Annotated in this window: 200 protein-coding genes, 6 tRNA genes and 2 pseudogenes (2 of these 208 cut by a window edge); 104 read left to right on the top strand and 104 right to left on the bottom strand. The window is 35.0% G+C overall.

Annotated elements, in window-relative coordinates; all coding sequences use genetic code 11:
- A protein-coding gene (aas, locus tag RHO14_03050) for a bifunctional acyl-ACP--phospholipid O-acyltransferase/long-chain-fatty-acid--ACP ligase (protein ID WVD71782.1) crosses the window boundary here: on the bottom strand, positions 1 to 572 show its start. 1,573 nt of this gene lie to the left of the window's left edge; 572 of the gene's 2,145 nt are visible here — the first part of the coding sequence; the start codon lies at positions 570 to 572; its stop codon lies off the left edge, out of view.
- 297 nt (positions 573 to 869) lie between these two features.
- The gene (gene rpsO / locus RHO14_03045; protein WVD71781.1) at positions 870 to 1,139 is read right to left on the bottom strand and encodes a 30S ribosomal protein S15; all 270 of its coding nucleotides are present in this window, start codon (positions 1,137 to 1,139) and stop codon (positions 870 to 872) included.
- A 270-nt stretch (positions 1,140 to 1,409) separates the two neighbouring features.
- Between rpsO and purM the strand changes: the two genes are divergently transcribed.
- The 3 genes from purM (at position 1,410) to raiA (ending at position 3,745) form a co-directional block, all read left to right on the top strand.
- Complete coding sequence (gene purM, locus RHO14_03040) at positions 1,410 to 2,447, top strand: phosphoribosylformylglycinamidine cyclo-ligase (protein ID WVD71780.1); 1,038 nt, start codon at positions 1,410 to 1,412, stop codon at positions 2,445 to 2,447.
- Between the two features lie 50 nt (positions 2,448 to 2,497).
- Positions 2,498 to 3,142, top strand: coding sequence for a phosphoribosylglycinamide formyltransferase (gene purN, locus RHO14_03035; GenBank protein WVD71779.1), 645 nt, complete (start codon positions 2,498 to 2,500; stop codon positions 3,140 to 3,142).
- A gap of 276 nt (positions 3,143 to 3,418) precedes the next feature.
- On the top strand, positions 3,419 to 3,745 hold the full coding sequence (gene raiA, locus RHO14_03030; protein ID WVD71778.1) for a ribosome-associated translation inhibitor RaiA: 327 nt from the start codon (positions 3,419 to 3,421) through the stop codon (positions 3,743 to 3,745).
- Positions 3,746 to 3,799: 54 nt separating this feature from the next.
- Here raiA and ndk read toward each other — a convergent pair whose 3' ends face one another.
- Positions 3,800 to 4,228, bottom strand: coding sequence for a nucleoside-diphosphate kinase (ndk, locus tag RHO14_03025; GenBank protein ID WVD71777.1), 429 nt, complete (start codon positions 4,226 to 4,228; stop codon positions 3,800 to 3,802).
- Between the two features lie 222 nt (positions 4,229 to 4,450).
- Here ndk and RHO14_03020 point away from each other — a divergent pair, with 222 nt between their 5' ends.
- Complete coding sequence (locus tag RHO14_03020) at positions 4,451 to 5,860, top strand: sodium:proton antiporter (protein ID WVD71776.1); 1,410 nt, start codon at positions 4,451 to 4,453, stop codon at positions 5,858 to 5,860.
- Here the strand turns inward: RHO14_03020 and RHO14_03015 are convergent.
- Positions 5,850 to 6,170: a YqcC family protein gene (locus RHO14_03015; GenBank protein ID WVD71775.1), complete on the bottom strand. Its 321-nt coding sequence runs from the start codon at positions 6,168 to 6,170 to the stop codon at positions 5,850 to 5,852. The two genes, RHO14_03020 and RHO14_03015, sit on opposite strands and share 11 nt — an antisense overlap.
- An 88-nt stretch (positions 6,171 to 6,258) precedes the next feature.
- Positions 6,259 to 6,798: a 1,6-anhydro-N-acetylmuramyl-L-alanine amidase AmpD gene (ampD, locus tag RHO14_03010; protein ID WVD71774.1), complete on the bottom strand. Its 540-nt coding sequence runs from the start codon at positions 6,796 to 6,798 to the stop codon at positions 6,259 to 6,261.
- 180 nt (positions 6,799 to 6,978) lie between these two features.
- Between ampD and ppdD the strand changes: the two genes are divergently transcribed.
- The 10 genes from ppdD to can all read left to right on the top strand — a co-directional run bounded on the left by ppdD (position 6,979) and on the right by can (position 15,969).
- Positions 6,979 to 7,431 (top strand): prepilin peptidase-dependent pilin, encoded by a 453-nt coding sequence (gene ppdD / locus RHO14_03005; GenBank protein ID WVD71773.1) that lies wholly within the window; start codon positions 6,979 to 6,981, stop codon positions 7,429 to 7,431.
- Between the two features lie 5 nt (positions 7,432 to 7,436).
- Complete coding sequence (locus RHO14_03000) at positions 7,437 to 8,597, top strand: ATPase, T2SS/T4P/T4SS family (protein WVD71772.1); 1,161 nt, start codon at positions 7,437 to 7,439, stop codon at positions 8,595 to 8,597.
- Positions 8,590 to 9,783, top strand: a complete 1,194-nt coding sequence (gene hofC, locus RHO14_02995; protein WVD71771.1) for a protein transport protein HofC — start codon at positions 8,590 to 8,592, stop codon at positions 9,781 to 9,783. The genes RHO14_03000 and hofC overlap by 8 nt, the downstream gene beginning before the upstream one ends.
- A gap of 11 nt (positions 9,784 to 9,794) precedes the next feature.
- Positions 9,795 to 10,559 carry a prepilin peptidase gene (locus RHO14_02990; protein WVD71770.1) on the top strand — a complete coding sequence of 255 codons (765 nt, stop codon included), beginning with the start codon at positions 9,795 to 9,797 and terminating at the stop codon, positions 10,557 to 10,559.
- Between the two features lie 91 nt (positions 10,560 to 10,650).
- The gene (gene coaE / locus RHO14_02985) at positions 10,651 to 11,256 is read left to right on the top strand and encodes a dephospho-CoA kinase (protein WVD71769.1); all 606 of its coding nucleotides are present in this window, start codon (positions 10,651 to 10,653) and stop codon (positions 11,254 to 11,256) included.
- Positions 11,257 to 11,269: 13 nt separating this feature from the next.
- Positions 11,270 to 12,019 carry a cell division protein ZapD gene (gene zapD / locus RHO14_02980; protein ID WVD71768.1) on the top strand — a complete coding sequence of 250 codons (750 nt, stop codon included), beginning with the start codon at positions 11,270 to 11,272 and terminating at the stop codon, positions 12,017 to 12,019.
- Positions 12,020 to 12,060: 41 nt separating this feature from the next.
- The gene (gene yacG, locus RHO14_02975; protein ID WVD71767.1) at positions 12,061 to 12,279 is read left to right on the top strand and encodes a DNA gyrase inhibitor YacG; all 219 of its coding nucleotides are present in this window, start codon (positions 12,061 to 12,063) and stop codon (positions 12,277 to 12,279) included.
- A gap of 2 nt (positions 12,280 to 12,281) precedes the next feature.
- Positions 12,282 to 13,301: a tRNA (adenosine(37)-N6)-threonylcarbamoyltransferase complex transferase subunit TsaD gene (gene tsaD / locus RHO14_02970; GenBank protein ID WVD71766.1), complete on the top strand. Its 1,020-nt coding sequence runs from the start codon at positions 12,282 to 12,284 to the stop codon at positions 13,299 to 13,301.
- Between the two features lie 52 nt (positions 13,302 to 13,353).
- Complete coding sequence (gene ycaO / locus RHO14_02965; GenBank protein WVD71765.1) at positions 13,354 to 15,105, top strand: 30S ribosomal protein S12 methylthiotransferase accessory factor YcaO; 1,752 nt, start codon at positions 13,354 to 13,356, stop codon at positions 15,103 to 15,105.
- 192 nt (positions 15,106 to 15,297) lie between these two features.
- Positions 15,298 to 15,969, top strand: coding sequence for a carbonate dehydratase (can, locus tag RHO14_02960; protein ID WVD71764.1), 672 nt, complete (start codon positions 15,298 to 15,300; stop codon positions 15,967 to 15,969).
- Between the two features lie 7 nt (positions 15,970 to 15,976).
- On the opposite strand, the gene nrdG is transcribed toward can, so the two are convergent.
- From nrdG to hemB, 4 genes are all read right to left on the bottom strand, one after another.
- Positions 15,977 to 16,447 (bottom strand): anaerobic ribonucleoside-triphosphate reductase-activating protein, encoded by a 471-nt coding sequence (nrdG, locus tag RHO14_02955; protein ID WVD71763.1) that lies wholly within the window; start codon positions 16,445 to 16,447, stop codon positions 15,977 to 15,979.
- A 98-nt stretch (positions 16,448 to 16,545) separates the two neighbouring features.
- Complete coding sequence (gene nrdD / locus RHO14_02950) at positions 16,546 to 18,681, bottom strand: anaerobic ribonucleoside-triphosphate reductase (GenBank protein ID WVD71762.1); 2,136 nt, start codon at positions 18,679 to 18,681, stop codon at positions 16,546 to 16,548.
- A gap of 187 nt (positions 18,682 to 18,868) precedes the next feature.
- A complete protein-coding gene (locus tag RHO14_02945) occupies positions 18,869 to 19,885 on the bottom strand; it encodes a DUF481 domain-containing protein (GenBank protein WVD71761.1) in 1,017 nt (338 codons plus the stop codon).
- Positions 19,886 to 20,050: 165 nt separating this feature from the next.
- On the bottom strand, positions 20,051 to 21,061 hold the full coding sequence (gene hemB / locus RHO14_02940) for a porphobilinogen synthase (GenBank protein WVD71760.1): 1,011 nt from the start codon (positions 21,059 to 21,061) through the stop codon (positions 20,051 to 20,053).
- Positions 21,062 to 21,408: 347 nt separating this feature from the next.
- Here hemB and rpsU point away from each other — a divergent pair, with 347 nt between their 5' ends.
- From rpsU to uspA, 6 genes are all read left to right on the top strand, one after another.
- Entirely contained in the window at positions 21,409 to 21,624 is a 216-nt protein-coding gene (rpsU, locus tag RHO14_02935) for a 30S ribosomal protein S21 (GenBank protein ID WVD71759.1), read from the top strand.
- Between the two features lie 91 nt (positions 21,625 to 21,715).
- Positions 21,716 to 23,506: a DNA primase gene (gene dnaG, locus RHO14_02930; protein WVD71758.1), complete on the top strand. Its 1,791-nt coding sequence runs from the start codon at positions 21,716 to 21,718 to the stop codon at positions 23,504 to 23,506.
- 320 nt (positions 23,507 to 23,826) lie between these two features.
- Positions 23,827 to 25,668 carry an RNA polymerase sigma factor RpoD gene (gene rpoD, locus RHO14_02925; GenBank protein ID WVD71757.1) on the top strand — a complete coding sequence of 614 codons (1,842 nt, stop codon included), beginning with the start codon at positions 23,827 to 23,829 and terminating at the stop codon, positions 25,666 to 25,668.
- Positions 25,669 to 25,739: 71 nt separating this feature from the next.
- The gene (locus RHO14_02920) at positions 25,740 to 26,720 is read left to right on the top strand and encodes a bile acid:sodium symporter family protein (protein ID WVD71756.1); all 981 of its coding nucleotides are present in this window, start codon (positions 25,740 to 25,742) and stop codon (positions 26,718 to 26,720) included.
- A gap of 183 nt (positions 26,721 to 26,903) precedes the next feature.
- The gene (gene pitA / locus RHO14_02915; GenBank protein ID WVD71755.1) at positions 26,904 to 28,406 is read left to right on the top strand and encodes an inorganic phosphate transporter PitA; all 1,503 of its coding nucleotides are present in this window, start codon (positions 26,904 to 26,906) and stop codon (positions 28,404 to 28,406) included.
- A gap of 61 nt (positions 28,407 to 28,467) precedes the next feature.
- Positions 28,468 to 28,926, top strand: a complete 459-nt coding sequence (uspA, locus tag RHO14_02910) for a universal stress protein UspA (protein ID WVD71754.1) — start codon at positions 28,468 to 28,470, stop codon at positions 28,924 to 28,926.
- Positions 28,927 to 29,025: 99 nt separating this feature from the next.
- On the opposite strand, the gene ptrA is transcribed toward uspA, so the two are convergent.
- From ptrA to dusA, 6 genes are all read right to left on the bottom strand, one after another.
- Complete coding sequence (gene ptrA / locus RHO14_02905) at positions 29,026 to 31,902, bottom strand: pitrilysin (protein WVD71753.1); 2,877 nt, start codon at positions 31,900 to 31,902, stop codon at positions 29,026 to 29,028.
- A 48-nt stretch (positions 31,903 to 31,950) separates the two neighbouring features.
- Positions 31,951 to 32,895: a phosphatidate cytidylyltransferase gene (locus RHO14_02900; GenBank protein ID WVD71752.1), complete on the bottom strand. Its 945-nt coding sequence runs from the start codon at positions 32,893 to 32,895 to the stop codon at positions 31,951 to 31,953.
- Complete coding sequence (locus tag RHO14_02895) at positions 32,892 to 33,512, bottom strand: lysophospholipid acyltransferase family protein (GenBank protein ID WVD71751.1); 621 nt, start codon at positions 33,510 to 33,512, stop codon at positions 32,892 to 32,894. The genes RHO14_02900 and RHO14_02895 overlap by 4 nt, the downstream gene beginning before the upstream one ends.
- Positions 33,513 to 33,657: 145 nt before the next feature.
- Entirely contained in the window at positions 33,658 to 35,250 is a 1,593-nt protein-coding gene (prfC, locus tag RHO14_02890) for a peptide chain release factor 3 (GenBank protein WVD71750.1), read from the bottom strand.
- A 134-nt stretch (positions 35,251 to 35,384) separates the two neighbouring features.
- On the bottom strand, positions 35,385 to 36,140 hold the full coding sequence (locus tag RHO14_02885; GenBank protein WVD71749.1) for a TatD family hydrolase: 756 nt from the start codon (positions 36,138 to 36,140) through the stop codon (positions 35,385 to 35,387).
- On the bottom strand, positions 36,133 to 37,122 hold the full coding sequence (gene dusA / locus RHO14_02880) for a tRNA dihydrouridine(20/20a) synthase DusA (GenBank protein ID WVD71748.1): 990 nt from the start codon (positions 37,120 to 37,122) through the stop codon (positions 36,133 to 36,135). Before dusA ends, RHO14_02885 begins: the two co-directional genes overlap by 8 nt.
- 372 nt (positions 37,123 to 37,494) lie before the next feature.
- Here dusA and RHO14_02875 point away from each other — a divergent pair, with 372 nt between their 5' ends.
- Positions 37,495 to 37,896, top strand: coding sequence for a GFA family protein (locus RHO14_02875; GenBank protein ID WVD71747.1), 402 nt, complete (start codon positions 37,495 to 37,497; stop codon positions 37,894 to 37,896).
- A 102-nt stretch (positions 37,897 to 37,998) separates the two neighbouring features.
- On the opposite strand, the gene RHO14_02870 is transcribed toward RHO14_02875, so the two are convergent.
- From RHO14_02870 to RHO14_02855, 4 genes are all read right to left on the bottom strand, one after another.
- Positions 37,999 to 42,513 (bottom strand): autotransporter outer membrane beta-barrel domain-containing protein, encoded by a 4,515-nt coding sequence (locus RHO14_02870; GenBank protein WVD71746.1) that lies wholly within the window; start codon positions 42,511 to 42,513, stop codon positions 37,999 to 38,001.
- 16 nt (positions 42,514 to 42,529) lie between these two features.
- Positions 42,530 to 47,494, bottom strand: a complete 4,965-nt coding sequence (locus tag RHO14_02865; protein WVD71745.1) for an ESPR-type extended signal peptide-containing protein — start codon at positions 47,492 to 47,494, stop codon at positions 42,530 to 42,532.
- Positions 47,495 to 48,310: 816 nt separating this feature from the next.
- On the bottom strand, positions 48,311 to 48,685 hold the full coding sequence (gene bamE, locus RHO14_02860) for an outer membrane protein assembly factor BamE (protein WVD71744.1): 375 nt from the start codon (positions 48,683 to 48,685) through the stop codon (positions 48,311 to 48,313).
- Positions 48,686 to 48,813: 128 nt separating this feature from the next.
- On the bottom strand, positions 48,814 to 49,917 hold the full coding sequence (locus RHO14_02855) for an extracellular solute-binding protein (GenBank protein WVD71743.1): 1,104 nt from the start codon (positions 49,915 to 49,917) through the stop codon (positions 48,814 to 48,816).
- A gap of 344 nt (positions 49,918 to 50,261) precedes the next feature.
- On the opposite strand from RHO14_02855, the gene lpxL (RHO14_02850) reads away from it, so the two are divergent.
- The 10 genes from lpxL (RHO14_02850) (at position 50,262) to RHO14_02805 (ending at position 62,594) form a co-directional block, all read left to right on the top strand.
- Positions 50,262 to 51,212 (top strand): LpxL/LpxP family Kdo(2)-lipid IV(A) lauroyl/palmitoleoyl acyltransferase, encoded by a 951-nt coding sequence (gene lpxL / locus RHO14_02850; GenBank protein ID WVD71742.1) that lies wholly within the window; start codon positions 50,262 to 50,264, stop codon positions 51,210 to 51,212.
- Between the two features lie 248 nt (positions 51,213 to 51,460).
- Positions 51,461 to 52,411, top strand: coding sequence for an LpxL/LpxP family Kdo(2)-lipid IV(A) lauroyl/palmitoleoyl acyltransferase (gene lpxL, locus RHO14_02845; GenBank protein WVD71741.1), 951 nt, complete (start codon positions 51,461 to 51,463; stop codon positions 52,409 to 52,411).
- A 237-nt stretch (positions 52,412 to 52,648) separates the two neighbouring features.
- Positions 52,649 to 55,726 (top strand): formate dehydrogenase-N subunit alpha, encoded by a 3,078-nt coding sequence (gene fdnG, locus RHO14_02840; protein ID WVD71740.1) that lies wholly within the window; start codon positions 52,649 to 52,651, stop codon positions 55,724 to 55,726.
- A 19-nt stretch (positions 55,727 to 55,745) separates the two neighbouring features.
- On the top strand, positions 55,746 to 56,711 hold the full coding sequence (gene fdxH, locus RHO14_02835) for a formate dehydrogenase subunit beta (protein WVD71739.1): 966 nt from the start codon (positions 55,746 to 55,748) through the stop codon (positions 56,709 to 56,711).
- On the top strand, positions 56,704 to 57,402 hold the full coding sequence (locus tag RHO14_02830; protein ID WVD71738.1) for a formate dehydrogenase subunit gamma: 699 nt from the start codon (positions 56,704 to 56,706) through the stop codon (positions 57,400 to 57,402). Before fdxH ends, RHO14_02830 begins: the two co-directional genes overlap by 8 nt.
- A 104-nt stretch (positions 57,403 to 57,506) precedes the next feature.
- Positions 57,507 to 58,433, top strand: coding sequence for a formate dehydrogenase accessory protein FdhE (gene fdhE, locus RHO14_02825; GenBank protein WVD71737.1), 927 nt, complete (start codon positions 57,507 to 57,509; stop codon positions 58,431 to 58,433).
- 251 nt (positions 58,434 to 58,684) lie between these two features.
- Positions 58,685 to 59,659, top strand: coding sequence for an ABC transporter substrate-binding protein (locus RHO14_02820; GenBank protein ID WVD71736.1), 975 nt, complete (start codon positions 58,685 to 58,687; stop codon positions 59,657 to 59,659).
- A 150-nt stretch (positions 59,660 to 59,809) separates the two neighbouring features.
- Positions 59,810 to 60,796, top strand: coding sequence for an ABC transporter substrate-binding protein (locus tag RHO14_02815; GenBank protein WVD71735.1), 987 nt, complete (start codon positions 59,810 to 59,812; stop codon positions 60,794 to 60,796).
- A gap of 56 nt (positions 60,797 to 60,852) precedes the next feature.
- On the top strand, positions 60,853 to 61,803 hold the full coding sequence (locus RHO14_02810) for an ABC transporter permease (protein WVD71734.1): 951 nt from the start codon (positions 60,853 to 60,855) through the stop codon (positions 61,801 to 61,803).
- A complete protein-coding gene (locus tag RHO14_02805) occupies positions 61,800 to 62,594 on the top strand; it encodes an ABC transporter ATP-binding protein (protein ID WVD71733.1) in 795 nt (264 codons plus the stop codon). Before RHO14_02810 ends, RHO14_02805 begins: the two co-directional genes overlap by 4 nt.
- Before the next feature lie 68 nt (positions 62,595 to 62,662).
- Here the strand turns inward: RHO14_02805 and gltP are convergent, their stop codons facing one another.
- From gltP to dcd, 4 genes are all read right to left on the bottom strand, one after another.
- On the bottom strand, positions 62,663 to 64,000 hold the full coding sequence (gene gltP, locus RHO14_02800; GenBank protein ID WVD71732.1) for a glutamate/aspartate:proton symporter GltP: 1,338 nt from the start codon (positions 63,998 to 64,000) through the stop codon (positions 62,663 to 62,665).
- A gap of 88 nt (positions 64,001 to 64,088) precedes the next feature.
- Positions 64,089 to 66,785, bottom strand: a complete 2,697-nt coding sequence (gene gyrA / locus RHO14_02795; protein WVD71731.1) for a DNA topoisomerase (ATP-hydrolyzing) subunit A — start codon at positions 66,783 to 66,785, stop codon at positions 64,089 to 64,091.
- Between the two features lie 244 nt (positions 66,786 to 67,029).
- Positions 67,030 to 68,943, bottom strand: coding sequence for an outer membrane assembly protein AsmA (asmA, locus tag RHO14_02790; GenBank protein WVD71730.1), 1,914 nt, complete (start codon positions 68,941 to 68,943; stop codon positions 67,030 to 67,032).
- A gap of 17 nt (positions 68,944 to 68,960) precedes the next feature.
- Positions 68,961 to 69,542: a dCTP deaminase gene (dcd, locus tag RHO14_02785; GenBank protein ID WVD71729.1), complete on the bottom strand. Its 582-nt coding sequence runs from the start codon at positions 69,540 to 69,542 to the stop codon at positions 68,961 to 68,963.
- Positions 69,543 to 69,773: 231 nt separating this feature from the next.
- Between dcd and sugE the strand changes: the two genes are divergently transcribed.
- The 3 genes from sugE to RHO14_02770 all read left to right on the top strand — a co-directional run bounded on the left by sugE (position 69,774) and on the right by RHO14_02770 (position 71,928).
- On the top strand, positions 69,774 to 70,088 hold the full coding sequence (gene sugE, locus RHO14_02780) for a quaternary ammonium compound efflux SMR transporter SugE (GenBank protein ID WVD71728.1): 315 nt from the start codon (positions 69,774 to 69,776) through the stop codon (positions 70,086 to 70,088).
- Between the two features lie 186 nt (positions 70,089 to 70,274).
- Complete coding sequence (locus tag RHO14_02775; GenBank protein WVD72490.1) at positions 70,275 to 70,628, top strand: DMT family protein; 354 nt, start codon at positions 70,275 to 70,277, stop codon at positions 70,626 to 70,628.
- Between the two features lie 229 nt (positions 70,629 to 70,857).
- Complete coding sequence (locus RHO14_02770) at positions 70,858 to 71,928, top strand: 3-deoxy-7-phosphoheptulonate synthase (protein WVD71727.1); 1,071 nt, start codon at positions 70,858 to 70,860, stop codon at positions 71,926 to 71,928.
- Between the two features lie 45 nt (positions 71,929 to 71,973).
- Here RHO14_02770 and rarD read toward each other — a convergent pair whose 3' ends face one another.
- Positions 71,974 to 72,870 (bottom strand): EamA family transporter RarD, encoded by an 897-nt coding sequence (rarD, locus tag RHO14_02765; GenBank protein ID WVD71726.1) that lies wholly within the window; start codon positions 72,868 to 72,870, stop codon positions 71,974 to 71,976.
- Positions 72,871 to 72,951: 81 nt separating this feature from the next.
- Positions 72,952 to 74,244, bottom strand: coding sequence for a serine--tRNA ligase (gene serS / locus RHO14_02760; protein ID WVD71725.1), 1,293 nt, complete (start codon positions 74,242 to 74,244; stop codon positions 72,952 to 72,954).
- A gap of 323 nt (positions 74,245 to 74,567) precedes the next feature.
- Between serS and focA the strand changes: the two genes are divergently transcribed.
- From focA to pflA, 3 genes are all read left to right on the top strand, one after another.
- Positions 74,568 to 75,419: a formate transporter FocA gene (gene focA, locus RHO14_02755; protein ID WVD71724.1), complete on the top strand. Its 852-nt coding sequence runs from the start codon at positions 74,568 to 74,570 to the stop codon at positions 75,417 to 75,419.
- A 65-nt stretch (positions 75,420 to 75,484) separates the two neighbouring features.
- The gene (pflB, locus tag RHO14_02750; GenBank protein ID WVD71723.1) at positions 75,485 to 77,767 is read left to right on the top strand and encodes a formate C-acetyltransferase; all 2,283 of its coding nucleotides are present in this window, start codon (positions 75,485 to 75,487) and stop codon (positions 77,765 to 77,767) included.
- Positions 77,768 to 77,877: 110 nt separating this feature from the next.
- Complete coding sequence (gene pflA, locus RHO14_02745; protein ID WVD71722.1) at positions 77,878 to 78,654, top strand: pyruvate formate lyase 1-activating protein; 777 nt, start codon at positions 77,878 to 77,880, stop codon at positions 78,652 to 78,654.
- A gap of 59 nt (positions 78,655 to 78,713) precedes the next feature.
- On the opposite strand, the gene purL is transcribed toward pflA, so the two are convergent.
- A complete protein-coding gene (gene purL, locus RHO14_02740; GenBank protein WVD71721.1) occupies positions 78,714 to 82,610 on the bottom strand; it encodes a phosphoribosylformylglycinamidine synthase in 3,897 nt (1,298 codons plus the stop codon).
- Positions 82,611 to 82,824: 214 nt separating this feature from the next.
- On the opposite strand from purL, the gene RHO14_02735 reads away from it, so the two are divergent.
- Positions 82,825 to 84,150 (top strand): MFS transporter, encoded by a 1,326-nt coding sequence (locus RHO14_02735; protein WVD71720.1) that lies wholly within the window; start codon positions 82,825 to 82,827, stop codon positions 84,148 to 84,150.
- 49 nt (positions 84,151 to 84,199) lie between these two features.
- Here RHO14_02735 and mutM read toward each other — a convergent pair whose 3' ends face one another.
- Positions 84,200 to 85,009 (bottom strand): bifunctional DNA-formamidopyrimidine glycosylase/DNA-(apurinic or apyrimidinic site) lyase, encoded by an 810-nt coding sequence (mutM, locus tag RHO14_02730; protein ID WVD71719.1) that lies wholly within the window; start codon positions 85,007 to 85,009, stop codon positions 84,200 to 84,202.
- 250 nt (positions 85,010 to 85,259) lie between these two features.
- On the opposite strand from mutM, the gene pheA reads away from it, so the two are divergent.
- The 32 genes from pheA to RHO14_02570 all read left to right on the top strand — a co-directional run bounded on the left by pheA (position 85,260) and on the right by RHO14_02570 (position 120,543).
- A complete protein-coding gene (gene pheA / locus RHO14_02725; protein ID WVD71718.1) occupies positions 85,260 to 86,402 on the top strand; it encodes a bifunctional chorismate mutase/prephenate dehydratase in 1,143 nt (380 codons plus the stop codon).
- Between the two features lie 17 nt (positions 86,403 to 86,419).
- A complete protein-coding gene (gene mutY, locus RHO14_02720) occupies positions 86,420 to 87,463 on the top strand; it encodes an A/G-specific adenine glycosylase (protein WVD71717.1) in 1,044 nt (347 codons plus the stop codon).
- Between the two features lie 63 nt (positions 87,464 to 87,526).
- Positions 87,527 to 87,796: an oxidative damage protection protein gene (locus RHO14_02715; protein ID WVD71716.1), complete on the top strand. Its 270-nt coding sequence runs from the start codon at positions 87,527 to 87,529 to the stop codon at positions 87,794 to 87,796.
- A gap of 24 nt (positions 87,797 to 87,820) precedes the next feature.
- A complete protein-coding gene (gene mltC, locus RHO14_02710; GenBank protein WVD71715.1) occupies positions 87,821 to 88,900 on the top strand; it encodes a membrane-bound lytic murein transglycosylase MltC in 1,080 nt (359 codons plus the stop codon).
- A 356-nt stretch (positions 88,901 to 89,256) separates the two neighbouring features.
- Positions 89,257 to 90,390, top strand: a complete 1,134-nt coding sequence (gene trmA / locus RHO14_02705) for a tRNA (uridine(54)-C5)-methyltransferase TrmA (protein ID WVD71714.1) — start codon at positions 89,257 to 89,259, stop codon at positions 90,388 to 90,390.
- Between the two features lie 236 nt (positions 90,391 to 90,626).
- Positions 90,627 to 91,316 carry a heavy metal response regulator transcription factor gene (locus RHO14_02700; GenBank protein ID WVD71713.1) on the top strand — a complete coding sequence of 230 codons (690 nt, stop codon included), beginning with the start codon at positions 90,627 to 90,629 and terminating at the stop codon, positions 91,314 to 91,316.
- Positions 91,291 to 92,739 (top strand): heavy metal sensor histidine kinase, encoded by a 1,449-nt coding sequence (locus RHO14_02695; protein ID WVD71712.1) that lies wholly within the window; start codon positions 91,291 to 91,293, stop codon positions 92,737 to 92,739. Before RHO14_02700 ends, RHO14_02695 begins: the two co-directional genes overlap by 26 nt.
- A 148-nt stretch (positions 92,740 to 92,887) precedes the next feature.
- On the top strand, positions 92,888 to 95,509 hold the full coding sequence (locus tag RHO14_02690) for a transglycosylase domain-containing protein (protein ID WVD71711.1): 2,622 nt from the start codon (positions 92,888 to 92,890) through the stop codon (positions 95,507 to 95,509).
- Between the two features lie 42 nt (positions 95,510 to 95,551).
- A complete protein-coding gene (rsmD, locus tag RHO14_02685; protein WVD71710.1) occupies positions 95,552 to 96,115 on the top strand; it encodes a 16S rRNA (guanine(966)-N(2))-methyltransferase RsmD in 564 nt (187 codons plus the stop codon).
- Complete coding sequence (locus RHO14_02680; GenBank protein WVD71709.1) at positions 96,115 to 96,378, top strand: DUF1145 domain-containing protein; 264 nt, start codon at positions 96,115 to 96,117, stop codon at positions 96,376 to 96,378. The genes rsmD and RHO14_02680 overlap by 1 nt, the downstream gene beginning before the upstream one ends.
- Positions 96,379 to 96,447: 69 nt before the next feature.
- Positions 96,448 to 96,523: transfer RNA gene (locus RHO14_02675), tRNA-Gly, on the top strand.
- Positions 96,524 to 97,015: 492 nt separating this feature from the next.
- Complete coding sequence (locus RHO14_02670) at positions 97,016 to 97,222, top strand: Flp family type IVb pilin (protein ID WVD71708.1); 207 nt, start codon at positions 97,016 to 97,018, stop codon at positions 97,220 to 97,222.
- Positions 97,223 to 97,326: 104 nt separating this feature from the next.
- Complete coding sequence (locus RHO14_02665) at positions 97,327 to 98,631, top strand: CpaF family protein (protein WVD71707.1); 1,305 nt, start codon at positions 97,327 to 97,329, stop codon at positions 98,629 to 98,631.
- Positions 98,628 to 99,557 carry a type II secretion system F family protein gene (locus RHO14_02660; GenBank protein WVD71706.1) on the top strand — a complete coding sequence of 310 codons (930 nt, stop codon included), beginning with the start codon at positions 98,628 to 98,630 and terminating at the stop codon, positions 99,555 to 99,557. Before RHO14_02665 ends, RHO14_02660 begins: the two co-directional genes overlap by 4 nt.
- 15 nt (positions 99,558 to 99,572) lie before the next feature.
- Complete coding sequence (locus RHO14_02655) at positions 99,573 to 100,418, top strand: type II secretion system F family protein (protein WVD71705.1); 846 nt, start codon at positions 99,573 to 99,575, stop codon at positions 100,416 to 100,418.
- A 71-nt stretch (positions 100,419 to 100,489) separates the two neighbouring features.
- A complete protein-coding gene (locus RHO14_02650) occupies positions 100,490 to 101,731 on the top strand; it encodes a hypothetical protein (GenBank protein ID WVD71704.1) in 1,242 nt (413 codons plus the stop codon).
- 59 nt (positions 101,732 to 101,790) lie between these two features.
- Positions 101,791 to 102,621 (top strand): hypothetical protein, encoded by an 831-nt coding sequence (locus RHO14_02645; protein WVD71703.1) that lies wholly within the window; start codon positions 101,791 to 101,793, stop codon positions 102,619 to 102,621.
- Position 102,622: 1 nt separating this feature from the next.
- Entirely contained in the window at positions 102,623 to 104,059 is a 1,437-nt protein-coding gene (locus RHO14_02640; protein WVD71702.1) for a pilus assembly protein N-terminal domain-containing protein, read from the top strand.
- A 17-nt stretch (positions 104,060 to 104,076) separates the two neighbouring features.
- Entirely contained in the window at positions 104,077 to 105,246 is a 1,170-nt protein-coding gene (locus tag RHO14_02635) for a hypothetical protein (GenBank protein WVD71701.1), read from the top strand.
- Positions 105,247 to 105,257: 11 nt separating this feature from the next.
- Positions 105,258 to 105,740 (top strand): pilus assembly protein, encoded by a 483-nt coding sequence (locus RHO14_02630; GenBank protein WVD71700.1) that lies wholly within the window; start codon positions 105,258 to 105,260, stop codon positions 105,738 to 105,740.
- A gap of 17 nt (positions 105,741 to 105,757) precedes the next feature.
- Entirely contained in the window at positions 105,758 to 106,531 is a 774-nt protein-coding gene (gene tadF / locus RHO14_02625) for a tight adherence pilus pseudopilin TadF (GenBank protein WVD71699.1), read from the top strand.
- A 25-nt stretch (positions 106,532 to 106,556) separates the two neighbouring features.
- Positions 106,557 to 108,491 carry a hypothetical protein gene (locus RHO14_02620; protein WVD71698.1) on the top strand — a complete coding sequence of 645 codons (1,935 nt, stop codon included), beginning with the start codon at positions 106,557 to 106,559 and terminating at the stop codon, positions 108,489 to 108,491.
- A 19-nt stretch (positions 108,492 to 108,510) separates the two neighbouring features.
- Entirely contained in the window at positions 108,511 to 109,770 is a 1,260-nt protein-coding gene (locus RHO14_02615) for a hypothetical protein (protein WVD71697.1), read from the top strand.
- A 535-nt stretch (positions 109,771 to 110,305) separates the two neighbouring features.
- Positions 110,306 to 111,781: a hypothetical protein gene (locus RHO14_02610; protein WVD71696.1), complete on the top strand. Its 1,476-nt coding sequence runs from the start codon at positions 110,306 to 110,308 to the stop codon at positions 111,779 to 111,781.
- Between the two features lie 384 nt (positions 111,782 to 112,165).
- Complete coding sequence (locus tag RHO14_02605) at positions 112,166 to 113,158, top strand: glycosyltransferase family 2 protein (GenBank protein ID WVD71695.1); 993 nt, start codon at positions 112,166 to 112,168, stop codon at positions 113,156 to 113,158.
- Between the two features lie 99 nt (positions 113,159 to 113,257).
- A tRNA-Leu gene (locus RHO14_02600) sits at positions 113,258 to 113,344 on the top strand.
- A 19-nt stretch (positions 113,345 to 113,363) separates the two neighbouring features.
- Positions 113,364 to 113,439, top strand: a tRNA-Gly gene (locus RHO14_02595).
- Positions 113,440 to 114,018: 579 nt separating this feature from the next.
- Complete coding sequence (locus RHO14_02590) at positions 114,019 to 115,233, top strand: oligosaccharide MFS transporter (GenBank protein WVD71694.1); 1,215 nt, start codon at positions 114,019 to 114,021, stop codon at positions 115,231 to 115,233.
- Between the two features lie 58 nt (positions 115,234 to 115,291).
- Positions 115,292 to 116,728, top strand: coding sequence for a glycoside hydrolase family 32 protein (locus tag RHO14_02585; GenBank protein ID WVD71693.1), 1,437 nt, complete (start codon positions 115,292 to 115,294; stop codon positions 116,726 to 116,728).
- 115 nt (positions 116,729 to 116,843) lie between these two features.
- A complete protein-coding gene (locus RHO14_02580; GenBank protein WVD71692.1) occupies positions 116,844 to 118,007 on the top strand; it encodes an OmpG porin family protein in 1,164 nt (387 codons plus the stop codon).
- A gap of 14 nt (positions 118,008 to 118,021) precedes the next feature.
- Positions 118,022 to 119,512 (top strand): glycoside hydrolase family 32 protein, encoded by a 1,491-nt coding sequence (locus RHO14_02575; protein ID WVD71691.1) that lies wholly within the window; start codon positions 118,022 to 118,024, stop codon positions 119,510 to 119,512.
- Positions 119,513 to 119,520: 8 nt separating this feature from the next.
- Positions 119,521 to 120,543 (top strand): OmpG porin family protein, encoded by a 1,023-nt coding sequence (locus RHO14_02570; protein WVD71690.1) that lies wholly within the window; start codon positions 119,521 to 119,523, stop codon positions 120,541 to 120,543.
- 308 nt (positions 120,544 to 120,851) lie between these two features.
- On the opposite strand, the gene RHO14_02565 is transcribed toward RHO14_02570, so the two are convergent.
- The 5 genes from RHO14_02565 to RHO14_02545 all read right to left on the bottom strand — a co-directional run bounded on the left by RHO14_02565 (position 120,852) and on the right by RHO14_02545 (position 125,858).
- Complete coding sequence (locus RHO14_02565) at positions 120,852 to 121,787, bottom strand: TPM domain-containing protein (GenBank protein ID WVD71689.1); 936 nt, start codon at positions 121,785 to 121,787, stop codon at positions 120,852 to 120,854.
- 9 nt (positions 121,788 to 121,796) lie between these two features.
- Positions 121,797 to 122,393 (bottom strand): LemA family protein, encoded by a 597-nt coding sequence (locus tag RHO14_02560; protein ID WVD71688.1) that lies wholly within the window; start codon positions 122,391 to 122,393, stop codon positions 121,797 to 121,799.
- A 199-nt stretch (positions 122,394 to 122,592) separates the two neighbouring features.
- The gene (locus RHO14_02555; protein WVD71687.1) at positions 122,593 to 124,140 is read right to left on the bottom strand and encodes an amino acid carrier protein; all 1,548 of its coding nucleotides are present in this window, start codon (positions 124,138 to 124,140) and stop codon (positions 122,593 to 122,595) included.
- A 71-nt stretch (positions 124,141 to 124,211) separates the two neighbouring features.
- Positions 124,212 to 125,567 (bottom strand): PFL family protein, encoded by a 1,356-nt coding sequence (locus RHO14_02550; protein ID WVD71686.1) that lies wholly within the window; start codon positions 125,565 to 125,567, stop codon positions 124,212 to 124,214.
- A 21-nt stretch (positions 125,568 to 125,588) separates the two neighbouring features.
- The gene (locus RHO14_02545; protein WVD71685.1) at positions 125,589 to 125,858 is read right to left on the bottom strand and encodes an ACT domain-containing protein; all 270 of its coding nucleotides are present in this window, start codon (positions 125,856 to 125,858) and stop codon (positions 125,589 to 125,591) included.
- Between the two features lie 145 nt (positions 125,859 to 126,003).
- Here RHO14_02545 and RHO14_02540 point away from each other — a divergent pair, with 145 nt between their 5' ends.
- On the top strand, positions 126,004 to 127,215 hold the full coding sequence (locus tag RHO14_02540) for a pyridoxal phosphate-dependent aminotransferase (GenBank protein WVD72489.1): 1,212 nt from the start codon (positions 126,004 to 126,006) through the stop codon (positions 127,213 to 127,215).
- A gap of 77 nt (positions 127,216 to 127,292) precedes the next feature.
- Here the strand turns inward: RHO14_02540 and RHO14_02535 are convergent, their stop codons facing one another.
- Genes RHO14_02535 through RHO14_02520 form a run of 4 tightly spaced genes read right to left on the bottom strand, consistent with a single transcriptional unit; the run spans position 127,293 to position 131,429 of the window.
- Positions 127,293 to 127,751 carry a hypothetical protein gene (locus tag RHO14_02535; GenBank protein ID WVD71684.1) on the bottom strand — a complete coding sequence of 153 codons (459 nt, stop codon included), beginning with the start codon at positions 127,749 to 127,751 and terminating at the stop codon, positions 127,293 to 127,295.
- Positions 127,729 to 129,054 carry a phosphatase PAP2/dual specificity phosphatase family protein gene (locus tag RHO14_02530; GenBank protein ID WVD71683.1) on the bottom strand — a complete coding sequence of 442 codons (1,326 nt, stop codon included), beginning with the start codon at positions 129,052 to 129,054 and terminating at the stop codon, positions 127,729 to 127,731. Before RHO14_02530 ends, RHO14_02535 begins: the two co-directional genes overlap by 23 nt.
- Positions 129,054 to 130,802 (bottom strand): bifunctional alpha/beta hydrolase/class I SAM-dependent methyltransferase, encoded by a 1,749-nt coding sequence (locus tag RHO14_02525; protein WVD71682.1) that lies wholly within the window; start codon positions 130,800 to 130,802, stop codon positions 129,054 to 129,056. The genes RHO14_02530 and RHO14_02525 overlap by 1 nt, the downstream gene beginning before the upstream one ends.
- Before the next feature lie 12 nt (positions 130,803 to 130,814).
- Positions 130,815 to 131,429, bottom strand: coding sequence for a CDP-alcohol phosphatidyltransferase family protein (locus RHO14_02520; protein ID WVD71681.1), 615 nt, complete (start codon positions 131,427 to 131,429; stop codon positions 130,815 to 130,817).
- Between the two features lie 363 nt (positions 131,430 to 131,792).
- On the opposite strand from RHO14_02520, the gene nrdA reads away from it, so the two are divergent.
- The 4 genes from nrdA (at position 131,793) to RHO14_02500 (ending at position 139,176) form a co-directional block, all read left to right on the top strand.
- Positions 131,793 to 134,078: a class 1a ribonucleoside-diphosphate reductase subunit alpha gene (nrdA, locus tag RHO14_02515; GenBank protein WVD71680.1), complete on the top strand. Its 2,286-nt coding sequence runs from the start codon at positions 131,793 to 131,795 to the stop codon at positions 134,076 to 134,078.
- Between the two features lie 124 nt (positions 134,079 to 134,202).
- Positions 134,203 to 135,333, top strand: coding sequence for a class Ia ribonucleoside-diphosphate reductase subunit beta (gene nrdB, locus RHO14_02510; GenBank protein WVD71679.1), 1,131 nt, complete (start codon positions 134,203 to 134,205; stop codon positions 135,331 to 135,333).
- Between the two features lie 153 nt (positions 135,334 to 135,486).
- Positions 135,487 to 138,153 (top strand): bifunctional uridylyltransferase/uridylyl-removing protein GlnD, encoded by a 2,667-nt coding sequence (gene glnD, locus RHO14_02505; protein ID WVD71678.1) that lies wholly within the window; start codon positions 135,487 to 135,489, stop codon positions 138,151 to 138,153.
- A gap of 99 nt (positions 138,154 to 138,252) precedes the next feature.
- Entirely contained in the window at positions 138,253 to 139,176 is a 924-nt protein-coding gene (locus RHO14_02500) for an AEC family transporter (GenBank protein WVD71677.1), read from the top strand.
- Between the two features lie 59 nt (positions 139,177 to 139,235).
- Here the strand turns inward: RHO14_02500 and RHO14_02495 are convergent, their stop codons facing one another.
- Complete coding sequence (locus RHO14_02495; GenBank protein WVD71676.1) at positions 139,236 to 140,078, bottom strand: aldo/keto reductase; 843 nt, start codon at positions 140,076 to 140,078, stop codon at positions 139,236 to 139,238.
- 316 nt (positions 140,079 to 140,394) lie between these two features.
- Between RHO14_02495 and RHO14_02490 the strand changes: the two genes are divergently transcribed.
- Together RHO14_02490 and gstA are read left to right on the top strand one after the other, a co-directional pair.
- Positions 140,395 to 140,850, top strand: coding sequence for a GNAT family N-acetyltransferase (locus RHO14_02490; protein WVD71675.1), 456 nt, complete (start codon positions 140,395 to 140,397; stop codon positions 140,848 to 140,850).
- A gap of 268 nt (positions 140,851 to 141,118) precedes the next feature.
- On the top strand, positions 141,119 to 141,712 hold the full coding sequence (gstA, locus tag RHO14_02485; protein ID WVD71674.1) for a glutathione transferase GstA: 594 nt from the start codon (positions 141,119 to 141,121) through the stop codon (positions 141,710 to 141,712).
- Positions 141,713 to 141,753: 41 nt separating this feature from the next.
- Here the strand turns inward: gstA and RHO14_02480 are convergent, their stop codons facing one another.
- From RHO14_02480 to RHO14_02440, 9 genes are all read right to left on the bottom strand, one after another.
- Complete coding sequence (locus RHO14_02480; GenBank protein WVD71673.1) at positions 141,754 to 142,677, bottom strand: EamA family transporter; 924 nt, start codon at positions 142,675 to 142,677, stop codon at positions 141,754 to 141,756.
- The gene (gene truB / locus RHO14_02475; protein WVD71672.1) at positions 142,626 to 143,534 is read right to left on the bottom strand and encodes a tRNA pseudouridine(55) synthase TruB; all 909 of its coding nucleotides are present in this window, start codon (positions 143,532 to 143,534) and stop codon (positions 142,626 to 142,628) included. Before truB ends, RHO14_02480 begins: the two co-directional genes overlap by 52 nt.
- An 83-nt stretch (positions 143,535 to 143,617) precedes the next feature.
- Complete coding sequence (locus RHO14_02470) at positions 143,618 to 145,894, bottom strand: autotransporter outer membrane beta-barrel domain-containing protein (GenBank protein WVD71671.1); 2,277 nt, start codon at positions 145,892 to 145,894, stop codon at positions 143,618 to 143,620.
- 204 nt (positions 145,895 to 146,098) lie between these two features.
- Positions 146,099 to 146,479: a 30S ribosome-binding factor RbfA gene (gene rbfA, locus RHO14_02465; protein WVD71670.1), complete on the bottom strand. Its 381-nt coding sequence runs from the start codon at positions 146,477 to 146,479 to the stop codon at positions 146,099 to 146,101.
- 88 nt (positions 146,480 to 146,567) lie between these two features.
- Entirely contained in the window at positions 146,568 to 149,231 is a 2,664-nt protein-coding gene (gene infB / locus RHO14_02460) for a translation initiation factor IF-2 (GenBank protein WVD71669.1), read from the bottom strand.
- A 29-nt stretch (positions 149,232 to 149,260) separates the two neighbouring features.
- Positions 149,261 to 150,739, bottom strand: a complete 1,479-nt coding sequence (gene nusA / locus RHO14_02455) for a transcription termination factor NusA (protein WVD71668.1) — start codon at positions 150,737 to 150,739, stop codon at positions 149,261 to 149,263.
- Positions 150,740 to 150,765: 26 nt separating this feature from the next.
- Positions 150,766 to 151,221, bottom strand: a complete 456-nt coding sequence (rimP, locus tag RHO14_02450; GenBank protein WVD71667.1) for a ribosome maturation factor RimP — start codon at positions 151,219 to 151,221, stop codon at positions 150,766 to 150,768.
- A 188-nt stretch (positions 151,222 to 151,409) separates the two neighbouring features.
- A tRNA-Met gene (locus RHO14_02445) sits at positions 151,410 to 151,486 on the bottom strand.
- Between the two features lie 144 nt (positions 151,487 to 151,630).
- Positions 151,631 to 152,320, bottom strand: coding sequence for a response regulator (locus tag RHO14_02440; GenBank protein ID WVD71666.1), 690 nt, complete (start codon positions 152,318 to 152,320; stop codon positions 151,631 to 151,633).
- 483 nt (positions 152,321 to 152,803) lie between these two features.
- On the opposite strand from RHO14_02440, the gene RHO14_02435 reads away from it, so the two are divergent.
- The 6 genes from RHO14_02435 to citF all read left to right on the top strand — a co-directional run bounded on the left by RHO14_02435 (position 152,804) and on the right by citF (position 158,526).
- Positions 152,804 to 153,796 carry an AEC family transporter gene (locus RHO14_02435; GenBank protein WVD71665.1) on the top strand — a complete coding sequence of 331 codons (993 nt, stop codon included), beginning with the start codon at positions 152,804 to 152,806 and terminating at the stop codon, positions 153,794 to 153,796.
- A 58-nt stretch (positions 153,797 to 153,854) separates the two neighbouring features.
- Positions 153,855 to 154,706: a fumarylacetoacetate hydrolase family protein gene (locus RHO14_02430; GenBank protein ID WVD71664.1), complete on the top strand. Its 852-nt coding sequence runs from the start codon at positions 153,855 to 153,857 to the stop codon at positions 154,704 to 154,706.
- Positions 154,707 to 154,774: 68 nt separating this feature from the next.
- A complete protein-coding gene (citC, locus tag RHO14_02425; GenBank protein ID WVD71663.1) occupies positions 154,775 to 155,821 on the top strand; it encodes a [citrate (pro-3S)-lyase] ligase in 1,047 nt (348 codons plus the stop codon).
- Positions 155,808 to 156,098 (top strand): citrate lyase acyl carrier protein, encoded by a 291-nt coding sequence (citD, locus tag RHO14_02420; GenBank protein ID WVD71662.1) that lies wholly within the window; start codon positions 155,808 to 155,810, stop codon positions 156,096 to 156,098. The genes citC and citD overlap by 14 nt, the downstream gene beginning before the upstream one ends.
- The gene (locus RHO14_02415) at positions 156,095 to 156,976 is read left to right on the top strand and encodes an aldolase/citrate lyase family protein (protein ID WVD71661.1); all 882 of its coding nucleotides are present in this window, start codon (positions 156,095 to 156,097) and stop codon (positions 156,974 to 156,976) included. The genes citD and RHO14_02415 overlap by 4 nt, the downstream gene beginning before the upstream one ends.
- Positions 156,977 to 157,005: 29 nt before the next feature.
- Positions 157,006 to 158,526 (top strand): citrate lyase subunit alpha, encoded by a 1,521-nt coding sequence (gene citF / locus RHO14_02410; GenBank protein WVD71660.1) that lies wholly within the window; start codon positions 157,006 to 157,008, stop codon positions 158,524 to 158,526.
- A 137-nt stretch (positions 158,527 to 158,663) separates the two neighbouring features.
- Here the strand turns inward: citF and RHO14_02405 are convergent, their stop codons facing one another.
- The 6 genes from RHO14_02405 to RHO14_02380 form a co-directional block, all read right to left on the bottom strand.
- Complete coding sequence (locus RHO14_02405) at positions 158,664 to 158,972, bottom strand: chorismate mutase (GenBank protein WVD71659.1); 309 nt, start codon at positions 158,970 to 158,972, stop codon at positions 158,664 to 158,666.
- Between the two features lie 30 nt (positions 158,973 to 159,002).
- On the bottom strand, positions 159,003 to 159,236 hold the full coding sequence (locus RHO14_02400) for a hypothetical protein (GenBank protein WVD71658.1): 234 nt from the start codon (positions 159,234 to 159,236) through the stop codon (positions 159,003 to 159,005).
- Between the two features lie 151 nt (positions 159,237 to 159,387).
- Positions 159,388 to 160,541, bottom strand: a protein-coding gene (locus RHO14_02395) for an IS3 family transposase (protein ID WVD71657.1) whose coding sequence is annotated in 2 segments (ribosomal slippage) — positions 159,388 to 160,295 and positions 160,295 to 160,541 — 1,155 coding nt in all. Because the reading frame shifts where the segments join, the coding sequence is not laid out codon by codon here.
- 242 nt (positions 160,542 to 160,783) lie between these two features.
- The gene (locus RHO14_02390) at positions 160,784 to 161,254 is read right to left on the bottom strand and encodes a hypothetical protein (protein WVD71656.1); all 471 of its coding nucleotides are present in this window, start codon (positions 161,252 to 161,254) and stop codon (positions 160,784 to 160,786) included.
- 18 nt (positions 161,255 to 161,272) lie between these two features.
- Positions 161,273 to 161,809, bottom strand: a complete 537-nt coding sequence (locus RHO14_02385) for a hypothetical protein (protein ID WVD71655.1) — start codon at positions 161,807 to 161,809, stop codon at positions 161,273 to 161,275.
- On the bottom strand, positions 161,802 to 162,104 hold the full coding sequence (locus RHO14_02380) for a hypothetical protein (protein ID WVD71654.1): 303 nt from the start codon (positions 162,102 to 162,104) through the stop codon (positions 161,802 to 161,804). The genes RHO14_02385 and RHO14_02380 overlap by 8 nt, the downstream gene beginning before the upstream one ends.
- A gap of 216 nt (positions 162,105 to 162,320) precedes the next feature.
- Here RHO14_02380 and RHO14_02375 point away from each other — a divergent pair.
- Positions 162,321 to 162,581 (top strand): annotated as a pseudogene (locus RHO14_02375) (transposase).
- A 32-nt stretch (positions 162,582 to 162,613) separates the two neighbouring features.
- A complete protein-coding gene (locus tag RHO14_02370; protein ID WVD71653.1) occupies positions 162,614 to 163,360 on the top strand; it encodes an IS3 family transposase in 747 nt (248 codons plus the stop codon).
- Here RHO14_02370 and RHO14_02365 read toward each other — a convergent pair.
- From RHO14_02365 to RHO14_02340, 6 genes are all read right to left on the bottom strand, one after another.
- Positions 163,299 to 163,709 carry an integrase arm-type DNA-binding domain-containing protein gene (locus RHO14_02365; protein WVD71652.1) on the bottom strand — a complete coding sequence of 137 codons (411 nt, stop codon included), beginning with the start codon at positions 163,707 to 163,709 and terminating at the stop codon, positions 163,299 to 163,301. The genes RHO14_02370 and RHO14_02365 overlap by 62 nt on opposite strands.
- 821 nt (positions 163,710 to 164,530) lie before the next feature.
- The gene (locus RHO14_02360) at positions 164,531 to 166,909 is read right to left on the bottom strand and encodes a primase-like DNA-binding domain-containing protein (GenBank protein WVD71651.1); all 2,379 of its coding nucleotides are present in this window, start codon (positions 166,907 to 166,909) and stop codon (positions 164,531 to 164,533) included.
- Positions 166,899 to 167,264, bottom strand: coding sequence for a hypothetical protein (locus RHO14_02355; GenBank protein WVD71650.1), 366 nt, complete (start codon positions 167,262 to 167,264; stop codon positions 166,899 to 166,901). Before RHO14_02355 ends, RHO14_02360 begins: the two co-directional genes overlap by 11 nt.
- 26 nt (positions 167,265 to 167,290) lie before the next feature.
- Positions 167,291 to 167,473: a hypothetical protein gene (locus RHO14_02350; GenBank protein WVD71649.1), complete on the bottom strand. Its 183-nt coding sequence runs from the start codon at positions 167,471 to 167,473 to the stop codon at positions 167,291 to 167,293.
- A complete protein-coding gene (locus RHO14_02345) occupies positions 167,466 to 167,699 on the bottom strand; it encodes a hypothetical protein (protein ID WVD71648.1) in 234 nt (77 codons plus the stop codon). Before RHO14_02345 ends, RHO14_02350 begins: the two co-directional genes overlap by 8 nt.
- Positions 167,689 to 167,883 carry a hypothetical protein gene (locus tag RHO14_02340; protein WVD71647.1) on the bottom strand — a complete coding sequence of 65 codons (195 nt, stop codon included), beginning with the start codon at positions 167,881 to 167,883 and terminating at the stop codon, positions 167,689 to 167,691. Before RHO14_02340 ends, RHO14_02345 begins: the two co-directional genes overlap by 11 nt.
- Positions 167,884 to 168,019: 136 nt before the next feature.
- Here RHO14_02340 and RHO14_02335 point away from each other — a divergent pair, with 136 nt between their 5' ends.
- On the top strand, positions 168,020 to 168,196 hold the full coding sequence (locus tag RHO14_02335) for a YlcI/YnfO family protein (GenBank protein ID WVD71646.1): 177 nt from the start codon (positions 168,020 to 168,022) through the stop codon (positions 168,194 to 168,196).
- A 544-nt stretch (positions 168,197 to 168,740) separates the two neighbouring features.
- Here the strand turns inward: RHO14_02335 and RHO14_02330 are convergent.
- The 10 genes and pseudogenes from RHO14_02330 to secG all read right to left on the bottom strand — a co-directional run bounded on the left by RHO14_02330 (position 168,741) and on the right by secG (position 177,248).
- Positions 168,741 to 169,502, bottom strand: coding sequence for an antA/AntB antirepressor family protein (locus RHO14_02330; GenBank protein ID WVD71645.1), 762 nt, complete (start codon positions 169,500 to 169,502; stop codon positions 168,741 to 168,743).
- A 99-nt stretch (positions 169,503 to 169,601) separates the two neighbouring features.
- The gene (locus tag RHO14_02325; GenBank protein ID WVD71644.1) at positions 169,602 to 170,012 is read right to left on the bottom strand and encodes a hypothetical protein; all 411 of its coding nucleotides are present in this window, start codon (positions 170,010 to 170,012) and stop codon (positions 169,602 to 169,604) included.
- Positions 170,012 to 170,221: a hypothetical protein gene (locus RHO14_02320; GenBank protein ID WVD71643.1), complete on the bottom strand. Its 210-nt coding sequence runs from the start codon at positions 170,219 to 170,221 to the stop codon at positions 170,012 to 170,014. The genes RHO14_02325 and RHO14_02320 overlap by 1 nt, the downstream gene beginning before the upstream one ends.
- An 869-nt stretch (positions 170,222 to 171,090) precedes the next feature.
- Entirely contained in the window at positions 171,091 to 171,438 is a 348-nt protein-coding gene (locus tag RHO14_02315; protein WVD71642.1) for a hypothetical protein, read from the bottom strand.
- 3 nt (positions 171,439 to 171,441) lie between these two features.
- Entirely contained in the window at positions 171,442 to 173,178 is a 1,737-nt protein-coding gene (locus RHO14_02310; GenBank protein ID WVD71641.1) for a DNA/RNA non-specific endonuclease, read from the bottom strand.
- 128 nt (positions 173,179 to 173,306) lie between these two features.
- A complete protein-coding gene (locus RHO14_02305; protein WVD71640.1) occupies positions 173,307 to 173,870 on the bottom strand; it encodes a hypothetical protein in 564 nt (187 codons plus the stop codon).
- Positions 173,871 to 173,994: 124 nt separating this feature from the next.
- A complete protein-coding gene (locus tag RHO14_02300; GenBank protein ID WVD71639.1) occupies positions 173,995 to 174,363 on the bottom strand; it encodes a terminase small subunit in 369 nt (122 codons plus the stop codon).
- Positions 174,364 to 175,323: 960 nt separating this feature from the next.
- Positions 175,324 to 176,574, bottom strand: coding sequence for an integrase domain-containing protein (locus tag RHO14_02295; GenBank protein ID WVD71638.1), 1,251 nt, complete (start codon positions 176,572 to 176,574; stop codon positions 175,324 to 175,326).
- A 184-nt stretch (positions 176,575 to 176,758) separates the two neighbouring features.
- Positions 176,759 to 176,843 (bottom strand) — tRNA-Leu (locus tag RHO14_02290).
- Positions 176,844 to 177,011: 168 nt separating this feature from the next.
- Positions 177,012 to 177,248: pseudogene (secG, locus tag RHO14_02285) on the bottom strand (preprotein translocase subunit SecG).
- Between the two features lie 215 nt (positions 177,249 to 177,463).
- On the opposite strand from secG, the gene thiI reads away from it, so the two are divergent.
- On the top strand, positions 177,464 to 178,930 hold the full coding sequence (gene thiI, locus RHO14_02280; protein WVD71637.1) for a tRNA uracil 4-sulfurtransferase ThiI: 1,467 nt from the start codon (positions 177,464 to 177,466) through the stop codon (positions 178,928 to 178,930).
- A 12-nt stretch (positions 178,931 to 178,942) separates the two neighbouring features.
- Complete coding sequence (locus tag RHO14_02275; GenBank protein ID WVD71636.1) at positions 178,943 to 179,809, top strand: DMT family transporter; 867 nt, start codon at positions 178,943 to 178,945, stop codon at positions 179,807 to 179,809.
- Between the two features lie 63 nt (positions 179,810 to 179,872).
- On the opposite strand, the gene RHO14_02270 is transcribed toward RHO14_02275, so the two are convergent.
- Both RHO14_02270 and murA read right to left on the bottom strand, forming a co-directional pair.
- On the bottom strand, positions 179,873 to 180,448 hold the full coding sequence (locus tag RHO14_02270; GenBank protein ID WVD71635.1) for a DJ-1/PfpI family protein: 576 nt from the start codon (positions 180,446 to 180,448) through the stop codon (positions 179,873 to 179,875).
- 106 nt (positions 180,449 to 180,554) lie between these two features.
- Positions 180,555 to 181,814 carry a UDP-N-acetylglucosamine 1-carboxyvinyltransferase gene (gene murA / locus RHO14_02265; protein ID WVD71634.1) on the bottom strand — a complete coding sequence of 420 codons (1,260 nt, stop codon included), beginning with the start codon at positions 181,812 to 181,814 and terminating at the stop codon, positions 180,555 to 180,557.
- Between the two features lie 250 nt (positions 181,815 to 182,064).
- Between murA and RHO14_02260 the strand changes: the two genes are divergently transcribed.
- Together RHO14_02260 and RHO14_02255 are read left to right on the top strand one after the other, a co-directional pair.
- A complete protein-coding gene (locus RHO14_02260) occupies positions 182,065 to 182,262 on the top strand; it encodes a YbdD/YjiX family protein (GenBank protein WVD71633.1) in 198 nt (65 codons plus the stop codon).
- Positions 182,263 to 182,291: 29 nt separating this feature from the next.
- The gene (locus tag RHO14_02255) at positions 182,292 to 183,326 is read left to right on the top strand and encodes a GTP-binding protein (protein WVD71632.1); all 1,035 of its coding nucleotides are present in this window, start codon (positions 182,292 to 182,294) and stop codon (positions 183,324 to 183,326) included.
- 98 nt (positions 183,327 to 183,424) lie between these two features.
- Here the strand turns inward: RHO14_02255 and ibaG are convergent, their stop codons facing one another.
- From ibaG to pepN, 8 genes are all read right to left on the bottom strand, one after another.
- Positions 183,425 to 183,682 carry a BolA family iron metabolism protein IbaG gene (ibaG, locus tag RHO14_02250; GenBank protein WVD71631.1) on the bottom strand — a complete coding sequence of 86 codons (258 nt, stop codon included), beginning with the start codon at positions 183,680 to 183,682 and terminating at the stop codon, positions 183,425 to 183,427.
- Between the two features lie 20 nt (positions 183,683 to 183,702).
- Positions 183,703 to 183,978 (bottom strand): hypothetical protein, encoded by a 276-nt coding sequence (locus RHO14_02245; protein ID WVD71630.1) that lies wholly within the window; start codon positions 183,976 to 183,978, stop codon positions 183,703 to 183,705.
- Between the two features lie 23 nt (positions 183,979 to 184,001).
- The gene (gene mlaC / locus RHO14_02240) at positions 184,002 to 184,649 is read right to left on the bottom strand and encodes a phospholipid-binding protein MlaC (GenBank protein WVD71629.1); all 648 of its coding nucleotides are present in this window, start codon (positions 184,647 to 184,649) and stop codon (positions 184,002 to 184,004) included.
- Between the two features lie 19 nt (positions 184,650 to 184,668).
- Positions 184,669 to 185,217: an outer membrane lipid asymmetry maintenance protein MlaD gene (mlaD, locus tag RHO14_02235; GenBank protein ID WVD71628.1), complete on the bottom strand. Its 549-nt coding sequence runs from the start codon at positions 185,215 to 185,217 to the stop codon at positions 184,669 to 184,671.
- 12 nt (positions 185,218 to 185,229) lie between these two features.
- Entirely contained in the window at positions 185,230 to 186,009 is a 780-nt protein-coding gene (gene mlaE, locus RHO14_02230) for a lipid asymmetry maintenance ABC transporter permease subunit MlaE (GenBank protein ID WVD71627.1), read from the bottom strand.
- Entirely contained in the window at positions 186,009 to 186,839 is an 831-nt protein-coding gene (gene mlaF, locus RHO14_02225) for a phospholipid ABC transporter ATP-binding protein MlaF (GenBank protein ID WVD71626.1), read from the bottom strand. The genes mlaE and mlaF overlap by 1 nt, the downstream gene beginning before the upstream one ends.
- Before the next feature lie 87 nt (positions 186,840 to 186,926).
- Positions 186,927 to 187,259: a rhodanese-like domain-containing protein gene (locus RHO14_02220; GenBank protein WVD71625.1), complete on the bottom strand. Its 333-nt coding sequence runs from the start codon at positions 187,257 to 187,259 to the stop codon at positions 186,927 to 186,929.
- 117 nt (positions 187,260 to 187,376) lie between these two features.
- Positions 187,377 to 189,998, bottom strand: coding sequence for an aminopeptidase N (gene pepN / locus RHO14_02215; GenBank protein ID WVD71624.1), 2,622 nt, complete (start codon positions 189,996 to 189,998; stop codon positions 187,377 to 187,379).
- Between the two features lie 157 nt (positions 189,999 to 190,155).
- Here pepN and pncB point away from each other — a divergent pair, with 157 nt between their 5' ends.
- From pncB to mdtH, 5 genes are all read left to right on the top strand, one after another.
- Positions 190,156 to 191,355 carry a nicotinate phosphoribosyltransferase gene (pncB, locus tag RHO14_02210; protein WVD71623.1) on the top strand — a complete coding sequence of 400 codons (1,200 nt, stop codon included), beginning with the start codon at positions 190,156 to 190,158 and terminating at the stop codon, positions 191,353 to 191,355.
- Positions 191,356 to 191,379: 24 nt separating this feature from the next.
- The gene (asnS, locus tag RHO14_02205; GenBank protein WVD71622.1) at positions 191,380 to 192,783 is read left to right on the top strand and encodes an asparagine--tRNA ligase; all 1,404 of its coding nucleotides are present in this window, start codon (positions 191,380 to 191,382) and stop codon (positions 192,781 to 192,783) included.
- A gap of 261 nt (positions 192,784 to 193,044) precedes the next feature.
- Complete coding sequence (locus RHO14_02200; GenBank protein WVD71621.1) at positions 193,045 to 194,130, top strand: porin; 1,086 nt, start codon at positions 193,045 to 193,047, stop codon at positions 194,128 to 194,130.
- A gap of 160 nt (positions 194,131 to 194,290) precedes the next feature.
- Positions 194,291 to 194,749: a methylglyoxal synthase gene (locus RHO14_02195; protein ID WVD71620.1), complete on the top strand. Its 459-nt coding sequence runs from the start codon at positions 194,291 to 194,293 to the stop codon at positions 194,747 to 194,749.
- A complete protein-coding gene (gene mdtH / locus RHO14_02190; GenBank protein WVD71619.1) occupies positions 194,750 to 195,961 on the top strand; it encodes a multidrug efflux MFS transporter MdtH in 1,212 nt (403 codons plus the stop codon).
- Here mdtH and RHO14_02185 read toward each other — a convergent pair whose 3' ends face one another.
- Together RHO14_02185 and lpcA are read right to left on the bottom strand one after the other, a co-directional pair.
- A complete protein-coding gene (locus RHO14_02185) occupies positions 195,962 to 196,729 on the bottom strand; it encodes a class II glutamine amidotransferase (protein WVD71618.1) in 768 nt (255 codons plus the stop codon).
- 32 nt (positions 196,730 to 196,761) lie between these two features.
- Entirely contained in the window at positions 196,762 to 197,346 is a 585-nt protein-coding gene (gene lpcA, locus RHO14_02180) for a D-sedoheptulose 7-phosphate isomerase (protein ID WVD71617.1), read from the bottom strand.
- A 217-nt stretch (positions 197,347 to 197,563) separates the two neighbouring features.
- Between lpcA and chaA the strand changes: the two genes are divergently transcribed.
- Positions 197,564 to 198,655, top strand: a complete 1,092-nt coding sequence (gene chaA, locus RHO14_02175) for a sodium-potassium/proton antiporter ChaA (GenBank protein WVD71616.1) — start codon at positions 197,564 to 197,566, stop codon at positions 198,653 to 198,655.
- A gap of 184 nt (positions 198,656 to 198,839) precedes the next feature.
- Here chaA and RHO14_02170 read toward each other — a convergent pair.
- The 5 genes from RHO14_02170 to RHO14_02150 form a co-directional block, all read right to left on the bottom strand.
- Positions 198,840 to 198,927: transfer RNA gene (locus RHO14_02170), tRNA-Ser, on the bottom strand.
- Positions 198,928 to 199,012: 85 nt separating this feature from the next.
- Positions 199,013 to 199,102: a YnhF family membrane protein gene (locus tag RHO14_02165; protein WVD71615.1), complete on the bottom strand. Its 90-nt coding sequence runs from the start codon at positions 199,100 to 199,102 to the stop codon at positions 199,013 to 199,015.
- A 21-nt stretch (positions 199,103 to 199,123) separates the two neighbouring features.
- Positions 199,124 to 201,214 (bottom strand): carboxy terminal-processing peptidase, encoded by a 2,091-nt coding sequence (gene prc, locus RHO14_02160; GenBank protein ID WVD71614.1) that lies wholly within the window; start codon positions 201,212 to 201,214, stop codon positions 199,124 to 199,126.
- 24 nt (positions 201,215 to 201,238) lie between these two features.
- Positions 201,239 to 201,877, bottom strand: coding sequence for an RNA chaperone ProQ (gene proQ / locus RHO14_02155; GenBank protein WVD71613.1), 639 nt, complete (start codon positions 201,875 to 201,877; stop codon positions 201,239 to 201,241).
- Positions 201,878 to 201,979: 102 nt separating this feature from the next.
- Positions 201,980 to 202,354 (bottom strand): DNA-binding protein, encoded by a 375-nt coding sequence (locus RHO14_02150; protein WVD71612.1) that lies wholly within the window; start codon positions 202,352 to 202,354, stop codon positions 201,980 to 201,982.
- Positions 202,355 to 202,510: 156 nt separating this feature from the next.
- On the opposite strand from RHO14_02150, the gene RHO14_02145 reads away from it, so the two are divergent.
- On the top strand, positions 202,511 to 202,777 hold the full coding sequence (locus tag RHO14_02145; protein ID WVD71611.1) for a helix-turn-helix transcriptional regulator: 267 nt from the start codon (positions 202,511 to 202,513) through the stop codon (positions 202,775 to 202,777).
- Between the two features lie 138 nt (positions 202,778 to 202,915).
- Complete coding sequence (locus tag RHO14_02140) at positions 202,916 to 203,479, top strand: HdeD family acid-resistance protein (GenBank protein ID WVD71610.1); 564 nt, start codon at positions 202,916 to 202,918, stop codon at positions 203,477 to 203,479.
- Positions 203,480 to 203,532: 53 nt separating this feature from the next.
- Here the strand turns inward: RHO14_02140 and rsgA are convergent, their stop codons facing one another.
- Together rsgA and RHO14_02130 are read right to left on the bottom strand one after the other, a co-directional pair.
- Positions 203,533 to 204,564, bottom strand: coding sequence for a small ribosomal subunit biogenesis GTPase RsgA (rsgA, locus tag RHO14_02135; protein ID WVD71609.1), 1,032 nt, complete (start codon positions 204,562 to 204,564; stop codon positions 203,533 to 203,535).
- A 126-nt stretch (positions 204,565 to 204,690) separates the two neighbouring features.
- Complete coding sequence (locus RHO14_02130; GenBank protein WVD71608.1) at positions 204,691 to 205,185, bottom strand: lipocalin-like domain-containing protein; 495 nt, start codon at positions 205,183 to 205,185, stop codon at positions 204,691 to 204,693.
- 303 nt (positions 205,186 to 205,488) lie between these two features.
- On the opposite strand from RHO14_02130, the gene RHO14_02125 reads away from it, so the two are divergent.
- The 5 genes from RHO14_02125 (at position 205,489) to rpmE (ending at position 209,573) form a co-directional block, all read left to right on the top strand.
- The gene (locus tag RHO14_02125; protein ID WVD71607.1) at positions 205,489 to 205,959 is read left to right on the top strand and encodes a DciA family protein; all 471 of its coding nucleotides are present in this window, start codon (positions 205,489 to 205,491) and stop codon (positions 205,957 to 205,959) included.
- A gap of 53 nt (positions 205,960 to 206,012) precedes the next feature.
- Complete coding sequence (locus RHO14_02120; protein WVD71606.1) at positions 206,013 to 206,432, top strand: DUF1043 family protein; 420 nt, start codon at positions 206,013 to 206,015, stop codon at positions 206,430 to 206,432.
- 121 nt (positions 206,433 to 206,553) lie between these two features.
- Positions 206,554 to 207,936, top strand: coding sequence for a Do family serine endopeptidase (locus tag RHO14_02115; protein ID WVD71605.1), 1,383 nt, complete (start codon positions 206,554 to 206,556; stop codon positions 207,934 to 207,936).
- 220 nt (positions 207,937 to 208,156) lie between these two features.
- On the top strand, positions 208,157 to 209,212 hold the full coding sequence (gene degS / locus RHO14_02110) for an outer membrane-stress sensor serine endopeptidase DegS (GenBank protein ID WVD71604.1): 1,056 nt from the start codon (positions 208,157 to 208,159) through the stop codon (positions 209,210 to 209,212).
- A gap of 145 nt (positions 209,213 to 209,357) precedes the next feature.
- The gene (gene rpmE, locus RHO14_02105) at positions 209,358 to 209,573 is read left to right on the top strand and encodes a 50S ribosomal protein L31 (protein ID WVD71603.1); all 216 of its coding nucleotides are present in this window, start codon (positions 209,358 to 209,360) and stop codon (positions 209,571 to 209,573) included.
- A 61-nt stretch (positions 209,574 to 209,634) separates the two neighbouring features.
- Here the strand turns inward: rpmE and metJ are convergent, their stop codons facing one another.
- Positions 209,635 to 209,952, bottom strand: a complete 318-nt coding sequence (gene metJ, locus RHO14_02100; protein ID WVD71602.1) for a met regulon transcriptional regulator MetJ — start codon at positions 209,950 to 209,952, stop codon at positions 209,635 to 209,637.
- A 170-nt stretch (positions 209,953 to 210,122) separates the two neighbouring features.
- Here metJ and metB point away from each other — a divergent pair, with 170 nt between their 5' ends.
- A complete protein-coding gene (gene metB / locus RHO14_02095; protein WVD71601.1) occupies positions 210,123 to 211,307 on the top strand; it encodes a cystathionine gamma-synthase in 1,185 nt (394 codons plus the stop codon).
- 149 nt (positions 211,308 to 211,456) lie between these two features.
- On the opposite strand, the gene RHO14_02090 is transcribed toward metB, so the two are convergent.
- The 16 genes from RHO14_02090 to lon form a co-directional block, all read right to left on the bottom strand.
- Positions 211,457 to 212,053, bottom strand: a complete 597-nt coding sequence (locus tag RHO14_02090; GenBank protein WVD71600.1) for a hypothetical protein — start codon at positions 212,051 to 212,053, stop codon at positions 211,457 to 211,459.
- Between the two features lie 26 nt (positions 212,054 to 212,079).
- Entirely contained in the window at positions 212,080 to 212,826 is a 747-nt protein-coding gene (gene rlmB, locus RHO14_02085; protein WVD71599.1) for a 23S rRNA (guanosine(2251)-2'-O)-methyltransferase RlmB, read from the bottom strand.
- Entirely contained in the window at positions 212,823 to 215,189 is a 2,367-nt protein-coding gene (rnr, locus tag RHO14_02080; GenBank protein ID WVD71598.1) for a ribonuclease R, read from the bottom strand. The genes rlmB and rnr overlap by 4 nt, the downstream gene beginning before the upstream one ends.
- Before the next feature lie 152 nt (positions 215,190 to 215,341).
- Positions 215,342 to 216,451, bottom strand: coding sequence for a hypothetical protein (locus RHO14_02075; GenBank protein WVD71597.1), 1,110 nt, complete (start codon positions 216,449 to 216,451; stop codon positions 215,342 to 215,344).
- A gap of 124 nt (positions 216,452 to 216,575) precedes the next feature.
- Entirely contained in the window at positions 216,576 to 219,380 is a 2,805-nt protein-coding gene (locus RHO14_02070; GenBank protein WVD71596.1) for an inverse autotransporter beta domain-containing protein, read from the bottom strand.
- A gap of 504 nt (positions 219,381 to 219,884) precedes the next feature.
- Positions 219,885 to 220,475 carry a UbiX family flavin prenyltransferase gene (locus RHO14_02065; protein WVD71595.1) on the bottom strand — a complete coding sequence of 197 codons (591 nt, stop codon included), beginning with the start codon at positions 220,473 to 220,475 and terminating at the stop codon, positions 219,885 to 219,887.
- Between the two features lie 9 nt (positions 220,476 to 220,484).
- Positions 220,485 to 222,005 carry an amidophosphoribosyltransferase gene (gene purF / locus RHO14_02060; GenBank protein ID WVD71594.1) on the bottom strand — a complete coding sequence of 507 codons (1,521 nt, stop codon included), beginning with the start codon at positions 222,003 to 222,005 and terminating at the stop codon, positions 220,485 to 220,487.
- Positions 222,006 to 222,039: 34 nt separating this feature from the next.
- The gene (locus RHO14_02055) at positions 222,040 to 222,525 is read right to left on the bottom strand and encodes a CvpA family protein (GenBank protein WVD71593.1); all 486 of its coding nucleotides are present in this window, start codon (positions 222,523 to 222,525) and stop codon (positions 222,040 to 222,042) included.
- 67 nt (positions 222,526 to 222,592) lie between these two features.
- On the bottom strand, positions 222,593 to 223,099 hold the full coding sequence (locus tag RHO14_02050; GenBank protein WVD71592.1) for an SPOR domain-containing protein: 507 nt from the start codon (positions 223,097 to 223,099) through the stop codon (positions 222,593 to 222,595).
- A complete protein-coding gene (gene folC, locus RHO14_02045) occupies positions 223,092 to 224,387 on the bottom strand; it encodes a bifunctional tetrahydrofolate synthase/dihydrofolate synthase (protein WVD71591.1) in 1,296 nt (431 codons plus the stop codon). The genes RHO14_02050 and folC overlap by 8 nt, the downstream gene beginning before the upstream one ends.
- 19 nt (positions 224,388 to 224,406) lie before the next feature.
- Positions 224,407 to 225,303 (bottom strand): acetyl-CoA carboxylase, carboxyltransferase subunit beta, encoded by an 897-nt coding sequence (gene accD, locus RHO14_02040; GenBank protein WVD71590.1) that lies wholly within the window; start codon positions 225,301 to 225,303, stop codon positions 224,407 to 224,409.
- 201 nt (positions 225,304 to 225,504) lie between these two features.
- Positions 225,505 to 226,287: a tRNA pseudouridine(38-40) synthase TruA gene (truA, locus tag RHO14_02035; protein WVD71589.1), complete on the bottom strand. Its 783-nt coding sequence runs from the start codon at positions 226,285 to 226,287 to the stop codon at positions 225,505 to 225,507.
- 14 nt (positions 226,288 to 226,301) lie between these two features.
- A complete protein-coding gene (locus RHO14_02030) occupies positions 226,302 to 227,300 on the bottom strand; it encodes an aspartate-semialdehyde dehydrogenase (protein ID WVD71588.1) in 999 nt (332 codons plus the stop codon).
- 140 nt (positions 227,301 to 227,440) lie between these two features.
- Complete coding sequence (locus RHO14_02025; GenBank protein ID WVD71587.1) at positions 227,441 to 227,761, bottom strand: helix-hairpin-helix domain-containing protein; 321 nt, start codon at positions 227,759 to 227,761, stop codon at positions 227,441 to 227,443.
- A 146-nt stretch (positions 227,762 to 227,907) separates the two neighbouring features.
- Positions 227,908 to 229,740, bottom strand: coding sequence for a SurA N-terminal domain-containing protein (locus RHO14_02020; GenBank protein WVD71586.1), 1,833 nt, complete (start codon positions 229,738 to 229,740; stop codon positions 227,908 to 227,910).
- Between the two features lie 173 nt (positions 229,741 to 229,913).
- A protein-coding gene (gene lon / locus RHO14_02015; protein ID WVD72488.1) for an endopeptidase La crosses the window boundary here: on the bottom strand, positions 229,914 to 230,686 show its 3' end. Its footprint extends 1,621 nt past the window's final position; the window shows 773 of its 2,394 coding nt (coding positions 1,622-2,394); the start codon falls outside the window, past its right edge — the gene reads right to left on this strand; the stop codon is at positions 229,914 to 229,916.

Genomic DNA, 230,686 nt, shown 5'->3' with positions numbered 1-230,686 from the left:
TGATGTAGTTTTTCACCAGCGATATAACGGCGCTCACTTGCTTTTGACGCGATAGGCATCGCAATATTTTTAGGTTCCAGCACATGAATAGTAATATGTGGAAATAAGCGGCGTCTAAATACACCTTTTAGGCGGCTTGTCATGGTAAACTCAGCCCCTTCAATCCAAACCGGTACTATCGTCGCATTTGATTTAGCGGCAACAAATGCAGCTCCATCATAAATTTTCATTAAAGAACCGGTGATCGTTATACGACCTTCAGGAAAAATAACGATTGGCCGCCCTTTTTCAATTTGCCTAACCAAACGTTTAATTGCCATCGGATTAGTTGGATCCATTGGTACAAAATCGACATAATGTTTAGCAAGTTTAACTAACCAATGGTCAATATAACCAGAATAGATCGCAAATACTGGCCGAACAGGTAGAAATACACCTAATAAGATCCCATCAAGAAATGAAACATGATTAGAGGTAATGATTAACCTATCGTGGTTAAAATTATTGACATTACCGGTGATGCGAACATGGAATAAAACTTTTAGAATAATTTTTATAATCTTAAAGACCATGAGAATTTCTCAGAAACGTGCAACATTACACATCGCAAATAATAAAGATAAATAATAACCAAGCAAGAGTTTACTGATATTATTTGTGATAAAAATAATCTTGGTATGATAAAAAAATGAGATGATAAAAAATAATAGATTGATTTATTATCAGATTTTTATTTTTAGAGCTTTTGTGATCTCTATATTGTGATTGATTATAATAAATACAATTTTCGGACTATTTAAAAATTGGCTAAAAAATTGACATAAAAAAAGGGATAATCATTATCCCTTTTTTTATAATTTTGACTAGAATTAGCGACGTAAGCCTAATTTTTTAATTAATTGATTGTAACGCTCAACGTCAGTACGTTTTAAATAATCAAGTAATTTACGACGGCTAGAAACCATACGTAATAAACCACGACGGCTGTGGTGATCTTTTTTATGTTCAGCAAAATGACCTTGTAGATCATTGATATTAGCAGTTAAAAGTGCAACTTGAACTTCTGTACAACCAGTATCATTTGTACCGCGTCCAAATTCTGCTACTAATTTTGCTTTAACTTCTGTACTTAGAGACATAACAACTCCTAAAAAATTTTAGATTAAAAAAAGAAACGCCAATCTCTAACTCAGCAGTTCCCGTAATTGCGGCAGATTATATATGAATTTCATTAAATTGCAATAAAAGTTATATAGATAAAACAATGAAAACCATCAGCAATAAACATCTATTACTAGTACATATAATAAAATATCAATTATCATTCAAACACCTATCGCCATTAGCCCGCAAGGCTGTTAAAATAACACCACATTTCGCTTATGTAATCAATCATGAGGGTTTTTACTGTGTCAGACAAAACATCTTTAAGCTACAAAGATGCTGGTGTTGATATTGATGCCGGCAATGAATTAGTCAATAGAATTAAGCATGTAGTAAAAGAGACTCGCCGTAAGGAAGTCATTGGTGGATTAGGTGGTTTTGGTGCGCTATGTGCAATTCCACAAAAATATAAAGAACCTATCTTAGTTTCAGGTACTGATGGTGTTGGCACAAAACTTCGCTTAGCCATGGACCTAAATCGTCATGATTCAATTGGTATCGATTTAGTTGCAATGTGTGTCAATGATTTGATTGTTCAAGGTGCCGAGCCTCTTTTTTTTCTAGATTATTATGCAACAGGTAAACTTGATGTTGATGTCGCTGCCGCAGTTGTGACTGGCATTGCTGAAGGATGTAAACAATCTGGCTGCGCCCTTGTTGGCGGCGAGACAGCTGAAATGCCCGGTATGTATCATGGTAATGATTATGATATCGCCGGTTTTTGTGTCGGCGTTGTTGAAAAATCAAAGATCATTGATGGCAGTAAAGTACAAGATGGCGATGTGATTATTGCTTTGGCATCAAGTGGGCCACACTCTAATGGTTACTCTCTAGTCCGTAAAATTATTGAAGTTAGTGGTAGTAAACCGGCTAACGAACAGTTGCATGGTAAGTCACTTGCCGATCACTTACTCGCACCGACTAAAATTTATGTTAAATCAATATTAAATTTAATCGAACATGTTGACGTGCACGCCATCGCACATATCACTGGTGGTGGTTTCTGGGAAAATATTCCTCGCGTATTACCTGATAACATGCAGGCAATCATTGATGAAAAAAGTTGGCAATGGCCTGCGGTATTTGATTGGTTACAACAAGCAGGTAATGTTGATGAATATGAGATGTATCGGACATTTAACTGTGGCGTTGGATTAATTGTGGTGTTGTCAAAAAATGAAGCGAGCAAGGCAATTAAATTATTAAATGAGCTCGGTGAGAGCCCATGGCTACTTGGTGAAATAAAGTATTCTGATTCAAAAGAGCAAGTAATCATAAAATAACAGATTATAAGGGCGTACATATCGCCCTTTTTGTTAAGGTATAATTAAAGATGATGAAAAAAATAGTGGTACTCGTATCAGGTAGCGGCTCAAATCTACAAGCAATTATTGATGCATGTGAGCGACAACAAATTGACGGAAACGTTGTTGCAGTAATGAGTAATAAAGCAGATGTTTTTGCACTTGAGCGTGCGAGGTTAGCGAATATACCAAGCCATGTAATTAGTCATTTAGATTATTCATCTCGAGAACGATTTGATAAAGCCGTTGCGAAGCAAATTGATGACTACCAACCCGACTTAATCATTCTTGCCGGCTATATGCGTATTTTGACGGCTGACTTTGTAAATCATTACGCTGGTAAAATGTTAAATATTCATCCATCGTTATTACCTAAATATCCAGGGCTTCATACCCATCATAGAGCAATCGAAGCTGGAGATAAGGAGCATGGCACAACAGTCCATTTTGTTACGCCTGAACTTGACGGTGGCCCAATTATTTTACAAGCCAAGGTTCCCATTTTTATTGATGATGAAGAACAAGATGTGATTGAGCGCGTCCTTGCACAAGAGCATCAAATTTATCCGATGGTCGTAAAATGGTTTTGTTGTGATCGTTTGAAAATGCTAAATGGTAAAGCATATCTGGATAATCAAGAGATTCCAGTTTATGGTTATGGTAATGAAGATTAATTCGTTATAATGTTGTTGTAAGGTAGTATTATAGTGTAATTTCAGTGCTAATTTTCAGCAATATAACCTTATTTTTATACGACTAAAATGTACTATTCCCTTTAAATAGCTCGCTCATTATTCTTTAATTTATCATCGCCCTTATGCCAATATTTATTTAAATATAAACTACTTACAAATCAGGTATTGACCTTTTGGTAATAATTTGACAATGTAGTAAGCAAGAGTTTTAATCTATTAATTGTTTTTTGTTAGCAAATATAAAGGAGATCAATTATGACTTTAAGTATTACTAGTAAACAAATGGATATCACTCCGGCTATTAGAAGCTACATTGAAGAAAAATTTGCTAAACTCGAAAAATGGCATGCTCAATTAATTAACCCGCATTTTATTTTATCAAAAGAACCCGATGGCTTTATTATTGACGCAACCATCGCAACGAAAGGCTCACCGCTTGTTGCCTCTGCAAAGCACGATGACATGTATAGTGCAGTTAATGAGTTAATTAATAAGCTCGAAAAACAGTTAAATAAATTACAACATAAGCCTGAAGCAAGGCGTGCATCAGAAAGTATTAAAGATCATATTCCCGTAGAATAATTAATTGTATGTAATAGGCACCAAACAAACGGTGCCTTGGTTTTTTATAATGCTTTAGTAGTTACTAAAAATTTCATTATTAGCAAAGAAATAAGCAATTTCACGCTCTGCAGATTCAACCGAGTCAGATCCATGAACAGCATTCTCGGTAACATTATCGGCAAAATCGTAGCGCAGCGTTCCCGCTAATGCTTTAGATAGATCGGTTGCACCCATGATTTCTCTATAGCGACTAATTGCATTTTCAGCTTCTAAAACTTGTACAACAACGGGCCCTGAAGTCATAAACGTAATTAACCGATCAAAAAATGCCTTTCCTTCATGCTCGGCATAAAAGCCTTCTGCTTGCTCTCGCGTCAAATGGATCATTTTTATCGCAATAATATTAAATCTAGCTTGTTCTAATCTAGATTCAATAAAACCTATTATATTTTTTTTCACTGCATTAGGCTTAATGATTGACAATGTTTGCTCAATATTCATGCTCTTTTCCTCAATTACTATACTTAAAACGCTATTTTAACCATTTGTATTCTTTCGTCCAATAATAAATACGCGATCCTTTTATTATTGATATTGAACATTAATTTTTTATTTAGATCTTTGATTTATTATATCGTGAGGCGGCTTAGCTAAAAGTGGATGATTTTAATAAAAACATTGTTAGAATATATATCATAACTTTACCATCGATTAAAAAATATCATGTACTCAAAAATAATTGCCGTACTATTCTTAATATACTGTTTTCCTAATGATGCTTACGCAGCAAGTTTTGATGCTACAACCCTATCTTTAAGTTGGGCAATTCCTTTTATTGGTATTTTATTATCAATTGCACTTTGCCCACTTGTATTGCCAACGATTTGGCATCATCACTACGGTAAAATTACCGCGGCTTGGACGTTACTTTTTATTATTCCCTTTACTTTTGTATTTGGGATTAGTGATATTACTTACATCGTTGCGCACGCTACTTTTGAGGAATATGTTCCCTTTATTTTACTTTTGCTCGCTCTATTTACCGTTTCAGGCGGGATTTTTGTTCAAGGAAATTTCAACGGTACACCGAAATTTAATACCTTATTACTCATAATTGGCACACTTTTAGCCTCAGTAATGGGAACGACGGGTGCTGCAATGCTAATGATTAGGCCAATAATTAGAGCAAATTCAAATCGACACAATAAAGTACATATAATTGTCTTTTTTATCTTTTTAGTTGCCAATATTGGCGGAGGTTTAACACCACTTGGCGATCCGCCATTATTTATCGGTTTTTTAAAAGGGGTTAATTTCTTTTGGACATTAACGCATATGTTTTTACCCGTATTGTTAACCACTTTTTTACTGCTAATTATTTTTTATTGTATTGATAACTATTATTATAAACGACAAGAAAAAATAGTGGCTCATCATTCAATATCAGATCGCACTATTAAAATTTATGGTAAACAAAATATTGTATTATTAATTGCAATTATTGCAGCAGTGTTACTTTCTGGAATTTGGCAATCAGGTATTAGCCTGACTATGTTAGGTGTCAACCTAACATTACAAAACATAATTCGAGATTTATTATTAATTATAATAAGCGTTGTTTCAATAATTATTACCCCTAAACAAGTTCGCTCTGCTAATCAATTTAATTGGCAACCAATTTTAGAGGTAGCGAAGCTCTTTCTCGGTATTTTTATTACTATTGTCCCGGTTCTTGCAATTTTACGTGTCGGTAATGAGGGGCATTTATCTTCAATTGTTTCACTCGTCACTGATAATAGTGGCGAGCCGATTAATATCATGTACTTTTGGTTAAGTGGTATATTATCGGGCTTTTTAGATAATGCACCGACTTATTTAGTTTTCTTCAATTTAGCATCTGGCGATGCAAATATACTAATGGGACATCTTAATGCAACCTTGCTTGCCATCTCAATGGGATCGGTATTTATGGGGGCATTAACCTATATAGGTAATGCGCCTAACTTTATGGTGAGAAGTATTGCCATACAAAATAGCATCAATATGCCAAGCTTTTTTGGCTATATGAAATGGTCTATTATTATTCTAATACCGGTATTTATCATTAATAGTGTGGTATTTTTTATGCTTTAACCCGTTTATCTAAATTTTCAATTAAAGAGAGGAGCTTAGCTGCTTCCTCTTGCTGCTTTAATGTCTCCTCGAAATAAGGGTATAAAACAAAATTACGTGGAACAATCGCATTAGCATCAATCAATGCGCGTATTCTAGGAATAAATATCCATTGTAACCATTCGTTAGGTAACATCATATCGAGTGCAAAAGGCTGCTCACTCAAAAATGCCTCGGCTTTAGGCGGCAAACTTTGCCAAAGCAATTTTGACTTCATTTCTTGTTCTATATCTTTAAGTAATTGTAAAATATCAGAATTAAACTGTTTCATAATAATTTAAGTATAAAATAATACGTTATTGTACCAATAAAAATAGCGACAATGATACGTTTAATAAACACCAATCAAATAATATGACTTATTTTAGTGATGACAAGTAAACGGACCAATCAAAATAAGGCCCGGGATCTGTTTTGCGCACTGGCGCAATATCGCTATGACCAACAATAGATTCAATAGGATAGTAATTTTTTAAACAACGGGTAATTTCGGCAAGTTTAGTATATTGAATTAATGGGAATGGCTCAAAATCGCTTCCCTCAAGCTCAATGCCAATAGAGTAGTCATTACAGTTATCTCGACCTTGAAAAGAGGATTTTCCTGCATGCCATGCCCGCTTATCAAAAGAAACGTATTGTATAACTTCACCATTACGGCAAATAAAAAGATGGGATGAAACTTCAAACTGATAAATTGTTTTAAAATATTCATGCTCATTAGGATCCAATTTACCCGTAAATAGCTGGCTAACATAAGGGCCACCATATTGATTGGGTGGCAGACTAATATTATGAATAACGAGCATGTTAATCATTTCACCAATAGGACGCTCATTAAAATAAGGTGATGCAATAACTTGAGTATCGGTTAAAAAGCCGCGTTGAATCTTCAAATCCATATTAACCTTTTATCACCTATTTTTGAGTAATTAATCGCAAAATTATACCATTGATAGTAAATATGCAAAGCTATTTGCTACATATCATGAATTATCACATTGTAATAATATAAGTAATATCAGCCATTTGTTATTTTTATAACTTACTTACTTACTATTTATGTAATAAAGGTATTTATTATGGCAAAACCCAGTTTTTTACACTTATCACAATCCGGCTTTACTTTATTTGAGCTAATGATAGCAATTGCCGTTATAGCGATCCTAACTGCTATCGGTGTTCCCTCTTATCAAGGCTATGTGCAAAAAGCAGCAATGACCGATATGTTACAAACCATGACACCTTATAAAACCGCAATCGAAATTTGTTCATTAGAACAAGGTGATCTGAAAAATTGTAATAGTGGCCAAAGTGGTATTCCGGTAACTAAAGCAACGAATTATATTGCATCAATAAATGTTGCCGCAGGCATTATTACCTTAGTCGGGCAAAGCGCTTTGAGTGGGTTAACAACAACTTTGACGCCGATAATCAATCCGACTCATGGCCAACTTGATTGGTCTAAAAAATGTGTTACAACGCCAGTTAATAATAATATTACTGATGCGTGCAATGATATCTTTAGGTTTTAGTTATCATGACAAAATATAGCGATCTCGAAATTGTAGAGCTAGTTAATCAACTTTTAAACGATGCGCTTGTTAAGCGCGCATCAGATATTCACTTTGAGCCTTATCAAGACCTATACCGAATTAGGATGCGAATTGATGGCGTTTTACAACCAATTGCGATCTTATCAACTTTATTAGTAAAACCGTTAACTGTTCGCTTAAAAATAATGGCAAATCTAAATATTGCAGAGCAACGTTTGCCTCAAGATGGACAACTGATGATAGATAAGCACACGATGCGCATATCAACGATCCCAATTATTGATGGCGAAAAAATTGTTTTACGAATAATGGAGGATCAGCAAGATACATTCTCGCTTGAACAACTGGGTTTATCAGAAAATGATCAATTTCATTATCGGCAAGCTTTAAATAATCCTCAAGGACTTATTTTAGTTACCGGCCCAACTGGTAGTGGTAAAACGATTACGCTTTATAGTGGGCTTAAAGAGCTAAATGAAAGTTCACGCAATATTTGTAGTGTTGAAGATCCAGTTGAAATGCCGATTATAGGCATAAACCAAACACAAGTTAATCCAAAGGCTGGTCTTGATTTTGCTATAACCTTGCGCTCATTTTTAAGACAAGATCCAGATATCATTATGATTGGCGAAATTCGCGATCATGAAACAGCTCAAATTTCAGTACAAGCAGCGCAAACAGGCCATTTAGTCTTATCAACATTACATACTAACTCTAGTGCGGAAGCATTAATTCGCCTCAATCAGATGGGTATAAAGAATTATTTAATTGCTTCTAGTTTAAAGCTTATCATCGCACAGCGACTAGCCAGAAAGCTCTGTCATCATTGTAAAGTAATTGCCGATGAAAAATTTGTAATTGAAGAGTACGGTAAACGCCTACTTTACCCACATTATTTAGCTAAGGGCTGTCAGCACTGTATTGGTGGATATTATGGGCGAATAGGCATTTATGAGTTACTCATAATTACCCCACAAATTCAAGCCTTACTGGCGGAAAATGACCAATTTTCATTAAATAATATTGTGCAAATTATGAAAAAATATGAGATTAATACTCTTGATTTATCTGGCATTGCGTTAGTTAAACAAGGCATAACCTCGTTAGCTGAAATACAGCGCGTGTTAGGTTTAATAAATGAGTAAGTTATGGCCCTTAAAAAGGTTATATCAATGGCAAGACCTTAATGGCCAAAAATATGTGTTAGTTGCAACATCACTTCGGGAAGCTAGACTAGCACTATTACAACAAGATGTACTTTTCTTTAAGCTAACCTTTAAAAGCTATCTTTCTCATCATAGCTTTAAAATACAAGAATTAATTATTATTACCAAACAATTAGCAACAATGTTAAAAGCCGGATTACCAATAATTAATAGCTTAGATTTATTAGCTAATCAAAATGCGCTAATACAATGGCAATGGTTATTAAGTAGTATTAAACAGCAAATAACAGTTGGGGAATCGATATCACAAGCGCTTAGCCAGCATAGTAAAATATTTCCCGCTATTTATATACAAATTATTGCCACTGGCGAATTAACTGGCCAACTTGAGCATAGTTTTGAAACCGTCGCACAACAATTAGAAAATACTCAAAAGCTAAAAAAAAGAGTTAAAAAAGCGATGCGTTACCCGCTTTTTTTATTCACAGCTTCAATTGTCGTTACCCTAATCATGCTGCTGGTTGTATTACCCAAGTTTGCTGAAGTGTATCGAAGTTTTGATGCTCAATTACCCTTTTTTACACAGCTGATAATAACGCTTTCAAACTATTTGCAGCGCTATTTTTTTGAACTATTGGTCATTATTACGGCTTTTTATTTATTCTATCGTTACTATTTAAAACAATATCATGATCATTTAATTATTAAATATGTATTAAAGTTACCTATCGTTGGCAAAATAATCACAACATCTTGCTTAGCACTGATATTCCAAACGTTATTCATTACTCAAAAATCAGGGATCCCACTACTCACAGGCCTTAAATCAGCAAAAAAAGTAACTGGAAATTTATTATTTCAACTCAGTTTAATCAATATTGTCAAAACCATAGAGCAAGGCCAATCATTTAGTCAAGCGATTGAACATCATATGCTTTACCCTAGCCTTTGTACCCAACTGATTCGTATTGGTGAAGAGTCTGGTACGTTAGATTTAATGTTAGAAAGGCTTGCTGATTATTATCAGCAGCAAAATATAGAACTAACCGATAATTTATCGCAAAAAATTGAGCCATTAATGATGTCAATTATGGCTTTAATTATCGGTAGCTTAGTGATAGCGATGTATTTACCTGTTTTTCAATTAGGTAGTGTAATTCATTAATGGTAATTATTGTGCTAATTTGTACTGGGCTACTAGGACTATGCTTTGGTAGCTTTATTCATGTTGCAATTTACCGATTTTCACCCGACAAAGCTGCACTAAGCTACTTGCATGATATCGTTTTTAGTCGTTCAAAGTGTGTGTATTGTTATCATAAACTAAGTTACTTATCACTGATCCCCATTATTTCATGGTTGATCCAAAGAGGCCATTGCCGATATTGCCATCAATCGATTGCAATTAATTATCTACTCGTTGAATTAATTATCTCGATATATTGCTGTGTGATGATATCGACCTATGATTGTACGCTTTGGACAATTATATTAATTTTTTTAGGGCTTTATTTTATTATATTGGCAGCGATTGATTTTAGGTACCTATTATTACCTAATTATTTTACCTATCCAATAATGTTAACTGGATTAGCTTTAAGCTATGTAGAAATAAACCCAATACGATTAATCGATGGAGGATTGGGTATTATTTGCGGCTACATTCTATTGTGGGTTCCCGCGCATTTATATTATTACTTTAAAAAGCATAGCGGCCTTGGCGGAGGAGACATTAAACTACTCGCGGCTTTAGGTACATGGATACATTATAGCCAGTTACCAATGTTATTAGTTTTTGCATCAAGCATTGGTATACTCTATGTTATTTTTGGGGCTTACTTTAAAAAAATACCTTTGAAAATAGTCGTTATTCCATTTGGTCCATGCTTATTAATTTCAGCCTATATAATATTGTTACAATTAGCTAATTATCATTATTAATGCCTACTAGGCAATATGAATACAAGGAAACTTGCAGTAAGTTACAAGTATGATAAGCTGAGTAAATACATATTTTATTCATCTTAATTTTATGCCTTATATTGTTGCCTTAAGTGGTGGAATTGCGAGTGGAAAATCAACCGTTGCCAATTTGTTTGCAAAGTTAGGCGCACAAGTAGTTGATGCCGATATTATTGCAAAAAAAGTCGTAGAAAAAGGCTCGCTAGCACTTAAACACATTGTCGAATATTTTGGTCAAGATATTTTACTTGCTGACGGTAATTTAAATCGAGCTAAACTGCGTGAGGTCATTTTTAATCAGCAGCAACATAGAATATGGTTAAATCAATATTTACACCCGATTATTCAACGTGAAACAACGTTACAAATTAGCAAACTTGATAGCCCCTATGTCCTTTGGGTTGTGCCCTTATTAATTGAAAATAATTTGCAAAAACAAGCTGATCGCGTATTAATTATTGATACACCCGTTGATATTCAAATAGAAAGGCTGAAAAATCGCGATAATATTAGTGAAGATTTAGCAAAAAACATGTTATTATCACAAGCAACTAATGCTGATCGAATCAGCTATGCCGATGATGTGATCGTAAATAATGGCGATACATCAGAACTTTCTTCGCAAGTTAAGCTGCTGCATAATATGTACCTTAAACTATCTCAAAATTACAGTTAAAAGTTGAGCTAATATGGATAACGCTAAAGTAATTTTTGAACACCCATTAAATGAAAAAATGCGAACTTGGTTACGTATTGAGTTTTTAATCAAACAAATTGAATGTAATAAAAAATTCGACTGTAATAATGCGTTATTATTTTTTCACTCACTTTGTGAATTACTTGAAATTGTAGAGCGTAATGATATTCGAAGTGATTTAATTAAAGATATTGATGAACAAAAACAAAAGCTATCAACTTGGTTGAATATATCGGGAGTTGATACTGAGCTACTCTCAGCGTTATTAGATAAACTAAATGTGATCCTTAGCCAATTAAATTCTATTCCTAAACTAGGTCAAAACCTCAAAACTGACCGTTTTATTGCCTCTATACGTAAACGATTAACCATTCCTGGCGGATGTTGTAGCTTTGATTTACCTTTATTTCATTTATGGTTGCAGCAATCGCAAGATTATAGAGACCAACAAATTGCAAAATGGTTAGAGAGTTTCTCAACATTATATCTTGCAATTTCTTTTTATTTACAATTAATTAGGCAATCTGGTCGTTTTAAATTATTAAGTTGTTCAAATAATTTTTATCAAAATCCAAGTGAAATAAGTCGCCTATTAAGAATTAGGATCCCAATTGATAAAGGTTTATATCCACAAGTCTCGGGAAATGCGAATCGCTATGCGATTCGATTTGTAAAACTCGACTCAGACTCTGATAGTAAAATAGAAACACAATGTGTTGAATTTGAATTAGCGAACTGCTAATGTGCTACGTTGAATTAAGCTAAATAATGTACCAATGATATATGAAAACAGATAAATTAACCGTTAGTTGCCCTACTTGCCAAAAACTGATTGTGTGGGATGAAAAAAATCCTTATCGCCCTTTTTGTAGTAAACGCTGCCAATTAATTGATCTTGGTGAATGGGCGAATGAAACACATCGAATTCCTACCGATGAAATAAATGAACAAGATTTATGGAGCGAAGATGTGATCGCACCATTTAACAGTAAAGATAATTAAGTATGAAAATTCTTGGTATTGAAACTTCCTGTGATGAAACAGGCATTGCAATCTATGATGAGCAAAAAGGGCTGCTTGCTAACCAACTTTATTCACAAATCAGCTTACATGCTGATTATGGTGGGGTGGTACCAGAACTTGCTTCTCGCGATCATATTCGTAAAACTGTTCCCCTCATTCAAGCGGCATTAAAAGAAGCCAACTTGACGAGTAAAGATATTGATGCAGTTGCTTATACGGCAGGCCCTGGATTAGTTGGAGCGTTACTAGTTGGTGCATCAATTGGTCGCGCTCTTGCTTATGCTTGGGATGTACCATCTATTGAAGTACATCATATGGAAGGCCATCTACTCGCGCCAATGTTAGAAGATAATCCCCCTGAGTTCCCTTTTATTGCTTTACTCGTATCTGGCGGACATACACAATTAATAAAAGTAACCGAAATTGGTCAATATCAATTATTGGGTGAATCAATTGATGATGCTGCAGGAGAAGCTTTTGATAAAACAGCAAAATTACTGGGCATTGATTACCCAGGAGGATCAAAGCTTTCTAAGCTTGCTCAGCTCGGCAATGGCTCGCGTTTTCATTTTCCAAGGCCAATGACTGATAGGCCCGGCCTTGATTTTAGCTTTTCTGGCTTAAAAACTGCCGCTGCAAATACTATCCATCAAAACCAACCTTTTGATGAGCAAACCAAAGCAGATATTGCTAGCGCTTTTGAAGATGCACTTGTTGATACGTTAGTTATAAAATCGAAGCGAGCACTTGAACAAACGGGTTATAACCGATTGGTTATTGCTGGCGGCGTTAGTGCTAACTTGACGTTAAGAAATCGACTTGCAGAGTTAATGCAAAAAAGGCGTGGTCAAATTTATTATCCAAGGCTTGCTTTTTGTACTGATAATGGGGCAATGATTGCTTACGCAGGAATGGTTCGCTTTAAAAAGCAACAATTTGCTGATCTTGCTATTAACGTAAAACCTCGCTGGCCTTTAAGTGAACTATCTATCGATAGATAATCATTCTTTAAGCTGATAATACTTTATAATCAAAAATATAATGAGATATAACATGAAAACCTATATTACTGGCAAAGATGCAGCGCTTGAAGATTCGATCAATCATTTTCATTCACTTTTAAAGCATTATGAATTAGAAGCCAAAGAAGCATCTTGGCTTAATCCTGTACCAAATGTCTGGTCAGTACATATCCAAAACAAAGCTTGCCCAGCTTGTTTTACGAATGGTAAAGGCGCAAGTGAAAAAGCATCGTTCGCATCAGCACTTGGCGAATACTTTGAACGTTTATCAACTAATTACTTTTTTTCTGATTTTTATCTTGGTAAACAAATTGCTAATAATACTGATTTTGTTCATTATCCAAACGAAAAATGGTTCCCAATTCCCGCCAATAATTCGTTACCCAAAGGAATATTGACTAAAAAATTACTCGCGTTTTATGATCCAAACGATGAACTTTCTGGAAGTGACTTAGTTGACTTGCAATCAAGTAATCAAGATCGCGGTATCTGTGCGCTACCATTTGTACAACAATCTGATCAAAAAACAGTTTATGTACCTGTTAACCTCATTGCAAATCTTTATGCTTCAAATGGTATGTCTGCTGGTAATAGTCAAAATGAAGCAAGAGTACAAGGTTTATCAGAAGTATTTGAACGTTATGTAAAAAACCGTATTATTACCGAAGCAATCAGTTTACCAGCAATACCTGACTCGGTATTACAGCGTTATCCAAATACCATTGAATCGATTCAAACATTAGAACAACAAGGTTTTCCTATTTTCTGTTTTGACGCATCATTAGGCGGGAAGTACCCCGTTATCTGTGTGATATTATTTAATCCAACTAATGGTACGTGCTATGCTTCATTTGGCGCGCATCCTAATTTCGGTGTTGCGCTTGAGCGCACGGTAACGGAATTATTACAAGGTCGTAGCTTAAAAGATCTTGATGTATTTTCACCACCATCATTTGATAATGATGATGTAGCTGATTTGAGCAACCTTGAAACCCATTTTATCGATTCAAGCGGCTTAATTTCCTGGGATCTATTTAATCAAACTGCTGACTATCCGTTTGTTGATTGGTCTTTTACTGGCGAATCAACAGAACAAGAATTTAATAATCTAATGGAAATCATTCATCAGCAAGATATCGAAGTGTTAATTATGGATTATCAGCACTTAGATGTTTATGCATGCCGAATTTTAGCCGTTGGTATGTCTGAAATTTATCCACCAGAAGATCTCCTTATTGCTAATAACAATATGGCAATCCACTGGCGTGATAAAATTTTATCTTTACCAGAAAGTAAATTAAGTGCTAAAAACTATCTTGAAATTATCGAACAGCTCGATGATGATGGTTTAGATGATTTTGCAAGAGTACGTGAATTATTAGGCCTTGCAACGGGCAAAGATAATGCATGGTATACATTACGTATTGGCGAGCTTAAAGCGATGCTAGCATTAGCCGGTAAAGATTTAGAACAAGCTAAATTATGGCTAGATTGGACAATTGAAATGAATAGTTCGATTTTCACACCACAACGTAATCACGCTTATCGCTGTTTACTTACTTTAGTTGATTTTATGCTTATGCGTGATGCAAAACAATTTACGAATTATCAGCCTGCCTTTAATAAAATGTATGGTGAAGATCATGTCAACGAGATGTGGCAATACGCAACAGGTAAAAAGCATTTTTTAGGATTGTTTAACGTCGATGAAAACTTGACTCAATTTACTTCACATCAGCAACTACTAGCGGTTTATCATAAACTACATCAAGCAATGAAATAATATCCATTTTATATGTCAGGCTTTGCCTGACATATAAAACTTGCACACAGATTTTTCTCTATATTAAGTGCTTACAACAATATTTTAACGAAATATCCATAAATTATCTCTTATCGATTAGCAAGAAATCAACATTGATATTTTTGCTTACAGCCAGTAAACTAATTCCTCAATCAACGAAAGAGTACTTTCATGAAAACAATTTCTGACCTTATCGTACGTAACCATGCGTGGTCTCAAAAAGTTGCCCTCGAAGATCCTGATTTTTTCAAACATCTTTCTATTACGCAACGACCTAAATTTTTATGGATTGGTTGTTCAGATAGCCGCGTTCCGGCTGAAAAACTGACTGAGTTAGAGCCTGGTGAGCTATTTGTTCATCGTAATGTTGCGAATTTAGTTATTCATACCGATTTAAACTGTTTATCCGTCGTTCAATATGCTATTGATGTATTAGGCGTAGAAGATATTATTATTTGTGGTCATCTTGACTGTGGGGGGATCAGAGCTGCTGTTGAAAATCCAGATTTAGGATTAATCAATAATTGGCTGCTGCATATTCGTGATATTTGGTTTCGCTATAGTTCATTACTTGGCGAGTTTCCTGCAGAAAAAAGAATGGATATTCTATGTGAACTTAACGTCATTGAACAAGTTTATAATCTCGGCCACTCAACCATCATTCAATCGGCTTGGCAACGCGGGCAAAAAGTGAATATTCATGGCTGGGTCTATGGGATCAGCAATGGCCGTATCACTGATTTAAAAATTAGCTCATCAAGTCGTGAAAATTTAGAAATTCACTATCGAGAAGCCATTTCAAATTTACTTAATCAGCATGACCTATATGACCAAAATAAATGATAACTCGCTATTTTTTGTGTAATTCATGCACAATTTGGTTACTACTGCCACGCCAAAGTAGTTTGGGATCAGCAAGTTCTTGTACAAACTTACCATCGATAAGCACATCGATATAAGGCAAAATAACTTGTTGCTCTATAGTTAGTTCATTAAGTAAGTAGCCAGTCCAAAGCCAAATATCTTTATTATCACATTGCGCCTTCACTCTTTGTACCAACCTAAGTATAGTTGGTACATTTTGTGGGTGCAAAGGATCACCGCCGGATAATGAGAGCCCCTGCCTTTTAATTTCGGTATCTTGCAAATCACGAATAATATGGTCTTCAAGCTCTTGGGTATATGTAAAACCTGAATCAAGTGACCAAGTGCTTTTATTGTAACAACCCCGACATTGGTGTATGCAGCCTGCAACAAATAAAGAACACCTTGTGCCAGGACCATTAACAACATCAACTGGATAATAGCGATGATAATTCATAATAATTCTGCAATATATTGTTTTTCGTTAGACAGATAATGAACGAATGAGCTAAGTAGCACCTTTATGTTATGGTAAAAGTGCTATATAAGGTTAAATTAGCCGATTTGCCCATTATTTAGGTGCTTAACTCGGCGTTTAACCTCTTCTTGCTTACCTGCATTAAATGGCCTTGCATCAGGGCTGCCAAGGTAACCACAAACGCGCCGTGTCACTGATACCTTGGCGGAGTCATGATTACCACAGCTTGGGCAGACAAAACCTTTACTAGTACATGAAAACTCGCCAGCAAAGCCGCACTCGTAGCACTCGTCGATCGGGGTATTAGTACCATAATAAGGCACTCGGCTATAGCTATAATCCCATACATCTTCTAACGCTTTTACATTATTGAGCATATTGGGATATTCGCCATAACAGATAAAACCACCACTGGCTAATTCAGGATAAGGTTTTTCAAATTCAATTTTTTCATATGGATTAACTTTCTTTTCAACATCTAAATGGAAACTATTAGTATAATAGCCTTTATCTGTAACGCCTGCGATAACACCAAATTCAGCCGTATCTAAACGACAAAATCTGTCACATAGATTTTCACTTGGCGTACTGTATAAACTAAAACCATATCCTGTTTCTTTTTTCCATTGTTCTACAGCTTGACGTAACCGCGCTACGATTTGCACGCCCTTTTGGCGTAATGTTTCGTTATCAAATGGGTGCTCTTTATTACTAAATAATGCATTTAACGTTTCGTGAATGCCAATATAGCCCAATGATATCGAAGCACGACCATTTTTGAAAATTTCTGCAACAGAGTCATCTTCTTTTAATCTAACGCCACAAGCCCCTTCCATATAAAGAATAGGCGCAACTCTTGCTTTAACATCTTCAAGCCTTGCAATACGAGTCATTAGTGCTTTTTTGCATAATACTAAGCGGCTATCTAATAGTTGCCAAAATTTAGCTTCATCGCCTTTTGCTTCAATCGCAATACGAGGAAGATTAAGACTAATTACGCCAAGGTTATTGCGTCCATCATGAATTTGTTTGCCATCTTCTTCATACACACCTAAAAAGCTACGACAACCCATTGGTGTTTTGAATGATCCTGTAACCTCCACCACTTTTTCGTAATTTAAGATATCAGGATACATACGTTTTGATGCACACTCTAAAGCCAATTGCTTAATATCATAGTTAGCATCAGCTGATTTATGGTTGATGCCATCTTTAATTGCAAACACAAGTTTAGGAAATACAGCTGTTTTGTGGTTTTTGCCTAAACCACGAATTCTTACTTTTAAAATAGACTCTTGGATTAACCTTGATTCCCAGCTTGTACCTAAACCGAAGCCAAAGGTAACAAATGGTGTTTGTCCATTAGCGGTATGGAGTGTATTTACTTCATATTCTAAAGATTGAAATGCATCATAACACTCTTTAGCCGTGCGATTTTCCGCATACGCCTTTGCGTCAGGGATCTTCCAATCTTCAGCAACTTTTTTATGTTTTTCAAAACTAATCGTAACAAACTTAGCTAATATTTCATCGATACGATTTATCGTTGTACCACCATAAATATGGCTAGCAACTTGAGCAATAATCTGCGCCGTTACGGCTGTTGCCGTTGCAATAGATTTAGGTGGTTCAATTTCGGCATTACCCATTTTAAAACCTTTTGTTAACATGCCATCTAGATCGATTAACATACAGTTAAACATAGGGAAAAATGGTGAGTAATCAAGATCATGGTAATGTAATTCACCGCTATCATGAGCCCTTGATACATCTTTAGGTAAAAGGTATTGTTTAGCATAATGACGAGCAACAATACCCGCTAACAAGTCACGCTGAGTTGGAATGACTTTACTATCTTTATTGGCATTTTCATTTAAAATCGCAACGTTACTCTGCTCAATTAAGCCTTTAATGTCTTGATTTAAACGGCTGCGCTCTTCACGCACACGATCTCTATCATGGCGATACTCGATATAGGTTCTTGCTAATTTTTTATATGGGCCAGCCATTAGTTGATTTTCAACAGAATTTTGAATTTCATGAATATCGACACTTTCTCGATCTGCCATCTGATTTGCAACCAATTTAGCAACTCCAGCGCAATAATCGGAGTCATTTACATTAGCCGCAATCGCTGCTTTTAAAATAGCATCTCGAATACGATTTTCATTAAAAGCGGTTTGGCATCCATCACGTTTTACAACTACTGGCATGTTATATTCCTTTAAGCGGTTAAACCCATATATAGATATTTTTTGAGAATTATACACTATATATTGTGTTTTTCTACTTTATTAGCCTGTACTTGAAATTAATAGGAGAAAGCTTTTTTGATGAGTTTAGAAAATTAAGGTAGAGATAAAATTAGCGACTACTATGCTAATCTTATCTCAAAATAGTTTACCAATTAACCCCGACACCAATATTATAGTTAGTATTACTTGAATCACCATCGTGAGTAGTACTTTTTGACCTAGTTAAACTGGTGTTAACTGATAACCAATCTGTTAACCAATATGCAAGGCCTGCTGTAGCAGATAAATCGAGATCAACGTCATTATTAAAGCTTCGGCCTATTTCACCAACGGTAAAAAATTTAAGTGATTTTCCTGCAAAAAATTGATAATAATTCCATTTAACCGATCCTAAAGGATGAGTTGAATCATTACCATCGCGATAATCAATTCGTTGGTAACTAACTAACCCAGTTAGTGACAAAGCAGATAATTCATCTTCCCATACTTGCCAACCTGGGCCCATACCAAAACTTGTTTTTGTTTTGATATCTTCTATCCAATCATGCTTATATTGAACATTGCCCTGCCAAAAAAATGAGGGGGTAAAAAATCGATCAACTTCGTATTGTGCGGTGTAATAATAATTACTCGTTTGCTCATCATCTTTTGATCTAAACAAAGCAGCTCTTAAACCATGGCGCCATAAGTCATGTTTTGCTGTTATATTGCCATTTAAGTTATATTGTTCTGATTTAGAAGAACCTTTATTATAATAAGCGCCAGCATTTAAATCGCCATTAATGATGAGATCATTTGGAGTTAGTGAAGATGAGGTGTTTTTAATTATTGTTAGATCATTATTAATCGGTATTATTTTACTATCATTGCCTTTGACTAATTTAATCTCGCTCTCACCAGCGGACACAATTGTATCGGCGTACTGTGAAGCTGAAAATAAACCATTTTTGATTTTAACTGGTTCATTAATAGAAAATGTGGCTACTTTGTCACTATTTATGGTGATAATTCCAGCATATTCAGTCTCTATTAATACTTTATTGCTATCAACTAGTTTAATTTTACCCGAGAGGTTATCACCATTTTTTAGTTTAATGGTATCTCCCCATGCAAAACAAGAAGTAAAAATAATCAATATAGCCGTTACTAGTAACTTATACATATACCTAACCCCTAATGTTAATAAAAATGATCTCTTAGTAAACAATAAATTTAAGGTTATCGGTTATAATTTTTTTCTCTATCGATTTGAATAAAATATAATAATTTAATTAATATAAAATGAATAGATGCATTTCATTAAGCAACAAAATGCATCCAAAATTGCTTACTTGCCAGCTTGTAACTGCTCTGCAATCTGTTTAGCAAAATAGGTTAATATTCCATCTGCTCCTGCACGTTTAAAACATAATAATGATTCCATAATGGCAGCTTCAGTTAACCAACCATTATTAATCGCAGCCATTAACATAGCATACTCACCAGATACTTGATATGCAAAGGTTGGCACTGCAAAAGTATCTTTAACCTGACGCAAAATATCAAGATAAGGCATACCAGGCTTAACCATTACCATATCAGCACCTTCTTGTAGATCTTGATATACTTCTTGTAATGCTTCACGGCTATTTGCTGGGTTAAGCTGATAAGTTTTTTTATTTCCGCCTTTAATATTAGTAGCAGATCCTACTGCATCACGGAATGGGCCGTAAAAAGTTGATGCATATTTAGCTGAATAAGCCATAATTTGGGTATTAACAAATCCACTATCTTCTAACTCAGCTCGGATCCCGCCAATTCGTCCATCCATCATATCGCTAGGCGCTATGATATCAACCCCTGCCTGAGCATGTACCATCGCTTGACGAATCAATGTCTCAACAGTGATATCATTTTGTACATAACCGCTATCATCAATAATGCCGTCTTGACCATGTATTGTATAAGGATCTAATGCGATATCAGTTAAGATCCCTAACTCAGGGAACGCTTTTTTAAGCGCTCTCACCGCCCTTGGAACTAATCCATCTTCATTATATGACTCTTCTGCTAATAATGATTTTTTGCTGTGGTCTATAGCGGGAAAAAGCGATAAAACAGGAATGCCAAGTTTAGCGACTTGCTCTGCTTCTTTTAATAATACATCGACACTCATACGATTGACATTTGGCATAGATGTAATCGGTTCACTCACATTTTTACCTTCAACAATAAAGACCGGATAAATTAGATCATTTACAGTTAAACTGTTCTCAGCCACAAGTCGACGACTAAAATCATTAGCTCTCAAACGGCGTAAGCGCCGCTGTGGAAAATCACCTGTTATAATCGGCGACATAATAACTCCTATTTCGTTTATTACTTTTGAAATTTAATAGCTCGTATTATCGGACGGTAACTGCTGATAATCAAATAATTATTTAGATAAAAATTTTAATTAATAAAATTGCGTAAAAAATGATTGGTTATTAATGTTTAGCGGCCAATGAAATCATTGTAATTCGACAATAAATAGTACTTAATAAATGAAATAGGTTTTGAACAGCGAATAACACAATAAATATGATAAAGTACTTTACAACCCCCACTTATTAGCAGTACAATTCAGCACTAATTTTTAACACTGGCCATTTTAATAATTTGACTTTGGCTAGTAAAGTCCAATAATTTTGAGGTGAGAGGCACATGCCAGTAATTAAAGTACGTGAAAATGAACCTTTCGATGTTGCATTACGTCGTTTTAAGCGTTCTTGCGAAAAAGCAGGAATTTTAGCAGAAGTTCGTAACCGTGAGTTTTATGAAAAACCAACAACTATTCGTAAACGAGCTAAAGCTGCAGCGGTAAAACGTCATGCTAAAAAACTAGAAAGAGAAAACGCACGTCGTATTCGTTTATACTAATTGTTAATAATAAATTAGTCCAAATACATACAAACCGTACTATATGTACGGTTTGTTGTCTTTAGTGTATAAAAATCGGATAGAGTCACTTATGAAGCGAATTCCTCAAGACTTTATTATTGATCTGATTGCTCGAATCAATGTTGTTGATATTATCAGCCATCGGATTAAAATAAAAAAGCGAGGAAAAGATTATTGGGGTAACTGCCCATTTCATAATGAAAAAACCCCCTCCTTCTCTGTAAGCGAAAAAAAACAGATGTATTATTGCTTTGGATGTGGTGCTGGTGGTTCTGCTATAGATTTCTTAATGAACTATGATCGTCTTTCTTATCCTGAAGCAATTGAAGAACTTGCCAACCTTCATGGTATAACTGTTCCTTATATTGAAACCTCACCTGATACAAAGCGAAACCAATCACAAGTATCTGGACAAAACATTAGGCGAGATCTATACACGATAATGGGCAAACTGGCTCACTTTTACCAAACACAACTTTCCACACCTGATGCAGCACAAGCTAATGAATATCTAACTCGTCGAGGATTAGATGAAAAAACAATCAATCATTATAAGATTGGTTATTCCCCTGATGATTGGCGTATAACGTTTAATCATATAGCCAAAACCTCGCAAGAAAAAGCCCTATATGATCAGGCAGGAATGTTAGTCAGCAATGACAACGGTAATCAATATGATCGTTTTCGTGGCAGAATAATGTTCCCTATCCGCGACCGCCAAGGCAACATAATTGCCTTTGGTGGAAGAACAATCAAAGCCAATGATTCAGCAAAATATATTAACTCACCTGAAACAGCGGTTTTCCATAAAAGTTATCAACTTTACGGATTATATGAAACACTGCAGATACATCGTAACCCTGAAAAATTAGTCGTAGTTGAAGGGTATATGGATGTTGTGTCATTAGCTCAGTTCGGCATCGATTATGCCGTTGCAGCACTTGGAACTGCAACAACGGAAGATCATATTAAATTACTTTTTAGAGCAACCGATAATGTTATTTTTTGCTTTGATGGTGATACAGCTGGCCGCCGCGCTGCTTGGCGAGCACTTAATGTATTGTTACCGACTCTCGTCGATGGAAAACAAATCAAATTTACTTTTTTACCCGAGGGTGATGATCCCGATAGTTTAGTCAGAAAAGAAGGTAAAGAGCAATTTGAAACTCGATTAAATAACGGTTTAACACTATCACAATTTTTGTTTGATGAGCTATTAATTCAAGTTGATCTAAAAACCTCAGAAGGTAAAGCGAAACTAAGCTCGCTTGCCTTACCATTAATCGTGCAGGTAAAAGCACAATCTTTTGCACTTAACTTAAAGCAACAATTAGGCGATTACCTTGGTTTTCTAGACATAACCCAAATAGATAAACTATTACTGCCTTATGATAGTAGTAATAATGCATCATCCGCTGAACCTGAGAACAAAATGCCCGTAATCAAAATGAAGCTAACGACGATGCGAATTTTGATTGGTTTATTAATACAATACCCAGAATTATCAAAACTCGTTCCTGATATGGAAAGTTTACAACAAGTAAAACTTGCTGGTATTGATATTTTTATTGAATTATTGAAAATTTGCCATGAAAGACCCAATATTGTTACCGCTCAAATTTTGGCAGAATATACCGATAAGCCAATAGCCAAGCAACTAAACACGTTAGCAATTTGGCAACACAAATATCACGATGATGAGATAGCCACGATTTTTTCTCATACTTTAAAAGAGTTATATGATAATATACTGGCCCAAAGACAAGATGAGCTTATTGCTAAAGACCGAGTTACTAAACTAACGGCCATAGAAAAAAAAGAATTAGCGACGATAATACTTGTTTTATCAAAAAAAGACTAAATATAGATAATAATGCAGCTTAATTGCTGAGAAGCTAAAGTGAATACTCAATAAAAAATAAGATATTGAGTTGGCTATAAAGTTAACTTACTTGATAAATAGCCAAAACAGTTAAAGTAAGAATGAAATAATATATATTTTTTATGACATCATAAATAAATATGATTAGATAGGTGTATACATAGCTAGCCAAAGGCTACCTCTCGCTATTTTATATAGCCATAACATCTGCTGATTTATATTTATCGATAATAAAAAATATTTAGTCCGGGTAATATGTTTTTACTCATTACTAAACAACAAAATGTGGATATTTTGATATGGAGCAGAACTCTCAATCACAACTAAAACATCTGATTATCCGAGGTAAAGAACTCGGGTATTTAACTTATGCAGATGTCAATGATCATTTACCAGAAGAAATCATCGATTCAGATCAAATCGAAGATATTATTCAGATGATAAATGATATGGGAATTCAAGTACTTGAAGAAGCCCCAGATACAGATGAAATGCTTTTATCAGATAACGTTGCTGATGAAGAAGCCGTTGAGGCAGCAACTGCCCTAGTACTATCTAATGTTGAATCAGAAATTGGCCGTACAACAGATCCTGTCCGAATGTACATGCGTGAAATGGGCGCAGTTGAGTTATTAACAAGGGAAGGTGAAATTGATATTGCTAAACGTATTGAGGATGGTATCAATCAAGTACAAACCTCAGTTTCTGAATATCCTGAAGCGATAACCTACCTTTTAGAACAATATAATTTAGTTGAGCAAGGAACTGTTCGTCTTTCTGATTTAATTACAGGATTTGTCGATCCAAATGCTGAAGAAGGATTAGATGAACTACCTGAAGAACTTGAAGATAAAGAATCTGATAGTATCGATCTTGATGATGAAGACGAAGATGAAGATAGTGATTCTGACTCAACTGAAGATGATACCTCGATTGATCCTGAAGTTGCTAGAGCGAAATTTGCTGAATTAAAAGAACAGCATGAAAAAACCTCTGATGCTATCAAAAAGCATGGCCGTGCACATAAAAAAGCACAGCAAGAAATTGAAAACTTATCAGAGATTTTTAAACAATTTCGTTTAGTGGGTAAACAATTCGATATTTTAGTCAATAATATGCGTGAGATGATGGAGCGAGTTAGAACCCATGAACGTATTATTATGAAGATTTGTGTTGAACAATGTAAAATGCCTAAAAAGCAATTTATGACACATTTTACTGGCAACGAAAATAATATGAGTTGGTTTGAAAAAGCAAGTAAATCAAAAAGTACTTTTTCTGCCAAGCTACCCGAATTTGAAGTTCAAATTCAAGAACAAGCAGTCCAGTTGCAATATATTGAAACGGAAACAAATTTATCAATTGAGCAAATTAAAGATATTAACCGTCGTATGTCAATTGGTGAAGCGAAAGCCAAAAGAGCTAAAAAAGAGATGGTTGAAGCTAACTTACGTTTAGTGATCTCTATTGCGAAAAAATATACCAATCGTGGATTACAATTCTTGGATCTTATTCAAGAAGGTAATATTGGCTTAATGAAAGCAGTAGATAAATTTGAATACCGCCGCGGTTATAAATTCTCAACTTATGCAACTTGGTGGATCCGTCAGGCTATAACACGTTCAATCGCTGACCAAGCTAGGACGATCCGTATTCCGGTTCATATGATTGAAACAATTAATAAACTAAATCGAATTTCACGTCAAATTTTACAAGAAATTGGTCGCGAACCGACTCCGGAAGAGTTATCTGAAAAAATGCAGATGCCGGAAGATAAAATCCGTAAGGTATTAAAAATTGCGAAAGAGCCTATTTCAATGGAAACACCTGTTGGTGATGATGAAGATTCTCATTTAGGTGATTTTATTGAAGATACGGCAATAGAGCAGCCACTTGATGCAGCGACATCAGAAAGTTTACGCGCAGCAACAAGAGATATTTTATCGGGCTTAACACCTCGAGAAGCAAAAGTATTGCGTATGCGTTTTGGTATCGACATGAATACTGACCATACACTTGAAGAAGTCGGTAAACAGTTTGATGTAACAAGAGAACGTATTCGTCAAATCGAGGCGAAAGCATTACGTAAATTACGTCATCCTAGTCGGTCTGATGTATTACGCAGTTTCCTTGATGAGTAAAATTTTATATCCGCTACACCAGTAGCGGATATTTTTTTATATGTTCGATATCTAATTTACAGATTCTTTCTATGAATATTATAAAGTTATTAAAAATTGATCCTTTTTTATTAATTCTAATCACCATTGTTATCACCGCGACACTTTTTCCTTGCGAAGGAAATATAAAAGTTTTTTTTGAATACCTCACTACATTTGCAATCGGCCTACTCTTTTTCATGCATGGTGCTAAATTATCGTTTCCTGCAATTATGGATGGAGTAAAAAACTGGCGATTACATATTACAATTTTTGCCGTCACATTTCTTATTTTTCCTTTACTAGGACTTGCACTACTGATTTTTGTACCGACTTTTTTATCTGATAATCTTTATTTAGGGTTTATCTATCTTTGTACTCTTCCAGCGACAGTACAATCAGCAATCGCGTTTACTTCGATTGCACGCGGCAATGTTGCTGCTGCAATTTGCAGTGCGTCAGCATCAACATTACTTGGCGTATTTGTTACGCCAATCTTAATTGGCGTACTGATGCATACCCAATCAGCTGGTAGCATGAATATTGTTGATGCAATTGTATCTATAATGCTTAAGCTTATGTTACCTTTTATTGTTGGGCATTTATCAAGGCGCTGGATTGGTAATTGGGTTGATTCTCACCGAAAAATTGTCAATAAAACTGATCGACTATCAATTTTATTAGTGGTCTATGTTGCTTTTAGTGACGCCGTTATCAATGGTATTTGGCATCAGATTGATGCTTTATCATTTGCCGAAATTATTATTTTTTCACTTTTATTATTAGCGGTAGTAATCATTATTACAACTTACGGCGCAAGGCTACTTGGTTTTAATAAAGAAGATGAAATTACTATCGTTTTTTGTGGCTCTAAAAAGAGCCTTGCAAGTGGGATCCCAATGGCTAGTGTTATTTTTCCTGTTTCAATTATGGGAATAATGGTTCTACCATTAATGATTTTTCATCAAATACAGTTAATGGTTTGCGCAGTGCTTGCTGCTCGCTACGCGAAGCGAAATAGCGACCAAAACTAATAAATCTGATACTTTATAATATAAAGTATCAGTATTTCGTTATAATTTTGTTGTAATAGCAAAGTCTAATATAAAAAATTATTTATTATCAACAAAACAAAGAAAAATCATTAAAATTATTTTGCTGATATGTTATTCTTTGTGATAATAACGCTTGTTTTACTAACTACTTAAAGAGCCTATATGTTTCATCTATTCTCTGACTTAGACGTTTCGACTCTCATTCTTTTAGGTTTAGCCCTTCTATTTGTCTTATTCTACGAAGCAATTAACGGATTTCATGATACTGCAAATGCGGTTGCTACGGTTATTTATACTAAAGCACTAAAAGAGAAACTTGCCGTATTAATGGCGGGTATTTTTAACTTTTTTGGAGTGCTACTCGGTGGCTTAAGTGTTGCTTATGCAATCGTCCATTTATTACCGACTGATCTATTACTCAATGTGAGTTCTGGCCGCGGCCTCGCTATGGTATTTTCAATATTATTAGCAGCGATCGTTTGGAATTTAGGTACGTGGTACCTTGGCATACCAGCATCTAGTTCTCATACTTTGATAGGATCAATTATTGGCGTTGCACTTGCTAACGCATTTTTGACTGATACCTCAATTATTGATGCACTCAATATTCCTAAAATGGTCGAAATTTTCTTATCGTTAATCATTTCACCGATTGTTGGCTTGATCTTAGCAGGTTTAATGATTTTTATTTTGAGAAAAATTTGGACACGCAAAAAGAGTGGTAAAAAGCGCGAACGTATTTTTATGACCCCCGAACAACGTGAAAAACTTTACGGTAAAAAGAAACCGCCATTTTGGATTAGGATCATGCTTATTGTATCAGCTGCTGGCGTAAGTTTTTCTCATGGGGCAAATGATGGTCAAAAAGGTATTGGGTTATTAATGTTAGTGCTGATGGGCGTAGCTCCAGCTGGCTTTATTGTTAATATGAATGCCTCTACCTACGATATTACTAATACGAGAAATGCGATAAATAATATTGATGAATATTTTGTTACCCATCAACAAACATTAAATGAAGTTATTGGTAAACAACCTGCCCTTAATACAGAAATACCAATTACAGAATTAAATCAATATCATTGCGATTTTTCTAATTCTTTTACCACAATTAATATTGCAAAATCGCTATTCCATAATCTTACTGATTACGATGCATTAAGTGTGAATCAACGTTCACAAGCAAGGCGTATTCTTCTTTGCTTATCAGATACGGTTGCTCATGTTGCGAAACAATCAGAAGTGCCAAGCCAAGATAAGAAATATTTGATTTCTTTAAAAAATAATTTATTAGATACCGTTGAATATGCGCCGATTTGGATTATTATCGCTGTCGCATCAGCGCTTGCTATCGGTACGATGATCGGCTGGAAACGCGTTGCAATAACGATTGGAGAGAAAATTGGTAAAAAAGGGATGACTTATGCTCAAGGCGTTTCAGCTCAAGTTACCACCGCGTTATCAATTGGTATTGCAAGCTATACCGGAATGCCAGTATCAACAACTCAAGTATTATCATCATCAGTTGCAGGAACGATGCTAGTTGATGGTGGTGGAGTACAGAGTAAAACAGTTAAAAGTATTGCATTAACTTGGATTTTAACATTACCTGTTTCAATTTTATTATCAGCGTTACTTTTTTGGCTTGCTCAAATGTTGATTTAGTAGTAAATATATAAAACATGAATAATTAATTTTAAGATGTTACCTGAAAGAGGAGTCTATTATGGCCTATAAACACATTTTAGTAGCAGTTGACTTATCACCGGAAAGCGATATTCTTGTCGAAAAAGCTGTCTTTATGGCAAGGCCATACGATGCAAAAATTTCCTTAATTCATGTTGGTATTAATTATTCTGATTTGTATACAGGATTAGTGGATATTAATATGAATGATATGAAAGATCGTATCACTGAAGATGCGCACCTTGCGCTTAATAAACTTTCAGATAATGCAGGGTATCCAATTGCTCATACATTATCAGGGAATGGCGAATTTGGGCAGGTTTTAATTGAAGCAATCCATGAATATGGTTTTGATCTTGTCGTTTGTGGACACCATCAAGATTTTTGGAGCAAATTAATGTCCTCTGCTCGTCAATTAATTAATAATACCCATATTGATACCTTAATTGTTCCACTTAAAGATGATGATGTGCCAGCAGAAGAAACCGCGAGTGCATAATTACCCAAATAAAAAACCGGCTTTACTTAAGCCGGTTTTTTATTACACTATATACATTAAGTTTAAGTATATACCATGTCGCATTAGATAAAGATAAAACTAATTACCTAACAACTTTTTCTGTAAATCTGCCGTTCCTTGATACTCAGTTAATCCTGTTACACTTTTGATAATTTTATCAGGTTGGTTACCAAGCACTTGTGATGCTACCACTAACCCATTTGCTTCAATTACCGCTGAACGATAGAAATCAATTAATTCCTTTTTACTCATTTCCTTAAGTCGTTCAATTCTTTGCTGTTTTGAGTCAAAATTAAATAATGATTGCTGGTAATCAGTTAAATAATTGGCAAATTCTTCATCTAATGTTTGCGGTGGGGTTAACTGCTCATCGAGAACCGATTGCTTATATTGTTTAAATTCATTCTCTGTTAATGCGTTAAGCTTATTTAAAATAACAGGATAAAATGCCTTATAACGATCATTAATATAAGCGGGATCATATTGGTTACTTTGAATTAGAAAACCAATACCACTCGTATCACCAATATCTATAGGTAATGAGAATACAGAGTAACCAAGCTGTTCATTACTTCTTAACTGATCATAAAACCAAGGTGAAATAATTTTAGTTAAGAGATCACTCGAAACTCTGCTCGTTATCTTGTCATAAGATTTAGGTACAAATCCCATAAGTAAAGCATTGTCACTACTAACTGCATGTTTAGTAATAAGCGCATCTAATGTCTGATTAACCATCATAGGAGGTTGAATATTATAATGCGCTTTTTCATCCAAAGATTGCTTAATATTGTAATATGTTTTTGCTGATGACTCATCATCAAGATTCCCAATGCTAATCATATATGGAACTGAATCATACAACAGCTGATCGCGATATTGTTGTAATTTTTCGACGGTTATTTTGGGAATAATAACCCTTCTAATCTCCCGATCAAAATATGGGTTAACCGATAAAGCACCGACTGATTGCATAGCAAGTGAAACACTATTCGCATGATCGGCTGCAGCTAATTTTTCTAAATACCAAGATTTTGCCAATTGTAAGTTTTTTTCATCAATCACCATATGACGATAAGTGGCTAAAATATCAAGCAACATATTATCTAAATGCTGATTAAACCCACTTAAGGATATGAATAAGCCAGAATCAGTGCCAGTTGAAAAACTAACGCCAGCCACATCAGCTTGAAAACGTAATTTAGCAAGTTCCCTATTTGCCAAATAATCAAGCAGATAAAACATAACCTGATTTTCAGCATTGTCTAAGGCGAAATTATTACGCAATGATAATGCAATTGCCGCTTTCGGCTCATCTTTAAAATATTCGCTCGAAAAATGAATATTATTACCGGTATTACAGAAAGCATTTTCATTCTTAGTTGTATTATCATTTTGCTTAACTAACGAAAAATCATCAACAAGATAGGGATTAAGAACGGGTAGGTCAAAATGATTATTTTTATCTAACATCATAAAATTGCGTATTTTTTTCTTATCAAGATCTTCAACTTGATAAGGAGCATTAACAAAATAGGCTACCTTATTTGTCTGTTGTTCAGGTGCAATCACCCAAATTCTAGCATTATCGGGGATTAATGATTTAAGCCGATTATTAATCGTACTACGGTTAAAATTAGTGGCAATATAGTCCGCGTCAAGTACATGCTCCATCGGATAAAAAAGCATCTGATCGGCTAACTGTTCAACATATGACATATCACGAGTAATATCTGAATATTTAAATTCTAGTGTGAGGACTTTTGCAAGTTCATCATAATATTTGCTGTCGATTCCTTTTTGTTCCAGTAGCTGTAAATAATTAAAGATACTAGCAATTACTTGTTCTTTCTCATCTAATCCCTGATCAGTTAAACTCACATAGATACTAAAAACACCACTATTACCATAACGAAGTGGTTCAGCATTAGCGCCAATTGACTCAATAAGTCCTTGTTTGTGTAGCTGATCAAATAGTGTATTTTGGCTACGATTGCTAATCATATAAGCAATATATTCATCACTTTTATCTGCGAATTGTGCGATATTATTCTCAATAGGAAATTGTAAATACAACTCTTTTTTAGGCTGAGCTGGCTGCATATAAATCATTTTACCGAGATTTTCAGCAGTCGTAGCTGGCACAGTAATCGGATCAACTTTAGTATTTTTATCTTTAATTTTACCAAAGGTTTGTACCGCCAAATCAGCGAGTTTATCTAAAGATTGATTACTGTAAATAACCCCAACCATCATACTTGCATCGTAATAATGATGATGAAATTTTATTAATTCATCATGCAAATTACTTCCTTCTTTATCACTTAAAGTTTGTAAGTTTCCACCAAAAAACATTGATGCTGGATGCTGTTGATTAATTGTTTCTGCATTAACCTGCTGTATTCTAAAACCATCATTTGAGCGAGCAGCAGTTAATTCTGCATCAACGGCATTTCGCTCTTTATTTGCATACACAGGATTAAATAATGGCTTTGCAATGGCGTCAGCTAAACGGTCAAGTGCAGGTAAAAAGGCATTATTTTCAACCTCAAAATAAAATGCAGTACGATTTGCGGCAGTGCTTGCATTATAACTCCCCGCATGCAGGCTTAAAAAAGTTGAAAAATTATCAGGCTCTGGATATTTTTCAGAGCCCATTAACACCATATGCTCAGTATAATGAGCAAGTCCTTGCTGCGTTTTAGGATCATACAGCGAGCCTATAGGTAACGCTAAAGAGGCAAGTGATTTAGCTGCGTTATGATCTGAAATTAGCAATACTTTCATCTTATTACTCAGTTCAATAATACGATATTGCCTATCGTCACGAGTATTTTTATTAATATTATTCGTTAACGTGGTATAAGATGGTGATAGATCAATAGCATAACTTGGCTGTATTAATAGCGACAAAATACCTAAATACAGGCTAAAAAATAGATAATATTTTTTCATAAATAACCTTTTTTATTATTTGTTTGGCTTAATTGAATGCTAAAACTATTATGTATAGAAATAACGTACAATATGGAAAAATACGGGAGCTGCAAAACATAATGAATCAATGCGATCCATCATCCCGCCATGTCCTTCAATAATCGTGCCGAAATCTTTAATACCGCGATCGCGTTTAATTGCTGACATACATAGTCCACCACAAAAACCCAATAATGTCATCAAAATAGCAATTAATCCTGCTTGCCAAATATCAAAAGGTGTTATCCACCAGAGCAATGCGCCAATCAGACTAGCCGATAAAACTCCCCCTATGAATCCTTCTACCGTTTTGTTTGGGCTAAGTTTAGGCACAATGGCATGACGCCCAAACAATTTACCAAATACATATTGCAAAACATCAGAAAGTTGTACAACAATGACTAAAAACATAATAAGTTTAATATTCTGTCCTTCGTAGTTTGGAATATGTAATAACAATAATGCTGGAATATAACTAATACAATACACGGCAATCATCATACTCCATTGGATCTTTGCAACTCGCCCTAGAAAATCAATCGTGTCACCATTTATTGCAATTCGCGTCGCAATAAATAAAAATCCAAAAACGGGAATAAAGATAGCAAACAAGCCGTACCAATTAAGTCCTATCAGCAAATATTGAAAAGGCAATAAAATAAAAAAACACCAGAATAATGCTTGGTGATCTCCGAGTTGCGTCGGCGTTAAAGTAATGCACTCACGTAATGCAAAAAATGAAATAAAGATAAATAAAATTAGAGTGCCAATCGTACCAATTAATATGGCGATAAGTAATACAATACTCATTATCCACCAAGCATTAATTCGCTGGTTGAGGTTTTCTATCATCTTTCTATTATTGTTATTACACTTAAATTTAGCAATTAATTGACCAATTAAGCTAGCAACGATAAGCAAGGTAAATATACATGCTAATAGTAATTGTAAGTCTAGATCTGTAAATATCATGGGGCGAGTTCCTCTAATGCTTGTTTCGCCCTATTTAAAAAACTCTCTTTAGTTTCAGTTTCATCTAGAGGTTTTATCGGCAATCCAAAAACAGCTGAGCAAATAATAGGGACTAATAATTTAGAGCCTTTAGGCCATACTCGATTTAAATTATTTAAATAAACCGGAACAAGCTCTACATTGGGTAAATGCTTAGCTAAATGAAATAAACCACTTTTAAAATCAGCCACATGTTGACCATCACCTCGTGTACCCTCAGGAAAAAGGATAATTGATTGCTGTTTTGTTAGAAGATCCTCTAAAATACTCAGTGGGTTTTCGCGACAATTAGGGCTACGAGTAATTAAAACAGAGTTAAAGACATCACTTGCAATAAATCGCTTGAACGATGTTTTACCCCAATAATCTTTGGCTGCTACAGGATAAATACTCGAACGTAGATACTTTGGAAAACATGACCAAAGCAATAAACCATCTAAATGGCTGGAATGATTAGCATAATAAATTTTACAACGGTAATTATTAGGCTCTGTCAACCAACGAGCTTGAATACCAGTCACTAATTTACAACTCATCAATAAAAAAATGCGTACAATTTTAGCAATTAATTCTTTCACAACTACACCTTCTACTTTGAATTATTCGGTGTTTCGTTGACTCTTTTCAGCAATTTTGCTGACCAATTTAGAACAAAATATAATATCCGTAAATTGGTCAAAATTGTGATCTTTTGAGTCGTGATTTTAGCAATGAGTATAACTACTAGTGTTCACGTGTTTTTCTAAATTTGACTTCAGGATAACGTTCTTGAGTTAAATTTAAATTAACCATACTTGGCGCTATATAGCTTAAATTATCACCACCATCTAAAGCGAGATTGAGCTCACATTTACGTTTGAACTCTTCTAACTTTTTAATATCACTACATTCAACCCAACGAGCCGTTGTGATATTAATAGGTTCATAGATTGCCTCAACGTTATACTCAGATTTTAAGCGCGCAACAACCACATCAAATTGTAAAACACCAACCGCACCAACAATTAAATCATTATTCATCAATGGCCTAAAAACTTGCACAGCCCCTTCTTCTGATAATTGTACTAAGCCTTTTAGTAACTGTTTCTGCTTAAGAGGATCTCTAAGGCGAATACGGCGGAATAATTCAGGAGCAAAGTTGGGGATCCCTGTAAATTTCAAGTCTTCACCTTGAGTAAAGGTATCACCAATTTGAATAGTTCCATGATTATGTAAACCAATAATATCACCGGCATAAGCTTCTTCTACATGCTCACGATCACCCGCCATAAAAGTTAAGGCATCAGCAATAGTCACATCTTTGCCAATTCGAACATGACGCAGCTTCATACTCTTTTCATATTTACCCGATACAATACGTAAAAAAGCAACCCGATCACGATGCTTCGGATCCATATTCGCCTGGATTTTAAATACAAAACCGGTAAATTTTTCTTCTGTTGCCGTTACTTCTCTTTTATCAGTTTTACGAGGCTGAGGTGTTGGTGCCCAAGCAGTTAAACCATCAAGCATATGATCAACACCAAAGTTACCTAATGCAGTACCAAAAAATACAGGTGTAAGATCGCCTGATAGAAAAGCTTCTGAATCAAATTCATTTGATGCGCCTTGGACTAGTTCTAATTCGTCGCGTAATTGCGCAGCTAAATCATCGCCAACAGCCTTATCAAGCTCTGGGTTATTTAACCCTTGAATAATTCGAACTTCTTGAATAGTGTGCCCTTTACCTGATTGATAAAGATAGGTTTCATCTTTGGCTAAATGATATACACCTTTAAATAGTTTCCCACAACCAATCGGCCAAGTAATAGGAGCACACATGATATTAAGTTCACTTTCAACTTCATCAAGTAGCTCCATAGGATCACGAATATCACGGTCAAGTTTATTCATAAATGTTAAAATTGGCGTATTACGTAAACGAGTAACTTCCATCAATTTACGAGTTCGATCCTCAACCCCTTTTGCAGCATCAATGACCATTAAGCAGCTGTCTACGGCAGTTAACGTACGATAAGTATCTTCTGAGAAATCCTCATGTCCTGGTGTATCAAGAAGATTAACCAAACAATTGGCATAAGGAAATTGCATAACCGAGGTGGTGATCGAAATACCACGTTGTTTTTCCATTTCCATCCAGTCTGATTTTGCATGCTGTGCATTAGCGCCGCGGCCTTTAACCGTACCAGCAGTTTGAATTGCATTCCCAAATAGCAAAACCTTCTCAGTAATAGTGGTTTTACCTGCATCGGGGTGAGAAATAATTGCGAAAGTGCGGCGAGTTGCCACTTCGTCTAAATAAGCCTTTTCTGTCATGATAGCGAGATAATAAACTGTTCAAAAAAATGATGAATGATTTTAACAGAAATCAAGCTTAATAGATATGTTATCGCATCAATAGATTTGCGATATTTTGATATGAAAAGTTAATGCTGAAAATAAAAATAAGCCTATTTTATTCGCCAAATTTGATATGCGTTACGCTGACTTGTTTGTAGTATTTCACTCAAAGAGCAATTAAATAATAATGCGATTTTTTGTGCAGTCGCTATCATCATTTCGGGTATTCCTCGTTGACCTTGATATAACCATGGGCCATCACTTTCTAAGCATAATATCTCTTTGGGTATCATTTTTACTTGATTTTGATACTTGATATTAGTTATTACCTCTGGCGAAACAGAAATAAACCACCCTTTTTCATAAATTGCCGCAATTAACTCATGACTACCTGCAAACCAATGGAAGAGTGCATTTTTTATTCGATAACGTTCAAGATATGAAATCGCTTGCCAAGTATCATCGCCAACACAATGAAGATTAAGTGCTTGATCAAGTTTAGCAGCTAATTTTACAAATTTTTCAAATAGGATTAATCCTTGCTGTGAAAAACGTACTTGCTCAGCTCGTGACATTTTTAATAAACTAAAATAGGGTAAACCTATTTCGCCAATTCCAACTAACTGATGACAATGTGTTTCAATTAACTCTGCTACCATTAAAAAATCAGTGTAATTGTTTATTCTCTCTGGGTGGATCCCAAGGCAAATAGACAAATCATTGTATTCTTTTTTTAAAGCAAGTAGTTGTAAGGAACTTTGACAGTCAGATGCAACGCCAACCACTTGATAATTAGCTAAAGCTTGTTTCTGCTCTCGCTTAGTTAATTGTTCAAAATGGCAATGGTTATCAATAATTTTAGCCATTATTAATTATATCTTCATTATCTAAAATAAATTGTAATGCAGTTTCAACCACTTCAATTCCAGCGCCTTTTTTATGTGCATTTTCACTTAAGTGGCGTCGCCATTGTTTAGCGCCTTTTCTGCCATTAAAAATCCCAAATGTATGACGCATGATATGATTAAGTTGTGCTCCTTGCGTTAGCTCTTTCTCAATATAAGGATATAGCAGATTAATTGCTTCAATTGGACTGATTATTGGGTGGCTATCAGCAAAAATTTGTTGATCAATATTTGTTAATAACATCGGATTTTGATAAGCTTCACGCCCCACCATTACGCCATCAACATGAAGTAAGTGGGTTTTAATTTCTTCGATTGTTTTAATACCACCATTAATAGCAATCATTAACTGTGGATAATCTTTCTTAAGTTGATAAACTCTTTCATAATCAAGTGGCGGTACTTCCCGATTTTCTTTAGGACTTAAACCCGATAGCCACGCTTTACGTGCATGTACAATAAAGCTTTGACTATAAGGCATGATCTGCTCAATAAACTGACATAAAAATTCATAACTATCTTGCTCATCAATGCCAATCCGCGTTTTTACTGTAACAGGAATACTCACTTCATCTTGCATCGCCTTAATACAATGAGCAACTAAACTTGCGTTGCCCATTAAGCAAGCACCAAACATCCCATTTTGCACTCGATCAGAGGGGCAACCTACGTTAAGGTTAATTTCATTATAACCCCTATCTTCTGCCAATTTAGCGCATTGTGCTAATGCTTTAGGATCGCTTCCGCCTAATTGCAAACTAACCGGCTGCTCTGCTTGATTAAAAGCTAAATAATCACCCTTTCCAAATAAAATTGCCCCTGTTGTCACCATTTCACTATAAAGTAACGTCTGTTTAGTCAAAATTCGATGAAAATAGCGACAGTGACGATCTGTCCAATCAAGCATCGGGGCAATGGAAAATTTATTAAGGGTTGATTTCATTGATATACCAGTATTTTTATATGTTTTAAAGTGGTTGTGTATAAATACGATTGCTACTTATTTTTGTATTTTTACTAACTTTTCTTATTCATCACATTTTTTAAATTTACAGTGTGGTTCACTATTGTAACATAGAAAAAAGTGAACTTTCCGCCGATATAGCCAAATACAGCTATGCTGCGCGATTAAAGATAAAGCGAAGATGATATACGCTATATTCCCAAAATGGAGCTAACTTATTGATATACTATTATCAAAATATTGGTTTGTGGGATAAATAAGCAATCATACCGCATTTATATTAAGCTTTGTTACTTAAATAATTTGATTTACTATATTAACAATAAAAATTTAGATTATTAAGGATCCACAATGTTAACAGGTAGTTGTTTGTGTGGCGTAATTCGTTATCAGATTACAATGGATAACCATATTGATGCTGTCGTATTTTGCCATTGTAAACGTTGTCGTAAATGGAGTGGTTCTGCATTCAACTCAGCAATAGTTATTAAAGCCAATGACTTAACTTTTTTAACAGGCCAAAATAAATTAAAAACTTTTTCAATTAATGGTGTTAATCGCCATTTTTGTCATGAATGTGGTTCAAATATCTTCACTTCAAGAGATAATAATAAAGAATCTTACCGCTTAAGAATCGGCACACTTGATATGCCAATTTATCCCAAACAAAAAATACATATTTATACTCAAGATAAAGCAAATTGGGACATTATTTGTGATGGTGGTACTGAGTTTAGCGAAAGTATAAAATAAAAAATAAACCCCAAATTATATTGAGGTTTATTTATCTTTAAAAAAAGGAACTGTTTAATAACAATTCCTTTTTTCGTTAATAACAAATAAATGAACTATCGATTAGAATTGGTATTTTAAGCCAATATTAGCACTATAATTTTGAGAATTATTTTGTCCTTGTCGATAATTAATTTCACCAGAAACTGTGAAATTATTTTTTATTTGTGCCGTAACACCAACTTTACTTTCTAACATAAAACCAGCTTTATCTGAAGATACTGAAGTATCATCAAATTGTACTGTTGAACGAGTATTGTCATACCATAAGTTTACACCAACATAAGGTTTAATATTACCTTGCATTGGGTAGAAATAAGATCCAACACGATAAACAGTATTTCCTTTTACTGATTGATCAATATTCGTTCCTGAATGGTCTGTATGATTATCAATATTATAATGTAAATAACTAATTTGAGCCTGAGGTTCAAATACCCAATTATCGTTTAATGCAATTGGATACCCACCTTGTAAAGTATAGCTAAACACATTAGATTTATATTTATCTTCATCATTACCTTGAGTACTTACTCGGTTATTATAATGTCCATAAGAAAGATAATAATCAACAAATGGACTTAATGGATTATCACCGTCAAAGAACCAAGAACCATAAATACCAAATGTATTACCATTTACACTACCATCACCATCAGAACCGGTATTACGATTATTTGATGATGATTTAGCATATGTTGTACCTGTCATAACACCAAATACAAATGCACTACGATTATCAACGTCATCATTATAGAAGGTGTGATCAATACCAATTACTGAAGAATATTCATTATAATGGTATTTAATTTGACCTCCAGCAGCTTCCCCTCTAGAGCGACCAGCAGTATTAATCATCCATACTGAATTAGAATCATCACTATCACCCTTAGCGATTCGATCCATCGATCTTAAACCACCAGCGCCACCTGCTAATGCTCCTGATGGTTTAGCACCAAAGCTTGGAAGTAATGACTTACCAATAGCATCCATATTCGCAATATATTGACCAAAGTCAGCACGAATATCTTTATACGATGTTAAGTACCAATCTTGATCAGTGCTATCACGATTTAATAAGTACTCATAAGCACCTTTAACAACAACATTATCCAGCACAAAAGCATCAACATCAGAGCTATTAGTATCGATAATTTTGACACCTTGCTTGCCTGTTGAACCACCCGCACCTGAACCAATATCTGTAATATGAATAGCTGTCGATCCACTAGCATGACCAGAAATAACCAACTTATCCACTACACTTGTTTCATCGTCGCCAAGATCTGTATTCATAAAAATAGTTGACTTATCAGAACCAGTATAATCACCATTTATGGTTAGCATGTTTCCGGCTGTTTTTTCCGCGCCAATATTAATGTTGCTGTGATTATCTAAGTTATTATTAATCGTAAAGTTAGCTATTGTTGAATCAGAAAGCTCTCTTGATTTAGCAGCTGCATTATTTACAACATTTAAAGTACCAAAGTTAATTACATTACCATTAACTGTACCTGCACCATTTAATGCTGCACCTTCTTTAATTGTGATATCACCAGCATCAGTGCCACCTAATGTAACATTTTTATTTATCCATAATGCTCCGGCATTTATATCAGTTTTACCGGTATAAGTACTTGATGCATTAATAGTTAATGTTCCATTACCTTCTTTTTCCAGCTGACCTGTACCGCTGATAGAATTATTTAAAATCTCATCCTTATTTAGATTAAATAAAAGGTTACCCTCATTTTTAATAGCTGCACTACCTAGTTGGTTGACCGCGGTTGAAGTTAAATGACCTTTATCAGCAATATCAATGATTCCATTAAAATTACTATTATTACCTACTAAAGCAATATTTGCATTGACGTTAACAGAGCCATCACCACTTAATGTATTAGCAATACTATTATCACTATTTAGGTTAAAGTTACCTGATAATGAAATATTACCTACACCTAATGAACCTTGATCATTTAAGGTGATAGAAGCAGTATCATTAACGATTGCATTTGCAGTTAATAAATCATTCGCGCCAGAAATAATTAATTCACCATCTTGAATAGATAATTCACCCGACCCTATCAATCCATTAGTCGCAGTAGAACTACCACCATTCAATAGTATTAATGAACCAGCATTCAGATCAAGTGTCGAATTATTCGTTAATTTACCAATAGTTTGAGTCATACCGTTAAGATCTGTTTTAGCATTTTGATTAATTACTAATTCAGAAGTATTACCTAGTGCATTATTTGTACCTAGTTTTAATATACCAGAGCGAACATCAGTTACGCCAGTATAGCTATTATCAGCATTTTCAATAGTTATAATCGTATTTTGATTTTCACCTTGTATTGCTAAATCGCCAGTACCCTCAACTTTCGCGGTTAAATGACTTGATCCTAAGTTATTCCGATTTTCTATTGATTCAAGAATAAGTGCATCTTTACCTTGCCCCTTAAGATTTAAACCAACTAATCCATAACTTACATGTAAACCATCAACATTTTCACCGGTTGTTAATTTATAATTAAAATAGCCATCAGCTGAAATAACATCACTACCATTATTAATCATATTTTGATGCTGATTTTCAGGCAATTCCTGACCATTAGCACCTTTCAATTCAAGATTGCTTACCGAACCAGTTACATTGCCAGCTTTAACTAACTCAAGGAACTCCTCTCCTTGGTCAAGCTGTAAAACTGTATTCCCAGAAATATCTGGATGTACATTAGCAGGCAAATTAACAATTACATTTGCTTTTCCAGATAAATCTAAATTATTTACTTCAATTGTACCTTCAGAGTTAAATATACCATTTTCTTCAGTGATATGATTAAACACTAATTTGCTATCGTTACCATTCGTAGTTAGCGTATCTATTTTTTGAACACCATCACCTACATTAATATTACTGCCTTTAGATAATACTAAATTAGCATTAGTTAAGGCAGTAGTATTGTCGCCAGCTAAAGTAAACTCGGTATTATTTAAATCAACGGTACCGGCAAAGGCGTTGCCAACATTACTACCAAAGTTAAAGGTATTATTATTCGTATCAACTTGAATATTACCCGCACCCGTTAGATTATTTGATAACGTAAAGTCACCTGTGCTTGCTATCGCTAACGTATCTTTCGATGAGGCGATATTTAACCCTGCAGTGCTATTAAGCTGATTGTCAGACACTACCGCTAACGTTGAGCTGTTATGTAAGTTAATTTGACCAGTAAATGACGCTAAGTTTTTGTTATCCTTACCAAGTGTCATGCTACTGCTTGATAAACCAATGTTACCAGCGCCACTAATCAAGTTCGCCAGTTCCGTTGTCTTACCATCATTAAAGCCATTTAACATTAACGTACTGCCACTGTTTGCCGTAATTGCGCCCTTACCTAAGTTCGCCGTCGTGCTCACATTTAATGTGCTGTTACCATCTACCGTATAAATACCCGCAAACTCACTATTATCACCGGTTAAATTGACATTTGCTGCGTTGTTAATATTTATATTACCAGCACTACCAACCACATTATTAGCAACATCACCTGTCACGCCAGCTAAGTTTAACGTTGAGTCTTTACCCGATAAACTCACACTCGCTTTATCACCACCTAGGGCATTGGCATTGTTTACCGTTAATGTACCTGCGTTACCAATCACTTGTGTACCGTTAAACTGACTATTATTGCCTGTTAACGTAATCCCGGCATTGGTCGTCACGGTGCCCGCGCCCGTTAATGTATTCGCTAAGCTATTATCACCATTGAGCGTTAATTTACCGCCTACCTCTACTGCGCTACTGCCCAGCGTGCCTTTATCACTTAATACCACTTCACCAGCATCATTAATCGTAGTGGTGCCTGCAAGCTCATTGTTCGCGCCACTCACGGCAAAGCTGCCACTGTTAACCGTCAAATGACCATTACCTGTTAAGCCGCCCGTCGCTGATGAACTACCACCATTTAACACTAAGTTACCGCCAGTGACATCAACCACACCACTATTCGTTGTGCTATTACTCACCGTTAACGTACCGTTATTTAACGCGACCTTACCGCTATTTGTTAAGCTGCCAACTGTCTGTGCATGACCACCTAAATTTAAGCCTGCATCTTTATTAACCGTTAAGCCACTCGTGGCACCTAGGCTACCATCTGCGCCTAAGCTTACCGTGCCGCCACTGACTGAGGTCGTACCGGTGTAACTACTGCTACTATTATTAACCGTTAAACCTTTATCATCAGTAATTAATACCAAATTACCAGTTCCGTTTACTGATGCAGTTAATATTTTGCTACTCGAATTACTACTGTCTACAGTTAATGTTTTCCCTGATAGAATATCTAATCCACTTAGTGCATAGTCAACACCAAGCCCATTGTTATTGGTTAATGTATAGCCATAAGTCGCATCTGCAACGACTTCTCCAGCCTGGCTAACTGTGTGCTCAACTAAAGAAGCTAAACTATTACCATCTAAATCTTCTAAAATAATTTTGCCTAAATCAATATCACCCTCTTTGGACGTATTGACTAGTTTATGGTTTGCACCGGCACTTTGATCCAACAGATTTAGTGAATTATCAACATTTATTGTTGCTTAACTCATAGCCATATGAGCCTTGTGCCACGGTCTCATTATTACTAATAATCGCTTGTTGCACGTTATTATCTAAACTATTTCCTTGCAGATCTTGTAAGGTCAATTTTGCTAAATCAAGCTCACTTTCACCCGATGCATTCACTAATTGGTGGTTAGCGCCCAGATTTTGATCTAATAGATTTAACGTACTATCAATATCACCACCCGAGATATCATCTGCTTTAACTTGAACAATACTGTTGTTATTTAGTGTCAAATTGCCAGTATTAATAACGCCATCACCATTAAAGCCAATCGTACCGCCATTTAAGGTTAAATTACCGACAGATTCACTCGCCGTCACAGTAGTTTTACTGCCGCTAGATAAGCTTAATGTTCCGTTCGCTAGGTTGCTTGCCCCCGATAAGTTAAAGCCCGTATTTTTTAAATCAACGGTACCCGCAAAGTCCTTACCAACATTACTACCAAAGTTAAAGGTATTATTATTCGTATCAACTTGAATATTACCCGCACCCGTTAGATTATTTGATAACGTAAAGTCACCTGTGCTTACTATCGCTAACGTATCTTTCGATGAGGCGATATTTAACTGGGCAGTGCTATTAAGCTGAGTGTCTGACACAACCGCTAACGTTGAGCTGTTATTTAAGTTAATTTGACCTGTAACATCAACTAAATTATTATTATCTTTAGCAAGTGTTATCGTGCTCCCCGATAACGTTAATGCTCCCGACCCACTAATATTATTAGAAACTGAGTCAGAAATACCTGTTAATATTAAGGATGAATTCGTTCCGGATAAACTAACTGCGGCTTTATCATTACCCAATTGATTCATGTTATTAACGGTTAATTTACCATTATCACCTATTACTTGTGTTCCGCTAAAACTACTATTATTACCCGTCAAAGTTATTGCTGCGTTAGTATTAACAGAGCCACTACCTGTTAATGTATTTGCTAATGTATTATCGTTATTAATAGTCAATTTACCATCAACATTAACTGTGCTTGAGCCTAAATTACCTGTGTCATTTAGGATTACTTCACCTGCACTATTGATTGTTGTACTTCCGGCCAGATTACTATTGGCACCACTAACGGTAAAACTACCATTAGCTACCGTTAAATCACCATTACCGGTTAAGCCATTAGTTACAGATGAATTACCGCCACCATTCAAAATTAAGCTACCGCCAGTGATATCAATAGCACCAGTATTGGTAGTTTTATTACTAACTATTAGCGTTCCATTATTTAAAGCAACATTACCACTATTGGCCAAGCTACCTACTGTCTGTGTATAGCTACCTAAATTTAGACCGGCTTCTTTATTAATCGTTACTTCACTGGTATTACCAAGGCTATTATTCGATCCTAAGCTCACTATTCCACCAGTTATAGCGGTGGTGCCAGTATAGCTATTAGATGCATTATTAAGGGTCAACCCTTTACTATCAGTAGTTAATATTAAATTACCACTGCCATTTAATGCAGTTGTTAACGTCTTACTATTTGCGCTAGAGCTATCGATAGTTAATGTTTTACCAGCTAAAATATCTAATGCACTTAATGAATAATGAACTCCTAACCCACTATTATTGATCAAAGAATAACCATAAACTGCATTGGCAACACCTTCATTACCTTGGGTAATCAATTGCCCAACAGATGAAACTAAGCTATTACCACTAAGATCTTCTAGTGCAAGCTGATCTACATCAAATTCACTATCTTTCACGGTATTTATAAGTTGATGGTTAACACCGACGTTTTGATCTAGTAAATTTAGCGATGTATCAATATTGCTGCTAGAAATTTCATCGACATTAATCTGAATAGTACTATTTTTATTTACTGTTAGGCTACCCGTATTAACTAATCCATTACCATCAAATGCTAAAGTACCGCCATTTAAGACTAAATCACCGATTGATTCTGTCGAGCCTACTGTAGTCTTACTTCCATCTGATGCGCTTAATGTTGCATCAGCTAACACCGCAGTATTATCACCAGATAACGTAAAATTTGTATTAGTTAAATCAACGGTTCCGGTAAAAGCTTTACCGACACCGGTGCCAAAGTTAAAGTTATTTTTATTAGTATTAACTGTAACTATACCAGCGCCAACCAGTTTATTATTAAATGAGGTTTGACCAATATTTAATCCGCCGGCAATATTTATCGTACCGGAACCTAATTGATCGGATGATGAGGTACTTAACGTTGAACCTTCTAAAACGTTCCAGTCACCAGAAAAACTTGAACTATTTTGTGTTAAAGTAGCATTTGCACCACTTTCGAGATTAACATTACCCGCCCCAGATAAAGAGACGCCAACATCATCATTATAAGTTTTAGTGAGTGTTAATAAAGAGGTATTATCTAATGATAAGTTACCTGATGCTAAATTATCTTTACCTAATAGAGCGATAGTCGAACTTGTTAGATTGATATTAGTAAAATTCTTTATAAGTGTTAATTTTTCAGCGGTAAACTCTGAATTGGAAAGATTAAGTGTATTATTACTACCTGTCCCTGAATCTAAAGTACCAATTGAGTTTGTTGAGTCAATATCATATAAATTAAATGTATTATCACCAAGCCCTGTTGTAACATTAGTAAGGCCAGATCCTTTATGAATATTAACGATATTATCACCGTTACCTAATGTTACCGTTCCTTCAGTAAAAGAATTTTTCATTAAGTTTAGGGTATTATTACCATTACCAGCCGAAATACCACCCGATAATGTACCTTCATTCGTAATAGTATTATTAACATCACCATTATTAAAAACAATATTACCAATCAAACTACCCGCATTAACTAACGTTCTACCATTGGTACCATTAATCGCAATAGCTGTTGCGCCTTTAGCATTAATATGCATTCCATCATTAACATTAATAATATCATCTGATGAACCACCAGCTATCGATACCGCGGTCCCTGTTCCTGTTGTTCCAACCACACCAGAGCTATCTGTTACATTGATATTAATATTGGGTGACTGAATTGCTTGCAAATTAGTATTTAAGTTAAAACCTGTACCATTGCCAAGAACAGTGATCGTGTTTACACTATTATCATCACCGCTAAATGTCACATTTGTTAAATCTGACTCATTGAATGCAACACCTCCTGTAACATTCACATGAGTATCTTGTAAAGTGACATGAGATGAGGTGTTATTAACCACTTTACCCGTTGAACCAGAGGCAAGATTAATGGTGGTACCTTTAATCGTGTGAGAATTAGCACTTGAACTATTTTCAAAGTTAAAACCCATTGCCGTGCCTGAAATATTAATCGTTCCACCTGAAATGTTCAGATTAACATTACCACTAGCTGTATTAGTACCAGCAACAATTCCGCTGCCGCCATTAACATTGATGACACCCGCTTTAGAATCTTCAGCAGATTTTGTCATATCAACCGTCATAGTGTTACCTGAGGTCGAATTTAATATAATACCTGAAGCTGTAGTATTTAAATCACCAACATTTTTAATAACAACAGTGCCATTACCATTATGAGTTACATTCATCCCTGTTGCAGCGGTAATATCTGTTGCAGAGCGAATATAGATCCCACTGTCATTTGAATTTGCAGTCATAACATCAGAAGCATTTTTTAAATATTGGCTTTTTGATACATTAATACCCGTGCCACTAACATTAAATTTAGAACCTTCAGCAAGATTAAATACTACGTCTCCGCTATTGTACTCACCATTATTAACAATACTGCTGCTATATAAAGAACCACTAACTTGATAGTTTTTGCCACCTAGGTTGGTAAAACCATCGCCACTAAGCTGAGCGCCATTAACGCCTGCAACGATAATTTTAGCGCCACTACCAAATGTTTGTGTCTCTTTATCGTAGGTACCCATTTTTAAGCCAACGTTATTACCCGTCGGGCTACCAAATACGTTTTGCTTACTCCATAATTTAAAACTCGCACCATCTTCAAACACATAGGAATAACCCGAACCGTTTCCATCACCAGAAGTCAGCTTAGTCGTTGAATCTAAGGTAAAAGAAACATTTGAGCCATCTTTAAAAGTTAACTGATTTTGTAGTAGGTCGTTAGTATTATTCCAAAAAACATAAGCATAGTTACTATTATCGCCTCTACCATAAAAATCTAAATTTCCTGTAAAATCAATTTTACTACCATTAACCCATTGCTTATTCGAGGTACTATAAAATATGTCATTTTGGTTAGATGAAAGAAATGAACCTATTGTTATTTTACTATAGGCACTTTGATCATAAGTAAAACCGGATTTATAATTTGACCCATATGCACTTAAGGTTGCCCCCCGTGAACTAGTCGTATTACCAATAACTAGGCCAGCACCTTGAGATGTGCTGTTAGATATAACAGCAAGAGTTGCATTTGGTATAGCGCTAATTTGATCAAAGGTTGCATTTACGTATGATGCCGCATTAGGGATATACAATAGAACATTATTTGAATTAGTAGAACCAAGAGTTGAGGACAAACTAAGATTTTTAAAATTAAGGTCAACTTGATTTGTTGGAGTGCCACCAGTCACCTTCATAGAACCAGGGTTTGTTATTGCGTACTGGTTATTACCCTCAATATTAATTGTATCTCTTGTACCAAAATCAAATACAGTCTGTCCAGAATTAAGTGCAATATTACCTGTCAATAAAATATCCGTACAATCGGCATTTTTTAGTGCTGCAGAATATTGACTAAGATTAGCAACTGAGCAAGAACCCGCAAACACAAAAGATGAATATATAGAACTATTTATAAGTAAAATAGCTGAAAGTATTTTAAACTTAGGTGCTAGCGTTAGTTTTTGCTTGCTACTATTAGATGATTTTTGTTTACCTTTGGCTAGTTCACTAGTTACTATCCATGATTTATGTGCAGTGCTCCAAACAACTCTATAAATTTTATTCATACAATCCAAAACCTTTTTATTGTGCTTACTGTATTGTCTCGCGCATTACGTATCATTTTGATAATGTGCCAGATCTAGTAAAATATAATATTTTCAATTAGTTACATAAAATATTAATAAACTAACTTAAATAGCCTTTTTTCTATTCAAACTTATTTTTTCTTTGTAACTTATCTGCTTTCTTTCTATGTATTAAAACTATTTCCACTCTAATCATAAGAAGCACCATATATCGCGCCAGATAAGTATTAAACAATATAAAAAACAATCTTATGTTTTAAAAATAGCTTAGTCAAACCAAAAATAGCAAAAATAAAGAAAAAACACTAAAAGAAAAAGTAAAAACCATTTACATTTTTTTTTACATAACCTAGCGTAAGATGAAATTTGCAACCACTTTGGAAAAAAATATCAACTCACTTAGCAAAGACAATTGCTTACTTGCTTTTTTGCAAAAATTTCGTTTACTATAAACGATAATATGATTTTTTTTTACCTATTAATTAAATTGATTGATTTTTTTTTATTTTAAATTCAATTGTTTTTATTTGCTTTCAATTTGATTAATAATTAACATCATGAAAAAATAAGCGGTCATTATGAAAGGTAATTCTTAATAAACCGTTCAGTAGGGTTGAAATTTAATAATTATGATAGGGTTCTTACTAGATGAGTTGTGTTTAACACCGGATTGGAATATAAATGTTGCGGTCAAGAAAGTAATAATCAATCTAAATAATTTACCTTCTTACCGCATTTAGTTTTTAATCGTACTTCTTATAGAATCAATGAAATAATATTTTGAACTAATCACAATTAATCGAGTTCTTTTTCATTATCCATTTGTTCAAGATTCTCTTTACCTAAAGATGATGTTTTAATATCGGTAACATTACCTTTTTGATCAAAAATAATTGTATAGGTTTTTTGACTCACATAACCATGTTCGGGTAATTCACGAAAAATATAATACCAAACATTATCAGTAAATACCGACGATAACATAGGGTTGCCCATAACATAAACAACTTGTTCTTTTGTTTGACCAACTTTTAACTTATCAACTTCCGTTTGAGTAATATAATTTCCCTGATTAATATCAGGTCTATAAACCCAACGATCGACAAATGAACATCCACTTAATAGAAGCATTGTAATAGCTAACACAGTTATTGAACGATATGAAAACATTTAGCAAAATCCATTCTTACAAATAATGAGGCATATTATCGCTGATATTTTAACTAAACGCTACTTGTAATTGAATGATGATAAAAAGCCGAACATGAAAAAATCAGCTTTTTATCATTATTATATAATTAACGGTCGGTTAAAACTTTTGTCCAACTTCTCGTCATCAGTTTATCAATTTTAGGTGGCATCACTTGTAAAGAAAAGAGTTTTTCCATTATTTCAGGTGATGGATATATAGCAGGATTTTGCTTAATATTATCATCTAAATAAGGATAAGCATTACTTACAGCATTAGCATAAAAAACATGATTACTAATGTCAGCAATTACTTTAGGTTCCATTATGTAATTTAAAAAAGCATAAGCCTCATCGATATTTTCAGCATCTTTTGGAATGGCAAAGACATCAAAATAAGCAATTGCCCCCTCTTTCGGTATATAATATTTAATATTAATATCGTTATTAGCTTCTTTAGTTGCGGCAATAGCTTGCATTATGTCACCAGACCAACCGACTGCGACGCAGATGTCACCATTAGCCAAATCATTAATAAGTTTAGATGAATGAAAATAAGTTATTGATTGACGAAGCTTAATTAAGTGCTCCGTTGCTATTTTGTAATCATCTGGATTTTGGCTATTTGGGTTTAATCCTAAATAATTCAAAACAGTTGGAAATATTTCAGTTGGGGCATCTAAAAAAGCAACCCCACAATTTGATAATTTTTTTAAATTCATTGGATTAAGAACTAAATCCCAGCCATCAATAGGAGCATCATCACCAAGCGTTTTCTTTACCATATCAACATTATAACCAATCCCTGTGGTCAGCCACATATAGGGAATAGCATAACGATTGTCTGGGTCATGCTGAGCTAACATTTTAAGTAAATTCTTATCTAGATTTTGATAATTAGGTAATTTATTTTTATCCAATGGCATAAAAACACCAACTTTAGTCTGACGTTCTAAAAAACTATCGGACGGAACAACTAAATCAAAACCCGTATTCCCTGCCATTAATTTACCTTCAAGCATTTCATTGGAATCAAAAACATCATAAACGACGTTAATTCCGGTTTGCTTTTCAAAATTTTTTAATGTATCAGGCGCGATGTAAGATGACCAATTATAAATATAGAGCTGACGATCTTTAGCAAAACCACTTAACGATAATGAAATTAGTATCAAAGCCATTGCAGCTTTTAACCAGTTAACAATATTAAACATCCGCACGTACCTCAAAAGAGTGCAAATTGAATAACAATCTTGTTTACGGCAGACTGGGCCGCTTTGATAATAGATTTAATAATCAAATAGCCTTTAGTATACAAGACCCAAACCTTGCTGGTAAGACAAAGCACGGTAAGCGCGAGTCAAATAGTTAGGCTATTTGATAAAAGGGAACCACCCTCGCTTTACTATGCAAAGAATACTGTTATATTTTATTTTTTACTAGTTCTTTTTAGTACAAAAGGAAAATCAAATAAATAGATATTTTCAAAGTGAAAAATTTAATTTTATTGGGATTATGTATATAATATTTCTTTCATTTATTAGAATAATTAAAGAATATGAGTAATAACCAAGAAATCCATGCCAAATTTACTAAACGACTACTTCATCCCCGTTATTGGCTAACGTGGTTAGGAATTACTTTATTATATGTATTAGTACTTCTACCTTATCCAATGATTTATCAAATGGGAAAAGGACTTGGGCTACTTTCTCGTAAATTGATTGGTAAACGCCAAGAAACCGCTCGTCAAAATCTTAAACTTTGTTTTCCCAATAGTTCTGAACTTGAGCGTGAAATAATGCTTCGTGAAAATTTCATTTCCACAGGGATGGCAATTTTTGAAACAGGTATCGCGTGGTTTTGGTCTGATAAACGACTAAAGAAACATACAAAAATTGTGGGCGATGAACATATAACACAAGCCCAGCAAGCAGGACAAGGTGTATTATTAATAGGGATCCATTTCTTAACGCTTGAATTAGGCGCGCGAATACTTGGAATGAGTCACCCTGGGGTTGGTGTATACCGCCCTAATGATAATTTAGTAATGGATTACATCCAGCTAAAAGGACGCTTAAAATCGAACAAATATATGTTAGATCGTTATAATACTAAAGGTATGATTCGTGCTTTAAAAAAAGGTGAATTGGTTTGGTATGCACCAGATCATGACTATGGAGCTCAAAATAGTGTATTCGCACCTTTTTTTGCAGTGAAAAAGGCAGCGACAACAATAGGTACCACTATTTTAGTCAAACTTGGCCAGCCCGCGATTATTCCTTTTGCGCCCAAGCGTGAAAAAAATGGCCAATACATTTTATCAGTGACTTGCGCACTGGAAAATTACCCTTTAGATGATAATATTGCAGCGGCAACATTTATGAATAAAGCAATTGAAAATGAAATATTAAAAGCGCCAGAGCAATATATGTGGCTCCACCGCCGTTTCAAAACTCGACCTAATGGCGAAAAGCCATTATATTCAGATAGTGTACAGAGTGATTAATTCCATATTAGATAAAGATTTTTATTGATATTGCATATAGTCAATAACTAGCTGATTAGTCGCTGACTATTATTCAAAAATTTACCGACGATTTACAAAAGATTTACTTCTGGCAAATTCTAGCTAATACCATTGTATGTTAGACTTAAATCAAGTTATTTTTATGTAATAAAGAATATTTATATATTATTAAGTATGTATAGATGATACTTAATTGTTTTCTTTTTCATTTAGTTAATTGAGATTCAGTGATTACTACACAAGAGATTTATCCACGGTTTACAAAAAGCCTACTCCACCCCAAGTACTGGTTAACTTGGATGGGTATTGGAGTATGGTATACCCTTATATTACTTCCTTATCCCATTATTTATCAATTAGGTAAAGGGTTAGGTCTGTTAATACCTAAAATTATGTATAAGCGCCAAGAGACAGCCCGCCAAAATTTAAAACTTTGCTTTCCTGATATGCCAAAACAGGAGCGAGAAAAGATGCTAAGGGATAATTTTATCTCAACAGGTGTAGCTATATTTGAAACAGGTATGGCATGGTTTTGGTCTGATAAACGGATAAAAAAGCATTCAATAATTATTGGCGATAACTATATCCAGCAAATGCTAAAAGAAGGTAAAGGTGTATTATTACTTGGCATTCACTTTTTAACCTTAGAGCTTGGAGGTAGAATACTTGGCATGGTTCATCCGGGAGTTGGCGTTTATAGGCCAAACGATAATAAAGTAATGGATTATGTCCAATTAAAAGGTCGTTTAAAATCAAATAAGTATATGATTGGTCGTTATAATACTAAAGGGATGATTAGGGCTCTAAAAAATGGTGAATTAGTTTGGTATGCCCCAGATCACGACTATGGACCCAAAAATAGCGTTTTTGCACCCTTTTTTGCAGTACATAAAGCCGCGACAACAGTTGGTACAACTATTTTAGTTAAACTTGGTAAACCCGCTATCATTCCTTTTACGCCAAAACGTGGAGCCGATGGTAAATATACCGTATCAGTTAGCTCACCTCTCAAAAATTATCCACTAGATGATGATGTTGCAGCTGCCACATTTATGAATAAAGCAATTGAGAATGAAATACTAAAAGCACCGCAACAGTATATGTGGCTCCATCGACGATTTAAAACGCGCCCAGAGGGAGATGATTCTCTGTATTCAGATAAAGTACAAAATGACTAGAATGGAAAGAAAAATAATTTTACTAAAAAATACTTGAGTACCACATAAAAACTGTATTTGCTAATGTTTTGTACTATCCTGTTTGCAAAATTTGATGCAGATCAAAAACTGTTATTTTAATTTATTTTTTTCCTTTATTTTATCAAATATAACTATTATCATTATAAAAATAAGGGATTAATCCCATCAATAAAAATGAAGCAATATTTTTAATGTCATACTTTTTAAGGAGTCCACATGCTATTTAACCGTAGGCAGTTCTTCAAGATCTGCGCAGGAGGTATGGCTGGCACAACTGTTGCAACTCTTGGTTTTGCACCGAATGTTGCACTGGCACAGACACGTCAATATAAATTACTCAGATCAAAAGAAACACGCAATAACTGTACTTACTGCTCTGTCGGTTGTGGGATGCTACTTTATAGTAGAGGCGATGGCGCTAAAAATGTAGTTGAATCAATTTTTCACGTTGAAGGTGATCCTGATCACCCAGTAAGCCGCGGTTCATTATGTCCTAAAGGTGCAGGTGTTCTTGATTATATTAAGAGCGAAAACAGAGTCAAATATCCAGAATATAGAGCGCCGGGTTCAGACAAATGGCAAAAAATTAGTTGGAATGATGCAATCGATCGTATTGCCCGTTTAATGAAAGCTGATCGTGATAAAAATTTGCTCGAGAAAAATGACAAAGGCACAACGGTTAATCGCTGGACTACAACTGGCTGGCTCGTGACATCAGCTGCGAGTAATGAAACAGGCTGGCTAGCGTTTAAAATTGCAAGAGCATTAGGGATGTTAACTCTAGAAACCCAAGCTCGAGTTTGTCACGGACCATCTGTATCAAGTCTTGCAGCGACATACGGCCGTGGTGCTATGACAAATAATTGGAATGATATTAAAAATGCCAATGTTGTGATTGTTATGGGCGGTAATGCAGCTGAAGCCCATCCCGTGGGCTTTAAATGGGCAATGGAAGCTAAAATTAAAAATGGCGCCGAATTAATCGCAATTGACCCTCGTTTCCATAGAACCGCATCTGTTGCAGACCAATATGTACCAATTCGTTCTGGCTCTGATATTACCTTTTTGCTTGGCGTCATTAACTATTTAATAACTCATGATGAAGTCAATCATGATTATCTACTTACCCACAGTAATGCAAGTTTACTTGTTCGTGATGACTACAGTTTTAATGAAAAAGACGGCTTATTTACTGGATATGATGAGCATACTCGCAAATATGATCAATCTAGCTGGACTTATCAAACTGATGAGAATGGCTATGCGCTTCGAGATAAAACGCTCCAAAACCCTAGATGTGTATGGAACCTATTAAAAAATCATGTGAGCCGATATACTCCTGAAGTCGTCAATAATATTACCGGCACACCTATTGATAGTTTTATTCATGTTTGCAAATCATTAGCCAGTACAAAAACAAACGATCGAGCAGCCACGTTCTTATATGCTTTAGGTTGGACACAGCATAGCTATGGATCGCAAATTATTCGCTGCGCCGCCATGATCCAACTACTTTTGGGTAATATAGGTGTTATGGGCGGTGGTATTAACGCACTTAGGGGTCACTCAAATATTCAAGGCTTAACTGATGTAGGGTTACTATCTAACCGCCTACCAGCATATCTTGATTTGCCGAAAGAAACACAAATTACTTTTGAACAATACATAGCGGAAAAAACACCAAAATCATTTGGCCCAACAGAAGTTAACTTCTGGTCAAACTACCCTAAATATTTCGTTAGTTTTATGAAATCTATGTACGGAGATCACGCGACGAAAGAAAATAATTGGGGTTTTGACTGGTTACCGAAATGGGATAAAACCTACGATGTTTTACAATTTAGTAAAATGATGCGTGATGGTAATGCCAATGGTTTTATTTGCCAAGGTTTTAATCCACTTGCAGCATTCCCTGATAAAAATGCAGTACGCGATGGATTATCTAAACTAAAATTTTTAATCAGTATTGATCCTATGCCAACCGAAACGGCTGAGTTTTGGAAAAACTATGGCGAATCAAATGATGTTGATCCTAGTATAATTCAAACTGAAGTATTTCGGTTACCTTCAAACTGCTTTGCTGAGGAAAATGGCACGATAGTCAACTCTTCTCGTTGGTTACAATGGCACTGGGCGGCAGCAAATCCACCTGAAAATGCAATGCCTGATCCTGAAATAATCTCACGTATATTCTTTAGAATGAAAGAACTTTACCAAGAAGAAGGTGGACCATGCCAAGAACCAATTAATAACTTAGTTTGGGATTATAAAATACCTCATGAGCCATCTTCTGAAGAGTTAGCAAAAGAGTATAATGGTCGTGCACTTGCTGATTTAAAAGATGCCAATGGCAATATTATTGTTAAAAAAGGTCAACAACTTAGCGGTTTTGCACAACTAAAAGATGATGGTACAACCTCAAGTGGGATCTGGATATTTTGTGGTTGTTGGACAGAGCAAGGGAATCAGATGGCAAGGCGAGATCCAACCGATCCATCAGGAAAAGGGATCCATGCTGGCTGGGCATGGTCATGGCCAATGAATCGCCGAGTACTTTACAATCGAGCATCTGCTGATAGTAATGGTCACCCATACGATCCGAATAAATTACTTATTGAATGGGATGGTTCTAGCTGGGTAGGTAATGATGTGCCTGACTTTATAGCAACCTTACCACCGAGCTCTGGGGCGGGTGCCTTTATTATGAATAACGATGGATTAGGCGGTTTATTTTGCCTTAATCGTTTGGTTGATGGGCCGTTCCCTGAACACTATGAACCATTTGAAACACCGATTAGTACTAATCCATTACATCCAGAACAAATTACTAATCCTGTAGCACGTATTTTCAAAGAAGATTTAGCGCGTTTAGGTAATGCAAAAGAGTTTCCTTATGTTGGAACAACTTATAGTATTACTGAGCATTTCCATTTTTGGACCCAGCATGCAAGACTCAATGCAATTATACAACCGCAGCAATTTATCGAAATTAGCGAGAATTTGGCTAATAAAAAGGGAATTAAGCTTGGCGATACAGTTAAAGTTAGCTCATATCGAGGTTATGTTAAAGCTAAAGCGGTAGTGACTAAACGAATGCCAACACTAATCGTTGATGGTAAAGAGATAGAAACAATCGGTGTCCCTATTGTATGGGGATATACTGGACAAACGAAAAAAGGCTTTTTGGCAAATGGATTAACGCCGACTGTCGGTGATGCAAACTCACAGACACCAGAATATAAGTCTTTTTTAGTGAATGTTGAAAAAGTTTCTTCAGATACCTTAACTGTGTAGTGGATAGGAGGTAAAAATTATGTCATTACAAACTCAAGATATTATTAGGCGTTCTGCTACAAACAAGCTAACCCCTGCACCACAAGCAAGAGACTTTCAGCAAGAAGTCGCAAAACTTATTGATGTAACAACTTGTATCGGCTGTAAAGCTTGCCAAGTCGCTTGTAGCGAATGGAATGACTTACGTGCAGAAATAGGCACCAATGTTGGTGTTTATGATAACCCCGCTGATTTAGAGCCAAAAGCTTGGACAGTCATGCGCTTTTCAGAAGTTGAAGTGAATGGTCGCTTCGAGTGGCTTATTCGCAAAGATGGCTGCATGCATTGTAGTGATCCTGGTTGTTTAAAAGCATGCCCTGCAGAAGGCGCAATAATTCAATATGCAAATGGTATTGTTGATTTCCAATCAGAACACTGCATTGGTTGTGGTTATTGCGTTGCTGGTTGCCCATTTAATATACCTCGCATTAGTAAAGAAGATAATCATGCCTATAAGTGCACGTTATGCTCCGATCGCGTTGCAGTTGGCCAAGAACCAGCCTGTGTAAAAAGCTGCCCAACGGGGGCTATTCATTTTGGTACCAAAGAAGAGATGATTTATCACGCAAATGGTCGTATTAAAGATTTACAGACTCGCGGTTTTGAAAATGCAGGCTTATATGATCCGAAAGGTGTAGGTGGAACTCACGTTATGTATGTTCTTCATCACCGAGATCAACCTAATCTCTATCATAACTTAGCCAAAGATCCTCAAATTAGTGAAGTGGTTAAATTCTGGAAAGGTGCTTGGAAACCGTTATCGGCAGTTGCTTTTGTTGCAACTTTTGCAGGCCTAGTATTCCATTATATGGCAGCAGGACCAATTGAAGTTGATGATGAAGATATTGAGCATGAAAAAGAAGCTGATAAAAAGGCTAGAAAAAACCTTATCAATAAAAAATCAGAGACATCATCAACAAATATAGAGGATAATCGTCATGAATAAGAAAGAGATGATTTTAAGGACACCTTTAATTGTAAGGTTTTGTCATATCTGTATCGTCATGTTATTTATTATTACAGCACTATCTGGGTTATCACTATTCTTCCCTTCAATTAAAGCGTTTGGATTAGTACTCGGTACGCCACAACTAGTGAGATCACTTCATCCATTTTTAGGATGCATTGTTTTTATTTTATTAATGTTCATGTTATTTAAACTTGCCCATCATAATATCCCCAACAAAAATGACGTACGCTGGATTAAGCATATTGATAAAGTGATCGCAGGTAAAGAGCCCGAGGATATTCCAATTGGCAAATATAATGCCGGCCAAAAGTTTTTGTTTTGGTGCATTATGGGCCTTATAACAGTCTTATTCATTACTGGGCTTATTATGTGGCGCCGTTACTTCGCTGAATATTTTCCAATTGAAATTATTCGTATTGCGATATTTTTTCACTCATTAGCGGCAATTGGTCTGATTTTATTAATCATCGGTCACGCTTATATGGCTATTTGGGTTAAAGGCTCAATCAAGGGAATGATTACAGGCTATGTATCTAGAGCTTGGGCTAGAAAGAATCACTCAAAATGGTATGAAGAGGAAATGGCGAAGGTTTATGAAGCTGAGCTAAAAGCCGAATCTTCAGAGAATGCAACTAAAGAATCAAAAAACGGCGTAATAAAGAGCTAAATCTTATTTAAAGATGACTTGATAAATAATCATCGAGTCATCTTGTAATTAATCCCTCGATTACTGAAGTCGTTTAAATTAAACCATTTTTAAATAGGTTGAATATGAGTATAAAAATTGTTCCCCAAGAACAGCTTGAAGAACAAAATGAAAAAACAGGTATTATTAGTAAATTACCATTACTTTTTTATCCTGCCCCTAAAGTTCTTTATACAAACCGTATGAAACGGATGTCTGAACTAGCTAAAAATAGCCCATTTTCTGATTACCTTAATTTCTGTATTAAAATTGTAAGTAAACAAGCAGAACTTATTCGTACAATGCCAATTGAGCAAAATCTTAATGAATTAGTTAAACAAGGTGTCAAAAATAATGTTCCACCATTATCAATAAAAAACTTCGCTCTAACCGATCAATGGCTCAAGTATCTTTATCCAATTATGGATGAGGCTCAAACACTTAATGAAGCAATAGCGGATACGATAAATAATCTTAAAAAGAATAACAAAACGCAGCTGCTAGATAAAGCCGAAAAATTATTAAATAGCCAGTTTAATCAAGTTAATAGTAATGAATCACTATTTATTTGGTCAGCGTTATCGCTTTATTATACTCAATTAGCAAGTCAATTACCGGGTAAAGCCGTTGCTGAGTTTGGCGAACAACGTTGGCATTGCCCTATTTGCCAAAGTAGTCCTATTGCAAGTGTTATACACCTTGGAAATAATATCGGTTTACGTTATTTACATTGCAGCCTTTGTGAAAGTGAGTGGTACGTGCCAAGAGCAAAATGTACTAATTGTGATAATCTAGAAAATATCACGTATTACTCATTTGATCAGGAACTTTCTGCAATAAAAACCGAATGCTGTGAAAACTGTCATAGCTATCTGAAAGTTTTCAATCAAGAACTTGACACTCATTTAGATGTTGTAGCTGATGATATTAATTCGTTAATGCTTGATATGGAAACTGAAAAAGAGAATTTTTCTAAGAGTGGGATGAATCCATTGTTATTTTCAGTAAGCTAATTATACAATTTTAATAAACAATATACTAAGCCCTATTACTCAAAAAAATAGGCCGTATGTTTTATTATTCTAATTGTATTAAATTTTAAATTGAGTACCGTTATATTACGATGCTCAATATATTATTTAATTTAAAAACTAAATCTATCCTTACTATCCCCTCATAAAATTAAATAAAAAGGCTTAACATTTACGATTATTATCGCTACAATAAAAAATCAACGTACTAGTTTAAAGATACTTAAAGCAAAATGTTAAAAAAATCGATTAGTTCAGTGTTATGTTTAGTCATAACATGTTTAACCCCATTTATTAGTTACGCAAGTCAAGTTAAAACCGTAGCCATTACTGCAATTGTTGAGCATCCATCACTTGATGAGATCCGTGATGGTGTAAAAGATGAGCTAATAGCTCAGGGCTATAAACTTAATGATAACCTGATTATACAATATCAAAGTGCCCAAGGTAGTAGCGCTAATGCAGCGCAAATTGCTAAACAGTTTGTGGCAAATAAACCTGATGTAATTGTTGCAATCGCAACACCTAGTGCTCAAGCAGTTGCTGCATCAACAAAAACAATTCCTTTAGTCTTTGCTGGGATCACAGATCCTGTCGCAGCAAAATTGATGAAATCATTCTCACCAACAGGAACGAACATCACCGGTGTATCGGATTACTTAGAGATTCAACCACAAATTGCATTTATGAAAAAAATTGTACCTAATCTTAAAACTGTAGGATATGTTTATAGTCCTGGTGAAGTAAATTCAACTATTGTATTAAAAGAACTACAAGAACAACTAATTAAGCAAAATATTAATATTGTGGCAGTTCCTGCACAGCGCACAGCTGATATTCCAACCGCAGCCAAAAGCCTTAAAGGTAAAGTTGATCTTATCTACACAACAACTGACAATAATGTTGTATCTGCTTATGAAGCATTGGTAAAAGTTGCTAACGAAAATAAAATTCCATTACTAGCTTCATTTCCAGATGCAATAGAACGAGGTGCAGTTGCCGCTTTTGGGATGAGTTATTATGATGTAGGTCGTCAATCAGGTAAATTAGTGATTCGTATTCTTAATGGTGAGAAGCCAGGTCAAATAGCTCCAGAAACAGGGCAAGAAACCCATTTAGTAATTAATCTTGAAGCAGCTAGACGTCAAGGTGTTGTTTTGTCAAATGAAGTTATTCAATCGGCATATCGAGTTATTAATGCAAAATAGCAATTATTAAAGATCTTATTAACATTTTATGTTTATGTAAAAAAAAATGAACATCTATATTGATACTATAACGCTAGATAAACAATAAAATTTGTTTTATAGTAGCTATAATATTTTTTATAATGTAACAAAATATTTACAGGACATAAAATGTACAATACTAAAAATACTCTATTTACATCATTAATAGCGGTTATTTGCCTACTGATATTACCTTTTACACTATTCGCAAGTGAGAATGAAGTTAAATACGTTGCTATTACCGCAATCGTTGAGCACCCTGCATTAGATAATGTTAGAAAAGGAGTTGAAGATGAGTTAAAAAATAATGGTTATATTGTAGGTCAGAACTTAAAATTACAATATCAAAGTGCCCAAGGTAGCAGCGCCAATGCCGCACAAATCGCAAAACAGTTTGTTGCAAGCAAACCTGATGTTATCGTTGGAATTGGAACGCCTAGCTCACAAGCATTAGCGGCTACTACGAAAACAATTCCAATTGTATTTACTGCCGTTACTGATCCCGTTGTTGCGAAATTGACACCTAGTTGGAATGCATCAAAAACTAACGTTACTGGAGTTTCAGATGCATTATCATTAGAAACCCAAATTGGGATCATGCTAAAAATAAATCCAGAAATAAAATCTATCGGATATGTATATAGTCCTGGAGAAGTAAATTCAACGATTGTATTAAAACAGCTACAAGAGATGTTAAGCGCAAAAGGAATTAAAATTATTGCAGCTCCAGCACAACGGACATCAGATATCCCAACAGCTGCAAAAAGTCTTAAAGGTAAAGTTGATATAATTTATACTACGACAGACAATAATGTGGTTTCGGCTTATGAATCATTAGTAAAAGTAGCTAATGAAAGTAAACTACCATTAGTTGCCTCAGATCCAGATTCAGCACATCGTGGAGCCATTGCTGCGTTGGGGATGAGCTACTATGATTTAGGGCGGCAAGCTGGTAAAATTGTCATTCGGATCCTTAATGGTGAAAAGCCAGGTGATATTCCACCACAAGTTGGGAACGTAACAAAGCTCATTATTAATACAAAAGCAGCGCAAAGACAAGGCGTCATACTATCAGATGAAATCTTGAATATGGCTGCTGAAATTGTAGAAAAATAAAATATAAAATAATAGTTGCTTAACTTTAAGCAACTTAATAAGTTTAGGATACTTGAATGTCATTTGAATTTTTTTTAGGTTCGCTTGAGATTGGGCTTATTTATGCTTTAGTCAGTCTTGGTGTTTTTATTTCATTTCGTTTACTCGATTTTCCTGATTTAACCGCAGATGGAAGCTTTCCATTAGGCGGGGCAATTTGTGGTTTATGTTTATATACAGGCGTTGATCCTTGGATTGCAACCCTACTAGGCACACTTGGTGGCTGCATTGCGGGTATGATAACTGGTTGGCTGTATGTAAAACTCAATATTTTGCAACTGTTGTCGAGTATTATTGTGATGATTGGATTATATTCAATTAATCTGCGCATTTTAGGCTTAGGTCCATATATTATGGATGAAACGTCTCGCATGGCTGGTTCACCAAACCTATCGTTACTTGATGCTAAAACAATCTTTTCACCTTTTATTAATGCCGATTATACCAATCAATATATTGTTCAGCCCCTAATGATATTAGGGTTTGTGCTTGTCTTATGGTGGTTAGTAAATAGTTTTTTAAATACTCAAAAAGGACTCGCATTACGCGCGACAGGTACAAATGCCCGTATGGCTAAAGCACAAGGGATCCCAACCGGTGGTATAACAATCTTAGGGATGGCTATTTCAAATGGCCTAATTGCTTTAGGTGGCTCACTATTTGTGCAAACACAAGGTGGCGCTGATATCACTATTGGCGTTGGTACAATCGTGATTGGGCTTGCATCAATAATTATCGGTGAAAGCGTATTCCCCGCGAAACGTATGTGGGTTATTTTATTATCGGTTATCATTGGCTCTATCTTATATCGTTTATTTATTGCAATTGCACTAGGTAATGAGTTATTGCAAAGTATTGGTATCGGCACAGAAGATCTTAATTTGATCACTGCTATTTTAGTTGTATTAGCACTAGTGTTACCGAAACAACTAAAAAAATGGCTACGTAAACGAGGAAAATCAGCATGATAAAAGTTGAAGCATTACAGCTGACTTTTAACGCCGGTACGCCAATTGAAAATCATGTACTGCGTGGGTTAGATTTAAATATTAAAGAAAGTGAATTTGTTACTATAATTGGTAGTAATGGTGCAGGAAAAAGCTCGCTATTAAATGTAATTAGTGGTGATCTTATCGCTGACACTGGCTATGTAATAATTAATGATAAAGATGTATCTCGTTTACCAGCTTGGAAAAGAGCAGGAATGGTAGCTAGAGTATTTCAAGATCCAATGATTGGTACCTGTGAAAACTTGACTATTGAAGAAAATTTAGCGCTTGCCTATAACAGAGGCCAAAAACAACGATTAAAACCAGCATTAAATAATCATCTGCGACAATTATTTAAAGATAAGCTCACTGTTCTTAATTTGGGTTTAGAAAATCGTCTATCAGACATGATGGGATTATTATCAGGCGGACAAAGGCAAGCCGTTAGCTTATTAATGTCAACATTACAATCATCTAAAATATTGCTACTTGATGAGCATACCGCAGCTCTTGATCCGAAAACGGCACAGTTTGTGTTAGAACTGACAGCAAAAATGGTTGAAGAAAGTAAATTAACTACCATGATGGTGACTCATTCTATGAAACAAGCACTTGAGTATGGCACTCGAACCGTTATGTTACATCAAGGAAAAGTCGTTTTAGATGTATCTGGAGAGGAACGAAAACGTATGACGGTGACTGATCTGCTTAATATGTTTGAAAAAACGCGTGGTGAAGAAATTACTGATGATGCGTTATTATTAGGTTAATAAATTAACTAAAATTAGATAAAAAAAGCCAATGTAATCATTGGCTTTTTTTATTATTGATAATCAAACTACTCTTTTATTCGATTATGAATATAATCTTGCTCGTAACAACGTGCTTTATTATCGTCAAATATATGTTCCCAACGAGCAATTACAATTGCAGCAAGCGCATTACCAACAACATTAACTACCGTTCTTCCCATATCTAAAATGCGCTCGACACCCATAATATAACCGATACCTTCAAGTGGTATGCCAACACTGCCTAGTGTTGCAGATAACACTAAAATAGAGGCTCCAGGTACACCAGCAATACCTTTTGACGCAATCATTAACGTAATAACAATAATGATCTGTTGCATAATCGAGAGATCAATATTAAATAGTTGAGCTAAGAAAATTACAGTAATACTTTGATAAAGGGTTGAACCATCTAAATTAAACGAATAACCAGTTGGGATCACAAAGCTTGTAACTGATTTAGGCGCGCCATAGGCTTCCATTTTTTCAATAATTTTAGGCAGTGCAGTCTCTGAACTCGCAGTAGAAAACGCAATAATTAATTCTTCTTTTAGTATTCGCAGTAGCATAAAAATATTAAACTTACATAGTTTACATACTAATCCCAATACACCAACAGTAAATACTATCATTGCAATATAAACAACGGCAACTAACTTTAATAATGGCAATAATGAGGCGAAACCATATTTAGCAATTGTTACCGTCATTAATGCAAAGACACCAATTGGTGCGTAACGCATAATAATATTTGTTACTTTGAACATCGTATCAGAGATCACTTTCAAAAAAGCCACAAATGGTTCACGCTGCTTATCGGGTAGCTGCATTAAACCTAGACCAAAAAATACACAAAAGAAAATGACTGGAAGTATTTCACCATTACTCATTGCTTTAAAAATATTTGATGGGATCATATCAAGGATCATGACGATTAAACCATGAGGTTTATCGCTTAGTTCTGAGCTCTGAGAAATATACTTTGATACATCTGCGTGACCAAGTTGTGCTGAGTCAACACCAACACCTGGGCTAAAAATATTACCGAACAACAGGCCCAATAAAATTGCAATAGTCGTGATAACTTCAAAATAAAGTATAGTTTTAAAACCCAAAGTACCTAATCGTTTTGAACCGCCAAGCCCAGCTATTCCTAAGGTTAAAGTACTTAAAATAATTGGCAATACAATCATTTTAATCATACTAATAAAAATATTACCCGCGGGTTGTAAGATATTTACGATAGTAAATTGGTAGTATGGGTATAATGAGTGTGACTCATATGAAATAATATTCAAAATAGCGCCTAAGGCAACACCTAACACCAACGCAAATAGTATTTGCCAAGCTAAACTTTGGCAAAATTTTCGTAAGATCAATGACATACTTATTCCTATAATAATTATAATTGTGTAAATATTTTTAGAAAAAAAAGGATTAGTCACACGCTAATCCTTTATGTTTAAAGAGATATTATTCTTGCTGTAGCTCAGGTGAGATAGTCACCTCACTATCTAGCATGCTTTCATCATCTGTTTCAGCAACGCGCTGTAAACCGACAACTTTTTCATTTTCTGCCGTTCTTATTAATGTAACACCTTGTGTATTACGACCAACAATACTGACTTCTGAAACTCGAGTTCGAACTAATGTTCCAGCATCAGTAATAAGCATAATTTGATCACTGTCTGCAACTTGTACTGCGCCAACAACTAAGCCATTTCTTTCACTAACTTTAATTGAAATAACCCCTTTAGTCGCCCTAGACTTTGTTGGGTAAGATGTTTGTTCCGTACGTTTACCATAACCGTTTTGTGTTGCAGTTAATATTGCACCATCACCTCGAGGAACAATTAATGATACGACTTTATCATCTTTATCAAGCTTGATCCCTCGAACACCTGCGGCAGTGCGCCCCATTGTTCGAACTTTATTTGCCGGGAATCGAACAACTTTACCATTAGCCGAGAACAACATAATATCTTCACTGCTAGAGGCTTCTGTCGATTCTTCCTCTTCAGATTCAATCTCTTCAACAATTGCATCATCGTTTAACTCTTCATCATCAAGAATTGCTGATGGATCATTACTCGTTAAATCAACGCCAATAAGTTCATCATCATCACGTAAATTAATTGCGATAATGCCACCACTTCGTGGACGGCTAAATTCAATTAGTGATGTTTTCTTAACGGTACCTTGCGCAGTTGCCATAAAGACACCATGTTCATCATCAAACTCTTTAACTGGTAAGATTGCCGTAATGCGCTCATTAGCTTCTAATGGTAATAAGTTAATGATTGGACGTCCTCTAGCACCGCGGCTAGCCTCTGGTAATTGATAGACTTTCATCCAATATAAACGGCCACGGCTTGAGAAGCATAAAATAGTATCATGGGTATTGGCAACTAATAACTTCTCAACAAAATCTTCTTCTTTAATTTTAGTTGCAGACTTACCTTTACCGCCACGACGCTGCGCTTCATAATCCGATAACGGTTGATATTTAACATACCCTTGATGAGATAAAGTTACGACAACATCTTCTTGCGCAATTAAATCTTCAATATTAATATCAGCTGTACTTGCAGTGATCTCAGTGCGCCTTGCATCTTGGAACTGCGCTTTAATACTTTCAAGCTCTTCGCGAATCACTTCCATCAAACGCTCAGGGCTCGCTAAAATATATAATAACTCTGCAATTTGGACTAATAACGTTTTATATTCATCTAGAATCTTTTCATGTTCAAGCCCAGTTAAACGATGTAAACGAAGTTCTAATATAGCTTGAGCCTGTGCCTCAGATAAATAGTAATTGCCATCGCGAATACCAAACTCTGGCGCAAGATCTTCAGGCCTTGCAGCATCATTACCTGCTTTTTCAAGCATTGATGCAACATTACCTAACTGCCAAGCGCGAGCAAGTAGTTTTTCTTTGGCTTCAGCTGGCGTCGCTGCACTTCGAATTAATTCAATGATGGGATCAATATTGGCTAAAGCAATCGCAAGACCTTCTAATACATGAGCTCGTTCGCGTGCTTTGCGTAGTTCGAAAATAGTTCTACGCGTTACAACTTCACGGCGATGTAAAACGAAAGCCTCAATCATATCGCGTAACGTCAATAATTTTGGTTGTCCTTTGTGTAGAGCAACCATATTCATACCGAAAGTGACTTGTAATTGAGTTAATGAATAAAGATTGTTTAGAACAACTTCACCAACAGCATCACGTTTTATTTCGATAACGATACGCATACCATCTTTATCTGATTCATCACGTAATGCAGAAATTCCTTCAACTTTTTTATCTTTAACTAGTTCAGCAATTTTTTCAATTAATCTTGCTTTATTTACCTGATAAGGTAATTCATGCACAATGATTGTTTCACGGCCAGTTTTTTCATCTGCTTGAACTTCAGCTTTAGAACGAATATAAACCTTACCACGGCCTGTTTTATAAGCGTCTTCAATACCTTTTCGGCCATTGATCATTGCAGCAGTAGGAAAGTCAGGGCCAGGAATATGAACCATTAAACCATCAACAGTAATATTCTCATCTTCAATAAATGCAAGACAACCATTAATGACTTCACCTAAATTATGTGGTGGAATATTTGTCGCCATACCAACAGCAATACCCGACGAACCATTAACTAATAAAGCAGGTATTTTGGTTGGTAGAACATCTGGGATCTGTTCAGTGCCATCGTAGTTGGGAACAAAATTGACGGTCTCTTTTTCTAAGTCAGCCAACAATTCATGGGCAATTTTTGACATACGAATTTCGGTATAACGCATTGCCGCAGCTGAGTCACCATCGACAGAACCAAAGTTACCTTGCCCATCGACTAACATATATCGAAGAGAAAAAGGCTGCGCCATACGAACAATCGTATCATATACCGCTGTATCACCATGTGGATGATATTTACCTATCACATCCCCAACAACACGAGCCGATTTTTTATAGGCTTTATTCCAATCATTACCTAATACGTTCATCGCAAAAAGAACGCGGCGATGGACGGGTTTAAGTCCATCTCGCACATCTGGTAATGCTCGCCCAACAATAACTGACATAGCATAATCAAGATAAGATGTTTTTAATTCTTCTTCGATATCAACAGGCGTAATTTCTTTGGCTAGTTCAACTTTAGATAAATCGGTCATAAAACCACTTTCTCACTAGATAAAATATAAACAAAAAGATACCAAATTATATCATAAAATTACGCTTTTAGTCAGTGTAAAATTGAAATAAATTCCTTTTACCTCAATATATCAGTGCATAATTTATTACATTATTCTATATCTATACCATTTTCGTTATAATATTGTTGTAAGGTATCATTATAATGAAAAAACGCCATGTTTATGGCGTTTTAATTGCATTGATAAATAACAAAAATTGAGCTTATTTAATCTTATTAAGTAAACCACCAATAAGTTGTTTAGCTTTTGTCTTATCACTTGAACTTTCTGTATCTGATGCTTCAGTTTGAGCATCGGTATCAGCTTGATTATTGCTACCTAAGCGTCCTTTTAATTTATCAAGTTCATTTTGTAATTTATTATTCAATACATCTTTGATAAGTTTTTCTGCTACAACTTGGTAGTGTAACTCATCAAATGAACCATAAAGCCGTAATGGAATTGCTATTTGTTGCAATTTTTGAATAGTCTTACTATCGCCGTTCCATCCACTTAAGATTTTAACTTGTAAATTGATATCTAGATCTTGCTGACTCAAACCAATTCGCCCATCACCTGTAACATCTAATGTTGCCGAAAGCGCCTTAATTGATGATAAATTGGCATTACCATTAGCCAGTTTTGCATTAGTACTTATTTCGCTTAACTCAGTATATTTTTGATACTGATCTGTGGTAACTGATTCTTTAGAGTATTGTGAAACCGCTGCTTGAATAATATTTTGAATATTAAGATTTTCAAAACGTGCATTACTAATTTTTATTGCTAAATCACCAGTTAAGTCATCTACAATTTTATCAGTATCAATAGTATCGGTTGTAATTTGACCGTCAGCATTAAACTGCCCCTTAAAATTATTCGTTAATGCTAACTGACTTAATAAGTCACCTAAATCAATATCCGATACTTTGGTTGATAATTTAATTGCAGTAGTCGATTGCTTACCATTAGCAATACCACTGGCCACAATATGACCATTTGCGACATCTAGATTAATTTTATTAAGCGTTGCAATTCCGTCTTTATTCGTTGCATCAATAACGAAATTATTAACGGTTAGTTTATTAGCTAAAAGCTGATTAATGGTAAGATTAAATTTAGCATCAAAAGTTTGTAAAAATGCCAGTTCATTACTTTTGGTATTTTTACTAACAACAACGGGTCCATTTTGTGATGATTGATTTACATTACCATTTTTTTGATTGGTGTTAGACGCCAAAAATGGGGTTAAATCAAATTTATCAGACTGAAATAGAGCCTCAAAATAAGGTTTTTTGTTTAAATCAGCTTTTAATTGACCCGTAATAGTATTGTCGTTTAACGTTAAAGTAAAATCTTTAATATCTAATGTTAATGGTGATTGCTGATAATTAAATGTTGCTTTTACTTCACCTTTTAATTGTCCGGTAGGAACCCCAACACCTTTATAATCGTAAGATAATTTATTTAAATCAATTTTTGCGGTTTTAGGAAAGTTAGCTAAATTAACATCAGCGTTTAAGGAGTAAATGAAATCTTGTTGGTCACGATTAACACTACCACTTAAATTTAGCTCCACATTACGGTTATCTTTTTGAACAACCGAAATATCAATATCTCTAAAATTAATAATATCTTTATCTTGTTGATAAACAACAGTACTATCAGCAATGTCAAGCTTATTCAATGAAAACGACCATGCAGAACCAGAGTCTTTTTTATCTGGAGTTTGTGTTTTATTCACTGTTGTCGTTGGTTTATTACCATTTGCAATATTACCTTTACTATCGTCAGTGATATTAATTATCGCGGCTTTAACTAATACATTTTTAACAACTAACTCTTTTGAAAATAAAGGTAATAATTCGACGTCAAGACGCATATTATCTGCTGTTAAAATCGGCTTTTTAGCGCCAGTATCAACTAATCGTACAGAATCAGTCAAAATACTAATTTGTGGCCAAACATGCCAACGTAAATCGCCCTCAATCGTTAACTCATAACCGGTTTGTTCTTTAACTGTACTTGAAATAAATCCCCTAAAATTATTTGGATCAACAAACATAACTAAAGCAACTACACCTGCAACAGCAATAACGATCAAAATAAACAATGTGAGTAATATTTTCTTAACCATCGACTTAATTCCTTCTATTAATCTTTGTCAATTCGACTAGCAACAGCACCTTGCTGACCTTTATATTTGGCGTCTTGACGTCGATTATAAGGTCTTGCAGCCGGCCCACTTAATGTTTCAAAACTGAGTGCCCCAATTGTCATTCCTGGTCTCAATGCTAACGGCAATTTACCTGAATTATAGAACTCTAATACTATTTGCCCATCCCAACCAGGATCTATACGGTGAGCTGTAACATGGACCATTAGGCCTAATCTTGCAAGAGACGAACGGCCATCAAGCCAACCAACTAAATTATCGGGTATTGTAACTGACTCTAGCGTTACCGCTAATGCAAGCTCTCCTGGATGAAGATAGAACGCATCGCCTTGAGCTAGAACTATTTCATCACTCATTACCCGTTCAAGTGATGCAGAAACTTCCTCTTTCGGGCCACTTAAATCAATATAGGCGGCAGTATGTTCACGAAATGTTCTAAATTGATTACCAAGCCTTACATCAACCGTTGCACCATTAATGCTACTCACTGCAGGTTGAGGTATTATTTTTAGCTTTCCTTCTGCTAAATAAGCCTCTATATCTCGATCACATAATCTCATTTGCTTAACTCCAAGCAATAATTAATTTACTGCTAGTTATTTTAGCAGGTAATTACTTGTTTGATAAATAGATTCTATTTCTATTATCGGGATATAGATTTAACGAGGTAGCCACTATATAATTAGATGGTTTATAATGAGTTTTAACCTACTTTATACCTTATTAGGACGACCTAACAGGGTTTTATTAACAATAGGGACGACCCTAATTCTTTAATAAAGGAATAAAATATGGCATGGGTCTATCTTCTTATCGCTGGATTTTTCGAAATTATTTGGGTTATTAGTCTAAAATACAGTCAAGGTTTCACTCGCGCAGTACCAAGTATTATTACCGTGATAACAATGGCTTTTAGTTTTTTCTTGCTTTCTTATGCAATGAAGACACTACCAATGGCAACTTCTTATGCTGTGTGGACGAGTGTTGGTATTATTGGTTCAACTATCATCGGTATTTTACTCTTTAATGAGTCATTAAGCTTTTTTCGATTATGTTGTTTATTCATGATACTTGCTGGTGTTATTGGCTTAAAACTTACTTACTGAATAACATCACTCAACATAATTTGATTATTTATTTTCAAAAATAAAGAATAATTCGTTAGCCCAATAAATACTGGCTAACGAATTTAATATTAATAAAATAAAAAATTTAAGCGTTATTGTTTCGTTATTGATGTTAATGTATATTTGCAATCAATTGATTCTATTTCTTATTTTGGTCTTCTTATTATGAATCCTATCTTTATTACCATCGGTATGCTAACACTTAGTAATCTTTTTATGACATTCGCTTGGTATGGCCATTTAAAGTACTTTCACGATAAAACTTGGATTGTTGCCGCATTAGTTAGCTGGGGAATTGCCTTATTTGAATATCTACTGCAAGTGCCAGCTAATCGTATTGGATATGAAGTTGCATCAGCAGGACAACTCAAAATTATTCAAGAAGTGTTGAGTTTAAGTGTTTTTATCCCCTTCTCACTATTTGTACTAAAAGAACCTTTTAGACTTGACTATGTTTGGGCTGGTTTGTGCTTGCTTGGTGCAGTATTTTTTATGTTTCGCGATAAAATAATGGGCTAATTTACAATTTGATAAGACATACCTAATGCGAATTAAGCGATTTTAAGCAGCTTAATAACGCCCCAGAAAGTGTAATAAATAATTTACACTTTAGTGTTAATAAAAACATTGATATAAAGCTATTTACTAATATTAAATTTTATGTTTACATAGATACCGTACAGTTGTAAATATTTTCTTACACCCGTAAGAATTTTACCACAACGATAATAGTTTAAAGGTTAATATCATGTTAAAAGATAAATTAAATAATATTCGTATTAAAAGCGAGCAGCAACTTATTACACCTGATGATATAAAAAAGCTTTATCCATTAAATACTCATTTAGAAAACCAAATTGCAGAGTCAAGACAAGATATAGTTAATATATTAGAACGCAAAGATCCACGCTTACTTGTTGTTTGTGGACCATGCTCTGTTCACGATTCACAATCAGCAATTGAATACGCCCATAAGCTAAAAAAACTATCTGACGAATTAAGCGCGCATCTTTTTATTGTTATGCGTGTTTATTTTGAAAAACCAAGAACAACGGTCGGTTGGAAAGGATTAATCAATGATCCGCATATGGATAGCTCATTTGATATCGAGTATGGCTTAAAAAAAGCCAGAAAATTACTTCTCGATATTACAGAAATAGGACTGCCTATTGCAACTGAAGCTCTTGATCCCAATACACCACAATATATTGGTGATTTGATTAGCTGGTCTGCAATTGGAGCTAGAACGACTGAATCCCAAACGCATAGAGAAATGGCATCGGGCCTTTCTATGCCAGTTGGTTTTAAAAATGGTACAGATGGTAATTTAGATGTAGCGATTAATGCAATGAAATCGGCATCAATGCCACATCGCTTTGTTGGAATGAACCAACAAGGCCAAGTGAGTGTACTACAAACTGACGGTAATCCTCATGGTCACGTTATTTTACGAGGCGGCAAAACACCTAATTTTGATGCACAAAACGTAACTGCCTGCGAAGCACAAATGAGTAAATCAGGCCTGCGAGCTAACTTGATGATCGACTGTAGTCATGGTAATTCAAATAAAGACTATCGTCGCCAATCGATTGTTGCCGATTCGATAATAGAGCAAATCAAACAAGGTAATAACTCAATTATTGGTGTCATGATCGAAAGTAATCTTTGTGAGGGCAGCCAATCTTCGGAACAACCAAAAAATGAGATGAAATACGGCGTATCGGTAACTGATGCTTGTATAAGTTGGGATACAACCGAGCAACTATTACGTCAGATGAGCCGCGAAATGAGTTCTGCACTTATCGCAAGACAAAAATAGTTATAAATAATTAAACACGCTAAAATCCTCATATATATGAGGATTTTATTTTATACGTTTGTATTTAAAATTACGTAAAGTATAAATAAGGCCTTCAATTATTAACACACATACTGCGCCCCAAATTAATCCATATGGGATCAAGTGTTCGGGTGAGATTGTTTCATGTAAAAATGCAATTGAAACAATGGCAAGTAAGATAGGTTCAACATAACCAAGTAAACCAAATAAACCTAGAGGTAATAAACGGCTTGCTGAAAAATACGCGGCAAATGCAATCGCCGTAATAATACCAAGTAAAGGGATATAGATATGAAAATTAACGACATCATCGACAATTTTTTGCATATCATACTCAATGATAAAATAGATCAGGCAGCCGAGAGCAATAAAGAAAAAGTCAGAAAAAGTTCCAGCAATGCCATCAATGTTCATATAGCGACGAAACATAAAATAGATAGGATAACCGACACAAATTATTACAGTCTCCCATGAAAAAGCTCCTGTAATATAGACTTCAGATATAACGCCAATAAATGCAAGGGCTACCGCTATTTTTTGCAAAAAACTAAAACGTTCTTTATAAAAAACACGCCCCGATATCACCATAGTAAGTGGCAACATAAAGTAGCCCAATGATGTTGACAAAGCTTTACCACTTAATGGTGCCCATACAAAAATCAACATTTGAATAGCAATCAATAAGGCAGAGAATATAAGCGCTAAAAGCAATAATGGCTGAGCTTTAACACGTTTAAATAGATCGACAATCGCCTGCCACTGTCTCTCGGCAAAAACCAGTAGCACAATAGCCGGAAATGACATTAAAAGCCGCCAACAAAAAATATCTACAACGGAAAGGGGCTTTAGAAGGACAGGATAATAGTAAACCAATCCAAAAAGGCAAGATGCGACTAATGATAATAATATGCCCTTATACATTTCTCATTCTCAATAATAAACTTTAAATAAAAAAATAGCGTTAATTAAATAATTAACGCTATCATTAAATAATTGATACAGCTAACCGATATATTCTACGCCGCGCATATAAGGAAGAAGAACTGCCGGTACTTTAATTTTACCATCGGCTTGTTGATAATTTTCCATAATTGCGACTAAAGTACGACCAACAGCAAGGCCTGAACCATTTAAAGTATGAACTAAATGTGTTTTATTATCGGCTTTACTTCGGTAGCGTGCTTGCATACGACGCGCTTGGAAATCCCACATATTTGAACAAGATGATATTTCTCGATAAGTGTTTTGAGCGGGAACCCAAACTTCTAAATCATAAGTTTTACGAGCACCAAATCCCATATCTCCAGTACAAAGTACAATCTTACGATAAGGTAAATCTAATAATTGTAAAACTTTTTCGGCATGAGAGGTTAATTCTTCCAATGCCTGCATAGATTCTTCTGGTTTGACAATTTGTACTAGTTCAACTTTATCAAATTGATGCATTCTAATTAAACCACGGGTATCTCGACCATAAGAACCAGCTTCAGAGCGAAAACATGGCGTATGAGCCGTCATTTTAAGTGGTAAAGTATCTTCATCAAGGATTTCATCACGAACAAGATTTGTAACGGGCACTTCCGCGGTTGGAATTAAACCATAATTACTGGTATCAGCTTCTTCTTCTAACGGCGTCGTATGAAAAAGATCCTTCCCAAATTTAGGTAATTGCCCTGTGCCATAAAGCGTAGCTTGATTAACTAAGTAAGGCACATACATTTCACTATAGCCATGTTGCTCGGTATGTAAATCAAGCATAAACTGAGCGATAGCGCGATGTAAACGTGCAATTTGACCTTTCATTACAACAAACCGAGCACCAGTTAATTTAACTGCTGCTGCAAAGTCAAGTCCACCAAATTTTTCACCTAATGCAACATGATCTTGAACAGGAAAATTGAATTGTTTTGGTGTACCAAAACGCGATACTTCAACATTATTACTCTCATCTTTACCATCAGGGACATTATCATCAGGAATATTAGGGATCGCTGAATAGATATCCTTGATTTGAGTAAGTAATTCATCTAACTCTTTTTTAGTAGCATCTAACTTGTTACCTAATTTATTGACATCTTCACGTACTGACGAGATATCTTCACCGCGAGCTTTCGCCTCACCAATAGATTTCGAGCGGGCATTTCTTTCCGCCTGTAAGTTTTCGGTTTCAACTTGTAAAATTTTACGTTTATCTTCTAGCTCACGAATGGTATCTACGTCTAATTTATATCCTCGACGTGCCAATTTTTGTGCAACTAAATCTAGCTCATTACGCAGTAAATTAGGATCTAACATAATTAAGGACCTGTTTTTTTATTATGAATAAATATAAAGAAAATATCCGGCCATTATACGCCATTTTAGCATGCAGTACAGTTTTGAATAAAATAGTCACTGATAAAATCGCTAAGAGGGTAAATCACGTTGATAAAATTAAATTTTCAATATAGCAAATAATAGTCTAAAGATAAGTGCAAATTAAGAATTCAGTAAAAATAGAAATAAAATAATATGTTATTATTTTGTTAATTTTTTATTAGAAAAAAATAGTGATCTCATTCAAATTCAGCGTATACTATGCGCCTCATAAAACCATTGTTTTTTTGAGGATATTAGTTTTGAGTACTAATAATGTTGTATCTTCTTTATCTCCTGCTGAGATGACGTCTACAGCAGAAAATACTGCCCATTACAAAGTAAATAAAACACCATTAACAACTCTATTTTCAGCTATTACTGCCGGTGTCTTTATTTCAATAGGCTTCGTGTCATATATTCTTATCACAACTAGCGTATCAGGCGAAGCTGCATCAGGCGTATTAAAATACGTTGGCGGAGCATCCTTTTCATTAGGATTAATGCTCGTTATTGCATGTGGCGCAGATCTTTTTACTTCAACAGTGTTAACTATCTTACCTAAAATGACTCGTCGAATTACTTGGTATCAAATGATACGTAATTGGGTGTTGGTTTATATCGGTAATTTTATTGGTGCGCTCTTTTTTGTTGCAGTAATTTGGTTTTCGGCTCAGCATATGACAATGAACGGACAATGGGGACTAAATATATTACAAACCGCCGATCATAAATTACACCATTCATTCATTGAAGCTGTGTGCTTAGGCTTTTTGGCTAACTTAATGGTTTGCCTAGCAGTTTGGTTAAGCTACGCAGGACGAACACTTTTAGATAAAATGTTAGTGATGATCTTCCCAATTGCAATGTTTGTTGGTAATGGTTTTGAACATAGTATTGCAAATATGTTTATGATCCCGATGGGAATGGTCATTCATCATTTTGCAACTCCAGATTTTTGGGCTATGACTGGAGTATCGCCAGATACATTTAATAGCTTAACCATTGAGCACTTCTTAATTAATAATTTAATTCCTGTTACAATAGGTAATATTCTAGGTGGGTTTGCTGTCGCTCTATCTTACTGGGGACTTTATTTACGTAAAGCGCATTGATTTTATATTATTTGCCCTTATGTATAGGGTGAATAAAGTTTTTTTTAATTTGAGGTAACATAATTATGAGTAATTTAAACGAAGTACAAGCAGCTGCTTGGAAAGGCTTTAAAGACGGTGACTGGCAGACAAATGTCAATGTCCGAGAGTTTATTCAAAAAAACTATACACCTTATGAGGGTGACGAGTCTTTCTTAGCAGGTGCAACTGATGCAACTACTAAATTATGGGATAAAGTAATGGATGGCATTAAAATTGAAAATGCTACCCATGCTCCTGTTGACTTTGACACCAGCGTTATTTCAACAATTACTGCGCACGATGCAGGCTATATTGAGAAAGATTTAGAAAAAATTGTTGGCTTACAAACAGAAAAACCACTAAAAAGAGCGATGATTCCATTTGGTGGAATTAAAATGATTGAAGGTTCTTGTAAAGCCTATAATCGTGAGCTTGATCCTGCAGTTAAAAAAATCTTTACTGAATATCGTAAAACTCATAACCAAGGCGTTTTTGATATTTATACACCAGATATTCTTCGTTGCCGTAAATCAGGTGTGATAACTGGACTACCTGATGCTTATGGACGAGGCCGTATTATTGGTGACTATCGTCGTGTCGCGCTTTATGGTATCGACTTCCTAATGCAAGATAAATTTGCTCAATTTAACTCATTACAAGCAGATTTTGAAAATGGCGTTGATTTACAAATGACCATGCAACGTCGTGAAGAAATTGCAGATCAACATCGCGCATTAGGCCAAATTAAAGAGATGGCTGCTAAATACGGTTATGACATTTCTGCTCCAGCTAAAACAGCTCAAGAAGCAGTACAATGGACTTATTTTGGTTACCTAGCTGCGGTTAAATCGCAAAATGGTGCGGCGATGTCACTAGGTCGTACTTCGACTTTCTTTGATATTTACTTTGCTCGTGACATTGAAGCTGGTCTAATTACTGAAAAAGATGCTCAAGAAATTATTGACCATTTTGTAATGAAACTACGTATGGTTCGTTTCCTACGTACACCTGAATATGATGAATTATTCTCGGGTGACCCAATTTGGGCGACAGAATCACTAGCAGGTATGGGTGTTGATGGTCGTACGTTAGTAACAAAAACATCTTTCCGTTTCTTAAATACACTTTACACAATGGGCCCTTCTCCTGAGCCAAACATGACAATTCTTTGGTCAGAACAATTGCCACAAGGATTTAAGAACTACTCAGCAAAAGTCTCTATCGATACATCATCATTACAGTATGAAAATGACGATTTAATGCGTCCTGATTTTAATAGTGATGACTACGCGATCGCATGTTGTGTTAGCCCTATGATCGTCGGTAAACAAATGCAATTCTTTGGTGCTCGTGCAAACCTTGCTAAAACACTACTTTATGCAATCAATGGCGGCGTTGATGAGAAACTAAAAATCCAAGTAGGACCAAAATCAGCACCAATTACTGATGAATACCTAAACTTTGATGTGGTATTTGACCGTCTTGATCACTTTATGGACTGGTTAGCAAAACAATATGTTACTGCACTAAACGCAATTCATTGGAGCCACGATAAATATAGTTATGAAGCATCATTAATGGCGTTACATGACCGTGATGTTGTTCGTACTATGGCATGCGGTATTGCGGGCCTTTCTGTTGCAGCCGACTCACTTTCTGCAATTAAATACGCAAAAGTAAAAACGATTCGTGATGAAAATGGCCTTGCTGTTGATTTTGCAATTGAAGGTGAATATCCACAATTTGGTAACAACGATCCACTTGTAGATGATATTGCTGTTGATTTAGTTGAACGTTTTATGAAGAAAATTCAAAAACTTAAGACTTATCGTAATGCAATTCCGACCCAATCAGTATTAACTATTACCTCTAACGTTGTATATGGTAAGAAAACGGGTAATACTCCAGACGGACGTCGTGCTGGCGCGCCATTTGGACCGGGTGCGAACCCAATGCACGGACGTGATCAAAAAGGTGCTGTTGCATCATTAACATCAGTTGCAAAACTACCATTTGCTTATGCAAAAGACGGGATCTCTTATACTTTCTCTATCGTACCAAATGCGCTAGGTAAAGATGATGATGTACGTAAACGCAATTTAGCTGGCTTAATGGATGGCTACTTCCACCATGAAGCGACAGTTGAAGGTGGTCAACATTTAAATGTTAATGTATTAAATCGCGAGACATTACTTGATGCGATGGAAAATCCGGAAAAATATCCGCAATTAACTATCCGTGTTTCAGGTTATGCAGTGCGTTTTAACTCTTTAACTAAAGAGCAACAAAAAGACGTTATTACTCGTACATTTACAACTAATATGTAATATTGAGTAATTGAAGTAATAGATAAAGGCTCCATTAGGGGCCTTTATTTTTAATAAAAAAAATAGCTACAATAATAAAAACAATGTGTTGCAATAATTAGAGAAACATAATGAATCAAAATATTATCATGACAACTCAAGAACCAATTAAAGGTCGAATTCACTCTTTCGAATCTTTTGGTACTGTTGATGGGCCTGGTATTCGCTTTATTGTCTTTTTTCAAGGCTGCTTAATGCGCTGTCTATATTGCCATAATCGCGATACTTGGGATCTTAAAGCGGGTCGAGAGGTGACTGTTGAAACGTTAATGAAAGAAATTGTCACTTATAAACATTTTATTATTCCAAACGGTGGCGGCGTCACAGCATCAGGCGGTGAGGCAATGCTACAAGCTGAATTTGTTAAAGAATGGTTTGCAGCTTGTCACAAAGAAGGAATTGCAACATGTTTAGATACTAATGGCTATGTTCGAAATATTGATCATACGGTTGATGCATTAATGGCAGAAACCGATTTGGTTATGCTTGATATCAAACAAATGAATGATGAAATTCATCAAAAATTAGTTGGCGTATCAAATAAACGTGTTTTAGAATTTGCTCAGTACTTACAAAAAATCAATAAACGCACTTGGATCCGTTATGTTGTAGTACCTGGTTGGTCAGATGATGATGATTCAGCACATCAATTAGGTCAATTTATTCAAGGCATGACAAATATCGAAAAGGTCGAAATGTTACCTTACCATAAAATGGGTGCTTTTAAATGGGCAACTCTTGGTGATAAATATATGCTAGAAGGCATAGAACCGCCACCACGTGAAACAATGGATCGTCTACAAAGTATTATCCAAAGTTATGGGCATGAAGTAACATTTAGTAAATAGATCTAATTGAACATCATTTTTATAAAAAGGCTATTTAATAATAGCCTTTTTATCATCAATTAGCCTAACTGCTTGCGTGCATTACGAAATAGCTTCATCCATGGACTATCTTCACCCCAACTATCAGGATGCCATGAATTACTTACTGTTCTATATACCCGCTCAGGATGAGGCATCATAATAGTTGAGCGCCCATCTTTAGAGGTAACTGCTGTTATACCATTTGGTGAACCATTAGGATTAGCGGGATAATTTTCTGTTATAGCACCAAAATTATCAATAAAACGCATAGCAACTAAACCCGATTGATTAAGTTTAGTTAAGTGCTCACTATGTTTAACTTCAACGAACCCCTCGCCATGGGATACCGCAATTGGCATATGCGAACCAGCCATTCCATCAAACAATAATGATGGACTTTGATCAATTTTTACTAAACTAAACCTTGCCTCAAATCGCTCCGATTGGTTGCGAACAAAACGTGGCCATAATTCAGCTCCTGGAATAAGATTTTTCAAGTTGGACATCATTTGGCAACCATTACAGACACCGAGTGATAAGCTGCCTTGTCGGTTAAAAAAGTGTTCAAACTCATCTCTAACTCGCTGATTAAACAAAATGGATTTAGCCCACCCCTCACCAGCACCAAGAACATCGCCGTAAGAAAATCCTCCACATGCAACTAATGCATTGAATTTATCAAGTTTCGTGTTACCAGATAATAGATCAGTCATATGGACATCGAAGGCATCAAATCCTGCGCGATAAAATGCGGCTGCCATTTCGACATGAGAGTTAACACCTTGTTCCCGTAAAATTGCGATTTTTGGCTTGATGCCTTTAACAATATAAGGTGCGGCAATATCTTCATTAGGGTCAAAGGTTAGCTTAACGTTTAAACCAGGATCTTCATCAAGCTGTTTGGCGTGATGTTCTTGATCGGCGCACTCAGGATTATCTCGTAAGCGCTGCATCTGCCATGTGGTTTGTGCCCACCATGTTCTTAATGTACTGCGATTTTGGCTATAAATGACTTGGTTATTGTGATTAATAATAATTTTGTTACCCGTTATTGCAGAGCCGAGATCATAAACATGCTTAATCAAACCGAAAGATTCAAGGCAAGATTTTACCGCATTAAGCTTAGAATCTGCTACTTGAAATACTACGCCAAGCTCTTCAGTAAAGAGAGACGTTAATACATTATTCCCAAGTGAGGATATATCAATATTCAAGCCACAATGCCCCGCAAATGCCATCTCGAGTAATGTCACAAGTAAACCGCCATCAGACCTATCATGATAAGCCAATATTTGGCGATTTTCGACTAATTGCTGTATTGCGCGATAAAAGTTAGCAAGCACTTGCACATCACGAACATCGGCAGATTCATTACCTAATTGGCGGTACACTTGGGCAAGTGCTGTCGCACCCAATGTCTGTTTGCCACAACCTAAATCAATAAATAATAAACGATTAGCTACGGTTTTTAATTCAGGTGTTACGGTATTACGAACATCTTCAACGCGGGCAAACGCGGTAATAACAAGCGATAGTGGAGCTATCATCGCTTTTTGCTGCCCATCTTGTTGCCATGTTGTTTTCATCGACATAGAGTCTTTACCAACAGGGATCGTAAGCCCTAAAGCAGGACAAAGCTCCTCACCTATAGCTTTTACTGCTTCATATAATCCAGCATCTTCACCTGGATGCCCTGCTGCAGCCATCCAGTTAGCTGAAAGCTTAATCCGCTTAATGTCACCAATATAGTTAGCCGCTATGTTAGTAAGTGCTTCACCAACAGCCAGCCTTGCCGATGCGGCAAAGTCGAGTAAAGCAACGGGCGCTCTTTCCCCAATTGACATCGCTTCACCAAAGTAGCTATCTAAACTTGCAGTAGTGACACAACAATTCGCAACAGGAATTTGCCATGGACCAACCATTTGATCACGACTAACCATACCCGTTACGCTTCTATCACCAATAGTGATTAAAAATGTTTTTTCTGCAACAACAGGTAAATGCAAAACTCGTTTTACCGCATCTTGGAAGTCAATATTCATCGTATCAAATTTATCGCCAACTGCTTTTTGCGATTTGACATCACGTAGCATTTTAGGTGTTTTACCAAGTAATACGTCAAGGGGTAAATCGATTGGATTATTATCAAAATGATCATCATGTAATACTAATTCTTTTTTAACAGTCGCTTCGCCAATAACTGCGTAAGGTGCTCGTTCACGGCGGCAAAGGTCATCAAACAATGATAAACTTTCGGGGGCAATAGCTAATACATAACGTTCTTGTGATTCATTACACCAGATTTCAAGTGGCGACATACCGGGCTCATCATTTAAAATTTTACGTAGCTCAAACTGCCCACCACAGCCACCATCACTAACGAGCTCAGGCATCGCATTAGATAATCCACCAGCACCAACATCATGAATAAAAAGAATTGGATTTTGTTCGCCTAGTTGCCAACATCTATCAATCACTTCCTGACAGCGCCTTTCCATTTCAGGATTATCGCGTTGTACTGAGGCAAAATCTAAATCTGCATTTGATTGACCTGAGGTCATCGATGAGGCTGCGCCACCACCAAGGCCGATATTCATTGATGGTCCACCTAATACGATCAATTTAGAACCTGCCGGGAATTCACCTTTTTGGATATGCTCGCGACGAATATTCCCAAGCCCACCTGCGAGCATAATCGGTTTATGATAACCTCTGAGCTCTTTACCATTATGGCTATGTACTTCTTCTTCATACGTGCGAAAATAACCGAGCAATGCAGGTCGTCCAAATTCATTATTAAACGCAGCTCCCCCTAAAGGTCCATCTGTCATAATATCAAGTGCTGAAACAATGCGCTGTGGTTTACCAAAATGCTGTTCCCATGGCTGCTCAAACCCAGGAATACATAGATTAGAAACAGAAAAACCGACTAAACCTGCTTTAGGCTTCGCACCACGCCCCGTTGCACCTTCGTCACGGATCTCTCCGCCGCTACCCGTTGCTGCGCCCGGCCAGGGTGAAATTGCCGTAGGGTGGTTATGAGTTTCAACTTTCATTAAAATATCTGCATTTTCTTGATGAAAATTGTACAGCTCATCACTATGACTTGCAAAAAATCGCCCAACCATAGAGCCGTCCATAACGGCAGCATTATCTTTATAGGCTGATGAGACATATTCAGGCGTTTTTTCAAAGGTATTCTTAATCATTTTAAACAATGATTTTGGTTGCTTTTTACCGTCAATAATCCAATTTGCATTAAAAATTTTATGACGACAGTGCTCTGAATTCGCCTGAGCAAACATATATAATTCAACATCACTTGGGTCACGATTCAGTCGTTTAAAATTATCAAGTAAATAATCGATTTCGTCTGGCGCAAGCGCTAGCCCTAATTTAATATTTGCATCAACCAGTGCTTGTCGGCCTTGGGTTAATACATCAATAGTGGTTACTGGTATGGGTTGTTGCACTGAAAATAATTGTCGAGCCTGCTCTAATTCCGTCAATACACATTCCATCATCCTGTCATGGATCAATGCACTAAAATCAGCTTGTTGAGACTGAGTTAATGGCTTACCAAGCACACTACCTTTTATATAGAAAGCAATACCACGTTCGATTCGATTAATTTGAGTTAATCCGCAGTTATGTGCAATATCTGTTGCTTTCGAGGACCAAGGTGAAATGGTGCTAGCCCTTGGTGTCACTAAAAAAAGTTGCCCATTAATGTCTTGAGCATCAATCTTTGGACCATATGTCAATAATTGGATAAGGGTTTGTTTATCTCGATCGCTCAACGATTTATTCACATCGACAAAATGGACATATTGAGTATAAATTGATTCTAATGGGATATTTTTTTGATGACAAGCGGTAAGTAATTTATTAATACGAAATGCTGATAGTGCAGGTGAACCACGCAAAATTTCCATAAAAAAATTCTCTTTTAGGCAAGATAACATTTAGGAACATTAAAGTAGGAAGCCATTATAGAACAAACCGATAAAATTTTGAACCCTATCTAGTACCGAGAGTGTGAATAATTTAGGTGAGAACTAAATTATACGAAAAGTAATATAACAAAATTATCGCTTAATGGTCGATAACGTTTTATAATTTTTAAAAAATAACGATAGCGAATTAGTCATGCCAAACAGTTCACCTAAAAAAACCTATTACCGTTGGTGGGTAATGTCATTTATTTTTGCCATTTATACAATAGCTAATGCCGATCGTGCAAATATTGGCTTTGCACTTCCTTATATACAAAAAGAATTTGAACTTAGTAATACCATGGCTGGGCTATTAGTTAGTATATTTTTCTTAGGTTATTCCCTTAACCAAATTCCATCGGGAATGTTAATTAGTAAAATTGGCGTTAGAAAAGTTTATGCAGGAGGCATGTTCTTTACCTCTATTTTTACTTTTTTCATGGGAATTATTGACTCAATTTGGGCAATTAAAATCTGTCGTTTATTTGTTGGTGTAGCTGAAGCACCCGTTGCTGTCGGTAGTAGTGTAACGATTAATAATTGGTTTCCTAGCAAAGAAAAAGGCACAGCAGCTGGGATCTATCTTGCCAGCTCCAAAGTTGGGCCATTAATTGTACCGCCTCTTTGTGCATGGATTATTATGCATTTTAGTTGGCATTATATTTTTATCTTTTTTGCATTCCCAGGACTAATTGGTGCAATTTTTTGGTATGTCATGGTGCACAATAAACCGCACGAAAGTCCATTTGTTTCTCAAGCTGAAATTGACTATATCCATCAAGATGATAATAAAGTCAAAAGTGAAACTCAAAAATCAATCATACCGCCAATACAGTTTAAACGAACATGGATTGATAGTATTATAAGGACTAAACCGACCAAAACGTTAACGACGACAAGACAAGTATTTAGATGTTGGGATATTTATGGTGTTGCTGTTGGTTATTTTTTTATGGTTGGCACAGTTAGTGTTTTGATGGCCTGGCTACCTAAATATCTACTTGAAGAGCGACATTTTGCCATCATGAGCTCAGCATTTCTTTCTTCCTCACCCTTTTTAGGTACAATATTTGGTAACTTTTTAGGTGGTTTTTTGTCGGATAATATTTTTAAAAAACGACGTAAACCATTAATGATAGTTAGCGCTGCATCGACAAGTTTAACAATGTATAGTCTAGTCTATGCTCCTGAAAATATGTATCTATTGGGCGGCCTACTTTTTATAACTGGCTTTTTATTATCGTTAGGTTACTCAGCATTTATTGTTTATCCTATGGGCAGAGCCAATAAAGCAAGTTACCCAACTGCATTTGCGATAATCAATATGGGAGGACAATTAGGTGGTATGTGTGCGCCGTTCTTTGTTGGGATTATTCTCGATTATTTTAGTTGGAGTGCTGTCTTTACAACTTTAGCTATTGGTTCATTGTTTTGCTTAGGTTTAGTTTTATCGGTCATCGAACCCGAACCCACTTATTAATAATCAAAGCAGCCAACTCATCTTGGCTGCTTTAATAAGTATCAATAAATTATTTTTGGCAGTGCTCACAATAAAATGTGCTTCTTTGGCCTATTTTTTTCATTTTGATTGACGAGTTACAAACGAAACATATTTTTTCTTCCCGCCCATATACTTGTAGTTGCTGAACAAAATATCCTGGCTTACCGTCGGTTTGTAAAAAATCTTTCAACGTTGTACCGCCCTGTTTAATTGAATTAGTTAATACCGTTTTTATTGATATAACTAGCGCTTTTACTTCTTTCAATGTTAGTGTATTGGCTAAGCGAACAGGTAATATTTTAGCCATAAATAGCGATTCACTTGCATAAATATTACCAACACCGACGACAAAATGATTATCCATAATTAATGTTTTTATCGGAATTTTCTTATTTATCGTGATTTGGTAAAGATACTTGGCATCAAAATCATCACTGAGTGGCTCTGGGCCTAATTTTTGTAATTGCGGGAGCCATTCTAAAAATGGTGTCCATAACCAAGCGCCAAAACGCCGCGGATCGGTGTAACGTAATATCACTTTATTTTTCAACACCAAATCAACATGATCATGTTTTTCGACAAATTTATCCTCAAGCAAAATACGTAGACTACCAGACATCCCTAGATGGATAACGATCCAACCTTGTTGTAGTTGTAATAATAGATATTTAGCTCGGCGCTTTACATCAATGATATCTTGCCCAATGGCCAATGAAATATCAGGATCGATAGGCCAACGCAATTTAGGCTGACGTATGATAATGTCTGCAATCGTTTGATTTTTGAGATAAGGTAAAATACCTAACCGACTAGTTTCAACCTCTGGAAGTTCTGGCATAATCAAGATCAAATAGAGAGAATTTAAGTTATCCTAACACAGCAGAGCTGATAGGGATAGAGTTCATGATTCTTTACAATCTGTTAATAATTTACTATTTTCGTTATTTTTTTGTTGTAAGATATCATTATAGTATAAAAAATAGTAATGTATCCGCTATCAATGTAAATTTTTTTAACCAAAGTTTTTTAACGGCTTTGAAATTATTGGTATATAATAAAGCATAATTTTTATTCTAATATCAAATATTATGACAGACAATCCACTACTACCATTGCGAGATAAAATCACCGCATTAGACAAACACCTATTAGAACTTATCGCACAGCGTAGGGAATTATCAACAGAAGTTGTTAATACTAAAATCAAGGCGAATATTCCAGTAAGAGATATTGAACGAGAACAAATTCTAGTTAGAACATTAATTGAACAAGGTAAAAAACACCACCTTGATGAGATGCTTATTAAGCGACTGTATCAGTTGATTATTGAAGATTCGGTACTATTACAACAACGTATTTTGCAAGAAAATATCAATCAAAACACACTAAAATCAGCTAAAATTGCTTTTTTAGGGCCAAAAGGATCTTACTCTCATTCTGCGACTCGTCGTTATGCAAGTCACCATTTTGATCAGATCGAAGAATCCCCATGTTCAAGCTTCAAGGATATTTTTGAACATGTTGAAAATGGATTAGTTGATTACGGTATATTGCCAATTGAAAATAGTAGTTCAGGCTCAATTAATGAAGTTTACGATTTGCTACAAAAAACAAATTTACATATTATTGGAGAGCTGTCATTACCCATTGATCACTGCATTTTAGCAGATAAGCAAACAACACTAGATAAAATTGATACAGTTTATAGCCATCCACAGCCATTTCAACAATGCAGTAATTTCTTAGAAAATTATCCTAATTGGAAAATTGTGTATTGTGATAGTACGTCATCAGCGATGGAAATGGTTGCAAAGATAAACCAACCAAACGTTGCAGCTATGGGCAATAAAGATGGTGGCGAACTTTATGGATTAAAAGTATTGGATCATAACTTTGCAAATCAAAAAGAAAATATTACCCGTTTTATTGTATTGGCACGTAAAGAGATCGAAGTCTCCGATCAGATCCCAGCAAAAACGACCATAATAATGAAAACTGGCCAACAAGCTGGTGCACTTGTCGATGCATTATTAATTTTGCGCAATCATAATATTGTGATGAACAAATTAGAATCACGCCCTATTCATGGTAATCCTTGGGAAGAAATGTTCTATATTGATCTACAGGGAAATATTGAAACAATAAAAATGCAACAAGCGCTGAAAGAACTATCGTCAATTACATTATTTTTAAAAGTTCTGGGTTGTTATCCTAGCGATAGTATATTTTAAGTTAGCTAGTTAATAATATGATAAAATTTTCTGATCACATTTTAGATTGGTACGATAAGCACGGGCGTAAAACGCTACCTTGGCAAATTGAAAAAACGCCTTATCATGTTTGGTTATCTGAAGTCATGTTACAACAAACTCAAGTTGTAACAGTTATTCCATACTTTACTCGTTTTATTGCTAGTTTCCCAACGATAACCGATCTTGCCAAAGCCCCAATAGATGATGTTCTTCATTTATGGACGGGCCTTGGCTATTATGCTAGAGCTCGTAACTTACATAAAACCGCAAAAATTATTGCAGAAAAATTTGCTGGAATATTTCCAACCCAATTTGATGATGTCTTAAATTTGCCGGGAATTGGGCGCTCGACGGCTGGAGCAATATTATCACTATCACAAAAACAGCACTTTGCAATCTTAGATGGAAATGTAAAACGGGTATTATCTCGCTATTTTGCTATTGAAGGATGGCCAGGAAATAAGTCCATTGAAAATCAGTTATGGCAATTATCAGAACATGTTACCCCTCAAAAAGAGGTTGATAAATTTAATCAAGCGATGATGGACATTGGCGCTATTATCTGTACTCGCAGCAAGCCCAAATGCAAACAATGTCCACTAAGGCAAGGCTGTATAGCCTTTAAAAATGATAGCTGGCAATGCTACCCAACTAAAAAGCCCAAAAAAACGTTACCAACAAAAACAGCTTATTTTCTTGTGTTAGCAAAGAACAAAACAATCTGGCTAGAAAAGCGCCCACCTGCTGGAATCTGGGGCGGATTATATTGTTTCCCGCAGTTTTCATCATATGACGACATTTCTATCTGGCTAAAAAAAATGGCAATTATCACTCAAAAGCCAACTCAGTTAATTGCATTAAAGCATACTTTTAGCCATTTTCACTTAGATATGGTACCAATTTATGCTCAAATAGAACAAAATAAGGCATGTTTAGATGAGTCTCACGGTTGCTGGTATAATTTATCCTCACCACCTCTTATCGGACTTGCAACACCCGTTAATAACTTATTAAAGCAATTATCTATCGAAATACAATGAGCACTTTTTAGTGAACGTTTTTTCGGCTATAATTTTGCTTACCAAAGTGAAAAGGAAAACAATATGAGTAGAATGATTTATTGTCATTTTTTAAAAAAGGAAGCACAGGGTATTGATTTTCAGCTCTATCCTGGAGAACTTGGTAAACGAATTTTTAATGAAATATCCAAAGAGGCATGGACTTTATGGATGAAAAAACAAACGATGCTTATCAATGAACATAAACTTAATATGATGAATCCAGAGCATCGAAAACAAATTGAGAGTGAGATGGTCAAATTTTTATTTGAAGGGCAAGATATTACTATTGCCGGATATACTCCACAAAACTAACTCTAATTACAGGCATACGATTTGATGATACCTAAAATAACTGATTTAAAAACATTAAGTTTATGTGCTCTTATTAGTCTACTTACTGCCTGTTCTGGTGGGTCTAAAGATAGTGCTCAAACACCGCCAACTTATGTCAAAGACACCAATGCATTTAATATACTTATTAGCCAATATGCTAATAATATTGAGCAGATTTGGGGTTCTCAAGAAGTATTAATTGCAGGGCCAAAAGATTATGTTCAATATAGTGATAATCTACAAACTCGTGTTCATATTAACTTTGTTTCAGGTAAACTAACCATCGAAACACTATCAGACGATCCTATCACTCAATTAAAACAAGCCATCGTCACAACACTTTTAATGTCTGAACCGGAAGATATTATCAAGCAGTCACAATCGAGCGTTGATATAACAAAAGAACCCTTCTTATATAAACAAATTGTGGATGACATTGGCCAACCTATTCGGTGGGAATGGCGAGCGGTTCGCTTTGCACAGTATCTAATTAATAATCAATTAAAAATTCGCCTATCAGACAACAAACAAATCAGTTATGTCACAATTAATTTAGTTGCAGATCACGTTAATGAACGTGCTCATAAATTTATGCCATTAGTAAGAGAATCAGCCGCACAATATCATCTAGATGAAAGACTCATTTTAGCGATTATGGAAGTTGAATCTAATTTCAATCCGTACGCAGTTAGTAGCAGTGATGCATTAGGCCTAATGCAAGTGCAGCAACATACAGCGGGAAGAGATCTTTATAGCCGCTGGGGTAAACATGGTGAGCCTAGTCGGGCTTTTCTACTTGAACCACGTAATAATATTAATTTAGGAAGCGCGTATCTGGCGTTGATTCGTGATAGCTATTTAGCGGGAATTAATAACCCTATTTCAATGCGATATGCAATCATTACCTCTTATAATGGGGGCGCTGGGAGTGTACTAATGACTTTTTCAAAAGATCGGAAAAAAGCCGTAGATATCATAAACTCACTAACACCAGAGCAAGTATATAATAAATTAATCTCTGCGCATGCATCACAAGAGTCTCGTAATTATTTAATGAAAGTAAATCGTATTTTAACAAAATAGCGAATATGGTAAGGCAAAATTACGGTCCAAATATTGAACAAGAAAAGCTGACCATTACCTGTATGATCAGTTTATATTGTAAGAAAAAACATGGCCAATTTGAAAAACAACTCTGTGTGACATGTGAAGATTTAAAACGATATGCAATAGCAAGGTTGATTCTTTGCCGTTATGGCGAACAAAAATCGACATGTGAAAAATGCCTGACCCATTGTTATCGAAAAGATTATAAAGAGAAAATAAAAAACGTAATGCGTTTTTCTGGGCCAAGGATGATACTATATCATCCACAAATGGCTCTCAAACATTTATATAAAAACATTTTCCATCATAACTAAATAGATATAATAAATAATATGACAACATCTTTACCTGAAAATGAATATCAGTATTTACTTGATAAAAAAGTAGAAAAAATTAAAGCACAATTTGATGAATTTGAATTACCATCACTAAGCATATATTCATCGCCAAGCCGCCATTATCGTATGCGTGCTGAATTTAGGATCTGGCATAACAAAGAAGAGTTATACCATGTTATGTATGATCCTAACACACAAAAAAGAGTTAGGATTGATAGTTTCCCCGTAGCATCAAAGCTCATTAATCAGGCAATGAATGCAATCGTTCCTCTCTTAAAATCAAGTAATATATTACGAGATAAATTGTTTCAAATTGATTATTTATCAACATTAAGTAATCAATTACTCATCACGCTAATTTATCATTGTAAATTGGGTGAAGAGTGGATTAAAGAAATAACGACCTTAAAACAAGCCTTAATTAATCAAGGAATGAACGTCCATATTGTCGGCAGAGCCTCAAATCAAAAAATTTGCTTAGATCAAGATTATATCGATGAAAAATTAAACATACTTAACCATGTTTATACTTATCGTCAAGTTGAAAATAGCTTTACTCAACCGAATGCGGTGATTAATATTGATATGTTAACTTGGGCGATAAAAGCGACTAAAGGGATCTCTGGCGATTTATTAGAACTTTATTGTGGTAATGGCAATTTTTCTATTGCACTAGCACAGAATTTTAATCAAGTATTAGCAACAGAGGTTGCAAAAGCTTCAGTTAAAGCGGCGCAATATAATATTGAAGTTAATAAGCTAAGTAATGTTAATATTATCCGCTTATCAGCGGAAGAATTTACTGATGCGATGAATGGAGTTAGGACTTTTAAGCGCTTAAAGGATATTTGTTTAACTGACTATCAATTCAATACTATTTTAGTCGATCCACCTCGTAGTGGACTTGATGAAAATACGCTTGATATGATAGTAAAATATCAAACAATTATTTATATTTCTTGCAATCCATTAACATTAAAAGATAATTTGTCTTTTATTTGTAAAACTCATAAAATTAGCCAATTCGCAATTTTTGACCAATTCCCTTATACAAGCCATCTAGAAGTCGGTATGGTGTTATATAAAAAAATTAACAATGCACAAAGCAGTATTGTTGGGGCTCAATAATAAAATTTAGGCAAAAAAAAACCTAACCGAAGTTAGGCTTGCACTAAATTGCAAGGAATGGATGAAAAGGAAATAATAAAACAATGAGGTAAGATTAGCAGTTTCCTTTCAACCTAAAGATGACGTCAAAATGACAAATCAGTCATTATTATTTGATCGATAATTTTTTTGTCCTATTAACGTATTATATTTTGTGCCGATAAAATAGAAATAAGCCATCATAAAATGGAGTAAAAATGAAATTATTAGTTGTTGAAGATGAAGTAAAAACAGGAGAATATCTTCGCCAAGGTCTGCTCGAATCTGGCTTTATTGTTGATCTGACTAACAATGGATTAGATGGCTATCATCGAGCAATGACTGAAGAATATGATCTAATTATATTAGATGTCATGTTACCCGATATTAGTGGCTGGAAAATAATACAATCTTTACGTGAAGGCGGTAAAGATACACAAATAATATTGCTTACAGCAATGGGAAGCGTTGAAGATAAGGTCAAAGGATTTAATCTTGGCGCTGATGATTATTTAGTAAAACCATTTTCATTTGCAGAATTACTGGCTCGAATTAAGTCACTATTAAGACGCAATGTGCCACAAGTTAATATGCATCAATTAAGTATTGCAGATTTAGTCATGGATTTACCCAAACGCACAGTGATGCGTAATAAAAAACGTATTGATTTAACCAATAAAGAATTCTTACTTTTAGAATACTTTTTACGTTATCAAGGAGAGGTATTGCCTCGTTCACTTATCGCATCACAGGTTTGGGATATGAACTTTGATAGTGATACTAATGTTATTGATGTTGCAATACGCCGATTGCGTAATAAAATTGATGCCAATTTTGAGCCAAAATTGATTCATACAATCCGTGGAATGGGTTATAAACTTGATGTTATTACCGAAGACGAATTATAGTTCTAAGTTTCATCTTCCAACAGTCATTAGAATGCCACTTATTGCATGCCTATCGACGTGCGCGCTACTCTATACGCTGAGTTATTTTATTGAAAGCTCTTTTGAAAAATATATCATTACTCAAAATGCGATAGAGCTACACTCTGTTATTGATTCTGTTGAACGTGAATTATCCTACTATGATTCAAACAAAGAAATCAGTGAATTAATTCCTAATATTCTACTGATTTTAACAAGTCATTCTCAGCTATTTATTAATATCTCAGATGAAAACAATAATATTTTATATAAAACACGTGGGCCTGATTTACCGCAAATTTTTAAGAAAAAAAATATTGATGATCTTATTGTTAGCGATGGTACAACGATTTGGGATTATGGACATAGCTCATATCAAATAAATGCATCAAGAGCAATTAGCGCTGATAATAAAAAATACCTAATCACGGTTGCGATTAGCCGAAATTTACAATTAGAATTTACTCAGCGATTACATAATGGCTTATTAATAATAATTATGATTTGCTGTATCCTCGTACCATTAGGTACCCTATTCACTATTTACTTAACACAAAAACCCATTAACCGATTGATTAAAAAAATTAGTTCAATTAACTCAAAAAGTTTAAATGAACGTATTCCGAGATCATTTGTCCCAGCTAAATATAGCAGCTTAGTTGATGCATTTAATGAAATGATTTCAAGAATGGATTCAATTTTTCAAAGACAACATGATTTCACCGCTGACATTGCTCATGAAATGCGTACACCAATTACCAATTTAACTACGCAAACACAAATCGCACTAGGCAATGCAAGAACCACTGCCGAATATAAAGAAATTCTTTATTCAAATCTGGAAGAGTTTGAACGCTTATCACAAATTATTACTGATATGCTATTTTTAGCTCAAGCAGACAACAAACAACTTGTTCCCCAATTAGTCGAAATTGATTTAGCAAGTGTTTACATCACAATGTTTGATTATTATGAATACCTTAGTGAAGAAAAAAATATAACTCTAAAACTAGAAGGCTACTGCCCTTCTATTCTTGGTGATCATTTAATGATAAGGCGAGCAATAAGTAATCTCCTATCAAATGCCATTAGGCATACGCCAAATGGCGAAACAATAACTGTTACGCTAAGTAAAATAAGTAATAAACGGATAAAAGTGGTAACATCAAATCCAGGTAAGCCGATTGAAGCGAAGCATCTTCCATTACTTTTTGATCGTTTTTATCGAACTGACGAATCTCGTCAACGAAACAATGAAGGAACAACCGGTACAGGCATCGGACTTGCGATTGTTAAATCAATTGTTGAGGCTCATAAAGGTGAAATTACAGTTGAATCAGATGATAAATCAACTCGGTTTATAATTTACTTTCCTACTTTATTAAAAAATAAAAAGTCTCAATAGCTAAAAAAATTAGGTTATTCAGTGCTTAACTTGTTATATAATAAAAGTTATATAATATCCTCAATTTGCTACTGCACTATTTTCTAAACTTTATTTGAAAATATTTTTATAATGTAGCAAATTGCAACGATTCGATTAGGAAGCATGTGTGAAGTTTTTAAACGTTCTTAAATTTTTACTAAAATTTGCTGTTGGTTGTATTTTATCCGGCATGGTCATTGCAATGGTTGGTTACTTCTACTATTCCAAAGATCTACCTGATGTATTGCAATTAAAAGATGTTAGGTTACAAACTCCAATGCAGGTTTTAAGTAATGATGGAGAGCTTATTGCCACATTTGGCGAACGTCGCAGAATGCCGCTAAAATATGAAGATATTCCGCCGGTTATGCTTCATGCTGTAATTGCTACAGAAGATTCTCGTTTTTATGAACACTATGGCGTCGATCCTGTTGGTATTTTACGTTCATTATATATTGGACTAAAACATGGTAGTTTTTCACAAGGTGGAAGTACTATTACCCAACAAGTCGCAAAAAATTTCTTCCTGACCCCTGAAAAAAGTATTGGTCGTAAAATCAGGGAAATGATTCTCGCTATTCGCATGGAAAAAGAGCTATCTAAAGAAGAAATTATTGTGCTTTACCTAAATATGATTAATTTTGGTTCGAGAGCCTATGGAATTGGCTCGGCAGCTTATACTTTTTTTGGAAAACAAGCAGATGAACTAACATTAAGTCAAGCGGCTCTTTTAGCTGGATTACCAAATGCCCCATCAGCTTATAATCCTATTTCATATCCAGAGAAAGCTTTGGTTAGACGAAACTGGGTATTGTATAGAATGCTTGACCAAGGTTTTATTACTAAAGAACAGTACGAACAAGCAATTATAGAACCATTAAATGTTAAATATCACATACCTAAAATTTCATTTTCAGCGCCTTATGTTGCAGAAATGGCCAGACAATTTATGTACGATAAATTTGGTGAAAAAGCCTATACTGATGGCTATAAAGTTTATACAACTATTTCTAAACTAGACCAAGTTGCTGCAACAGATGCTATTCACGATAATATCATTAATTATGATATGCGCCATGGCTACCATGGCCCTGAAAAAACACTATGGAAATCAGATGAACAAGCGTGGGATGAAAATAAAATTCTATCAGCTTTAAATCTCTATATGTGTTATAACGAGATCTGTCCTGCTGTGGTAATTGGATCAACGCCAACTGAAGCAACAGCGCTTTTATCAAATGGTAATAAAATTACAATAACCCTTGATGGCGTAAAATGGGCAAGAACATATATTAATGATAATCTTCAAGGCCCTTTACCTACAACGGTATCTTCTGTGATTAACACCGGGCAACAAATTTGGGTCAAGAAACAAAATGAGCAATGGGTACTGAGCCAAATACCAAGCATTAATGGTTCATTAATATCGATAAATGCTGATAATGGTCAAATAAAAGCATTGATAGGTGGTTTTAATTACAATATAAGTAAGTTTAACCGCGCTACGCAGGCCATCAGACAGATTGGTTCGACAATCAAACCATTTATTTATACTGCGGCCTTAGACAAAGGGCTAACGATGTCAACGATTCTTAATGATGCCCCAATTATGCGTAGTAATGCAGGTAGTGATGTTTGGCGTCCCAAAAACTCGCCGGCAGTCTATCAAGGGCCACTTCGATTAAGAGTTGGGCTAAGTACATCTAAAAATGTCATGATGGTTAGAACATTAAGAGCAATAGGTGTTGATTATGCAGCTGATTATCTTGAACGCTTTGGTTTTCCTCGAGAAAACATTTCACGACATGAATCGCTAGCTTTGGGCTCTGCTTCATTCACACCATTACAAGTAGCCAGAGCTTACTCTGTTATAGCTAATGGTGGATACTTAATAACGCCATACTTAATCGACCGAATCGAATATAGCGAAGGTGGAATAATTTATCAACATACGCCTGAAATAGCCTGTCGTAATTGCATCGATGATGATAATAAAAAACAAAACGATGCACGTATTAATCTAGACAATGTTGAAAATGCGACTGATTCATCGGGATCTGATGAGCCAGAACAATCGAAATTAAAAGCAGATGATAATATTTTATTGCCTGATTCAAGTATTTCATTTGATGGATTAATTAATCAAAGTGGCAGTACTGCAAACGCAGTAAATACAAATAATAGTAATATCTATGCTCCACATGTTATTAGTAGCGAAGTCGCTTTTATTATGAAAGATGCTCTAAAATCAACAGTATGGGGCGATCCAAATGGCCTTTGGACTGGTACAGCTTGGCGTGCCAAAGCTTTGGGTAGAAAAGATATTGGTGGGAAAACAGGTACCACAAATGCATCGAAAGACGTATGGTTTGCCGGATTTGGATCAAATATTGTAACGACTGTTTGGCTTGGATTTGATGATCATCGGCGCGAATTAGGAAAAGCTAGACGAGATCCATTAAATAATAATTCTTACATTGCAGCAGAAGGCGGCGCAGTTACTGCAAATCCTGTTTGGAACGATTACATGAAAATTGCGTTAAAAGATGTTCCTGAACAGCAAGACATTAAGCCATCATCAGTTGTATCTGTTTTAATCGATAAAAAAACAGGTTTACTTGCGCCGCAAACAGGTACAGATGCAATTATGGAGTATTTTATTTTGGGAACCGAGCCGACAAAATATCCAACTAAAGAGGCGGGTACAAAGGTTACTGATGATCAGGGTAATACATCTGAACTGTTTTAGGTGATAGTTTAAAATAGTAGTAAAATAGAAGATATCATATTTATGAATGGATTTATTAGAATTATTGGTGGCAAATGGCGTGGCCGAAAATTAGCCGTTTTGGATAATGAAGGGCTGCGACCGACTACCGATAGAGTCAAAGAAACATTGTTTAATTGGTTAATGCCTATAATTACAGATTCTTCATGTTTAGATTGTTTTTCTGGCAGTGGTTCACTTGCATTTGAAGCGCTTTCAAGGGGAGCAAAACAAGCTATATTAATTGAAAAAAACAAGTCTGCTGCAATGCAGCTTGCAAAAAATAAACAATTACTACAAACATCAAATTGCGAAATTACTAATGCTGATACCCTTAGCTGGTTAAAGCAAACAGCATATCAACAATTTGATGTCGTTTTTATTGATCCACCTTTTCATCAAAAGCTAGTACCACAAACAATAATACTTCTTGAGCAAAATAGTTGGCTTAAGTCAGATGCTTATATCTATATTGAAACCGAAAAGAACGGTTTGCATCCAAACCACATTCCGCCGATATGGCAGCTTTACCGCGAAAAAATTTCGGGCCAAGTCCATTCGTATTTATTTATTAGAGAGCAAATATAATGTTCATACTATTTGGCAAAATTATTTACCTTTTTATTTGGTCATTCTTATTATTTAATCTGATTTGTCCTTATCCTAAGCCAGCAAATCTTATTGCATATCTTGCATTAGCAACCTTTGTTATTGTACACGGCCTACAAGCTTGGTTGCTAAGTTCGACATTAAGTAGCCAAGAAAAATCACAAGACCGCTTTAAAGTATTACGTGTATTTCTTTTTGGTGTCTTTGAAGCATTAAGTTGGAAACAAAAAAAGAGTAAATGAGAAAAAATGCTTGCTAGAAAAAACATTTTTTGTATAATGGTCGCCTCTTCAAAAGAAGAACTCTCAAATGCGGGAATAGCTCAGTTGGTAGAGCGCAACCTTGCCAAGGTTGAGGTCGCGAGTTCGAACCTCGTTTCCCGCTCCAATTTTTATTAATAAAACTCTTGATATATTATACTTAATCATTCATCTATAAAAATCACTAAGCTCATTATCATTTTTATATAAAAATGATATCAAAAAATATTCTACCTAAAGAAACTGTGATAGCAATAATACTAGTTATCATTAGCTAATTACCATCAAATTTTGAGAGCTCTCCCCATTTTTCATATTCTAAATTAGAAAATAAAATAACAACTAAGTTTTTAAGCTAAATAGATAATTTATTATGTATAAAAACATAAACATTTGAGTTTAATCAAAAAAGAACATTTTTTAGCATTTGATAATCAATATTGATAACTTGTTTTGATAATCTTTACCGATCAATATCGTTTTATTGATAATATTTTACCTATTGAAAGTGCCATTATTGATCGATATAATCGATCTCGAATTTTATGTTGTTCAGTATAAAATTCAGTAAAGAAAATAAACAAATTAATAAATCTTATGATTATAAAAAGGACTCAAAATGAAACGATCTAATTCTATTCGTAAATTTGTACAAAAATTTGTAAAAAATGAAGCTGGTGTTACTGCAATTGAATATGCAATCGTTGCTGCTGGCGTTGCCGCTGTCGTTATGGTTATTTTCTCAAATACAGGTGTTGTTGCTCAAACATTAACAAATGTATTCAATTCTTTATCTACAAAACTAACCGCAGTTATTGGCGCTTAGTAAATAGTTTTACCCGAATAATTAGTGTTATCACTAATTATTCGGTTTTATAAAAAATAGATATATACGAAATATACAATAAAAAAATATGATGAAAGAAAATAATGAACAAAAAAATAAAAGTCCCCCTCGAGTGGGCTAAAATTAGAGATTTAGTATTTCAAGCACTTGATCTCGAACTAATTGAAAATTTAAAACAAGATCCTCATAAAGTTAATCGTGAAATTTTATCAATAATTCGAAATATTATAAGCATTGGAAATGCTTATATTTCGTTAGATGAATCAAATGCATTAGCAAGTATGATATGTGATGAAATTATTGGCTATGGTCCTTTAGATTCATTAATGAATGATCACTCAATTAACGATATTTTAGTCAATGGTCCTTTTAACATCTATGTTGAAAAAGAAGGTTCACTAATTAAAACTAATAAATTTTTTATTAGTGACCGTCAGCTACTAGATATCGCCCGCCGCCTAGTTAATAAAATAGGTAAAAATCTCGATGAAGCCCACCCATTAGTTGATTCAAGATTACCCGATGGTAGTAGATTAAATGTGGTTATCCCCCCTATAACCATTGATGGAGTATCACTTTCTATTCGTAAATTCGGTGCAGGTAATAGAACTTTTTCAGAGTTGATAAACTTTGGCACGTTAGATGAAAGTATGGCTAATTTTTTGGTTATTGCAGCTCGCTGTCGCATGAATATTATTGTTTCTGGCGGAACTGGCGCTGGGAAAACGACCATGCTTAATGTTTTATCCCAATTTATTAACGATAATGAGCGAACAATTACATTAGAAGATGCCGCGGAACTGCGTTTACAGCAAGATCATGTCGTTCGTATGGAAACTAGAGCGGGAGGTGAAGATGGACGAGGTAAAGTAACCATGAGAAATCTACTCATTAATGCACTGCGTATGAGGCCTGATCGCATTATTCTTGGCGAATGCCGTGGTGAAGAAGCGTTTGAAATGTTACAAGCAATGAATACCGGACATAATGGTTCAATGTCAACACTGCATGCAAACACCGCTCGTGATGCACTATCAAGGCTTGAAAGCATGGTACTAATGGCACAATCTGAATTACCACTTAATGCAATTAGGCGCTATATAAGCTCATCTATCAATTTCATTATCCAAATATCTCGATTACCTGACGGTCAACGAAAAGTGACAAGTATTACTGAAGTTGTTGGCATTGAATCAGACCAAATTGTTACACATGATATCTTTAAATTTAAAATTCACGAAGAACGCGATACAAATAGCAAAATTCAAGGTTCATTTGTCTTTAACGGTTTAGTAAGACGCTCGGCACTTTATGATGCTGCTCAATATTATAAACTTGCTGAAATATTAGAAGACTTAATGATGAAAGCCGGAGGTGTAACAAAATGACACTCATTCTAGCAATAGTATTAATTTTTGCCGCTTTAATTAGTTTATTATCACTAAGACGTAAACAAGAGAGACTGCAAATTTTCAATAAAACAATGAAACAAAAAAACTCTTTTTTATCTATGATTGAAAGCCGATTACGCGAAGATAAGGAATCAGTTTGGGAAAGTTTTAATTCATCACTAATAAACAAAATTAAAACAAATTATTATTTAATAATAAATAATTCAACCGATAAAATGAAGTTATTAGGCATAATTACTTTAGGTATTGCCTTTGGTTTTATCTTTAATTATCTCTATCTTAATCTAAATAGTTATACAGTACTATTTAGTAGTTTTATTATCACACTTATAATTCTAGTTATTGTAAAGAAACGTCGTTTAAAGAAACATTTTTATGAAAGTTTTCCAGAAGCACTAAATATTATTATCGGTGTTGTATCTTCTGGCGCCTCTGTTTCTGTTGGATTTAATGAATGTGCAACAAAAATGGATGGAGTTGTTGCTACCACAATGAAAGAAGTATGTAGTCGGCTAGAACTTAGTGAAAATCCCCATAATGTATTACTTAATTCATATAGGCACCTACCATTTCCTGAATACTATTTTTTTATACTAACTATCATGGTAAATCTAGATGGGGGCGGAGAGCTAAAAGATGTATTGTCACGATTGTCTAAGATGTTAACGAATAATCGAATTCTTGCTAAGACACGTGATAGTAAAACTTCAGAATTAAGAATGACAGTCATGATTCTCGCGGCTATTCCACTTGGTTTTCTCTTGTTACTTAAATTTATCTCACCTGATAATTACGAATACTTAATAAATACCGAAGGTGGGCACATCATCCTTTACTATGTCGCTGGTAGCGTTAGTTTTGGGATATTTTTAATAAAAAAAATGATAAATAAAATAATTTGATTTGGACAATAACTTATGACAATTTTATTTTCAATAATTTTGATAGGATTCGCAGTTAAAGAATTATTTCATGGCTATCGTTACCACCAAAAAAAACAAACTCTAGATTTATTATTAAATGGTGGGCAAGTGAAAACGCAGCCCGTAACTAAAAAAAATAGCAATATTGCGTTTGAAAAAATCATTTCTAAAAATAGTTTAGGCATTAATTTTTTAAGACGCTTTCAAGAGGAACAATTATGGAAAATTTATTCCATCGTAATTCTCTTTTCTATACTATTTATTGCCAATAATTTCATTGATTTCATTGAATTAAATCAAGAAAGCATTGTTATTTCATTATTCATAATTATTTGTTTAGTTATCATCTTACCTGAAAGATTAGTTAAGGCACAAACAGAGAAAAAAATTAAAGGTATCTCAAAAAACCTTCCTCTGATTATTGATATTATGGCAATCATGATCAAATCTGGAATGACCATAGAAAATGGATTTAGTTATTTAAGTTCTCGGGTAAAAAAAATTAATCCAGATATTGCAACAATCCTTGAACGTGCTTGCATCATGATGGAGGTTAATGGAATAGAGCCCGCTATAGATCTAATTTATAGTGAAGTCCCAAGCAAAGAAATGCGAATGTTTTGTTTAACACTGAAGCGTAGTATCAATTATGGTAACTCTATTTATGATGCTTTACTCGATCTTTCATCTGAAATGCGTGAATTACAAAAACTTGATATCGAAGAAAAAATTGCGGCGATATCCGCAAAAATGACACTACCGATGATGGTTTTTATTCTTTTCCCCGTGCTAGTAATCATCGGTGGCCCTGTAATGATGCGATTGGTCAATATGTTCTAATCGTTTGCAATAATGAATAAATTATTACTTTCAAATAACAATAACGATAGTATCAAAGAATAAGGGGTACCATGAAAGCAAAATTTCTATTTATGTTTACTATTTTTTTTATAATTGCCGGATGCCAAAATAATTCAGCTAAAAGAGATCTTGATGAAGAACAAAAAATCTATATTAATGAAACAACTAAAAATTATGGCGGCTTAATTGAATTATACAAAAATCGATTAAAAAATTCGGATACAGCTGATACCCGTTTTAAACTGGCCCAAGCCTACTATTTATCGGATGATTTTAACTCAGCTAAACGTACTTTATCACCAATAATTGAGCATTCTCAAGATGATAAAATGTTAGTGTTATACGGAAATATTTTATCTAAAATAAAATCGCCTGATTACAATATTGCGACTAAATATTTAGATAAAGCTTTACAAATTGATCCTAAAAATGGAGAAGCTTATAATTTAAAAGGTATTATTGAAATCAAATTGGGTCAGTATGACGCTGCTAATTATTCATTTAATAAATCGAGAGAAATGTTTTATGACGAGAATAAAATATTAAATAATCTAGCCATGTTAGCAATTTTAGATAAAGACTATCTAACCGCGTATGATTATCTCAATATTTTATATAACAAAGGTTATCGAAATAAAACAGTTTTACATAACCTTGTATTTACACTAGTAAAGCTCGATAAAGTCTCTATAGCTAAAGAACTTTGTATCCAAAATAAAATGTCTAGCCAAACAACCGTTTTACTCGAAGAGCTAAAACAAGTCGAACCGAATAAAACGGTTAATTTTAATGAATTAGTACCAGCCCCGAATGAAATGAAAGAGGCTTATGCCAAAGAACAAGATAAAATTGTAAATACTATACCACAGCAATCCGTAACAAATATACGAAAAAGCCAGCATAGCACTGCAGTAGCTGCATCAAATAAATCCACCACAACGAATCTGAATATTATTAGTATTCATTCAAGTGAACACAAATCTTTTTCTAGAATTACCGTTGAAACAGATAAAAAGTTAAACAGTACCCAATATAGCGTTCAAAAAGGCCTCGATAATTCATTTAAAATTAAATTAATAAATGTCAGCTTATCTTCGACAAATATTGACCAAATTATTAAAAATATTCAAAAAAGTAACCGTAATTTCGTTAATGTTACCGCACAATACGGCGCAAATAAAACATTAACGATAAATATTAAAGTTAAAAATGTCTCTAACTATAAAATCCTATATCTTGGCAAAAGTAAAAATGGTCATCGCATTTCCGTTGATTTTTATCTTGCTAAGTAACTTTATAGATGACATCACCACAAAATGATAATAACAATTAATTTTGGACTAATTCTTTTATGAAAGATAAAAAACTTATTATTCTATATATTTTAATGCTAGTAATTGGTTTTACGTTGCTCTTTAGTCACTCATCATCGAAAACTGATGATCAAATTGTTGAAGTTCAAACAGAGCAAAAAAAATCGACCGAAATGGTAACTATTGCTGTTGCCAAAGCAAATATTTCAGCAAGAACGATTATCACTCCTGCTGATTATTATTTTAAAACGATTGAAGTTAATAGTAATGATTTTAATAAAGCTCAATATATTTTATCTCCATCACAAATTGATACATATGTTGCTAAGAACAATATTGAAAAAGAAACGATGATTGAGCATAACTTTATTGCCTCACCAAGTAGTCCAGAATATCTAGCATTATCGTTAAAACCAGGGGAATATATATTCCCTATCGATATTGCTAAAGAAGATGCCTATCTATTAAATAATCTAAAAACAGGTGATTTAGTTGATATCTATATTATTTATGGAGCAGAACAAAATACAGGTCGAAATAACGATAACTTAACTCTTGTATCTCCAAGTCGTAATTTTTCAACCACGAATATAAAACCACTTATTGTCAGTAAAAAAATTCTATTCATAGAAAATGACACCACAAATACTAAACAAAATTCAGGGCAAATTAATCTTGTTTTATCTAATGAAGAAATCAAATTACTTAGAACACTTATGATCAATTCAACTATTGTTTTATACCCTAGCAATTATACAGAAAGTTTGGATGACGGAATGATCATGTTAGGTGAACAAGAAAAAAACTGGCCATTATCTGAAAGACAAATTCTTAATTACAAACAAATAAATAAGCTAAGAGGAAATTAATATGTCATTCTTAACCTTACATAAATATGATAAAAAAATCCTTAGCTTATCTACTTTATTGCTATTAATCGGTTTGTCTTCGCCGGCTTTAGCTGCAACGCATTACTTACAATCAGGACAAAGTAAAACAATTAATCTACCTAATAAAATTCATACAATATTTATTGCCAAAGATTCTGTTGCTAATTATGAGGTCATCGGTGATAAAAGTATTATTATCTATGCCAAAAAAGATGGATTAACCAGCCTCACTGCTTATGATGAAAATGACAATATTATATTGAGCGATACCATCAATGTTGACCCTATTCTTTCTCAAGTAATTTATCGTATTAGACAAGATTTTCCCAATAGCAATATTAGCATAAACAAATATGCATCTGGTGAATCGGGTAACCGTTTTACTTACATCTTAAGTGGCAACGTTCCCGATTCTGAAACAAAAAATAGAATTCTTAATTTTATTGGTGCAATGGTCGGCACGGGGCAAAAATCGCTTACAGTAGAGAGTAAGGGAACATCGAACGATCATGAGATTGAATTTCTACAAAAAAACTTATATGACAATGTAATTGATAAAATTGACGTTATTCAAGAAACGCAAGTTAATGTCAAATTAACTTTCGTCGAAGTAAGCAAAACATTTACTAATGCGTTAGGTATTGAATGGCAGAGTTTAACACTCGACAGCATGATGAGTAATGGCAGTAAAATTAATAGTGTCGGTGAATTTACATTATTAGGGCTAAAAAAAGGGTTTGATATTAATAATATTACGACTGTAATACGCGCTATAGACTCAGATAAATTAGCAAAGGTACTAGCCGAACCTAATTTATCTGTTTTATCTGGTGAAACGGCCTCTTTTCTAGTTGGAGGTGAAATTCCAATTGTAGTCGCAGGTAAAGATGGCAATTCAAATACAATTGAGTATAAAGAATATGGTATAAAACTAAATATTGGTGCGAAAGTATACAACGATAAGCGTATTCGACTATTTGTTGCAGATGAATTTAGTTCTGTTTCTGGTCAATATCAATACAATGACTACAAGATCCCAACCTTATCTACACGTAAGACGAGTTCAACAGTCGATGTCGCTGATGGTGATAGCTTCGTTATCGCAGGATTAATTAATGAGCAAGATGAAGAATCACTGCAAAAAATTCCATTTTTAGGTGATATCCCAATTCTTGGTGCATTAGCCCGTAGTACATCAACACAACGTTCAAAAACAGAGCTTGTTGTGTTTGTTACGGTAAATTTAGTAACCCCTAAAAGTAGTTTTAATGGTGTTGAGTTACCAGTATTTGAACGTACTGATTCTACTAATTTATTTTTTAATATCAATAATAATATGAAAAAACAAAAAGGACAGACATTCCCAATCTCAAATGAAAGCGAAAAATTCATAAATTATATGGGATTTCTTGAATAGGAAATATAGAGGTTAACATGCAATTATTTAGTAATAATAATCAAAAAAATAAAAAAACACCAAATAACAATGCGAGTCAAGATTTTATAGAGGGCAGAATATCAAGCTTTAGTATTGCAATTATAAGCACAAATAAGCAGCTAATCGATAATATTAGGTCCATCTTATTTTTATATAATGTATTGAGTATAGAAGTATTTTTATTGGGCTTAGATGAGATAAAAGAAGATACTCGTTGGACTGATTTTGATATTTTTATTATCGATATTAATAACGAATATGATGCTGAAAAAATCTCAGCAAATATCAATCGATTTATCCCAATTAAATCAACAACGATATTAGTTGGAGAAAATGACTCAATTATGTTCGCTGATCTGCTTGCGAAAAAAGGGATTCATTTTTTATTAAAAGATAAACAACTTGAACAAATACCTAATATTCTTTTCTTACGTAGCACAACCCCACCAGGATCAAGTAAACGTATTGGTAGTGTTGTTACTTTTTTAGCTTGCAAAGGGGGGATTGGTACATCTTCCTTAATCGTTCATATACTAAAAAACATTAGTCAATCGACTAGTTACCCGATTTTATATATACAAGGTGCGACTACGAGTCAAAATGCTGACTTTTTATTTGAAACACCAATTGATAAAGATGGTTTATTTACCCACGTTGATAAATCAATACAAGTAAAAATAGAACAAGATGATGAAACGGGTAAATATGATTATCTGGATTCTGGCTCATTTAATATTACGATCTTAGAGCAAAATATTGGATTACACTCTACAGTTAATAAGCTTGAGAACATAATAAACCTATCTAATATCATCTTCTTAGTTATCAATCGTGATCCTTACTCTATTAAAATAGCTAAAAATACATTAGAAGAAATTAATCGAATGGTACAAAAAGATAATTTAATACAAAATAAGCGATTTTTAATTTGTGTTAATGACGATAAACCAATCGATAAAAAATCATCATTGCAAGATATTGATATAGAAGAATACCTTGGAAAACCCATCAATTTTGTCCGAAAGTATATCCCTACACAAGAAAAATTTAAAAAAGCATATGAGACGCCAGAAATAGAAAGTATTGCCGCGGCAGTTATTGGAATTGATAGAAGGAATAAAAAAAACTCGGTTTTGACTTCTTTTATAACTAAAAAGAAAAAATAAAAGGCATCCTTATGCGTAAATTCAGTTATTTATTCTTAACAGGAAAAAAAGGGACGATTTCAGTTGAATTTGCCATTATTATTCCAATGCTGATTGTCCTATTTTTATTTGTGTTAGAAATGAGCCGAGTCATCTTAATCGGCTCATCACTCGATCTAGTTTCAACACAAGTGAGTCGAAAAACGGCAATAACAGAAAATATAAATAGAGATGCTTTATCTTATTCTGTCGTCTACGAGCAAGCGCTAGCAGAGGAGATCCCTGGCTGGTCAATATTAACATCAAAAGATAATTTTACCGTAAAAGTAACTTTCTGTGATTCAATTAATGATGTTATCAATAATAATTGTAATAGCGCACAACCTAATGCAAATAAAATTATTTTATTCGACTTGCAATATCATTATTCTGCAATCTTTTCTTTTTTATTTAGTCGCTTGATTGATGCCTCATTAAATAAAAAAATTATCGTTTATCGTGAATTTTATTCTTAATGGTAGAGATTAATATAATGATAACTAACTTAATAAAATTTATTAACAATAAAAAAGGTGCACTTTCAATTGAGTTTGCTGCTGTTTTCTTTATTTTTATGGCATTAACCTATGTCGTTTACGATATTTATAGCTCAATTATGTTACAAAATAAATTAGATCGAGCAACCTACACTGTTGCCTCTTTATTTCGAGAACGGACGAGCTTATACCCAATAGCTGACGATAGCCAAAATGGAAGTGTTGACCCCTCTTTTTCATTATGTAACAAACAAACAACATCCTGTTTTCAAACACAAGAGTTACTTGATCAAAAACAAGTTGATGATATGCAAAAATTAGCGAAAAATTTATTGAATAAAGACGTTGCAATTAAAATAGATAGCTTATTTATTTTACAAAATAGACTTTTTCCGGCTGATTTAAAACAAGCAAAGTTAGTTAATATTGCCGCGCTATCATGTGGTTCCCCAACTTGTAATACTGAAATAAAAAATTATTTTGGCTCACTCCCTAATATCACTGATAACTCAAGCTCTTCTTTGACTAATTATTCAAAACTAGTGCCTTATGTGCCGCGAAAAGGTATGCAGCCAAATATTAACGGTCGCTGGATCCCACTCTATAGAGTAAATATCTGTATCACAAATGATGAAAGCTTATACTTAAAACTATTTGGCAGAACACAATCAGAAAGTAATATTTTACCTAATTTATGTAGCGAAGCAGTTGTCATATCTCGCTGCAATGACCTAGGCGATGCAACAAAAAATTGCCCAATATATTTATAAAAAAGCGCATCATAAGCAGGTTACTATGAAAATATCGAATACATTGCTAAAAATATATAAAAAATTGATATTAAAATTTATAAAAAATGACTCTGGTAGCATTATTGTTGCATTTGCGATCATGTCCTCATTTATCTTTATTTGTTTTGTCGTTTCACTCAATAATGCTTATTTATTGAAATCAAGAGCAGCCATATCCGAGGCAAGTAATGAAGCATCGTTGGCTATTGTTGCCGTAAATAATGAAAATAAAACGGATCAAGATATAACTGATAATGAGAAATTAGCTTTAAGTTATATGAACTATTATTTAACTAAAAAGATTGTAAATAGATATAACGGAGCAAAAATTTCAGTTACTTATAACTCCATAGATAAGGAATATTATGTATCGTATCAGCGAGATATTAGTGCATTAGTAAAAATTAATACGCTAGGTAAATTAGGGACTTCAATTGTAACTGGAAATAAAAAAGAAAGCTTTGGTAACACGAGAAAAAATGATGTTTTAGAATCTATCGACATTGGTTTTATCGCTGACTTTTCAGGATCATCTACCTGCGATTACAATGATCTAAATTGTAATCAATATAGCGTCTCAATTAGTGAAAAACGTCGATTAGATTATATGCGTACAGCAATTAGTGGTGTAATAGACCTATTTTCACCCTATCCTACCGTTAAATTTGCTTTTATTCCTTATGATATTGGCGTACCTGTAGAAAATAAAAAGAAAAACCAAGCTGATGGTAAAAGTTACTCCTGCTCCATGCTTTATAAACTAAAAGCCCCTTATGCAGGACTCGATTATGATTTCTGGGCAAATAAGAATATTTTTTATTCTAAGTGGCAAAAATTGAAAAAACAGAGCGTTATTCAAGATTATTTAACTTTCAATTATTTTAATGAATATAGCAATGCCGTATTTTATAACCTCGATTATTACCGCTATTATTACTATCAAACAATTATTGGCCCCGCATTAGGCCATACATCTAATGCTCAGCTTGTAAATAGTGGTCTTTGTATCAAAAAACAGATGCAGGAAAGTGTTATTTTAGGAGAATCAATGTATGGTTGCGGGGTGAATGAGAGTGATTATCCATTAAGTTTAAGCAATAAAAACATTGTCATCAACGAATATGCAAAAATCGTGCAGTTATATGATTATATGTATTCTGGTGATTATGATGCACATTATTCGTTTGCAAACACCCAAACAGTCGACACAAAAGGAACACTAGATACACTATTTAGTGATATGCCAAACAATACCATCACCTTCACTAGGCCTATTGCTCCATCAATGGCTGAATTTTCACCTTTTATGGCAATGTGCTCATCACCTATTTATAGCAATAAAGTAATGGTTGGTAATGATGAAAAATTAGGTAGTTTGCAGGTATTAAATAATGCGGCAAATAATATTAATTCATTTAATGACTCTCCTCATCTTGTCCCTTTTGATATTAATGGCAATAACAGTAACGAGTTGGCTAAATATCTAAAAAGTAATCAATGGGCTCCTGGTGGTGGAACAGATACAATTAGCGCGCTATTAAGATCGGTACCGGTATTTGCTAAAGGTAAAAGTCAACACAAAGTTATCATTATCGTCAGTGATGGTAAAGATGATTCAGGAGCGGATACGCTAAGAGATGATTTTCTCGATCAAGGGGTATGTGAGGTGATTACCAAAGGTTTAACCTCATCAATATTTGAACAGCAAGGCTACATAGATAAAGTGGCAAACTCAGCAGCTATATATTATATAAAACTTTCTCCCCAAAAATCGTCATTAACAACGGATGCGGAATATGAAGCTGAATTTGGAAAATGGTTCACCAAATGTATGAATAAAGATAAGCAATATTTGTATATCGCAACTGATTATCAATCATTATTTAATATAACAAACTACATTATTCAGTCTGAAACTGGTGTGTTTATTAAACATTAATTAAACAAGGAGATACAAAATGATACCAAAATTCATCTCTTTCTTATTGATAAATTTATTTATTCCATTTGTGTATGCGCAAACTGATGCTGTGTTATTAAGTACAAAAGTAAGCGGTGGCGGTGGTAGTATGACTCGATTACATGCTGTAGATACGGGTGCAATTATCGAAAATGGTGATGTATGGGTTTGGGGCTATAGAGATGGCGGTCTTTCAGGTAATGGTAAGACACTTGTAATTGAATGGGAACCACCAGAAAGAGTATCAACTTTTGTAAATAAAAGATTAGATATCGTTCAAGTTACAGGGGGAATTTATCATATTATTGTTCTAGATATGAATGGCGATGTATGGGGATGGGGGCAAAATGGTTACAGACAGGCAAGTGCCGGACAATGCGCGTCAGGTCCAGTCAAAACTCCATGCCTAATTTTGCAAGGTAAAAATGTGATTCAAATTGGTGCTGGTGAATATACTGGCTACGCACTAACTAAAAATGGTGAAGTGTATGCATGGGGACACGGTATTTACGGACAGATAGGTAATGGCAGAAAAGATTCAAGTAATAGCCTATATAAAATTCCGCAGTCTTATTTTAATAATAAAAAAATTGTTATGCTTGGGGCAGCTTATGAGGGCGGCTATGCAATAAATGAAGTTGGAGAAATCTTTGGGTGGGGAGACGAACAAGCAAACTCTTTTGGCTATAATACCTATCCGGCTTACCATAGCTATGTTGTAACGCCAAAAAAACTAAACATATCAATTGATGGGCAAAATATTACTCATATTTGTGGTGGTGAAGGATATACTCAATACCTAACAACAGATGGTGATGTATATGGGATCGGAGAACTATCAAGGATTGGGCAAGGTGCTTTATATAGTGATACGACGCATCGTACTGCTTATCCTGTAAAGATTCTGACTAATGTTCGTACACTTTATTGCAGATATGCAGGTTCAGCTGCAATAAAAAATACTAATTATATTTATACTTGGGGCTCTAACCTCAGCCCTGATCCATTTTTCATATATGGTTCTGTTCCAATTGGAAGGAAAATTAATGGAAACTTAATTCGGATCGATGGTGGGAAGGAGAATTTATATTATTTAAATGATCAAGGTCAGTACTATGGGGTTGGTTATGGAGCTGGTCATAAATTTGACCATAGTAGTAACCGCAATATCCCGTGGCCAGGAACAAGATTAACCTTTTTAGAGCAAGCGGTAAAAGCCGTTTATGGGCAAGACTATGTCCTAGGTCAAGGAAATTAATAAAACGAATATGACACTATTGAATAATTTTTGCTTAAGTATTACATGGTTAATACTGATAACCGTTTGTTATTCTGATATTCGTTATCGAATTATATCAAATAAACAAGTGATTATTTTACTCACTATAATATTACTTAACTATTTATTTAGTAGTGGAGAACTTTCGTATATTTCCGCAATTATTTTTTTAATTATAGGTATTTTTTTATTTTATTTTGGTTTAGTCGGTGCCGGAGATATTAAATTAATCAGCGTATTATTACTATCAATCCCTAATAATGAAATTATAGATTTTCTTATGATTATGGCGCTATTAGGCATTCCTTTAGCGTTAATAGTTTTAATTAAAAAAATTTTCACCAAAACGAAATCAACAATTCCTTATGGTATTGCCATTAGCTTGAGTTACATGATTGTCACGAGTCATGTTTTATATATAAATTAATAAAAAGGAATCATTTTAATGCCTATCTATGAGTACAAAAAAAATAGAATTTTTATATTGCTCTGCATATTAACGATATTATGTATTATGCTCATTTTAATTCCGATTACTTTTCAAAATGATACATTTTATACTATAAAAATAGGACAACAAATTGCAGAAAAAGGATTAGTTCCTATTGATGACTTCACTTTTCTCGATAACCTCCCTTACACTTATCCACACTGGTTATATGATTATGGTATTTTTCAGATTTATCAAATCGGGGGTTTTAAAGCGATTTATATCTCATCAATCATATTTGCAATGATTTTAGCTTTTTTATTGATGTTTATTAGTTACCGCATTTCAAAAAATCGTTTTGTCACCTTTTTTGTTGTGTGCGCGACAATAATGACATTATCAATTAACTTCACAGCCAGAGCACAGCTAATTACCTATATACTGCTTATAATTGAATATGGCGTGCTATTTGCTTATAGCCAAAAAAAATTAAGTCGAGTTCCTTTCTTCCTCTCGATGATGATAATTTCAACTCTAATCGTCAATTTACATTGTGCTATATGGCTTTTATATTTTTTAATTGCAATACCGTTTGTTGTAGAAAAAATCATTAGTGGCTACCTAATAAAAAAACCATACCCATTGTCGGAAAGAATCATTGCAATACCGACAACACAATATAGCGCTATTTTTGTATTAATAACATTAATAGCATCAATATTAACTGGATTTTTAACCCCTCTAGGTGATACCCCCTTTACTTATTTAATTAAAACCTATAGGGGAATTTCAACATTAATGATTAGCGAACATCAACCACTTGCTCCAGTTAAAAACATTGCATTTATGGTGTTTATTTTAGAAATCAGCTACTTATTATTATTTACTCGCTGTAAAGTCTTCGTTAGTGAGTTATTATTACTCGCAGGCCTATGTTTTTTAACCCTTTTATCAATACGACAATCAGCAATTTTATTACTCATAAATGCATTAATCGCACCACGCTTATTAACGCAGGCTTTTGAAGAACAATGCCCCAAAAGACTTGCATTTTACACCCGTAATATTGGCACGATTAAAGGCGGCATTATTGCTCTAATTATTATTTCGTTATTATGTTATGCACATTATTTGTATGCATTATCTGTTAGTAAAATCACACCATTTACTGAAAATGAAACCACAATAAATTTTTCGCAAAATTATGATGATAACTATCCAGTTAAGGCAATGGATTATTTAATGCTTAATGCTGATCCAACTACCGCAAGAATATATTCAGATTATGCTTTAGGTAGCTACGTATTATTTAGAGGTTTTAAACCGATGCTAGATTCAAGGGCAGATCTTTATACTATCGAATTTAATAATAAACAAGACTATATAAAAGAAGTTGCGAAACTTATTGCATTCCAAATACCTTATGAAGAATTTTTTAAAAAATTTAATATTAATTATATTTTACTTGCAAAAAATGATTCTCTAAATAGCTATATCAACTACGACAATAAATACCAAACAATTTATGAAGATAAAGAATTTATTATTTACCAGCGTTAGTAATAATTATCAATAAAAGGAATTTAGATGTTAAAAGTGTTTATCAAATATAGTGGAGTTGGGGTTATTAATACTGCCATTCATTGGTTGATATTCTTACTTTGCTTTTACTGTTTTAGCTTAAAACAGGCTACAAGTAATCTTATTGCATTTGCTATCGCAGTAACATTTAGTTATTTGATAAACAGTGTATTTACCTTTAAGGTTAAGTATCGAGTAAAGAATTACTTATTATATTGTTTTTCAATGGCCGCAATTGCTTATTTTGTCGGTTATTTTTCGGATTATATACAATTGCCGTTTTTACTTACTTTAATTACCTTTTCATTCATTAGTCTTATTAGTGGTTTCTACTTTAGTTTGTTAATTTTTAAGAGAAAATAAATGACAATAACTTTAATTGTGCCCGTTTTTAATGAAGAAGATAATATAATTGCTTTCTATTCTAGCGTAAGAAATCTCAGCACACTTGCAAATTATAGTATCGAAATATTATTTATTAATGATGGTAGCACGGACAATACATTAGCTATAATTGAAAAGCTTGCACAACAAGATAATTTCGTCTCGTTAGTATCTTTTACCCGTAATTTTGGTAAAGAAGCCGCAATGTTAGCCGGACTAAAACATGCTAGCGGAAATGCCGTTATTCCAATTGATGTGGATCAACAAGATCCTATTGAGATTATTCCACTACTTATCGAAAAATGGCAGAATGGCGCAGATATTGTGCTAGCTAAAAGACGTAGCCGGCTATCTGATAGTTTTTTAAAACGTAAAACAGCGAGCTGGTTTTATAGTTTACATAATAAAATTTGCCAACCAAAGATTGAACCTAACGTCGGTGATTTTCGGTTAATTTCAAAAAATATCGTAAACCATATTTTAGATCTACCTGAATGTAATATTTTTATGAAAGGGTTGCTAAGTTGGGTTGGCGGTAAGATAGAAATAGTTGAATATGATCGCAAAGAGCGCTATGCGGGTAAAAGTAAATTTAATTTTATTAAATTATGGAATTTTGCTATCGAAGGGATCACCAGTTTTTCAGTTATCCCACTTAAAGTATGGACGTACCTTGGCTTTATTATTTCATTTTTATCGCTGATTTATGCGACTTGGATAGTAATTGATAAAATATTTTGGGGTAATCCTGTCCCTGGTTATCCTTCATTATTAGTCTCGATTCTATTTTTAGGTGGTATTCAACTAACGAGTATTGGCGTTTTAGGTGAATATATTGGACGCATTTATATTGAATCTAAAAGGCGCCCACGCTACATTACTCAAAAAGTGATTATTGCAACAAAAAACCCAAAAATAGCTAATGAAGATTCATTTAATTTCAGTTATAACGAAAAATCAACTAAACATTAACCAATCAAACTGTTTATTTAAAATTTTTATTGACTGAATAAATAAGATGGGTAAAATGCACACATTCAAAATTAATTACTTCAATAGTAATTATTTTGAGCCCGGGTGGTGAAATCGGTAGACACAAGGGATTTAAAATCCCTCGGCCTTTTGGCCGTGCGAGTTCAAGTCTCGCCCCGGGCACCATTTATGTACCAATTCTCATGCGGGAATAGCTCAGTTGGTAGAGCGCAACCTTGCCAAGGTTGAGGTCGCGAGTTCGAACCTCGTTTCCCGCTCCAATTATTATATCTAAGTTTTGATATCGTCTTCTAATAATTAACCCATAGGTTAATGAAAAATAATCTAAATCCTAATACTTCTCTTTTTTTCAAAAGTATAAAATAAACACTTAGCAAAAGTATTATCCCCCCGCTAAGGCTATGCTTGGAACAGCTTAAACTATCAACAGATCATAATGGCTCTGTAACGTAATATAAATAGACAATATAACTATACATATTAGCGAATAATAATTTCTATCTCATCATACGAATCGAAAGTCAGGTTTAAAATTATAGTCGCTGTAATGGACTTTAATGTGAACCACCTCACAAATCTGTTTAAAAATCACTCGTTTTTTTTAATTTAAATTGTGATTTTTTAATTGTAATAATATTTTAGACACACATGAAAACAAAATATTAAAGCAACAACTTTTCCATAACATCGAAATGCTCATATTGAACTATTCCTATTAGCGCAACTGGGCGAGATAATAAAGCTAATCTGCATTAACTTACTAAATATTTTACAAATAGATGTTAACGTTAACTTGAAACATTGGCATTGCAATTTCATGCCATATAAAGGTAGATTAAATGAAAAGACAAAATTTTAGCCAAAACTATCTGATATTAAGTGGACTATTTTTCTTTTTCTTTGTGACCTGGTCCTCTTCTAGTTCGTTATTGTCACTTTGGCTATCCCAAAAAATGGGGTTAATTCCCTCAGAAACCGGTATTATTTTTTCGGTTCTATCAATTTCAGCCTTATTTGCACAAATTAGCTATGGGCTCATTCAAGATAAATTAGGTGTGAGAAAAAATATTCTTTGGTTTATTTCAGTTTTACTTATTTTATCGGGCCCATCATATGTCCTGTTTGGATATTTGCTAAAATACAATTTACTATTAGGCTCTATTTTTGGCGGAATATTTATTGCTTTAACCTTTAACGGTGCAATTGGCTTAATTGAAGCTTATTCCGATAAATTATCGCGTTTATGTGGATTTGAATTTGGTAAAGTAAGAATGTGGGGGTCATTGGGCTGGGCAATCGCTATTTTCTTTTCAGGTTTATTTTTTAATATCAATCCACATATCAATTTTTTTATTGCTTCTTGTTCTGGTATTGTTTTTTGTCTTTTATTGACTAAGTTAAATACGAAAAAAATTGATAGCAACTCAATTAATCCTATTAATGAAAATAAAGTTAAATTAGCAGATTCCATTAATTTATTACAACAACCTAATTTTTGGAAGTTAATTCTATTTGTTGTCGGTACCTGTGTGTATGGTGTTTATGACCAGCAATTTCCTATTTACTACTCATCTCAATTCCAAAATATTGCTCTGGGCAATGAAATGTTCGGGTATTTAAATTCAGTGCAAGTATTTCTTGAAGTCGGAGGGCTATATATCGCGCCATGGTTCGTCAATAAAATTGGTGCTAAAAATGGCTTAATTTTTGCGGGAATAATCATGGCAATTAGAATGATTGGTTCTGGTGTAGTTGAGGGGCCATTACTCATTTCAATAATGAAATTATTACATTCGTTAGAATTGCCGGTATTACTCATTTCAGTCTTTAAATATAACAGCATTAATTTTGACAAACGTTTATCTGCGACAATTTATTTAGTCGGATTTTCGTGTACTGGCTCAGTCATTGGAACATTTTTATCACCACTTGCCGGTATAAGCTATGAATTACTCGGCTTTGCACGTTCCTATATCATTATGGGGGTGATCGTATTATCGATTACGCTTATTTCTGCAATGTTATTACAAAATAATGTTGAAAATGCACAATAGTTCAATCGTACTGCGTTCACAACTAATTGTTTAAATATAATTTTACGAGGTTGTCAAAATGAAAGATTTATTAATAGAGCAAGCAGAACAGTATATTGTAGAACATCAAAAAGATGTGAAAAAACGATGGTACCCAACATTTCATTTAGCACCACGAATTGGTTGGATGAATGATCCTAATGGCCTTGTATGGTTTAAGGGTTATTATCATGCTTTTTATCAGCATCATCCTTATTCCGCATTTTGGGGGCCAATGCATTGGGGGCATGCTAGAAGTAAAGATTTAATTCATTGGGAAGAGTTGCCTATTGCTCTCGCGCCGTCAGGAGAAGAGGATAAAGATGGTTGTTTCTCTGGCTCTGCTGTCGTTGATGGAGAAACGTTAGTATTAATTTATACCGGTCATAAATTTCATGGAGAAAAAATTGATGACAATCTTTATCAAGTTCAATGCTTGGCTGTGAGTAAAGATGGAGTTAATTTTGAGCGCCAAGGCATGATTATTGATACTCCGGTGGGGATCAACCACTTTAGAGATCCAAAAGTATGGAAAGAAAAAGATAGCTGGTATATGGTCGTAGGAGCAAGAGTGGGTGATATTGGCGAAGTGCGCCTTTATAAATCTGCGGATTTGCGTCATTGGTGTGATGCAGGAATAATTGGTAAAGCAGACAAGTCGATGGGTTATATGTGGGAATGTCCTGATTTTTTCCCGCTTAATGATAAATATGTCTTAATGTTTTCACCACAAGGATTAAAAGCCGAGGGATATCACAATCGAAATTTATTTCAAAGTGGTTACCTTACTGGAACATGGCATCCCAATTCAAAATTTATTATTGAAAAACCATTTAAAGAATTAGATCTTGGTACTGATTTTTATGCACCACAAAGTTTTGTGGCTCCTGATGGTCGAAGAATTGTAATTGCTTGGCTTGATATGTGGGAATCCGCTATGCCTGAGCGTGAAGATAATTGGGCTGGAATGTTAACGTTACCGCGTGAATTAACGATAACTGACGATGGTCTTATTCAAATGAATCCAATTAAAGAAATACTCAAACTACGTTCAAAATTCACCCCATTTATAAATTTAATTGAAATAAACAATGAAATCGATGTTGTCTCATCTTGTAAAATAGCCGAAATCGTCTTGAATATTAATTTGAAAAATAGTACTGCTGAAAAGTATGGATTCAAATTTGGTACAGGTATTAATGTCTTTATTGATAATCAGGCTAAACGTTTAGTCATTGAGCGAGAGTATTCTCAATATCAATTATTTGGTACTAGAAGCGTGGAATTACCAGAAAGTGATCAAATATCATTACGTATTTTTATTGATATGTCTTCTATCGAAATTTTCGTAAATAACGGATATGCCTGCTTGAGTAGTCGAATGTACCCAGAACTAAATGAAAGAAACATAAAGCTTTATGCATATGGTGGACAAGCTGATATATCGGGTTCAGGTATTTGGACTTTAGTCATTTAGGCAATTTGATGAGTATTTATTGGGGAGAAAAAATGAAAAGAAAAAAGTAATTAAATTGATTAGAAACCCATTAGTAATCAGCTATACCAAGAGATTGTTATTATCACTTATATCAATGTCCGTATTTTCTGCAATGGGAGCTAGTCGTTATGAGCATGGATACCAAAGTTATTTTAATATCCAAAATGCTCAATCTACTACTGAAAAAGAAATAACTAAAACCAAGCCCATTTCTGCCGCCAGTCAGATTCAGGCAAACCATGCGAATATTAATAAAAAAAATTCTAAAAATACCACGGCATCTGATATTAAAAAAAATAATATTGATACAGTAGCTAAATCTACATCATCACAAATTCAACGCCAAGATTCATTGTTTATATCTAATCCAAATGAGGCTCCTGTCGCTTGGCTTTCGGTCAATAATAATTTAAATACAGCCGCTTTACATGGCAATATTCGTTCGCAAATTGAAATTGATAACTTTAGATGGAATCATGATAAAGAACGAAATAGTGGGAAATATAAATTTTCAATTATGAATGCATTTTTACGCCATGACGAGTTACCTAATTGGTATTTTGGTTTCTATTTCGCAAAAGAAGATAGTTATAAAGGTAATATTTTTGACCAATCATTTCAAGATAATACGAATATTAGTGAAGCTTTTGTTGGTCATATTTTCGAGACTTACCGAGGTAAAATCGGCCTTGAAGGGATGTTTGGTGCAGAATCAGGACTAAACCGATTAAAAACGAGAGTAAAAACATGGGTTGATTTACGTTTCACTGATACCTTGCGTTTAGGTGGATATATATTCTATGAATTTCAACCTTATAACAATCGTCCTGATAACGGCGATACCAATAATACCTCTATTGAAACAGAACCTGTTTTAAAATACCAAATTGATAATAATAATGGCCTTTGGCTAAGTTCCTTATATATCAGAAAAAAACAAGCCAGAAAAGAGTTTGGTGCAATTATGGAGGTTGAACAAAATATTAGATTAGGTTTCTTCCATAATTGGACAGATTTATTTTCGTCAATTTATATCGGCACTGGTCGCCTTAAAAAATACAACCAAATAAATTCAAACGAAACTTTTTATAAAAGTAATTATCACACGCTTGGGGTAACAGCAAGTTACCCTTTAATACTAAGCTTAAGAGCTTACGGCGAATTTAAATTCGAAAAAACAAAAGAATATGGTCTATGGACATCAGATGGTCACAACTGGAACCCGTTCACATTACTTGGTGTGGTATATGAATTTTAATTGAGGAAATCGTTATGTTTACAACAAAAAAAATATGTTTAGCGAGTATGTTATATTTATTAAGTTTTTTTGCTTTCTCTCAGATGGGATCTGAAACATTACATAATAAATCTATACCTTCAATACACGGTTTTTTTCCTAAAGTTGATGCCTCTTTCGTCGGTGATCCAATGCCTATCTTTGCTGATGGGGTATTTAATATTTTCTATCTTAATGATATTAGAGGGGGAAGTGATTTAGGTGTTCATGCTGTACATTTACTTACCAGCTCTGATTTATATCACTATACAAATCATTCAGAAGTATTGCCATACATTAATGATGTTAATAACCCTGAATTACTGCTCGGCACAGGATCATTTATAAAAGTCGGGGATACTTGGCATGCTTGGTATACTGCTCATAACGCCAATGTTTTTCCTGTCGAATCAGTCATGCATGCAACAAGTTCTGATAAAATTAATTGGGTTAAACATTATCAAGACACTATTTTACCCGGCAAAAATTATAGCGGTAATGATTTTCGAGATCCTCATGTAGTTTGGATCCCCGAAAAACAGCAATATTGGATGCTAATTACAACGCGCCAAAATGGTAAAGGCGTCATCGTAAAATATTCATCTACTGATTTAAAAAACTGGCAAGATGATGGTGTATTTTTTGATAATGATACAATATCTAATGATTCAAATCTTGAATGTCCTACGTTAGTTTTTTTTAACAATAAATGGTACTTAAGTTTTAGTGACCAATGGCCAACTCGTTTAACACAATATCGGGTAGCGGATAATCCTGAAGGGCCATTTGTAAAACTAAAGAATTATGCTGTTGATGGTGCCGGGTTTTATGCAGGTAAGCTGGCAATGAAAGATGACCATCTTTATGTTTTTGGTTGGAATCCAACAAAATCATCAAGTAAAGATAGTGGTAATATTGATTGGGCCGGTAATCTCGTTGCACATGAACTAATCCAAAACAGCGACGGCAGCTTAAGTAGTGTCATACCAACAGAGTTAAATAACGTCATTAACAGCCTGCCTAATAACTCAAAACTATTAAAACCAAATTCATTAAAAAATAATATTACCACTAAGTTTGATACATTAAATATGCAAATTTATGACGTCATGCCATCTTCTGCGGTCATAGAAGGAACGATAAAAGGGGCAAGCCATGGCATCATTTTCAATTTCGGCATCAATGAAAATAAGCTAGTTAATGCACCATTAAATATTGTATTAAATAAAGCTGTCAATAAAGTTTTCTTTTATAACAGCCCATTAGCAGCACTTTCGACGGCTAAACCCGAGCTAGGTACACCTGTTGATTTGAGTGGTGATATTCACCTGAAAATATTAATTGAAAATTCAATAGCCGTCTTTTATATCAATGATAAAGCTGCTTTTACCGCACGCATGTACGATATGGTCAATAATAAATGGGGGCTAAGTTATTCAATTAATGACAATCCAACTATTGAGCTAAATATTAAAGAGATTAAATAGGCTATATTATGAATAAAACTCTTTTTTTATTTTTAGTGTTAAGTTTGCCTATTGCGTCAATGGCAAGTATGAACGTTATTCGCGAAAACTCAGGTAAGGTAATTTCGGTTAATCCTTGGTCTTATCTTGATGAAGAGGTGATGTGGGCATCTGTTTATTCATCTAATCCTGATGGAGGAAAAATTAATGGTTACATAAAAGCTAAATATGCAACTGAATTTTCTTATATTAAAAATCATACTCATCATGTTAATGATAACATTACCTTTGCTCAAGGAGTATTTCGTTCTCATGATTTACCTGGCTGGTATTTAGGTTTTTCGAGTAATCGAAACGCTAATTATAGCGGCCCATATGGTCGTTATGAATATCAAAATAGCACATTTAATACTGAAGTAGTTGTAGGTAAAGAATTTCGCTATGATAACATCCGCTTTGGCGCAGAAGTGATGGGGGGTTATCAATCGTCTGGTTTTTCTGATGATCAAGGTAAAATAGGTTATTGGAATGCTCGCCTAAAATTATTTACTGATATTCAAATTGATGACCACTTCTCTATTTTTGGCTATGTTTACCAACAATTTGATCGCAAAAGAATTCGTAATGACGAAAATGATCGTGACTCAAGATCTACTGTAATTGAACCGGGGATCCAATACATTATTAACAATAACAATGGCGTTTGGATTAGAACTCACGCCTCATTTGCTCGTTTAGAACGAGAAAAATGGGGAAATATCAAAGATAAAGATAATGTAACCTCCATTGGTTACTGGAATATTTGGGATAGATTACAAACATCAATTAGCACTGGTATTGGTAAATATAAGAAATACAACTCACAAAATAGCGAAATATTTTATAATCGAAATTATAATTATGTGCAGCTAAATGCGACGTACCCTATTACTGACCGTTTTACTTTATATGGAGAGGTAAAAAGAATGCATCTGAATGAAATAGGTAACTGGTCTACTAATAGCAAAGGTAACATTTATAATTATAAGGCAATGATTGATTTTAATTTTTAATTAAATCAAAAAAATGATGATTCTGTAACAATAATTATAGATTTTAATCAAACGATGTAAAACTAGGGGAGTAGCGTATTTAACTCATACTAAGGTCAGATCAGACATCAATAAACTGCCCATATTTTATGGGCAGTTTTATTCAAATTAGCCGTTATGAATTAATGAATAAGTGATTACAGTATCGTTTTATTATATATATTGACAAACTTTGCAACGCTACAGAGTAAAAAAACAAAATATTAATACACCAAAAAGCAAATACGCAGATAGCTGACAAACTTAATTTACATATTTAAGCCTTAGAACTACCAACGCCCTGATGCGCCGCCACCGCCACTTCGACCGCCGCCTCCACCGCCAAATCCGTTACCGGAACTAAGCCCTCCGCCAAAGCTGCTTCCGCCATTACCTCTACCACCGCGAGGACCGCCATTTTTGCCGAATAGTGCAGATAAAATCGTTGATGCGACAAAAACTAAAAATAAAGTTGGTAATGCAATTGCAATAGGAAAGCCATTGAATAGCGAATAAGCCCCTGCTGAAGTACCATTTAATATGCCAATAGCAAGAGACTTCCTACCTTTTGATTTTTTTAGCCATTTTAATGGCAATAAAGTCGTAATTAGCATACAAATAATATATGAAGCAATGCTGTAGTAAAGTAACGACAAGCCAAAAGGTCCTTTAATTACATCGCCGATACGCGGCTCATATTGCATAGTGTTTAAGCTTTTGGGTAAAATAGATCCCGCATCATCTGTTTTACTTAAAATCCCCATCACTGACACAATAGCATCACTAATGCCTTGGTAATAATTATTTTGTTTAAAAGCAGGAATAAACGTTTTATCAATTATGTGCTTTGCAACTAAATCCGTTAAATCGCCTTCTAGTCCATAGCCAACTTCGATCCTAGCTTGTCGATCATTTTTTGCGATGACAAATAAAACACCGTTATCTTTATCTTTTTGACCAATTTTCCACTGTCTAAAAACGCGGTCAGAAAATTGTTCTATCGATTCATTATTTACTGTTGGTACTAGCAATATGGCTATTTGTGAACCCGCATCTTGTGTACTTTCATAACTACGCAGCATTTGATCGAGTTTTTCAATTTGGTCATTAGTTAAGGTATTGGTAGTATCAACAACTCTTTGAGAATAAGCAGGCACTGCAACCGCAGCGCACACTTGATAGCAAATAATAAGGCAAGCAATAAAACATAATTGAATAAAGCGCATAGCAAATAACTAATTGAAGTTAACAGATGGTGCTGTTGATATTTGCTTTTCATTTTCAACCGTAAATTGGGCTTTTGGTGCCAATTGATAATAATTAGCAATTAGATTGCCCGGTAAACGGCGAATGTAGCTATTATAGTTTTGAATAGCTTGAATATATCGTCCGCGCGCAACGGCAATTCTATTTTCACATCCTTCGAGTTGAACCATCAAATCGCTATAAAGTGAACTTGCTTTTAAATCAGGATAGTTTTCACTCACCGCGAGTAAACGGCTTAGGGAAGAGCTTAATTGCTGCTGAGCTTGTTGGAACTTTGCCATCACAGCGGGATCTGTTAACTGATCGGCGCTGACTTGAATTGCTCCGACTTTAGCCCTCGCCTCTGTAACGTCAATTAATACACTTTTTTCATGGTTAGTATAACCTTTAACCGTATTCACCAAATTAGGGACTAAGTCTGCTCGGCGTTGATACTGATTAATTACTTCAGACCATGAAGCGGTAACTTTTTCATCATCAGACTGGATCGTATTAAAGCTATTAAATAAAATCACACCCGCAATAATAATTAATACCAAAATAAGATAAAGAGGCTTAAATTTCATGATACATCCTTTTGTATAAAAATGGCTTGATGCAATAGATAAACATTGTCGCATTATACTACAAGTTAATGAGATATTAGGATATGTTTGATTAACCTAATTTTTCGTTATTTTTTTGTTGTAACCATCAATTATAATAAAAAAGCGGAAATATTAATATCCCGCTTTTTTATCGCCGACATGTAAAATTAGATATTGATTACTTACTGTTTTCTTTACCATTCCAACATTCAGTAACAAACCCATATTGCTTAGAATCAAAAGGTGCTGCTTTAGTCTTACGATAATGTTCTAATGCTTTAAGTACAAATGGTAATCCTAATAATAATAGTGGGATATTTAAATAAACCATAATAATATTCATTAAATCAGATATGTACCATAAATTACCGAGCTCAAGTCCAGCTAAAATGGTGAGTATTCCAAATGGCACAAAGACTAATGAACCGAGTGTTCGAATCCCTAAAATAAAGCTTTGCTTTTTAGAGATAAAATTAGCTGAAATTTCTGCAAATGAGATCATACCAAGTAGCGTTGTAAAAGCAAATAGGCCATAACAAGCACACATAATAATCTCAACAACGGTCGAAATTGATGATGGTACTAAAGCCTCCACAGAGCTTAGGTATAACATAATTTTTGACGCCCTAACCGATTCCCACATTACACCATCAACTGATCCGGTCCAAACATGAGCCATAACGACAATAAAACCCGTCATGGTACAAATCACCATCGTGTCAAAAAACACCCCAAAGCTTTGCACTAATCCCTGCTCACATGGATGGCGGTTATTGGCAACTGCTGCTGCCATAGTAATGGTACCTTGCCCTGCTTCATTGGACATTAAGCCCCTTTTCACACCTTGAGCAAGAGCCGTACCAATTGTGCCACCAAAAATAGCATGAGGTAAAAATGCGCCAACAACGACTTCATGAAAAAAGTACGGAATTAATGGGAAGTTTATTAAAATAATAATAATAGACATACCAACAAAAATAACTGCTTTAATCGGTACTAACACATCAGAATAGGCAACTACTCGGCGAATGCCACCAAAGATAATAAATGCACATACAACAACGAGTATTACTGCAATAACATAATATAGTGTTGATTGATGGCTATACTGCTCGCCAGTTGAAGCCTGCGCTATTGCGCCAATTGCAGAAAAAACATTAAATGTTTGAGCTGGAATATTAAATAAAGCATAAATGATAAATACAAACGATAAAAATAAGCCAACAAATCGTTTATTACCTAAAATACGTTTACCATAAAATGGTAACCCACCAACAAATTCATCACCTTTTTTCTCTTTGAAAAGCTGAGCTAGCACCGATTCAGTAAATGCAGATGCCATCCCAAAAAAGGCAGCTACCCACATCCAAAATAGTGCACCAGGACCACCAATTGAAATTGCACCCGTGATACCAACAATATTTCCTGGGCCGGCTCTCATGGCAAGGCCAAGCATAAACGATCCTATCGCACTGATTCCTTGTTTAGACGGCTGCCTTGCTAACATTATTTTTATCGCCGGTACAAAACTTTGGCGTTGGATAAAACGTGTGCGGATCGTAAAATAGATCCCAACACCAATTAATAAAATAACAGGAAAAGAGAATTGACCCAACACAGGTATACGACTATACCAGTCAATATTGGTTGGAAAATCCCAAACTGCGTCAGTAATTGGCGCTAAAAAAGCAAAAAAATCATTAATTAAATCAAAAATCTTATTCACAACATCTACTCACTTTACTTATAGTAACAATATAGGTTTAACCATAAGCGATTAAACCTATTCAAATTTCATTAGTTTTTAAAAGAATGAATTGGCGCAGGGATCCGCCCACCACGCTTAATAAAATCAGCAGAACTAAACTTATTTACTGGCATAATTGGCGCATGACCAAGTAAGCCACCAAATTCGACATTATCCCCCACTTTCATACCAACGGCGGGAATGATACGTACCGCTGTCGTTTTATGGTTAATGACCCCAATTGCGGCTTCATCAGCAATAATAGCCGAAATTGTTTCAGCTGGCGTATCACCAGGGATTGCTATCATATCAAGTCCAACAGAGCAAACACAGGTCATAGCTTCAAGTTTTTCAAGGTTTAAAGCACCTTTATTAACCGCATCAATCATGCCAGCATCCTCAGATACAGGAATAAATGCACCACTTAAGCCGCCAACATGCCCACATGCCATAACGCCACCTTTTTTAACTGCGTCATTTAACATAGCCAGTGCCGCAGTTGTGCCATGCGTTCCAACAACCTCAAGCCCCATCTCTTCTAAAATATGTGCAACAGAATCACCAATTGCAGGAGTTGGCGCTAAAGATAGATCGACAATACCAAATTGTACGCCTAAACGCTCAGAGGCTTCCTTACCGACAAGTTGTCCCATTCTAGTTATCTTAAATGCTGTCTTTTTAATTGTTTCAGCAACCACATCAAAAGATTCGCCTTTAACTTTCTCTAATGCGCGTTTCACAACGCCAGGGCCACTCACGCCAACATTAATCACGCAATCTGCTTCACCAATGCCATGAAATGCACCTGCCATAAATGGATTATCTTCCACCGCATTAGCAAACACGACTAGTTTGGCACAAGCCATACTATTATTATCTGCCGTTAATGACGCCGCCTCTTTGATAATTTGCCCCATACGTCTTACGGCATCCATATTAATACCAGTTTGTGTCGAGCCAACATTAACTGATGAACATACTCTTTCAGTTTGCGCTAATGCCTGGGGAATTGAATCGATTAAAATCTTATCCCCTTTATGAAACCCCTTTTGTACTAATGCTGAAAAGCCACCAATAAAGTTGACACCAACCGCTTTAGCGGCTGCGTCGAGTGTTTTTGCAAATTCAACATAATCTTTGTCATCGCTCGCACCAGCAATGAGTGAAATTGGCGTAACGGAAATGCGCTTATTGATAATTGGTATACCAAATTCAGACGATATATCTTCACCCACTTTAACTAAGTTGCCGGCTAGACGAGTGATCTTATCATAGATTTTTTGTCTTGCTTTAACCCCATCACTATCAATACAGTCAAGTAATGAAATTCCCATTGTGATCGTACGGATATCAAGCTTTTCTTCCTCGATCATTTTTATTGTTTCTAAAATATGTTTAGTTTCCATTATGAGCTCTATTTTATAAGGTTATAGGCGGTGCATTGCATCAAAGATTTCTTCACGTTGAATATTTACTTTTACGTTAAGTTGATCACCTTTTGTAATTAAGGCATTTTTTACTTCATCGAATGAAACATTAATTTTTGCTAAATCAAGTAACATAATCATGGTAAAGTATTCATCCATAATGGTTTGCGTTACATCTAAAATATTGATGTTTAATTCATATAACTTTTGACTTATACCAGCAATAATTCCCGTTTGGTCTTTACCTATTACAGTCAAAATAGTTTTCATTGGATTCTCCACGCAAATTTTATACGAGTTAAAAATATTTATAAGCTAACTATAATAACATCTTCAAAAATTATCTAAATAGTAGTAGATTGGCTTATCAATAAAAATTATAACGAAATCATTTCAATAAAGGACAATAATTATGGTGTCATTCGAAAAGTCGAATAAATTAGAACACGTATGTTACGATATTCGTGGGCCAATTCTTGATTATGCCAAAAAGCTAGAAGAAGAAGGTCAAAAAATTCTTAAACTTAATATTGGCAACCCAGCGCCATTTGGATTTGAAGCACCAGATGAATTATTAGTTGATGTCATTCGTAATCTCCCGACATCCCAAGGTTATAGTGATTCAAAAGGCCTCTATTCTGCCCGTAAAGCAATTATGCAAAGTTATCAAGCTCAAGGTATTTATAATATCGATATTGAAGATATTTATATTGGTAATGGCGTGTCAGAATTAATTGTGCAATCAATGCAGGCCTTGCTAAATAGTGGTGATGAGATACTTGTACCGATGCCTGATTATCCATTATGGACGGCGGCAATTAGCTTATCTGGTGGTAAGGCAGCCCATTATATCTGTGATGAAGAGCAAGACTGGCAACCAGATTTAGATGACATTAAAAAGAAAATAACGCCAAATACTAAAGGGATCGTGATAATTAATCCCAATAATCCAACCGGTGCGGTATATAGTAAAGAAATCTTACTCGAAATTGCTGAGATTGCCCGTCAAAATAATCTGATTATTTTTGCTGACGAAATTTATGATAAAATTTTATATGATGATGCGGTGCATCACTCAATTGCAGCATTAGCACCAGATCTGTTTATTATTACCATGAGTGGCTTATCAAAAACATATCGCGCAGCCGGTTTTAGGCAAGGTTGGATGGCGTTAAGTGGCCCCAAAAAACAGGCCAAAGGTTATATTGAAGGTTTAAACATGCTTGCCTCTATGCGTTTATGCGCAAATGTGCCATTACAACACGCAATTCAAGCTGCATTAGGCGGTTATCAAAGTATTAACGAATTTATTAAACCTGGCGGACGGTTATATGATCAGTGCATGCTTGCATGGCGATTACTCAATGAAATCCCGGGTGTTTCATGTGTCAAACCGAAGGGAGCTTTATACCTATTTCCCAAACTTGATATGAAAAAATTTAATCTACATAATGACCAAAAATTGGTATTAGACTTCTTACTGCAAGAAAAAGTATTGTTAGTTCAAGGTACAGGTTTTAATTGGCATAAACCGGATCATGTTCGAATTGTAGCACTTCCGCATAGTGGTGAATTAGATGATGCCATTCATCGATTTGGTCGGTTCTTAGAAAATTATAAACAATAAGTTAGAAGCTAATCACTGATATATTTTAGGTGGATTGTATACTAGGTGGAAAATATTCCACCTAGTATTAACTGGCACTATAAATTGAAAAATAAACTCACCAAAACTATAAAAAACAATATAACTTGAGCAATAAAAAAAACGAGTTGTTTTTTTAGTAAATTTAATGCACCTTTTTGCCGTTTAAGCCAATTAGAATTGTTCTTTTTTTTCAATATAAGACGGCTAAAACAATCATCTAATTCATTAATACGTTCATTGGCTGATTGACTATTTGCCGCCAAATAAGAAAATAGATCTGTATCAATAGACGTTCGTATTGAATAGTATTTTTGTATTAACCACAGCATTAAACTTATCAAGCTAAGTGAACCGATTATCTCAATAAAAGAGATTTTTAGAAAGATCGAAACGCAGCAAATAAAAACAGTCATCATAGCAACCGTTGTTGACGTTCTATCAATGTGTTTACCTTGTTTTAATAAACAGCTTATTGCTAAAAGAGTGGTTTGATTAATGTCTGTTGTCTTTGTCATGTAATAATATTACCCACTGAGTTAATACCTCTAATTGCCTATCGTTAATTACACTATGAGGCCTAGCTTTTTTTAATATTTTAATTGCATCATCTAATTGCTTTGCAATGCCATTAGACAGTAGCCATGCTAATATGATAGTTGCACTACGAGAATAGCCTAAAGCACAGCACACCAATACATTACCCGTCATCATTCCTTTGTTAATGGCATCAACACCTTTTTGACAATCATCTAATGATGGTGTCGTCATATCCAATACTGGAATTAAGGTATAATTACCATTATATAAGGGCATTGATAATTCAGCACATAAGTCAATAATGGTATTAAAGTGATTATTTTTTAATGTATTACGCCCTGGTATACGGCCTAAATATAAATTATGACTAATACGATTAAACTTATCATCGTGCCAAGTCCAAAGCCGAGAGTTTAACCACATAATCAATCGATAAGGTAGCAGCAGTGATCCAACGACAAATGTAAAATGACCATTTTGTTGTTTTTGAAAACCTCGTGCGCCAATGAAACTATAATTTAGTGCGGTTATAGCGAGCGATAAAGCAAGCCAGAGTAGCCAAATAGCATTAGCTCCTATCATGATAATCATCACAATAGAAACTATAGTGCAAATTACGTAGACCAGAGCCCATCGCCACTGCTTAGGATAACGGCATGGATAAAATAATGAGGTTTTTTGTTCTGGCCATAACCAAATACAAAAAGCACCGGCTAATAATCCGGTTGGTATATCAAAAAAATGATGCTGCCAAGTTGTTAATACCGATACGCCAATTAAAATAAACCAAATATGTAGTAACCATAACCCAATACCCTTTAAATATTTAGCATAAAATACCCATAAAATAACCAGTAATGTAATATGCAAAGAAGGGGCTTGATTAAATGGTTTATCAAATCCCATTAAAAGATCAAATAAAGCGCCGGAATAACCATCAAGTGGCGGGCGCTCTAGAGAAAACATTAATGGCCAGATAAGGAAACAACAAATACAAAGAACTTGCGCTGAAAATAACCTTTTTACAAGATTATTGAGTTCAAAGACTGTTGGCGCAATTAAAATAGCTAAGCCATAAAATAGATCAATTGACCAATAAGGAATGATTGTCCAAGGCCATAAAGGAATGAATTGTTCCCATGCAAAAACAATAATACCAACATCACTTCTTAACGATGTGTACCAATTTGCAAGTCCATAACTCGAGAAAAAGAATACGCTTAATAATATTAAATAGAGAATTGAACGAGGCCATAGGCCTCGCTCTCGAGATAAAAACACTATTTAACTCGCTTAGCAATAGAAACAGTAAAAATACCCCACTCATCTATACGCATATCAATTTTTCTAAATCCTGCTTGCTCAACCAATTGATCCATTTCAAGTTGAGTACGACGGCGCATCACCCATGCTTGGCCTTCCCGATGACTGGTTAATGCTCTAGCAATAAATTCTAATTGCGGATGCCAAGGCTGTCCGGTGTAAATAAGATAACTGCCCTCTTCCATAATGTCAGCAAGTCCTAACAGGGAATTAGTAACCATTTCATTGTCAGAAAAAAGTTCATATAATCCCGAAACTACGGCCAATGTTGGTTTGATATCTAATGATGAGAGTTCTTGGCGGTTAAATGCATCACCTTTCTCAAAACGAACGATATTGCTTAACCCTTTTGCATCAATTAATGCTAAGCCTTGGTTTACATTATTTTGATCATAATCTCTTAATAAAACAGAATCTGGTTGATGTTTTAATTGGCTAATGGTGTCTAAAATATAGCGGCCATGACCAGCTGCAATATCAACAATGTTAACTGAATTTTGTGTTTTTTGTTGAGAGGCAATTGCCCATTTTAAAAGCTCTTCAATATGAACTTTACGTTGCCGAATACCTCGCCAACCGATGGATTGTAAATATTTAAAATCAAGAAAACAACCAAATCCGGTTGCACCTGACGATTGATTACGATAGACATAGTCCAATGTACTGCCTGAATCAAACCCCGTATCAAAACCTAATTTAATGCCATCAGATAATTTACTGGCATATTTCAAACTGGCCTTAGTACTCTTCCAATAAATCTTTTTAAAGATATTTGAAAGTGGTGATGCCAAAGCATCTGATTCCGCGCAGGTATATCCAGATTTATCGGCATGTAATAAAGACGTGGTTTTAGGCTCTGTCGCAAAACATGCTACAATAAATCGCTTAATATGTTTTAGCGCAATATCTCGATCTTTTTCGCCTAAAGTATCATGATAAAAACCAGATAGAACATGATATTCTTTATTAGTTGCGCCAAGATTATCAAAAAATTGTTTTTGAGGTTTTCGGCGAACAACATAATCTGAGCCTGACACTAAAACCTGCGTTGGCGTTTGGATTGCTTGAGCATCTTTGACAATTCGCTTGGAAGTCGCAAATAGATCTAATAACAAACGGACAGATATCGGCTTGGTAATTAATGGATCTGAACTATAGGATTGAGCCCTAGCTAAGTCATGCGTCAATAGTCTAGGTCTAACATAACTATTGATAAAAAAATTCCCTGCAAAATTATAAAGTAAACTTAATCCCGGAATAGCGAAAGGAATATATAATTTTATCCTAAAAGCAGGCGATGCCAATACTAAAGCACGAATTTTAGGCACATAATCGTGAACGAGGGTTGATGCAATAACAGCCCCCACACTTTGCCCAACAATAGCGATATCTTGCTCTGCCAAACTGTAAGTATTTTTAATATGTTCAATGAAACTGTGAGCATCTCTAACTAATGCGGCAAAATTTACCGCGTCCCCGCGAACGCCATCTGATTGCCCATTTCCTCTAGCATCCCAAGCAAAAAACTGAAAATCGGCAAGCCCTAATTCATCAACTAGGTGCTTAATACGTCCTGAATGTTCATGTCCACGATGAAATAAAATGATGGCTTGTTTATTCTCGGTAGGCTCGGTGGACTGCCAGTGTCGATAAAATATCTCAGTACCATCATAGCTAATAAATTTTTTTTGTTGTTCTTGACGCATAGATAGCCTCTTTTATTTTTGATATAAATGTTCGTTTAAACCAGCTCGAACTCGATTTATAACCGTGGACATAAGCAGTAAAATCATGATACTAAATATAACATTAAGCCAGGTTGTAGGTAACCAACCGATAGCAATTCCGGCACTGATAATACCATATAATAAAGCGCGATCACTTTTCCCCATAGGCCCATCATAACGCCTAGATGATCCAATTAAGGGACCTAAAACCCCAGCATATTCAGTAAGAAATGAACTGATGATAAGTATTACAACTAATATCCAAGAGATATCGGGCAAATAAAATAAAATAATAAAGAGCAAGCTATCAGAAACAACGTCACACAGTTCATTAAGATAAGCACCTAAATTGGATTTTTGGCCAAATTCTTTAGCTAACATACCATCTATAGCATTAAGCGCCATTCGAATAAACATCCAAACTGGAATTAACCATAATATCCATCGATCTGGTAACGTACAAATAACAATTAATGTCACAAATAAAGAACCTAGACAAGCAACTAATGTAATTTGATTAGCAGTTATTGAATAGTCATAAAGTTTTTTAACAAATGGACGTAACAGCGCTTGAAAACGTGATTTTAATTGATAAATAGAAATCATTTACCGGTTCCTAATTATTTGACTAGAGGAAAAGATATTAGCGGATATTTATTAAAGTTTATAGATAAAAATCGATCTTATTTAGTGACTCAATTTTTTTAAGTACTATAATTAACAAACTTTCATTAGTAAAATAGATAAGCGCTCAATAAAATAAGTTCATTGATGAATAATTAATAAACAGCCTATCATTAGTCCCTAGATTTAATTGATAATTTTTAGGTTCAAAACACTTTACATATTTTTAACGAAAAACACTATATATAGTTACAATGTGATTAATAGATACTACATATTGTATTTTTCGCTTGAAATCAATTATCATACACCATCTTTTAAAAAAGTATGTTACGGATAGAAGTCATGAATAAATCAATGTTAGTCACCAAGCGCGATGGCAATAAAGAGCCTATTGAACTTGATAAAATTCACCGAGTTATTGATTGGGCCGCTGAGGGGCTAAACAATGTATCAGTATCACAAGTTGAGCTGAAATCACATATTCAATTTTACGATGGAATTCGTACTGCTGATATTCATGAGACAATTATTCGTGCTGCTGCCGATTTAATTTCACAAGATGCACCAGATTACCAATATTTAGCTGCACGCCTTGCTATTTTCCATTTACGTAAGAAGGCTTACGGCCAATTTGAGCCACCAGCATTATATTCGCATGTTAAAAAATTAGTAGATAGTGGCCGCTATGATAATCATTTATTAAATGATTATAGCGAAGATGAATTTAATCAAATGGATAAATTTATCGATCACTGGCGTGATATGACTTTTTCTTATGCCGCAGTTAAACAACTTGAAGGTAAATATTTAGTTCAAAATCGTGTCACTGGTGAAATTTATGAAAGTGCACAGTTTTTATATATTCTTGTCGCTGCTTGCTTATTCGCTAATTATCCAAAAGAAACTCGCTTAGATTATGTTAAGCGTTTTTATGATGCAATTTCAACATTTAAAATTTCATTGCCAACCCCAATTATGGCAGGTGTTCGAACCCCAACTCGCCAATTTAGTTCATGTGTATTAATCGAGTGTAATGATAGCTTAGATTCAATCAATGCAACAGCTAGTGCAATTGTTAAATATGTATCACAGCGAGCTGGGATTGGCATTAATGCTGGGCGAATTAGAGCATTAGGTAGCCCAATTCGCGGCGGAGAAGCATTCCATACTGGTTGTATCCCTTTTTATAAGCACTTCCAAACCGCAGTGAAATCATGCTCACAAGGCGGCGTTCGCGGTGGCGCAGCAACAGTATTTTATCCACTTTGGCACTTAGAAGTTGAAAATTTATTAGTATTACGTAATAACCGCGGCGTTGAAGAAAATCGTGTCCGTCATCTTGATTATGGCGTACAGATCAATAAATTAATGTATCAACGCTTAATTAAAGGTGGCAATATTAGCTTGTTTAGCCCTTCAGATGTTCCGGGCCTTTATGAAGCATTTTTTGCTAACCAAGCAGAATTTGAACAGTTATATATAAAATACGAAGCAGATGTAACAATTCGCAAACGCGAAGTTAAAGCAGTTGAACTATTTGCATTATTAATGCAAGAACGTGCATCAACTGGGCGAATTTATATTCAAAATGTCGATCATTGTAATACCCACAGTCCATTTAATGCTGAAGTTGCTCCTGTTCGTCAGTCAAATTTATGTATGGAAATCGCGTTACCAACCAAAGCACTCAATAATATCAATGATGAAACCGGTGAAATTGCACTGTGTACGCTTTCAGCCTTTAATTTAGGTAAAATTGAATCATTAGATGATTTTGACGAGCTAGCAAAACTTGCTGTAAGAGCGCTCGATGCATTACTTGATTATCAAGACTATCCAATTGCTGCGGCAAAAACTTCATCTATGAATCGCCGCACGTTAGGTATTGGCGTTATCAATTACGCTTATTACCTTGCTAAGCATGGCGTAAAATATTCTGACGGTAGTGCCAATAACTTAACCCATCGTACATTTGAAGCAATGCAATATTATTTACTTAAAGCATCAAATGAGCTCGCAATGGAAAAAGGTGCTTGCCCACTATTTAATGAAACAACCTATGCACAAGGTGTCTTACCAATTGATACCTATAAACGTGATCTAGATGATATTGTTAAATCTAAACTAAATTATGATTGGGAAGCGCTACGCCAATCGATTAAGACTTATGGATTACGTAATTCGACATTATCGGCATTAATGCCATCAGAAACATCATCACAAATCTCTAATGCAACTAATGGGATCGAACCTCCGCGCGGTTATATTAGTGTTAAGGCATCTAAAGATGGGATCTTAAAGCAAGTTGTGCCGGAATATGAAACACTTAAACATTTTTATGAGTTACTATGGCAAATTCCAAATAACAATGGTTACTTGCAATTAGTTGGGATTATGCAAAAATTTGTTGATCAATCGATTTCAGCTAATACAAATTATGATCCGACTAAATTTGCTAATGATAAAGTGCCGATGAAACAACTACTTGCAGATTTATTAACAGCATATAAATATGGCGTTAAAACGCTTTATTACCATAATACTCGCGATGGTGCTGATGATGTTCAAGGTGACATCACAACTAGCGCAAGTGATGATGGTTGTGAAGGCGGAGCTTGCAAAATTTAGTTGCATAAACCAGATCATATATTTAAAGAAAAAGTAGGTTTACTCCTACTTTTTCTGTCCTCGTCAGCAAAAGCTACGAGCCACTAACTAGCAATTGTAAATTTTACCTATAAAGGATCGGATAATGAGTTATACCATTTTCTCGCAAATACATAATAATCAACTCAAAGAACCTATGTTTTTAGGTCAACCGGTAAATGTTGCTCGTTATGATCAACAAAAATATGAGATGTTTGAAAAATTAATCGAGAAACAACTATCATTCTTTTGGCGACCAGAAGAAGTTGATATTTCACAAGATCGCATTGATTATGCGGCATTACCTGATCATGAAAAACATATTTTTATCAGTAATTTAAAATATCAAACATTACTTGATTCGATTCAAGGCCGTAGTCCTAATATTGCCTTATTACCACTTATTTCAATTCCTGAACTCGAAACCTGGGTTGAAACATGGTCCTTTTCAGAAACCATACATTCACGCTCTTACACTCATATTATTCGTAATATTGTTAATGAGCCCTCGATTGTTTTTGATGATATTGTTACCAATGATGAAATCAAAAAGCGTGCAACCGATATCGCTGGTTATTATGATGCGTTAATTGAATATACTAGCTACTATAATTTGTTAGGTGTTGGTAAACACGATATTGATGGGAAAGTCATCAATATTAATCTTCGCGAACTGAAGAAAAAACTCTATCTATGTTTAATGAGTGTTAATGCGCTTGAAGCGATTCGTTTCTATGTCAGCTTCGCTTGTTCATTTGCCTTTGCCGAACGCGAACTGATGGAAGGTAATGCCAAAATTATAAAATTGATTGCGCGAGATGAAGCCCTACATTTAACGGGTACGCAGTTTATGATAAATACCTTGCGTAGCGGTGAAGATGATCCAGAAATGGCAGAAATCGCAAAAGAGTGTGAAGAATTATCATATGAGCTATTTTTAAAAGCGGCCAATCAAGAAAAAGAGTGGGCAGAATACCTATTCTCTGGTGGTTCAATGATTGGATTGAATAAAGATATTCTTTGCCAATACATTGAATATATTACAAATATTCGCATGCAAGCCGTTGGATTAAAATTACCATTTCAAACTAAATCTAATCCAATTCCATGGATTAATAACTGGTTGGTTTCCGACAATGTACAAGTTGCGCCACAAGAAGCTGAAATGAGTTCTTACTTAGTTGGCCAAATTGACTCTGAAATTAATGAAGATGATTTGAGTGATTTTGAACTCTAATTCATTATTGTTCACTAAATATTAACCTACGGTTTATTAGGCTTATTTTTATAAGCCTTTTTTATGACAATAAGTTAGACTAATTATTGACATCCAAACGTTTTAAGGTAACGATAGACGGTATTCATCAAATAGCCATTACATCATTGCGCCATGAATGCTTCGATATGTTCAAATATTAATCTTCCCTTTTCCCCGCTTGATTTTACTGACGAGCAGTTAAGTCTCAATCACTTAAAAATCCAGCTCGACAATTTTTATCAGTGGAGTATCGAACAATTTAAAGCGGATATCGAGATAGAAACCTTGGTATTTGCGCGTGCAAAATTTATTGACCAGTTACTTAATCGCCTATGGCAGTTTTATCATATTCCAACACATGTTTCTTCACTTTTTAAGAGTAACCGTATAGCGCTCATCGCTGTTGGAGGCTACGGACGAGGAGAACTCCATCCATTATCTGATATTGATATTCTCATATTAAGTGATAAACAATTAAACAATCAGCTACAAGAAAAAATTGGTCAGCTAGTAAGACTGTTATGGGATTTACATCTTGACGTTGGCCATAGTGTTAGAACATTAAAAATTTGCTTACAAGAAGCACAAGCAGATATTACGGTCATGACTAACCTTATTGAATCTCGCCTTATCGCGGGCAACGAGGCATTACTGAATGAGCTACAACAACACATTTTTTCTGATAAAATTTGGCCGTCACAGCAATTTTATCAAGCAAAAGTTAAAGAACAACGACAACGACATAAGCAGTATCATAGTACGAGTTATAATTTAGAGCCCGATTTAAAAAATAGCCCAGGTAGTTTACGTGATATTCAAACCATACAGTGGATTGCACTAAGGCATTTTGGTGGCATCTCACTACAAGAAATCGCCAAATTTAATTATTTAACGGTTGAGGAAATTGACGAAATTAAGAACTGTCGCCGGTTTTTATGGAAAATCCGATTTGCACTACATGCCGTTATAAATCGTTATGATAATCGTTTGTTATTTGACCGCCAACTTAGTATTGCACACTTACTCGGTTATCAAGGTGAACATAACGAACCCGTTGAAAAAATGATGCGGGATTATTATCGAGTCGTACATAATATTACAGAACTTAATCAAATGTTATTACAGCTATTTGAAGAGTCAATTTTGACGATCACGACGCAAAATAAACCTTATGATATCGATAATGATTTTCAGGTCAGAGATAAGTTAATTGACGTTAAAGACAATAACTTGTTTAGCCAAGATCCAACTATGATTTTACAGCTTTTTTTGACTATATTACTTAATCCGCAAATTATTGGGATCTACTCAAATACCATTCGGCAACTTCGCACGGCTAGACGGAAAATTAACGGGTTACTCAGTGAAGATCCTAAAGCTCGAGAACATTTCTTAGCGATTATAAAGCATCCTGATGCAATAAGAAAAGCGCTTTTACCCATGCATCAATTTGGTATTTTAAGTGTCTATATTCCAGGTTGGAAGCACATTGTTGGTATGATGCAATTTGACCTTTTTCATGCTTATACTGTCGATGAACACACGATCCGGCTATTATTAGAAATAGCTGATTTTTCAACTGAAGAGGGCAAAAAAAAGCACCCTAACAGTTCAAAAGTTTATACAACGCTAGATAAACCAGAGTTACTCATAATTACCGCGCTCTATCATGATATAGCGAAAGGACGAGCAGGAGATCATTCTGAACTAGGATCGCTGTTAGTTAAACAGTTCTGTCAGCTACATGATATTGAAAAAAAGGATACTGATCTAATTAGCTGGTTAGTTAAAGATCATCTCTTAATGTCAGTAACAGCGCAAAGTCGCGACATACAAGAACCTAGTGTAATACGTGATTTTGCAGGCCAAGTTAAAAATAAAAAACGGTTAAAATATCTCTTATGCTTAACTGTTGCTGATGTCTGTGCAACAAATGAAACCCTTTGGAATAGTTGGAAACAATGCCTAATGCGAGAGTTATATTTCTTAACAAAACGCTCATTTGATTTGGAAAACCATCAAATTCCAGAACAGCGTAGTATTGCAAGGCAGCATAAAATAGATGCATTGTATCTCCTGATTAAACAAGGATATCAAGAAGAGTCTATTTTAGCGTTTTGGCAAGATTATCGATTTGACTATTTTTTACGTTACGCCGCAGAGCAAATTGTTTGGCACGCAAAAAATCTATTAACTCATGATCTATCCCAACCATTAGTATTTATCAATGAAAAGCCATTTCATGGTGGAACAGAAATTTGTATCTATTCAGCTGACCGTCCTTATCTTTTTGCGACAGTGAGTAACGAGTTAAGTAAACGTAATTTAAATATTCATGATGCGCTAATTATTACTAATAAAAAAGAGTTTGCCTTAGATACGTTTATCGTACTAGAACCAAATGGCAGCCTGATTGCCTATGACAGGCATCAAAATATTAAAGAAGGTTTAGAAAGAGCACTGAGACAAACTCATTATCAACGAGCAAAAATTAAGCCGCCATCATCTAAAATTCGCCACTTTTCAGTTCCTACCCAAGTTAACTTTTTATCAACGCTTAGTGATCGTAAAACCTATATGGAATTAATTGCACTCGATAGGCCTAGATTACTAGCCTGCGTTGGCGAGGTATTTTCTAATCTAGATATTTCTTTACGTAGTGCTAAAATTGTAACTATTGGTGAGCATGTGGAAGATTTATTTGTATTGACCGATAAAAATAACCGAGCACTTGATGTCGGCATCTGTAATCAACTTCGAGAGGCGATTATTTTAGCAATAGAAAATATGGATAATTAAGCTCAAAATAGGCTAAATCAATTGATATAATCAAAGCGATAAACTCAGTTATTATAATTTGCTTAACATAATTTAATTAAAACAAAGTTGAAAATAAATATGCAATTTTTTACGATCTTATTACCGATTTTCTGTATCTTTATTGTTGGATTTATTGCACAAAAGGCCCTTAAATTTGATATAGCTAACTTATCAAAAATGTCGCTTTATGTGTTATCTCCATTTTTAGCATTTAAAACCTTTTATACCCATACACTCACCATCGATTATTTATATTATATTTTATATATTGTTCTTCTTTGCTTCATCTTAATTGGTATTATTTCACTATGGTCGTTCATTGCTAAATATAATACCAAAGAACGTTGTGCAATGGTTTTATGCTCCTGTTTTATGAATAATGGTAATTATGGAACACCTGTTATTTTAGTCTTTTTTGGCGCGCTGGGTTTTGAACTAGCCGTTATTATGATGGTATTACAACAATTTATTATGAGCACCGTCGGAATTTACTACGCGGCAAAAGGAAGTGACTATCAAGATGGCGTTAGTCAAAAAGACGTTATCATGAAAGTAATTCGTATGCCTGTTGCCTACGGTGCATTGCTAGGTATTGTTTTCCAACTATGCCAAATCCCATTAAGCCCTGCTATTTTAATGCCTATTGCCATGATTGGAGACTCGTCGATCGTCGTGATTATGATTATTTTAGGTATGCAATTAGCAAAATTAACGATTAAGCAATTAGAGTATTCTAAATTAGGGGTGGCATTACTAGTTAGAATGATAATTTCACCACTTATCGCTTTAGGATTGGTCTACTTCATGCCAATTGAATTTATGTATAAACAGATTTTAATTGTGTTAGCGGCAATGCCTGCCGCTGCAAATACAACTTTATTATCAGTACAATTTAATACCAAACCTGAACTGGTCTCAAGCGCAACACTTTTTAGCACAATTTTAAGCCTGATCACCTTGCCAATTGTGCTGTGGCTAACTGGTGTACCTATTCCATTTTAACGCCAATATATTATTGCCGCTTAAACTTAGCGGCAATAATAATTAAAACGATGATTTAATTAAAAACCATTTTTTTTGTAGACATCATCAGGATTTGGCCCAGTACGAAAATCTTGGTTCAGCTGATCAATACTGGTAATTTCACCATCAGTTAAGTTAAAATCATAAATATTAATATTGTCAGCTATTCTGCTTGGGTTACTTGATTTAGGGATCGCAATATGGCCTTTTTGCATATGCCAACGTAGGGTAACTTGTGTCGGTGATTTTTGATATTTTTCACCTAAATCAATTAATAATTTCTCATCATTAATCTTACCTCGCGCAAGTGGCGACCATGCTTCAATTGCAATATTTTCTTGATTCAAATATTGGACTAATTTTGGCTGAGTTAAATATGGGTGTAATTCGATTTGATTAATCATTGGCTTAATATTTGCCTTGGTTGCTAATAGCTCTAAGTGGGAAATATTAAAATTACATACACCTATTGCTTTTGCTCGCTTTTCTTCATAAATACGTTCAAATGCTTTCCATGTGTCAAAAAATGTATTACTTAATGGCCAATGAACGAGAAACAAATCAATGTAATCCATTTGTAAATCATTTAATATCTGATCAAATGCTTTAAGCGTTTGATCGTATCCTTGATTTTTATTATCAACTTTAGATGTAACAAGGTAATCTTGTCGATTATATCCACTTTTTCTTAATGCTGTACCAAGTTCTCGTTCATTTTTATATAATTGCGCCGTATCAAATGAACGGTAACCAACTTTTAATGCTTGATTAATAGCCGTTTCCATTTCACCTAAATCGGTAATTTTGTAGGTACCAAAACCCAACTGTGGCATTTGAACTTGATCATTTAATTTAATTACTGAAGATAGTGATAATGACATAATAATCCCCTAATTATTAATAACCATTTGATTTATTGTTGGTATCAGTATACACATAATTTCTATCAAATAAAGTTATCACAACTAACCGAGCAATTATTTGCTTTAATTCAAAACAATGTTACGTTTAGAAAAATTAAGCAAAAAGTCCATCATTTACAATATAATAACCTGCTAAATCGTAATAATGAGTTATAAAAGCCAAATCTACATCTAATGTCATAATATTGCCACGAGCACGTAATTGATTTAATATCATTGATTAAGGTCAAATAATCATATTGTTTTCTAGATCAAATAAACGAGGTTAACTAATATGAGTAATTCACTTACTATAATTCAAGCAACGTTAGAACAACTTGATGACATCTCGCTACTTTTTTCTGAATATAGAGAGTTTTATTGTATCGAGGATTGTCGTTCTGACTCAAAGAAATTCATTAGAGATAGATTGATAAATAATGATTCAATAATATTTCTCGCTTATAGTGATAAAGTTCTTTGTGGCTTTGTCCAGTTATATTTTTCATTTTCCTCTTTAGCATTATCTTCAACGATAATATTGAATGACCTTTATGTAAAAAAAGAGTATAGAACACATAAAGTCGCAACAAATTTAATGCAGCATGTAAAAAATTTTGCTAATAGCTCTATCTATAATGGTATTTCTTTATCTACATCTATTGAAAACCATAAAGCTAAAGCTTTGTATGAAAAACAAGGTTATAAAATTGATGATCAATTTATTCATTATTTCTTAAAATTAAAATAATAAATGCGATAGATGAAGCTTATATGTTGTAACCTAAAATAGGTTATTGATACGGGAATAAAAGATATTAATATTATAATGTTAGATTAGGAATTTCAGTAAATAATAGGCCTTTATTAAATCATCTAGCAAACCTTAAACCAAAGTTTTTTTCACTATAATATAGCGTTACAACAAAAAATTAACGAAGCTGTAATAATAAACTATTTATTTTTATTAACTAAAAGTAGTATGACAATAACGTTGAACAACTAATCAGGGGTCAATTATGAAACTTTACTATAGTCCAGGTGCATGTTCATTAACACAGCATATTCTTCTTTGTATTTCAGGGATCGAGTTTTCTGTTGAGCGAGTCGATCTTAAAACGAAGAAAACAGAACATAATCGCAATTTTTTAGATGTCAATCCAAGAGGCCAAGTACCAACACTTGAATTAGATGACCATACGATTTTAACCGAGAATATTGCAATAGCGCAGTATATTGCAGATAAAGTTCCTAATGCAAAACTTCTTGCACCGGTTGGCGATATTACTCGTTATCAAACACTATCATGGCTAAGCTATGTAGCAACAGAGCTGCATCATGCCTATGGTCCTCTTTTCAGCTCACAAGTCCAAGCCGAAAAAGATGCAGCAATTAAAAACTTAGAAAATAAATTTTCATATATTGATGCAAGATTAAAAAATCGTCATTTTATTGCAACCGATTATTTTACGATTGCTGATGCTTATCTTTATGTCGTACTACGTTGGCGTAAGATTATCCCTAACTTGCCAGCTTATCTTGCTATCGATCAATTTATGCAGCGAATTGATGAATTACCAGCAGTAAAAAAAGCACTAGCTCAAGAAGCATAATCAGTTTAACTAGTGAAAAAAAGGGGCTACTTGCCCCTTTTTTAATTGGCATCAAGTGACGTAATTTTAGGTTTATGACTAATCGATAATACGGTGCCAATAGAGGAAATAATAATCAATGAAATAGATAACCATTGATAGCTAGATAATGTTTCATCTAAAAATATTAATCCAGATAGAGCGCCTAATACTGGCGATAAGCTCATGAGTGTACTAAATGTTAATGCAGGAACTTTTGGCATAGCAATCATATCAAGTGCATAAGGGATCGCAGACGCAAGTAAAGCAACGAGCAATGCTAATGGTAGAACATCTAATGAGAACATTACCTCACCGCTTTGCCATACACCAATTGGAAATATGATAAAGGAAACGATAACCGACCCTAGTGCAACACTTGAGGCACCTTGTAACTGCCCGGCTTTACGGCCAAAAACAATATACATGGCCCAACAACTCCCCGCGCAAAGAGCTAATATCACGCCGACTAAATCCAAATCACGACTCGCATTATGAATAGGGAGCAACATAACTAAGCCAATAATCGCTATCGCAAGCCAAATAAAATCAATCATTTTTCGTGCGGCAAACATAGCAACAACAATCGGCCCAGTCAGTTCAATAGCAACGGCTATTCCAATTGGAATACGTTTAATTGCGCAGTAATATGTTAAGTTCATAAAACCTAAAGCTAAACCATATAATATAATATATTTCCAGGCTTGTTTAGTGACAGGTTTACGCCATGGTTTAAAAATTAGAAGTAACATAATGGAAGAGAAAACTAGTCGCCATGCCGCCATACCTGATGGCCCTAGAATCGGAAATAAATGCTTAGCAAGTGATGAACTTCCTTGTACTGATGCCATTGAAATCAAAATGATAATTATAGGCCCAAAACGGCTTAACATACTTATTGCTCCGTTTGAATTAATCGCTTTGGTGATATCGAATAATCTAGCCATTGCCCAATACCAATAAATAGCGATTGTTGATATAACCTAACAAGTTGACTTTGTGCCGTCGATTGCTCAATTTCAATCGTTCGACCTAGTAAAATATCGCTCCCTTGCTGCTCAGTGAGGACTATTTTAGCATGATCTTGCACAGGGCTATCAACAGGCAAAAGCAGCGAATCAAGTAACTCGACGTTATCGCAATTTTCTTGAATAAATGTTAATGAAACCATTTTATCACTAGGATAATTTGAGACTTGTAATCGACGTAAATTGATAATATGCGCACCACATCCTAAGAGTTCACCTAGATCATCAATAATCGTTCGAATATAGGTTCCTTTAGAGCAGTGAATTTCTAATTCTAATTGATTATTATGCAAGCTAATAAAACGATTTTCATATACCGTAATAGGTCTTGGTTCACGTTCAATCGTGATCCCTTGTCTAGCATATTCATAAAGAGGACGTCCCTGATATTTTAAAGCTGAAAACATGGTTGGAACTTGCATAATGTTACCACGAAAATTAACTAATGCAGGTTCAATATCCTCCGTTACCACGCTTACCGGTTTTTCAGCAACAATTTGTCCATCAGCGTCGGATGTATCTGTCCTTTGACCTAACTGAGCAATTACGCGATAGCGCTTATCTGAATCTAATAAGTACTGTGAGAATTTAGTCGATTCCCCAAAACAAATAGGTAACATTCCTGTTGCAAGGGGATCTAAAGCGCCTGTGTGACCTGCCTTTTGAGCATTAAATACTCGTTTTACTTTTTGTAATACGTCATTTGAGGTCAAACCTGTTGGTTTATCTAATAGTAAAACCCCCTGAATATCTCGACCCTTACGCTTTCTTGCCATTTTATATCCTACGAAATTGTCCTAGTAAAAAACAAAGAGGCTAATAAATAGCCCCTTTCTTTTTACTATTATACACTTTCATACTACCACTGGTAACGATATCCAATATTTAATTTCCAAAGCTGTTTAAAATCAGCTCCTCGCGATTGGTCAATATCAAAATAGATATTATGTACATTTTTAACTTGAGCATTAAAACCAATACCATAGTTCCACCAGTTGCTACCTAAATCAGTCTTGATTCTTTCATTATTGATCTTTCCATCTAAATCGCCTGAAAATTCATGGAAATAATTCGTTTTTAAGTAGACATTAAATGGATTGCTCGATGATTGCGAAAAGTCATAACCAATCATAAGCCCAGCTTTACCTAAAACGGATGAATAACTATCAAAATTAATTTTTTGCCCATTACTTGCCGTAAAGGTATCACTATCTACTTGACTGTAAGCGAGTTGTACAGAAGGCTGAGTAAACCACCCCATTTTTTGCTCACTTGCCAAGTAATATTTATAGCCAAGCTCTGCACTTAAACCAAAAATACTACTATCAGTATCACCAGTTACAGTATTATTTTGGTTATCTTGTAAGCTAAAATCTTGTTTTTGCCAACCGAGTTTAATAACACTATCAAGGTAAAGACCATTAGTATTGGTATATGAACCATAAGCATTGAAATAATATGAATCAATATTACCATCACCTTTAGAGAAATCTTGATCACTATGGGTGTAACCAAATGCTAATCCTAAATAAAAATCAGCATTTTCATTTATTATTTTGCGGGTATCTGTACCGACTTGAATACCATAAAACTTTTGATCAAATGCAGATAATTGACTATTACCATCAACTTTATTTTTTCCTGCTAAAATTTTCGCCCATAAATCACCACCAGAGTTTGTATTTCTTAATTCACCCATTCGCTGTAATAAACTTTGATTTTCATTATAATTCATCAAATATCCAGCTCTTAAACTGTTTACTGCATTATTTGTCGTTAATGAAAATGATCGTGCCTTTGCTAATTGCCAGTTATTACCGATTTTTTGAATATCGTATTGATATGCACCAATATTTGCTAATGTTGGCATGCTAAATAATGCATTTCCTCCATGTGTGGAGATAAGCGTTACACCGTTAGCATCATTATTAATGTTGCTGCCAGAATCGAGCACTTCAACAGTATGATTACCGCTTGCACCATTACTATCAGCTATTGATAAATATGTGCCAATCTTATAATTATTAAAGGTAAGATGCCCTTGCCCTGCAAGTGAACTAATCACCGAGCTATCGGTGATCGCCCAGTGACTACCTGAGCCTGTAAAATTAACATAAATACTACCCGCTATTTGAGGTTGCCCAATTGTAGGATCGCTATAATTATTTAATATTCCAATTATACTCGAATTACTTGATAGATTTAAACTAACCACACCAGCATTATATGCTTCAATATTACCTTGAATATCAGCCCGGTCATTAACCGCAATTGAGCCAGCTGATGATTTAAGCACGGTATCGTTTATTGCGACTAAACGACTGTTTCCCTCAATTTGAATAGCATGGCTATCTCGCTGAGAAAAAATACCAACACCATTTGCCACGTACAAATCTAATCCCTCTTTAAAATAGATAGAAGCTTGGTTAGTCGTGGGGGTTGGGTCTTGAACTATAATACCTGTTGAACCATTGCCATTCATTATTACGTTTACTTTTTTATCAAAAAATAACGAAGATGGAGTCCCATTTGAATTCGTAATTTGGCTAGAGATCCCAATGCTGTTATCGCCCTGTGATACGATAGTAACTTCACCGTTAAATTGGCCATTTGATGCTATAGTTGATGAGCTATAAGCGCGAATACCTATTGAATTATATCCAGAAGATTGAATATTAAGTTTTCCATTAAAAATAGCACGTCCTTCACTGGCAACGTAAACACCTGTGCCCATATTAATATTGATATCAATATTACCATTACCAGTAAATACTCCTCCATTTGCCACATGAATGCCCGAAAAAGTATTTTGAGGATTAGTATGAGCAGCATCAAAAATATCAGAATGGATACCAAAGGTATCACTGCTGTTTATCGTAAGGTGATGATTGCCGGTAGCAGATATTCCTACGAGGCCATTAGCCATCGTATTGAGGCCATTAATCATCGTATTAATATGTGGGGTAAGGATGCCATTTGATGTTGTACTAATAGTAATATCATCAGTATTAGCTACAACCTTGGAGGTAGGAAAGTCACTATCCGTCATGTTAATTACTGCTGCATTAAGATTATTCATGTACAAAATGGATACAATAGCTAACGATATAAATTTGCATTTATAATTATTTTTCATCATGTTACCTTTTTTATTTTATACCATTATTGGTAATATTTTTACGCAATATAATATAAAAAAAGATATTTATCTAGGAGAATAGACTGAAATTTACAAAATTCTTCAATAATGAGGGTTATTAATATGGTGAGAAAAAATAAAGCTAAGCGATAAGAAAGGTATAACCTGAATAAATAATATTTCAGGTTATATTTTAATCAATTAATCACGATTACGGCGGTTTTCATCTTTATTTATGACTTCAGTAACTAAATTTGACATACGCATTCCTTCAACTAAGGATTGATCATAAGCAAACTTTAATTCAGGAATAATTCTTAATTGCATTGCTTTACCAACCAATGAACGAATATATCCCGTTGCATCATTAAGAACCTTTAGCCCCTGAGTCACAACATCAGGCTCTTTATCGTTAAGAAATGTTACAAAGACTTTAGCGTATGATAAATCTCGAGATAGTTCAACACTCGATACGGTAACCATGCCTAATCGAGGATCTTTAATCTCTCTTTGCAATATTATCGCAATCTCTTTTTGTAGTTCATGCCCAACTCTTTGTGGACGACTAAATGATTTTGCCATATAAAAATCCTCTCTTTTATTTAAAAAGCCCTCGTTACAATGCGATGCATTGCCGCAAGGGCTACAAAAAACTAACGACTAATTTTTATTAAATAGTACGTTTAATTTCGATAATTTCAAAGACTTCTATCGAATCACCAACGCGAACATCGTTGTAATTACGTACACCGATACCGCATTCCATGCCATTACGGACTTCATTCACGTCATCTTTAAAGCGACGTAATGACTCTAACTCACCTTCGTAAATAACGACATTATCACGTAAGACACGAATTGGGTTATGACGTTTAACGACACCTTCAGTAACCATACAACCTGCAATCGCACCAAATTTCGGTGATTTAAATACATCACGTACTTCAGCAAGACCAATGATTTGTTGTTTATATTCTGGCGCAAGCATTCCGCTCATTGCTTGTTTAACTTCATCAATTAAATCATAAATAACAGAGTAATAACGTAAATCAAGGTTTTCTGATTCAATCACTTTACGAGCAGAAGCATCTGCACGAACGTTAAAGCCAAGAATAATCGCATTTGATGCAGCAGCAAGAGATGCATCAGTTTCAGTAATTCCACCAACGCCAGAACCAATGATTTTCACTTTAACTTCATCTGTCGATAGGTTAACTAATGCATCGCAAATAGCTTCAACAGAACCCTGAACATCGGCTTTAATAACAATGTTTAACTCAGAAACATCACCGTCAGTCATATTAGTGAACATGTTCTCAAGTTTAGCTTTTTGCTGGCGAGCAAGTTTAACATCACGGAATTTACCTTGTCGATAAAGTGCAACTTCTCGAGCTTTCTTCTCGTCACGAACAACCGTTGCCTCATCACCCGCAGATGGTACACCAGATAATCCTAAAATTTCAACAGGCATAGATGGGCCGGCTTCAATGATCTCTTTACCAAGTTCATTACGCATCGCTCGAATACGTCCGTATTCAAAACCACAAAGAACAATATCGCCCTTATGTAATGTACCTGATTGGACTAAAACTGTAGCAACAGGGCCTCGACCTTTATCTAAGAAAGATTCAATCACAACACCACTTGCCATTCCTGTATCAATAGCGGTTAGCTCTAGTACTTCAGCTTGTAATAAGATAGCTTCAAGTAATTGATCGATACCTGTCCCAGCTTTAGCCGATACATGAACAAACTGTGCATCACCGCCCCAATCATCTGACATAACACCATATTGAGCTAATTCACCTTTAACACGATCGGGATCAGCGTCAGTTTTATCAATTTTATTTACCGCAACAACAATTGGCACATTAGCCGCTTTCGCATGCTGAATAGCTTCAATTGTTTGTGGCATAACACCATCATCAGCTGCAACCACAAGAACAACGATATCAGTTGCTTTCGCTCCGCGAGCACGCATTGAGGTAAAAGCCGCATGACCCGGGGTATCTAAAAATGTAATATCCCCATTTTCAGTTTTAACATGGTAAGCACCAATATGCTGCGTAATACCACCAGCTTCACCCGAAGCAACTTTTGCTTTACGAATATAATCTAGTAATGATGTTTTACCATGATCAACGTGCCCCATGATAGTAACAACAGGTGCTCTTGATACTTTTTCAGCCCCCGTATCACGGTCGCTCATTAGTGATTCTTCTAATTCATTTTCACGGCGCAATACGACTTTATGCCCCATTTCTTCAGCAACAAGCTGCGCTGTTTCTTGATCAATTACCTGATTAATCGTCGCCATCGCACCCATTTTCATCATAGTTTTAATGACTTCAGAACCTTTGACGGCCATTTTATTAGCAAGCTCTGCAACGGTTACCGTTTCGCCGATAATAACATCTCGGTTAACAGCTTGAACTGGTTTGTTAAAACCTTGTTGAATTGTACTTTTACCTTTCTTCTTATGGCCGCTACGAGTGATCGCCTTCGCTTCTTCACGTTCAGCCTTACTTTCAGAAAGTTTACTACCTTTTTTCTGTTTAGCGACTTTACTACCCCGACCATGAGCTCGACCGCTTTCAACTTCACGATCATTGTCATCTTCTGCCGCTCTTGCATAAACAGAAGTTGTCAGATGGTAATCTTCATCTTCAGGGCCACGTTCAGGTTCTGTGCCATCTTTATTATACTGCTCGGCTAACTTACGTGCTTCCTCTACCATACGTTTAGCATCTTCTTCAAGCTTACGACGATTTTCTTCCTCAGCCTTACGCTTAATTTCATTTGCTTCAGCTTCTAAGCGCGCTTTTTCTTCAGCTATCTTTTTAGCTTTCGGATCTAATGCGGCTTCTTTTTCAGCATTTGCTTTAGCAATAGCTGCTTGCTTTTGCTTCTCTTCTTGTTCTTTCTCTAGGCGTTTTCGCTCTTCTTCTTGCTGCTTAGCCTTAGCTTGAGCTTCTAGTAGAGCTTTTTCTGCCGCTGCTTTTTGTTCTGCTTCCAAACGTGCTTTTTCCTGTTCAGCAGCTATTTCTGCTGGATCTCGTTTAACAAAGGTTCGTTTTTTCCGAACTTCAATCTTGACTTCTTTACTTTTACCACCTGAACCCTGAACGTTCAAAGTCGAGTGCGTTTTACGTTGTACAGTCAACTTTGTTGGCCCTTTTTGTGGATTCAAATGCGCAAGTAACGCTTCTTTTTCTTTTTGGCTAACAAAGTCTGATGCACTTTTTTCTATACCGGCATCAGCAAACTGCTGCAACAGGGTGTCAACTGGAGTTTTGATCTCTTGTGCTAGGGTTTCTATTGATACTTTAGTCATGTGTTACTGTCCCTTCCTGTTACGTTTAATTATTCATTTGCAAACCAACAAATATTACGAGCTTTCATAATCAGCTCTCCTGCTTTTTCATTTGTTAGCCCTTCAATATCTAACAGATCGTCAGTTCCTTGTTCAGCAAGATCTTCTAGTGTAACGACATCATGCGCTGCTAATTTATAAGCAAGTTCTTGCGTCATTCCCGCTAACCCTAATAAATCTGCTGCTGGTTGCTTATTACCACTATTTGCTAATGCTAAGGTTGTTAGAGCGCCTTTAGCTCTGCTTCTTAAGGCTTCAACTAGGTCTTCGTCTAGGGCTTCAATTTCCAATAGTTCATCAACAGGAACATAAGCAAGTTCCTCTAAACTTGTAAATCCTTCCTCAACTAATAATGTCGCCAAGTCTTCTTCTATATCAAGATGCTTCATTAAATTTTTAATCGCAGAAAACGACTCAGCATAATGTTTTTCTTGCAAAGCATCTGTCGTCATGACATTTAATGTCCAGCCAGTTAGCTGTGATGCTAAACGAATATTTTGACCATTACGGCCAATCGCTTGCGGCAAATTATCTTCGAGCACAGCAATGTCCATAGTGTGCTTATCTTCATCAACAACAATCGAAACAACATCAGCTGGAGCCATTGCATTGATAACATACTGAGCAGGGTTATCATCCCATAATACAATATCGATTCTTTCGCCACCAAATTCATTAGAAACAGCTTGAACACGTGCACCACGCATACCAACACATGCACCGACAGGATCAATACGACGATCGTTACTTTTTACTGCAATTTTAGCTCGAGATCCAGGATCACGCGCAACACCTTTGATATCGATCATTTCTTCGCCAATTTCAGGCACTTCAATACGGAATAACTCTTCCATCATTTGTGGATTTGAACGACTAATATAGAGCTGAGCTGGTTTATTTTCATTCTCAACAATATATAAAATTCCGCGCACACGATCACCAATACGGAAATTCTCACGCGGTAACATGTCTTCGCGCGCCATCATGGCATCGGCATTACTACCTAAGTCTAAAATTACGCTATCACGGTTGGTCTTTTTAACAATACCTGTAACAATTTCGCCAATACGATGACGAAACATGTTAATAATCATCGCACGCTCAGCTTCTCGTACTTTTTGTACAATCACTTGTTTTGCTGTTTGTGTGGTAATTCGGTCAAATGTGACAGATTCAATTTGCTCCTCAACATAATCGCCTAATTTTTTTGAAGGCTCATCATATTGCGCAGCGTCTAAAGTGATTTCACGAAACGGCTGAGTCACTTCATCAACAATTAACCAACGACGAAAAGTATCATAATCACCTGTTTTATGGTCAATTTTAACAATAACATCAATATCTTGCCCATTTCGTTTCTTTTTTGTTGCTGTTGCTAATGCTGATTCTAAAGCCTCAAAAATTTTCTCTCGTGATAGAGCTTTTTCATTAGATACCGCTTCAACAACCGCTAAAATTTCTTTATTCATCCTGTGTTACCTTTTTTAAATTTAGTCTAAAATTTAGGCACAATATTAGCTTTTTGAATATTACTTAAAGCAAATACTTCATCTTTACCATCAATAGTAAGTGTGATCATTTCATTATCATCAATAGCTTTAATACTTCCTTTCCAATTACGTCTATTGGCAATGGCAATACGTAATGAAATCGTAATCTCCTCACCGAGGAAACGACGATAATGCTCGAGGGTAAATAATGGTCTATCCATTCCAGGAGACGAAACTTCTAAGCTATAAGCTGTTGTGATCGGATCTTCGACATCAAGCACAGCACTAACCTGGCGACTTACATCAGCACAATTATCGACAGTAATACCATCATCACTATCGATGTAAATTCGTAATACCGGATTACGGCTTCGAATATATTCAACGCCGACAAGTTCAAATCCAAGCGCCATAATAGGAGCGCGAATGATATCTTCTAATCGTTGTTCTAAACTAGCCAAATAAACCTCCGTGATATAACTAACAAAATAAAAAAGGGCATATAGCCCAACTTATTGTTTGATTAATTAAATATAAATACGCTTTTATAAGCGTAAAAAAGCCCCGACTAGCGAGGCTACATTTAAATTCCTGTAATGAAGCCACTTTACCGAATTAACTACGATATATCGTAAATAGAAAATTCAAGTGGTTGCGGGGGCTGGATTTGAACCAACGACCTTCGGGTTATGAGCCCGACGAGCTACCAAGCTGCTCCACCCCGCGTCAGATAGCAAAAGATTATACGCATTTCCATTTAAAAAGCAAACACTAATTTTGATAACAGAAACATAGCAACGAAAATAGCTTATCTTTCGTTTTAATCTTATCATTGATTATGAACGTGCATAGTAAATTATACAAATAAGCCTACCATGTTCTTATATAGGAACGCTCTGGGCGCCCAATATGACCATAAGAGGATTTGATCGTTAAAAACTTAATTTTTAGGCAATGCTCAAGGTATCGACGAGCAGTTGTTTTACTGATACCGAGTTCTTTTGCTACGGTTTCAGCTGAAAATGGTTTAGTTGGTGCTTCACTAAAAAAATCTTGAATACTTTGTAAAGTAACCTCATCGATCCCTTTTATTGGCTTATTTTGATCTGAAAAATCTTTTACTTGAAAATTAAATAACTCATCTATCTTTCGCTGATTTAAATTCTTAGTATTATTTTTAGTATGGATAAAATGATCAAACTTACTTAAAGAATATTCTAATCGTTCGTAAAATAAAGGTTTAATTATATAATCGAATGCCCCAAACCTAATTGCTTCACCACAAACATCCATATCAATCGCTGCCGTAATAAAAATCACGTAACTATCTAAATTAAGGGCAACGATACTTTCAAGTAACGTTATCCCCTGACCATCTGGCAAATAATTATCCAATAAAACTAGATGAGGTTTTAATTCAAGCATTAGCTGTTTTGCTTCTTTTAATGAGGAGGCAATACCAACAACTCGAAAATGCGGTATCCGTTGTATAATTTCAACATATACCTCAGCAAGCATAATTTCATCCTCAACAATAAGGACATCTATTGGTTGCATCATTTCTTTAATTCCTTCAAAAATCACAATAACGAATAAGAATTCATTACTGCAATTTCTTATATTCAATATTTAGTTATAAAAATATAGCCACCACAGATCGTAACATTGGTTTGATTAAGAGATAAAAGCAAAATCCTATACCATGATCTCTCATTTAGGAGGGTGTTTTGGTCAATAAATGATTGCTACGAATCAATTATACCATGTGTAATGCAGGGAGTTTAAATAAGCCATTCATCTTTAGCATTTAATGTATAAAATTAACATTAATTAAATGAAAAATAGCCAAATAATTAACCGCTTATACAATGCGAGTATAAAAATTAAAAAAATAATTAATAAAAAACAATTAATAACATCATGTAAAAACATTTAATTCATAAAAACCGCCAAAAATTTTTCTATCCTTTTTAGATCAGGCATAGAATATCGAAACAAAAAAGTAATAAATAAACTAGATATAATAATAATGAGAGGTCAGAAATGGACTTGTATTGGTCGGCCATATGGCAAGTAGTTAATTCGTGTTTGCCAGTTTTTATATTAATTTTTCTTGGATGGTTTTGCGTCCATAAAGGTATTTTTAGTAAAGACTCTAAAAAACTTCTTTCTGGCCTCGTCTCTAATTTTGTTTTTCCAGCATTGTTGTTTGTCCATACTTCTCACGCCAAACCATCTGAAATATTCAATGGAAATTGGATGATTGCTTTCTTTTGTACTATGTTTTGTATTTGGATAGTCTGCTTTTTCGTAAATAAGTATATTCTTCATAGTCCACTTAAAGAAAGTACAATGCAATCAATGCTATGTTGCTTCCCTAATATGGGAGGAATGGGAGTACCATTCTTAACATTACTATTAGGTGCTTCATCAACGATATCTGTTGCTGTAGCCAATTTTGTTGTTGCACTCACTTTAATACCTGTCACTATTTTTCTACTTGAATTTTGTGATGCTAAGCTATCAGGCAAAAGTGTAAGTGGCATGATGGTGTTAAATGCAGTTAAACATTCAGTGATGAAACCGATGTTCTTAGCCGTCATTCTAGGGCTAATCGTAAGCATAACAACTAAATCTGATGGAACGACTTGGGTACCTGATTTTGTTTTAAATACTGCAGGGATTATGTCTGGTGCATGTAATTTTATATCTCTAATTGCCGTTGGCGTTGGAGTATATGGTGTAAAAATAACATTTGATAAAGCATTAGTTATTAATATTATTTTGAAATCATTTTTTACGCCAATCGTTGCGTTAATCGTTGTACATCTTTTTGGTATATCAGGAATGGAAGCTGAAGAATTAGTATTCTTATTAGCAATGCCTACGGCATCAACCGCGGTTATTTTAGCTTATAACTGGAATGTTCAGCAAAAAGAAGCATCAAGTATTTTTCTAGCATCAACTGCATTATCAGTGATAATTCTACCATCACTACTTTTAATAATGAAGTTTACTATCCCAGGGATTATTTAGATTCGTTTTTAAATATTATAAAAAATTTTTTTAGTTATGTGTTATTAAGGCATTATTCATGAAGTTCATTAGTTATAGTTACAATAGACAAGAACACTACGGTATTTTGACTCAACAAGGTATTATTGATTTAACAACAAGGTTAGGCCAACAATTTCCAGATTTAAAATCTTTAATTTCAGGTGGTGCACTTAAACACGCACAAAGTTATTCAAATGAAAGACCTGATTTTACTGAAGAAGAAATTAATTATTTACCACTCATAACTCATCCCAACAAGATTTTATGTGTAGGAATGAATTATGCAGATAAACGTTTAGAGTTTGATCAAACCGATCCTGCACCGACACTTTTTGTTCGCTTCGCTGATTCACAAACCGGTCATAAATGCCCAGTAATTAAACCTGCTATTACTAATGAGTTTGATTATGAAGGTGAACTTGCCGTTATCATAGGTAAAGATGGCATTCATATTAGCGAAAAAGATGCACTTTCTCATGTTGCCGGTTATAGCTGCTACATGGATGGCTCAGTTCGAGATTGGCAACATACTTGGTTTACAGCAGGGAAAAATTGGCCTCAAACAGGTGGGTTTGGACCATGCCTAACAACAACAGATGAAATACCAGATCCGGCTAATTTAGTCATTTCTACCTATTTAAATGGTAATAGAGTACAACATGATAATACAAGTAATCTCATCCATAAAATTCCTGAGCTAATTGCATATATAAGTTCATTTACAGCACTATCTGCTGGCGACGTTATAATTACTGGCTCACCTGGTGGTGTAGGTAAAAAACGAATACCACCACTCTTTATGAAAGCAGGCGATTGTATTGAAGTTGAAATAGAAAAAATAGGTCGTTTAACTAATTTTATCGTTGATGAAACCAGATGCAATAAATAATGCTTTTCAAAAAAGGATTATTAAATAGCGATAAGCCATTAATAGATTAGAGAAAATGAAGTGAGACAATGAATACTGATATTAAATTTGCAATATTAGACAACAGTGCAAAATCACTTAATGATGTAAAAAACTTACTAGAATTGTGTAATTTGCAGTTGGACTCGAATATTGATTTATTTGTTGTTGCCTATGCCAATAAAAATCAAATTATTGCTAGTACGGGGCTTTACCATAATATTATCAAATGCATTGCGATTGATCCTAAATATAGAGGAGAAAACTTATCTAATCAGCTCCTTAATGAAATAATAAATTATGCGGCAGATAAAGGTATTTTTCACTTATTCCTCTACACAAAGCCAGAAAATATTCGTATATTCAACGAGTGTGGCTTTTACCCATTGGTTGTCGTTCCAGATTTAGCAACTTTGATGGAAAATACTCCGGTCGGAATAGCTCATTATTGTAAAGAACTATCAAACAACCAACACTCAGGTAAAAAAATTGGTAGTATCGTAATGAATGCTAATCCTTTTACCCTTGGACACCAATACTTAGTTGAATTTGCTGCCAAGGAGTGTGATTGGTTATATATTTTTGTGGTGAGTGAGGAAAATTCACTATTTTCCTTTAAAGATCGCTTTAATCTCGTACAAGCTGGCACCGCTAAAATAGCTAATGTTTCAGTACTTTCAAGCTCTGAATATATTGTCTCACAAGCAACCTTTCCTAATTATTTTTTAAAAGAAAAAGCAGATATTGAGCATGCAAATACGGGGATTGACCTGCTATTGTTTAGAAATTATATAGCACCCTCGCTCAATATAACCCATCGTTTTGTTGGCACAGAACCTTTTTCGCCAATAACAAACAAATACAATCAAGGTATGAAGTATTGGTTAAACCAATATCAGACAATGACACCTAAGATTGATCTTATCGAAATCGAACGTAAACATACTAATGGCGTCGCTATTTCTGCAACAGCAGTTAGGCGCTTACTAAATGAAAATAAAATAAATGAAATAAAGGAATTAGTCCCTGAGACAACATGGAATTTTCTACAAAATAATTATGTAAAAAATACAGAGAGGTATTATGAAAATCGTTAAAGATGCTATTGCAGGCACACTTGAATCAAGTGACTTACAAGTAAAGGTATCTCCCCAAAAACAACTGGAAATCGTTATTCACAGTGATGTAATACATCAATTCGGCGATCAAATTACCATAATAGTTGAAGATACACTAAAAAAATTAGGCTTAACTGAAGGGTTAATTATTATTGAGGACAAAGGTGCACTTGATTGTGTAATTAAGGCGCGAGTAGAAGTTGCGGTGCTGCGTGGCTCTGAAGTAAACGAGTTAAACTGGAGAACGCTGAAATGAATAAATTACGTCGGAGTATGCTATTTTTACCGGGTTCTAATGCAGCCATGCTATCAACCGCATTTGTTTATAAACCCGATTCAATAATGTTCGACTTAGAAGATGCGGTTTCTTTAAGGGAAAAAGATAGTGCTCGATTATTAGTCTTTCACGCCTTACAATTACCTATTTACAAAGAGTTCGGCATAGAAACTATTGTTCGAATCAATTCCCTAAAAACTGAATTTGGTTTAAAAGATCTTGAGGCTGCAATTTGGGGGGGCGTTGATGCAATTCGTCTACCAAAAACTGATTCAGCTGAAGAAATTCATGAGTTGGAAGTACATATAGAACGCATTGAAAAAGAGTGTGGCCGTGCAATTGGTTCCACCAAAATTGTCGCGGCAATTGAATCAGCGATAGGTGTTGTCAATGCAGTATCAATTGCACAATCATCGCCTCGCCTTATCGGTATTGCGATTGCGGCATTTGATTATCTAGTTGATATGCAAACCCAGCGTGGCGATGGATCTGAACTTTTTTATGCGAGATGCGCGGTGCTACATGCCGCTCGCGTTGCAGGTATTGATGCATTTGATGCAGTTTACTCTGACGTCGATAATGATGAGGGCTTCTTAAAAGAGGTTGAATTGATTAGACATCTTGGCTTTAACGGTAAATCACTTATTAATCCTCGCCAAATTTTACCATTACACAATGCCTATTCACCAACTCAGGAAGAAGTCGATTATGCAAGGCAAGTAATTGCTGCGGCAGAGGAAGGCGAAAAGAGAGGTTTAGGTGTCATCTCCTTAGATGGTAAAATGATCGATAATCCTATCATTAATTCAGCCCGTAGAGTGATATCTCGTTATGAAGCCTCTGGCGTCCGTCAATAAAATGGGCAAATGATTAAAGGAATATAACAATGAAAAATACAATAGCTACATTAGTCAAACAATGCCCTGAGCTTGAAAACCTAAAACTATTTTCAACTCCGTTTGCAACCACGCCCTACTTAGCTGATACCAATGAAAAACATACTCGAAAACTTATAAATTCTATTGAAGAAGCTATTAAAGCAAGTGGATTAAAAGATGGTATGACAATTTCATTTCATCATGCTTTTCGTGAAGGTGATAAAACAATTAATAAGGTTATCGATATCATTGCGGGTATGGGAATTAAAGATCTTACTCTTGCATCGAGTTCATTATTAAGCTGCAATACACCACTGATTGAACATATCAAAAATGGGGTCATAACAACAATTTATACCTCGGGTATGCGCGGTGAACTAGCTGATGCTATTTCACATGGTTTAATGAAAAAACCAATCCAAATACATTCTCATGGTGGACGAGTAAATCTTATCCAAAAAGGTGAAATAAACATCGATGTCGCTTTTCTTGGTGTATCGACTTCAGATGAGTTTGGAAATGCTAATGGTATATCGGGTAAATCACGTTGTGGTTCACTTGGCTATGCAATGGTCGATGCACAATATGCAAGAAAAGTCATTTTACTTACAGAAAGTATTACTGCTTTTCCAAATACACCAGCGAGTATTCGTCAAGACCAAGTGGATTATATTGTAAAAGTCGATCAAGTCGGCGATCCAAGTAAAATTAGTGTCGGAGCTGCTCGTATTACTAAAAATCCTCGCGAATTAATGATCGCACGTTATGCAGCTGATGTCATAGAGAACTCAGGTTACTTTGAACAAGGATTCTCAATACAGACGGGTTCAGGAGCTTCTGCAACAGCCTGTACTCGGTATCTGGGTGAAAAAATGTTACGCAAGGGGATCACGGCAAGTTTTGCATTAGGTGGAATAACCGAAGGAATTGTAGCTTTACATGAACAAGGTTTGATTGACAAAATTATTGATACGCAAAGTTTTGATAATGCAGCGGGTATCTCTTTAGGCAAAAATCCTAATCATATCGAAATCTCAACCAATGTTTATGCTAATCCAGCCTCTAAAGCAGCCTGCGTCGATCAATTAGATGTGACAATTTTAAGTGCATTAGAAATAGACTTGGATTTTAATGTCAATGTTTTAACTGGTTCAGATGGCGTCATGCGCGGGGCATCAGGTGGACATTGTGATTCAGCAGCTGGAGCAAATTTAAAAATTATTGTTGCGCCACTTATTCGTAGCCGAATTCCAACCGTTGTGCGTAATGTTACAACAATAGTAACTCCTGGACAAAATATTGATGTATTAATTACCGACCATGGTATTGCCGTTAATCCAAAACGTCCTGAATTAATTGAACGTCTGACCGCGGCTAAGCTTCCAGTTACTAGTATTGAGAAACTTTATGAGCGCGCAGTGTCACTAACTGGTGAACCTAAACCAATCAAATTCACAGATCGTATTGTTGGTGTGGTTCGTTATCGTGACGGATCAGTTATTGATATCGTTAAGCAAGTGCAAAAATAATTAATCACAAGTCTCTTTATTTGCCTAATAATTGGGTAAGATTAAAAGTTAAATAATGGAGACTTGAGCATCTTAAATCATTTGCCTATATGTTATTAGAACTTAGTTAGAAAAGAGCTAAAAAGAATGGTACAAATCTATTTATGATTAAAGTGTTTTAGCTCTTCACTAATAAAATAGTTAACTAGGTTAGAATATAAATCTTTAATTACCTCTCCATCTAAACCTAATTTACCAGCCCATTCCTTACGTTGTTCTAGCATGCTATCAAAACGAGCTTTTGCTTCAACATCAGCGGTGTTTGTTTTAAATTTGCTAGCCGATTTTACATATTCAAAGCGAGTCGATAATAAATGAATAATGGTGTAATCAATATTATCTATTTCCATACGGATATCATGCATATTTTGACATTGTTCTGGAGACTTTATCGGATTATATTTCATAATATGATTATCCTTCACTTGATAATATAGCTATTTAGAATTTACTAAACTCAAAATATTTAAAATTGCCGTTTTCGCTTGATGGCTATTTTTCCAACAACTAGAGCCAGATAATTGTGCCCCTTTAACTAATATTTCATCTAGCGACGATTGTTTAAGTTTATCAAAAGAATCTAATCCCATCTGCTCCAAACGCTCTACAATTTTAGAGCCAACGAATTTTAAATCGATTAACTGATTATATTCTAATTTAGAAAATGCCATATATTAAACCTATATTGTTGAGTTTTAATTTAAGCGATAGAGTAGATAAAAAATATTAATACAAGAGCAGAAAGAGATAATATAGACGTTTATTTAAGATATAAAATTGCAACTAATTAAAATACACGAAATACTGATCCTCGCCAAAATATTAGACAGTGCTCGCCTCTATAAATGTGTTATTTAGATAATACTGATTTTCATATTGCTGAGGCGATATCCAACCATTAGTTGAATGACGACGAACACGATTATAATAGATTTCAATATATTCAAATAGGGCTTTATTCGCATCCTCCCGAGTTTTGTAATCACAACCATGAATAATGTGCGTTTTTAATGTATGAAAAAAACTTTCAGCTACCGCATTATCCCAACAATTGCCTGCTCGACTCATACTTTGACTAAGTCCATACTGTAACAATAATCGCTTAAAATCAGCACTGCAATATTGGCTTCCTCGGTCGCTGTGAAGTAATACACCCTTTGGAAACTGACGACGGAATAAGGCATTTTTGAGTGTGTTACAGACTAAGTGCCTATCAATCCGCGAGCTCGTTTGTCGTCCAATCACTTTTCGCCCGAATAAATCAATAATCACACAAAGGTATAGCCAGCCTTCACCGGTTTTGATATACGTGATATCGGTCCCCCAAACACGATTCGGTTTATCAGGATTAAACTGTCTATCTAATGTATTTGGCGCTACATCATGAGATAGGCTTGGCGCTGCTAGATAGTTAAATTTACGGGCGACTTTACTTCGTAAGCCTAATTTTTGTAATACTCGACTTACTGTTCTTTCTGAGACATCATAGCCCTCATCTCGGATATCGTGTACTAAGCTTGGTGCACCCAAACGCGCTTTATGCCGCCAATAGAGTGCCTTGACGTTATCAATCAGCGGCTGTGATTTCGGTGTGCGTTTTAACCAAGCGTAATAACCGGGCACGCTGACGTTTAATAGGCAACAGGTTAAACGTACCGGATACGACGATAAATACAGTTTCATATACTTGTACTTCACCGACTTGGATGGTTGATGAAGTACACATGCGCCTTTTTTAGGATTTCATTCGCCATTTTCAGTTCTTTATTTTCTTTTTCTAGAGCGATAATTTTTTGCTGCTCAGCCGTTAACTCGCGTTTACTGGTTTTACCTGGATTGATTTGCCTTACCCATCTATCAAGGGTTGATTGACCAATGCCAAGGTGATTTGCAATATCGGCTAGCGAAAGATGAGCATTCGATAAGGCATAATCAACTGATTGTTGTTTGAACTCAGTACTGAATTTTTTGACCATGATATGTTCTCCTATGATTTTTATTTATATCATAGAGGTGACATTTGTCTATTTTTTTGGCGAGGATCAGATATTTGCGCCAGTTCGCTAGGGTTGCGAATGTTCGGGGATCAGCCTAGACGCAAATAATACTTTAATATACAGTTAAATACATTATAGCACTGTTTATTTATACATGAAGTGAAATTTGGGTAATAAAAAAGCCCAAAGAGGACTTATTGAAAATAATAAATAGGCTGATTTTATACTATAAAAACTTTTTTATAATCAGATGGTAGTTTACCTAATTCTGGAAATCCAACACCACTAAAAATCCTTTCTAAGCTATCTTTAATACTCAAATAAACAATAGAAATAACATAATTAAGAATATCTCTCTCGGCACATAAATATAGATTTTTGTGGTCATTAACTCTAAATGCAAACTCTTGTGTATTTTTTAAGGTCAAAAAATGTTTCTCTTCATTACCATTTCTTGCTTTATAGTCTAATGATATTTTTACTATGAAGTCTCCATTTTCCTTTTTGATTAATTCTTTATAATTATGATTTATCTTAAACCCCATTCTAGCTTCGATCTTCATAGTTGTTCTTTGTAATACACTATCTGTACCTTGAGCACTTTTTTTGAATACATCGGTATCAACTTTAAAATTTTGAGATGTAATCCTTGTATTAATAAAATCCAACACAGAAGATATCGTTTGTTTCATTTTTTAACTCCTCTGTACTTAACCAACAAACTTGACTTTCACATCAGTAGTATTATTCGGATTGCTTATTGCGCCAGCCATCTGAATCACTGTTTTTATCATGGCCTCACCTTTTAGCTCGACATTAATGCATGGCTCATTTATTTCTTTTTGCATTACTTCTAATTTATCTATCATTGTAGACAATTTATTTCTTTTATTACCAATACATTCTGAAATCATAGATAAAATCAGTGAATTAACACTAGTTTCCTCATAATTAGAAAGTAGTATGACATCCTTATGAACTGCCTTAGGTAATCTAACAGTCAATCTACCACTAACATTTATGTCCTCATTAAACGATTGTGGATTAGGAAAATCTAATCCCATGTCATCAAAAATTTCTTTTGATGTTAAAATCGTATCTAATGCAAGCTCTCTCACATGCTCAAATGAATCTGAATATTCAATAACATCCGGTAACTCCGATATTCTCGCTACATATAAACGATCGCCATCAATCAACTCTAACCGTATTGATATGGTATACAGTTCAGGATTAAAGTTATTCATCTCTATTTAACTCCAGTAAATATACTTCATACTTCTCTAACAATCGAATTATATTGATAATGTAATTTTTTTTCATTGGTCTATTTGGATAGTGCCCACAATCAATGGAGAATGTTTTAAATTCGCCATTAGTTACCATACTTAATTCTTTAAATGAGAATATTTTATGTTGCTCCGATTTTCCATTTGTTATAGAAAATCCAATACTTTCCAAAAAGAATAATATGCCAGTTTTTCCATTACAAGAAATATTTGCCTTTCTTTTTTTTAGATATTCTATTTGTTTTTCTATCATACTATGACATTACCCGTAGTGTCACTATCTAAATTATAAGAATGCTTTAAAAAAATTGTAATTATCAAAGCAGATTAATTAAACATTGAGGTATACATAATTATACATAAAACAGATGATAATTAAATCTTTTTATCTCGTACTAACTGATCCTCGCCAAAAAAATAGACAAATGTCACCTCTATGATATAAATAAAAATCATAGGAGAACATATCATGGTCAAAAAATTCAGTACTGAGTTCAAACAACAATCAGTTGATTATGCCTTATCGAATGCTCATCTTTCGCTAGCCGATATTGCAAATCACCTTGGCATTGGTCAATCAACCCTTGATAGATGGGTAAGGCAAATCAATCCAGGTAAAACCAGTAAACGCGAGTTAACGGCTGAGCAGCAAAAAATTATCGCTCTAGAAAAAGAAAATAAAGAACTGAAAATGGCGAATGAAATCCTAAAAAAGGCGCATGTGTACTTCATCAACCATCCAAGTCGGTGAAGTACAAGTATATGAAACTGTATTTATCGTCGTATCCGGTACGTTTAACCTGTTGCCTATTAAACGTCAGCGTGCCCGGTTATTACGCTTGGTTAAAACGCACACCGAAATCACAGCCGCTGATTGATAACGTCAAGGCACTCTATTGGCGGCATAAAGCGCGTTTGGGTGCACCAAGCTTAGTACACGATATCCGAGATGAGGGCTATGATGTCTCAGAAAGAACAGTAAGTCGAGTATTACAAAAATTAGGCTTACGAAGTAAAGTCGCCCGTAAATTTAACTATCTAGCAGCGCCAAGCCTATCTCATGATGTAGCGCCAAATACATTAGATAGACAGTTTAATCCTGATAAACCGAATCGTGTTTGGGGGACCGATATCACGTATATCAAAACCGGTGAAGGCTGGCTATACCTTTGTGTGATTATTGATTTATTCGGGCGAAAAGTGATTGGACGACAAACGAGCTCGCGGATTGATAGGCACTTAGTCTGTAACACACTCAAAAATGCCTTATTCCGTCGTCAGTTTCCAAAGGGTGTATTACTTCACAGCGACCGAGGAAGCCAATATTGCAGTGCTGATTTTAAGCGATTATTGTTACAGTATGGACTTAGTCAAAGTATGAGTCGAGCAGGCAATTGTTGGGATAATGCGGTAGCTGAAAGTTTTTTTCATACATTAAAAACGCACATTATTCATGGTTGTGATTACAAAACTCGGGAGGATGCGAATAAAGCCCTCGTTCTGTTTTGAACGCGATCCAACGCTGTGCGATAGAATAAAAAGAATTATTTAAGGCTATTTGCTTTTGTTGCTCTAACTCTTTTTTATGTTCTTGGGGATCTATGCCTTGCTTTATTAACTCTCTTGCCTCATCACGTAACTTTCGCGCTTGTTGTAATGATATTTCGGGGTAATTACCAAAGGATAGCGTAGTCCTTTTGTTAGTGATCGGTTTATAGTATCTAAATTGCCATATTTTAGAATTAGTAATTTTTATTAATAACAACAATCCGCCACCGTCATATAAAGGGTAGTCTTTACTATCTGGCTTGCTACTTCTTATTTGTGTATCTGTTAATGGTGTGATTTTCTTTGCCATTTTCTCTACTTGGGACTATGAAAAGAACATTATAAAAATAATAGTCCTAAATATAGTCCTAAAAAGTTTGGTTGTAAATGGGCATTACTGCGCCTTAATGGGTGCTATTTTATTGTGATACGTTGATTTTATTGGGCTTGATGAGTGTTAATGGGGATTAATGATTATTATTGAATATTGAATTGGTGCGTGAGCGGGACTTGATATTACCCCATTAAACTATTGCAAACAATTAATCTCAATCTTAAATGTTGCTAAACATACCCCTATTTGTACCCCCATTATGAAAAGTCACTCTGATAAGGAGTATATTTATTAGCTGTAGAATGTCTACATATTTTTATAGTTTTAATTACCACCTTTAGTGGCATTTAATTATTTATATGGGGGACTGATTATTACCTTATTTGAATAGATGAAAGCCTTTTATATCAATCATTAGCAATGACCTAATTATCAAAAAAAAGTTTTCTAACCTGCGGTGATGTAAAAAGAGATATGCCGACGGTACGATAAATATAATCGGCTAGAGATTTGAACCGCCCCCATGCTATCCAGTGAAAAATAATTTCAATCAATATTTAAAACTTTGCGCGATTCTTGCTTGGGAGTTTTTTTTATCATACCCCCCATTAAAATAAAGTTTTATAAAAAAGTGTTCACGGTGTTCACTACCCGAATAAAGTCTTATTCCATAAGGATTAAAGCAGTTAACACTTTGATATTTACTATTCACATGTGTACACGCTAGGTATTCACTAAATAAAAAACCGCCATGTTAGGCGGTAAATAGTCTGTTTTTTATAACTCAATTTAAGTCACTAATTCGGCTCTTCTGCTCTGGGTAGCCAGTCTCGGCTTATCTCTAAATTTATTTCTAAATTAGTTTTTACGCCTGTATTTGTTCGTTTTTTAATGTATGCTTTTTTATTTTCATTGATAGCGTAATTCAATGACGTACCGAACTGTGTTAATGACAACGGATTATTAAGTCCTGTATTTCGCATATACTCAATGTAAGCATGGTATAAATATTTTTTTGGACTAAATGGAATAATGCCCAAATTACCAATAAACATACCATTAGGATAATCAAGCGTAGTAAGGTAGCTACAAAAATCGACTAGGTGGTCTGATTCGCGTTTGATTGCGGTTGCTTCCTCTGATTGTTGTTGATTATGTAATCGTTCTTTGGCATCAAAAGGGTTCTTAAACTCATTTAATAATAATCTTACTATCGAGGGTAACTCTTGCTCTATTTTGCTAACGAGGTTTAAATCGCGCTCTTGCTCTGGGATCACCTCACCAAAGTGAAAAATCACTCTACGCCTTGATATACCACCGTTACGCTCACTAAATCGCATCGCTTCGTTATTAATAACCAGTATCACCGCAGGAATTTTACAAGAATAGGGTTGCTTATGTTTGGGGTCGATAGCCACCTCGTCACCGCCCGTAATCGCCTTTAATCCGGCGCCACTGCCAACATAGCGCGGTTGGTCGGGTAGTATGATAAGGGAATGACCAACAACTAACGCTCTGTCTCTTGCCTTTTCTAGTGATTCCATCGTACCAATAACAGTATTATTCTTACCTGATAACTGGGTCGCGATTTCAGCAAAAACACTTTTACCGCTACCGCCTGCGCCTGTGACCTCTAAAAATAATTGCCAGTCGTGACGGTTAGCTAATATCATATAAAGCGCTGCGAGTATGCTCTTGGCTTTCTCTTGATTACCTGATGCGCGTTTTAGCCATTTAGTAAAGTTAGGCGCATGAGTTTCTAGTGATTCCTTTTCATTGGCAGGGTAATAATGAATATCATTGCTTACCATAAGCCAATCATGTTTATTATGCTGTCTAAATGTTTGCGTTTTAAGCTCATACACGCCATTTTTAAAGCAGATTAAATCTTTCTTTGATGTTCCCATTATAGGCAATGACAATCTTAATGATTCAACCGCTGAACTAATCCGCATAGGATTAAATGGCTCGCCTGACTTTGTGAATAAATCGGCTAAGGTTCGCATTAATACTTTATCGCTAATTGGTTGCCATGCATTATTTTGATAATAATAGATTTCATCGGTCATCATGTTAATCGCAAGATTATTATCATAATACTCATTTAGTAACTCGGCTCGCTGACTTGATGCCATTTGAGAGAGATTCATATTAGATAAATCTTTTTTAATGTTAGCTTTTGTTAAGGTTTGAAGTACGGATTTTATTTGTTCTGGTTGCGACTGTATGGCGATTTCTCGCATCACTTGACTAAATGCCTTGCGTGTTTCATCTATGCCGTACCGTGTCGCGTAATCATTCCAATCACACTTATAATCCGTATCAGGTATTGAATAATAACCGCCCACACATTCAAGGGCTTTGATTGCTTTCTCTAATCCAGTATTAACATTATTACCGATATCATTATCCGCGCCGATGATAATTTTAGCGGCTTTATTAACTTCGCGAATTACCTTAGCAGCATGAATCAAATTGCCAGCATCTAACGCGATAATGATTAACTTATCTTGATTAAATTGATGTAGTGTTAAACCAGTAGCTAATCCCTCGCAAATAACAATATCGGCAGTGCTTTTCAGATGCGGAGTTATGTCCTCGGCTGATGTGAGCAATTTCTCATATATCGCAATAAATGAGCCTTTCTTATTCGTCCCTTTCATTAACTGCTTATTGCCGTTTGCCTCGATAAACTGCGCGCCTGTATACTCGCCTTGTATGTTAATCAGTGGAGCAATAATCTTGCCTCCGTCTAACAACGGTAAATCAAAGGTTAATCCTTTCTTGGTCAGATATTCCGATTGCCCTAACTTAGATTGTGATAATAGATACTCAACCTTTTTAGATATGGGATTGTCACACATGTTATTAACTGCCGTTTTCTCGGTAGTTTTAGGGTAATTAACATTTAAATTTAGACACTCAGCAACTTTAGTAATCGCCTCTTTAGCGGTACAGCGATAAACACGCTCAATTAAATTAATTCCGTCACCTGCACCACACTGGTTACAAATAAAATCGCCTTTGCCGTTCTTGTCATCGTATCTAAATCTATCCTTGCCACCACACAAGGGGCAAGGTTTATGCTTATCTTTCGGGAAAACGTCAAGATTAATGGCTTGATAGATAGTATCCCACTTACCGATTGACTGGCTCATAATGTCGTTAAATACCATTATCAACCTCACTTTTGATTAATGCCTTGATAAATTCATTAAAATAACCTTCGATAAATTCGATACCCATTAGCGATAAACTCACAGCCCTAAGTTTTACTGTTTCGGCCGTTGATTCATAATCTAACATGTCAGAGTAAAAATTAATAATAATGAGTTCCGCTTGTTCGTGTTGTTCTTCCTTTGTTACGTCCTCAACGTCAAAAATTAAAAAATGGCTCAATTCGTCACGAGTTAAAAATAACGGTCTGCCGTCTTTGTAATAAGTTGTTGAGCCGAACTTACCCACGCAATGATTAAGGATTGCCCTAACGGTTCGTGCTCTTAATATTTCTATCATGTCTTGCTTAGTCATTTTTTCCCGTCCTTGCACTCTACTTCTTATTTGAGTAATGTTTTAGACTCTGCGATTAAGTCAGATAGTGCGCCTAACGTATCCGATCTTAATTCTCGATTAATTGGTGTATTAGAATCACAATCGCCTATTAAAAGCGTGATAATCACGTTAGCTTGAGATAATTTATAATTAATTACATCGATAGCAGTCATGGAAATATTAGCCATTATTAGCATCACCTTTTATCTCGATTTTTTGTAAATCATCGTATGCTTTATTTATTAAATCCGTGATAGCCCACAATAAGTTGCCCATATTATTGTGAGTAATAAAAGGCTCGTCATACCCCATAGATTTATAGTTATGATTATCTAGCGCGATATTAGCCATGCTTTGAGCCTGTAATAATGCGGACTCAATATCGCCAATTAATTTAAAATTATCATTTCCCATGATTAACCCCCATTGCTAAAGGTTTACGGGATATAAATGTAAGATTTATATTACTTAAGTTTTGCCTTGCTTGTTGGTCGGTTATTGCAATAGTTCGGACTAATTGAGACGTTAAGCCGTTGTAGAATGTAAATAGTTTTGATTGTTCAACGCGTAGGTGTGCGCTATCATAGCGGTTAGCCATAATCATTACCTCTGTTAATGGTTGGGTTAGATCCCTCGATAGTGTTGACGCACTTCGGGGGATTGCTTTTTTAAGGTAATAGCCGATATAATGGTAACTACCTTTTAAATTTAATCTATCATATCGGTAACTACCAATGCAAGATAAAAAAGAAAAAAAGTTTTTTGAACGATCTAATAGCACAACAAAACATATCCGCTTTGAAGATGATTTACTTGAACAAATTGAACAACTCGCAAAGAAAGAAAATAATAATTTCTCTGCTTGGGTAAAGAATGCTTGTCGCGAAAAGTTAGCTAAATCGGCTAAATAATTCCCTTTTTTATGGACACAAGAAACTATTTTATTATCCTTTTTTATGGACGTGCGAAACTCATTCCCTAATATGTCCGAAAACTCATTATCAACCTTTCCTATTTTGGTAAATACTTTACTAATTCGGGTAAGGTTTATTACTTTGTTGCTAATTCGGTGATAGTCCTTAGCCTCACGCGCGCGCGTTGTGATATCAATAAAACCTTGGTTGCTTGCCAAAGAGAAAATTTTCCTTTCTTGGTGAGCATGGTTATAAGTCGCCTTTTCGGTGGCAACCAGCGTGGCGACCTCTTTTTTGGTAACCAGTAATAAAAGAATTATATCCGTGGATACCTGACTGGATACCAATTTAAAAAGCCTGTTTTCAGTGCGTACTTGACTGCGTACCAATTTAAATAGCGCGCTAATCCTAGCCCTAATCTCACCCTTAAGTATTACCGTAATCTTACCGTTATCAAGTGCGGTAACAGGTGCGAAATTAACTACGCTTAAACCTTTTATGCTACTGGCTTGTAGTGTGGTAAATGGTGCGGTTATTATCATTACGCCACCTGTGCCATATGACGGATTAAATAAGCATGGGATAGCTTTATTAGCTCTGCTTTTCTCTGGTGATAATCATAACCAATATTAATCAATGTTATGTTTGAGTTCTCAAGGTATGCGATATGGCTTAATTCAAATTCGCTTAGATGGTCGCGCACATTACCAGTAAGATTATTGGCTTTTTTGTATTTGCTTGATGTTGTACCTAATACAATGTGATTAATCATGTCAAATTCATTAGTAAAGATATGAGGCTTTGTCTCTTTGCCTTGCATGGCTCTTTGTAGTGTTAAAGCATCACGCATAGGACGGCTATAATCGGCAACCTCAATGCGTGCTTTCAAGCGCTTAAGCTCTTTCCTTTGGATAGCAGGGGCAATCTCTTTTAAATGTTCTTCGCATCTAATAAAGTATTTTCTAATAGCTCGTCCATGTTCGTTATTTTCAATCATGGCCAACTCTTTGGCCATGTTTAAAGTTAGGTGATAATCAATACTCCGACGGTCGCCACCTCTTGCCGTTTCCCATTTATCAGACTGTTTATTTTTTGTACTTTGATTCCTGTTTTTTGAGGAATCAAAAACTAAATAATCATCATCTTTAATAAAACCATATTTATTAATGCGTTCTTTTATCCATGTAGAAAAATCATTACCCACATTTAAACAAGCGTGTAATTGTTTCGCGCTAACCGTTTGTTGTAATTTGCCGTTAATTGTTGATTCTGTAACTGGTACTACACTGTTAAAACTATTCATTTTACTACCCTCAATCTGTTTATAAATCCCTCATAATCCTAAATTTAGGCAAGGGGATACCGTAAACGCATTTTTGCGCTTTGCTTTTAAATCAATGAATTACGCTACTTTTTTTGGGTACTGGTCGAGTATTCGAGTAATGTCCCAATCAGATAATAAGCATGGCTGATAGCTTAAAATGAGATTAATCACTTTTTGAGTATCTTCTTTACTGGCTAGGTAATATCGAAAGTGAGAGCCGATACCGTCCGTATTACTTTCGTCTACTCGTTTCAAGGTAATATTTAGCTTGCGCTCAAGTTCACTACAATAGTTGCGCCCACTTGATAGCCTACAAACGGTTAATATCTCGTTTTCTGTAATGCCATTGTTGCCCGTACAAGCAATTAAAAGATAAGCTCGAGGTTTTTTAGGTAGCTTTTTAGCGTCAGATTGACTATGATTATAACTGTCTAGTTTCCAATCTAAGCCCTTTACTATTTCGTGATATAAAGGGTTTCTTTTCATCATTAACCCCTTACCGCTTTTCTTGATTCTAACCAGTTTTCTACTTCATTCTTGATAAAAAACACTCTACGCCCTGACGGCTTGAATGGCCTTGGTGCTGATTTATCGCGGTTTAATAGATTGCGTAATGATTCGGGGCTTTTATAGCCTAACAAGTCCATTAGCTCTTTTTGAGGGATAATACTGTCTGATAAATTGCTTTGTTGATTCATTAAAAAATTCCTTTTAATAACATGCTGAATTAAATGAATTAAATAACAATGACAAAAACAACAATGGTTAATAATTAAGCTAATACAAATTAATTTGTATAGTAATTCTTGACTTAATACATTACAGACCGTAATAATATAACCAAAGTTATTATTTACACATTAAAGCCAAACGGCTTTTTTTGCTATCTAATATCTTTTGACTAGGTGGTTTATTTTTTGAGTTCCCCAACGCGCAAAATAAACCGCCATAACCTACCAATTAAAAACCTCATTGATAGCAATCTCGATTAACCTGTATAAATAACCATGCCAACCAAATTAATAAGTATTGTATCAAATTATTATCACTTGGCAACATACAAATATACTCAGCAATCAAAATTAAGGCTTATTTTGAGCGATTTAAGAGGTTTTTTTTGATAACTGTTTATTAAACATTAAACTTAACAAACAATTTGTTTGAGTGCTTCTGAGGCGATTATAGCCTAGAGTGTGATTTATTTCTTTAATTATCAATTAGTTAATTTTTTATTGTTTTCCTACCTCTCAAATTTGTTTATTTTTCCTTAAATCTTGCGAATTAATTCAGGATTCGAAAACAATAGGCACTATATATCATATCTTTTAACTATTTGCTTATTCCTTAACCAATTAAATTCGTGAAAAACTACATATAATAGTAATTGATAAGAATAATCAACAATTTTTGTATTAAGCAATCTTAATTTAGGTATAAAAAAAGCCACATAAGTGGCGATTACTGTATTAATAATACTGTGCAATTTTACATAGTTTTGACTGACCAAAGAAAAGGCGCATTACTATAAAATACGCCCGATAATCACTTATCAATTTAGTAAATACGATTAATCTTCAATAAATGGCTCATATTTAAATTCGATATTAATTTTGGCATTTTCAATATCAACGGTCACAATACAACCTGTCCAAACGGGATTACCATTAGTAAGATTATTATCTAAGGTGTATTGTCTTAATCTCACTAAGGCCTTTCTTAAATCCGTGGTTGCTCTACCTAAAGGCTCGTATTCGGATTCTTGATCCTTAATAGATATATAATTGAATTCATATTCACAAACATCACCTTCGGGCCAGAGATTCGCAATCATAATGATCTTCTTAGCATCTTCTGGACCAGAAGCTACTAAAATTTGCCCAATTTGGTTATATAAATCTTGGTTATTATTTTGCATTTTTTATTTTCCTCCTGCGGCATTTTCAAAATCAAGATATTTTGTTTTACCGTCAATAACATATTTAACTTTAAAACTATCAGGCCTTAGATTTGTACCCTCATATAACGGCTCAATCTTAACGTTAACCGTTTTTCCATCTTGTAATGCTTTAGCCCATGTATTTTCCATCTGCTTCCATGCACCGCGGTTAAGATTCGAATTCATCGGGAGCATATTAATTTTTTCACCTGAGCCATTAAATATTGCAGCAATTAAATGACCGCCTTCGTCGCCCTCAATCCCTTGTTTACCTGCTTTTAATTGCCGGTAAGTATTCCTGTCTAATGTCTCAAGTTTAAGTTCGGCCTCAACTTGTTTTAGCCGTCCAATATCATCAGTGTGAAATATTTTATTGCCATCAACTTTATATATTTTATTTGGTTCTGGATTGTTTAGAGCTTTATTCCAATTTCCTTTACCGCCTGATTGGGTCTCAATAGTAACAACTTCAAGTTTATAATGAACTTTAGTTTTAACATCGGTTACCATTCGCTTAATTCTAGCATATTTTAATGCACGTAATGAATGGGAGAAAGGTTCGACTAATGCGCCTAGGAGTAAACCCTCTAATGCGTTTTTTAATCGTCCCTCTGCTGCGCTATCATCAGGTTTAGCCTGCAAATATTCAGTGATATCATTTCTCAAGTAAGGAAATTCTTGAATTAAATTTGATAACCTTTCTTCATGTGGCGCAAAGACAGCAAAATCAGCAACACCACCCGCAATCATACCTCTAGTTAGCGTCCCCATTTTTTTTAGCGGCTTGATAATTTTAAGTGCTCTTGAGGTGGGAAGAAAACCCACTAAAAACTGGCTAACACCATGAGCAAGCGCACCAGCCACCGTTTCGGCTTCGGGCACTTTCCCAAATTGGATAGGGTTGGGTGGGCTTTCGCCTTCAGGTGCTTTTTCAAATTTGGCAGAGCTAAATTGTCCCTCATTAAAATCGACTTTAATCGCCTGACTAAATGGTGAAATATCCCAAAGTAAATCCGTTACCGACTGCCCAGCATCAACGATACCACCCCATATTTGTAACGGCACATCATAGTACCATGGGCGATACTCTTGTTTTTTATCAAACACAATATCCACATATTGCGCGTTAACTGGTAAATCAACATACGCATAGCCGTTGCCGTCTAAAGTGCCTTGATTAACAATTTCCCGACTACCGTTATTAAATAGGGTAAACGGTTGATTAGGCAAATCTTTAACGGTGATTTCAATCCAATTATCTTCATTGCCATACCTTGCAAGTTCACAGGTTTTTACTTCTTCTGGGGTTAATCTACGCGCGATTTTATTACTAGGCAGCTTTAGAAAGTTATTTTCTGGTGCCATCATTCCCGAACAGTGGTCAACTGGCATATCAATAAGGATAGCTCGCTGCGATGTTAGTGCGTCTTTGAGTGCCTGACTAAATTTAATATCATCTTTGTTATAGGTATTTGTGCCGTAATATAAGCCGAGCTTTTCGAGAGTGGGATAAAGGTTTTTACACTGGTCTTGATTCTTAACACAGTATTTAATCACGTCGTCCATTTCATTGCTGTAGCGATAACGGACAGGTTTCAATTGAGTATAATCAACAATACTTCGAGGGACTATAGAGCTGTGAGGGAAAAGCGAATTATCATCAATCGGTTTTTGTAATTCTTGCCACTGCCTTGTGGTCATTAATAGATAATATTTCATCAGTATTTATTATTATGTGTTATTTTGTTTTAATAACGATAATCGAATTTGTAATATCATGCAAGGTTTGATTGCGGTAATTTAATCTAATGGATAAGTCTCGTTTAACCCCCTAACGTGTCCAATAATTAAGTTATAACCTTACCGCATATATTATCAACATATACACGCGCGACACTCCAGTAAGCATCTTCAATATTAGCTAGTTTATTGCGCTCTATTTCATAGCGTTTATGGCTCATTCCTTTAGGTTTAGGGAAACAGTAAGCATTATTGAAAAGGTCGTTATATTCGCTATCTGTGCTTTTAAATAACCTGTCTCGCTTAATAATTATCTTGCGTCTTAATCTATCCATTTGATTCTCGCTTTGGCTAGGGTGATGAAGATTAAAGCATTTACGGCAAGCGATTTGCTGATTGGTAAAATAAAGAGTTCCGCGCCTAGTTTGGCAATGAGGGCAAATAAACCAGTAACGCGAACCGTAGGATACGGCTGAATCGTCTATCCTGCCTTGTAATGTTCTGCCATTAGGTAGAATATAAGTGATTGCGTAGTCTTTTACTTGTGCGGTTAGCTTTTTGTTACCACTGTTAATTATATACTGTAACGGGCTTTTAACGAGCGTTTTAAGATGCTTTGTACTGATCCTTGATACTTCACTTGTATAGTTTCGCGTGTTAGGTCTAACCATTATTATTTTCCCAATACGAAATCATTTGATTATTTTAACATTATATACGATTAACTTTAACTTCCGCCATTGGTGTAAGTTGGTTATTTCTACAATCACCGCTTACCAAAGTAAACGATATTCTTTAATCATCTTCAAATAGCGCGGATAACGGTTTATTAAAATCGACCCTTACATGGTTATTTTGCTCGACTTGTTGCTTGTCACTGTAACCATGATTCGCAAGCATTAACTTGGTGATTGTCGCGTTAAATTCACCTGATAAGCCTTTATTGATTAGCTCGTTTTCTTGGATAGCTTTCACTGTTTCCAGTAAGTCGCTAAATTCTTCCGATTCATGGGCGTAATTGTATAAGCTCGAACGCGAACAACCAATATATAGCGATAGTCCACTAATAGACGGTATTAATCCTCCGTTTTCCTTGTAGCCATGATTAACGTATTCATTTGCTTTTTTTAACCTCGTATCAAGGTTACTTTTTCGTCCTGTCATACCTCTAGCCTTTGTTATCAATCGATGCACGTTTTAGTGCCTCGCTTAAACTTTGTACAACATCAAATTGTGACAATTATTATGTAACTTATTCTACTACAAAAGAATTGTAGTTCAATTATTAACCATTGAGATAATACCAATAGTTTAAGGCAATATCATGCCTCACTTAAATATGTAACTATCCCATAATTAAAGCAACATTTATATGGTTTTTAGGCTGCTATTTGAAATGTACCCCTTTTAATAGTTCACCCATAGCAATAACAATTTATCTCTATGATTTTAATGAAATCTGTCACAAGGTCGGATTTGAAATCCGAGCTAAATATAATCATGCTGACCAACGAAAAGAGTACCGGGATCAACTGAAAAATCTAACTCATTGATTTATAATTAAAGCTTATTTTTGCATTTTATTAAATTACTTTTATTTCAAATAGTTAAACTAGGATATAACCAGTTATTTATTAGTGAACAGTAGTGAATACTAGTGAACACCAAAAAAATAAGTATTCACTATATAATATACTGATTTATAGATGTTTATTTAGATAGTGAATAGTGGTGAATACTTAATTGAAAATTTTATAATTATAGGGGGGTAGGCAAAAGATATTACCCGATTGGGGGAATGCCTAGCCTAGCCTAGACTATTCTTTTCTTGGTAAGCGGTGTCTTTATTATAGATATTGAACTGGGCGGATTAACGGCTGATTGGCTGAAAAGCTAGACGATTTGTTTTATTGAATTCTGTCACAAGCGCAATTTTGTGCCCGTTGATATTATTAAGGTTGTAACCAATTATAGATATATGTCTACAGTTGTGGTGATATGACCATGACTGACAGTTATATCCTTATGAGTACGACTTATTAGTTGTATAGATATCCATATAACTAACTGTATTGATAGCAATATGCTTGATTAATGGCATAACGATATGGTTACACCATTGTTTTAACTATTAACAACCTTGAATTGTCTTGTCCCTGATAGTGATACATTGCCATTACTGGCTTGCTCTACAAAGTCGCCCCACCAATCAAGCATAATCCGTTTTTGTTGTTCATATTCAGCGCGATTATAGGCTCGTCTTACTGCGTTTTTATCAACATGAGATAATGCGCTCTCTATTACGTCATAATTAAAGCCTTGTTCATTTAGTGCTGTACTGGCTAGAGATCTAAGTCCATGAGCGACTAATCTATCTTTATAGCCCATTCTTTTTATAGCCATGTTAGCGGTTTGACTACTCATAGGTTTATCGTATGGGGGTCTAGCTGTTGGAAAAACAAAATCACCTTTTTCTTTTGTGTAGCTCATTATTGTTAATATGTTAACAGCTTGTTGCGATAACGGGATATTGTGCGCCCTGTCCATTTTCATACGTTCAGCAGGGATTGACCAAAGTCTATTATCTAAGTCTATTTCGCTCCATTTCGCGCCTACAGCCTCATTGGGTCGGGTTAAAGTTAATAATTGCCACTCTATAACACATCTTGTTTGTAATTCAATACTAGCCAAGGATAAAGCTTTCATGAATTCGGGTAATTCAGTTGGTGCTATTGTTGGCTGATTCTTCACTTTTGGACTATTGAAAACGTCTGTTATTCTGGCCAGTGGATTGCTATCGATAATCCCCATATTAACGGCATAATACATTATTTCATTAATTCGCCTACATACTCGTTTAACCGTCTCATATTTATTATTGTGATTTAATGGCTGTAATGCGTTAATTGCCTTGATTGCGGTTACTTGATTAATGGGAATATCTTTTATATAGGGGAAAACATGATTTTCTAGCGATCTCCATGCTTTTTTTAATGTCAGTTCTTCCAACCCTTGCTCTGTTTTAAACGCGAACCAACGTTGTGCGATAGCATAAAATGAATTATTTAACTGTATTTGTTTTTGTTGCTCTAACTCTTTTTTATACTCTTTAGGATCTATACCTTGATTAATTAACTCCCTCGCCTCATCACGTAGTTTTCTAGCCTGCTGTAATGAGATTTCAGGGTAATTACCAAAAGTTAGTAAATTCTCTTTCTTGGTAAGAGGGTTATTATATTTTAATCGCCATACTTTAACCGCATTCACTTTAACTAATAAAAATAACCCACCACCGTCAAAATGCTTTTTATCTTTATTGGTTGGCTTAAATGATTTTATTTGTGTATCTGTAAGCGGGGTTATTTTAATAGCCATATTTAGCCTTTTCGGGGTATAAAATTTGAGGGTATGAATTTGTACCCCTAAATATACCCCGATTAAATTTGGCTGTAAATGGGCATTAATGTGCATTAATGGGGGTTATTTTATTATGTAACCTTGAATTTAATAGGTTTGAAGTGTGTTAATGGGTATTAATGATTGTTATTAAATATTGAATTGGTGCCGTGAGCGGGACTTGAACCCGCATGCCCTAGAGCACTACCCCCTCAAGATAGCGTGTCTACCAATTTCACCACCACGGCAGCAAGAAGAAACTATTCTGGAATATCAGATGTCGGATTAACTGGCTCGGGAGCCTTTGTTGTAGCAGGTACTTTGCTATCGCTTGTCTGATTTAAATCCGTATTTGATGCAGATTGCGCAGGAGAACTTGATGTAGTCCCTTCTTCAAGATTCCAAAAGCCATCATTACTGGTTTTTCTGCTACCAATGTTTGATAATGCAATACTAATTATGAAAAATATTACACCTAAAATTGTGGTTGTACGGGTTAAAAAATTACCAGTTCCGCCTGAGCCAAATAAAGTTGCAGAGGCCCCTGAACCGAATGATGCACCCATGTCTGCGCCTTTACCTTTTTGGATTAAAACTAAACCAACAATAGCAATTGCGACGATTAGAAAAACAATAATAAGGATTTCGTACATTTTAACCTGCAGTTAATTCAATTGTTCTTTCGTTAATTGTAAAATATTTCAGCGTGAAAGAAAAATAAAAATATTGATGGCGAATATTATCGAAACCTGAGCCAACAAGCAAGTAGATTTTAGTATTTTTATTAAAATGATATTAAACAATAGTACGCATTAAGCACATAAATAAGTATAATGGCGCCATTTTTATAAAGTGATTAAGACAAAACATGAAATTTATTATTAAGCTCTTCCCTGAGATCACAATTAAGAGTGACTCGGTTCGTTTACGTTTTATTAAAATTTTGACCAGTAATATTCGTAATATTTTAAAACATCATAGTGATGTCGCTGTTATTAGGCATTGGGATTTTATTGAAGTTAGACCGAGAATCCAAAATAGTGAAGAACAGATTTTAGATTTACTCTCACGTATTCCAGGTATTCACCATATTTTAGTGGTAGATGAACTGCCTTTTATTAATGTACATGATATCTACGAAAAAACCCGCGACTATTTCTCGCCAATCATTGAAAATAAAACATTTTGTGTCAGAGTAAAACGCCGAGGAAAACATGATTTTTCATCTATAGAAGTAGAACGTTACGTCGGCGGTGGTTTAAACCAATATGTACAAAGTGCAAAAGTAAAACTAACTAAACCTGATATCACCGTTAATCTAGAAATTGACCAAGATAAATTATTATTAGTGAAAGGCCGCTATGAAGGTATTGGTGGTTTTCCAATTGGTACACAAGAAGATGTTTTATCACTTATTTCGGGTGGATTTGACTCAGGCGTATCAAGCTATATGTTGATGCGTCGCGGTTCACGAGTACACTACTGCTTTTTTAATTTAGGTGGAGCGACTCACGAGATTGGCGTAAAACAAATGGCTCACTATCTATGGAACCGTTTTAGTCGTTCACATAAAGTCCGATTTATTGCGATTGATTTTTCAGATGTTGTCGGTGAAATTTTAGAGAAAGTTGATGATGGCCAGATGGGCGTTGTACTGAAACGAATGATGGTTCGCGCTGCATCATATATCGCTGAAAAATATGGTGTGCAAGCATTGGTAACAGGTGAAGCGTTAGGTCAAGTTTCAAGCCAAACTTTAACTAATTTGCGCTTGATTGATAATGCGTCCGATACTCTGATTTTGCGTCCATTAATTACTCATGATAAAGAACACATCATCAAGCTAGCTAGACAAATCGGCACTGAAGATATTGCTAAAACTATGCCTGAATTTTGTGGCGTTATATCAAAAAATCCAACAGTAAAGGCTATAAAAGAAAAAATCGAAAGTGAGGAATCAAATTTTGATTTTAGCATACTTGATAAAGCAATTACTGAAGCAAAAAATATTGATATAAGAGAAATAGCTAAACAAACTAATACGACAATTCAAGAAGTAGAAACTGTTTCAGCATTTACAAGTAATGATATTATTATTGATATTCGCTCACCAGATGAACAAGAAGACAATCCTTTAAGTATCAAAGATATAGAGGTGATCTCATTACCATTTTATAAATTAACTAGTCAATTTTCTGGTCTAAATCAAAATAATCAATATTTACTATATTGTGAGCGAGGAGTCATGAGTAAGTTACAAGCCTTATACTTGATAGAACAAGGATTTAATAATATTAAGATATATAGCCCTCATTCAATAAAAGCAAATGATTAACAAAGCCTAAATATGAAAGCAATTGGACCACTATTTGTTGCTGCGGGAGCGGTTTGTTACGGCCTTCCCGCAACACTTATGAAATTAGCAAATAAACAAGATTCTAACGTGGGAAATATCCTGTTTTTTTTGTTTCTATGTTCCGTTATTATTCTATTTTTACTTGGTAAGATAATTTCAAAAAAAACGAATGTAGCTAGAATTTCATACAAAAAGCAAATAATAATGGCACTATCAGGCATTTCGATCGCAATAACAAACTGTTGTTATTTTTTATCGTTGTCTTACCTCCCGGTTGCTGTTGTAGCTGTTATGCTAATGCAATCAGTATGGCTAGCGATGACTTTAAATTGTTTATTGAATCGATGTTTACCTTCTCGTTTGCAAGTCATTATTGTATTGTTAATCTTATTTGGAACTCTCCTTGCAACGAATTTGATTGCAGTACAAGGCACTATTTCATTTTATGGATTAGTTTTAAGCTTTATTGCAGCATTTAGTTATGCACTAACAATACAAGCAACAAATAAGTTATTGCCTGAGTTGCCCCCAATCAAAAGAGCAAGTTTAATGAGTATAGGGGCTTTTATTATTATTGCCGCCATTTTTATACCAAAATTATCACTTGATACGCTAATCAATGATCTAAAGTGGGGAGCGATAATATCTATTTTTGCAATGGTGCTTCCTCTAACTTGCTTATCTTTTGGAATGCCTAAAACACCAAGAGGGATTGGAGAAATTATCTCATCACTCGAATTACCTGCCGCAATTATTTTTGCCTGGCTAATATTGGCTGAAAAAATAAATTTAATGCAGTTGACTGGAGTAATAATAATTATTATTGCAGTTATTTTAAGCCAATTTCAGAAAAAATAAAAAATATTAATAAACAATGGCATGCATATAAACATACCGTTGATTTATAATAATGTTGATTATTTAATTTGAATAACTAGCAATTCCTGTAGGAAGTATTAATTGACTTGCAACCTCTGCTGCTTTTGAATTGCCGGCTAAAACAGCAATGATCTTTAAGGCAAAATCGATGGACGTTGCGGGTCCCTGGCTTGTAATTAGCCGATGAACCTCATCATAATAAACACGATCATCATGCCAATGTTTAAACGATGACTTAGTCGTTGGATAACCAGTCATAATCGCATGAGGGAACAAATTATGATATTGTAAAACCATCGCTGGTGTCGCACAAATAGCCGCGATAAGGTGACCCTGATCATGAGTTTGTTTTAATTTTTCGATAACTTGTATTGAATCACGAAAATTTTCAGCCCCTTTCACGCCGCCCGGTAAAATCACAACATCAAATTGATGATCGATAATTTGCGCAAAAGATTTCTGCGCTAAGATAGTAACACCACGAGAGCATAAAACCTCTCTTTCTTGAGTAATACTTGCGGAAATGACTTCAATGCCCGCACGAGTTAGCAAATCAATTGTCGTTACCGCTTCGGTTTCTTCACAGCCTTCAGAGAGTAAGACTAAAGCTTTTGACATAACAACCCCCTTTATCGAATTGCATCAATTATTATTTATATGACTCATTATAAAATTTAGCTAAATAGGCCTATCTCTCATAATCTTAACGTTATGAGAGATAAAATTAGTTACTTTTTATTCTCTCAATCTCAGCACCAAGTCCACGAAGTTTATCTTCTATCATCTCATAGCCACGATCGATGTGGTAAATGCGATCAATATATGTGGTACCTTTAGCAATACACCCAGCAAGGACTAAACTTGCAGATGCGCGCAAATCGGTTGCCATTACCTCAGCACAAGTAAGCTGCTCAACACCAGTTGTAATTAGCATATGACCTTCAATTTCAGCTTTAGCGCCCATTCTGATCAATTCTGGAATATGCATAAAACGGTTTTCAAAAATAGTCTCTTTAATAATACCAGTGCCTTTGGCAACTATATTTAATAGTGAGAACTGCGCTTGCATATCGGTAGGAAATCCAGGATGAGGGGCTGTATTAATATTAACCGCCTTAGCTTGCTTACCTTGCATATCAATACTAATCCAATCTTCTCCTGTTTCTATCACCGCGCCCGCATCACGTAGCTTTGCAATAACAGCATCAAGCATGTTAGGGTCAGTATTACGACATAAAATTTTACCTTTTGATATTGCAGCTGCAACTAAATAGGTACCAGTTTCAATGCGATCTGGTAAAATTTTATGAACACCACCACCCAGCTTTTCCACACCATCAATCACAATATGATCGGTTCCGGCACCAGTGATTTTAGCGCCTAAGGTATTTAAAAATTTTGCTGTATCAACAATTTCTGGCTCACATGCTGCATTTTCAATTATGGTTTTTCCTTCGGCTAATGTAGCTGCTGTCATAATTGTAACCGTCGCACCTACGCTCACTTTATCCATAACAATATGAGCACCTTTAAGTCGCCCATCTACTGTCGCTTTAACATAACCTTCATCAAGAGTAATTGTAGCACCTAGTTTTTGTAGTCCTGAAATATGCAAATCAACAGGCCTTGCACCAATTGCACAGCCGCCAGGTAATGATACTTGCCCCTGACCAAAACGTGCAACTAATGGCCCAAGAGCCCAAATTGAAGCTCGCATTGTTTTAACAAGCTCATAAGGAGCACAAAAATTATTAACGTTGCTCGCATCAAGGTCAATAACACCATTGCGTTTAATATTAACACCTAAACGTTCTAGCAATTCAAGTGTAGTATCAATATCCTTTAGTTTTGGTACGTTTTGAATCTCGACGGGTTCTTCAGCCAATAATGCAGCAAATAAAATAGGTAATGCAGCATTTTTAGCACCCGATATAGTAACTTCACCGCTAAGCTCAGTCGGTCCTACAATTTTAAACTTTTCCATAAAAAAATGATCTCAGTATACTCTCTAAAATTTAGTCTTATTATAGAGATAATCATTTAAGAAGTAAGTAGTTATTAATACAAATTAACTAATTATTTAATTATTTATGATAAAAAATTTGTACTTAGTTGATAGAATTTAAAATTACACGCGAGATTTAGATTATATGCCTTTACTAATCGTGATTATTTAATAAAAAAATGCTAGGATAATAACTATAAGCAATAACTTGTTCAATTAAGGAAAAGCGATGTTTGATAATTTAGCTAAAGCAGGTAAATATCTTGGCCAAGCGGCTAAATTGATGATTGGGATCCCCGATTATGATACTTATGTACAGCATATTAAGTTAACCCATCCTGAACAAACGCCAATGACCTACGAAGAGTTTTTTAAAGAACGCCAAGAAGCTAAGTATAGTGGTAAGGGTGGATTTAAATGCTGTTAATCCCTTTTTAGACTTAATAAAGGCTACCAATGACAGAATCATCACACCTTCCCGTTACAATTTTAACTGGTTTTTTAGGATCAGGTAAAACAACATTAATAAACTACTTGCTTAACCATAATCACAATGAAAAAATTCTGATCATTGAAAATGAATTTGGTGCAGTTAACGTCGATAGCGGGTTACTAAAGAAAGATGCCAACATCGAAATTGTTGAAATGACTAATGGCTGTATCTGCTGTAACGTACAAGGCGAGCTTACGCAGGCATTACATCAACTGCATCAAAAACGCTTAAATGGTACGGTACAATTTGACCGCCTAATTATCGAAACAACAGGCCTTGCTGATCCCGCTCCAATTGTACAGACTTTTTTTATTGATGATTTTATCCGTGAAACAATTCAACTTGATGCTGTAATTACTTTAGTTGACTGTGAACATATTTTAAAACAACTCGATGAACATCGCGTTGCCTCTTTGCAACTTGGTTTTGCTGATCGAATTATCCTAACTAAAACCGATCGTATTGATGAAGAACAAAAACAAACGGCTTTAGATAGAATTAATAAAATTAACAATAAAGCTAAAATTTTTGTTGCAACTAAAGGACAAATTCCTAAACATCAATGGTTAGATATCCATTCTTTTGATTTAGACGATGAGCTTGAAGTAAGCAAAGGTTTCTTTGTCATTAATAGTAAAAAGCCACTAACATCAGACTTCAAACCGATTAACTCGAATTATGCGAAACAATCATGGAATGATGATATTTGTTCTTATGTTTTTGAAGCAGGAGAACTAGATTTAAAGAAAATAGGCGCATTTACTGAACAGTTAATAGAGCAATATGGCAATGATATGTTGCGTTATAAAGGTGTTTTAGCAATAAAAGATCAACCTCAGCGTTTAATCGTACAAGGCGTTCATAAAGTTGTTGGATTTGATTATGGATCTAATTGGGAAAAACCCAATGAGCGCATATCAAGAATGGTTATTATTAGTCGTAAATTACCGTTTGAAGAACTCAAACAGGCATTTTTAGAAACTATCGCTGAAGAGTAATTTAAATTGATATAGTTTTTATATGGTTTTAATTTATTAAAATATAAAGCGGGGAATTAGCCCGCTTCAAGAAGAACACTAGATGACCTAAATCCTCATTATAATCCTAGCAATTTCCGCTCTAATTTCCATTGCGCTGGTGTATAAGTCTTAATAGACAATGCATGAATACGATTATCTGCAATATATTCAGCGAGTGGTGCATAAACTGCTTGTTGTTTTTTAACTCGACTTAAATCAGCAAAAAGATCGCCTACAGCAATAACTTGAAAGTGACTTCCATCATCGCTCATCGCATAAACTTCATCTAACGATAATGATGTCATTAATTTATCTTCAATTTCTTTTTTATCCATGATATTACCATTATTTAAAACTAAACTAATATAACGGGATCAAGATCATAGAGCTCAATCAACGTAGTTAGTTGTAGGGAAACACCAGTTAATTTAGTGTTATATTTAATACACAAATAGGTCAATAGCGCTAAACCTGATGAATCGACTCGATTAAGCTTTGCTACATCAATATTATCGATATTAGTTAATAGTTTTGAATGTTGTGACCAGATCTGCGCAAGAGTATTACAATCTAGAATACCATCTAGATAAAGTGTCCTTGCTTGCTTTTCAATGCTAATCGAAGTCAACATAATCATTCCTTGTTTCTATTAAATTAATTTGCTTGCGTTGCATCAGGATCAATTTTTTGACTAGCTAAAGATTGCAGCTGTTTAGTTAATGCATTGATGCCATTAGTTCTAAGGATTGTTGCCCACTCACTTTGTTTTGTTGTGATCATGCTGACACCTTCAGCAATTAAGTCGTATGCTTTCCACTCACCTGACACCGTATTTTTACGCCATTGGAAATCAAGACGAATTGGTTGTTGCCCTGCATCTGGGCTGATCAATAATACGCGAATAGAGACAAGATTTTTATTAGTTAAATCTTTCTCACCTTCAATTTGATATTTTTGACCTTTATACATTGATAACGCTTGTGAAAAAGCCTGTACTAAGTAATTTTCAAATGCAGTAAAATAAGCGTCACGCTGCGCTGGTGTCGCTGATTTATAATAGCTACCTAAAACAAGTGCGCCTGCGTATTTAACTTGAATATAAGGTAATAGATCTTGCCTTACTACATCTCGTAATATTTCAGGATTATTCTTAATTTGCTCAGATTTACTATTAATTGTACTAAAAATTTTATCTGCTGCTAGTTGCATTTGCTTATACGGATTTTGGTTATCATTTTGAGCTGCCATTGCGCTCGGAACAATAAATAACACCAAAATCATCAATACTTTTTTAAACATCATTAACTCCTTCATATTCAGCCTACTTTTTTTCAGTTTTATCAGAAGAACCTGAACTATATAAAAACTGACCAATTAAATCCTCAATCACCACTGCTGGTTTAGTATTGTGAACAACAAAGCCTTGTTCAAAATACTTAGGTTGCTCACTAGTTGCATTATTTTGCGTGATTGAACCGCTTTCCTTCGCTTCTTGTGCATCAATATCATCAATCAAATCACTATCAATGCCCATAGCAACATCAATAAACTGTTCGCCAAGTAAACCCGATGTTTTTATTGATAATGTGCTGCTGCTTGGGATTTCATCATATTGTGAATTAATATCAATTGCCACATAAGGCTTATAGCTATCTAATGTAATATTAGAAATTCGGCCAATAACGACACCACCAATTTTAACTGGAGAACGCGCCTTAAGCCCGCCGACATTATCAAATACAGCGTAAATACGATAGGTTGAATTATTGGTAAATGTCGTTGCATCAGTTACTTTAAAGCAAAGAAAAAGAACTGAACAAATGACGATTACCATAAATAATCCAACGGTGATTTCAACTTTACGATTCATGTTTACATGACCTCAATTACTAAACATTAATGCAGTTAGAATAAAATCTAACCCTAAAATAGCGAGTGATGAATAAACAACAGTACTCGTTGTCGCTTTACTAATTCCTTCTGATGTTGGCGTACAATCATAACCATTAAAAAGCGCAATCCAACTTGCCGCAATAGCAAAAATAAAGCTTTTTATAAAACAGTTAACAACATCATGCCACCAATCAACGTTACTTTGGATGGAAGACCAAAAGAATCCTGAATCTATTCCTTTCCAGCTAACACCAACAATTTCACCGCCAAGAATACCTACTGCGATAAAAATAGCCGTTAAAAATGGCATACAAAAGAAACCGGCCCAAAAACGCGGAGCTATAATACGTCTTAATGGATCAATTGCCATCATTTCCATACTTGATAGCTGCTCAGTTGCTTTCATTAAACCAATTTCTGCGGTTAATGCTGAGCCAGCCCTACCGGCAAATAAAAGCCCTGCAACGACAGGACCTAGCTCGCGAAGTAAAGCTAGTGAAACTAACATACCAAGACTCGCTTCGGCACTAAACATGGTTAAAATAAAATAGCCTTGCAAGCCAAGAACCATGCCGATAAATAACCCAGAAACCATAATAATAGTTAGTGACTGCACACCAATAAAATAAAATTGCTTAACCCAAAGCGGAAATTGCTTTTTAAATTGAGGTTTACCAATTAATGCCCCAAATAACATCATTCCAGCACGGCCAAACATAGAGATGAAATTAATACCCCATTGCCCCATTTTGGCAAGTATATTTAACATTAGCGATTACCTCGACTTAGATCCACTTTGTAATCAGCAGCAGGATAATGGAACGGTACAGGGCCATCAGCAAGCCCTTCTAAAAATTGTTTTACCCGCATATCGTCATTGTTGCGTAACTCTTCAGCCGTTCCACCAGCAATAATATGCTGCTCTGCAACAATATAAGCATAATCAGCAATACTTAACACTTCATCAACATCATGTGATACGACAATGCACGTTAACCCTAATGATTGATTCAGCTCTGAAATTAGTTTCACAATGACACCCATCGAAATAGGATCTTGTCCTGCAAATGGTTCATCAAACATAATAAGTTCAGGATCTAGTGCAATAGCTCTTGCAAGAGCAGCTCGCCTTGCCATACCACCCGAAAGTTCTGATGGCATCATATTAGCAGCGCCTCGAAGTCCAACTGATTGTAATTTCATTAATACTAAATTGTGTAAAATGGGCTTTGGTAAATTTAAATGCTCACGCAGCGGATAAGCTACGTTATCAAATACAGATAAATCAGTAAAAAGCGCTCCTGATTGAAATAGCATACTCATTCGTTTACGCACTTCGTACAAACGAGACCGAGATAACTCAGGAATATTCTCACCATCAAACAAAATCGTACCCGATTGTGGTTTTAACTGCCCGCCAATTAACCTCAATAGCGTTGTTTTACCTATACCAGAAGGCCCCATAATAGCGGTAATTTTTCCTTTTGGTACCGACAAACTCATATTTTTGTAAATAGGCCTAATGCCACGATAAAAAGACATATCATGGACTTCGACCAGATTACCGGTTTGTAATGAGTTGATTGTAGATGTTGTCATCGATTTAACTCGTAATAAAAGATCATTATTAATAATGCTATGGTTACATTCTACCTGATATTTAATCATTATGAAAATGGAGAAATTTTAATATCGATTCATGCCGTTATCAATAACCAATGCCCAATCATCAATACCTCGTTTTAAGCTATAAATAAGCTGTTCATCAAAGCCATTATGAATCAAAAAATTGGCAACATTTAAGCTGCGTATGCCATGATGGCAATAAATAATAATTTGCTTATCATCTGGCAGCTGATCAAGATATAGGGGAATAAGATTCATTGCGATATGGTTTGAACCATTAATTGAACAAATTTCAACTTCACTGTCTTCACGTACATCGAGTAAAAAAATATCACATGATTTATTATTAAGTAGCTCAGCTAATTGCTTACTCGTGATTTCTTGGATATTCATAGATTATTACCATTGTAGAAAATGATCTAAAACTTGACGTAGTTTTATCGATATAAATCTACGTCAATATTTTCGTTAAATTATTGTTTTAATATACGATTATAAAGTAAAATAAATTTATACTTCTAATGCTTTAGTAATTTTTTCATATAAATCACGAGATAAATTATCAATTTTTAATAATCGTTTGAGAGCCTGACGCATTAATTCACAACGAGTCTTATCATAACGCTTTAAGCGAATCAGCGGATCAATAAGCCTTGATGCAACTTGTGGATTTTTCTGATTTAACTCAACTAAAATTTCGACTAAAAAATTGTAACCACTGCCATCAATAGCGTGAAACAAGGCTGGATTATTATTAACAAAAGCTCCAATTAATGAACGAATTCTATTGGGATTATTTAAACTAAATGAACGATGTGTTAATAACGCTTTAACATTTGCTAATGCATCTTTTTGTGGGCTAGTTGCTTGCAATATAAACCATTTATCTATTACTAACCCATCTTGATGCCAACGATGGTCAAAATCATTTAATAATATATCTTTACAAGGTAATTGGGCTTTAACCGCTGCATTTAAAGCAGCTAAGCAGTCAGTCATATTGTCAGCTTGTTGATATTGTTTATTTACCAGTTTATCGACAATATCTTGTTCACTTGCAAATGCTAATATAGTTAAGCAAGCATTTTTCAATGCTCGCTTAGCAATATCTATGTGATCAATACGATATGAAGCTGCTTTATTGTGCTGATAAACCGCAAATAGTTCATCAAACATCTCATCAGCAAATAGAGTGAGTAACCACTCACGAACAACATGAATCGCGTCAGGATCGACAACCTTGAATTGATTAGCTATCTCATTTTCAGATGGTAATGTAAGAATTTGAGCCATCAAAGCCGGATCTAAAGAAGATGACAATAATACCGAGCGAAATGCATCAATAACTGATTCGGGTATTATCATCGAATTAGAGTGTTGGTGATTACTTACATTTATTGCAATATATTTCGCCAATAACATTTGTGCCGCATCATACCGATTAAAGGCATTAGTGGTATGTTGCATCAGGAAAATCAGCTCATCATCTTGATAATCATAATGAAGTTTAACGGGAGCTGAAAAATTGCGTAATAACGCGATAATGGGTTTTTCTCGCACGTTATCAAATATAAATATCTCTTCACCATTGTGGATATTGAGTACATGGTCAATAAAATCACCTTGAAACTGTAATGGGATAATCTCGCCATTACGATGATATAATTCAATATCAAGTGGAATATGTAACGGTTGTTTCTCCGCTTGTTCTTGCGTTGCGGGAGTAAATTGTTTTATGGTTAATCGATACTGCTGTTTATCGGCGTCATAATCATCGTTAATCGTTAGTTCTGGCGTGCCTGACTGGCTATACCATAATTTAAAATGTGATAAATTAATCCCTGAGGCATCTTGCATTGCCTTCACAAAATCATCGCAAGTTGCTGCGCAACCATCATACCTTTGAAAATAAAGTTTCATGCCTGCCTGGAATTTTTCTTCGCCTAATAAAGTATGTATCATACGAATAACTTCGGCACCTTTTTCATAGACGGTAACAGTATAAAAATTATTCATTTCAATCACCTGATCAGGGCGGATCGGATGCGCCATTGGACTCGCATCTTCGGCGAATTGAACTGAACGTAGAATTTTGACATCATCAATTCGTTTCACAGCCCGAGAACCAAGATCAGCACTAAATTCTTGATCACGAAATACCGTTAACCCTTCCTTGAGACTCAGCTGAAACCAATCTTGGCAAGTCACCCTATTGCCAGTCCAATTATGAAAGTATTCATGACCAATCACCGCTTCAATCGCCAAATAATCATCATCTGTTGCGGTTTCAGGTTTTGCTAATACATATTTTGAATTAAAAATATTAAGGCCTTTATTTTCCATCGCGCCCATATTAAAGAAATCAACGGCAACAATCATAAAGATATCTAGATCATATTCTAGATTAAAACGATTTTCATCCCAACGTATCGAGTTTTTAAGGCAAGTCATAGCCCATTCGCTTCGATCTAAATTACCTTTATCAACGTAAATTTCTAATGTAACTTGCCGATTTGAACGGGTTATAAAATTATCTTGTAATACATCAAAATCACCAGCGACTAAAGCAAATAAATAACAAGGTTTAGGGAATGGATCTTGCCATTGTACCCAATGACGATCATTTTCAAGCTGCCCTTGAGCAATACGATTACCATTTGAGAGTAAATAAGGATACTGTTTTTTATTTGCCGTAATACGAGTACTAAATCTAGCTAAAACATCAGGACGATCTAAATAGTAAGTGATATGCCTAAAACCTTCCGCTTCACATTGAGTGCAAAGTGCATCACCCGAAACATATAGTCCTTCTAGCGCACTATTATCAATTGGTTTAATTTCATTAACTATCGTTAATATAAACTCATCAGGCACCGAATGCACTTCAATCCCTGTTACAGTCAATGTATAATCTTGCCAAGGGATATCATTAATATTGATCGCTAAAAGCTTAAGTGCTTCACCATCAAGTACTAGATTAGTTGCCGATACATTCTGTTTTATGAATCGACTTCTTGCAGTAACAGTTGTTATTTCAGGTGATAAGTCAAAATCAAGATCAATATCGGTTATAGTAAAATCAGGTTTAGCATAATCTAAGCGATACTTAGCAATAGGTTGATTTGAGTTCATAGCGTACCTGTCATAAAAAGAGTTATTAAAAAAGATTCAAAAAGAATAGAATAATAGTATACGAAATAACAATAATCATCATTAAATAATATACTCCTTAATTTTTATTCTGCTATAATCGACGAACTTTTCATGCAAATACAACTAATCGATTTACATGCCACCACCAATATTAACGTCGCTTTTAGATACTGACGCTTATAAACTACATATGCAGCAAGCTGTTTTTCATCATTATCCTGATGTCATAGTTGCAGCTGAATTTCGTTGTCGCAGTGAAGAGCAACTTGGTCAATATATTGATGAAATTAAACATCAAATTCATTTAATGCAATCGCTGCGTTTAACAGACGGCGAGTTTAATTATTTGCAATCATTGCCGTATTTCAAGATGGATTACCTAAGCTGGTTAAAAAATTGGCATTACAATAGCAATATCGTGACAGTCATAAATCAAGATGGCCAACTACACATTCGTATCGAAGGAAAATGGTTAGATGTTATTTTGTGGGAAATACCGTTGCTTGCTGTTATTAGCGAAATCGTTCATCGAGATCGTACACCAAATATTGGCATCGATGAGGCTATTTCACACTTAAAAAATAAGTTGGCTCGCTTTAATGAAAGTAGTAAATCATATGATATGTCTCTATTTAATCTAATGGATTTTGGTACGCGTAGACGTTACTCTTTTGCAGTACAAAAAGCAGTTGTAAACTATTTAAAAAATAACTTTCCAAACTTTAATTGCACAAGTAACTATCTGCTTGCTTATCAATTTGGGCTAAAACCAGTTGGTACTCAGGCTCACGAATGGTTTCAAGCTCATCAACGTTTAGTTGAAAATCTCGCTAATTGTCAAAGTAAAGCCTTACAAGTCTGGCTAGATGAGTATCCAAATGATTTAGATATCGCACTAACTGACTGTATTACAATGGATGCGTTCTTAAATGATTTTGAGCCTACTTTCGCATCTAAATATCAAGGACTCAGACATGACTCTGGCGATCCAATTGAATGGGGTGAAAAGGCTCTTGCACACTATCAAAGCTTAGGCATTGACCCTAAAACCAAACTATTGGTGTTTTCTGATAGTTTAAATTTTGATAAAGCAATTAAGATTTATTGTCATTTCTATAACCGTGTTAAACTATCGTTCGGTATGGGGGGGCATTTGGCTTGCGATATACCAACAATTTCAACGTCAAATACTAAATCACTTAATATAGTGATAAAACTTGTTGAATGTAACGGTCAATCTGTTGCAAAATTATCAGATAGTCCTGGCAAAACTATTTCACAAGATCTTGTATTTATTGAAGAGCTAAAAAGAACATTTAATGTCACGAAAAATTAAATAAAGAATGAATAGGAACGAAAAATGAACGTTATTGCATCAGTTACCGATGTTTTACAAGGCAAAATTGCCGTTGGCAGTACGATCACAGTTCAAGGTTGGATTAGAACTCGTCGTGATTCTAAAGCAGGAATTTCGTTCCTAGCTATTTATGATGGATCATGTTTTAACCCAATTCAAGCTGTGGTTGAAAATACATTAACGAATTATCAAGATGATATTTTGAAATTAACAACAGGTAGCTCAGTTCAAGTAACTGGAAAAGTAGTTGAAAGCCCTGGGCAAGGTCAAAAGTTCGAACTACAAGCAATTGAAGTAAAAGTATTTGGCTTCGTTGAGGATCCAGATACTTATCCAATGGCGGCAAAGCGCCACTCGATAGAATATTTACGTGAAGTTGCTCACTTAAGAGCAAGGACCAATATTGTTGGAGCGATTACTCGTATTCGCCATACTCTAGCGCAAGCTATTCATCAATTTTTTGATGAACAGGGATTTTTTTGGATTTCAACACCTATTATCACCGCATCAGATACTGAAGGCGCAGGTGAAATGTTCAGAGTATCGACTTTAGATTTAGTCAACTTACCTAAAACTCAGTCCGGTAAAATTGATTTTGATAAAGACTTCTTTGGTAAAGAAGCATTTTTAACGGTATCAGGACAATTAAATGCCGAAACATATGCATGTGCTTTATCAAAGGTCTATACCTTTGGGCCAACATTTAGAGCTGAAAACTCAAATACAACCCGCCATTTAGCTGAATTTTGGATGATGGAACCAGAAGTTGCTTTTGCTGATCTTAATGATGTAGCAAAACTGTCTGAAAAAATGTTGAAATATGTATTTAAAGCAGTTCTAGAAAAACGTGCTGATGATATGCAATTTTTTGCAGAGCATGTTGATAAAGAGGCTATTTCACGCTTAGAAAACTTTGTTAACTCTGACTTTGCTCAAGTTGATTACACTGATGCAATCACAATACTACAAAATTGTGACGCTACATTTGAAAACCCTGTGAGTTGGGGTATTGATCTCGCATCTGAGCATGAGCGTTACTTAGCCGAGCAGCATTTCAAAGCCCCCGTTGTCGTCAAAAACTATCCTAAAGATATTAAAGCATTTTATATGCGAATGAATGAAGATGGTAAAACTGTTGCTGCAATGGATGTTTTAGCACCAGGCATTGGCGAAATAATTGGTGGTTCACAGCGTGAAGAACGATTAGACATGCTTGATAAGCGTATGGAAGAAATGGGGCTAAATAAGGAAGACTATTGGTGGTACCGTGATTTACGTCGTTATGGAACAGTGCCACATTCAGGTTTTGGCTTAGGCTTTGAACGATTAATTGTCTATATTACTGGCGTTCAAAATGTTCGGGATGTAATTCCATTCCCAAGAACACCAAGAAATGCTAATTTTTAATAAAAAAATGGTATTAAAATCAACGAAAGCGCAAAATATGGTTATTTTTTAACCAATTAAGCCTGATTTTATAGTTGGACAGCTTGTTTTGCTAAAAGTTCGCTTGATTTTAAAAAAAAATCGATATAACGTGTACATGCATTTTCAAATAGATGATTACTTATGGTGAGTGGTCATTTTGATTCTGACACCAAACTCTCAATGGTGGTAACCTAGAGCAGTGGCGGGTGTCTTAAATAACAACACCAATGAGGGTATAAAATGAAACGTAATCTACTAGCTATCGCTATCCCAGCACTTTTAGTTGCTGGCGCAGCAAACGCTTCTATCGAAGTTTGGAATAAAGATGGTAATAAACTTGACCTATACGGCCGTGTTTATGCATTAAACTATGTTGGCGATAAAGCTAACGGTGTTGATGGTGAAGGCGATAAAACAACTGGACGTATTGGTTTCTCTGGTGAAACTCAAGTAACTGATATGCTTTCTGGTTATGGTCGTTTTGAGTATGAAACTAAAACTGGTTCAAGTGAAGATGGAAGTTCTGAAACTCGTTATGCATTTGCTGGTTTAAACTTCGGTGAATTTGGTTCTTTCGATTATGGTCGTAACGACGGTGTGTTAAAATCTTTAACAGCTTACACTGACGTATTACCAGAGTGGGGCGGTAACGCATCTAACAACAACCTTTATACATTATCTGCTCGTACAGATGCTGTTGCAACTTACCGTAATTCTGGTTTTTATGGTTTAGTTGACGGTTTAGATTTCGCTCTTCAATATGCTGATAATGGCGATAACTCTAACACAACGTTAGCAGGAAGAAACAATAACAGCGCTGAAGCTTACGGTGCAACTGTACAATATGCTATCTTAGATACTGGTTTAAGCGTTGGTGCTGGTTATGCGGCAACTAATGGTGATCATGATAATAAAACTTGGAGTGCAGCAGTTAAATATGATGCTTATGATTTATACTTAGCGGCATTATATATCCAAGCTAAAACTGATTCAAAAGGCGTTGCTAATTACACTGATGATGCTAAAGTTCAAGGTTTTGAATTTGTTGCACAGTACGGTATTGACTTTGAGATTGGTCGTTTAACTCCATCTTTAGCATATATTCAGCATAAAGATAAAGCAGACGATAAATTTGTAGCTAAATATGTTGAAGTTGGTCTACAATATGACTTTAACAAAAACTTAACTGCTCTTGTTGACTATAAAATCAACTTATTAGATACAGATAAAGTAAGTGCACTTGCTTATAAAGATGGTATTGCAACTGGTAGTAAAAAAGGCGCAACGAAAGACACTGTTGCTCTAGGTCTAATCTACCAATTCTAATTAAATCTTAATCGGTTTAATCAAGATAATAAAAGGCACTTCGGTGCCTTTTTTATTTATATCAATAAAAATTTATCTATTTTACCCTTTAATTTATTGCACTTTTTTATATACTCTGTTAAAAACAACAGCATATAATATATAACTAAGGTCATTTCAGATGCTATTTACCACACGCACACTAAGTGCTAAAAAAAATATCGCTCTTGTCGCTCATGATCATTTAAAGATCGCGCTGCTTGATTGGTGTAAAGCCAATAAAGAAGAGCTTAGTCATCATCATCTATGTGGCACAGGAACTACTGGCACATTAATTAAAAATGAAACAGGTCTTGATATTACCACTATGTTAAGTGGCCCGATGGGCGGCGATCAACAAATTGGTGCATTAATCGCAGAAGGAAAAATAGATATATTAATCTTTTTTTGGGACCCATTAAATGCAGTGCCCCACGATCCTGATGTTAAAGCACTACTTCGGCTTGCAACAGTATGGAATATCCCGGTTGCAACAAACCAATCAACAGCGAATGCACTAATTCAATCACCAATATTTACTAATGAAGTAACAATCGAAATTCCTAATTACCAACAATATTTAGCAGAACGGACTAAATAAATGCCTATACCATCTCAAGTACGTAAATCAGGTAAAATAATATTATTATTAGATAATCTATTTATTGTATTGGGGTTTTATGTGGTTTTTCCGCTTGTTTCAACTCACTTTGTCGGCCAAGTAGGATGGAGTGCATTATTTGTGGGGTTTGCATTAGGTTTTAGACAATTCGTTCAGCAGGGTTTTGGCCTTATTGGTGGCGCGATTGCTGATAGGTTTGGCGCGAAACCAATGATCATTGCTGGAATGTTTTTGCGTTGTATTGGTTTTGCCTCAATGGCTCTCGCAAATGAACCTTGGATTTTAATTGTTTCATGTCTATTATCGGCTCTAGGTGGGCTACTTTTTGATCCACCACGAATGGGCCTTGCAATAAAATTTACTCGCCCACATGAACGAGGAAGATTTATTTCATTATTAATGATACAAGATAATGCTGGCGCAGTTATTGGCGCATTAATTGGTGGCTGGCTAATTGATTATGATTTTCAATTAGTTTGTTGGCTTGGTGCTTTAATTTTTTTATTATGTGCGATATTTAATCTTATCTACCTACCCGCTTATCATATCGCATTGGGTAAAGCTCCGGTTATTAGTGGAATAAAGTTAGTTATCACTGATAAAAAATTCACCTCATATGTATGGTCACTAACTGGCTACTATATTTTGTGGGTTCAAGTTATGCTAATGCTGCCTCTTACGGTTGCTAAAGTTTCAGGAAGTGCGAGCTATGTAAAATGGATGTATGCAATACAAGCGATTATATCATTATCCCTTCTTTATCCCCTTGCTCGCTGGAGTGAAATACGGTTTCGTTTAGATCAACGGCTAAAATTTGGATTATTTTTAATGTCATTGGGTTTCATTTTGATTGCTTTTGTAACTGAAATCGCATTACTGTTTATTTTAATTGCGCTTTTCTATTTCGGTGCGATTATTGCAGAGCCAGCGAGAGAGACACTAAGCACCATTTTAGCCAATCCCAAGGCGAAGGGTAGCTATATGGGGTTTAGCCGTTTAGGGCTTGCTATAGGCGGATTTATTGGCTATACCGGTGCCGGTTGGTTATATGATATTGCTCTAGACATTAATTTACCTAAATTACCTTGGTTTGTCTTAACGTTTATTGGAATATCAACCTTGGCTTATTTGCACTACTTATTTAAAAATGAAGCGCCAATGATAAAGCGCAATACTAAAAAAATTAGTTAACTAAAAAATATGTTCACCATGTTTAAAAAGATATGACTCACCTGGTGCAATTTTTTGCCAAACCTCATTAGAGGTTAACGGATTAGTTGCAATAACAGTAACTACATCATTAGGTGTTGTATGTTTCTGAAAATCAATTTCAACATCTTCGTCAATTAACCTTGCTTTGCCAAATGGTGATTTACGCGTGATCCAGTAAAGATTAGTTGAACAATATACAAATAAATATTGACCATCAGAAAGTAATAAATTAAAAACACCTAATTGCCTTAGATCATCAGCGCAACGTTTAACAAACCTAAATACATTTGGCAAATTATGCGGTTTATTTTTATATCGTAGCTCGAGTTTATTTAATATATAACAAAAAGCATATTCACTATCAGTTTGCCCAACGGGCTCAAAACGTCCTGTTGGTAATTTTTTATGATTATTAAGTTGCCCATTATGCGCAAATGTCCAATTTTTTCCCCATAATTCACGATTAAAAGGATGTGTATTTTCTAGTGCAATCTTACCTTTATTTGCTTGGCGAATATGTGCAATAACAAGCTTTGACTTAATAGGATAATCTTCTAACATTCTAGCTATTGGGGAAAAACTACACGCTTTAGGATCTTTAAAAGTTCGACAACCTTTACCTTCATAAAATACCATCCCCCAACCATCTTTATGTGGTCCCCTATCGCCGCCGCGCTTAGCCAAGCCTTTAAAACTAAAGCAAATATCAGTAGGAATATTGGCACTCATTCCAAGTAATTCACACATAAAGTAAACTCTAATATTATTACGTTAAATAGTTAAGCTCTTTTAGCCATTTCTTGTTCTATTAATAAAATTAAAATGTGAATAATTTTGATATGAATTTCTTGTACTCGATCGGCATAACCAAAGTGAGGAACACGTATTTCAATATCAGCTAAGCCATTAATTTTACCGCCGTCTTTACCAGTTAGTGCAATAACTTTCATGCCTTTTTCACGTGCAGCATCAATGGCTTTAATAACATTAGCTGAATTACCGGATGTTGAAATACCAAGTAGTACATCGCCCTTTTGTCCAACCCCCTCAATATAGCGAGAGAAAATTGCATCAAACCCAAAATCATTACCAACACAAGAAATATGACTAATATCAGAAATAGCAATTGCCGGATAAGATGGCCGATTTTCACGATATCGACCCGTTAATTCCTCGGCAAAATGCATTGCATCACAATGTGAACCTCCATTACCACAAGATAAAACCTTACCGCCTTGTTTAAATGAATTCGCAATCAATAATGCAGCATTTTCAATAGATTGAATATTTTTGTCATCATTGATAAACTTGGCTAGAACTTCAGCAGATTGATTTAATTCGCCACGGATAGCATCTAAATACATAATTAACCCCATAAACAAAAAAGTTATAATTCGTTTTAATAGGCTATATATTAGTTCAAAACTTGAAAATTACAATATAATTACAGCGACTTGATTGTATGACTATTTGCCAACGTTGGCATATAAATAGTATAGTTATGTAAGAAAATCATACCTCATAATGAGTAAATTGATGTAATTAAGTCTAATCTTTAACCTGCCTAGCGAGTATTTACCAATGACACATAAATCTAAATCCAGACATAAAGAGTACGCACTAATATTAACGTTTTTCACACTGCCTATTTTATATTATTTACAAAATAATAATAATTTATTCGGCATTATTATGGTTAATCTTCTATCTTTAGCGACCATTTTATATAGTGCCTTTAGTGTTGTTCGTCATGCAGATGTGTTAGCTCACCGCCTTGGTGAGCCCTTTGGATCTTTAATTTTGAGCTTATCCGTTGTTATTTTAGAAGTTAGTTTAATATCGGCTTTAATGGCAACAGGAGATACAGAGCCGACCCTAATGCGTGATACATTATTCTCGGTTATTATAATTGTGATCGGTGGGCTAGTTGGTATTGCTTTACTTATAGGCGGCCGAAAATTTGAAACTCAACATGTGAATTTAGCCGGAATTAAGCAATATTTAATATCAATTATTCCTTTAGCTTTTATTGTTTTAGTGCTACCAACAACATTGCCTAATAATTCTTTTTCTCCCTTACAAATGGGAATAGTTGCGATACTGTCTGCAGCAATGTATGCAGTTTTTTTAATTATTCAAACTAAAACACACCAGAACTTATTTATCTATGAACATGAAGATGAAGAAAGCGACGATAATGGGCACCATGGAAAACCATCGCCTCATAGTAGCTGGTGGCATGCTACATGGCTAATTATTCATTTAATTTCAGTCATAGCTGTAACAAAAATGAATGCAATCCCTCTTGACCACCTATTAACTGCACTAAATGCACCTCATGCATTTACGGGTTTTTTAGTCGCATTGTTAATTTTATCGCCAGAAGGACTCGGTGCATTAAAAGCCGTTATAAACAATCAAGTACAACGCGCAATGAATATCTTTTTTGGTTCTGTTATCGCAACGATATCATTAACAGTACCAAGCGTTTGTTTGATAGCTTATATTACAAGTCAGCAGCTGGAATTTGGTCTTTCTGCATCAAATATTGTGATCCTATCTACCGCGCTCTTATTATCAGTAGTTTCATTTTTAACAGGTAAGACAAATCAATTAAATGGTATTGCGCATTTAGTAGTATTTGCAGCTTATATAATGATTTTGTTATCTTGAAGTAAACAAAAAAGCGCATTTTTTTGCGCTTTATTAGTATTTTTGACTTAGTGAAATCCAAAAAAATTTTCGTTATCAATTGCGATGGCTATAAAATCTTGATACTGCAATATTTTAACGTCGTCACTCACAATTTTATGAGTTCAGATTTTTTATTAGGTATTCGAAATAAGTTATTAGAGAATGGCGGTGAGGAAGGGATTCGAACCCTTGATACGTTGCCGTATACACACTTTCCAGGCGTGCTCCTTCAGCCACTCGGACACCTCACCACATCTATTAAGGCGCATACTATAATAGCCTGCCACAATTAGGTCAAGCCATTATTTATCAATAAGCCTCAGTGCTAGATTAATTTTAGTGAGTAACGACAATACTACCAAAAATACTCAGCATAATTAAAACGGCTACAACAGCCACTAAGGCTAATTTAAAATTAGTACTCATCGTATAAGTTCCTTATTTTTATCACTTATTTAAATTGATTAACTGTAATCCAGCTGGTAAAGAGGACCCAGTCACTTTAGGATAAAATTTTTCAAAATCTAATAAAATCTCAACTGTTTCATCCAAATATGCATCACGAATTTTAAAATCTTTAGGCAAATCATCTAAACTTTTAATTTCGGGTAAATTTTCTCGTTTCAAGCGTTCATTCATTCTTAATAATAGCTTATTATCAGTTTGTTGTTGCTCTTTTTCTCTAGACACTTTATTTAAAGAAACAACATACAGTTGATCCTTTTTCGCGTTGTAATCAGCAATATCTTGTTCTAAATAATTAAATTCAGGATCTTGTGCTATCCTCGCTTTATGCAAACGAGTTAGTTCAGGTAAAACTGACTGAATATCAAAGAAAGTCTTATAATTAGCAACAGATACTTTATCCCAAGGTAAGGCATTATCTAGATAACGTTCACCAGTTTCATCAACATATTGTAATGTGCTCATTTCAATATCTGGCTCGACACCTTTTAACTGAGTACTCCCGCCATTGATACGATAAAATTTTTGAATTGTGTATTGCACTCCACCTAGTTCAGACCAATCTGGATGAATTTTAGCATCAATTGGATAAGCAATATTACGCGAAGTTTGTACTGTCCCTTTACCATAAGTATTTTCCCCAACAATGATTGCTCGATCATAATCTTGCAATGCTGCAGAAAAAATCTCAGAAGCAGAAGCGCTATAACGATTAATCATTACCGCAATGGGGCCCTTATAATAAGTATAATCATCTCTATCATCATATACCGTTACATGTTGCATATTATCTTTAACTTGTACAACAGGGCCTTTATCAATAAATAATCCAGTTAAAGCAATAACTTCAGCTAATGATCCACCGCCATTATTACGTAAATCAATAACAATACCTTTTAATTGTTTTTGATTTGCTTCAATTAATAATTTTGATACTTTTTCTGTCAAACCGATATAAAAGCTAGGAATTTCGATAACGCCAATATTTCCTCGAGCCGTTTTTTTAATCGTTAATTTTGCTTCACGATCTTCAAAATGAATCTTATCTCGTTTTAGTTCAAGTATCTTAGGCTTACTATTGTTACCTGCTGGTAAAATTTCTAAAATAACAGAGGTCCCTTTTGGCCCTCTAATTTTTTCAACAATATCATCAAGACGCCAGCCAATTACATCTTCAATCGCTTTACCTTTTTGACCAACTCCAGTAATGCGATCACCAATTGCTAATTGTTTACTTCGCTCTGCAGGTCCTCCAGTAACAAACGAAACAATTTGGGTATAGTCTCCCTCTTGATTAAGCGTTGCACCAATGCCTTCGAAAGAGAGGCTCATCTCTGAATCAAAATCGCGTTTGATTCGCGGAGCTAAATAACTAGTATGGGGATCGATTTCTTTTGCAAAAGCATTCATAAATACTTGGAATGCATCTTCTGGCTTAGTTTGAACAAGTGTTCTTAATATTTGATTGTAGCGTTTAGTAAGCGTTTCACGAATCTGATCTTCATTTTTGCCTGTTAACGCCAAACTGAGCTCATCATATTTAACACGCTTACGCCAAAAATCGTTAAGCTCATCCTCAGTTGTCGCCCAAGCAATGTCTTCTCGCTTAAAATCGACAGATTCATCATCATTGAAATCCATTGGCTCAGCTAATAATTTTAACGCATATTGGTAACGTTCGAATCGCTTTCTCAGTGATAAATTGTATATATCAAAAGCTGTCTGAACATCACCATTTTTAAGTTCAATCCCTAATTGGGTCTGTTTTTCACGAAACTGATCAAGATCACTCTTAATAAAAATTGTTTTATTATTATCCAATAACTTAAAATAACGATCAAAAATCTTAGATGAAAAAACACTATCTAAATCAAAATCACGAAAATGAGATTGTGTAAAATAGTTTGTTACTCGACGCGCTACCACCTCATGAATAGGATCTGCCTCAAGTGTTGGTAACTGATCAATATTATAGTTTTTTGCCTGAGCAAGGTTAACAAATAATAACCCTGCTACAAAAATTGTCACTGACAAATAATATTTATCAGACAAACAACGCATTATTTTCTTCATTCAAAATCTCATTTTATATAAAAGCTATAATAAAATACGATCAGCCATGACCGTTAATTCCATCCCTGACGGAATTTTAACTTTAATATGCCCTTTTTCAATACTAGAAACCACTGCTGATATTGGCTTGGTACCAAGTAATACTTTAACAACATGGCCAACTTTAAGCTGTTCTACATCAACATTTTGTAATACTGTTCTCGTTTGATTGCTAGCTTTATTTTTAACAGGCTTAGAAGTACCATTACGACGACTATTCACCGTCATATTTTTTGTTTTTTCAGGAATAGAACCAGCAGGTTTGTCTTTATTTGCTGCTATTCTTTTTGCTTTAGCTTTTTCTTTGCTTTCCTTCAATTCAGCCTGAGCATGTTCTGCTTGTTGGGTTGTCACGGTATCACAAAAATTACCGTCCAAATCAACGCGATTAGAACCTTCTTTAAGGCAATGTAAGTAGCGCCAGCTTACGGTATATGAACGTAAAGCTACTCGTAATTTAGTTTTACTAAACTTTTCATCAGTAGCTAATTTTTCAATGAGATCTTGAAAAATACCAATCTTTAAAGGCTTAGCTTCACCCTCGATTGTAAAACACTTCGGGAAGTGATTAGATAGGTAAGCAATGATTTCTTTACTATTTTTTAATTCTGGTTGCGTATCCATTGATAATTCCATTACAGCTGTATTTTATGTTATTAAAAACCATAGGGATAAAGTATATCCTAGCTTAGCCCTTTAGCAAATAAATATTAGTAAAGAAATAATTTACTCATTATCCTTATCTTTACGTTTTTGTTCTTCAATAAAGTGAACTAATCCTTTTATACCATCCCTAATTAACCAAGCCATTACCTCTTCTTGCTCGTTACCTTTTAAGCGCAAAAAAGCGGATATCCAAATTTGTAGCGGCTCAGCAGGAGCAATACTATAAGTTGCAAGTTGCTCCTGATTATGGATTAAATAGGACTTAACAAAATCGGGTAAGCTATCAATATGATATTCGATTGCTTTACCTTGTACACCACTTCGTTTACGGCTTTTCCATCCTTCAACTCTAGCCTTACGGTTAATACCTTGCATGGTTGATGGCAAGCCCTCTATTGAAGAAAGATCTTTTGATGAATACCATAATTTTGCCATTTTCTATCCATTTAAAGAAATTATATTGAACTTTGAGAAAATATGTTACAATAAACCGCATAACATATTTATTTTACTTAACTTAATATAAAAACTTACTAAGTTAGTTAATTAAAAAGAGAGCATATCATAAGATAGAAAATAAGGAAAAGAATAATGGCAAATTCATATAGTGACTGGCATCGTGCTGATATAATTGCTGCACTAAAAAAGCGAGGATTAACACTTTCAGGATTATCTCGCCAATCCGGTCTAAGCTCTTCAACATTAAGCAATGCCTTAGTTAGGCCTTGGACAAAAGGAGAAATCCTCATCGCACAAGCACTGAACATGAAAGCTGAAGATATTTGGCCTAGTCGATATAGAGACTACATCAATAATAAACCAATAATAAGACACCTACGAAATAGATTAGCAGAATAGTCTTCACCATATATTTATTTGAGGGGTTTATCCTCTCATTTAATAAAGATCGCACTAAAAACTAAAAAATACATAATATTATATTCATTTTAAGCGTAAAATAGGTTTAACCATTTACTAAATTTGAAAAGGAATATTATGAAACCCTTTACTCCAGATGTGAACTCTCTTTTACCACAACTTAAAAATAATTGGGGCTGGTTTTTTATCGTTGGTATAATTCTGGTCATTCTAGGATTTTTAGCCCTGTCCTACGAATTTTTAGCAACCGTCTTTTCTATCTATTTTATTGGTACTTTATTACTTATTGCTGGAATTGTTCAAGCGTTACATTCTTTTAGGCTAAAAGGGGTTGGGCAAACTGCATTATGGGCTGTTATGGGCGTTTTATACATTATAGCGGGTATCCTTTCATTCACCCAACCAATTGCAGTATCTGCAGCATTTACATTAATTATTTCATTTTTATTAATTGTCAGCGGTATTACTCAAATTATTAATGCTCTTCATAATAAGGGATTTCCTAAATGGGGTTGGTGGTTATTTTCAGGAATTATCACCTTGGTATTAGGATTGATGATCATGATGGGCTGGCCAAATAATAGTTTATGGGTACTTGGGATGTTTCTTGGTATTGATTTGATTTTCCAAGGTTGGGCTTATATCGCTGTTGGTCTTGCTATAAAGTCGGCAAAAAATTAATATTAAACTTAATATATAAAAAACCATTATTCTTAATGGTTTTTTTGTTTTGACTATTTAAATGTTCGATTTGTTTTCGCTTTTACTTCACGCATTGTTTGCAAAATACGATGATAATTATCTAAACGCCACACAGCAATATTTCCTGATTCAGCAGCTTTTTGCAAGCCACAATTAATATCAGTTAAGTGGTTACAATCACGAAACTGACAATTAGATAAATAATCATAAAATTCAGGAAAACCTTGTATAACTTCCTCTGGTTCTAAATGCCATAAACCAAAATCTCGAATGCCTGGCGAATCGATAATATCTCCCCCAGTCGGCAAATGATATAGCCGTGTAGAAGTAGTGGTATGTTGACCTAATCCAGATATTTCAGATATATCACCGACACTAACTTTTATCGATATTTCCGGTAATAATTGATGGATAATACTCGACTTACCAACACCTGATTGGCCGACTAGAATAGATGTCTTGTTTTGTAACTGGCGTTTAAACTCATCTAACCCAAAAGCATTCTTACATGACAATAATAATACTTGATAACCAAGTCGTCGGTAATAGTCAAAAATAATTACCATTTCTTGATATTCAGTTTCACTAAGTAAATCAATTTTGTTTAGGACAATCACCGGCTCTATATTAGTTACAGCACATGCAACTAAGTAACGATCGATAATATTTAATGATAGTTCAGGTAATACCGAAGATATAATCATAATTTGATCAATATTGGCAGCGACCGGCTTAATACCATCATAAAAATCTGGTCGAACAAGTTCAGAATGTCGAGGGTGAACGGCTTCTATCACACTATTTATTTGTAGATCATTATTTTGCCGCCAAATAACGCGATCACCGGTAACTATTGACGCTAATGTTCGTCTTATATTACAACGAAATACTTCACCTTTTAAGCTTTCAACATCCGCAACTTTACCAAAACGGCTAATAACAATCCCATCTTGGGGCGCTAAAAAATCCCCCTCATTATATTGTTCATCAGACCTATTGAGTCGCTTATTATGTTGCTCATCAACTCGTCTTTGCTGAACTTTTGATAATCGATTTTTAGCCACATGACCTCTTTCTATTATGGGAATAAATTACTATAGTGAGTACTACTATACAGTAGATCTCCCCACTATTTTCAAATTATATCAATTCAATATTAACAATAGTTAAATTGAGAACAGGCATAATAACTAATTTTTTAAACGTTTAAACGTAATAATACTACGAGTTTCGCCTTTATCTGCCCAGTTTGGCATTACTCGCCATGGCGTTAATACTTGTAATGTATCACCTTCTATTTTAAATTGACGAGCTTGCTCTGTTCCAACCCATGCAGGATTCCATGCAACTTGTACAGATGTAATCCACTTATCACCTTCAATTCGATACTCACCAGCATAAGCTACCATCGTGTCCAATAATTGTGCTTTTTCTTCTACTGTATTTGCTGACTTACGACCATCACCAGTAAGCATAAACCAAGTTCGCCCTTCTGGCGTAAAAATAGTATATCCTTGAGGGTGATCCCCCATCGGTGGGAATTTTTCGCCAGTTTGTTTTACTTCAATAACATAAGACACCAGTTGCCAAACACCTTGAATTTGCATAACATCATCCTTTGCAAATGCGGGACGGAGAAATGCAAAAATAAGAACAAGAACGAAAAAACAATTCTTTTTTATCATACTAAAAACTCCATACTGCAGTTAAATAATTTATCGCCTATAATACAACATACCCGATTTTGAATAGCTAAAATTGGATTGATAGATCATATATAAATAATGATTAACTGGCAAAATGAATTGTGAACAAATGGTCAAAATAGCATATATAGCGCCCATTCTTATTTAAATTAGCCTTAATAGGTTTTTTATTACCGTAAAAAATTTATAATTATTTGTAAAATCACTTACTGAACTAAGACTTCTCTGCAAAAATAGAGTACATTAACCAATACTATGATTAAACGAATATCGATTTAGACAATGCGTAATAGTGAACCTCTGCCTTTAGACAACTTATTTAATAATAATACTTTTTTGACTATTCAAGAGAGAAGCAAGGCACTTTATACTCTCAATAATTTAGTTCATAAATTATTACCAGATAATCTATGTCAAGAGTGCCGAGTAGCCAATTACCGGCAAGGAATTCTTATTATCAATGTATCATCAGCAAGCTGGTTAACTCGTTTACGATACGAACAAGAAAAACTACGTAGCCTTTTGCGTCAAAATGGACTTAGGGGATTAACATCAATTCAATTTAAAGTAAGTCTTGAACTTAACCCGACGAATAACTGTATATTACATAGTAAAGACTACGATTTAGCCAAAAGGGAAATTACCCTGCAAAGTGCGGATCTATTACTAGCCCTTGCACAAAATTGTTCCCCGAAACTAAAAAGCAATTTGATTAAGCTTGCTAAGCATGCAACAAAAATAGACAATAGGTGAGTAATATACAAACTCGTTAGTAAAAATAATATCCGCGATATTAAGGAGATAATATGGATTTTGAAATGGCAACATACCTTATCATTGGTTTAGTTTTGGGGCTCATCATTGGCATTATTGTTACTAATGTACTTAGTCCAAAATCACGTAAATATAATCAAATGAAACGCGATTTTGAAGAGACAAAGCAAGAGCTGATAGTTCAAAAACAAATGATCGTTAAACATTTTTCTCATAGCGCAGAAATTTTAGATAACATGGCAAAGGAATTCCGTCGACTTTATCAACATATGGCAGATAATTCGAACAACTTAGTATCTCAAGAAGATTTAAATGCTTTCACATTGACACCAACTATAAATATAAACCCAGATAAAACTATTGTGGAAAATCAAATCCCTGTATCAACCCCACCTAAAGATTATTCAAATAATCCATCAGGGTTATTAAAAGGTGAAGAAACAAAGATATAATTCATTTAATAAAAAAAGATAGCGGTAATATCAGCTAAAAACGATAAGCTGCGTAAATAAAACCGATAACTTCGATCAATTAATATTATTTTTTAAGTAACAAAAAATGAGAATTTTTAAAATGAAACAAAAATTTAATTACCCTAATAAATGCTTAACTATTTTAGCATTAACAATTAGCTTAAGCTTAGGCTCGTTAGCCCAAGCAAACATAAAATTGCCGCCCTTTCTTTCCAATCCGTCAGGAACAGCTCAGCAATTACCTAGCCTAGCCCCGATGCTTGAGCAAGTATTACCTTCCGTTGTTAGTATTAAAGTTGAAGGAACAGCGCCAGTTCAAAATAATATGCCTGAAGAATTTAAACGTTTTTTTGGTACCCCAGGTAATCAATCAAGAGCGTTTGTTGGACAAGGCTCTGGCGTGATTATTGATGCAGTTCAAGGTTATGTTGTAACCAATAATCATGTTATTGATAATGCTGAAAAAATAACTATTCAAGTTAATGATGGTCGCGAATTTACCGCTAAACTTATTGGTAAAGATCCTCTTACTGATATTGCATTATTACAAATAGAAAACGGTAAAAACTTGACTGCAATCAAACTTGCCGATTCTGATAAATTGCGAGTAGGTGATTTTGCGGTTGCTATCGGTAACCCATTTGGAATTGGGCAAACCGTTACATCGGGCATTATTTCTGCATTAGCGAGAAGTGGGCTAAAAATGAACGGATTTGAAAATTTCATCCAAACAGATGCATCGATCAATAGAGGAAACTCTGGAGGAGCATTAGTTAATTTAAACGGCGAATTAGTCGGTATTAATACCGCAATTATTGCTCCTGGTGGCGGAAATGTAGGAATTGCCTTTGCTATTCCTAGTAATATGGTAAAAAGCCTAACAGAACAATTTACCGAATTTGGACGAGTGAAACGGGGAATTTTAGGCATTAAAGGTAATGAATTAACATCAGATATTGCAAAAGCATTCGATTTAAATGTACAAAAAGGCGCATTTATTAATGAGGTTATGGATGATTCTGCCGCTAAAGATGCAGGCATTAAAGCCGGTGATGTGATCATATCAATGGATGGCAAACCAATCGAAAGTTTTGCTGAGCTTAGAGCTAAAGTTGCAACCGCTGGTGTAGGACGACAAATTGAGCTAGGCTTAATTCGAGATGGTAAACCCGTTGTGGTTAAAGTTAAGCTTAAAACAACTGATGATGCAACCACTGATGCAAAAACGATACATGCAAGCCTTGCTGGTGCTGATTTAGCCAATAGTGAGTTAGCTGGCAAAACAGGTGTATTAGTTGATAAAATTGCCAATGGCTCAACCGCATTTAATTTAGGTTTAAAAGAGGGTGATTTAATCACTGGGATCAATAAAGAACCAGTCAAAAATATTGCTGACCTCCGCAAAATTATTGATAGCAAACCATCTGTCATTGCGCTCAATATTATGCGCGGCGATAATCAAATCTATCTTATCCTACGTTAATCAGTGAAAAAATAAATAAGGAGCTATTGGCTCCTTATGTTTTACTCAAATAGTTACTAAATGAACAAGTTTACACATCAGCATCTTCATAAAATAAGTGATCATCACAAAAAATAATGACTTATTAAAATAAAAATAACGCCGATTTATTAGCTTTTAATATTTCTATGATATTATCTAAAATTACTATAATTAAGTTAATATTATTGGACTATTTTTTATGCTAAAAAAAATACTTTGGCCTGTTTTGATTGGCGCGGTTTTAGCAATCGTATTATTAATTATTTTTCCATCGTTAAGAAATGGCAGTCGCCTCTCATTACCTCAAACTATCTTTAATAGTGAGCCATTAAGCTATAATCAAGCAGTAAAAGCTGCTGCGCCTGCAGTTGTCAATATTTATAGCCGTGCAATGGGTGAGGCTTCAACAAAAAACAAAGGTGAAATAACGCCACTCGGCTCCGGTGTAATTATTAGTAAAGATGGTTATATCATTACTAATTTTCATGTTATTGAAGATGCTCAGCAAATTATTGTTGCACTGCAAGATGGCCGTATATTTGAGGCATTAATCGTCGGTTCAGATAAACTCGTTGATATCGCCGTACTTAAAATCGAAGCATCAAATATTCCCGTTATACCAATTAACTTAAACAGGGAACCCCAAATTGGTGATATCGTGCTAGCTATTGGTAATCCCTATAATATAGGGCAAACTATAACCCAAGGTATTATCAGCGCAACTGGCCGTGATGGATTAAGTCCCTTTAGACGGCAGAATTTTATTCAAACTGATGCATCGATTAACCACGGTAACTCTGGCGGAGCATTAGTTAATAGTAAAGGTGAATTGGTTGGTATTAATACGTTAACATTTGCCAAAAATAGCTCAAATGATGTGCCAGAAGGAATTGGTTTTGCTATTCCAACAGCATTAGCGACAAAGATTATGAATAAACTCATCAAAGACGGCAAAATTGTACGTGGATATATTGGTATTGATGGTTTAGAGTTTTCACCGACACAAAATCCAAGCGACCACCCAGTTGTATTAGGTATTTTAGTTACAAATGCGGAAGGCCCTGCTAGTAAAGCGGGTATAAAAGCCAACGACATATTAATTTCAGTTAATAATCAACCCGTAACATCAATTATTGAGACAATGGATCAAATTACTGAAATAAAACCAGGAACAACAATCCCTATAATTGTGCTACGAAATGGTGAAAAACTACCACTACAAGTACAGATAGAGCAGTTACCGATTCAAATATAGTAAAGATAGAATTCTACTACTTGACTGGGCGTAAAAATAGCGGTAAAATCCGCGACCTTATTCGTGTTATTTAACATTTGTATGGTGTATAAGTTCTGTTGCAATGCAACCATTTATATAGCGATATAAACAAAAGAGGCTAAAAATGAAAAAAGGTATCCATCCTGAATATAAAGAAATTACGGCAACATGTTCTTGCGGTAATGTAATTAAAACTCATTCTACAGTTGGTCGTGATATTCACCTAGATGTATGTGGCGAATGTCACCCATTTTATACTGGTAAACAACGTGATGTTGCAACTGGTGGACGAGTTGATAAATTCAACCAACGTTTCTCAATGGTTGGTGGTAAGAAATAATTTCTTACTTAAAAAAATAAAAGCGCTAATTAAAACTAGCGCTTTTTTTATATAGAATTAATTAATATTCTAACGAATCGGGATCAATTCCTAATTCTAACATCAATGTTTTTGCCTGCAGTGGAATACCATCAGTTTGTTCTTTACTTAGATCTTGATCACTTGGTAATGGCTGCCCCGTAAAAGCATGTAAAAACGCCTCACATAGTAATTCGCTATTAGTTGCATGCCTTAAATTATTGACTTGCCGACGAGTTCGCTCATCAGTCAAGATTTTTAATACTTTCAATGGAATTGAAACTGTAATCTTTTTAACTTGCTCATTTTTCTTTCCATGTTCGGCATAAGGACTAATATAGTCACCGTTCCATTCCATCATTTGATAGCCTCATTTTATTACATATTAATACTGCAATTAATAGGGCTAATTTTATCGTTTTTTTTAGTAGCGAGCAATCTATACATTAAGATATTTAGACATCTAGACATATTGACGTCTTTTTACTTTATGTTATGCTAAAAACCTTCGCTTAATAAAGGTTAAATATTATGACTAAAAATATTAAGAGTTCTTCACCAACAAAATCACTATCACAGCGAACCATTGCCGTCCGAGGAGGACTTAATAGCGATGTTCAACATGGCGCCGTGATCCCTAAAATATCATTATCAACTTGTTATCGTTTTGCTGAGTTTGGTAAACCAAGGCAATTTGATTATGGACGGAAATCAACACCAAACCGAGATTCCGTCGAACAAACAATTGCCGAATTAGAAGGCGGTGTTGATGCTATTTTAACGAATAGTGGTATGTCAGCAATTCATCTTTTATCTGTTGCTCTATTATCGCCAGACGATTTAATCATTGCTCCACATGATTGTTATGGTGGAAGCTATCGATTATTTAACAGTCTTAGCCAAAAAGGTTATTTTAAAGCACAATTTATTGATCAATCAGATGAAATTGCACTTCAACAAGCACTTAGTTTAAAACCAAAACTTATTTTGATTGAAACCCCGAGTAATCCACTATTACGTGTTGTTGATATACAAAAAATTTCTGATTTAGCTCATCAGTCAGGCACTTTAGTTTTAGTTGATAATACCTTTATGACACCTATTTTACAGAGCCCTTTCCAATTAGGTGCTGATATTATCATTCATTCATGCACGAAATTTCTTAATGGTCATTCTGATTTGTTAGCGGGAGTCTTAGTCTTTCGTGATCAAAATATTGCCGATCACGTTTTATGGTGGTCAAATAATATTGGTACAGCAAATTCATCATTTGATACTTACTTATTACAACGGGGATTACGTACGCTGTCGATTCGAGTTTTAACCCAACAAGAAAGTGCACTTAAAATTGTAGACTTTCTGGTCAACCACCCTAAAATAGCAGCAGTACATCATCCATCATTATCAACAACATCTGGACATGATATAGCGGAAAAACAGCAGAAAGGATTCGGTTCACTGTTAAGTTTTGAACTAAAAGCAAGTGCAGATCAAATACCTTGTTTTGTCGAACAACTTAAAATTTTTACCCTTGCCCAATCGCTTGGTGGTACAGAAAGCCTTATTTCGCATCCAACCACGATGACGCATTCAGGTATAAGCCCGCAAGCACGAAAAGAGGCCGGGATCTCAGATCAGCTACTAAGAATTTCAGTTGGACTGGAAGATATTGATGATTTAATTACCGATCTTAAACAAGCATTAGCTGCAATTTAAATGATTATTAATTTTAGAACTTGATAATAACAATGCGATTAATAAACAGGGGCGACATTAGCCCCATATATAAATAAGCAATAACGATATTTTCGTTATTATATTGTTGTAACATATGATTATAGAGTAAAAACTTAAATTAACATTAACTATAATTTTTTCTTACTGACTTTCTTCATAATTGCATTTGTTAAAGTTCTATGCCAATAATAAAGATCTTTTGCTGGCACAAAAATCAGCTTTGCAATGGGTTCAACCCATAATTGAGAACCTTCACTTTCAATATCATATTGCTCTATCTGTGCAAATAGTTGCAGCTTAACATCACTGTCTTTATCATCACTATCATTTAGAATTTCACAGTTATCGAGTAGATTTTGAGCTAATAAGTTAGGCCAATCACTTGAGGCATTTTTTGGTATTACATTCGTTGATATATGGCGCAGCATATCTCTAAATAATAGTAAATAAACCATTTGTACATTGCGGCCAGATAAATTTTTTAACTGTTCATCGTCCAATGAATTATTAATAATAGCTGGTCCCCATTTGAATAAGAAGGTCTCTTTATAAAACTTTATCAACGGAGTAATATCACGATAATATTTACTAACCAAATTATCTATTTCCGCTGAAATTTGCATGGTTGGGTAACCTACATTATTACGGCCATATAACTCTCTACCTGTCAGCGCTATAGGCTCTTTTTTCTTAGGTAGAATTTTACTTAATAAATTACCCAACATAACAAGTCCTTTTATTAACCGTAAATCTATTTATCGATCTTAGCTTTTTGCCTAACTGACTCAAAAAGGCAAATACCGGTTGCAACTGATACATTTAATGAAGAAACAAACCCTGACATTGGAATGCTAATTAACTCATCACAATGTTCCTTAGTTAAACGCCTCATGCCTTCACCTTCAGCACCCATAATAATAGCAAGTTTACCAGTCAAATTACTCTGATATAAAGAATGATCCGCCTCACCAGCAGTGCCAACAATCCAAATTTGATGCTCTTCTTTTAGCATTCGTAACGTTCTTGCTAAGTTAGTCACACGAATAACCGGAACGCTTTCCGCTGCGCCACAAGCGACCTTTTTAGCAATAGCATTTAATGGAGCTGACTTGTCTTTAGGAATAATAATTAGATCTACACCAGCAGCATCAGCAGTACGTATACATGCTCCTAGATTATGAGGGTCGGTAACGCCATCAAGAATCAAAATGAATGGATCTGCTTTTTTCGTTAATAAATCAGGTAAATCATTTTCATGGTAATTACGGCCCTCTTTTATTTTAGCCATAATTCCTTGATGCACGCCTTGCGAACTTTGTTCATCAAGCCATTTTCTATCAACTACTTTGACTTGTAGTCTTAATGATTCAATCTCTTGTACAAGAGTATTGAGTCGTTTATCTTCACGATTTTTTAGTAAATAAACATCCAAAATTCTTTCTGGCGAACGCGCTAACATTCCTTGTATCGCATGGATACCATATATCATTTCACTCATTTAACTGACTTCTTCTTTATAGTTGATGATTTCGCAGCCACTTTTTTACTGACTACTTTTTGTTCTTTGACTTTTTTTACCGACGAATTTTTACGAGTTTTCTTTTTAAACTCATCTTTATTCAACGTCTTTGCTTGTTTATTATTAGCTCGATCTTTGGCAGTTTTCCCCTGACGACGAGGCTTATTATCACTACCAAGCAAACTAAAATCAATTTTTCTTTCTTCTGGATTAACGGCTTCCACCTTAATTTTAACCTTATCACCTAAACGATAAGAAAAACCGCTATTCTCACCAATTAGACGGCTTCTCGCTGCATCAAAATTATAGTAATCATTTTCAAGAGTAGATACATGAACTAAACCATCGATAAATAAGTCATCTAATCGAACAAAAAAACCAAAGTTAGTCACGCTTGATATTACACCATCAAATACTTCGCCAACATGGTCTTGCATAAAATCACATTTTAACCAATCAACCACATCACGTACAGCCTCATCAGCCCGCCTTTCAGTCATCGAACAATGCTCACCAAAATAAAGCATCTCACTGATATTATAAAGATAACCACCCGTTTTACTTTCTTGATGATTTTGATTAGCTAAAATCCATTTGATAGTCCGATGTAACAATAGATCTGGATAACGGCGAATTGGCGAGGTAAAGTGAGCATACGAATCAAGAGCTAATCCAAAATGTCCTCGGTTTTCAGGATCATAAATAGCTTGTTTCATCGAACGTAAAATCATCGTTTGCAACATATCTCGATCAGGCCGCTGCGCAACAAGTTCCATAAGTTTAGCGATATCTTTAGAATGAGGTTTATCTCGGCCTTCAAGCACCAGCCCTAATTCACTTAATACACTGCGTAAATTATTAAGTCTGTCTTCATCAGGTTTGTCATGTACACGATAAAGAGAGGGAACTTCTAGCCCTTCAACTAATTTAGCTGCCGACACATTCGCTAAAATCATACACTCTTCAATAATTTTATGTGCATCATTACGCTGAGCCATTTCAATTCGCTCAATACGTTTATCCGCGTTAAAAATAAATTTTGGCTCAGCCGATTCAAAGCTAATTGCCCCACGCGTAGCTCGCGTTTTATCTAATAACTTATATAGTGCATATAGATTTTCTAAATCGCTAACTTGGGACTGGTAATGTTGACGCAATTCTTCATCACCATCGAGAATTTTTTGTACTTTAGTATAGGTTAATCGGGCATGTGAGTTCATCACCGCTTCATAAAACTGATAATCCTTTAGTTGACCTTTGGCCGAAATAGTCATTTCACATACTAAACACAAACGGTTAACTTGCGGATTCAATGAACAAAGACCATTAGAGAGGACTTCTGGTAACATTGGGATCACTCTTGATGGAAAATACACTGAGGTACCACGGTTACAGGCGTCTTTGTCTAAAGCAGTTTTCGGACGAACATAATAACTAACATCGGCAATTGCTACCCACAATCGGTAGCCGCCACCTTTATTCTTTTCACAGTACACAGCATCATCAAAGTCTCTAGCATCTTCACCATCAATTGTTACTAAAGGTAGATCAGTTAAGTCTTTACGACCTTTTTTTGCTTGAGCTGATACAGTTTCGGATAGTTTACTGACTGCCTTTTCAACTTCAATTGGTAAAATATGAGGAATTTCATGGTTACGTACAGCAATCTCAATTGCTAAGTTCGTTCCCATATTTTCACCTAAAATTTCGGAGATCCGACCAACCGCTTTTTGTCGATGTTCAGGTCTTTTTAATAATTCAACGACAACAACTGCGCCCATTCGCACCGTCTCTATCGGTTTTTCAGTTATTAAAATATCAAAATTTAATCGGCTATCATCAGGAACAACAAAACCAATACCTTGTTCAATAAAATAACGACCAACAATTTGGTTGTTACGAGGCTCAAGTACTCGAACAATGCGAGCCTCTATTTTTCCTTTATATTGATCGCTCATCGGCTGAGCGAGCACCACGTCACCTTGTAATGTTTTACGCATCTGCTCAGGTGATAAAAAATAGTCGTCAGGTCTACCTTCTACACGCAAGAAACCAAATCCATCACGATGCGCAATGACAGAACCTTTAACCATCGCGAGTTTTTCGGGTAGCGCATAACATTTTCGGCGAGTAAAAATAAGTTGTCCATCGCGCTCCATAGCACGTAAACGACGATGTAATGCATCTTTTTGCTGATCACCACTAATTTGCATAGCTTGTGCAATATTATCCAAATTAGCCGGTTTTGCTATTTTTTCTAAGTAGTTAAGAATTAATTCACGACTAGCAATTGGCGATTCATACTTCTCAGCTTCACGCTCATAAAACGGGTCTTTAATCATGTTATATTATCCTCTTGATAATTTAACAGTAAGCATAACATAATTTTTCCTATGCGATGAATGTCCAATAACAGTTTTTATAAAATAATTAATCATCTACAAATAAAAAACCACTCAAAAGAGTGGTTTTTTTAGAATATCGAACAACGTAATTAATGAGCCCATACACCAAGTTTAAAGCCTTGTAATCCCGCTTCTGGTTGCGTTGCACCAAGCCCTGTTGCTGCGCCAGCTGTCGTGTTACCTTGAATACCCTGATTCTCAACTGCAGAGGCAGCTGTGAAAGTAACCGCAGAATTAGTTGCAGGTAATGCGAACTGTCTAGATGAACCTTTTTGTACAAAATACACATCGTCAACACCCGATGGCACCGTGCCGTTAGCTGCGCTATTTCCGCCAGTTACATACCAATCATAATTAGTAAGGCCAGCATCATTTGTAACATTCATACCAGCATTCCAAACTTGAACTTCATACACATCAGTTAACCGAATATTACCTATTCCTGTACCGGCAGAAACGCTACCATTAGCTACTTGATAATCACTACCAACAACGACGCTTCCCGATGAGGTTACTGCTACAATCTTAAGCCCGAAGGTATCACCAGGTAAAACTGGCCCTGTTGATCCCCCACCACCTTCACCACCACCAGTACCGCCACCAGGAGGCGTTGCAGGTGGCGTACCTGGAGGCGTATCAGTACCACCATTACCAGGAGGCACAGTGCTAGTAATATCCGTAATTGATAGCCAGTTATTTCTATCTGGTGATCCATATAGGGTAAATGGCTGAATAATAAAACCAATTTGAGTTGAATTTACTGCGCTAGCTGGAATTGTCCACTCTACAACTTGGAAATTAGTCAAATCTACACCATCATCAGATGATGTCCCAATTCGTTTAGAATTAGGTGCTAAATAACTCGTCGTCCAACTGCCATTTTTTAAGTATGTAAAATTAATGGAGTCAGCAGTCCTTAATAAATCGCTATCACCATCACCATCACTTACTTTATATACTAGCTTAATTCTATCGCCAACAGCCCATTGACTACCAGTAGTTAATTTAGTCGAACCACGGTAAACTTGAACATCGATAGAGTTATCAGTGATTGAGTCTGGCATAGATTTCGCATTGATAAATGGCGCAAGACCACCTGTGTTATTAGTTGTAGTTGAATTTAACGCAAAAGCACTACTAGCAGCATAACCTGCTAATAATATACCGAATGCGATTTTTTTTATTGTTAAAGTTCTCATAGATAGTATATTTTCCTATTTCATTTTTTCAACATATTGCTTTATATTTATATAAATACACCTTTTACAGTGTCCCTGCTAAGTTTATAAAAATCATTTATAAACTAAATTTTTAAATTCGAGCCTAATCAATATCTATTCGTAGTTTAAATCCTTGGTCACCAGCACATGCACTAGATAAAAAACGACCGCCTAAAGCAAGGCTCGCGACTGTTTTACCATTTAAGCTAGTGGCTCCACTGGCAACATCAGCATAGCTAGGTGATTGCAATCGTCCTCTTAGTTGATAACTAGCAGAATTCGATACATTAAATAGCCCACTTACTGGCAAAATACCACTTGGATCGTCGCCATTTGCATTGGTATCTCCAGGTAGGATGGTATTATCAGTTCCACAAGCCTCAACATTATTACCGACTAGTGACCAAGTAATATTCGATTCTGCAGTTACATCATTATCAGCCACATCTTTAACCCGCACCGTATAAATATGATTAACAAGGAATTTTTTACTCATCACCAAAATGGTACTATTGTTAGCTACACCAATTTCATTACCTTCTGCATCAAGAATACTAATTTTTCTAGGTGTCCCACCTGCAAAGAAAATTGAGGTTGGTATAGGACCAGAACCATGATTAGGTGAGGATGATTCATACGTTGAAAATTTTAAACTAACATCAACATGACCTAGCGATGCACTAGTTGCTAATTCAATTAAAAAATCATCGGAAATTGTTCCACTTCCTACGACTTTACGGATGCTTTTAACTAATAAACAATCAGGTACACTAGTTGGGCATTGATGGGCAGCATTATCTGCAATAAAAGTAAGTTGCTTAGTACCACTCGTTGCAGAATAAAGTTGATTGATTTTTTCAAGATCACCCGCGGTTAATGAAGTAGCTTGGTATGATTGCCCTAATGCTAAAGGAGCCGCTGAAACATCTAATGGATATTCAGCAAATGTCGCATAATCAGCAAAACCAGTTACTAAACTAGCCGGAATAGGCGAAGTTGCTGCTGAATTAATGATAACCGGTGCAGACACTAGATTGGCTTGCAGAAAAATAGAATTAATACCATCTGCTGGAGCAGGATCTGTTGCTGAGCCTAATGGACCTGATCCACCAGCAGCTATCGGAGTTACATTATTAAGTAAAACCTGACGATTCGATGATGGTTTAATCCCAATCCAAGATGTATTTGATACAGCAGTCCTTCCATTGGTATCTGTTAACAACACATCAATTGTATAACGCCCAGGAACAGCAACACCGCTACTAGAAATCGGATTATGCTCACCAGTTATAGAGTTAATATATTGTGGAACAAGAAGAGACCAGTTATTGATATCGTTAGTCGTAACTGAGCTCCATAAATTGCTAGCCGCACAAGCCGAACCACCAGTTCGGTTATAACAGAGATCACCATTTGCGCCTACTGAAGATAAAGCTGCTAAATCGATTAAACCCGTTACCGTGTTCCATGATGATGGTGAAATAGTAACGCCATTTTTTGCATTATGAACCACAATACCAAGAGGAACTACGGTATTTTCTTCAAAAAAACCTAACGATGCTAAATCAACACTAAATTTTTTCTCTTTATATTCAAGAACAATAAAATTATTACGATCAACTAGATCATATCGACTACCCTTGAGTGAGCGAGCAACTTGTACCATATCGGGGTCGAGCTGATCTTTTAAAGGCACACCTAAACGGTAATTCATTGTTAACTCAACTTTTGCTGCTTTTTTGGAATCTTGCCCCTGTTTATGTTCACCTTTAATGGTAAATAACGGTACAGGAGTATAATCAACACCGAGTGTTACTGCGTATGGATCTTTTTGTAAATTGTCTTTACCAAATAACGCAACCTTCTCACCAAAATATTGTTCAAACATTAATGAGCCGCCTAAGTGCGGATAAGAAGGTAAGTAACCTTGAAAACGAATATCAAAACCTCTTGCCGCTCTTTCAAGATAATCATCGAAATCTTTAGAATCTTTCCAATCAGAGAGTGGCGTATAATAGTTTGCGGCAAATTTCATATAATCAGACCATGCTTCAAGACCAAGACCTAGTCGGTTATGATCACGAGTAAAATCGTGGTCAAAAAACAGATTATAGCCAAGCAACCAATTTTTATTTGCAACGTCCCAACGCTGTCCTATCCCAAAGTTACCTATACGACGATTTTGTTCATATTCTTGATACGTTAGTTGTGAAAAGACCAACATGTTTTCAGAATCATACCAAGGGCTAAAAAGTTTGACGTTTACATTATTGAGCCTAGCTTGATCGCTAACATCAAACTGTAATTGCGCAGTACCAAAGCGCCCCAAAAAATCTTGAGCGGCAGTGCGAATAGGATCAATAACTTGGCTATTTACTTGATTGCGAACATAGTTTTCAGCATAATTTTGTGTTTTTGAATTAAGTTCTTCCTTTACTTTTTGGGACGACATATTATCCCAATCTTGCTGCCCTAATGTTTGTAATGCAGATGCAATTTGCTGCTCTATCACATCACTATTTGAGGTCATATCAACTTTATCAGATGAACCTAAGCTAGGTAGGTTACTATATTTATCATCTGCTTTTTTTTCTTGAATTTGATCAGGCAATAAAGGAGAGTTTGCGGGTAACAAAATACTATCACCGACTTTAACGATATCTGTCTTATCATAATCCCCATTATTAAGTTCTCGTAATTCAGATACAGAAATACCATTTAATAATGCTATCTGATATAAACTGCGCTGTTGATTATTAATGAAAACTCGCGGTACATCGGATTTGATTGAATTAATATTTTTATCATTTATCAATGTTGGTTGATTATTATTTGCTTGAACAATGTTACAACTCATAGCAGCCATCACAAAAGCAGCAGTTATTGACAAATTAAGACCCGTTTTCATCCTAATTATTCCTTCATCATTATTTATATTTATTATTGTATTTTTTGAAATAGAAATTCTTTACAAAAAAATAAAAAAAACACCCAAAATAGTGGTAAAAAATACTACATGTTTTTAAGTAAGATTTAATTCAAAATAATTGATTTAGATTCAACAGCTTATTCGCAATTAAAAATAAAAAAATTGTTAAAAAATAAAACCAAACACTAACATTTCTTTACAAAGAAGGAGGTAATTTATAGTTTAGATAGTAAATGATCAATGACTTTTTTGTTAAGAATTGGCTAATTTTTAAACAAAGCAAAGCCCAATTCCTTTATACTCAATGGATAATCGGTTTGAGATAAAATCAAAATAAAATAAAAATTATTAATTTTTTAGGGAGAAATGGCGTATTTTAGACAATGATATATCATTTAAATTTTGAGATAGAAAATAACAGCACATTAGGTTATGTGCCATTTTTCAAGATGAAACGAACTCTAGAATGTAAAGAATAAGAAATTAGCGCCCTTGCCAAACATAATTAAAGCTATTTTTTATATCGAACTGATCTAAAACTCGACTTAATGATTGGTTAATTAGTTCATCAATAGTTTTAGGCATATGATAGAAAGCAGGAACAAGGGGCATAATCGTAGCGCCAATTTGATTGGCAGTTAACATTAATTGAATATGACCTAAATGCAAGGGGGTTTCACGAACACATAAAATCAATCGACGACGCTCTTTTAGCGTAACGTCGGCGGCTCTAATTAGTAAATTATCGCTATAGCTATTGGCAATTCCAGATAATGTTTTAATTGAGCATGGCACAATAATCATGCCATCGGTTTTAAAAGAACCGGATGAAATGTTAGCAGCAATATTATTAACATCATAAAAATAATCAGCAAGTCCAATCACCTTATCGTAACAATAATCAGTTTCTAATTTAATGGTTTGCTGCGCCGAATTAGATATAACTAAATGCGTTTCAACATGCTCATTTTGAGCTAAAAGTTCTAACAGCCGGATCCCGTATAACGCGCCACTTGCGCCAGAAATTCCAACAACAATTCGTTTTTTTGCGATATGTTCACTTACTATTTTCATAATAGAATATTACTGTCCAACATTATAAATTTCTAAATTTTCGGCGTCTTTGCTCATTTGAGCGTTTTTATTTTCATCACTACGGCTATTTTGTAAATTAGCTAAATAAATCTGACTAATATCACCAGTAATATACTTTCCATCAAATACAGAGCATTCAAATTTTTGAAGATGAGTATTACCTTCTTTTACTGCCGCAATAAGATCACTTAAATCTTGAAAAATAAGTTTATCAGCGCCAATTTTCTGCGCTATTTCATCGGCATTGCGATTATAAGCAATGAGCTCATCAGCTACCGGCATATCAATGCCATATACATTGGGATAACGTATTTCTGGCGCCGCAGATGCCAAGTAAATTTTTTTAGCACCAACAGAGCGAACCATATCTAAAATTTCTTGTGATGTTGTTCCTCGAACGATTGAATCATCGACTAACAACACATTTTTGCCTTCGAATTCAATTCGATTAGCATTTAGTTTACGCCTAACCGAGCGTTGACGCATAGTTTGCCCTGGCATTATAAAAGTTCGCCCAACATAACGATTTTTAACAAATCCTTGTCGATAGGGCTTATTTAATATACGTGCAATTTCTAATGCGGCATCACAAGATGTTTCAGGAATGGGGATAACGACATCAATATCAAGATCACTCCATTCTCGGGCTATTTTTTGGCCTAATTTTTGCCCCATTAAAATTCGAGAATGATAAACTGAAATACCATTCATTAATGAATCAGGGCGAGCAAAGTAAACATATTCAAAAATACATGGGCAATATTGTGGATCACTAGCACATTGTCTTGCGTGTAGCTGCCCATCTTGAGAAATATAAATAGCTTCACCAGGCTCAACATCACGCCAAAATTCAAAATCCAGTGTATCAAGTGCAACACTTTCTGATGCAACCATGTACTCAGTTTGATGATCATTAATAATTCGTTTACCAATCACTAATGGCCGAATACCATTTGGATCGCGAAATGCAATTAGACCGTGGCTAATCACCATGGCGACACAAGCATAAGCACCACGGATCGTTTTATGCAACTGTTCAATTGCAGTAAAAATATTATCTGGCGTTAATGGATAAGTTGTAAACTTATCAAGCTCACTTGCTAACACATTTAATAATACTTCAGAATCGGAGTTAGTATTAACATGGCGTCTTGCCGTTTTTAAGATATTATTTCGTAGATCATTGGTATTGGTTAAATTACCGTTATGAGCAAGTGTAATACCATATGGGGAGTTGACATAAAAAGGCTGAGATTCAGATACACTTGAACTCCCAGCGGTGGGATAACGGACATGACCTATGCCTATATTCCCTTGTAAACGCTGCATGTGCTGAGATTGGAATACATCTTGCACAAGGCCGTTAGCTTTACGTAGCCGAAAATAATTATTCTCATCAATGGTGACAATGCCGGCAGCATCTTGGCCTCGATGTTGCAACACCGTCAACGCATCATAGATGGATTGATTAACGGCACTAAAACCAACAATTCCTACTACTCCACACATAATATCACTCCTGATAATTAACTAAATCAAATCACTAATTTGCTAAAAATGAAGATGAACTCTGTAATACTCCAAAAAACCAACGAATAATAAAATCAAAATGTGGGATCAAAATAGATTCTTGCCATACGCTACTTTTGGCAAGTGGGGTAAAGGTATCAACAAAAAATAACACCGCGGCGGTTAATAAGATACCTCTAAGTATACCGAAGAAAATCCCCAATACTCTATCAGTGCCAGATAATCCCGTTTTCTGTACTAATTGGCAAATAATATAGTTAATAATTGCACATACAATAAGCGTTGCAATAAATAAAATAGTAATTGCAATCGCATTGCGTACAAACTCATCATGGAAATAAGTAAAATAATCACTAATATAAAAATAAAATTGACTGGCGATAAAAAACGCACAGATCCAACTCACTAATGATAGGGCTTCTTTGACAAATCCTCTCACAACACTAATAATTGCAGAGAAGACAATGATGCCAATAATAGTAAAATCAACCCAGTTCATAATAATATTATCTCTCTTTTTTTATAAAATTTATCAATGTAAATTAAAAATTAACGATATAATTTAATTAATTTGTGGCTATAAAACCTTTCAATTTGGTTAAATGTTCTAAATCAATAATTACCGTTTCGGCTTGTTCTTTAGTTGGATAATAACCGACAAATAGCCGGGTCAGTTGGCCTTCTTGCGCAACAGCTGGATCGGTATAAACATCATAATTATTTAGTCTTAGCAAAGCGACTAACTCTTCAATCTTTTGCTTATTTTTAAGCGCAACTAGTTGTATAATATAATTTTTATCAGATGGGCTTACAATATTTTGACTTGGTCGTTCAACGAATGATGTATCTGACTTAGTTTCTGTTTGCGGGTTAATATCTGGTGACTCAATAGCAGATTCATCAATATCAAGCTCGTGAATATCATCAGCTAACTGTATTTCATTAGAAGAAGATAAAATGGGTATTGTTGACTCTATTTTTTTAGATTTATTGGTAAGTACATAGGGCGCTAGTAGTAAAAGCAACAGAATTAATGTAATAAAACCGACTAGTTGATAATATTTTTTATTCATTTTTGACCAAACTTAATACTTCAGATACGGTATGAAATGAACCACAGACGACGATAATATCATTTTTATCCGCATCATGCTTCGCTTGATTAAGCGCATCTAAAACAGAGGGGAAAGTATATACCTCGGAGCTAACATCTTTTACGATATTTGCGGCAATATACTCCGCACTTGAACCTCTTTCACCGTAAAGCGTTGCACAATACCAAGCATCAGCTTGTAAAATCTGTACTGTAGAAGCAATATCTTTATCTTTTAACATACCAATAACAATTCGTAATTTTTTTACATCAGGTTTATTAGTAATGAGCTTTTTTAATTGAGTATTTAAGTAAGTTGCCGCATGGGGATTATGAGCAACATCAACAATAACGATGGGATCATGATCAATAATTTGAAATCGCCCTGTTAGTTCAGTGTTCGCTAATCCACATCGAATACTATCTTCACTAATTTCTATTGATGAGTAACTTAAAGCAGCTAACGCTGTCGCCGCATTAGCCAAAGGAATTTTAGCGATTGGTAATTGTTGATAATTTGATTTTTTTGACTTAAATTGCCAAAATTGCTGACTTGTTTGCTGATATTGCCAATCATAATTATTATTTGGTTCAACACAATGTAATTGAACTTGTTTTTCAAGGGCGACATCAAAAATCGATAGTGGCATATCAGGCTCACCAACAATCGCGATACAATTTTCTTTAAAAATACCGGCTTTTTCTCTGCCTATACTTTCTCTCGTATTACCAAGATAATCGATGTGATCTAAAGCAATAGAGGTAATAACTGCAACATCAGCGTTAACAATATTGGTTGCATCAAGCCGTCCGCCTAAGCCAACTTCAAGTATCACAACATCTAAATCAGCCTGTTTAAATAATAACAATGCAGATAACGTAGCATATTCAAAATAGGTTAATGAGATATCTTGACGACAATTTTCAATCTGATCAAATGCATTGACATGAAAATGATCAGATACTTCTTGATTATTAATCCGTACTCGCTCGGTATAACGTAATAAGTGCGGTGAACTATAGACTCCAACACGAAAACCGGCTGTCAGTAAAATCATCTCTAGAGCGCGGCATGTTGTTCCTTTACCATTTGTACCTGCAACAGTAAAAACATAAGGGGCTGGTTTAAGAATGTCTAAACGAGCAGCAACTTTGGCCGCTCTCTCCAAACCCAATTCAATTGTCTTTGGGTGAAGCTGCTCTAAATAAGATAGCCATGCATCTAAAGTTGACATGGCATTTGGTTTTATTGAAATGTTTGTATTCATATTATACAGACTTAATCAATTATTTATTCATCAATGATTCAGCTAAATTTTCGCTAAATGGGTCAGGTAATTTCATCATTTTAGCAAGAATACCAGCAATTTTAACTCTCATGTCTTTGCGATGAACAATCATGTCAATAGCGCCTTTTTCTAATAGAAACTCACTACGTTGGAAACCTTCGGGTAACGTTTCACGTACAGTTTGCTCAATAACTCTTGGGCCGGCAAAACCAATCAACGCTTTCGGCTCAGCAATATTTACATCACCTAGCATTGCAAGACTTGCAGATACACCGCCCATAGTTGGATCGGTCATTACTGAAATATAAGGTAATCCAGCATCTTGCATTTTAGCAAGTATCGCACTGGTTTTTGCCATCTGCATTAAAGAAAATAGTGCTTCTTGCATACGCGCACCACCACTAGTTGAAAAGCAAATTAGTGGGCAATTATTCTCAATTGCCTGCTCGGCTGCACGTACAAACATCGCACCAACAACTGATGACATTGAGCCACCAATAAAGCTAAATTCGAATGATGCCGTAACAACAGGAATACCAAATAGTGTTCCCTTCATTGCAATCATTGCATCTTTTTCATTTGTATCTTTTTGCGCGCTAGAAAGGCGATCTTTATATTTTTTTGAATCTTTAAATTTTAAAATATCTTTGGGCTCTAAGTCAGTACCAATTTCAACGTCAGACCCTTCATCTAAAAAGCGATTTAGCCGAACTCGAGCAGAAATACGCATATGGTGATCACATTTAGGACAGACTTCTAAATTACGCTCAAGCTCTGCTTGATAGATAATTTGTTCGCAGCTAGTACACTTAGTCCAGACGCCACCAGGAATATTTGCTTTTTTATGATCTGATGAGATATTATTCTTATTAAGAATTTTTTCAATCCAACTCATTATTAACCTTCTGTTTTTTCTTACTGACTATCAAACTTAAAGACAGTCACTATTGTATATTATTTTATCCAGTTACTTAATAGCTATTTTTTAATAAATACAAAATAGTTAACCGTTAAAATGTTGTTGTAACATATTAATATAGTGAAAAAATGTCCTATCACTATATCATTGCCGATCTAAATCCAGCCCTTATTCTCATCAAATGATAAATAGAGGGCCTAGAGGCGATTTAGGTATTCCAAATTGCGGTGGATAAATAACATCAACGAGATACAAACCTTCTGGTTTAGCCGTTGCTCCTGCACATTTTCTATCTTTAGATAGCAAGAGTTCATATATCCAATCTTCTGATTTATTACCATTACCCACTTCTAGCAAACTACCAACAATATTGCGGACCATGTGATGAACAAAGGCATTAGCCTGTATATCAATAATGATATAATGCCCCTGACGACTAACCTTAACGTGCTCAATATTTCGCCATGGAGATAGCGATTGACACTGTGCTGCTCGAAAAGCACTAAAATCATTCTCACCAAGTAGATATTGTGCAGCTAAATGCATTTTTTTTTCATCTAGTATCTGATGATAATGGCTAATACCACGACTTAATATAGCGTGACGATAAGGGTGATTATAAATAATATAACGATAACGCCGAGCCTGAGCACTAAACCTTGCATGAAATGAATCATCAATAATTAGCGCCCATTTGACCGCAATATTAGCGGGTAAGTTAGCATTTACGCCCATAGTCCAAGCGCTTACTGGGCGCTGACAATCAGTTTCAAAATGAACAACCTGCCCTGTCGCGTGCACACCAGCATCAGTACGACCTGCACAAAAAATCGTTATCGTTTGATTCGCAATACGACTTAAAGCTTCTTCAAGCTTTTGTTGAATAGATAAAACATTTTGTTGCTTTTGCCAACCAAAATATTGACTACCATCATATTCAACACCCAATGCGATTTTCATTAAAGCAACTCTTCTTAATCTACATAATTAGTTAATAAACTTTCAGCTGTTTCTAATAATATTTTCGCACCTAAGTAACGAATATTATCACTAACACTCATAAATTGTATTTGTTCTTGAGAACCGTAACTATGATGTACATTTGCTAACATAATCGATTGATTTTTATTTTGTTCATTATTAATAACTGTGACTGGCGTAGGATAGTCTGCAGCTAATAGTTTAATCCCATATTTTTCGAATACTAATTCATCGTATTGCTCTGTACTTTGCGGGGCTACAGATGTAAAAGAAACAGATTGAGTGAGCCCATAAAAAACAGGAACTAGCATTGAATCAAGTGTAATGGAAAGTTGATAATTACCGGTAATACGCCTAATTTGCTCTACAATCACTTCATCATCAACGAGTGAATCAGTTAGAACATTGAAAGCTAACTGCTTAGTAAAAAAACTATTCTCTGCAGGTAAACCATTTAAAAGCCGAGCACTTTGACCTGCTAACTCATTAACACCTTTTTTACCATAACAAGAAGCTGAAATAAGATTTGTAATATGTAACCGATCTAACTTTTCAAGATCAGTTAAACTTGCAAGGCAACGCAGAGCTTGACTAACAATAGGGTTAGCAACTGAAATAATATTCTCATTACGATATTCAGCTAATAATGACTCATTAACTTTTGGTAAGATTAATGGGATTGTATCATCTAATGCAAAGGTACCTGTTGCATCGAGTATAATGCAGCCTGACTCCGCGGCTAATCGAGCATATTTGTTAGTTATATCCTGATTTACAACAAAAAATACCAAATGATAGCTAGACCAATCCACACGATCAATATTTTTAATTGTTAAGTTTTTACCAGCAAAGCGCACTATATCGCCTTCACTATTATCACTACCGATTAAATCAAGATGATCAATTGTAAGGGAACTATGTTCTAACAATTCAATCAATGCACTACCTACCTGCCCATTTGCGCCAACAACCGCAATATTCCAAGATGACATAAAATAACCTATTAAGATTAACAGAATTGGGCATGATTATACTGATAATTAGAGTCAAGGTACAACAATAATCAATACGCCAGTACCTTAATAGTAAAGATTGGAATAGAGAATTGTAGGTCTCTATTCCATAATGACGACTATAATATCAGTTTACCAACGTTAGCATCTAAAATAGATTGCCCAATTCCTGATACTTCTTTTAGTTGCTCTATCGATACAAAAGGACCAAATTTTTCACGATATTCGACAATTTTTTTTGCTTTATTTAATCCAATGCCATTTAAATTCCTTGCCAAATCTTCAGCAGAGGATTGATTAATATTAATTTGTTCTATTTTTTGTTGCTCAATTATAGGAACTGTTTGATTGTTAATTGATTTTGCATAAATGGAAAAAGAATAAAATAGCGGGCTTAAAAATAGTACGCTAATCATTACATAGTGTTGTAAATTTTTCATTAGTAACTCCTCTTAGATGATAAAAAACTAGTCGGGTTACTTTGCCATAATTACTTGTAATATAAATTTGAGTAGTACAATTATGTAAAAAGCCACGAAAGTGGCTTTAAGATTTATATTAATAACAAAAATTACTGAGAGGTTTATCACAAATTAGCATTTGGCATAATCTTAATTTCAGCTTTTGAGCGCAAATCTTTTGCTAAAGAATTACGATTTAAAATTAGCATTTCAGGTTTTATCTTTTCAGATAAGTCATCTGCTTTTTCCGGGTATGTGACGCCAGTTAATACAAAAAACTGCGCTTTATCATCGCCAATTAGTGTCACCCCATAACTATTTCCCTCTACTGCGGGAATAGTTGCAAATACATCTTTTACTGTTTTTTCATTAATTCGGTCATCAACTAAATTTTGTGTTACCGACATTTTTTGAGCAAAAGATAAACCATCAGCCACGCCTGTTTGTTTTAGCTGAGCTAATAGCGTAGCCACTTTTTGTGAAAAGATTTGTTTTTTCTTTTCCGCAATCAATTTTGCTTTTATCGAGTCTTTAACATCTTCAAAAGTAGAGATACCCGCATCTTGATAATCAGTAACTTGAATAATATATGACCCGTCATATTGCGCGATATTAATAATATCAGAGATTTTTCCCGTTGGTTTACCATCTTTGATCATCTCATCACTAAAAGCAACGTCATTAATCTCAGGGTAGCGGCCGACAGAAAAATTCTCTTTTTCATACGTCCAGTCAGAGTCATATGATGGCAAACCTGATTTTTTTGCAATTTCATCTAAAGTGGGCAACTTAGCTGCTTTTTCTAATGCTGTTTGTTGTTCTCGATATTTCTTATCAATTTTTTGTTGATAAAGTAAATCGTGAATCGACGCTTTAGCATATTCAAAAGGTAATTTTTTTGCTTTTTCAATTTGATCTAAACGAATAATATAGAAGTCACCGTCTTGCTCAAGGGGCTTAGATATACTACCGATAGTATCTAGTTTAATCTTAGTTAATAATTCTGGTAATTTTTCATCCAAAGCAAACCAACCAAGACTATCCATTTTTGTTGATGAGCGCTGTTTACCTTGCATTTTGCTCATCAAATTATATTCTTTTTGCGCCGCATCTAAACTAGTAAATGAAAGAACACTATATAGGCGTTTTTCTGGTATCATGGTGCCATCTTTGCTGTCAGCGTAATACTTTTCAACTTCTGATGGTAACACTTGTATATCTTGCTTTATTGCAGGTAAGAAGTTAGTAACAAACTTCATTTTCACTCGTTTATCATGATAGAACTCTTGCTTATTAGTATCATAATAATTTTTAATTTCATCATCAGAAACCGCTAAAGCATCATTATCATTGATGTTATCAATTGAGTAATTAGCTAAGTAGATGGCTCTAGTTTGATTGTCTAGTAAAGAAATATCTGAGTCAGTTGGTAGAACGAAGTCAGTTAAAAATAGTGCATCCATTACCTGTTGCTGCTTAATAGCTGAACGTAAACCATCTGCATAAGTATCAGGTGTATAGCCATTCGCTGCTAATAACTGTAAATATCGCTGGTTATTAAAACGCCCATTTTCGAAAAAAACAGGTTGCTTACGAATTTCCATTTTTACTTGTTCATCACTAATATTTGCATTTAAAGAGTCTGCAAATTTATAGGCTAAATAATTATCAATTTGATTTGATAATACAGAAGCGCGAATCATTTTAACAAAAGAGTCATCGCTACCATCGCCAATTAAATGGCTATTTTTCTGTATTAATTCTTGTGCTTGCTTTTCAAAAGTATTACGGCTGATCCCTTCACCATCAACTTTTGCAATATACACTTGTTCATCTTTAGCACTCGAACCGAAACCAAGAAAACCACCAACACCCGTAAAAATGAATGCTAAAATGATTATACTAAAAATAATTTTTACAATAATGCTATTAGCTGCTGTCCTAATTTTTTCCATCATATTCTTTGTTCTCCATTGAATAACCTATCTTTATAACGTTTATTCACTGAAATAAGTAGTCATATCACCCCATATTAATGGCGAAAAGTATACCATATCTATTGAGATTCGCTATTGTATAAATGTTAATAAAAAGGCTAGCAAATGCTAGCCTTTAAAATTTTTCAATAAAATTAGTTAATCGTGCCTGAAACCGGAACGACAGTTTTATTTTTCTTTACTGGTCGCTTAATGGTATTTTTCTCAGGTTTGATAAGCTCAATACCAAAAGGATTATTTGCTAGTGCAACGCTAATAACATCATCAATCCATTTTGCAGGATGAATATCTAACTCTGCTTTTACGTTATCAGGGATCTCTTCTAGATCTTTAACATTATCGATTGGAATAATAACCGTTTTTATACCGCCACGATGCGCGGCTAACAATTTTTCTTTTAGCCCACCAATTGGCAATACTTGCCCTCGTAAAGTAATCTCACCTGTCATCGCAACATCTGCTTTAACTGGGTTTCCAGTTAGCGTTGAAATTAAGGATGTACACATTGCAATACCTGCACTTGGTCCATCTTTAGGGGTTGCGCCATCAGGTACGTGAACATGAATATCGCGTTTTTCATAGAAATCGCTATTAATACCTAATTTTTCAGCTCTTGAGCGAACAACTGTTAGTGCAGCTTGAATTGACTCCTGCATAACGTCACCTAAAGAACCAGTATAAGTTAGCTTTCCTTTTCCTGGTACACTAACCGACTCAATAGTAAGTAAGTCACCACCAACTTCAGTCCAAGCAAGCCCATTAACCTGACCTATACGATTTTCACCATCAACTTTGCCATAATCAAAACGCTCTACCCCCAGAAAATCTTTAAGATTATCTTCGGTAACAACAATATTTTTGACTTTTTTATTGAGTGCTAATTGCTTAACAACCTTACGGCAAATTT

The organism is Orbaceae bacterium lpD04, assembly GCA_036251935.1.
Lineage (GTDB): Bacteria > Pseudomonadota > Gammaproteobacteria > Enterobacterales > Orbaceae > Orbus > Orbus wheelerorum.
The sequence above is the reverse complement of the archived record's forward strand: the minus strand, read 5'-3'. Positions and strand labels throughout refer to the sequence as shown.

Coding starts and splice junctions, on each gene's coding strand:
- rpsO (WVD71781.1), bottom strand. CDS start 1,139: ATGTCTCTAAGTACAGAAGTTAAAGCAAAATTAGTAGCAGAATTTGGA.
- purN (WVD71779.1), top strand. CDS start 2,498: ATGATGAAAAAAATAGTGGTACTCGTATCAGGTAGCGGCTCAAATCTA.
- raiA (WVD71778.1), top strand. CDS start 3,419: ATGACTTTAAGTATTACTAGTAAACAAATGGATATCACTCCGGCTATT.
- ndk (WVD71777.1), bottom strand. CDS start 4,228: ATGAATATTGAGCAAACATTGTCAATCATTAAGCCTAATGCAGTGAAA.
- RHO14_03020 (WVD71776.1), top strand. CDS start 4,451: ATGTACTCAAAAATAATTGCCGTACTATTCTTAATATACTGTTTTCCT.
- RHO14_03015 (WVD71775.1), bottom strand. CDS start 6,170: ATGAAACAGTTTAATTCTGATATTTTACAATTACTTAAAGATATAGAA.
- ampD (WVD71774.1), bottom strand. CDS start 6,798: ATGGATTTGAAGATTCAACGCGGCTTTTTAACCGATACTCAAGTTATT.
- ppdD (WVD71773.1), top strand. CDS start 6,979: ATGGCAAAACCCAGTTTTTTACACTTATCACAATCCGGCTTTACTTTA.
- RHO14_03000 (WVD71772.1), top strand. CDS start 7,437: ATGACAAAATATAGCGATCTCGAAATTGTAGAGCTAGTTAATCAACTT.
- hofC (WVD71771.1), top strand. CDS start 8,590: ATGAGTAAGTTATGGCCCTTAAAAAGGTTATATCAATGGCAAGACCTT.
- coaE (WVD71769.1), top strand. CDS start 10,651: ATGCCTTATATTGTTGCCTTAAGTGGTGGAATTGCGAGTGGAAAATCA.
- zapD (WVD71768.1), top strand. CDS start 11,270: ATGGATAACGCTAAAGTAATTTTTGAACACCCATTAAATGAAAAAATG.
- yacG (WVD71767.1), top strand. CDS start 12,061: ATGAAAACAGATAAATTAACCGTTAGTTGCCCTACTTGCCAAAAACTG.
- tsaD (WVD71766.1), top strand. CDS start 12,282: ATGAAAATTCTTGGTATTGAAACTTCCTGTGATGAAACAGGCATTGCA.
- ycaO (WVD71765.1), top strand. CDS start 13,354: ATGAAAACCTATATTACTGGCAAAGATGCAGCGCTTGAAGATTCGATC.
- can (WVD71764.1), top strand. CDS start 15,298: ATGAAAACAATTTCTGACCTTATCGTACGTAACCATGCGTGGTCTCAA.
- nrdG (WVD71763.1), bottom strand. CDS start 16,447: ATGAATTATCATCGCTATTATCCAGTTGATGTTGTTAATGGTCCTGGC.
- nrdD (WVD71762.1), bottom strand. CDS start 18,681: ATGCCAGTAGTTGTAAAACGTGATGGATGCCAAACCGCTTTTAATGAA.
- RHO14_02945 (WVD71761.1), bottom strand. CDS start 19,885: ATGTATAAGTTACTAGTAACGGCTATATTGATTATTTTTACTTCTTGT.
- hemB (WVD71760.1), bottom strand. CDS start 21,061: ATGTCGCCGATTATAACAGGTGATTTTCCACAGCGGCGCTTACGCCGT.
- rpsU (WVD71759.1), top strand. CDS start 21,409: ATGCCAGTAATTAAAGTACGTGAAAATGAACCTTTCGATGTTGCATTA.
- dnaG (WVD71758.1), top strand. CDS start 21,716: ATGAAGCGAATTCCTCAAGACTTTATTATTGATCTGATTGCTCGAATC.
- rpoD (WVD71757.1), top strand. CDS start 23,827: ATGGAGCAGAACTCTCAATCACAACTAAAACATCTGATTATCCGAGGT.
- RHO14_02920 (WVD71756.1), top strand. CDS start 25,740: ATGAATATTATAAAGTTATTAAAAATTGATCCTTTTTTATTAATTCTA.
- pitA (WVD71755.1), top strand. CDS start 26,904: ATGTTTCATCTATTCTCTGACTTAGACGTTTCGACTCTCATTCTTTTA.
- uspA (WVD71754.1), top strand. CDS start 28,468: ATGGCCTATAAACACATTTTAGTAGCAGTTGACTTATCACCGGAAAGC.
- ptrA (WVD71753.1), bottom strand. CDS start 31,902: ATGAAAAAATATTATCTATTTTTTAGCCTGTATTTAGGTATTTTGTCG.
- RHO14_02900 (WVD71752.1), bottom strand. CDS start 32,895: ATGATATTTACAGATCTAGACTTACAATTACTATTAGCATGTATATTT.
- prfC (WVD71750.1), bottom strand. CDS start 35,250: ATGACAGAAAAGGCTTATTTAGACGAAGTGGCAACTCGCCGCACTTTC.
- RHO14_02885 (WVD71749.1), bottom strand. CDS start 36,140: ATGGCTAAAATTATTGATAACCATTGCCATTTTGAACAATTAACTAAG.
- dusA (WVD71748.1), bottom strand. CDS start 37,122: ATGAAATCAACCCTTAATAAATTTTCCATTGCCCCGATGCTTGATTGG.
- RHO14_02875 (WVD71747.1), top strand. CDS start 37,495: ATGTTAACAGGTAGTTGTTTGTGTGGCGTAATTCGTTATCAGATTACA.
- RHO14_02865 (WVD71745.1), bottom strand. CDS start 47,494: ATGAATAAAATTTATAGAGTTGTTTGGAGCACTGCACATAAATCATGG.
- bamE (WVD71744.1), bottom strand. CDS start 48,685: ATGTTTTCATATCGTTCAATAACTGTGTTAGCTATTACAATGCTTCTA.
- RHO14_02855 (WVD71743.1), bottom strand. CDS start 49,917: ATGTTTAATATTGTTAACTGGTTAAAAGCTGCAATGGCTTTGATACTA.
- lpxL (WVD71742.1), top strand. CDS start 50,262: ATGAGTAATAACCAAGAAATCCATGCCAAATTTACTAAACGACTACTT.
- fdnG (WVD71740.1), top strand. CDS start 52,649: ATGCTATTTAACCGTAGGCAGTTCTTCAAGATCTGCGCAGGAGGTATG.
- fdxH (WVD71739.1), top strand. CDS start 55,746: ATGTCATTACAAACTCAAGATATTATTAGGCGTTCTGCTACAAACAAG.
- RHO14_02830 (WVD71738.1), top strand. CDS start 56,704: ATGAATAAGAAAGAGATGATTTTAAGGACACCTTTAATTGTAAGGTTT.
- fdhE (WVD71737.1), top strand. CDS start 57,507: ATGAGTATAAAAATTGTTCCCCAAGAACAGCTTGAAGAACAAAATGAA.
- RHO14_02820 (WVD71736.1), top strand. CDS start 58,685: ATGTTAAAAAAATCGATTAGTTCAGTGTTATGTTTAGTCATAACATGT.
- RHO14_02815 (WVD71735.1), top strand. CDS start 59,810: ATGTACAATACTAAAAATACTCTATTTACATCATTAATAGCGGTTATT.
- RHO14_02810 (WVD71734.1), top strand. CDS start 60,853: ATGTCATTTGAATTTTTTTTAGGTTCGCTTGAGATTGGGCTTATTTAT.
- RHO14_02805 (WVD71733.1), top strand. CDS start 61,800: ATGATAAAAGTTGAAGCATTACAGCTGACTTTTAACGCCGGTACGCCA.
- gltP (WVD71732.1), bottom strand. CDS start 64,000: ATGTCATTGATCTTACGAAAATTTTGCCAAAGTTTAGCTTGGCAAATA.
- gyrA (WVD71731.1), bottom strand. CDS start 66,785: ATGACCGATTTATCTAAAGTTGAACTAGCCAAAGAAATTACGCCTGTT.
- asmA (WVD71730.1), bottom strand. CDS start 68,943: ATGGTTAAGAAAATATTACTCACATTGTTTATTTTGATCGTTATTGCT.
- dcd (WVD71729.1), bottom strand. CDS start 69,542: ATGAGATTATGTGATCGAGATATAGAGGCTTATTTAGCAGAAGGAAAG.
- sugE (WVD71728.1), top strand. CDS start 69,774: ATGGCATGGGTCTATCTTCTTATCGCTGGATTTTTCGAAATTATTTGG.
- RHO14_02775 (WVD72490.1), top strand. CDS start 70,275: ATGAATCCTATCTTTATTACCATCGGTATGCTAACACTTAGTAATCTT.
- RHO14_02770 (WVD71727.1), top strand. CDS start 70,858: ATGTTAAAAGATAAATTAAATAATATTCGTATTAAAAGCGAGCAGCAA.
- rarD (WVD71726.1), bottom strand. CDS start 72,870: ATGTATAAGGGCATATTATTATCATTAGTCGCATCTTGCCTTTTTGGA.
- serS (WVD71725.1), bottom strand. CDS start 74,244: ATGTTAGATCCTAATTTACTGCGTAATGAGCTAGATTTAGTTGCACAA.
- pflB (WVD71723.1), top strand. CDS start 75,485: ATGAGTAATTTAAACGAAGTACAAGCAGCTGCTTGGAAAGGCTTTAAA.
- pflA (WVD71722.1), top strand. CDS start 77,878: ATGAATCAAAATATTATCATGACAACTCAAGAACCAATTAAAGGTCGA.
- purL (WVD71721.1), bottom strand. CDS start 82,610: ATGGAAATTTTGCGTGGTTCACCTGCACTATCAGCATTTCGTATTAAT.
- RHO14_02735 (WVD71720.1), top strand. CDS start 82,825: ATGCCAAACAGTTCACCTAAAAAAACCTATTACCGTTGGTGGGTAATG.
- mutM (WVD71719.1), bottom strand. CDS start 85,009: ATGCCAGAACTTCCAGAGGTTGAAACTAGTCGGTTAGGTATTTTACCT.
- pheA (WVD71718.1), top strand. CDS start 85,260: ATGACAGACAATCCACTACTACCATTGCGAGATAAAATCACCGCATTA.
- mutY (WVD71717.1), top strand. CDS start 86,420: ATGATAAAATTTTCTGATCACATTTTAGATTGGTACGATAAGCACGGG.
- RHO14_02715 (WVD71716.1), top strand. CDS start 87,527: ATGAGTAGAATGATTTATTGTCATTTTTTAAAAAAGGAAGCACAGGGT.
- mltC (WVD71715.1), top strand. CDS start 87,821: ATGATACCTAAAATAACTGATTTAAAAACATTAAGTTTATGTGCTCTT.
- trmA (WVD71714.1), top strand. CDS start 89,257: ATGACAACATCTTTACCTGAAAATGAATATCAGTATTTACTTGATAAA.
- RHO14_02700 (WVD71713.1), top strand. CDS start 90,627: ATGAAATTATTAGTTGTTGAAGATGAAGTAAAAACAGGAGAATATCTT.
- RHO14_02695 (WVD71712.1), top strand. CDS start 91,291: ATGTTATTACCGAAGACGAATTATAGTTCTAAGTTTCATCTTCCAACA.
- rsmD (WVD71710.1), top strand. CDS start 95,552: ATGAATGGATTTATTAGAATTATTGGTGGCAAATGGCGTGGCCGAAAA.
- RHO14_02680 (WVD71709.1), top strand. CDS start 96,115: ATGTTCATACTATTTGGCAAAATTATTTACCTTTTTATTTGGTCATTC.
- RHO14_02670 (WVD71708.1), top strand. CDS start 97,016: ATGAAACGATCTAATTCTATTCGTAAATTTGTACAAAAATTTGTAAAA.
- RHO14_02665 (WVD71707.1), top strand. CDS start 97,327: ATGAACAAAAAAATAAAAGTCCCCCTCGAGTGGGCTAAAATTAGAGAT.
- RHO14_02660 (WVD71706.1), top strand. CDS start 98,628: ATGACACTCATTCTAGCAATAGTATTAATTTTTGCCGCTTTAATTAGT.
- RHO14_02655 (WVD71705.1), top strand. CDS start 99,573: ATGACAATTTTATTTTCAATAATTTTGATAGGATTCGCAGTTAAAGAA.
- RHO14_02650 (WVD71704.1), top strand. CDS start 100,490: ATGAAAGCAAAATTTCTATTTATGTTTACTATTTTTTTTATAATTGCC.
- RHO14_02645 (WVD71703.1), top strand. CDS start 101,791: ATGAAAGATAAAAAACTTATTATTCTATATATTTTAATGCTAGTAATT.
- RHO14_02640 (WVD71702.1), top strand. CDS start 102,623: ATGTCATTCTTAACCTTACATAAATATGATAAAAAAATCCTTAGCTTA.
- RHO14_02635 (WVD71701.1), top strand. CDS start 104,077: ATGCAATTATTTAGTAATAATAATCAAAAAAATAAAAAAACACCAAAT.
- RHO14_02630 (WVD71700.1), top strand. CDS start 105,258: ATGCGTAAATTCAGTTATTTATTCTTAACAGGAAAAAAAGGGACGATT.
- tadF (WVD71699.1), top strand. CDS start 105,758: ATGATAACTAACTTAATAAAATTTATTAACAATAAAAAAGGTGCACTT.
- RHO14_02620 (WVD71698.1), top strand. CDS start 106,557: ATGAAAATATCGAATACATTGCTAAAAATATATAAAAAATTGATATTA.
- RHO14_02615 (WVD71697.1), top strand. CDS start 108,511: ATGATACCAAAATTCATCTCTTTCTTATTGATAAATTTATTTATTCCA.
- RHO14_02610 (WVD71696.1), top strand. CDS start 110,306: ATGCTCATTTTAATTCCGATTACTTTTCAAAATGATACATTTTATACT.
- RHO14_02605 (WVD71695.1), top strand. CDS start 112,166: ATGACAATAACTTTAATTGTGCCCGTTTTTAATGAAGAAGATAATATA.
- RHO14_02590 (WVD71694.1), top strand. CDS start 114,019: ATGAAAAGACAAAATTTTAGCCAAAACTATCTGATATTAAGTGGACTA.
- RHO14_02585 (WVD71693.1), top strand. CDS start 115,292: ATGAAAGATTTATTAATAGAGCAAGCAGAACAGTATATTGTAGAACAT.
- RHO14_02580 (WVD71692.1), top strand. CDS start 116,844: ATGTCCGTATTTTCTGCAATGGGAGCTAGTCGTTATGAGCATGGATAC.
- RHO14_02575 (WVD71691.1), top strand. CDS start 118,022: ATGTTTACAACAAAAAAAATATGTTTAGCGAGTATGTTATATTTATTA.
- RHO14_02570 (WVD71690.1), top strand. CDS start 119,521: ATGAATAAAACTCTTTTTTTATTTTTAGTGTTAAGTTTGCCTATTGCG.
- RHO14_02565 (WVD71689.1), bottom strand. CDS start 121,787: ATGCGCTTTATTCAATTATGTTTTATTGCTTGCCTTATTATTTGCTAT.
- RHO14_02560 (WVD71688.1), bottom strand. CDS start 122,393: ATGAAATTTAAGCCTCTTTATCTTATTTTGGTATTAATTATTATTGCG.
- RHO14_02550 (WVD71686.1), bottom strand. CDS start 125,567: ATGGAAACTAAACATATTTTAGAAACAATAAAAATGATCGAGGAAGAA.
- RHO14_02545 (WVD71685.1), bottom strand. CDS start 125,858: ATGAAAACTATTTTGACTGTAATAGGTAAAGACCAAACGGGAATTATT.
- RHO14_02535 (WVD71684.1), bottom strand. CDS start 127,751: ATGACAAAGACAACAGACATTAATCAAACCACTCTTTTAGCAATAAGC.
- RHO14_02525 (WVD71682.1), bottom strand. CDS start 130,802: ATGCGTCAAGAACAACAAAAAAAATTTATTAGCTATGATGGTACTGAG.
- RHO14_02520 (WVD71681.1), bottom strand. CDS start 131,429: ATGATTTCTATTTATCAATTAAAATCACGTTTTCAAGCGCTGTTACGT.
- nrdA (WVD71680.1), top strand. CDS start 131,793: ATGAATAAATCAATGTTAGTCACCAAGCGCGATGGCAATAAAGAGCCT.
- nrdB (WVD71679.1), top strand. CDS start 134,203: ATGAGTTATACCATTTTCTCGCAAATACATAATAATCAACTCAAAGAA.
- glnD (WVD71678.1), top strand. CDS start 135,487: ATGAATGCTTCGATATGTTCAAATATTAATCTTCCCTTTTCCCCGCTT.
- RHO14_02500 (WVD71677.1), top strand. CDS start 138,253: ATGCAATTTTTTACGATCTTATTACCGATTTTCTGTATCTTTATTGTT.
- RHO14_02495 (WVD71676.1), bottom strand. CDS start 140,078: ATGTCATTATCACTATCTTCAGTAATTAAATTAAATGATCAAGTTCAA.
- RHO14_02490 (WVD71675.1), top strand. CDS start 140,395: ATGAGTAATTCACTTACTATAATTCAAGCAACGTTAGAACAACTTGAT.
- gstA (WVD71674.1), top strand. CDS start 141,119: ATGAAACTTTACTATAGTCCAGGTGCATGTTCATTAACACAGCATATT.
- RHO14_02480 (WVD71673.1), bottom strand. CDS start 142,677: ATGGCTAGATTATTCGATATCACCAAAGCGATTAATTCAAACGGAGCA.
- truB (WVD71672.1), bottom strand. CDS start 143,534: ATGGCAAGAAAGCGTAAGGGTCGAGATATTCAGGGGGTTTTACTATTA.
- RHO14_02470 (WVD71671.1), bottom strand. CDS start 145,894: ATGAAAAATAATTATAAATGCAAATTTATATCGTTAGCTATTGTATCC.
- rbfA (WVD71670.1), bottom strand. CDS start 146,479: ATGGCAAAATCATTTAGTCGTCCACAAAGAGTTGGGCATGAACTACAA.
- infB (WVD71669.1), bottom strand. CDS start 149,231: ATGACTAAAGTATCAATAGAAACCCTAGCACAAGAGATCAAAACTCCA.
- nusA (WVD71668.1), bottom strand. CDS start 150,739: ATGAATAAAGAAATTTTAGCGGTTGTTGAAGCGGTATCTAATGAAAAA.
- RHO14_02440 (WVD71666.1), bottom strand. CDS start 152,320: ATGATGCAACCAATAGATGTCCTTATTGTTGAGGATGAAATTATGCTT.
- RHO14_02435 (WVD71665.1), top strand. CDS start 152,804: ATGGACTTGTATTGGTCGGCCATATGGCAAGTAGTTAATTCGTGTTTG.
- RHO14_02430 (WVD71664.1), top strand. CDS start 153,855: ATGAAGTTCATTAGTTATAGTTACAATAGACAAGAACACTACGGTATT.
- citC (WVD71663.1), top strand. CDS start 154,775: ATGAATACTGATATTAAATTTGCAATATTAGACAACAGTGCAAAATCA.
- citD (WVD71662.1), top strand. CDS start 155,808: ATGAAAATCGTTAAAGATGCTATTGCAGGCACACTTGAATCAAGTGAC.
- RHO14_02415 (WVD71661.1), top strand. CDS start 156,095: ATGAATAAATTACGTCGGAGTATGCTATTTTTACCGGGTTCTAATGCA.
- citF (WVD71660.1), top strand. CDS start 157,006: ATGAAAAATACAATAGCTACATTAGTCAAACAATGCCCTGAGCTTGAA.
- RHO14_02405 (WVD71659.1), bottom strand. CDS start 158,972: ATGAAATATAATCCGATAAAGTCTCCAGAACAATGTCAAAATATGCAT.
- RHO14_02400 (WVD71658.1), bottom strand. CDS start 159,236: ATGGCATTTTCTAAATTAGAATATAATCAGTTAATCGATTTAAAATTC.
- RHO14_02390 (WVD71656.1), bottom strand. CDS start 161,254: ATGAAACAAACGATATCTTCTGTGTTGGATTTTATTAATACAAGGATT.
- RHO14_02385 (WVD71655.1), bottom strand. CDS start 161,809: ATGAATAACTTTAATCCTGAACTGTATACCATATCAATACGGTTAGAG.
- RHO14_02380 (WVD71654.1), bottom strand. CDS start 162,104: ATGATAGAAAAACAAATAGAATATCTAAAAAAAAGAAAGGCAAATATT.
- RHO14_02370 (WVD71653.1), top strand. CDS start 162,614: ATGAAACTGTATTTATCGTCGTATCCGGTACGTTTAACCTGTTGCCTA.
- RHO14_02365 (WVD71652.1), bottom strand. CDS start 163,709: ATGGCAAAGAAAATCACACCATTAACAGATACACAAATAAGAAGTAGC.
- RHO14_02360 (WVD71651.1), bottom strand. CDS start 166,909: ATGGTATTTAACGACATTATGAGCCAGTCAATCGGTAAGTGGGATACT.
- RHO14_02355 (WVD71650.1), bottom strand. CDS start 167,264: ATGACTAAGCAAGACATGATAGAAATATTAAGAGCACGAACCGTTAGG.
- RHO14_02350 (WVD71649.1), bottom strand. CDS start 167,473: ATGGCTAATATTTCCATGACTGCTATCGATGTAATTAATTATAAATTA.
- RHO14_02345 (WVD71648.1), bottom strand. CDS start 167,699: ATGGGAAATGATAATTTTAAATTAATTGGCGATATTGAGTCCGCATTA.
- RHO14_02340 (WVD71647.1), bottom strand. CDS start 167,883: ATGGCTAACCGCTATGATAGCGCACACCTACGCGTTGAACAATCAAAA.
- RHO14_02335 (WVD71646.1), top strand. CDS start 168,020: ATGCAAGATAAAAAAGAAAAAAAGTTTTTTGAACGATCTAATAGCACA.
- RHO14_02330 (WVD71645.1), bottom strand. CDS start 169,502: ATGAATAGTTTTAACAGTGTAGTACCAGTTACAGAATCAACAATTAAC.
- RHO14_02325 (WVD71644.1), bottom strand. CDS start 170,012: ATGATGAAAAGAAACCCTTTATATCACGAAATAGTAAAGGGCTTAGAT.
- RHO14_02320 (WVD71643.1), bottom strand. CDS start 170,221: ATGAATCAACAAAGCAATTTATCAGACAGTATTATCCCTCAAAAAGAG.
- RHO14_02315 (WVD71642.1), bottom strand. CDS start 171,438: ATGCAAAATAATAACCAAGATTTATATAACCAAATTGGGCAAATTTTA.
- RHO14_02310 (WVD71641.1), bottom strand. CDS start 173,178: ATGAAATATTATCTATTAATGACCACAAGGCAGTGGCAAGAATTACAA.
- RHO14_02305 (WVD71640.1), bottom strand. CDS start 173,870: ATGGTTAGACCTAACACGCGAAACTATACAAGTGAAGTATCAAGGATC.
- RHO14_02300 (WVD71639.1), bottom strand. CDS start 174,363: ATGACAGGACGAAAAAGTAACCTTGATACGAGGTTAAAAAAAGCAAAT.
- RHO14_02295 (WVD71638.1), bottom strand. CDS start 176,574: ATGGCTATTAAAATAACCCCGCTTACAGATACACAAATAAAATCATTT.
- thiI (WVD71637.1), top strand. CDS start 177,464: ATGAAATTTATTATTAAGCTCTTCCCTGAGATCACAATTAAGAGTGAC.
- RHO14_02275 (WVD71636.1), top strand. CDS start 178,943: ATGAAAGCAATTGGACCACTATTTGTTGCTGCGGGAGCGGTTTGTTAC.
- RHO14_02270 (WVD71635.1), bottom strand. CDS start 180,448: ATGTCAAAAGCTTTAGTCTTACTCTCTGAAGGCTGTGAAGAAACCGAA.
- murA (WVD71634.1), bottom strand. CDS start 181,814: ATGGAAAAGTTTAAAATTGTAGGACCGACTGAGCTTAGCGGTGAAGTT.
- RHO14_02260 (WVD71633.1), top strand. CDS start 182,065: ATGTTTGATAATTTAGCTAAAGCAGGTAAATATCTTGGCCAAGCGGCT.
- RHO14_02255 (WVD71632.1), top strand. CDS start 182,292: ATGACAGAATCATCACACCTTCCCGTTACAATTTTAACTGGTTTTTTA.
- ibaG (WVD71631.1), bottom strand. CDS start 183,682: ATGGATAAAAAAGAAATTGAAGATAAATTAATGACATCATTATCGTTA.
- RHO14_02245 (WVD71630.1), bottom strand. CDS start 183,978: ATGTTGACTTCGATTAGCATTGAAAAGCAAGCAAGGACACTTTATCTA.
- mlaC (WVD71629.1), bottom strand. CDS start 184,649: ATGATGTTTAAAAAAGTATTGATGATTTTGGTGTTATTTATTGTTCCG.
- mlaD (WVD71628.1), bottom strand. CDS start 185,217: ATGAATCGTAAAGTTGAAATCACCGTTGGATTATTTATGGTAATCGTC.
- mlaE (WVD71627.1), bottom strand. CDS start 186,009: ATGTTAAATATACTTGCCAAAATGGGGCAATGGGGTATTAATTTCATC.
- mlaF (WVD71626.1), bottom strand. CDS start 186,839: ATGACAACATCTACAATCAACTCATTACAAACCGGTAATCTGGTCGAA.
- RHO14_02220 (WVD71625.1), bottom strand. CDS start 187,259: ATGAATATCCAAGAAATCACGAGTAAGCAATTAGCTGAGCTACTTAAT.
- pepN (WVD71624.1), bottom strand. CDS start 189,998: ATGAACTCAAATCAACCTATTGCTAAGTATCGCTTAGATTATGCTAAA.
- pncB (WVD71623.1), top strand. CDS start 190,156: ATGCCACCACCAATATTAACGTCGCTTTTAGATACTGACGCTTATAAA.
- asnS (WVD71622.1), top strand. CDS start 191,380: ATGAACGTTATTGCATCAGTTACCGATGTTTTACAAGGCAAAATTGCC.
- RHO14_02200 (WVD71621.1), top strand. CDS start 193,045: ATGAAACGTAATCTACTAGCTATCGCTATCCCAGCACTTTTAGTTGCT.
- RHO14_02195 (WVD71620.1), top strand. CDS start 194,291: ATGCTATTTACCACACGCACACTAAGTGCTAAAAAAAATATCGCTCTT.
- mdtH (WVD71619.1), top strand. CDS start 194,750: ATGCCTATACCATCTCAAGTACGTAAATCAGGTAAAATAATATTATTA.
- RHO14_02185 (WVD71618.1), bottom strand. CDS start 196,729: ATGTGTGAATTACTTGGAATGAGTGCCAATATTCCTACTGATATTTGC.
- lpcA (WVD71617.1), bottom strand. CDS start 197,346: ATGTATTTAGATGCTATCCGTGGCGAATTAAATCAATCTGCTGAAGTT.
- chaA (WVD71616.1), top strand. CDS start 197,564: ATGACACATAAATCTAAATCCAGACATAAAGAGTACGCACTAATATTA.
- RHO14_02165 (WVD71615.1), bottom strand. CDS start 199,102: ATGAGTACTAATTTTAAATTAGCCTTAGTGGCTGTTGTAGCCGTTTTA.
- prc (WVD71614.1), bottom strand. CDS start 201,214: ATGAAGAAAATAATGCGTTGTTTGTCTGATAAATATTATTTGTCAGTG.
- proQ (WVD71613.1), bottom strand. CDS start 201,877: ATGGATACGCAACCAGAATTAAAAAATAGTAAAGAAATCATTGCTTAC.
- RHO14_02150 (WVD71612.1), bottom strand. CDS start 202,354: ATGGCAAAATTATGGTATTCATCAAAAGATCTTTCTTCAATAGAGGGC.
- RHO14_02145 (WVD71611.1), top strand. CDS start 202,511: ATGGCAAATTCATATAGTGACTGGCATCGTGCTGATATAATTGCTGCA.
- RHO14_02140 (WVD71610.1), top strand. CDS start 202,916: ATGAAACCCTTTACTCCAGATGTGAACTCTCTTTTACCACAACTTAAA.
- RHO14_02130 (WVD71608.1), bottom strand. CDS start 205,185: ATGATAAAAAAGAATTGTTTTTTCGTTCTTGTTCTTATTTTTGCATTT.
- RHO14_02125 (WVD71607.1), top strand. CDS start 205,489: ATGCGTAATAGTGAACCTCTGCCTTTAGACAACTTATTTAATAATAAT.
- RHO14_02120 (WVD71606.1), top strand. CDS start 206,013: ATGGATTTTGAAATGGCAACATACCTTATCATTGGTTTAGTTTTGGGG.
- RHO14_02115 (WVD71605.1), top strand. CDS start 206,554: ATGAAACAAAAATTTAATTACCCTAATAAATGCTTAACTATTTTAGCA.
- degS (WVD71604.1), top strand. CDS start 208,157: ATGCTAAAAAAAATACTTTGGCCTGTTTTGATTGGCGCGGTTTTAGCA.
- rpmE (WVD71603.1), top strand. CDS start 209,358: ATGAAAAAAGGTATCCATCCTGAATATAAAGAAATTACGGCAACATGT.
- metJ (WVD71602.1), bottom strand. CDS start 209,952: ATGATGGAATGGAACGGTGACTATATTAGTCCTTATGCCGAACATGGA.
- metB (WVD71601.1), top strand. CDS start 210,123: ATGACTAAAAATATTAAGAGTTCTTCACCAACAAAATCACTATCACAG.
- RHO14_02090 (WVD71600.1), bottom strand. CDS start 212,053: ATGTTGGGTAATTTATTAAGTAAAATTCTACCTAAGAAAAAAGAGCCT.
- rlmB (WVD71599.1), bottom strand. CDS start 212,826: ATGAGTGAAATGATATATGGTATCCATGCGATACAAGGAATGTTAGCG.
- rnr (WVD71598.1), bottom strand. CDS start 215,189: ATGATTAAAGACCCGTTTTATGAGCGTGAAGCTGAGAAGTATGAATCG.
- RHO14_02075 (WVD71597.1), bottom strand. CDS start 216,451: ATGAGAACTTTAACAATAAAAAAAATCGCATTCGGTATATTATTAGCA.
- RHO14_02070 (WVD71596.1), bottom strand. CDS start 219,380: ATGAAAACGGGTCTTAATTTGTCAATAACTGCTGCTTTTGTGATGGCT.
- RHO14_02065 (WVD71595.1), bottom strand. CDS start 220,475: ATGAAAATAGTAAGTGAACATATCGCAAAAAAACGAATTGTTGTTGGA.
- purF (WVD71594.1), bottom strand. CDS start 222,005: ATGTGTGGAGTAGTAGGAATTGTTGGTTTTAGTGCCGTTAATCAATCC.
- RHO14_02055 (WVD71593.1), bottom strand. CDS start 222,525: ATGAACTGGGTTGATTTTACTATTATTGGCATCATTGTCTTCTCTGCA.
- RHO14_02050 (WVD71592.1), bottom strand. CDS start 223,099: ATGAATAAAAAATATTATCAACTAGTCGGTTTTATTACATTAATTCTG.
- folC (WVD71591.1), bottom strand. CDS start 224,387: ATGAATACAAACATTTCAATAAAACCAAATGCCATGTCAACTTTAGAT.
- accD (WVD71590.1), bottom strand. CDS start 225,303: ATGAGTTGGATTGAAAAAATTCTTAATAAGAATAATATCTCATCAGAT.
- truA (WVD71589.1), bottom strand. CDS start 226,287: ATGAAAATCGCATTGGGTGTTGAATATGATGGTAGTCAATATTTTGGT.
- RHO14_02030 (WVD71588.1), bottom strand. CDS start 227,300: ATGTCATCTTGGAATATTGCGGTTGTTGGCGCAAATGGGCAGGTAGGT.
- RHO14_02025 (WVD71587.1), bottom strand. CDS start 227,761: ATGAAAAATTTACAACACTATGTAATGATTAGCGTACTATTTTTAAGC.
- RHO14_02020 (WVD71586.1), bottom strand. CDS start 229,740: ATGATGGAAAAAATTAGGACAGCAGCTAATAGCATTATTGTAAAAATT.